Raw genomic sequence first — 225,178 nt, 5'->3', positions numbered from 1 at the left:
CATCTGCACGCTTTGGTGCAATTGTCGCCCGACAAAAACGACAGATCGCGCCGATGCCCGCTTTCATTCCCGACCTGCCCGTCATTCTCGCCTTCGCGCTGGCCGCGTTCGTGCTCGCCGTCACCCCCGGGCCGGACATGGCGCTATTCGTCTCGCGCACCATCCACTGGGGCCGCAGCCATGGCTTTGCCACCGTCCTGGGCGCCATCACCGGCATCGCCGTGCACACGACGCTCGTTGCCTTCGGCATTTCCGTGCTCATCGTCGCCGCGCCCGCCGCCTTCTGGGCTTTGAAAATCGTTGGCGCGCTCTACCTGGTGTGGCTCGCCATCCAGGCCATCCGCGATGGCGGCGGGTTGCTGGTCGCCCGCGCCGGAGGACGGCAGCCCAGCTGGGGACAATCCTACCTCACGGGGCTGGGCATCAACCTCACCAATCCCAAGGTGGCGTTGTTCTTCGTGACCTTCCTGCCGCAGTTCGTTTCGGCGGCCGATCCTGCCGCGCCCGGCAAACTGCTGTTCCTTGGCGCCGAGTTCGTGCTCGTCTCACTGCCCGTCGTGGTCGCGGTCGTGCTGTTTGCCGAATGGCTGACGCAGACGCTCAGGCACAACCGCTGGGTCGGCCGCGCGCTCAACTGGAGCTTTGCCGCCGTCTTCATGGCTTTTGCCGCCACCATCCTCCTCGCCGAAGGGCGCAAGTAAGTTGAACTACCGCCACGCCTTTCACGCCGGCAACTTTGCCGACGTGGTCAAGCACACCATTCTCAGCCGCATCCTCGCCTATCTGATGCGCAAGGACGCTCCGTTCCGCGTCATCGATACCCATGCCGGCGTCGGCCTCTACGATTTGCGGGGTGACGAGGCCGGGCGCACCGGCGAATGGCAGGAGGGCATCGCGCGGCTGATCGACGCCAAACTGGCCTCGCCGGTGGCCGAAGTGGTCGAGCCCTATCTGTCGGCGGTGCGGGCCCAGAACCAGGATGGACGCCTGCGCTACTATCCCGGCTCTCCCATGATCACCCGCCACATGATGCGCCCGCAGGACAGGCTGATGGCGCTTGAACTGCATCCCAGCGATGCCTGGGCACTGCGCAAGAATTTTACCGACGATTTTCAGGTGCGGGTGACGACACTCGATGGCTGGGCCGCCATGGGCACACACCTGCCGCCCAAGGAAAAGCGCGGCCTCGTGGTGGTCGATCCGCCCTTCGAGGAAAAGGGCGAATTCACCCGCATGGCGCAGAGCCTTGAAAAGGCTCATGCCCGCTGGCCGGGCGGCATCTATGCCTATTGGTATCCGATCAAGGAGCCGCGCGAAGTGGACGCCTATATCAAGGCGCTCAAGGCCTCCGGCATTCCAAAAATCCTGCGGATCGAGCTGAGTATCGACCGCCCCACCACCCCGCCGCGCCTCCATGGCACCGGCATGATCGTGGTCAACCCGCCCTATGTGCTGGAAGCAGAGATGCGGACGCTATTGCCGGCGCTGGCGGAGCTGCTCAGCGATCACGGGCGCGGCCGGTGGGCCGTTGAGTGGGTAGCCGGAGAGTAGCGTCTACCACACGCGGCCTGCCCACCATCCTAGTCCCGGGGCCGCCGCATGTCGCGCCGCTGCCGGGTCATCCGCGTTGGCGCGTGAAACGCGGGTGGCTTTTCCCGCACCCAGGCGAGGAAGGTGGCGATCTCGGGATCGGCCCGTAGGCTCTCGATGCCGGCGAGGCGGCGGGCCAATTCTGCCTCCGAGAAGCGGGCATGGATGGCGCTGTGGCAGATCTGGTGCAGGCGCACCGTGCCCTTGTGCGTGCCGCCCTTGAGGCGGGGCGTCAGGTGATGCCGGCTCGATTTCGCCTCGGGCGGGATCGGCCGCTCGCACAGGGGACAGATCGGCGGCTGGCGAGACGCTGCGGCCTTTGCGGCAGCCGCCATGGCAACCTCGACCCGGCGGGCCGAGGGCTTCATCAGACGCCGGCGAGGGCGTCGCGATCCTTGCGGGACAGCCGCTCGCTCTCGCTCTTGAGCTGACCGCAAGCGGCGAAGATGTCCCGACCGCGCGGAGTCCGCACCGGAGAGGCATAGCCGGCACGGTTGACGATGTCGGCAAAGCGCTCGATGCGGCTCGAGGGCGAGGTGCCGTAGTTGGAGCCGGGCCAGGGGTTGAACGGGATGAGGTTGATCTTGGCCGGAATGCCCGCGAGGAGCCGCACCAGTTCGCGCGCCTCGGCATCACTGTCGTTGATGCCGTCGAGCATCACATATTCGAAGGTGATGCGACGGGCATTGGAGAGGCCCGGATAGTTGCGGCAGGCCTCGAGCAGCTCCTTGAGCGGCCATTTCTTGTTGATCGGCACGAGGACGTCGCGCAGATCGTCGCGCACGGCATGGAGAGAAATGGCCAGCATGACGTCGATCTCGCGGCCGGTCGGCTCGATATAGGGGACGACGCCAGAGGTCGAAAGCGTGATGCGGCGCTTGGAGATACTCATGCCATCGCCGGCCGACGCGATCAGCAGCGCCTGCTTGACGTTGTCGTAGTTGTAGAGCGGCTCGCCCATGCCCATCATCACGATATTGGTAATGGCGCGGGTTTCCCCGCCGGGTACAAGACCGCCGTCGTCTGGACGCTGGCCACCGGGGAAGTCGCCAAGGCGCTCACGCGCCATCAGGATCTGACCGAGAATTTCTCCAGCGGTGAGGTTGCGAACGAGCTTCTGCGTGCCGGTATGGCAGAAGGAACAGGTCAGCGTGCAGCCCACCTGGGACGAGACACAAAGGGTCCCGCGATCACTCTCGGGGATGTAGACGGTTTCCACCTCGACCGGGGGAAAGTTGGGATTGGCCGGATCGCGGAACCGGAACAGCCATTTGCGCGTGCCATCGACCGACACCTGTTCGGAAACGATCTCCGGCCGGTCGAGGTTGAACGTGTCGGCCAGTTTCTGGCGCACGGGCTTGGCCACATTGGTCATCCGCTCGAAATCGGTGACGCCATTGACGTAAAGCCAGTTCCACAGCTGGCTGGCCCGCATGCGCCCTTCGCGCTCGCTGACCACCTCGTGGCACACCAGCGCTTCGGCCAGTCCCGCCTTCGAAAGGCCGATCAGCGGAGGACGGGCCGTAGCGGCGGGGCGCACGGCAGTCGAATGGTCAAGATTCAGCGCAATGCTCATCGCAGGGCTCGATAGGAAACGAAGATGCGGGAAAACCCGCAGTGTCTACCATATGGGGGCGCGATTGGCAAAGTCACGCCAGCGGAAGGCAGACCTGCAGTATCCGACAACCGACGGGCCTCAGGCCACCGTCACCAATCAATTGAGCGGGAAGCGGAAGATCTCAGCGATCAGCACTCGGCCCCGCTGGCCTGCTGGGCAGCGGTGGCCCCGGAAAGCGAGTACTTCTGAGTAACGGTAGTGCCGTCTGCCGCTGTCCCCGAGACCGTCAGGCTGGAGCCGGCACGAATGGCGGCGGCGAGGTTGGCGCCTTGCGAGGCATCGTCAAGCCAGGCCGCGTCGCCCTGCGTGAACAACGAGAAAGGCGTACCATCCACCTTCACCGTCGCCATCGACCCGGTCTGGAAGGTGTACCCTGCGACGACGTTGAATTCGTTGATGACGTCCTCGCCCGGGCGGTTTGTGACGTAAAGGTAGGCGTCCCCATAATCCGCCGGGGTAGGGTCCGTACTCGTCGGCTTGGTCATGGCAAAGCAGACCGTGCCACCGCCATCGTCCGCGGCATAGGCCGACCAGTCGCGGAAATCGCCAAGCACTCGCGCCGACTGCGCCTCAGCCGGCAGCGCGGCAATCAGCAGCAGGGGTAAAGCGAGGGCAATGCGGGTCAAACAGGTCATCAGGCGCAGTACTCTTCATGCGACACGGGGAGGCGGGCTCGAAAGCCGCGCCCTGTGAGTTAGGATCGATGTGTTGCCAAGGGCAAGGCTTACTTGCAGGCCGCGTCGATGGCGTTGACCGCAGCGGTGGCGCCAGAAAGCGAATAGGTATCGACCGTATTCGTGCCCCGCTGGCTGGTGCCGCGCACAACCAGCTGGTTGCCGGCCTTGAAGGCGGAAACGAAACCGGCCTCGTCCCCGGTGGAGGCGAGCCAGGCCGCCGAACCCTCGGTGACCATCGGGTAGGACTTGCCATCGATAGCGGCAGATGCCTTGGCGTCTGTGGTGTTGAAGGGATAGCCGATCAGCGTCTGCACCTCATTCTTGGTCCCCAGCGCCTTGCGGTGAATGATCATGAAGTGGATTGGATCCCGGTTCACGCCTGCCGGCTCGCTCTTTTGCGGCTGCCCCGAAATGTAGCAGATCAAGCCGCTGGCGTCGTTGGCCGACCAGGCTGTCCAGGAGTTGAAGGTGCCAAGCTCGGTAGCCTGTTGCGCCTGTGCGGTCGGCGCGAGGGCCATGAGCGCGCCCACCGCGAGCCCGATTGCAAGGCCACAGGTTTTCGTCGTCATTGCCATGAGTTTCCTTCTGTCTTGCTGCCGTTCGTCGTGAGCTGCCCGCCCAGCGTGACGCGAACATGGTTACCAAGCCGTCAAATCCGCCTATATCCGCGCGGATTTGCCTCAAATGATGGGCAAAGGCGGCGGCAATTTGACGCCAGCGCGTCTACAGGCGCAGCTTTTGCGCAGGACGGTTAAGACAAGACTAACACTTGCGTGAAGTTCAGGCAGCAAGGGGATAACTCTGTTCGATCACATATGGACCGCCCCCCACAGAGCCTCTGCTGGAAAAGAGGATGAATCGACTGGCAGTGAATTCGAGCGGATCGAAGCGTCCGGTTTCGGCAAGGAAGTGTGCTACATCGGCTGAGGAGACACCTTTGAGCCGTGCGAGGGTAACATGCGGCACGAATTTGCGTCCCTCTGGGGCCAGCCCCGCTCGCTGCAACACTCGCTCATGGGCGGCCTGCAGCCGTGTCAGTGCGTCTGACGGTTCCACCCCGGCATAAAGAGAGCGAGGTTTGTCGCCACCGAAAATGCCCAGATGGGTAAGGCGGATGGTGAAGCGTAACGCGTTGGAGAGCCGGTCCAACTCACCGGCCACGTCATCGGCCGTTTGCCCGTCGACATCCCCGATGAACCGGAGGGTGATGTGATAGTTTTCAACGTCGATCCAGCGAGCGCCGATCAGGCCGCCGCGCTTAAGCGAAAGGCGAAAACCGATATCGGCCGGAACTTCGAGGCCGGTAAACAGCCGGGGCATGGGGACCTCCCGGGATTGAGCCAGGGTGATTCTCGATCCGACCGTAACACACCCGCGTGAAGGTGCCAGAGCCGGTTGTCGCACCTGTCTGATTTGCCTTGTAAACACGCAACTCGCTCTCCATATTGTTCGACAAGTGGCAACGCCAATTGCCCCCGGCGGTGAAAAGACCGCGTGTTTCCAAGGGAAAGGAACCAGGAATGGCTCAATATGACCGTCAGACCCTCGGTGCGCGGGCCGGCTCGGCCGCGGCCATCGACGAGGGCCTTCGCAGCTATATGCTGCGCGTTTACAACTACATGGGTATCGGCCTTGTCGTGACCGGCCTCGTCGCCTGGTTCGCTGCCAATGCCGCCGTCACCACCAATGCCGATGCCGCCGCCGGCCAGCTGGCGGACGGAACCCTGGTGACCCAGTGGGGCGCGCTGCTGTTTGCAAGCCCACTGCAGTGGGTCGTGATGCTCGCCCCGCTCGCCTTCGTGCTGGTGCTCAGCTTCGGCATCAACAAGCTCTCGGTCCCCGCCGCGCAAGGCGTGTTCTGGGCGTTTGCCGCAGTGATGGGCCTGTCGCTCTCCTCCATCTTCCTCGTCTATACGGGCGCCTCGATCGCCAAGGTGTTCTTCATCACCGCCGCCACCTTCGGCGCGATGAGCCTTTACGGCTACACCACCAAGCGCGACCTGACCTCAATGGGCAACTTCCTGATGATGGGCCTGATCGGCATCATCATCGCCTCGGTCGTGAACATCTTCCTTGGCTCGTCCATGCTCGATTTCGCGATCTCGGTGCTGGGCGTGCTGATCTTTGTGGGCCTGACCGCATATGACACCCAGAAGATCAAGGAAAGCTACTCCGAGCACTACGGCGCCGACGTGCTGGCCAAGAACGCCATCATGGGTGCCCTGAGCCTCTACCTCGACTTCATCAACCTGTTCATGATGCTGCTCCGCCTTTTCGGCAATCGCGAGTAAACATCGTTCCGAATTGGTTGGACGACAAATCGGGCCGCAGCTTACAAGAGCTGCGGTCTTTTTGTTTGCGCAGCGCCATGTCCGATTTCCAGCTCCGTACCTTCCAGTGGTCCGACATTCCGGCCATCACCACCATCTATCGGCACTATGTCGAAAACACCGCCATCACCTTCGATACCGAGGCGCCGGGCGAAGAGGCGATCGCCGAAAAATATGCGGGCCTTCAGAAACTCGGCCACCCGGTGATCATCGCCGAGCGCGCGGGCCAGGTGCTCGGCTACGCCTATGCCAGCTTCTACCGCCCCCGCGCCGCTTATCGCTTCACCTGCGAGGATTCGATCTATCTCGATCCTGAGGAAACCGGACGGGGCCTCGGCAAGGCCATGCTGACCGAATTGCTGGCGCAGTCGAAGGCCTTTGGCTTCAGGCAGATGCTGGCGGTGATCACCGCCGACACGGCCAATTCCATCGCCATCCACGAAAAGTTCGGCTTCGAACGCGTCGGCTACTACAAGGCAGTCGGCCTCAAATTCGACCGCTGGCACGATATCGTGCATCTGCAAAAGGCGCTGTAGGCCCGTCGGCCGGCCGATAGAGCAAGACCTAGGCCAGCGTTTTACGCAGGACAAAGCAGTCGATGGAACGGCCACTCTGCGCCACGTCCCCGCCTGTCCAACCACGTGCGCGATAGAATGGCAGGGCGGTCCGAGTTGCCTTGAGCCTGGCTTGGGCAAAGCCGCGGCGCCCCAGGTCGGCTTCCATATGGTCCAGAAGCGCGGAACTGATCCCCTGGAACCGCCTGTCCGGCGCGACATAGTTGAGCGCGATTTCACCCTCTGCCGTGGTGGCACCTACGGCAACGACCGCGTTGTCGAGAACAGCGACCATCATGAAGAAACCCTCGCGCATCAGCATTTGCGCGATTCCCTCGGGCGATTTGTTAGCCGTCCATTCGGCAATCCGCTGCGGGTCGTTATCGTGGTCCTGGCCGCAGAGGTCCGTGATGGAGGCGATCAAAACGCGGCTCATGGCTGATGCATCTGCCGGCTCCGCCGCGCGGACGACCAGCGTCACCCCACCACCATCAGGTCGGGGTCGAGCACGCGCAGCACCTGGGCGAGGTCGTGGCCGCGCTTGAGGATGCGACCCTGCTGGTTGGTGACCATGTACTGGCCCTGGCGGTTACGCAGCCTGGGGTTCTTCTCGACGACGAACAGCGGACGTTCCGAGACGCGCGCGTAGATCGAAAACATGGCCCTGTCCTTGAGGAAGTCCATGGCATAGTCGCGCCACTCGCCGGAGGCGACCTTGCGCCCGTACACCCCGAGGATCTGCATCAGCTCGCGCCGCTCGAAGGCGACAACGGTGGGCGCCGGACGCGACGCCCCCGATGGCTCGCCGGCATGAACCAGCGCCAGGTTGGGCGGCGGAGGGGGAGCTTGGCCGGGCACGCGCACCTCTTTCGGGTTGTCATTACGCTGTCATGATCGCGGCAAATGCCGACGCTGGCAAGGGTGCAAGAAACCCCAATTCAGCCACGATTTGTCCTTTGTGGCGCCCAATTGGAGCGGCATCGTTCAACCATTGCCTCCAGTGGCTGGTGGCGGGCCGATCGAGCCCCCAACCCCAAGCGTCCCGCCGCCAGCCGCCTCTATTGTTGACCAAGTCAGTCTCGCCCGCTCCTTCCCCCAAGGAGCGGGTTTTTCTTTGGCCGGAAAGGATCAGCGATCGTAGGCAGCGGCGCCCAGAATGAGGCCCGGCAGCCCCTTGCGCTCCTGCTGCACCACCACGGCAAAGCCGCCATTGTGGTCGCCCAGCACCTCGGGCAGCGGCAGCTTGAACTCTGCCCCCGTGTGCGCCTCCCACATGCCCAAGACCTGGCGGTCGGTGACGACGCGGGTATAGACCATGGACTTGCCGGCATTGTCGCCGTTCTCGATGGCCACTTCGGCGCGGTCGAGATAGGTCACGAGCCAGACCGTGGCGTTGCCGAGACTGGAGTGCGCGGGCACGTCGACCTTGAGCATGTCGCCGTCGCGCTCTACGTCGACCGGCAGCGGCAGGCTGGCGCCATCGACAGCCTCCTGCACCTCGTCGCGGCGCGAGCCGACTACGCCCTTGGCGCCATTGACCACCATCTGTGGCGTATAGATGCGCGACGAGCCCCAGCTTTTCGCGTAGGCCCGCTGGCGATCGGCAAAGGACTGGTCCCCAAAGGTGTCTTCCCAGCCGATATAATCCCAGTAGTTGACGTGGTAGGCCAGCGCGACCACATCGCCGCGCTCGGCCAGGCTGGTCAACATGGCATCGGCCGGCGGGCATTGCGCGCAGCCCTGGCTGGTGAACAGTTCCACCACCGCCTTGGGACGCAGATGCACGCTCTCGGCCTGGGCGGCTGGGACGGAAATCGCAAGAACGGCGAGTCCTAAAAGGGCGGTGGGTAAAGGGTTCGTTGCCATGGCGATCGTTGTAAGCCCGGCCGGTAAAGGCTGCCTAGTCAAAAGCGGGTGAGACTCGCCAGTTCTGGGCGGCGGTGTCCAAAATGCAATGGCGGCCCGGAGGCCGCCATTGAAGGCACGAGGCAAGCGTTGCTTAGGCGGCGACGAGGCTGCGCAGCACGTAGTGCAGGATGCCGCCATTGCGGAAGTAGTCGAGCTCGTTGGCCGTATCGATGCGGCAGCGGGTTTCAACGTTGAGCACGTCACCATTGGCGCGGGTGATCTTGACGGTGACCATGGCGCGCGGCTCGATGGTTTCGACGCCGGAGATATCGACCGTCTCGCTGCCGTCGAGCCCGAGGGTCTGCCAGCTTTCGCCATCCTTGAACTGCAGCGGAATGACGCCCATGCCGACGAGGTTCGAGCGGTGGATGCGCTCGAAGCTCTGCGCGATGACGGCCTTGACGCCGAGCAGGTTGGTGCCCTTGGCCGCCCAGTCACGCGAGGAGCCGGTGCCGTATTCCTTGCCGGCGAAGATGACGAGCGGCGTACCCTTTTGCTGGTAGGCCATGGCCGCGTCGTAGATCGGCATCTGCGACCCATCCGGGCCCTTGGTGAAGCCGCCTTCGACCCCATCCAGCATCTGGTTCTTGATGCGGATATTGGCGAAGGTGCCGCGCATCATCACCTCATGATTGCCGCGACGCGCGCCATAGGAGTTGAAATCCCGGGGCGCCACCTGGCGTTCGATGAGGTATTTGCCGGCCGGGGTATTCGGCTTGAAGGAGCCCGCCGGCGAGATGTGGTCGGTGGTGATCGAATCGAGGAAGAGCGCCAGCACGCGGGCCGACACGACGTCGGTCACCGGCTGGGGTTCCATGGTCAGGTCTTCGAAATAGGGCGGGTTCTGCACATAGGTGGACGAACCGTTCCAGCCATAGGTCTCGCCGCCTTCAACCGCGATCGACTGCCAGTGCGCGTCGCCCTTGAAGACGTCGGAATAGCGCGACCTGAACATTTCCGCCGTCACATGCTTGCGCACAATCTCGGCGACCTCGTGGTTGGAAGGCCAGATGTCCTTGAGATAGACAGGCTGACCATTCTTGTCTGTGCCGAGCGGCTCGGTGGTGATGTCCACGTTGAGCGAGCCGGCCAGCGCATAGGCGACCACCAGCGGCGGGGAGGCCAGGTAGTTGGCGCGCACGTCGGGGTTTACGCGGCCCTCGAAGTTGCGGTTGCCCGACAGCACCGAGCAGGCGACGAGCTTGTTCTCGTTGATGCTGTCGGAAATGGCCTGCGGCAGCGGGCCGGAATTGCCGATACAGGTGGTGCAGCCATAGCCCACGAGGTTGAAGCCGATGGCATCGAGGTCTTCCTGCAGCCCCGCGGCCGTCAGGTAGTCGGTGACGACCTGCGACCCTGGCGCCAGCGACGTCTTGACCCACGGCTTGGCATCGAGCCCGAGGGCCCGCGCCTTGCGGGCAACAAGGCCCGCGGCCACGAGAACCGAGGGGTTGGAGGTATTGGTGCACGAGGTGATGGCGGCGATCACCACATGGCCATCGCGCAGCGTGAAATCCTCACCCTTGACCGGAAAATCGATGCCGGTGGCCTGGTCGCCGCGGCCGGCACTGAGGTCGGCCATGGACGCGGCGAAGGCCGAGGCTGCATCCCGGAGCGCCACGCGGTCCTGCGGACGCTTGGGACCGGAGAGCGACGGGACCACGGTCGAAAGGTCGAGTTCTAGGGTTGAGGTGAACACCGGATCGGGTGTCTCCGCGGTGCGGAACATGCCCTGCGCCTTGGAATAGGCTTTTACCAGCGCCACGCGATCCGGGTCGCGCCCGGTCGTGGTGAGGTATTTGAGCGTATCGGCGTCGACCGGGAAGTAGCCGCAGGTGGCGCCATATTCGGGCGCCATGTTGGCGATCGTCGCCTGGTCCTCGAGGCTGAGGTAATCGAGGCCCGGGCCATAGAATTCGACGAACTTGCCGACCACGCCCTTCTTGCGCAGCATTTCGGTGACGGTCAGCACGAGATCGGTGGCGGTGATGCCTTCGTTGATCTTGCCCGTGAGCTTGAAGCCCACGACCTCGGGGATCAGCATGGTGATCGGCTGGCCGAGCATGGCGGCCTCGGCCTCGATGCCACCGACGCCCCAGCCGAGCACGGCGAGGCCGTTGACCATGGTGGTGTGCGAGTCGGTGCCCACCAGCGTATCGGGATAGGCGACGGTTTCCCCGTTCTCGTCCTTGGTCCAGACGGTCTGGGCCAGGTATTCGAGGTTGACCTGGTGGCAGATGCCGGTGCCGGGGGGCACGACGCGGAAATTGTCGAAGGCCGACTGGCCCCAGCGCAGGAACTCGTAGCGCTCGCCATTGCGCTCGTATTCGAGCTCGACGTTCTGGTTGAAGGCCAGCGGCGTACCGAAATTGTCCACCATGACCGAGTGGTCGATGACGAGATCGACCGGCACCAGCGGATTGATCTTCTGCGGGTTGGCGCCGAGCTTGGCGGTGGCGTCGCGCATGGCGGCCAGATCCACCACGGCCGGCACGCCGGTAAAGTCCTGCATCAGCACACGGGCCGGGCGATACTGGATTTCGTATTCGGAGGTGCGGGTCTTGAGCCACTCGGCGATGGCGAGGATGTCGTCCTTCTTGACCGTGCGGTTGTCCTCGAAGCGCAGGAGGTTTTCCAGCACCACCTTCATCGAGCCGGGAAGCTGCGAAACGCCGGCAAGACCGTTCTTTTCCGCCTCGAGGATGGAATAGTAGGTGTAGGTCTTGCCGCCGACCGTCAGCGTCGACTTGGATTTGAAGCTGTCTATCTGCGTCATCTGCTCCGCCCTTCTTCTTGCTGCCTTTGCGCCCATTGCGCTCCGGTGGGGCGAAGCGAAATGCCGCGTTTTCTGGAATGACTCCAATTCAGGTGGGCTTATAGTCAATCGGGATTGCCCTTGCCAGCAAGACCTTGGGTTCAATACGAGATGGGGCCATGACGCCACGGCAAGTGCATTCACCGATCAGCCTGCGCGCCCGGGCCCTGGCCTGCGGGCGGGGCGACACCCTGCTCATCGAAGGTCTCGACCTCGACGTGGAGCCCGGCGCCGGCCTGCTGCTGCGCGGCCCCAACGGGGCAGGCAAGTCCACCCTGCTGCTGTCGCTGGCCGGGCTCCTGCCACCGCTGGGCGGCGAGGTTTCCCTTTTCGGCCATGATCCGGAGGACGGACCTGCCCTGCACTATTGCGGCCACCGCAATGCCGTCCGGCCGCGGCTCGGCGTCCGCCAGACGCTGGCGTTCTGGCGCGACATCAATGGCCCGACGGGTCTTTCCGTCGATGCGGCTCTGGAGCGGGTGGGCCTGCTGCCCATCGCCGGGCTCGACGCAGGCTACCTGTCGGCCGGGCAGCAGCGGCGCCTGGCGCTGGCACGGCTCCTTGTGTCCCGCCGGCCGCTCTGGCTGCTCGATGAACCCACCGCTGCGCTCGATACCGACGGCCACCGCCTGGTCGCGAGCCTCCTGGCGCAGCATCTCGAACAAGGGGGGCTGGCAGTGATCGCGACGCACGACGAGATCGAGCTTCCCGCGCTGCGAACTCTGGCCCTGGCGGCGCGGGCATGAGGGGGTTCCTGGCCGTTCTGTGGCGCGATCTGCGCCTCGCATTAGGCGGCAGCGGCGACGTCCTGACGATCGTGCTGTTCTTCGTCATCACCGGCGCCATAACGCCCTTTGCAGTGGGCCCGGACCAGGCCCTGTTGTCCCGCATCGCGCCGGGCATCGTCTGGATCGCCGCATTCCTCGCCATGCTGCTCGGTCTCGACCGCCTGTTCCGGCCTGACCAGGAGGATGGCACACTGGCTCTCTACCGGCTGGCCGACGTCCCGCTTGCCGCCGTGGTCGCCGCCAAGGTGATCGTGCATTGGCTGACGGCGGCGCTGCCGTTGATTGTCGCCTCGCCCCTCCTTGCCGTCCTCCTCGCCATGGATTTTCCCACCTTCGCCCGCACCGTGGTGTCGCTGTTGCTCGGCACCCCGGCCCTCGCTGCCTTCGGCGCCATCGGCGCGGCCGTGACGGTCACCACACGGCGGGGCGGGCTGCTGGCGCCGATCCTGATTGCCCCGCTCTGCGTGCCGGTGCTGATCTTCGGCGTCGGCGCCATCGCCATGGGGGGTGGACCCGACCAGGCCGGCGCCGCCCTGTTGTTCCTTGCGGCACTCAGTCTCACCGCGCTGGCGCTCTCTCCCTTTGCTGCGGCCCTTGCGATAGACTGGGGGGAAGAGTAGAGCCCGCGCATGAGCATCGAGACCGCACCCAAGATAAGCTGGTGGAATCGGCTGGCCCACCCCGGCCAGTTCGTGGCGCTGACGCGTCCGCTGGTCTGGCCGCTGGCGGCGCTGACGGCCGTGCTCTTTGCTGCGGGGCTGTGGTTCGCCTTCTTCAACTCGCCGGCCGACTACCAGATGGGCGACACGGTGCGCATCATGTACGTGCACGTCCCCACCGCCTGGCTCAGCCAGTTCGTCTACGCCACGATGGCGGTTTCGGCTCTCGGCACGCTGATCTGGCGCCATCCCATGGCCGACGTCTCGATGAAGTCCGCCGCGCCGCTCGGCGCTGCCTTCACCGCGATGGCGCTGTTCACCGGCTCGATGTGGGGGCGGCCCACCTGGGGCACGTTCTGGGAGTGGGATGGGCGCATGACCTCCACCCTCGTCCTGCTCTTCATCTACCTTGGCATCGTGGCCCTCTGGCGGGCCTTCGATGATCAACTGCGGGCCGCGCGCGTGGTGGCCATCTTCACGCTGGTCGGCGCGGTCAACATTCCCATCATCAAGTTCTCCGTCGACTGGTGGTCGACGCTGCACCAGCCGGCCAGCGTCTTCACCCCCGAGGGACCCAAGATGCCGGGTTCCATCCTGACGCCGCTCTTCATCATGTTCTTTGCCTTTACTTTCCTGTTCCTCGTCCTGCAGCTGGTGGCCATGCACACCGAAGTGCGCCGCCGCCGCATCGCAACACTGGAACGGCGTATGGCGCGAGGAAGCGCGGCATGATCGGCCTTGGAGAGCACGCCGAATTCATCATCGCGGCCTATGCCGGCATCGCCATGGGGCTGGCGCTGGTCATCGGGTGGACACTCGCCGCTGCCCGCAGTACCCGGCGCCGGCTCGCGGAGCTGGACACCAGGGACCGGAGCGACCGAGCCTAATGCGCTACGTCCTCTTTGCCCTGCCCCTCATTGCGCTGATCGCCCTGGTTGCTGTCTTTGCCTCGACCATCGACCGGGACCCGGGGCTGGTTCGCTCCGTGCTGATCGACAAGCCGGCCCCGCCGATCGAGCTCGCGGCCGTGGAAGGCCTCGCCGTCCCCGGCTTTTCCACCGCTGACCTCACCGGCCAGACCACCATCGTCAACGTCTTTGCCAGCTGGTGCATCCCCTGCCGCGACGAGCACCCCCTGCTCGAAGCGCTCAAGGCCGAGACGGGCGTTCGCCTCTTCGGCATCAACCAGGCCGATGCCCCGGAAAACGCCCGGGCGTTTCTGGAAGAACTCGGCAACCCTTACGATGCCGTGGGCGCCGACCGCGACCGTCGCGCCTCGATCGACTGGGGGGTCTATGGCGTTCCCGAAACCTTCATCGTGGATGCGGACGGCGTCATCACCTACAAGCACGTCGGGCCGCTGACGCCGCAATCGCTCGAGCAGGAGGTGATCCCTGCCCTCAAAAAGGCCGGAAGCTGACGGACTGGGTGTTCGTTCAGATTGCGTTCAGCCTCGCTGGGGCAGATGACCGCCATGCGGCAAGGTAACCAGTGATGCTCCTCCGGCTCCTCAAACGACTGATGCGCGACAACGCCGGAATTTCGGCTGTCGAATACGCCCTCATCGCCGCCATCATCACGGTCGCCACCACCATCGCCGTCTCGGCGGCCGGCTTCAGCATCGCCGACATCCTGGGCTGACCAGGTCTCAGAAGTCGCTGGTCAATCCCTTGATTTCCCAATCGCCATAGCGCACGGGCTCCAGCCCGCCGCGGCCGCCTCTTTCCCTGGGGGCCATGGCCGTGGCCGCGTCGATTTCGTCTCGCCGTGCCTGCGCTTCCGCCAGCGCGCGCTGCGCCGCCGGGTTTATCGCGCGCGGTGGCGGGGTCGGGTGCTCGGTCTCATTGCTCATCGCGCTCTCCTTCGTGCCGCGACTTTCGGTGCTGCCGCTTGCGCGGAACTGGTGCACACCCAACATAGTTAGCTGAAATCGACAACCCAAGGGTTTGCCATGTTTAATACGCTGCGCACCTTCGCCCTGTTGGCGGCCATGACGGCCCTGTTCATGGTCGTTGGGTATTTCATCGGCGGGACCAGCGGCATGTTCATCGCCCTGGCCTTCGCGGCCGTGACCAACATCTTCGCCTACTGGAACTCGGACAAGCTGGTGCTGCGCATGCAGAATGCGGTGCCGGTGGAGCGCTCGCGCGCGCCCGAACTCTATCAGATGGTTGACGTTCTCGCCCAGCGCGCCGGTATCCCGACGCCGCGGGTCTATGTGATCGAAACCGACCAGCCCAACGCCTTCGCCACCGGGCGCGACCCGCAAAATGCGGCCGTCGCGGTCTCGTCGGGCCTGTTGCGCAATCTCGAAACACGGGAAGTGGCGGGGGTCGTGGCGCACGAGCTGGCGCATATCAAGAACCGCGACACCCTCACCATGACCATCACCGCGACACTTGCCGGTGCCGTTTCGGCGCTGGCGCAGTTCGGCCTGTTCTTCGGCGGCGGCAACAACCGCGATAACCCGCTTGGCGGTGTCGGCGCCCTCCTGATGGTGTTCCTCGCGCCGGTCGCCGCCATGATGGTGCAGATGGCCGTCAGCCGCACGCGCGAATACGAGGCGGATCGCCATGGTGCCGAGATCGCGGGCGACCCGCTGGCGCTGGCCTCCGCGCTCAACAAGATCGCCACCCTCGCGGGCCGCCAGGTCAATGTCGCGGCCGAACGCAACCCGGCGATGGCGCACATGTACATCGTCAACCCGCTTTCGGGGGTGCGGATGGACAACCTGTTTTCGACCCACCCCGATACCGGAAACCGCATCGCGGCGTTGCAGGAGCTTGCCGCAACCATGCAGGTGAACGATAAGGGCGCCTGGCCCGAGTCACCGCGCGGACGCCCAAGCACCATGGGCGCGTCCACCAGCGGCTGGCGCGTGCCGACCGTGGACCGTCCGAGCGATAGCGGACGCGCTCGCGGTCCCTGGGGGTAAGGCGTTCGGGCCAGGACCGGTTGTGCGGCTCCGGCCCTGCGACCATTGGCAAGGCGAATGACGTGACCAGAAAACCCGATCCGGCGGGGCTCAAGCTCCGCCTCATCGCTGCCCAGCGGCTGCGCGATGTGCTGCGCGGCGAGCATTTTTTGCCGCTTACCGCCACAGAGCTGCCCGATGGCCGCGACCGCGCCCTCGCCAACCGGCTCATCACCACGGCGCTCCGGCGGCACGGCCAGATCAACGCCATCCTCGAGGAAACGCTGGCCAAGGGCCTGCCACCGCGCTCGGGAACGTTCGAGGCCATCGTGCGCCTGTCCTTGGCGCAGCTGGTCTTCCTGCCGGAGCTCGGTGCCCACAGCGCGCTGTTCCTGGCCGTGGAAGCCCTCAAGCGTGATGCCAAGGCGCGGCACCTGACGGGGCTGATGAACGCTGTGCTGCGCAAGGCTCAGGGGAATTCGGCCCGGTACGGTCTCATGGACGAGATGCTGCTGCTGCCCGAGCGGGCGCGTGTCGCCTGGTCGGCAAGCTATGGCAGCGATGTTGTTCGACAGTGCGCCGAGGCTCTGGTTGCAGGCGCGCCGCTCGATCTCACCTTGCGCGATGACGATCCAGAACTTGTTGCCGCCCTAGATGCTGAGCCGGCTCTCATGGACACGGTCCGCCTCAAAAACCGCGATCGGTCCGTTGAAGACCTGCTCGGCTACCAGCAAGGTCGATGGTGGGTTCAGGATGTCGCCGCCGCCATACCCGCACGGTTACTTCACCTAGCTCCAGGCAGCGCCGTTCTTGACCTTTGCGCCGCCCCGGGCGGCAAGACCGCTCAACTCTCGAAAAGCGGCTATGCTGTCACCGCGCTGGACAGCGATGCGGCGCGGCTCGAACGGCTGCGAGCCAACATGGATCGGCTTGGCTATACCCCTGACATCGTAGTCGGTGACGCGGCCAGCTTCGCACCTGCAACGGTGTTTGACGGCGTCCTTCTTGATGCGCCGTGCTCGGCCACCGGCACTTTCCGCCGCCACCCTGAGGTGCTCTGGCATAGGGCAGAAGCCGATATCGCGGGGCGCGTGCAGCTACAGCGATCGCTCCTGGCCAATGCCTATCGCTGTCTCGCTGTCGGCGGCACACTAATCTACTGCGTGTGCTCCCTTGAAGCAGTCGAAGGGGAGGACCAAGCCGACTGGGTCAAGCAGGCCCTGCCTGGGCTTGCGCTCTATCCCGTGACGCCCGGGGAGCTGCCGGGTCTCAAAGAAGCCATTACACCGCGCGGCCTTGTCCGAACACATCCCGGCATGGCGCCCAATGGACAAACTGGGGGCATGGACGGCTTCTTCGTGGCGCGCTTCCGGCGAACGCGCTAAGCAGTTTTTGCAATACCTCCGGGAGGGGGTGACGAAGAGGGCGATGCGGCCGGAGCGGCAGCATCAGCGAGGGTCGAGTGGCGTATCTTTGCATCGGCAAAAGGCCCAGCGTTTGGACTTCGCGCTCAGGGTGGCGGGAATGAGACTACGAACCCTCGGAGCCGGCAGAGTGGCGCGGTCACTAGCCGACCGTCTCGTGACCTCGTGGGTCCTGCGCTGGACTTGGCAGGGCCAGGCTGAAAGCAGCTATCCCAACGCTCTCCCAGAATTCAGACCTGCCGACCCGCAGGCCGTGCGCGAGATGATGGCTGGCCGCTACCTGCTTGCGTCCAAACTCGTCGACACCGGCGGACTTTCGCCCTTTGGGCTCGATGTGGACCACCCTGATTGGTGGCAAAGTCTCCAAAGCTTCGCATGGCTGAGACATTTTCGCGAAACAAGGGACTCTGGCGAGCGCCAGTTTGCTCGCACCCTGGTGCTCGACTGGATCGGCAGGGAAGGACGCTTTGCGCGGGAAACGTGGACCCTGACCCTCACGGCACAGCGCATTCTCAACTGGCTAAGGCACCTGCCCTTGCTGCTCGAGGGCGCAACGCCAGAGCAAAGTCGGACAATACGCGCCAGCCTTGCGACGCAGGCTCGAAGTCTTGCGGTGCGTGGCGGCCTGGCGGCAGACCCGGTGGAGCGACTATTCGCAGCCATTGGGTCCCTCGGCGTCGTGTTGGCGCAGAGGGATCAGACAGACACGGTCGACCGGGCTGTGGCGCGGCTGGACGGTATATTGTCGTCTCAGATGGACAACGATGGGTTGCATCTTTCGCGTAACCCGCGCCTCCAGCTCAACCTCCTGACGGAGCTGACGAGCTTGCGCCGCGCCGCGGGCCGTCAGACGAGTCCCGCCATGGCCGACCTGGCCAATCGGGTCGACCGAATGCACGAGGCACTGGACGCCCTGACGCTTACGACGGGAGAACCGACCTACGCGAACGGCTGCGGCCAGGTGGCGCACGATGTGCTCGTCGCGGTGCAGGCTCAAGCGCTGTTGGCCTCCCGCCGTTCAAGACTGTTGGGGGGATACGGCATCGTCCGCTCGGGCGATGCAGTCCTTATCGGGGATAGCGGAATACGGCCGCCGCAGGGTTTCGACGGCGATGCCCATGCCGGAGCCCTTGCCTTTGAGTTTGCCATCGGAAGCGACCTGATCGTCGGCAATTGCGGCCCAGCCCCAGCTGATCTGCCGGAAAGCCGCGACGTCTTTCGGCAGGGGGTGGCGCATTCCGCACCCACAATCGACGGAGAGGACATGTTCGTCGGCGGACGCGGCCTTTCGAAGCGTCCGAGCCCCCAGATGGAGCTCGACAGCGTCGAGCACGCTCTGACGATGGTCAGCAGCGGCTACGTCGGCCGCTTCGGTGCCGAGATCGAGCGCAGACTGACCCTGCTTTCGGAGGGAACGACCTTGGTCGGGCAGGACCGCATCGTCTCTCAGGGTGAGCCGAGGGGGCGCCTATCGATCCGTTTCCACCTGGCTCCCGGCATTGCGGTACGCAGCGGCACCGGGGACGGCATGGTCCGGCTTGTGTTGGGCAATGGGCAGGCGTGGAGTTTCCTCTGGGAAGGCGCAACCTTCCGGGAGGAGGAAAGCGTGCGTCAATCGGCTTCGATGGGATTTCATCGGACCCGCCAGATCGTGCTGGAAACTGCCGTGACCTCCGGGTGCGAAGTGGCCTGGATCTTCACGCGCGACCAGAACTGAGTCCGTCGGGATTGGCCTTTGCGCCGCATCGTGCTAGCGAGCGCCAATTCCTCCAACGTCAATCACGAGATGCAATTGATGGGCAAGACGGTACAGGTCCGGCGGGCGCTGCTTTCTGTTTTTGACAAGACGGGCATGGAAGACTTTGCCCGTGGGCTCTCCGAGAGGGGCGTCGAGCTTGTGTCCACCGGGGGCACACAGCGCCTGATAGCGAACGCGGGACTGCCGGTGCGGGAAATCTCGGACCTCACCGGCTTTCCCGAGATGATGGACGGGCGCGTCAAGACCCTGCACCCCAAGGTGCACGGAGGCCTCCTGTCCGTGCGTGACAATCCCGCCCATCAGGCCGCCATGGACGCGTACGACATCGGTCCCATCGATCTTGTGGCGGTGAACCTCTACCCGTTCGAGAAAACCGTGGCGTCGGGTGCGAGCTACGATGAGATCATCGAGAACATCGATATCGGTGGCCCCGCCATGGTGCGCTCCGCAGCCAAGAACCACGCTTTTGTCACGGTGGTCGTGGACCCGGCAGACTATCCGGCGGTCCTCGATGCGATCCGCCAAGGCGGCGTCCCCTATGCATTGCGTCAGCGTTTGGCAGCCAAGGCTTATGCCCGGACCGCGGCGTATGACAGCGCCATTTCGGCTTGGTTCGCTCGCGAGTTGCAGTTCGACGAGATCGGGTATCGCAGCTTTGCAGGAACCCTTCGGGAGGTCATGCGCTACGGCGAAAACCCGCACCAGTGGGCGGCCTTCTACACGACGGGCGAGGATCGTCCCGGCATCGCCACTACACAGCAGGTGCAGGGCAAGACGCTGTCCTACAACAACATCAACGACACCGACGCGGCCTTCGAGCTGGTCTCCGAGTTCGATCCTCATGTGACGGCAGCCGTTGCCATCATCAAGCATGCCAATCCCTGTGGTGTGGCCATCGCCCGTGATCTGGTCAACGCCTACCGCAATGCCCTGCGCACCGATCCTGTTTCCGCCTTCGGCGGCATTGTTGCGCTCAACCGGGAAATTGATGCGGAAACCGCCACCGAGATCGTCAAGGTCTTCACCGAGGTGATCGTCGCCCCATCGGCAACGAAGACGGCCCAGGACATCATCGCGGCCAAGAAGAACCTGCGCCTGCTTCTGACCGGCGGCGTCGCCGATCCCAAGGCCGAGGGCCTCACGGTCAAGTCAGTCGCCGGCGGATTGCTGGTGCAGGGGCGCGACAACCGCAACGTGGACGATTGCGACATCCGGGTTGTCACGCAGAAGCAGCCAACGGAGCAGGAGATGGCGGATATGCGGCTGGCTGCCAAGGTGGCCAAGCACGTCAAGTCGAACGCCATCGTCTACGTCAAGGACGGAGCGACCGTCGGGATCGGTGCAGGACAGATGAGCCGGGTGGATTCTGCTCTGACCGGCCATCGCAAGTCCATCGATGCGGCGCGCGCCTCGGGGGTGGAGGGAGCGTTGACGCAAGGCTCGGTGGCCGCCTCGGACGCCTTCTTCCCCTTTGCCGATGGCCTCGAGGCTCTGGTGGCGGCCGGTGCCACTGCAGTCATACAACCGGGCGGTTCGGTTCGCGACGACGAAGTGATCGCCGCTGCGGACGCCGCCGGTATTGCCATGGTTATGACCGGCATGCGCCACTTCCGCCACTGATCAGCGGGAGGGGCGTAGCCTCTCCCATATCTTGAGCGGCAGTTCGCAGAGCCCCGGAAGGGGATCGTCGGCCGCGAAAACGCCTCCAAGAGCCGGTGCCAATACGGACTGCCAGCCTGCCAGACCAGGTCTCTGGTGCCGGCCCACATTCTGCGCCAATGACAGGAGCGCGGGAACATGGCGGCGCCACGCTACCCTGTTCTTCCGCCCCACGCGCGGTGGCCCGAGCGGCTCGCCAGTAGCCGCAGCATAGGACTGCCCGATGAAGTCGAGGCCGCAGCTGTCAGCCAGCCCGATCCAGGCCCAGACACGCGTGTTGACGTCGATCAGCTTGAGCCGATCGTCCCTCCGGTCCAGCTTGAACTCAACTTCGACAAGGCCATCATATCCGACAGCCGCCAAAAGCTTGCGGGCCTCGTCGGCGGCGCGCGGCAGGTCGCGCTGGACGACAAACGGGCTGACCCCGAATTCGAGCGGGTACTGTCGCAGGCGCAGCGCCGTCATGTGCCCCTGTTCCTGGCCATTGCGCCAGTATGCGGCATAGGAATATTGCACGTCGCCATCGCCAGGGATGAGCTGCTGAACCACGAACCCGTTGGCACCAACCAGCCGTGCCGCTTCTGCCTGTTTGATCTTGAATAGGCTGGCGTTGTCGCATCGCCAGGCTTTCGCCCGAGTCAGTGCATTGGTTCCCTTGGTGAAACTGGGCTTGATGACCACTGGGTAATCAAGGTCCGCTGGGTTGCTCATGGGTTGATAGACCCGAGGCGTGTCGAGACCGGCCCTTGCGGCAAGGTTTGAAAGCCGGCTCTTGTCGTTGAGAGGCGCAAGACTTGTCCAGTCGAGCACGGGAAGAGCGAATTGGCTCGCCAACCGCTCGTGGTTCTCGGCAATCAATTGCACGCCGAAATCGTCCCCGGGCAGGAGCAGCCATCCGTGGTAATCCCGATGGCGGCTCTCCTCCACCAGCCGCTCCACCGGCGCCGGCTCAGCCGCGCCAACCCACTCCACCACCGTCCCGACGTAGCGCGAGAACCCTGCCACCGAGTGGGACGAGGCAAAAAGGGTCACTGGCACGCCGCGGCGTCCGAGGCTGCGCGCGACAGCAAGGCTTCCGTGAGCCCCTCCGAGGAGAACAACGCCAACCCGGCCGGAATGTGCTGTCATGCCGGACCTCCGCCGGTCGTCGCTGGGAGCTGGGTCCGTGGCGCGAAAAGGTCAGCGCGCCGCCCTTCGAGCGCCTGCGTCATCAGGGCAAGGCCCACCGCCCAGACACTCTCCGCCAGCAATGTCGCCACGGCCAAGCCCATGACACCCCAGATCGGCGCCAGCAACGCTGCCAGCACGACCAGGCTGGCGACAACTGCCAGGCAAAGCGCAGCGCTGCGCGTCTGGTGCCCGCCAAGGGCAAGGATTTGCGCGTTCATCCCCCCCATCACCCGCACTGCCTGGCCCAGAAGAAAGACGAGGAGCGGCCAATACGCGGCAGCGTAGTGTGGGCCGAAGACAGCCAATATCGTGGGGCCGAGTACGGCAAGACCCAGCAAGACGGCGCCAATCGTGAGAAGGCTTGTGACATTGGTGCGATGCAGGACGGTTTCGAGTGCGGCCGGGCTGCCGCTGGCCCGCGCACTGACGAGGTCACGCAAGACGAATTGCTGCGAGGCCATGGCGAAGAAGCCGGCCAAGGTAGCGACGCGGATAGCGACGCCCAGTACCGCCACCTCCTCTACCGGCAGAAAGAGGCCCCCGATCATGACCACAAGATCCGCCGTGGCGCCGCCGGCCAGGGTAACGGCGAGCATGGCGGCGGCACGTCCGCGAAAGAATGGTGCAAGAGCCTTGCCGTTTCCGCCATCCCCCATCCGGAGCGCGTCGTCGGGCCCGAGCAGCAAGGACTGTCCCGCCGCGACGGCGAGCGCAATCAGGGGAAGAGAGACGAGCAGCGACAGTACGCTTTGGGTGGCGCCAAGGCCCACGAGCGACAGAACGACAAGCAGAAGCAGTACCGGTCGGAAGACGAAATCGGGTGCGTAGGACAGCGCGAACCGCTTCTGTGCATTGGCCGCGCTGTTGTTGAGGCGGATTGCGGCAAGCGGTATCGCCGCAAGCGTGCCCCAGAACGCCGCCGCCACCACACTTCGGTCCGCCGGCAAAAGCCACAACAGCCCGGCAAGCCCGAGTGCCATCAGCGCCAGCAGCAGCATGTCGCGGCGCGCTGCCTCCAGAAAAGACCGGACGAGCCGTTGTCGGCCAAAGGCTTGGTAACGCGCCAGATAGGTAAGGCCGATGGCGTGGTAACCCCCGGTGAGAACCAGGCTGAGAAACGTGGTGACGCTCAGCGCCAGAAAGGCGATACCCGCTTGTTCCGGTGCGAAGGCACGCGCGATCAGCAATTGGCTGAGAAAGCCAAAACCGGCACCCGCGAGGCGCGCGCCCATGAGGCCGAAAACGGGCATAACAAGCCGCAAGAACAAGTCCAAGCGATGCTCCGGGACGAAGATGAACCGCGTAGAGCGGTACCCCCTCATACGTCGACAGCCCTTAGATTTCGCTTAATCTTCACCCGCACGTTCTAGCCGTACCAGTGAGTACGGTTGTGCTTGACCCTTACCCTGCCTTGGGCTTAGAACCACTCCACTCTTCATTCCTGCCCGGGGAACCGCCATGGCCGCGCGCACGCTCTACGACAAGATCTGGGACGACCATCTGGTCCAGAACAACGATGACGGTACGAGCTTGCTGTATATCGATCGGCATCTCGTGCATGAGGTGACAAGCCCGCAGGCGTTCGAAGGTCTCCGCCTGAGCGGTCGCAAGGTCCGCCACCCGGAGCGTACGCTGGCCGTGGTCGATCACAACGTTCCAACGACCGACCGCTCACTGCCTAATCCCGACCCGGAAAGCGCTGTGCAGATCGCCGCCCTGGCCGAGAACACGCGGGATTTCGGCATCGAGTACTATGACCCGTTCGACCAGCGGCAGGGGATTGTGCACATCGTAGGGCCCGAGCAGGGATTTACCTTGCCGGGCATGACCATTGTGTGCGGCGATAGCCATACTTCCACCCACGGCGCATTCGGTGCTCTTGCTCATGGCATCGGGACCTCCGAGGTGGAGCATGTGCTGGCTACTCAGACGCTGATCCAGCAGAAGGCCAAGAACATGCTGGTGCGTGTCGACGGCCAACTGCCGGCGGGCGTTACGGCCAAGGACATCATTCTTGCCATCATCGGAGAAATCGGCACCGCGGGCGGCACCGGCCACGTCGTCGAATTTGCCGGTGAAGCTATCCGCTCGCTGTCCATGGAAGGCCGCATGACGGTCTGCAACATGACAATCGAGGGTGGCGCCCGCGCCGGCTTGATCGCGCCTGACGAAAAAACTTTCGCCTATGTCAAGGACCGCCCCCGCGCGCCCACCGGGGCTGCTTGGGACATGGCGCTTGACTACTGGAAGGCGCTCTACTCGGATGACGGCGCCCACTTCGATAAGGTTGTGGTGCTTGATGCGGCCAATCTGCCGCCTATCGTCTCCTGGGGCTCGTCGCCCGAGGACGTGATTTCGGTTACCGGAACAGTGCCGAACCCGGATGAAATCGCCGATGAAACCAAGCGCGCTTCGAAGTGGCGGGCCCTTGACTACATGGGGCTCAAGCCAGGGACGCCGATCACCGACATCAAGCTGGATCGGGTGTTTATCGGCTCGTGCACCAATGGCCGGATCGAGGATCTGCGTGCCGCTGCGTCCGTCATCGGCGGCCGCAAGGTTGCCGACCATGTCAGCGCCATGGTGGTGCCCGGCTCGGGACTCGTGAAAGCTCAAGCGGAGGCCGAGGGTCTCGATGTCATCTTCACCAATGCGGGCTTTGAATGGCGGGAGCCGGGTTGCTCCATGTGCCTGGCCATGAACCCCGACAAGCTCGCGCCCGGAGAGCGGTGTGCGTCTACCTCGAACCGCAACTTCGAGGGCCGCCAAGGCTTCAAGGGTCGTACCCATCTGGTGTCGCCCACCATGGCGGCGGCCGCGGCGATCGCCGGCCACTTCGTCGACATTCGAGAGTGGCACTGAGCGGGGAAGACTGGGCCGGCGCCTACGCGCCGACCCTGGATGACATAGAGGCTTTGGCCAGCCGCGCGCTGGCCGATCTGCCCGAGCCATTCAAGTCGCTCGCGGGAGACGTCACGTGCTCTATCGCGGAGTTCGCCGACGATGACATCCTCGACCATTTCGGTATGGAAAGCCCCTTCGAGCTGATGGGGCTCTTTACCGGCATTGGCCTGACGGAAGACGGAGCGGTGGCACAGACCGGTCAATTACCCAACACGGTATTTCTCTATCGCCGTGCCATCCTCGACTATTGGGCCGAGCACGACGACAACACGCTGGGCGAGATTGTCACCCATGTGCTGGTGCATGAACTCGGCCACCACTTCGGCTTTTCCGACGAAGACATGGAAGCCATAGAGGCGGCTGCCGACGCCGGGCCTTCCTAGCCGCCCCTGTTCTCCGCCTTCGGACCTTCGGTTACGATGCTGGCGGGTTTTTTCGCTGCATCCGTGGTCTCACCCTCGCCATCGCGCGCGACGAACTCGAATTCTGCTTCATTGCCGCCGGAAGGGTCATCGGAGACACGCAGAGCCAGATTGTTTTGTTCCAGTGCGGCGAACCACTCATCCCAACTCACCAGGCGAAAGCCACCGATCCGGTCCGGACCTTCATTCCCCTCAGCATTGATGGCATGCTGGCCGAAGGTCAGTTGAAGCAATGTGCGCTCGTGCGTCCCATCGGGTACTTCCATCAGCATGGGGTTGCCGGCACGCGCGGTCGCCCATTCCCGTATGGCTTGATGGTCGGTAAGAATCTGCGACATCCAAACGCCTCCATTGTTGGCTATCGACAGGAAAGCACCCATTGCCCTCCTGGTTCCTTGACCTAGGACAAACGAAAGGACGTCCCATGCCGCCTACCCTGCGTATCTGCACCCTGGCTCTGGCGGGCATGATGGCCATGCCTCTTCAGGCCTTGGCCGCTGGATGTTTCGTGCCGAAAAGCGTCTCCATCAGCGATAGCGACCGGGATAGGCTTGAGCAGTCAGCGAGCACAACGGCTCGTGCCTTGGGCGAAGCGCTCCTCTCCACCAGTCCCGACGACAGGGCAATCCTAGCCCGTCTCTTTGCTTCCGGGGTGGAGACCACCGACGCTATTTCCGAAGGTACCTATCGTTGCCGCACTCTGAAGCTGGGCGGGCTCCTGCCACTGACAGTGTATGGCTTTTTCCAGTGCCGTATCTCGGACGGTGGCAGAACAATCGAAAAGCTTACCGGCTCACAGCGCTTCAGCGGGGCCCTCACCCCCGGCGGAGACGGACTGACCTATGTTGGCTCTTTGCACTATGGCGATGAACAACCCGGACGGTACGGCGCCGATGAAGAGCGAAATCAGGTGGGGTGCCTGCACAGGATATCTGGCGACGTGCCGCGATATCGTCTTGACCTGCCACAGCCCCGCTTCGAATCTACCATGGACGTCATCGAGATCGAGGCAAACCATTGATCTCTAGGCCATTTCCCTCTTCCAGCGAGACTGCTAAGGGATGCGCAGGAGACCGAACAGATGACAACGCCAAACACCCGTATTCTCTTGGGTATTATCGGAGCCGCACACGGGATCAAGGGCGAAGTGCGGATCACGTCGCACACCGCCGATCCTGAAGCGATCGCCAGTTATGGCCCTCTCGAGACGGACCGGCCGGGCTTGAGCATCGTCATCGAGTCTGCCCGCCTCAACAAGACGGTGTTAGTCGCCCGCCTCAAGGGTGTCGCGGATCGCACTGCAGCCGAAAAACTCAACGGAGTGTCCCTGTTCATTGACAGGAACCGCCTGCCGGCCCACGACGATGAGGACGACTTCTACCACGCCGATCTCATCGGCCTCGATGCCCGGCTCGAGACGGGCGTCAGTATCGGCGAAGTGGTTGCGCTTCCCAACTACGGGGCCGGTGATCTGCTGGAAATCCGGGACCCGCGTTCAGGCGACACGTTTCTTTACCCCTTCACCAAGGCGGTGGTACCTGAGGTTCGGGTCAGTGACGGCTACCTTACCATCGCACCACCGCTCGACGCCGAGCCGGGAGAGGAAGAGCCGGATTGATCTTTTCGGCAGACATCATCACGCTCTTTCCCGAGTTGTTTCCAGGCCCCTTGGGCGCCTCGGTGCTCGGGCGGGGCATGGCAGACGGGCTGTGGCGCCTTCAGGCGACGCAACTGCGGGAATTCGCTACCGACCGGCATCGAACGGTCGATGACACACCGTCCGGGGGCGGTGCGGGCATGGTGCTCAAGCCGGATATACTGGCGCGTGCCATCGATAAAGTCTCCCCTGAGGGCGACACGCGACCACGCATCCTCATGTCACCTCGAGGACGTCCCCTGACCCAGGCCCGGGCCCGCGAGCTTGCTCAGGGCCCGGGGGCAGTGATCGTCTGCGGACGCTTCGAAGGCGTGGACCAACGGGTGATAGAGGCGCGGCAACTCGAGGAAATCTCGATCGGAGACTATGTTTTGGCGGGCGGCGAAGTGGCGGCAATGGTCCTCTTGGAAGCCGTCGTCCGCCTCTTACCCGGCGTCTTGGGCGCCCTCGACAGCAGCGACGAGGAAAGCTTCGAGAACGGGCTGCTCGAATACCCGCAATACACGCGGCCGCAGGTCTTCGAAGGTCGCGAGATTCCGCCGGTTCTGGTGTCGGGGGATCATGGCAAGATCGCCCGGTGGCGGCATGATCAATCGCTGCAGCTGACGCAGCAGCGGCGGCCGGATTTGCTGAACGAGGCCAGACCACTGGACTCCAGGACGAAATTCCCTTAAGAGCCGCCCATTCGTGCGACAGGCGTTTCGGACCGTCGTACAAGAAGACCAAGAAGACTGCCTTCCGTTACCAACCAAGACCGGGCGATGGGCCACTGGCCGCAAAAATCGCTCCTGCGAAAAGATCAGAACGGATCGACCATGACCAACATCATCCAGCAGCTCGAAGCCGAGCAGGTTGCTGAACTCTCCGCCAAGCGCGAACTTCCCGATTTCACCCACGGCGACACCGTCAAGGTGTGGGTCAAGATCCGCGAAGGCGACAAGGAACGTCTCCAGGCCTATGAAGGCGTCGTGATCGCCCGCTCCGGCGGCGGTATCATGGAAAGCTTCACCGTTCGCAAGATTTCGTATGGTGAAGGCGTGGAACGCGTGTTCCCCATCTACTCGCCCAACATTGCCTCGGTCGAGGTGATCAAGCGCGGCAAGGTGCGTCGCGCCAAGCTGTACTATCTGCGCGATCGTCGCGGTAAGTCGGCCCGCATTTTCGAATCGACCAACGCTCGCACCCGCAAGATCGAAGCCGGCGAGCGCGAGGCCGCCCAGGCAGCCCGCGATGCCCGTGAAGCTGAGAAAATCGCTGCCGCCGAGGCCTTCGCCGCCGAACAGGCTGCAAAGGACGCTGAGGCGGCGGCTGCCGCCAAGGCGGCCGAGGAGACCGCTGCTTCTGAAGGCGAAGCCAAGAGCGAATAATCTCGCCAGTGCAGCAAACCAGACAAGCCCGGCTTGCGCCGGGCTTTTTTTATGCGCGGTTGCCCGCCATATGCGATTCACGTGAAACGTCTGCCCTGCACCTGCAGCAGTCTCCTGACATCCGCTGACAGTCCTCCAGACTTTCCGGCTTTACCCTTGCGGTTAGCTTGGCGATAAAGGCCGCGGCGTTCCGCCGCCTCGATCCACCAAGCTGAAGAACCCATGACCCTTTCCGTTGTCACCTGGAACATCAACTCTGTGCGCCTGCGTATCGGTCTGGTGCTCGATTTTATCGCGCAGTACCGGCCCGACGTGCTGATGCTGCAGGAGATCAAGTGCACCAACGACCAGTTTCCGCGCAATGCCTTCGTTGAGGCCGGGTATCCGCATCTGGCTGTGCATGGCCAAAAGGGGTATCACGGCGTCGCCATCGTTTCGAAGTACCCGTTGACCGATATCTCGAGCCGGGTGTTCTGCGAAATTCCGGAGTCGCGGCATGTTTCGGCGCTCGTGGATTTGGGCCACGGTCCATTTACTCTGCACAACTTCTACATCCCGGCCGGCGGGGATGAGCCGGACCCGGAGGTCAACCCGAAGTTTAAGCACAAGCTGGGATTTCTGAACGAACTCAAAGCATGGTTTGGAGAGCCGCTTTTCGAACGCGGGCAACTGATCGCCGGCGACTTCAACGTCGCGCCCCATGAAAACGACGTCTGGAGCCACAAGCAGCTGCTCAAAGTGGTTAGTCATACGCCGGTGGAAACAGAGGCTCTGGATGCTCTTCTGACCGGCGGGCATGGCTGGGTCGACCTGGTGCGGAGGCACGTGCCCTACGACCAGAAGCTTTACAGCTGGTGGAGCTACCGGGGTATCGACTGGGAAAAATCCGACCGAGGGCGGCGCCTTGACCACATCTGGTCGACGCGCGACGTCGCTGAACGTTGCATTGGCGCCGAGATCATCAAGCCGGCGCGCGGATGGTCAGACAAACCCTCGGACCACGTTCCGGTGATCGCACGGTTTGCCGGAGTTTAGGATTACATCTTTCGGCGGAGCGGCTGAAGCGCGCCCAAATACTCCCGGAGGTCGCTCTCGATACGGTCAATAGCCTGCTGCGCCAGGTCGTCATCCTGCCGCAAAAGCTTGAGGAAGGCAGCTCGGGGCACGAACAGCGTGTCGCAGTCACTGATCGCCGTAAACGTCACTGGCCGCGGCTTGGAGAGGATCAGAGCCATGAGGCCGATCACGCTGCCCGGCGCGCTGACCGTGTAGGGCTCGACAGCGTCCACTCCCTCATGTGTCGCGCGCAGGCTTCCCTCGACGAGGACGTGTGCGCCTTGTGGATCCTCGCCCGCCTTGTAAATCGTGGCGCCAGCAGAAAAGTGGCGCCGATCGCTTGCGAAGCCAAGCAACTCGCGCTGCGTGTCCCCACACATCTCGAAGAAGTCTGCCTTGGCCAGAATAGCGGCCGCGTCGTGCATTCTCATTTGCGACCAGACCCTAACGAGCGAAAGCCGCTCGCGGCAGGCGAACGGCAGGCGCGCAAAGTATAGGCGAAATGGTCAACTAATTGAACTCATTTGTCGCCGCCCTCACGGGACCAACCGGTAGCCCCCATCTTCTGTCACCAAGAGGCGGGCATGGGAGGGATCCCGCTCAATTTTCTGACGCAGTCGATAGATATGGGTTTCGAGCGTATGAGTCGTCACCCGGTTGTTGTAGCCCCACACCTCCTTGAGCAGCACATCCCGCGTGATCGTCTTCGGACCCTGCCGGTAGAGATACTTGAGAATTGACGTTTCCTTGTCAGTGAGGCGCACCTTGTTGCCGTCCGTCGTCTCCAGAGTTTTCGCGGCGGGCTGGAAGCTGTAGGGGCCGATGGTGAAGACCACGTCTTCACTCTGGTCGTGCTGACGAAGGGCCGCGTTGATTCGGGCCATCAACACGGGGAAGCGGAACGGCTTTGTCAGATAGTCGTTTGCCCCAGCCTCCAGCCCTTTGATCTCGTCTGCTTCAGTGTCGTGGCCCGTCAGCATGAGCACCGGGCTGCGATATCCTTCGTCCCGCATCAGGCGCACCGCTTCGCGGCCATCCATGTCCGGCAATCCAACATCGAGAATTGTCAGTTCGACGTTGTGATCGCGGACAGCCTTTAGCGCGTCGTTCGCCGTACCTGCCTCTAGAACTTCGAAGTCCGGTTGCGCGCGAAGTTGCTCCACCAGCGTCTGGCGCAGATCTGCGTCGTCGTCCACCACCAGGATGCGTCGCTTGTTCATTCGGTTCTCCGGGAGTTGGCGCCTCGACCAGCTAAGTCACGACCTTGCGACCATTTTCGGCCGCACCTTCACGTGAGTGTCAATGGTTTTCCAGCAACGCAGATGAGGTCGGGAAAGTTGCAGGCGCTCCAACGACATGACCTGCAGAAGCCGTTGCACACAAGCTAGACCTTGCTCGGACGCCGGCCGAAAAGCGCTGAACCTACCCGTACCTGCGTTGCACCCATTGCGATGGCCACCTCAAAGTCCCCGCTCATACCCATGGACAGGCGGTCGAGGCCGCAGTTATCTGCCAGCTCAGCGAGCTGTGCGAAGTAGGGGCCGGCGGGCTCGCCATCGGGTGGAATACACATCAACCCGACCACGTTGAGACAATGGGTGTTGCGGCACCTGTCCACGAATGATTGCGTCTGCTCTACCGCTATTCCGGCCTTCTGCGCCTCGCCGCCGATGTTGACTTGCACGAAACACGGCAGGTGACGCCCGGAACGCTGCATTTCACCGGCCAGCGTTGCGGCCAGCTTTTCACGATCCACCGTTTCGATGACGTCGAACACCTGTACGGCGTCGCGCACCTTGTTGGTTTGAAGCGGACCGATCAGGTGCAGTTGGATGTCAGGGTAGCGGTCGCGCAAAGCCGGCCACTTGTCCTTCGCCTCCTGCACCCGATTTTCCCCAAAATGCTTCTGGCCGGCCTCAAGGAAGGGCACGATCTCCTCAGAAGGAACGGTCTTTGAGACGGCAATCAGGTCCACCGCGTCTGGCGGTGATCCGAAGCGGCGGCGCGCTTTTTCCATGCGTGTGCGGATATAGTCCAGCGCCAAGCGCGCGCTCTCTGCCGTCGCGACCATGCATCCACCCCGTTTGTGTTGACCTGAGACAGGATTTCTGGTGATGGTCCGGGTAACCAATACCCACCGGAAACGCAAGGCGCGCCGCCTGCCCGACGCGTCTGCCCTCCCGCCTTGGAAGGACGACCACCCGTGAGCGGCGAACGCTACAATCCGCGCGAAAGCGAACCAAAATGGCAGAAAGTCTGGGATGAAGCCCGGACTTTCGTGACTGCCAATGACGACCCGCGTGAGCCGTATTATGTCCTCGAGATGTTCCCCTATCCTTCGGGGCGCATCCACATGGGCCACGTGCGCAACTATGCCATGGGTGATGTGGTCGCTCGCTATCAGCGCGCGCGCGGCAAAAACGTGCTTCACCCCATGGGATGGGATGCTTTTGGACTGCCCGCCGAGAACGCTGCCATTGAACGCAAGACCCACCCCGGTACCTGGACCTACCAGAACATCGAGTCGATGAAGGCCCAGCTCCAATCAATGGGACTATCCATCGATTGGACCCGCGAGATCGCGACCTGCGACCCAAGCTATTACCAGCACCAGCAGTCGATGTTCATCGACATGATGCAGGCGGGCCTGGTGACCCGAAAAAGCTCCAAGGTGAACTGGGACCCGGTCGACATGACCGTGCTCGCCAATGAGCAAGTGATCGAAGGCAAGGGCTGGCGCTCGGGCGCCCCGGTGGAACAGCGTGAGCTGACCCAGTGGTTCTTCAAGATCTCCGACTTTGCCGAGGAACTTCTCGAAGCCCTGGATACGCTCACGGAGTGGCCCGAGAAGGTGCGCACCATGCAGCGCAACTGGATCGGCAGGTCCGAGGGTCTGCGGCTGCTGTTCGAACTGGTCCCCAGTGCGAAGACCGATACCAGGAGCATAGAGGTGTTCACGACGCGGCCGGATACCATTTTCGGCGCATCCTTTGTTGGCTTGTCGCCGGATCATCCGCTGGCCACTGCCCTGGCAACCAACAATGTCGCCCTTGCCGAGTTCATTGCTGAGTGCCATCGGCACGGCACTGCCACAGAGACGTTGGAAAAGGCCGAAAAGCAGGGGTTCGATACCGGCCTTCGTGTGAAGCATCCCGTTATCGAGGCGGAGACGCTGCCGGTTTACGTCGCCAACTTCATCCTGATGGATTACGGCACAGGCGCGATCTTTGGCTGCCCCGCACATGACCAGCGCGATCTTGAGTTGGCGCGCAAATACGGGCTGCCGGTCAAGCCCGTGGTGTTGCCGCCCGGCGCCGACCCTGCCAGCTTCGCTATCGGCTCAGAGGCCTATGTTGACAGCGGAAACATTTTCAACTCGGGCTTCCTCGATGGCCTGTCGATCGGCGAGGCGAAGACGGCCATCGCGGACTTTTTCGGTGCGCGCACTGTCGACGGCAGGCCGCAGGGCCAGGTTGAGGTAAACTACCGGCTGCGGGACTGGGGCATTTCACGCCAGCGCTACTGGGGTTGCCCGATCCCGGTCATCCACTGCGAGGTCTGTGGCACCCTGCCCGTGCCGAAGAAGGATCTGCCGGTTCGCTTGCCGGAAGACGTGACCTTTGACCGGCCGGGAAATGCGCTTGAGCATCATCCGACCTGGAAGCACGTAGCGTGCCCGCAATGTGGCAGCCCGGCACGGCGCGAAACGGACACCATGGACACCTTCGTCGATAGCTCCTGGTACTATACGCGCTTTACCGCCCCGCATGCGAAAACGCCGACCATTCGCGAGGTTGCCGACCGCTGGCTGCCGGTAGATCAGTATATCGGGGGCATCGAGCACGCCATCTTGCACCTTCTCTACTCGCGTTTTTTTACACGAGCCATGAAGGTGACCGGCCACGTCGGGGTGGATGAGCCGTTCAAGGGCCTGTTTACCCAGGGAATGGTCACACATGAGACCTATCGGTCCGCGGCGGGCACCTGGGTCCCCCCCACCGAGGTGATTGTCGAGACGGAAGGAGAGAGCCGCTCCGCGCGCCACATAACTTCAGGGGAACCCGTCACTATCGGCTCTGTCGAAAAGATGAGCAAATCCAAGAAGAACGTGGTGGATCCCGACGAGATCGTGGCCAGTTACGGCGCCGATACCGCCCGGTGGTTCATGCTTTCGGATTCGCCGCCGGAACGGGACGTACAGTGGACGGAGGCGGGTGTGGAAGGCGCCAGCCGTTTCCAGCAACGCGTGTGGCGGCTGGTGTGTGATGTGGTCTCGATGGCCCGCACGACTCCGGGCGCTGACAGCGCGGACGCCGCCAATGCTCTGGCTCTTGGCAAGCTCAGCCACAGGGCAGTTGCAGGCGTCGCTCAAGACATTGAAGGCTTGCGATTTAACCGCGCTGTCGCCCAGATCTACGAACTGACCCACGGCTTGGCAAAAGTCCGTGACGGCGGGGGAGGCCCGCAGACCCTTGCCGCGCTACGCGACGGCGTATGCAAGCTGGTACAGCTGATCGCACCGATGATGCCGCACCTGGCCGAGAGCTGCTGGGCCGAACTTGGCCAGTCCGGACTTGTGGCCGATGCTCCTTGGCCTGAGGTCGATCCCAAGATGCTGGTGGACGACGAGGTGACCCTTCCGATCCAGATCAACGGCAAACGCCGGAGCGAAGTTACGGTCGCAAAGGGACTATCCTCCGGGGAAGTCGAAGCCTTGGTGCTGGCCCTCGATGACATCCAAAAAGCCCTGGATGGAAAGACCCCCAAGAAGATCGTCGTCGTCCAGGACCGCATCGTCAACGTGGTGATTTAGCGCTCATGGTGGCGCTCAAGGCCCATGAGGTGCCGCGCTTTGTTGGCCGACCCGACATGGTCGCGGGCATCTTCCTCGCCTATGGCCCCGATGCAGGTCTTGTGCGCGAAACCGTACAAAGGCTGATCCGCCACCTCTCCGGAGACGATCCTGAAGGGGCCAATATCACCGTCTTGGATGCGGCCGAACTCGCTACTGATCCCGGCCGGCTGGTATTGGAGGCCCGTTCGGCGTCCTTATTTGGCGGCAAGCGAATCGTGCGCGTGCGCGGCGCCGGCAAAAACCTTGTCATGCCCCTGACGGAACTGAGGGATGCTCCCGGCGATGCAGCCATCGTCCTTGAGGCGGACAATCTGCCGCCCCGCGATGCGCTCCGTGCCCTCGTGGAAGCCGCAAAGACCGGACGCGCCCTACCCTGCTACCCCGACAGTGATGAAACGCTCACGGCTCTCATGCGTGAGACGTTCAATCAGGCAGGCATCCGCGTGGAAGCAGATGTCGTGCCGGTTCTGCGCGAGATACTGGGAAACGACCGGGAGATAACGCGTCGCGAGCTGGAGAAGCTCGTGCTGTTTGCGGCGCAGACCAAGACCTTGACGCGTGAAGACGTGCTTACCCTCTGCGCCGACAATGGCATGCTCGCGATCGACGCCATCCTCGACGCGACCGGGGGTGGCCACGCAGAGAAGCTTGAACTGGCGCTCAACCGCGCCTTGGCCGCGTCAGTCAATCAACAGCAATTGCTGGCGATGTTGACGAACCACTTTGCACAATTACGGCGCTGGCGGGCCGAAGTCGATGAGGGCAGGCCGCCGCGGGCGGTACTGGAGGCACAGCGTCCCAAGCCGCATTTTTCGCGCCTAGGCGCGCTGGAACAACAATTGCGCCTGTGGAGCGACCCCGCGTTGGCGACAGCGGCGGAACGACTCCTCGTGGCAACTTCGGAGACGCGCCGAAGGCCTGCCCTGGCAGAAGCTGTCCTGCGCCGCACGGCACTGTCTTTGTGCATGCAGGCGGCGCAACACTAGTTGATCAGTTGGATCCGGTGAGCCGACGGCAAAGATCGTCGAGTTGCTCGAGGCTCTTGTAACGGATCTCGAGCTTCCCACCGCGTCCGGAGTAATTCACGGCCACGGAAAGTCCCAGCACGTCCGCAAGGCGCCGTTCAAGAGCAACGGTGTCGGGATCGCGTTCGCTGTCCTGCGACTTCCTTTTCGGACCTGCCGTCTCGCGCTGCTGGCTCAGAGCCTCCGCGTCACGCACCGAGAGACCATTTTCTACAATGCGCCGAGCCAAGGCGGCTGGATCTTCTACAGTAATGAGGGTCCGGGCATGTCCAGCCGTCAGCGTGCCGCTAGCGACCATTCCACGAACGTCTTCGGGCAGCCGGAGAAGGCGCAACGTGTTCGCCACGTGGGACCGCGACTTGCCGATAACCTGCGCAAGATCCTGCTGCGTATAGGAAAACTGCTCGATCAGCTGGCCGTAGCCCATGGCTTCTTCAAGGGGGTTGAGGTCCGCCCGTTGGACGTTTTCGATGATGGCGAGCTCGAGTGCTTCCTTGTCGCCCACCTCCCTGACGATCACCGGCACATCGTGCAAGCCCGCCATCTGGGCAGCACGCCAGCGCCGTTCCCCGGCAATCAGCTCGAAGATATTGGGATCGTCGGTTGGCCGCACCAAAAGCGGCGACATCACCCCTTTCTCGCGAATGGAGTTGGCAAGCTCTTCGAGTTGCTCGGGATCGAAGGTTCGCCGCGGATTGGCGCGGTTGGCGATAATGAAATCCAGCGGAAGCCGTTTGCCGCTCGCCGTCCCCTCGGTGACACGCGCCGTCTCCAACGAGCCCATATCGCCGATCAGTGCCGCGAGCCCTCGCCCCAACCGTGCAGGTTTGTCGGTCATGATAAGCTCCTAGGCAGCGTGGAGGCGGCGTTCACGGCGGATCACCTCTGTAGCAAGACGAAGATAGGCTTGGCTGCCAGCGCACTTCAGGTCGTACAGCAATGCTGGCTTCCCATAGGATGGAGCCTCACTTAGCCGCACGTTGCGCGGAATAACTGTGTCATAGACCAGTTCTCCCATTTCGGTACGCACGTCGTGAAGAACCTGCTCGCTGAGGTTGTTGCGCCGGTCGAACATGGTCATCACTACACCTTGGATCGACAAGCGGGGGTTCAGAGTGGAGCGGATCTGTTCTATCGTTTGCAGAAGTTGGCTAAGCCCCTCCAGCGCGAAAAACTCACACTGAAGCGGCACAAGGACCGCATCGGCCGCCACTAGGGAGTTCACCGTCAGGAGGTTGAGTGATGGAGGACAGTCGATCAGTACATAGGTAACGTCCTGATCATTGATCTTGAGTTCCGACAGCTGCTTGAAAGCGTTACGCAGCTTGAAAGCGCGATCCCCCTGATCCGCAATTGTCAGCTCTACGCCCAGGAGGTCCATGGTGGAGGGTACAATGGCGACATTCGGAACGGTCGTCATGATCGCCGCTTTGGCGACAGTAGCCTCTCCCACCAACACGTCATAGGCCGAGATTGCGCGATCCGTACGGGATATCCCAAGTCCGGTTGAGGCGTTGCCCTGTGGGTCAAGATCCACGATCAGCACGCGCTCGCCGATCGCGGCAAGAGCGGTGGCGAGATTTATCGCGGTCGTTGTCTTGCCAACCCCACCTTTTTGGTTCGCCAGGGTGAGAATACGGGGCGCCAAATTGGCCTCCACAGTTGCTGCCGTCACGCCGGTTTTCTACGCAGACTGTTCACCTTGAGCAGAACGCCGCGCGGATCAGTGTCACTTTGCGTTACTACCACGTCCGATTCCCAATGGGCACCCGCTTGACGCATCTCTTCAACATGTTCCCCACCCTTGTGAAGGATGGCCGCGGTTCCAGGGCCGAAATACGGGACTATCCAGGAAAAGAGCTGGTCGAGCTTGGTGAGCGCGCGGGATGTTATGACGTCGGGAACCCCCGTTTCACGTGAATCAGTTTCTTCGCCTCGCTTGCCGATAACCGTGACCTGAAGATCAAGCTCGCGACTCACCGTACGCAAGAAGGAAACCTTCCGCGCGTTCGGTTCGATCAGGACGAATCGCCGCGGGGAGCCTTTGCTAGCGATCGCCATAGGCAATGCGGGGAGCCCCCCACCACTGCCGAAATCGAGGAACAGGAGATCGGAAGCATCCGTGAGTTTCAGGACCTGTAGGCTGTCTGCCACATGCCGGTCCCAAAACTCATTCAGTGTTTCACGTGAAACAAGATTCTGCACTCGCTGCCACTTCGTCAGAAGCGTAGCAAACGATTCCAAGTCCCTCTCTACGTCCTCCAATGGCCGCGAAAAGAACTTCCCATATCGTTCGACATTTGCGCGCCGCATCAACTTGCACGTTTATGCTGTTCTTGCCGAATGACGGAGAGCAGCAGGGTGATGGCTGCGGGCGTCATGCCATCGACCCGCTGTGCCTGAGCAAGCGTCTGCGGCTGCGCAACCTGAAGCTTCTGCCGCAGTTCCATCGACAGACCAGGGATGCCCATATAGTCAAGACCGACTGGGAGAGCCCTTTGCTCGCCCCGCTTGACATCCTCCACATCTCTGCGCTGCCGCTCCAAGTAGACCGCATACTGCGCGTCAATGGTCAATTGTTCCGCCGTTTCCGGAGCGATGTCCAGCACCTCCGGCCAAAGCGCCGCGAGTTGGGCAAACGAAATATCGGGATACGCGAGCAATTCATAAGCTGACCTGCGCTTTCCATCCTCATTGACGGTGAGGCCCTGGCGTTTGGCATTCGACGGAGTGGTGGTGAGAGTTTGGAGTAGCTTGCGGCCTTGATCGAGGCGATCTTGCTTCTCTCGATAAACTGCAAGCCGTGGCTGCCCGACCAGCCCATGTTCCGCCGCAAGGCTGGTGAGGCGCTGATCGGCGTTGTCTGCTCGTAGATGCAGGCGAAACTCTGCCCGCGAGGTGAACATTCTATAGGGCTCAGAGACGCCTCGGGTGACAAGATCATCCACCATGACCCCAAGGTAGCTTTCGGTTCTGGACAACACCATCGCCTGCCGTCGTTCCGCTGAAAGAGCCGCGTTGGCACCCGCCAGCAGACCTTGCGCAGCAGCTTCTTCGTAACCAGTTGTCCCGTTGATCTGTCCAGCGAGGTAAAGTCCCGGCTGCCTCTTCACCTCCAGCGTTGGGCGTAGCTCCCGAGGATCGACGTAGTCATACTCAATAGCATATCCCGGTCTGACGATCCGGACGTTCTCCAAACCGGGCATAGAGCGCAGAAACTGCTCCTGAACCTCTGCTGGTAGCGACGTCGACAGTCCATTCGGGTATATGGTGGGATCGTCCAAACCTTCGGGCTCGAGGAAAATTTGGTGGCTGTCGCGATCGGCGAAGCGGACGATCTTATCCTCTATGGACGGGCAGTATCGGGGGCCTCGGGACTTTATGCGACCCGAATACATCGCGGACCGATGCAGGTTGTCCGAAATGATACGGTGCGTTTCCGCCGTAGTGTGCGTGATGTGGCAGGAAATTTGTGGGGTCGTGATTCTCGCGGTAAGCGCAGAAAACGGTTCGGCCGGGTCATCTCCGGGTTGCTCCTCAAGAACCCGAAAATTGATCGTTGTGCCATCAAGTCGCGCCGGCGTTCCTGTCTTCAGGCGCCCAAGGGCGAGGCCAAGGTTTTCAAGACGTTGAGACAGGCCAAGGACGGGTTTTTCTCCCAGACGCCCTGCAGGAACCGTCTCCTCCCCCCGGTGAATGAGGCCGCGGAGAAATGTACCAGTGGTCAGGACAACCGCTCTGCATGTGATGTGTCGCCCATCAAGCAGGCTGACGCCGCTAACGACACCCCCTGAGGTCGTTATGTCTTCGACCTCGCCCTCAATCACGGTCAGGCTTGGGGTTAGCTTTATCGCCGCCTGCATGGCTGCTCGATACAGTTTTCGGTCGGCCTGGGCGCGAGGACCGCGCACGGCAGGCCCCTTCCTCCTGTTTAGAACGCGGAACTGGATACCTGCCTCATCCGCCACCCGGCCCATCAGTCCGTCCATGGCGTCTATTTCGCGCACCAGATGACCTTTCCCCAAGCCACCGATGGCCGGGTTACAGCTCATTTCGCCGATCGTACCAAAGCTATGCGTCACTAAGGCCGTAGCCACGCCGAGGCGCGCTGAGGCTGCGGCGGCCTCTGTGCCTGCATGGCCTCCGCCAACGACGATGACAGCAAAATCACTCATAAGATGCTCTTCAAGGTTTCACGTGAATCCGTGCCTCACAAAGGACAGGATGTTTCACGTGAATCATTTTCCAATGCAGAAGCTCGAGAACAACCGGTCGAGCACGCGTTCAGGATCAAGACGCCCGATCAGTCGCTCGAGGCTTGCGGAAGCCAGCCGTAAATCTTCCGCCGCGAGCTCCCACTGCTCAATCCGCTTACCTGCCGATACAACGGCATCCAGAGCTTCTGTCAGGGCCTGACGATCCCTCTCGTGAGAGATGACGGACGGTTCGGCACCTGTCAACGTGCTCCCGCGTTGTTGCAGCAGGGCAATGAGCTCGCCGATGCCCTCTCCAGTAACGGAAGAAACGCTTGTGGCGCCGACCGGATGAGCAAGATCAGACTTTGTGTGAACAACGATTACATTCGAGGCAAAAGGCTCTGGCTCGGTGCTTTCGACATCCGGGGCGACCAGCCAGAGAACAATATCTGCATCAGCAATGGCTCTCCGTGCTCGCCGTACCCCCTCGGCCTCGGCGAGACTGTCCGCGTCCCTCAGCCCGGCAAGATCAAGTAGCAGGTAAAGCTGGCCCGCTATGTCCAGAGGAACTTCTCTGACGTCGCGTGTGGTGCCCGCTTCAGGCGAGACAATAGCCACGTCCGATTGAGAGAGCGCATTGATAAGACTGGATTTGCCCGCGTTCGGCGCACCAGCAATAGCCACACGGATCCCTTCACGCACGATGCGGCCGCTGGACAACGACAGCAGCGCGGTGGTGAGAGAGTTGACTAAGCCCGCCAACTGATCCTGAAACGCACCAGGAAGTGACTCTTCCACGTCGCCTTCGTCAGAAAAATCCAGACGGGCCTCCAGCTCCGCCCGCAAATCCAGAAGTTCGTCGCGCCAGTTGTCGATCATCGCCGTAAATCGGCCGTCGTAGCGGGCCAGCGCCTGCTGGCGCTGGCTCTCTGTCTCAGCCGACAAGAGATCGCCGAGGCCTTCCACCGAAACCAGATCAAGCTTGCCGTTTTCGAACGCGCGCCTCGTGAACTCCCCGGGTTGAGCCAGCCGCAAACCAAACTCTGATAATTGCCGAAGAATGGCTTTTACGCCTGCAGGAGACCCGTGGACGTGGAGCTCAACGCAATCCTCGCCCGTGAAACTGGCTGGGCGCGGAAAGAACGCCACCAGTCCTTGGTCCAGCCTTGTGCCAGCGCCGATAGAGCGTAGGGCCAGTGTTCGAGGCGGCGGGACCTCGCCGGCCATGAACGACAGCGCCTCCCGAGCCTGCGGGCCCGAGAGGCGGATAACGGCGACGCCGGAAGGAGGTGCTCCGCTCGACAGAGCCATGATGGTGTCGCGCGAGGTCATGGCAGCTGCCAGGCCCCTATGTGTTCATTGAATCGAAGAAATCCGAGTTGGTCTTGGTCTGACGGATCTTGTCCATGAGGAACTCCATCGCGTCGATCGTCCCCATCGGATTGAGGATGCGGCGGAGCACGTACATCTTCTTGAGGATGTCGCTCTCCACCAGCAGCTCTTCCTTTCGGGTGCCCGACTTGGTGATGTCGATGGCCGGGAACACGCGCTTGTCGGCCACCTTACGGTCCAGCACGATTTCCGAATTGCCGGTGCCCTTGAACTCTTCGAAGATCACCTCGTCCATGCGGCTGCCGGTATCGATGAGGGCCGTCGAGATGATGGTGAGCGATCCGCCGCCTTCGATGTTACGTGCCGCACCGAAGAAACGCTTGGGGCGCTGCAAGGCATTGGCATCGACACCACCCGTCAGCACCTTGCCGGAGCTTGGCACGACGGTATTGTAGGCGCGCCCGAGACGCGTAATGGAATCGAGCAGGATCACCACATCGCGCTTGTGCTCGACCAGGCGCTTGGCCTTTTCGATCACCATCTCGGCCACCTGGACGTGGCGGCTTGCCGGCTCATCAAAGGTCGAGGAAATGACCTCACCGCGCACAGAGCGCTGCATATCGGTCACCTCTTCCGGCCGTTCATCGATAAGGAGAACAATCAAATAGCATTCGGGATGATTGGTTGCGATAGACTGTGCAATATTCTGCAACAGAACCGTCTTACCGGTCCGCGGGGGCGCAACAATCAGCGCGCGCTGACCCTTGCCCAGCGGCGCTACCAAGTCAAGAATACGCGCCGAGCGGTCCTTGCTGGTGGGATCGGCTAGCTCCATGCGCAGCCGCTCCTCCGGGTAGAGGGGCGTGAGGTTGTCGAAGTTGACCTTATGGCGGACCGCCTCAGGATCCTCGAAATTGATCGTGGAGACCTTCAGCAGCGCGAAGTAGCGTTCGCCTTCCTTGGGAGAACGGATCTCTCCCTCGACAGTGTCACCCGTACGAAGCCCGAAGCGTCGAATCTGGGAAGGACTGACGTAGATGTCGTCGGGACCGGGAAGATAGTTGGCATCCGGAGAGCGAAGAAAGCCGAAACCGTCTGGCAAGACTTCAACAACGCCTTCGCCGACGATGTCGATATCCTGCGCCGCCAATTCCTTGAGGATCGCGAACATCAACTCCTGCTTGCGCATAGTGGAGGCGTTCTCGACACCGGATTCTTCGGCGAAGGCCAGCAATTCGGCGGGCGACTTAGCCTTAAGCTCGCTGAGCTTGATATTCTGCATGGATGCGTTTGACCCGTTTAGGGAAGGCGAAATGGAAAAGCTGGGGAAACAGGCACCGCGCTGCAACCGGGGAGGTCGCGCTATTCTGGGGTCGCCTACTCGGTCATTTAACCTGTTCGGCATCGCCTTTCAAGGCTCAAAACCTGCTGGGGGCGGCGATTTACGTGAAACCGTGGTGTTTGGGCGCTAGAAGGGCTTCACGATGACCATGATGACAATCACGATCATCAGCAGCGTCGGGACTTCGTTCAGCACACGGTAGTACTTTTGTGGCTTGTCATTGGCGTCGGCAGCGAACGCCTTGAGATGGTGTCCGTAGAGGCCGTGTATTCCGGACATCGCGATGACCATGACCGCCTTCACCCAGGGCCAGACTGAACCCCAATCGACGATGCCGAGCGCTACCATCCAAAGCCCGAAGATCCAGGTCGCGATCATGGCCGGGGTGATGATGCCGCGGAACAGCCGCCGCTCCATGATCTTGAAGGTCTCCGACTGCACCGACAGTCTTTCGGCCGTGGTGTGATAGACGAATAGCCGCGGCAGGTAGAGCATCCCCGCCATCCACGCGATCACCGAGATCACGTGCAGTGCCTTGATCCACTCGATCATCAAATGCCCCTAAGTCTTCTTTACCAACTCGACCAGCCGCTCCATGTGGCTGATCGGCGTATCGGGCACTATGCCGTGCCCCAGGTTGAAAATATGCGGGCGATCCGCAAAGGCAGCGATGATTTCGGCAACCCGGCCCTCCATCGCTGCGCCGCCCACGAGCAGGCGTAACGGATCAAGATTGCCTTGGACGGGGAGGCCTGCGTCTAACACCGATGCCGGATAATCAAGGGGAGTGGAGTAGTCGAGCCCCAGCGCATTGACGCCGGTTTCGTGCGCGTACCGGCGCAGGTTACCGGCCGCTCCCCGAGGAAATCCGATCACGGGCGCATCGGGAACGCGCCTGCGCAGCCCTTCGACGATGCGCCGGTTAGGCTCGATGACCTGGCGGGCAAAGGCTGCATCGTCGAGGTTGAGGGCCCAGCTTTCGAACAGCTGCACAACATCGGCCCCTGCAGCGAATTGGGCGGCAAGGTAATCGATGCTGGCCTCCACCAGAACGTCCAGCAGTCGATCGAAGGCTTCGGGATGCTCAAGCGCAAAGCGCCGAGCCACCCATTGGTCCGGAGAACCTCGACCTGCGAGCATGTACGTCGCCACGGTCCAGGGAGAGCCACAGAAGCCAATCAGCGTCTTTTCCTGAGGAAGGGCCGCCCGAACGCGCTTCAGCGTCTCCAGCACGGGCTGGAGGTGCTCTTGCGCCCGAGCGAGATCGAGACGGGCGATGTCCTTTGCTCCAAGCGGATCGAGGATCGGGCCCTCTCCGACTTCGAAGCGTACCGGCTGGCCCAGAGCGTCGGGGATGACTAGGATGTCGGAGAAGAGAATAGCCGCATCGAGGTCGAACCGCCGCAGTGGCTGGAGGGTCACCTCGGCAGCCAGTTCCGGGGTGTAGCAGAGGTCAAGGAAACCTCCCGCCTGCTTCCGGGTTTCGCGATATTCAGGCAGGTATCGCCCAGCCTGTCGCATCACCCAGATCGGGGGTCGGCCCTGGCGCTCGCCTTTAACGGTCGCCAATAGGGGCTTGTGGGCCACAAGGCTCATTGGATCGCCCCCTTCAAAACCCCAAAAGAGATTCTTTTCTTTAGCTTCTTTATTTTCATAACGGTGTTTTGCTGTAATTCGGCGCCGTCCACAATCGTCCCTCTGGCGACAGTTGCGCGCAGCATGGGCATTAACGCCCTGTTAACTCCTGTGGCGCGGATGCCTGGTCGTCGCCTCCCCGAAAGGGTTAACGGGTCGTTAAGGTGGCCGACTCCCGAGTCAACGATTCGATTTTTGGCTGTGCACGAGCCATGGAATATCCGGTGGCCGGCCGGCAGCATCTTTCCACAGGCCTTTCCAAGGGTGGCAAACGACGGTCGCCGAAACGAGCTGTTAATGTTTTCTTAGCCAAGTCGAACAAGTTCTGCCTCCGGTCAAACTTACGAGTCTTTCCCCCAGCGCTCTCTTGAGCTGTGGAGGACAGTGTGGATAAAAGAGCCCTATGCTGATCCTCGCCTCCGCCAGCCAGACGCGAAAAGACTCGCTCTCTCAAGCGTTTGTCCCTTTCAAAAGCGTTCCTGCTCACGTGGACGAGCGGAGCCTCGAAGCTGACGCTCTTGCGACCGGAGCCGACGCCCGCGACGTTGCTCTCGTGTTGGCGCGGGCCAAGGCCGAAGCCGTTTCGGCGGCGCATGCTGGTGCATTGGTGATCGGGTGCGACCAGACGCTGAGCCTTGGCACCGCGCTTTTGCACAAGCCGTCCGATCGTGCAGCTGCCGCGGCCCAGCTGACATTGCTCCGCGGCAAGACGCATCGCCTGCACGCCGCCGTAACGCTGGTACGGGACGGCCGGCTGATGTGGTCGGATGTGCAGACGGCCGAGCTCACCATGCGCAGCTTCTCGGATGCCGAACGCGACGCCGTCCTCGACATGGAGGGGGACGCGGTGCTGGCTTCGGCGGGTGCGTATCGGTTCGAGGGACCGTCGATCCGGCTGTTCGAGACGGTGCACGGGGACTATTTCACCATTCTCGGGCTTCCCCTCTTGCCATTGCTGGGGGCGCTGCGCGAACTGGCGCCTGACCTTCTCGAACAGCAGGCACGGCCGTGAGCACAAAAGCCTTTGTCATCGGGCACCCGATCGCCCATTCGCGCTCGCCCTTGATCCACGGGCTGTGGCTGCGCGAGCACGGCATCGATGGCAGCTACGAGCCGATCGATGTGGCGCCGGAGGATCTGGGCCGGTTCTTCGATCGCCTGCGCACCGGCGAATTTGCCGGCGGCAACGTGACCATTCCCCACAAGGAGGCGGTGTTCGACCTGTGCGACGACGTCGACCCGCTGGCCCGCACCATCGGGGCGGTGAACACGCTGGTGGTCGATCAGGGGCGCGTCTCGGGCAGAAACACGGACTACCTCGGGTTTCTCGGCAATCTCGACGCCGGCGCCCCCGGCTGGTCGGAGGGACTCGATGCGGCCCTGGTGATCGGAGCGGGCGGCGCCTCCCGGGCCATCCTCGTGGCTCTCGCGAGCCGCAATATCCCTGTGGTGCTCGTCAACCGCACCCGGGAAACGGCCGATCGCCTCGCGGCCGAAATCGAGGGACAGATCACCGTCGCGCCGATGGACTCCATCAACGAGGTGGCGCCCCATGTCGGCCTTTGCGTCAACACCACGTCGATCGGCATGCATGGCACGCGCTTTGAAACCTTCGATCTCGCGCGACTGCGGCCCGATGCCCTGGTCACCGACATCGTCTACGCGCCGCTGGTGACGCCGCTCCTCGCCGACGCGGCTGCGCGTGGTCTGCGGACGGTGGATGGCCTCGGCATGCTGCTGCATCAGGCCGTGCCCGGCTTTGCCGCCTGGTTCGGGGTGACGCCGAGCGTGACGCCGGACCTGCGGCGGCGCATCGAAGCGACGCTGGACCGGTAGCCGATGTGGAAGATCGGCGTCACCGGCTCGATCGCCACCGGCAAATCCACTCTCCTCGAGGCGTTCAAGAAGCACGGCATTCCGACCTTTTCGGCAGATGCCGCGGTGGCCGAACTCTATGCCAGGGAGGCCGTGGCACCGGTCGAGGCCCTGTTCCCCGGGGTGGCCAAGGCGGGCGCCATCGATCGCGGGGAACTGGCCCGTCGCCTCGCCGCGGCGCCGCAGGATTTTGCAAGTCTGGAAGCGGTGGTGCATCCTCTGGTGCGCAAGCGGATTGCGCGGTTCCTTTCTGAAAGCGAATCGGCGGGCGCTATCGCGGCAGCCGTTGAGGTGCCGCTGCTGTTCGAAAGTGGCTACGACTACGGCTTTGACGCCATAGCCGTGACGCATGTCGACGAGGCGATCCAGCGCGAGCGGATCATGGCACGGCCGGGCATGACCGTGGAAAAGCGCGATGCGCTGCTTGCCCGGCAGATGCCACAGGCCGAAAAGAAAGCACGGGCAACCTATCTCTTCGATACGGGGCGCCCGCGCCAGGAGATCGACGAGATGGTTGCGGCGCTCGTGGCGGCCATCCGTGCCAGACAGGAACGCACATGATCCGGGAAATCGTCCTCGACACCGAAACCACGGGCCTTTCGCCCGCCGGCGGGGACCGCCTGGTGGAGATCGGCTGCGTCGAGTTGATCAACCACATTCCGACCGGACGGACGCACCACGTCTATATCAATCCCGAGCGCACCATGCCGGAAGAGGCGTTTCGCGTGCACGGCCTCAGCGATGCGTTTCTGGCCGACAAGCCGCTGTTCAAGACGGTGGCGCAGGCGTTTCTCGACTTCATCGGCGACGGCACGCTGGTCATCCACAACGCCGCCTTCGACATGGGGTTTCTCAACGCCGAGCTCGAATGGGCGGGTTTTCCGCCGCTCCGCAACGAGGTCATCGATACGGTCATGGTGGCGCGCCAGAAGCACCCCGGCGCCCGCGTCAGCCTCGATTCGCTGTGCAAGCACTACGGCATCGACAATTCCCGCCGCACCCTGCATGGCGCCTTGCTCGACAGTGAAATCCTCGCCGAGGTCTACCTCGAACTGATCGGCGGCAAGCAGGTGAGCCTGGCGTTGGTGGAAGAGGTGGCGATCGTCCAGACCAGCTTCGGAGCCGGACGCGTCGAGGCCCGGCGGCGTCCGCAGCCGCTCCCTTCCCGCGTTACCGATGCCGAGGCAGTGGCCCATCATGCCTTTGTCGAGAAGATGGGCAAGGGTGCCATCTGGACGCAGTATGCGATCAGCGAGGCGGCCGAGTAGAAGCGGCAAAAAAACCCCGGCGCGAGACCGGGGTTTTGGCATTTCGGACCGTCACGCGGGTCAGTTGGGCTTGGCGCTACCATCGGCCGGAGCCGCGTTGCCCTGCTGGGCTGCAAGTTTGGCGAGGTTCTGGCGATAGATGGCGGCGAAATCGACCGGCTCCATCATCAGCGGCGGGAAGCCGCCCTGCTGCGTGATGCTGGCCAGCACCTGGCGCGCGAACGGGAAGATAAGCCTCGGGCATTCGATCATCAGCAGACCCGACAGCTGCGCCTCGGGGATGTTGCGCAGGCGGAAGATGCCGCCATAGACCAGTTCGACGTTGAACAGGACCGTCTCTTCGCGATTGGCCTTCGCATTGAGCGTCAACTCAACGGCGTAGACTTCGTCGCTCTGCTTCTTGACGCCGACCGAGATGGAGACGTTGAACGCCGGGTTGCTCGCGCCACCCATGAGGGAAGCGGGCGCGTTGGGGTTCTCGAAGGACAGGTCTCGGATATACTGGCCCACGAGGTTCATGCTGGGCGGGTTGCCAGGCTGCTGCGGGGCGCCTTCGCCCTGGGTTTCGTCGGCCATGTTCTTTTTCCTGCTTGTCCTGGACGCACAAATACTGTGGGTGGCTAGCATCTTTGTCCTGGAGGGACAAGCATCAGCCCTTTAGCGCCGGTCGCCGCGCCAGTTCTCGTCGTCGAGCTCGATGATTTCGGGCTGGCCCAGTCGCGGGTCTTCCGGATCGAAGCCGCGGCGGTATGTCGTCGTGGTGGTGTCGACGACGCGCACGCGTCTAGCGAGAGCGCCAAAGATCCAATGGCGGACCGGCGGCAGCAGCAGGGCCAGCGCGGCGATGTCGCTGAGGAACCCGGGCAGCACCAGAAGCAGCGCGGCAAAGCCGATCAGCATGGCGTCGAACATTTCGCGCCCCGGCAAGGCGCCGGCGTTCATGCTCGAGCGCATGCGGGCCACGACACCCAGACCTTGCTGGCGCAGCAGCAGGGCGCCGCCAACGGCCGCCAGAATAACCAGAGCCAGAGTGGGAAAAAGGCCGATGCTGCGGCCGACCAGGATGAAGACGGCGATCTCCAGGAGGGGCAGCAGAAGAAAACAGAGGGCAATCAGTCGGGCCACGGCGCCGGCTCCTTGGGCTCTGGGTTGGCGAGAGGCGCGGCAAATAATCCTTCGCCCCATCGTGAACTGGTTTTGAGTTCAAGTCTTCCCTATATATAGGTCGGCTTTGGCGTGGAACGAGCGCCAGGGGCGATTTATCGCCACATCCCGTGCAAGGTGACTGGTTTCATGGACGATTTTCTCGATCTGCCCACCCTTATCGCCATCGTCGTGGCGGTGTTCGTGCTGTTCCGGCTGCGCTCGGTCCTGGGCACACGGACGGGCAACGAGCGGCCGCCAGTCGATCGCAGCCGTTCGGTGCGCAACGAGAAACCCGCCGACGATACGGTGACCCCGCTGCGTCCGCGGCCGGCCGAGCAACCGGACCTCGATATGGAACGCCGGGCCCGCAAACTTGAGGCCGAAATCGAGCAGGCCGCCCCGGGCAACGAGGCACTGGCCAATGGTCTGCGTACCGTCGCTGCGGCCGACCCCACCTTCACCCCCAAATCCTTCCTCGATGGCGCCAAGCAGGCCTATGAGATGATCCTCACCGCCTATGCGGAGGGCGATCGCCAGACGCTCAAGAACCTTCTTGAGAAGGATGTCTTCGAGGGTTTCCAGAAGGCCATTTCCGATCGCGAAGCGGCTGGCCAGAAGGTCGACTTTACCTTTGTTGGCCTTCCCAAGGTCGCCATCGTGCATGCCGAGGATGACCGCAAGCAGGTGTCGGTGACGGTGGATTTCCACGCCGAGGTGGTTTCGGCCACGCGCGACAAGGATGGCAACCTGATCGAGGGCAATGCCGACAGCGTCCAGACCGTCGCCGACGAGTGGACCTTCGCCCGCAATCCCAAATCGCGCGACCCCAACTGGAAGGTCGTGGGGACGAGCCAGCTCGACTGATCGAGCGCAGGCGGGCCAAGGCGATGTCCAAACGCGACACTAGGCGCCTGCCGCACGACTTCCATCTCTGGACCAGCGTTGCCGCGACCGTGGAGCCCCTGCGCCGCAAGGGTCTGCTCAAGCTGGGGCACGGGACGCTTCCCGGGTTGGAGGAGAAACCACCCGCGCCGGAAAAGCCGTCGCTCAAGCCCCTTGCTCGCGGAACACCTTTTCTGCCCGCCTATCAAGCTCCCGCGCCGCGTGGAGCGACCCCCGACAAGGCCGTGGATCCGGCCATTCATCGCAAGGTCCGGCGGGGTCGGATCGAGATTGACGGCACCATCGACCTCCACGGCATGACCCAGGCGGAAGCCCGCGAGGCCTTGCGCCGCTTCATCGGCGCTCGCGCGTCAAAGGGTGAGCGCACCATTCTGGTGATAACCGGCAAGGGCGCCAGAACGGACAACGATTATATTGCGGCCATGAACGAGCGGGGAATACTGCGCACCATGCTGCCGATATGGCTTTCGGAGCCGGGCCTTGCGCATCTGGTGACCGGCTGGAGCGTTGCGGCCCGTGGACATGGCGGGGAGGGGGCGTGGTATGTGCGCCTGCGCCGGGCATGACCCCGCTGGGCGCGAAACTTCGTGCAATGCGGGAAGCCCGCGGCATCTCGCTCAAGGAGATGGCGGCCGCACTCAACGTCTCGAGCGCCTACCTTTCGGCGCTGGAACATGGCAAGCGCGGGCAGCCCACCAGTTTCCTGCTTCATCGCATCATCGCCTTTTTCAACGTCATCTGGGACGAGGCCGAAGAACTCCAGCGTCTGGCGGAAATCTCCGACCCGAAAGTCACCATCGATACCGGTGGGCTGACACCGGAAGCAACCGAACTGACCAACCGGTTGCGCGATGATATCGGACGGCTCGAGGCCGAGGATTTGCGGTACTTGCGTGACGAGCTGGTGCGGCGGGCGGGCCGGAAGCGGTAGGCGGGACCATCTTGATCCGTCATCACCCGGCTTGTCCGGGTGATCCAGCTTTCCATCCGCAGCGGCGGAGATGGATTGCCCGGACAAGCCGGGCAATGACGGTGGGCGGGGGGCTTCGGTGCATGATGGCCTCTAGTGCGTGCGGCCTTCGATGGGCGCCCTCTTAGAGCACGAACTTGCTCAGGTCTGTGTCCTTGGCCAGGGCGCCCACCTTGTCGCGCACGAAGGCGCCGTCGATGCTGATCGTCTGGCCGGCCTTGTCGGGCGCGTCGAACGAGATTTCTTCGACCAGCCGCTCCATGACCGTCTGCAACCGCCGTGCGCCGATGTTCTCCACGGTGGAATTGACCTGCACGGCCGCATCGGCGATCGCCTCAATGGCGTCCTGGGTCACGCTCAGCGTCACCCCTTCCGTGCCCATCAGCGCGATGTACTGCTTGATGAGGCTGGCTTCGGTGTCGCTGAGAATGCGGATGAAGTCCTCGCGGGTGAGCGCCTTGAGTTCCACCCGGATCGGCAGGCGACCCTGCAGTTCGGGCAAGAGGTCCGAGGGCTTGGACACGTGGAACGCGCCCGAGGCGATGAAGAGGATGTGGTCGGTCTTGACCGGGCCGTACTTGGTCGAGACCGTCGTGCCCTCGATGAGCGGCAGCAGGTCCCGCTGCACGCCCTCGCGGGACGGTCCGCCGACGACGCCGCCACCGCCCTCGCGGGCGGCGACCTTGTCGATCTCGTCGATGAAGACGATGCCGTGGTTTTCGACGAGCTCGATGGCTTCGGCCTTGAGCTGGTCCTGGTCGAGCAGCTTGTCGGCCTCTTCGGCGATCAGGGGCTCATAGGCATCCTTGACCTTGATCTTGCGCTTGACGCCGCGCCCGCCCATGGCCTGCTTGAACATGTCGGAAATATTGATCATGCCGATGCCGCCACCCTGCATGCCGGGGAAATCGAAGCCCTGCGGCATGGCCGGGGTCATCTCGATCTCGACTTCCCTGTCGTCGAGCTCGTTGTTCCGGAGCTTGGTGCGGAAGCTGTCGCGCGTCGAAGGCGTGGCGGAAGTCCCCACCAGCGCATCGAGCACGCGCTCCTCGGCATTGTGGTGGGCTTGCGCCTCGACATCGCGGCGGCGCTTGTCGCGCAGCACGGTGATCCCGGCTTCCACCAGGTCGCGCACGATCTGCTCCACGTCGCGGCCGACATAGCCCACTTCGGTGAACTTGGTGGCTTCCACCTTGACGAAGGGCGCCTGGGCGAGGCGCGCCAGACGACGGGAAATTTCCGTCTTGCCCACGCCGGTCGGCCCGATCATCAGGATATTCTTGGGGGTCACCTCCCGCCGGAGATCGGGTGTCAGCTGCTGGCGCCGCCAGCGGTTGCGCAGCGCGACAGCCACCGCGCGCTTGGCGTCAGCCTGGCCCACGATGTGGCGGTCGAGCTCGGAAACGATCTCGCGAGGGGAAAAATTGGTTTCGCTCATTTCTGGTCTCCAGGTGCCTTGTCGAGGAAGCGCACCATCAAGTGTTCGTCGATGTATCGACCGTTCACGAAGAGATAGCGGGGCTCGGTGCCATAGGTCTTGAAGCCCAGCCTTTGGTAAAGTCTGATCGCCGGCAGGTTCTCTGACCAGACGCCCAGATGGACCTGCAGCACCTCTGCCCTGGCGTGCTCCAGGAGGTGTTCCACCAGGGCCTGCGCCATCCCCGTGCCGCGATGTTCGGGGCGCACATAGACCTGGATCATCCAGCCCCGATGGCGCTCCTTGGCACCGTCATGGCGCATGAAGGCGTTGATGCCGCCCACCGATCCATCCGGCAGGACCGCCGCAAAGATGGTGAGGGCGTCCAGCGTCTGCACCAGCTCCGCATCGGACTTTCGCGCGAAGGCTTCGGCCGTCGAGACGAAAGCCTCCGGATGGTCGGACAGCGCCTTGTGCCGAATGGCGCGATAGGCGTCCCGGTCCTGCGATCCGAGCCGGCGGATGACGAAACTCACGCGTCGAGCTCGATGGCTTCGAGGGTGACATTGCTGTTGGTATAGACGCAGATTTCCTCCGCGATCCTCATGGCACGGCGCGCGATCTCCTCGGCATCCAGGTCAGTCGACTGGTGCAGGGCCAGGGCCGCCGAAAAAGCATAGTTGCCGCCCGAGCCGATGGCGATGACGCCATGATCGGGGGTGAGGACGTCGCCATTGCCGGTGAGGACCAGCGTATCGGTCTTGTCCGCGACGATCATCATCGCCTCGAGCTTCCTCAAATACCGGTCCGTACGCCAGTCCTTGGCGAGTTCGACGGCCGCCCGCATCAGCTGGTTCGGATATTGCTCGAGCTTGCCTTCGAGGCGCTCGAACAGGGTAAAGGCATCGGCGGTCGAACCGGCAAACCCGCCGATGACCTTGTCGCCGGCGAGACGCCGCACTTTCTTGGCCCCGTGTTTCATCACGGTCTGGCCCATGGACACCTGGCCGTCACCGGCGACCACGACCTTGTTGCCCTTACGGACAGACACGATCGTCGTCCCGTGCCAGCCGGGAAAGTTGTTATCACTCATGGGGAGGGTACTCCGAACTGTTGAGTGATATTTAGGGGCCTCGGCAGCGATTGCAACCGATGCTTGCCCATCCCTGCCCGGCCATGCCGAAGCGCCGCGCCGCCAGAGGCGGTTCGGTTGGTGCAGCGTGCATGTGGCGAGACGCGCCCCAGGTAATTTTTAGTGTGTGAGGCACGCCTCGCCACATGCGCCGGGGTTTCCGGTATCGCGGACTATGGGCCGCCGCACAAAGCAACGGACCTCCACGAACCCACGGAGCGACGAACCTCTCCGCTCCCGGCTGCCTTCTCACAAGCCGGTTCGCGCGACCCCGCTGTCCGTGAGTTGGTGCGCCAAGGATAGTGCGGCTGCAATGGGCGGGGAGAGATTTGAGAGATTGGCGGCCACGCGATGGCCGCCCGCACGCCCTAACCCAATCTTCACGCGCCTCTGGCTATCTGCTAGGGAGCGACCAGTTCGGAGACCGCCGCCCATGCGCACTGCCAAGATCGCCCGCAAGACCAACGAGACCGAGATTTCCGTCTCGATTAATCTCGATGGCACCGGCGCGCATGCGATGGAGACGGGCGTCGGGTTTTTCGACCACATGCTCGACCAGCTCTCGCGCCATTCGCTGATCGACATAGAGGTCTCTTGCAAGGGCGACCTCCACATCGACAGCCACCACACGGTGGAAGACGTGGGCATTGCGCTCGGCCAGGCGATCCGCGAGGCCCTGGGCGACAAGAAGGGCATCCGCCGTTATGCCAGCTGCGACCTGCCAATGGACGGCACGCTGACCCGTGCCGCGCTGGACGTGTCGGGCCGCGCCTTCCTCGTCTTCAAGGCCGAGTTCAGCCAGGGCAAGATCGGCGATATCGACACCGAACTCTTCCGCGAGTTCTTCCAGGCGCTGGCCATCAATGCCGGCATCACGCTGCATATCGAGAACTTCTACTTCGACAACAACCATCATCTGGCCGAGTCGATGTTCAAGGCGGTTGCCCGCGCACTGCGCGACGCCATCGAAATCGATGCGCGCGCCGGTGACCGGGTGCCCAGCACCAAGGGGACTCTGTAAGCCTGGGGCGGCGCCGCTTTCCCTTCTCCCGTGAGGGGAGAAGTTGGCCCGACAAGGCCGAATGACGGGTTCAGCCTCAAGCTTTGCCACGCAGCTTTCACCCCTCACCCTGACCCTTTCCCCTGAGGGGCGAGAGGACGCAGGAACCGTTGCCCTTCCCCCGTCCTGCATTTTGCACTAAGTGGACCTCGATCAGCCCTTGGAGTGTCCCCCTTTGACCCTCTACGCCATTCTCAAGCCCGCGCCCGGCAGTGCCTTGTTGCCCGAAGCTGTGGCGGACAAGTTCTCGTGGTTCGCGTTCTTTCTGCCGCCCATCCATGCGCTGGTGCACGGGCTCTGGGGCCAACTGGTGGTCGTGGTGATCGGGCTGATCGCCGTGTTTGCCGCGGGCTGGTTTGCCGGGGGCGAAGCCGCCTTCTGGCTTTACGTGCTCCTTGCCGTCTCTGCAGGTTTTGCCACGCCCGGCTCGCAACGGCGGACGCTGCGGCGCCGCGGCTATACACTCACCGGCTATCGCGTCGCCTCCGACCCGGATCTGGCGCGGCTGGATGCGATGGAGGCGCGGGCATGAGCACGGTGGCCATTATCGATTACGGCGCGGGCAATCTGCGGTCCGCGGCCAAGGCCTTTGAGCGCGTGGCCGGCGAGCTGGGCCGGGGCGATATGATTGCCGTGACCGACGATCCCGAGTTCGTCCGCAAGGCCGATCGCATCATGCTGCCCGGGGTCGGTGCCTTCGCCGACTGCATGGCGGGCCTCAGAGCCGAGCCGGGCATGATCGAAGTGCTGGACGAGAAGGTGATCCGGGGCGGCACGCCCTTCCTCGGCGTCTGCGTCGGCATGCAACTCCTGGCCAGCGAAGGCCGCGAAAAGGTCGTGACGCGGGGCTTGGGCTGGATTCCCGGCGCTGTTGAAAAGATCGCGCCGGCCGACCCGTCGCTCAAGATCCCGCATATGGGCTGGAACACGATCTCGATCGTGCAGCCGCATGCCCTGCTGGCCGGTATCCCCGACGGGCCGGACGGATGGCACGCCTATTTCGTCCATTCCTATCACCTGCAGACCGACGACCCGGCGACGCTGATGGCGACGACCGACTATGGCGGCACCGTCACCGCCTGCGTTGGCCGCGACAACATCTTCGGGACTCAGTTCCACCCGGAAAAGAGCCAGGCGCTGGGCCTCAAGCTGATCGAGAATTTTCTGGGGTGGACGCCGTAATGGTGTTGGTCGCCTCTCTTCCTCTCCCCATCGGGGAGAGGTGGCTCGGCGGAGCCGAGTCGGTGAGAGGGGCTCTCTCCACCCTCGCTGGAGCTGCCATTCGAGCGCAGCTCTCATGGCCTTCTCGCCTCAGATCGCTCCGCTGGAGCGATCTGCGCTACGGGTCGGCTCGAAGCCCCTCATCCGGCGCTACGCGCCACCTTCTCCCCGATGGGGAGAAGAATAGTCGGAGCCACCAATGATCCTCTTCCCCGCCATCGACCTCAAGGACGGGCAGTGCGTGCGCCTTAAACTCGGCGACATGGATCAGGCCACCGTGTTCAACGACGATCCGGCCGCACAGGCGAGGGCATTCGAGGAGCAGGGGTTCGAGTATCTCCACGTGGTCGATCTCAACGGAGCCTTTGCCGGCGAGAGCGTCAATGGCGCGGCGGTGGAGCAAATCCTCAAGGCGGTGCGCTTTCCCGTCCAGCTGGGCGGCGGCATCCGCACGCTGGCGCATATCGAAAGTTGGCTGGACAAGGGCCTGGCCCGTGTCATCCTCGGCACCGTCGCCGTGCGCGATCCGACGCTGGTCAAACAAGCCGCCGCGACATGGCCGGGCCAGGTTGCCGTCGGCATCGACGCGCGCGGCGGCATGGTGGCGGTAGAAGGCTGGGCCGAAACCTCGGAGCTGTCCGTGATCGAGCTGGCCAAGCGCTTCGAGGGCGCGGGCGTCGCCGCCATCATCTACACCGATATCGACCGCGATGGCGTGCTGGCGGGCATCAACTGGGATGCGACCCTGGAGTTGGCGCGGGCAACCAGTATTCCGGTGATCGCTTCTGGTGGCCTCGCCTCGATGGACGACATCGAGCGCATGACCCGGCCCGAGTATCAAGTGCTCGAGGGGGCCATATCCGGTCGCGCCCTTTATGATGGCCGCATTGATTCACGTGAAGCACTGGCGAGGCTGAGGGCGCGATGAACGCCGCGGCGGCACCGCGCTTTCCCTGGTGGGTCTATGGGCTGCTGCTGGTGGTCATCCTGCTCTTTGCGCTGGCTCCCGTCATTTCCGTTGTCATTGCCAGCTGGCTGGCCGAAAGCAATGGCTGCACGCTCAACGAAGGCAGCATCAATTCCTGCATGATCGGCGGCAGCGATTGGGGCGGCACGCTCTACACCTTGTTCGTGCTAGGCTGGTTCGCCCTTGCCACCCTACCCCTGGGCGGCGGCGCGCTGATCGTCTGGCTGGTCATCCTCATCATCCATCGCCTCGCCTGGCGGCGCATGCAGAAGGCATCACAATGAGTTTGAAAACCCGCATCATTCCCCGCCTCGACGTCGCCTGCCCGCGCCGGCCGCAGCGCAGCGAGGACGCGCAGTCGAAAGAAGGAAACCGCCGGTGAGCCTCAAGACCCGCATCATTCCCTGCCTCGACGTCGCCGGTGGCCGCGTGGTGAAAGGCGTCAACTTCGTCGACCTCGTCGATGCCGGCGACCCGGTGGAAGCCGCCATGGCCTATGACGCGGCCGGGGCGGACGAGCTGACCTTTCTCGACATCACCGCCAGCCACGAAGGGCGCGACACCATCTTCGACGTCGTGGCGCGGACGGCCGAGCATTGCTTCATGCCAGTGACGGTAGGTGGGGGCGTGCGCAGCATCGAGGACATCCGCAAGTTGCTACTGGCGGGCGCCGACAAGGTTGCGATCAACTCGGCCGCCGTCAACGACCCAGATTTTATTGCCCGCGCGGCGGACAAGTTCGGCAACCAGTGCATCGTGGTGTCGGTCGATGCCAAGCAGCGGCTTGATGCGAAGGTCGGCGGCGACAACCGCTCGGAGTGGGAAATCTTCACCCATGGCGGGCGCAAGCCGACCGGCCTCGACGCGGTGGAATTCGCCGCCCGCATGGTCGAGCGCGGGGCGGGAGAACTGCTCGTCACCTCCATGGACCGGGACGGCACCAAGTCGGGGTTCGACCTGAAACTGACGCGCACCATTGCCGACAGTGTCGAAGTGCCCGTGATCGCCTCGGGCGGGGTGGGGAGCCTGCAGGACCTGGTGGACGGGGTGACCGAAGGCCACGCCAGCGCCGTCCTTGCGGCCAGTATTTTCCACTTCGGCACGTTCACCATTGGCCAAGCCAAGGGCTATATGGCCGCGCACGGCATCGCCATGCGGCTCGATTCCGCCGCCGCCTGAGGAGCAGACATGACCCTGGAAGAGCTCGAAGACCGGATCGACCAACGGGCCAGTGCCTCGCCGGACGAAAGTTATACGGCCAAGCTGATCGCCCGGGGCATGTCCAAGGCGGCGCAGAAACTGGGCGAGGAGGCGACCGAAGCGGTGATCGCAGCGGTCACGGGCGATCGCGATGAACTGGTCAAGGAAAGTGCGGACGTGCTCTACCATCTTCTGGTGGTGCTGCGCGCCGCCAACCTGCCGCTGGCCGAAGTGATGGCTGAACTCGACGCCCGCACGGCACAATCGGGCCTGGCTGAAAAAGCCAGCCGCAAGGCCGAGTGACCATGACCGAGCGCGCCCCTGCTCCCGATCCCTATCTGCAGTTCACCAAGGCCGAATGGAGCAAGCTGCGCGACGGCCAGCCCATGACGCTGACGCAGGCCGACATCGATCGGCTCCGCTCCCTCTCCGACCCGATTTCGCTCGAGGAGGCCGAGGAGGTCTATCTGCCGCTCACCCGGCTGCTCTCCTACTATGTGGAAGCGGTGCAGGGCCTGCATCGGGTATCGACCCGCTTCCTCAATGCGCCCGATGACCGCGTGCCGTTCATTATCGGCGTGGCGGGCTCGGTGGCGGTAGGCAAGTCCACCACGGCCCGTATCATCCAGACGCTCCTGGCGCGCTGGCCGTCGAGCCCGCGCGTCGACCTCGTGACGACCGACGGGTTCCTCTATCCCAACAGCGTCCTGGCCGAACGCGGCCTGATGGAGCGGAAGGGTTTTCCCGAGAGCTATGACCGCGGCCGCTTCGTCAATTTCCTGGCCGACATCAAATCGGGCAAGCCCCAGGTTTCGGTGCCGGTTTATTCGCACCTCGTCTACGACGTCGTTCCGGGCGAGGAGGTCACCATCGACCGGCCCGACATCCTGATCGTGGAAGGGCTCAACATCCTCCAGCCGGGGGAATTGCCACGCACCGGGCGGCCCATCCTCTTTGCCTCCGACTTCATCGATTTTTCCATCTACATCGACGCCGACCCGGAAGACCTCGAAGACTGGTTCATGCAGCGCTTCTTCCGGCTGCGTGAAACCGCCTTTCGCGATCCGACCTCCTTCTTTCGCCGCTTTGCGGAGATGAGCGAAGAGGAAGCCGGCGCATTCGGGCACAAGGTGTGGGAGGAGATCAACCTCAACAACCTCCTCGAAAACGTGCTGCCCACGCGCGGCCGCGCCGACCTCATCCTCAAAAAGGGCAAGGATCACCGGGTGGAAGAGGTCAAGCTGCGGCGGGTGTGAGGGCAGGCCCGACCGGTGGTGGTGTCGGGGCGAAGATGGACCACCGGGACAGGCCCGGTGGTGACGGTTGCCGAAGCAGTGCCGTCGTCGCGAGGCAGCCCCTAGTAGGTTCCGGGCTGCGGCTGGCTGAGGATAATGAGGTTGCCGTCCGGATCGCGCAGCTTGGCGGTCTTGAAGAAGTCGCCGAAGGCCTTGGCCACCGGCTTGATGCCGTGCATTTCGAGCCGGTCCAGCTCCTCGGCGATATCGTCGACGATCAGCATGATGACGCTGGCCCCCGCGCGGTCCTCGTCGGTCATCACATGCACCCAGCCGCCACCGGGCAGTTTCCATTCGGCGACGTCGGCCATGGTGCGCGCATCGGCGGGGCGGCCGAACAGATATTCATACCAGACCAGGGAGTTGCTCAGGTCCTCGACGGCCAGGCCTGCCAGCACGTTGGTCAGCGTCATGGGCGGTCCGTTCTCCGGGCTCGTGTTGCACAAGGCATGCTGCGGGCAAACAGCGGCGCCTTCAGGGCCGATCCTAGCACAGTCCGCCGCCGCGCGGCAGCATGGTTGGCGCGGCGCCTGACCGCTGCTATAGCCGGTGCGAACCGAGGGAGAGTTTGCCTATGTCGCCTCTGCGCATCATCGTTGCCGGCGCCGGCGGGCGCATGGGCGCCGCCAATATCGCCGCCGCCGCTCGCCATGACGAGGTGGACCTGGTGGGAGCACTCGACCGGCCCGGATCTGCGGCCATCGGCAAGGACGCCGGAACGCTTGCGGGTCTCGATCCGATGGGCGTGCTGGTGGGCGACAGCATCGATGCCCTGCTCGAGGGCGCCGACGCCATCATCGATTTTACCGCGCCGGCGGCCAGCGTCGCGCTGGCGCGCGAGGCTGCGGCCAGGGGGCTCGTCCACGTCATCGGCACCACGGGATGCTCTGCCGCGGACGACGCGGCGATCGCCGAAGCGGGCCGCTCGGGCGCGCGGATCGTCAAATCGGGCAACTTCTCGCCGGGCATGGTGGCGCTGACGGTGCTGGTGGAAAAGGCGGCCGCGGCGCTCGCCGATTACGACGTCGAGATTTTGGAGATGCACCACAATCTCAAGGTCGACGCGCCCTCCGGCACGGCGCTGATGCTGGGCGAAGCGGCGGCACGGGGGCGCAACATTACCCTTGCCGACCATTCCGTGCGCGTCCGCGACGGCCATACTGGCCCGCGCGAGGCCGGCACGATCGGCTTTGCGACGCTGCGCGGCGGCAATGTCATCGGCGACCACATGGTGATCCTTGCCGGGCCCTCCGAACGCATCGAGCTCAACCACCGCGCGCAGGACCGCACCATCTACGCCAATGGCGCGCTCAAGGCGGCGCTGTGGGCCGCCGGGCAGAAGCCGGGGCTCTATTCCATGGCCGACGTGCTCGGCCTTTCCGACTGACTTTTTTACGGTTCTGCCCCCGCAGAACCGTTCGAACACGTAGACAAGGAACAAGACAATGAGCGGCACGCTGATCCTGGTGCGTCATGGCCAGAGCGAGTGGAACCTCAAGAATCTCTTTACCGGCTGGAGGAACCCGGACCTCACAGAGAAGGGCCAGGAGGAAGCCCGCGCGACCGGCAAGGCGCTCAAGGCCAAGGGCATCGTTCCGGACCTCTATTACACCTCGGCCTTGCGGCGGGCGCAGCACACGCTCGACTTGATGCTCGAGGAAATGGGGATCGTCGACGTCACCATCGTGCGCCACACGGCGCTCAACGAGCGCGACTATGGCGACCTGGCCGGCCTCAACAAGGACGACGCGCGCGAAAAGTGGGGCGAGGAACAGGTCCATATCTGGCGCCGGTCCTATGACGTTCCCCCGCCGGGCGGCGAAAGCCTCAAGGATACGGCGGCGCGAACCCTGCCCTATTACGAGCGCGAAATCCTGCCCCAGCTCAAGGCCGGCAAGACGGTTCTGGTGGCGGCCCATGGCAATTCGCTGCGCGCCCTGGTCATGGCTATCGAAGGCCTGACCCCCGATGAAATCCTGGCGCGCGAAATCGCCACTGGCGAGCCGACCGTCTACCATATCGGTCCGGACGGGAAGCTGGTGCAGCGCGTTACGCTTTAATCCTCAAGGCCCATTCGCGGTTCGATATAGAGTCTTAGGGTCAGCGTGCGGATCACGGCGTAGGCCGGCGTGGCGAGGGCCACGCCGAAAAAGCCGAACAGCGATCCCATGATGAGCATTGTGCAGAGCGACCAGGCGGGCGGCAGGTGGATCACGCGTTGCTGCATCAGCGGGGTCAGCACATAACCCTCCAGATTCTGGATCAGCAACATCCCCAGCGCACCCAGGAGGAAGGTGGTCATGTCCTGGGAGGCCAGGGTCAGGAGCACCGGGACGGCGGAGATGATTGGCCCGAGGAAGGGGATGAAGTTGAGGGCGCCTGCCAGCACGCCCAGCGTCAGTGCGTTGGGCGTTCCGAGGGCCCAAAGGAGGGTGCCCACCAGCGTGCCGATCACGCCCATCATGATGACCTGCGTCACGATCCACCCGCGCAGAGTGTGTCCGACGGCATCAAGGGCGGTGCGCAGCCGCGGCTGAAGGTGACGTGGCGCCAGGTCCAGCATGCCATCGCGATAGCCGGCCGGGTTGAGTGCGAAGAAGATGCCCAGAAACACGATGACCACGACATTGGCTATCGCTCCGACGGCACTGCCGAAGACTGTCTGCATGCCGGCGAGCAGACCGGCCGGATCGGGCATGGCGTCCGCCAGGAGCGACTGGTCGTTGTCGACCATCCCGATGCTGATGATCATCCGCCGCAGCTCGAGATAGATCTGCCGCGCCTGCTCGATCAGCATGCTGACAAGATCATCCACCGATTGCCAGAGTTGCATGCCGCCCAAGGACAATCCGGCAATCACGGTGCCGAATACGGCGAGCGTCACGAGGATGACGAGGGCGGCGTGAGGCAGCGGCAGAACGCGCGCCAATTGTCGGACGATGGCATCAAGCAAGCTCGCCACGAGGATGCCTGCGAAAATGGTCAGCAGCGAGCCCGTCAGCACCCAGGCCAAGGCCAGTGCTGCAGCCAGCAGGACGCCCGTCGTAATGGCGCGGGTTCGGTCGTGCACTTTGCCTCCGCAAACAGGTTCGCAGAGCCAATGTTCCCGCCCGCAAGGCGGTTCCGGCGGTTAGTGCGCCGCCGAGACGATGCCCGCTTCCCAGCCCAGGATGGCGCGCTTGCGCGGCACGCCCCAGTGATAGCCGGTCAGGGCTCCCGACGTGCCCACCACGCGGTGGCAGGGGACGACGAAGCTGATGGGGTTCTTGCCCACCGCGGCGCCCACGGCGCGTGAGGCGGTCGGCCGGCCGATATGGCTGGCCACCTGCGCGTAGGTTGCCGCGCGCCCGACCGGGATCTTGAGGAGGGTTTCCCATACCTTGACCTCGAAGTCCGTGCCGATCAGCACCACCCGCACCGGGCGATCGGCGGCCCAGTGCCCTGGATCGAAGATTTGCCCGACCAGCGGGGCGATGCGCTGGTCGTCGCGGCTGAAGCGCGCCCGGGGCCAGCGATTGGTTAGATCGGCAAGGGCCGCCTCGACGCTGATTTCGGCATCGGCAAAGCCCATGCCCGAAATGCCGTAGTCGGTCGCGGTGACCACAGCAGTGCCGAAGGGGGAGGGAGCGACGCCCCAGACCATGTCGATACCGGCGCCGCCGGCGCGGAAGACGCCGGGCGGCATGGCCTCATAAGTAACGAAGAGGTCATGCAGCCGCGAGGTCGAGGAGAGGCCGACCTCGTAGGTGGCTTCGAGCACGCTGGCCTGGTCACGCAGGAGGCTCTTGGCGTGATCGAGCGCCACGGCCTGCGCAAAACTTTTCGGCGACAGGCCGCACCAGCGCCGGAAGAGGTCGGTCAGCTGCCGTTCGCTGAGACCGAGCGAGCGGGCAAAGCGCCCAAGGTCGGTGGCGTCCGGCCCTGTTTCGCTGAGGTAGCGGATGGCCGCCTGGATGGTGTCATAGTCGCTGGCGGGGACAAGGTGGGACATATGGTTCATGGGGACCTCCAACGGCGCTGGAGTGTCCCTTCTAAAACGGCGACGGGGGTGGGCACGACCCGGATTTGACGCTCAGGCGACCTGGCGAGCGAGCCGCAGGGCCCGGCCAAAGGCCTTGGCAAAGCTCGACTTGTCGTCGCTGCTGAGGAATGGCCCCAGTTCGATTTCCTCGCTGCCCCGCTTGAGCAGGATGGCGGTGGTGCGCTCGTTGTCGTCGCGCTTGAGATGAAGCCGTACCTCGGTCGGCTTGAAGCGGCGCAGAACGCGGCTCTGGCGGGGGCCGGTGGTGGCGATTTCCAGTTGATCGGCCCACAGGGTGATCTGCTGCCGGATCTGGCCGCGGCGGCTCTGGCGGATGTTGAAGGCCATGAGACCGGTACCGGCAACGCCATAGGCGATCAGCCCCGGTACGATGAATTCGGGCACAGCCACGAGCAAGGGTGTCCCTACCAGGCCGGCGATCACGAGCCCGATCCAGCCGCCGACGGTCCGCAGCGACCGATCGGGCCGGAGCGTGGCGGCAAACAGGGGCGAGGTGGTTGTGGCTTGCATGGGCATGGCGATCTCTCCCACAAATATTGGCAGAGATTCGGGACCGAGAGAATGCCAACGCCGAAAAAAGTGAAAAGACTGGGCCGTCCCGCTGCCGAAGCCATTTTCGAGCGCTTCCACGAGATCGAGCCCGAGCCAAAGGGAGAACTGGCCTACGTCAACGCCTTCACGCTGCTCGTGGCGGTGGTGCTTTCGGCCCAGGCGACGGATGCGGGCGTCAACAAGGCGACGCGGCGGCTATTCGAAATCGCGCCCTCGCCGGCGGGGATGGTGGCCCTGGGGGTGGCGGGCATCGAAAAGGAGATCCGGACCATCGGGCTCTACCGCAACAAGGCAAAGAACGTCTTCGCGCTGTCCCAGCAGCTTCTCGAGCGGCATGGGGGCGAGGTTCCAGGGGAGCGTGAGGCGCTCGAGGCGCTGCCGGGCGTCGGGCGCAAGACGGCCAATGTGGTGCTTAATATCTGGTTCAAGCAGCCGACCATAGCGGTGGACACGCACCTGTTTCGCGTTGGCAACCGGACGGGACTTGCCCCCGGCAAGACGCCGCTCGAGGTGGAGACGGCGCTGCACAAGATCGTGCCGGACCGGTTCATGCTGCATGCGCACCACTGGCTGATCCTGCACGGGCGCTATATCTGCAAGGCCCGCACGCCCGAATGCTGGCGCTGTCCCATTGCTCAGTGGTGCCTTTACGAACCAAAGACGCCGCTGCCGGCAAAGCCCGGGAGCTAGCTGCCATAGCCGCGCGCCATGGCGGCGGCGAAGACGGGAATGAGGACGAAGACCGCGGCCTGAATGTGGATCAGGCGGCGGTTACTGGTCAATTCAGCGGGCGGCACCACATAATCGCGAGCCAACGCCACCGCCTTGTGCCAGCGACGAATGGCCAGTGTGGGCGGGACGGTGAGAAGCCCGACGACGATAAAAGCGGCCATCTTGCCCCAGAAGGCGTGGTTGCCGACATAATACTCCCAGCCCTTGTCGCCGAAAATCACCCGCAGCACCCCGATGATGATCACGAGGCCTGCAATACCGCCGTAGGCTGCATCGACCTTGGCCAATTGCCGGATGCGAGCACCGTCCAACCCTGGGCGCAGGAGAGCGAACTCCGCCGCGAATAGGCCCACCAGCGAGAACACGGCGAGATGGTGCGCGCTGGCGAGAAGAAACGAAATGTCCATTGTGGCGGGCTCATGGTGATGTTAACGCTGCACACATACCGCGCAGACTAAGTGAACAATGTCAACATCACCTAACGCTCCCTATCATCATGGCAATCTTCGGCAGGCTTTGCTGGAAGCGGCGCTGGTTATTCTCGAACAGCAGGGTGAAGCCGGGCTGGGGCTGAGGGATCTTGCCCGCGCGGTGGGCGTGTCGCCGGCGGCGCCCTATCGGCATTTCGACAGCCGGGCGGCGCTGCTCGAGGCCCTGGCCGTCACCGGCTTCCAGCGCTTTTCGGCGCGCATGGAAGAGGTGGCGGCAACCCACTCGGACGACGCCATGGCTGCGATGGGCAAGACCTACGTCGTTTTCGCGCTGCAGAACGCCAATCTCTTCCGGCTGATGTTTTCGCCCCAGCTCAAGAAGGAGGCGCGACCCGGCCTGCGGATGGCTGCCGATGCTGCCTTCGAGACGCTGCGCCACGTCGTGGGGGGCGATGTGCGGGAGGGGCGTATCAAGGCATTGGCGGCCTGGGCGAAGGTGCATGGGCTGGCGGTGCTGCTGCTCGACGGGCAGATCGCGATCCGTGCCGGCGAGGATACCGAGGCGCTGGTCGCGGAAATCATCGGCTCCCTCTGAACGTTGCCCTCGCCTGCCCCTTGGGCTAAACCGGCTCACGGCCTTCCCGAAATCTCCGCGGACCCGTACTTCATGACCCAGACCCGCTTCGACGTGCTCACCATCGGCAATGCGATCGTCGACATCATTGCCCCGGTGGAGCCGGGCTTTCTCGAGCGCGAGGGCATGAAGGAAGGCATCATGCACCTGATCGATACCGATCGGGCCGCCGACCTCTACGCCAAGATGCCGGAGGGACGACAGCAGATTTCGGGGGGGTCGGCCGGCAACACTGCGGCCGGAGTCGCTTCGCTCGGAGGCCGGGCGGCCTTTGTGGGCAAGGTTGCCGACGATGACCTGGGTAATGTCTTCGCCTCCGATATGGCCGCGACCGGCGTGCACTATGCCACGACGCGCCTTTCCGGCGGCGCCCTCACGGCGCGCTGCATGATCTTCGTGTCGCCCGATGGCGAGCGGACCATGAACACCTATCTCGGCGCCTGTCACGAACTGACCGAGCGGGACATCATCCCTGACGAAATCGGCGGAGCGGCCATTACCTATATGGAAGGCTTTCTCTGGGACCCGGTGGAGGCCAAGAAAGCCTTTGTGCTCGCGGCGCACTATGCGCACAAGAACGAGCGCGCCGCCGCCTTCACGCTCTCCGATCCGTTCTGCGTCGATCGCTTCCGCGGCGAGTTCCTCGATCTCATCCGCTCGAAAACCATCGATTACGTGTTTGCCAACGTCAACGAGCTGAAATCGCTGTACCAGACGGACGATCTGGGCGCGGCGGTGCGCGAGATCGCCAAGGACGCCGAAGTCGCAGCCATCACCATGGGCAGCGATGGCGCCATGGCCGTCTTCAACGGCGAAGTGATCTCTGTTCCGGCGTTCCCGGTGGAGCAGGTCGTCGACGCCACGGGGGCCGGCGATCTCTTTGCCTCGGGGTTCCTGCTGGGCCTCGCGCGGGGCCAGACCCTGGAAGCCTCCCTCAAGACCGGCTGCCTGGCCGCCTCCGAGGTCATCACCCATATCGGCGCCCGACCGCAGATCGACCTGGCGGATTTGACGCGGCAGCATGGGCTCGCCGGCTAGCCCGAAAGCCGCTCCAGACGCCGCAGGGCGCGCGGGGCGAAGGGGGCTAGGGCGTCAGTCGGCTGCCATCGCGCCGCGTGCACTTCATCCAGTTGTGGGGTCAACGGCGCAGCCGGGTCGGCAATGAAGAGATATTGCAGGTCATGATGCACATGCGGCGGCTCGCTGCGGCTGGGCTTGCCCGGCACGTCGTGGCTGTCGATCATGAAGGGTAGATCGCCCCCCTCGTGCCAGGGATGGAGTTTTAGGGTCGCGACACCTGTTTCCTCCATTGCCTCCCGGGCCGCCGAGGCGGAAAAACTCTCTGCCGGCTCGTAATGACCACCCGGCTGCAGCCAGCGTCCGATGGTGACATGGTCGATCAGCAGCGCCAGCCGCAGGTCGCGAGACAGCACGAAGGCGCTGGTGGTGACGTGACCGGGGAAGGTGCTGCGCTGGTCCAGCGCATGCCGCTGATCGATCTGCCAGCGCAGGAGCGAGAGATATTCCCCCTTGTCGGCCACTTCGGCGAGATAGCGACCGACCAGAGCGCTGAGGGTCTGAAGGAACGGCTCAGGCAAGCCGGGTCCCGCCATTGGCCATTTCGGCAAGGATCGAGCGCGCTGCCCCGGCAGGGTCGGCCGCCTCGATGATGGGTCGGGCAACCACCAGATGCGTCGCACCCGCGGCCAGCGCTTCGGCCGGCGTCATAACCCGCTTCTGGTCCCCCAGGACTGCGCCGGCGGGGCGAATGCCGGGGGTGACGATGGCCATGTCGGGCCCCACAATGGACCGCACCATCGCCGCTTCATGGGAAGAGGCCACGATGCCGCCGATGCCTGCGGCCTTGGCCTGCTCCGCCCGTAGGGCCACCAGCCCTGCCGCGTCGCGCGCATAGCCCGCTTCGCGCACGTCGTTGTCGTCCATTGAGGTCAGTACCGTCACCCCGAGGACGCAGAGGCCCGAGCCGGCAACCGCCTGCTGCGCCGCGCGCATGGTCTTGGGATAGGCGTGCACCGTCAGCATGGTCGCGCCGGTGTCGGCGATGGCAGCCGCGCCCTTGGCCACGGTGTTATCGATGTCGAGCAGCTTGAGGTCGAAGAACACCTTCTTGCCGGCCGCCATCAGCGCCTTGCCCAGGGCCAGGCCATCGGCGCCGTAAAAGCACTGGTAGCCGATCTTGTAGAAATCCACCGTGTCGCCCAGCAGCGCCACGATCTCTTCGGCGCGCGCGCGCGATGAAACGTCGAGGCCCACGATCAACTGGCCAGCCATGCTTTTTCCCCCGATGTCGTGATGTCCGCCCTGCCCTAGATCATTTGGCCGTGGCGAGCAACCCGGTCTGGTCGAACCAGTCGGCGGCGATATCTTCCATGGCTAGCCACTCCGTCTCAATCACGCCGCGCTCGAGATCGAAGACGAAGCCGTTGCCGCCGCCGGGGTGGGCATGGCGGCGCTGGTCTTCGCTGCGGGCGATGGGCCGGCCGGAAATATGGCACTTGAGCAGCGTTCCCACAGCCCCGTGACCGCAAAAGATAGCCGCCGTGCCCGCTGGAACGCTAAGCAACGCGGTCGCCACGGTCTCGACGATCCGCCGCTGTGCATCGATGGCACGTTCCCAGCCCTCGATGCTCTGGTCCGGTTCGGCGAAGAACCGGTCTGCCGTGGCTTCGAAGAGAATTGGCGGCAGAAAGCCGGTGGCGCTGCGATCGTTTTCGCCCATCAGGTGGTCCGCAAGCACGGGTGTGCCCGCAGCGGCCGCGATGGTTTCCGCCAGCTCCAGCGCCTTGGTCTCGCGGCTCGAAAAGACCAGGGCACCAGCGGGCACGGTGCCCCGTGCGACGAAAGCCGCCACGCGCCCCCGCCCTTCATCGGTGAGTCCCCAGAGAGGAACCGGGACCTCTGCGTCAATGCGCACTTGCGGGTGAGTGAGGTATAGTGCGCGCATGGTTGCCTAGCCTCGGCTGAAATGGGTCAGTTCATGCACCATCTGCTCGACCTTGCGGATGATGGCGGCTTCGGTTGGCGCTCCACTTGGATCGAGCGCCTCCTCTGCCGGCCCGATGCCCAGCAGTGTCGGCACGACGAGCGCCCCAACCTTGCTCAGGCTATCGCGCAAATGGCTCAACGACCAGATGGTGCCGTACTTGCCCGAGCTTACTCCGCCGATACCGAACACGGCATGGCGAAACGGGCTCGGCCGCTGCCGCGAAATCCAGGTGATGGTGTTGACCACCAGCGGCGGCACGCCGCCATTGTATTCTGGCGTGGCGAGAAAGACGATGTCATGGGTCCGCCAGAGCTCGGCGAGTTGCACCGCAGCCTCGGGCACCTGGTCCGGCTCGAGATCTTCATTGAAGATCGGCATCGGAAAATCGCTGAGGTCGAGATCGGTGACCTCCACCCCGGCCGCCCGCAGCTGGGCTCCCATGTGCAATTGCAGCTGGCGGTTGTAGGATCCCTGTCGGATCGAGCCGGAGAGGGTGAGCGCAGTCTTCATCGTGCCTCGCAGTGTTCAGCGTCGATGTCGAAAGTGCGCTGGCTCGTGCGTCGAGGCAAGAGCATTGCCCCTCGGCTGGCAATGACACACAAGGGAGATTTCCATGCCGACGATGATCTTCGTCAACGTTCCGGTCGCCGATCTCGCAGCCTCCATGGCCTACTACAAGGCCATCGGTTTCGAGCACAACCCGCAGTTCACCGACGATACGGCCGCCTGCATCGTCATTTCCGATACGATTTACGTGATGGTGCTGACGCACGAGAAATTCAGGCAGTTCTCGCCCCTGCCCATTCCCGACCCCAAGGCCCAGACGCAGGCCCTCTATGCCCTCTCGCGCGACAGCCGCGAGGCCGTCGACGCCATTGCCGACAGGGGTCTGGCGGCCGGTGGCAAGGAGGTGCGCCCGGCGCAGGACATGGGCTTCATGTACTCCCGGGCCGTGTCCGACATCGACGGGCACGTATGGGAATATGTCTGGATGGATATGAGCGGCATGCCCAGCGAGTAGCTCGCCCCAGTGAGTGGCGTGACCGCGCTCTTCTGGAAGGACGAGGGCCGCCCCATTCCATCGTCATACCGGGCTTGTCCCGGTGGTCCATGCCACCAGGAGGTGGATTGCCCGGTCCCCGGTGGGCAGTGGCCGCGCGCAGGCAGGGCCCTTAGGCGATGGCCTGGTGGCTCTGCCCGCCATTCGAGCGCAGCACTCATGGCCTTGAGGCGGGAAATCGCTCCACTGGAGCGACTTCTCGTCCGCCTCAAGCCTCGAACATCTTCTTGAGCTTGTCGAAGAAGCCGCCCGAATTCGGGCTGGTCTCTTCCGTTTCGAGGCGGGCGAATTCCTCGAGCAGCTCGCGCTGGCGCCTGGAGAGGGCCTGCGGCGTTTCGATGTCGAGCTGCACATAGAGGTCGCCGACGTCTTTCGAGCGCAGCACCGGCATGCCCTTGCCCTTGAGGCGCACGCGCTGGCCCGGCTGCGTACCGGCCGGCACCTTGACCTTGGCCCGCGCCTGGTCGAGCGTCGGGACTTCGAACTCGCCGCCCAGGGCCGCCGTCGTCATGGCGATGGGAACGCGCGCATAAAGATCGGCGCCGTCGCGCTGGAACAATTCGTGCGGACGCAGCGAAATGAAGATGTAGAGATCGCCCGGCGGCCCCCCGCGCAGGCCCGCTTCGCCTTCATTGGCCAAGCGGATACGGGTCCCGTCTTCGATGCCCTTGGGGATGTCCACCGAAAGCTTGCGGCTCTGCTGGCGCCGCCCTTGCCCACCGCAATCGGTGCAGGGCTGATCCATCATCACGCCGCGCCCCTGGCACACCGGGCACGTCCGTTCGATCGTGAAGAACCCCTGGGCCGCGCGCACTTTGCCGTGGCCGTTGCACTGCCGGCAGGTATGGGTGCCGGTGCCGGGCTTGGCGCCCGAGCCGTCGCAGGTTTCGCAGGTGGCGAGCGTGGGCACGTCGATCTCGACGGTGCGGCCCTCGAAACTCTCTTCGAGGCTGATCTCGAGATTATAGCGCAGGTCCGAGCCGCGCATGCGCGCCGCTCCGCCGCCGCCCCGGCGGCCCGCGCCACCCCCGCCGCCCATGAAGTCGCCAAAGATGTCCTCAAAGATATCGGACATCGAGGAGGCGAACTCCGGCCCGAACCCGGCCGGGCCCCGCCCGCCGCCATTCTCGAAGGCCGCGTGACCGAAGCGGTCATAGGCGGCGCGCTTCTGTGGGTCCTTGAGGGTGTCGTAGGCCTCGTTGATTTCCTTGAATTTGTGCTCGGCCTCGTTGTCTCCCGGGTTGCGGTCGGGGTGGAACTGCATCGCGAGCTTGCGGTAGGCGCTCTTGAGGGACGCATCATCGGCGCCCTTCTGGCAGCCGAGAACTTCGTAGAAGTCGCGTTTGGCCAAGGTAAACTCTCTTTATGGTCGCGCCGGAGGCTCGTCGCGAAAAAGGGGATTGGGCAAAAGGCCGGCTCTGCCGGCATCGTGTCCCGCATATGGGCAAGCGGCCGCGTCTTAGCAAGGGTGGTGCCGGGGATCAACCGGGGAGGGATTCACGTGAAACGGTGAGGTGGTGGTGCGTGGGCCGGTGCCCGCAGATGGACCACCCGGACGAGCCGGGTGGTGACGGTGGGGAGAGAAGCAGGGCTCGAAGGCGCCGGTGCGTTCGCGCCATCGCCCACACCCGTCATTGCCCGGCTTGTCCGGGCAATCCATCTTCCTTCACTCACAAACAAAAAAGCCCCGGTGTGTCCACCGGGGCTTCATCATTGAGGAACCAGCCTTAGGCCGATTTCTTGTCGTCGCCGTCCTTGACCTCTTCGAAGTCGGCATCGACGACGTCGTCGTCGCCATCATCGGCGGTGCCGTTGGCCTTGGCTTCGGCTTCCGCCTGCGAGGCCTTGTACATGGCTTCGCCCAGCTTCATCGAGGCTTCGGCCAGCGTTGCCGTCTTGGCCTTGATGGCTTCGGCGTCGTCACCCTCCAGCACCGACTTGAGGTCGGCGATGGCGGCTTCGATGGCGCCCTTGTCCTCGGCCGAAACCTTGTCGCCGTAATCGGCCAGCGACTTCTCGGTGGAGTGCACCAGCGACTCGCCCTGGTTCTTGGCTTCGACGGCCTCGCGCTTCTTCTTGTCGGCCTCGGCATTGGCCTCGGCGTCCTTGACCATCTTTTCGATGTCGGCGTCGGATAGACCACCGGAGGCCTGGATGCGGATCTGCTGCTCCTTGCCGGTGCCCTTATCCTTGGCCGAGACGTTGACGATGCCGTTGGCGTCGATGTCGAACGTCACTTCGATCTGCGGCACGCCGCGCGGTGCGGGCGGAATGCCGGCCAGGTCGAAATTCCCGAGGAGCTTGTTGTCCGCAGCCATTTCGCGTTCACCCTGGAACACGCGGATGGTCACGGCGCTCTGGTTGTCCTCGGCGGTCGAGAAGGTCTGGCTCTTCTTGGTCGGGATCGTGGTATTGCGATCGATCAGGCGGGTAAACACGCCACCGAGCGTTTCGATGCCGAGCGAGAGCGGGGTCACGTCGAGCAGCAGCACGTCCTTGACGTCGCCCTGCAGCACGCCGCCCTGAATGGCAGCGCCGAGTGCCACGACTTCGTCCGGGTTGACGCCCTTGTGCGGCTCCTTGCCAAACAGCTGCTTGACCGCTTCCTGCACCTTGGGCATGCGGCTCATGCCACCCACCAGCACGACTTCATCGATCTGCGAAGCGGACACGCCGGCATCCTTCATGGCCTGCTTGCACGGCTCGATGGTGCGGCTGATCAGGTCATCGACCAGGCTTTCGAGCTTGGAGCGCGAGAGCTTGAGGGTCAGGTGTTTGGGGCCCGAGGCATCGGCGGTGATGAAGGGCAGGTTGATTTCGGTCTGGGTCGAGCTCGACAGCTCGATCTTGGCCTTTTCCGCGGCTTCCTTCAGGCGCTGCAGGGCGAGCTTGTCGCCACGCAGGTCGATGCCCTGTTCCTTCTTGAACTCGTCGGCGAGGTAATCGACGAGGCGCATGTCGAAGTCTTCGCCACCGAGGAAGGTGTCGCCATTGGTCGACTTCACCTCGAACACGCCATCGCCGATCTCGAGGATCGACACGTCGAACGTGCCGCCGCCAAGGTCATAAACCGCGATGGTGCCGGAGTTCTTCTTGTCGAGGCCATAGGCCAGCGCGGCAGCGGTGGGCTCGTTAATGATGCGCAGGACTTCAAGGCCCGCGATCTTGCCCGCGTCCTTGGTCGCCTGACGCTGCGAATCGTTGAAGTAGGCCGGAACGGTGATGACGGCCTGCGTCACGGTCTCCCCGAGATAGCTCTCGGCGGTTTCCTTCATCTTCTGCAGCACCATGGCCGAAACCTGGCTGGGCGAGTACTTCTCGCCCGAAGCTTCCACCCACGCGTCGCCATTGTCCGCCTTGATGATCTTGAACGGCACAAGGTTCTTGTCCTTGGCCACGACCTGGTCGTCGAACCGGCGGCCGATCAGGCGCTTGACGGCGAACAGGGTATTTTCCGGGTTGGTGACCGCCTGGCGCTTGGCCGGCTGGCCCACAAGGCGCTCGCCATCCTTGGAGAAGGCGACCATGGAGGGCGTGGTGCGCGCGCCTTCCGCATTTTCGATGACCTTGGGATTGCTGCCGTCCATGACGGCGACGCAGCTATTGGTCGTGCCCAGGTCGATACCGATGACTTTAGCCATAACTCTAGCCTCTCTTTCAGCGAACCCGCTCTTGAAGCCCTCTCAATGAAAGCAGCCTCATGGCCTCTTTCGAGGCCGGGTCCCTCGTAGTTTGGATTTGGGGGCCCATCGCTGGGCTTCGAGCGGTATATAGGGGGGTGCCTCAAGGGCTTCAAGCGCACAAAGCGGCAGATTTGTCTGCCAGGGCGCCGGAGGCGCCGCCCGCAGGAGCAGGCGGCGCAACGCAAATCAGTCGGTAATGGTGTAACTGTCGAGCGTGCAGATATCGACGGCCGGTTCCACCAGCTCGCTGCCGTCTTCCATCACGAACTTGAAGTCGTAGACGCACTGGTCCGAGCCGTCGCCAATGGTGGCCGTGGCCTGATACCCGGCCTCGAGCGTTCCTTCGTCGCCGAGCAGGTCGTCGCCCCAGCTGTCCTCGTTGGCCGGCGTTGTGTAGAAGTAGTGCAGCGCGCGCGAAGAGTCGTTGATCACCGTGAATTCCACGGTTTCCGCCAGGGCGGGAAAACTTCCCGCCACAAGCGCCAGGGCGGCCAGGCCGCCCAGGAATGTGCGTTTCATGATTGAGTCCTCAGGCCGCCGGCAAGGCGCGGGCGGCTACAGCGAGTGATGCCATTGCCGGGGCGCGCAGGGAAGAGACTTTTCTGGCGCAGCGTTTATGCCGATACAACAGCCGGGAGCGGCCAAATGCCCACCAGTGGCGCCTTCCCTCGTGCGCCATCAACTTCTATGGGTGAGGCATGATCGCGCCCGGCACAGTGCTGCTCCATGACAACCGCTCGCCCGGCGCACAAAGCCTGCTGTTTGAGAAGCCGCACGACATTATTGTCGCTCATGATGCCGCATCTGCCCGGCAGGGTCTTGCCCGCCTGGCTACTGCCCAGAAGGACGGCCTTTGGGCTGCAGGCTACCTGGCCTATGAACTCGGCTATCTTTTCGAGGAACGCCTCGCCGGCCTGTTTCCCGAACGATCGGCAAGGCCGCTCTTGTGGCTTGGACTCTACGACGCGCCCCGCCACCTCGGAGTGCCAGAGGTGGAGCAGTGGCTGGGGGCCGAGGCCGGCGCGGTCAGAGATCTGGTGCCCACCCTTGACGAAGATGGCTATGCCGCTGCGTTCGAGAGGGTGCAGGACCTAATCGCGGCTGGCGATACCTATCAGGTCAATCTCACCTTCAAGGCGCGCTTCAGACTCGATGGGGAGCCGTCGGGTCTCTATCGCACATTGGCAGCCAGCCAACCGGCCGCGCATGGCGCCTTCATCCACGCCGGCGACCATTGGGTGCTCTCGCGCTCGCCTGAACTTTTCCTCGAACGGATTGGCGAGAGACTGTCGGCGCGACCGATGAAGGGGACAACCCGCCGGTCACCCTCTCCAGCGGACGACCGCCTGACAAGGGAGCGGCTACGCACCGATCCCAAGAACCGGGCCGAAAACCTGATGATCGTTGATCTTCTGCGCAACGACCTCGGCCGCGTCGCCCGGACCGGCTCGGTGGAGGTCACCGATCTTTTTACCGTCGAGACCTTTCCGACGCTGCACACGCTGACCTCCGGCATTGTTGCCCAAGCCGTGCCGGGGCTGGGATTTGCGCAGGCCATGCAGCATCTGTTTCCCTGCGGCTCCATCACCGGCGCACCGAAACTGCGCGCCATGCAGATCATCCACGACATCGAGCGGAAACCCCGCGGCGTCTATACCGGCTCCATCGGATTTCTCGCGCCCAATGGCGACTTCCGCTTCAATGTCGCCATTCGCACGGCGGTGATCGAAACTGGCGGTGCTGGCGAGATCGGCATCGGCGGGGGGATCGTTGCTGACAGCCGATGCGAAGACGAATATGCCGAGGCCCTTCTCAAGATGCAGTTCCTGTCCCGGCCGATGCCGCCCGTCACGCTGATCGAAACGCTCAAATGGGATCCAGAGAGCGGATATGTTTTGCTCGAGCGTCATCTCGACCGGTTGGTGGCCTCAGCCGACTATTTCGATCTGCCTGTCGACCGTGCGGGGGTTGCGAAGCTCCTGGCCGATGCTGCGAGCGATTGGACAGAACCCATGCGGGTGCGCCTCACGCTGGCGGCGGCCGGCCCCGCTGTGACGGCCGTTCCCCTGCCGCCCAATCCAGACATCTTCCGCTTTGTTCTGGCTGCAGAGCGGCTGGACTCGCAATCGCTTTGGCTCGCGCACAAGACCACCAATCGCGCTTTCTACGACGAGCCGCGGCAGCGAGCCCATGCCGCGCTCGGTGTCGACGAGGTGGTGTTTCGCAATGAGCGGGACGAGTTGACCGAAGGTTCGATCACTTCTGTTTTTCTTGAGCGCGAGGGTCGCCTGTTGACGCCGCCGCCGGCTTCAGGGCTGCTTCCCGGGACATTGCGCGCCCAGCTTCTCGATGAAGGCAAGGCAGAAGAGCGGGTGCTGACCCTTGCCGATCTTTCCCAGGCCGAGGCAATCTGGCTGGGCAATTCCGTGCGCGGCCTCATCCGCGCCGAATGGATAAGGACCGATCATGATTGAAATCGCGCCCGAAGACGTTCTCGTGGTGGTGGACGTGCAGTACGATTTTCTGCCCGGAGGAAGCCTTGCCGTGGCCGGAGGCGACGAGATCGTGCCGCTGATCAATGCGCTGGCGAAAAAGTTTGCCAATGTCGTCCTGACGCAGGACTGGCACCCGGCCGATCACATTTCCTTTGCCAGCCAGCACGCCGGCAAGGCGCCTTTCGAGATGGTCGAACTCGACTACGGCACGCAGGTGCTCTGGCCCGACCATTGCGTCTGGCAGAGCCACGGCGCGGAGATTTCGAACGATCTTGATGTTCCGCATGCGCAGCTGATCATCCGCAAGGGCTACAACCGGGCCATCGACAGCTACTCCGGCTTCCAGGAAGCCGATCGCCAGACGCTGACCGGCCTTGCCGGCTACCTCAACGAGCGCGATGTCGGTCGGCTCTTCGTCGTCGGCCTCGCCACCGATTTCTGCGTTGCCTGGACGGCGCTGGACGGGGCCGCCGGCGGCTTCGACGTGACGGTGATCGAGGATGCGACGCGCGCCATCGATTCCAATGGGTCGCTGGAAAAGGCCTGGGCGGATCTGGAAGATGCGGGGGTACAGCGGGTGATGAGCCGCGAGATTCTGGGCTAATCACGGACGAAGGCTTCGGTGCCTGCTCTCCCTCCTCCTAGCAGAGCTTGGGTGGGGGATCAAAAGCAGTGGCCGCTACGCACCCCACCCCGCCCCCCCGTCAAGGGGAGGGAGCCGCATCCAGGGCGTTGGAAGTCCGCCTGAAACAAAAAGGGCGCCCCGATGAGCGCCCTCTTTCAAACCCGAAAAACCAAAGATCAGGCGCTCTTGTCGACGCCTTCTTCGCCTTCCCCTGTCGGGGCCGGCGCAGCCGCGCCGCCCTTGGCGACGCCGACCATGGCGGGGCGTAGCACGCGCTCGCCGATGGCAAAGCCTTCCTGCACCACCTGCACCACGGTGCCTTCGGGCACGTTCGGGTTCGGCACCTCGAACATGGCCTGGTGCTTGTGGGGGTCGAACTTCTGCCCCGCCGCCTCGATCGGCTTGACGCCGTGCTTGGCGAGGAGGCGCTGCATCTCGCGCTCGGCCAGCTCGATGCCTTCGATCAGGCTCTTGAGCGACCCGTCGGCGCCTTCGCGCGTCTCGGCGGGGATCACCATCAGCGCGCGGCTCAGCGCGTCGGTGGCGCTCAGCATGTCGCGGGCAAAGCCGGCAATGGCGTAGGAGCGGGTATCGGCCACGTCGCGCTCGGTGCGCTTGCGCAGGTTTTCCATCTCCGCGACCGTGCGCAGGACGCGATCCTTGAGCTCGGCATTTTCGGTACGCAGGGCTTCCGCGGGGTCGACTTCGGGCGTCTCGGTTTCCGGGGTTTCGACTTCCGGCGTTTCGCCCTGGGCGGCGTTTTCGTCGCTCATGTGGTCTTCATCCGTGTGATGTTGAAAGAATTCTGCCCCGCATATCGGCCAATGCGGCGGTCAGTTCAAGTGCTCCCGCGCCGCTGCCGGGCCATCATGGCCGAAATCACATGCGCGGTATAATCCACCACCGGCACGATACGGGCGTAGTTGAGCCGGGTCGGGCCGATCACGCCAAGGACGCCGACGATCCGCTCGTTGGCATCCTTGTAGGGGGAGAGGATCACCGAGGAGCCGGAAAGCGAAAACAGTTTGTTTTCCGAGCCGATGAAGATGCGTACGCCCTGTGCCATCTCGGTGTCGCCCAGAAGCTCGAGCAGCCCGTCCTTGCTTTCCAGCGCGTCGAACAGTTGGCGCATGCGCACCAGTTCATCGCTCGCCATGCTCTCATTGATGAGGTTGGAGCGTCCGCGCACGATAACGGTCGGTTCGGCGGTCGGGCTCTGCCGAACCAGCGTGGCAATTCCGGCATCCACCAGCTTCTGCGTCAATTCATCGAGCTCGGCTCGCTGCTCGGCGCGCTGCGCATCGAGCACCTGCCGCGCCTCGGCCAGCGTGCGGCCCACCACATAATTGGCGAGGTAGTTGCTGGCCTGCTGCAACGCGCTCGCCGTGAAACCGGGCGGCAGGTCCATGATGCGGTTTTCCACCTGCCCGTCTTCGCCCACGAGGATGGCCATGGCGCGCGTGGCGTCGAGCCGCACGAACTCGATGTGCTTGAGCACCATGTCGGCCTTTGTGGCAATGACAAGTCCCGCGCCGTGGCTGAGGCCGGAAAGCAGCGAGCTGGCTTCGCTGAGCACATCCTCGATGCGCCCCTGCCCGGCCGTGCCCTCCATGTGCCGCGCAATCCGCTTGCGCTCGCTCTGGTCGACCGCACCGGTCTCGAGCATCGTATCGACGAAAAAGCGCAGGCCCTGCTGTGTCGGGGCGCGGCCCGCCGAGGTGTGGGGTGCAGCGATGAGGCCCAGATCCTCGAGGTCCGCCATGACGTTGCGCACGGAGGCGGGCGACAGTTCGAGCTGGATCAGGCGGCTGAGGTCGCGCGAGCCCACGGGCATTCCGGTATCGAGATAGCGCTCCACGAGGCGCCGGAAGATTTCCTGGCTGCGGTCGTTCAGGGCGGAGAGAAAGGTATCGGGCGTCGTGGCCATGGTGCTTGATTCAAATCGTCCGCTTTAACCCTCTGCCCCCATTTAAGGGTATTGTTGCCATGCGCCAAGCACCCGGCGCTTGTGGCGCGGCGCGATGAGGGTTAAGAGGCGGTTAAATCCGGCCTATCCGACGACCAGAGCAAAGGTGACTTGCCCATGCGGCCTTCCGGACGCACCCCCGAACAAATGCGGGCGGTGACCATCGAGCGCAATGTGGCCATGAAGGCAGAAGGCTCCTGCCTCGTCTCTTTCGGCAACACAAAGGTTCTCTGCACGGCCTCCGTCGAAACCAGCCTGCCCGGCTGGTTGCGCGGGAAGGGCCAGGGCTGGGTCACTGCCGAATACGGCATGCTGCCGCGCGCCACCGGGTCGCGCACCCGTCGCGAGGCCACGGCCGGCAAGCAGTCCGGCCGGACCCAGGAAATCCAGCGTCTCATCGGGCGCTCATTGCGTGCCGTGGTCGATCTCGAAGCCTTGGGCGAAGTGCAGGTGACGCTTGATTGCGATGTGCTGGAAGCCGATGGCGGCACCCGCACGGCGTCGATCACCGGCGCCTATGTGGCGCTGGCTGATGCCATCGAATGGATGGAAACGCGACAGCTCACCCGCGGCAAGCCGCTCAAGGACAGCGTCGCCGCCATCTCCTGCGGCATCTATCGCGGTACCGCGGTCTGCGATCTCGACTATCTCGAGGATGTCGAAGCTCATACCGACGCCAATTTCGTCATGACCGGTTCTGGTAAGTTCGTGGAAATCCAGGGAACGGCAGAAGGCGCACCCTTTGACAGGGCCGAACTCGAGGCCCTGATGGGCCTGGCCCAGAACGGCATTGCCGAATTGACGCAATTGCAACAGACGGCGCTTCTTTCATGATCGGTTGGCTCGCAAAGAAATCGCTCTCCCCGGCCGCGCTGCGCCAGCTGCCCGCCGAGGGCGGCAAGGGTGGCGAGGCGCCTCTCGCGCTCGGCCGCACGGAGGACAGCGGCGATCTCGACCAGGGTGGCTTCCAGCAAAAGAACTGCGCCATCTGGAACGACATCCAGCGGGCCCTGCAGGGCACCGGCAAATGAGCGACATTCCGCGCCTGCGCCCCGGCGACCGTCTGGTGATCGCGACGCACAACGCGGGCAAGCTGCGCGAATTCCGTGAGCTGTTCGCGCCGTTCGGCATCGAGCTGGTGTCGGCGGGCGAACTGGGCCTGCCGGAGCCGGAGGAAACCGGCACGACGTTCACGGAAAATGCCCGCCTGAAGGCGCATGCTGCCGCCAAGGGGAGCAGTCTGCTAGCACTTTCCGACGATTCGGGGCTCTGCGTGGATGCCTTGGGCGGCGACCCCGGCGTCTATACTGCCGATTGGGCGGGAGTGCCCCGCGACTTCAATCGCGCTATGAAACGAGTGGAGGACGCCCTTCAGGCGGCCGGCGCCAGCTCCCCGGGACAGCGCCGCGCCAGCTTCAACGCTACCCTGTGCCTTGCCCACCCCGATGGCCGCGACGTGCTTTACGTCGGGCGATGTGACGGCACCCTGGTCTGGCCTCCGCGCGGCGACCAGGGGCACGGCTATGATCCCATGTTCATGCCCGATGGCTACGACATCACTTTCGGCGAAATGGCGGCCGAAACCAAGCATTCCTGGGCTCCCGGCCAGTCCGGTCTCAGCCACCGGGCGCGCGCCTTTGCCCAATTCGTGGAGAACCAGATTGAGCGGGCCTGACGCCAACGACCTGTTCGGCGTCTATGTGCATTGGCCGTTCTGCGCGTCCAAATGTCCTTATTGCGATTTCAATTCTCATGTCCACCGGGGCGCTCTCGACGAGGACGCTTTCGTTGAGGGCTACCTAAAGGAGATCGCGCACGTGGCGCGCCTGTCGCCCGGGCGGCTTGTGCAATCCATCTTCTTCGGGGGCGGCACGCCGTCGCTGATGTCCACCAAGGCGGTGGGCACCATCCTCGATGCCATCGCCGGCGCCTGGCAGATCGATTCGCGGGCCGAAATCACGCTCGAAGCCAACCCGACAAGTGTCGAAGTTGATCGCTTCCGCGGGTTCCGAACTGCCGGGGTCAATCGCGTTTCGCTCGGCGTCCAGTCGCTGCGCCCCGGGCCGCTGGCCGAGCTGGGGCGTCGCCACACGGTGGAGGAAGCCGTAGCGGCCGTGCGCATCGCGCAATCGATCTTCGAGCGCAGCTCATTCGACCTGATCTACGCGCGGCCCAAGCAGACGTTGGAAGACTGGGAAGACGAGCTCAAGGAAGCGCTCTGGCTGGCGCGCGGGCACATCAGCCTCTACCAGCTGACCATCGAGCACGGCACGCGCTATTACGACCTCTTCAACGCCGGCAAGCTCAAGATGCCGGACGAAGATCTGGCCGCCGATTTCTATGAGCTGACGCAGGACCTGACCCGGGAGGCCGGCATGCCGGCCTACGAGATTTCCAATCACGCGGTGCCCGGCCAGGAATCGCGGCACAACATGCTCTACTGGCGCTACGGCGAATATGCGGGCATCGGCCCGGGGGCGCACGGACGGCTCATGGTCAACCATCAGCGTCATGCGACCGCGACCGAAAAACTGCCGTTCGAGTGGCTCAAGCTGGTCAACGAGTTCGGCCATGGCATGACGACGGACGACCTGCTCACCTGGGAAGAACAGGGCGACGAATTCCTGGTCATGGGCCTGCGGCTCAAGGAAGGCATTTCGCCTACGCGGTTCATGTCGATCTCGGGCCGCGGCATTGCGGAAAAGCAGATCGAGACGCTCAAGGGCTATGGGTTCGTCGAAACCCTTCCCAACGGCAATATCCGTGTGACAGAAAAGGGCTTTCCCGTCCTCGATGCCGTGGTGGCCGATCTCGCCGCCTGATCGCAGGGCTGCAAGGCGAGGGGCATGAGCGCAGAAAGCCGCGACTATTTCATTGTCGGACAACGGTTTGACGCCCCAGCGCTGGCGCCGGGGCTTTATGTCGTGGCGACACCCATCGGCAATCTGCGAGACATTACGCTGCGCGCCCTGGAGACGCTGGCGGCAGCGGACACGATCCTGTGCGAGGATACCCGCACCTCCGCTCGGCTTCTCGACCACTATGGCATAAAGGGGCGGCGGGAGGCGCTGCACGAGCACAACGAGCGAGACAAGGCGGATGCCATTGTCGCCCGCGTTGCCGACGGTGCCGCGATCGCGCTGATCTCGGACGCGGGGACGCCGCTTCTGTCCGACCCGGGGTTTCCGCTGATCCGCGCTTTGGCCGAGGCGGGCCAGCCGATCTTTCCCATTCCGGGCGCGTCGGCCCTGCTGGCGGGGCTGGTGGTCGCCGGGCTTCCTACCGACGCTTTTGCCTTCCACGGCTTCCTGCCGGCCAAGGCGGGCGGGCGAAAAAATGCGCTGGAGAAGTTCAAGGATTCACGTGAAACTTTGGTATTCTACGAGTCACCGCGGCGAATAGCCGGCACGCTGGCGACCATGGCGGAGGTCTGGGGACCGCGCCCTGCCGTTGTGGCGCTGGAGTTGACCAAGCGCTTCGAGCGCACCCGTCGCGGCAGCCTTTCAGAATTGGCAGAGCAGTTCTCAGGGGAAGAGACCAAGGGCGAAGCGGTCATCATCGTGGCCGGGGCGACCGAGACGGCAGTCGCTGCCGCAGACTGGCATGCTGCCCTTGCCGAGGCCATGGCCGATCAACCGCTGCGCGCGGCGGTCGATGAAGTCGCTGCCCGCTTCGGCCTAAAACGCAAGGACGTCTACGATGCCGCGCTCGCGCGAAAAGCCAAAGGCTGAGCGCCGCGTTCTGGCCGAGCAGCGCGGTCATCGGGGCGAGACGCTGGCGGCGTGGCTGTTGCGCGCCAAGCTTTACCGCGTCATCGCGCAACGCTTCAAAACCCCGGTGGGGGAAATCGACCTTGTCGCCGAACAGGGGCGAACGGTGGTGTTCATCGAGGTCAAATGGCGGCGCCGGGGCGCGCCCGAAGCCGAAGCCTTGAGCGCGGTGAACCGGAAGCGCATTGTGCGGGCCGCCCAGTACTGGCTGTCGCGCCATCCGGAGCAGGCCGACCGCGACCTGCGGTTCGATGTGATTTTCCTTGCACCCGGGCGCTGGCCGCGCCATCTCGTAAATGCCTTTACCGCCTTCTGAAGGAACGCCATGAGCCTCAAAGTTGCCGTCCAGATGGACCACGTCGCTACCATCAACCCGCGCGGCGACTCTACCTTCGCCATGATGCTCGAGGCGCAGGCCCGAGGGCACGCGCTGCTGCACTACACGCCGGACACCCTCTCGCTGCGGGGCCGTACGGTGAGCGCGCTGTGCCAGCCCATCACAGTGACGGATGCGGAAAAGGGAGCGCATTTCACCCTGGGTGAGGCCAGCCGGGTCGATCTCGCGACCCAGGACGTGGTGCTGATGCGCCAGGACCCGCCCTTCGACATGAACTACATCACCATTACCCATCTGCTCGAGCACCTGCCGGAGCGGACGCTCGTGGTGAACCCGCCTGCGACGGTGCGCAACGCGCCGGAAAAAATCCTCGTGACGGACTTTCCCGAGCTTATGCCGCCGACCCTGGTGACACGGGATCGCGACGAGATCTACGCCTTCCGCAAGGAACACGGCAACATCATCGTCAAGCCGCTCTACGGCAATGGCGGGGCCGGCGTTTTCTTCCTGCAGGAGGGCGACCACAATCTCGCGAGCCTGCTCGAACTGTTCGAAAACAACTTCCGCGAACCGTTCATGATCCAGAAATACCTCCCCGACGTGCGCAAGGGCGACAAGCGGATCATTATTGTCGATGGCGAGCCGGTGGCCGGGCTCAACCGCATTCCCGCAGTAGGTGAGGCGCGATCGAACATGCATGCGGGCGGTCGTCCGGAGTTGTCGGACCTGACGGCACGCGAATTGGAAATCTGCGCCACCATCGCCCCCGCGCTCAAGGCCCGCGACATGATCTTTGTCGGCATCGACGTCATCGGCGACTACCTTACCGAGATCAACGTCACCTCCCCCACCGGCATCCGCGAAATAAAGCGATTCGGCGGCCCCGACATCGCGGTGATGATCTGGGATGCCATCGAGCGGCGCAAGAGCTGACCATGGAGGAGACGGTGGTCAAACCGTCGGCCGGACATCCGCAGCAGCAGGGACCCCGATGAACACCTTCCTCGTCGCCTTCGCAACGCTGTTCGCCACCGTAGGCGTGGCCGATATCGCCTTCATCTTTGCGGCTCTCACCAAGGACAATACGTCCGTGCAGCGCCGCGCCATGGCGACCCGCGGGGTCCTTGTCGCGCTGGCGATCCTGCTGTTCTTCGCGGCGCTGGGCAACGCGATCCTCGATCTTTTCGGCATCACCATTCCTGCCCTGCGCACCGCGGGCGGCGTCTTGCTGCTGCTCATTGCCATCGACATGGTGTTTGCCCGCCATTCCGGCGGCACCGGGACGACGAGCGAAGAGGAAATCGAGGCGCGCCAATCGGCAGACATATCCATCTTCCCGCTGGCCATGCCGCTCCTGGCCGGGCCCGGAGCCATCAGCGCCGTGATCCTGCTCACCACGGGCGCCCGCTCCCACCTCGAATTTTGGCTTGTTGTTGCAGCCATCGTCGTGATCTTGGCGCTGGCCTGGCTCACGCTCTTGATCGCCATCCCCATTCAGCGGCTTTTGGGGCTCACGGGGCTCTCTGTCGTGTCGCGCGTGATCGGCATTCTGTTGGCGGCGCTGGCTGTGCAGTTCGTCTTCGACGGCATCAAGGCGAGCGGACTTCTTGGGGGCGCGGCCTAGGGCGAAGCGGGTTCCGGTTCGGCCGCTGGGTCAATGCCGACGCCGAAGGCATCAGCACGGCCGGCCGGCGCGCTGACCAGGGCATCGAGCGAAAACCCGGCCTCGCCTGCCGGTGCTGCACTACTTGCAGCGATGAGATCGCTGGCTCGGTCGGGCGTTCGACTGAGAGGCAGCACCGCGCCAGCGACCTCCAGCAGCCGGATCTGCCCCTGCCCCTGATATGGCGGCCGAAGCATGGCCGCGGCATCCGTACCCAGCAGCGGATCGGCCACGGCGAGCATCACCTGCCCGCCGCGGTAGAAGGTCCGCACGGACTGGCTCACGTAAAACGCCAGCTTGTCGGCGCCGGCGGCGGCGAAGTGAATACCATCGTCCTTGCGCATGCGCGCGTTCTGCCCGTTCACGTCGGGACCGTAGCTGGCATATTGGCCATCCTCGCCCACGAACCGATCGTAGATGTCGATGAATTCGGCCCCGGCCGAGAACGCTGCCAAACGGTGGAGGGCACTGATCTGGGCGATGGCGGCGCCATATTCCAATTTTGACATCGGCGGCAGGCCGACCCAGATCACCGGTTTGCGCGCCGCGCGAAGTTGACCAAGAAACTCGTTGAGGCGCGCCTGGTAGACGCTCTTCCACCCGTCGCTGAGCGGAGAAAAGGTCTCGCCGTTCGCGCTGATCTCCTGCCGGTCATTGACGCCGATGATGACGACGGCCACGTCAAAGCTGTCCTTGGCAATCTCCTCGGCGATGGCCTTGTTCCAGTCGAAATAGTCGTCGCGCACGAAGCCCGATGACCCCACCGCCTGCTCGATCACCACCAGGTTCGGGTCCTCGGCGTAGAAGCGGTCGAGGGCCTTGGCGAGGTCGACGGCGAGGGAGTCGCCGAAGACGGCGAGGCGTGTTGCCCCTTCGGCCTTTTCTATGGTGGGTTTGGGGGGTGGTAGGGCCGCTGTTGGCTTGGGTGCGCTGGGTTTCTGCCGTGGGGTGGTTCGTCGCGGCTGGGTTTGCTGCACAGGAGCGGTGCGCTGCTGCTTTTGCTCGTCACCGAAGAGCAGATCGAACAGCGTCCGTCGCTTCTGCTGCTGGGCCACCTCGTAGCGCTCGCCCGATTGGGCGAAGGCCGGTGCGGTCTCAAGCGTGCCGAACAACACGATCAGCAATAGCAGGATGACACGTTTCATCGATGCTCCAGCGGGCGGACAAGCCCCTATGTACCACTGACGCGGTGCCGAGGCTACGCAACTCCCGGCTCCGTTACCGCAACGCGGCTGCCAGTTTATCGCTGCTGGCGCGGGTGATGAAACCATCCGCCACCTCGCCGCGACTGGCCTGGAAGCGGGCATAGGCCGCCTGTGAAACCGGGCCAAGGCGTCCGTCAACGGCGCCCTGGTAGAAGCCAAGGCGCATCAGCGCCTCCTGGATGAACCGCCGCTGCACCAGGTCCGGAAAGCGCGTCTCGCGCGGCCACGGCGCACCGAAGGGGCCGCCACCCTTCAGCCGGTCCGTAAGATGGGCCACGGCCAGGGCGTAGCTGTCGGAGAAATTGTAGCCCTTGAGGACGAGATAGTTGCCGGTCATCAGGAACTTCGGGCCCGATGCCCCGGTGGGCGCATAAAGAAAGACGGGGGTGTCGGGGTTCGGGAAGGGCCGTTCATTGACGCGAACGACGCCTTGTCCGGCAAAAAACGCGATGGGCCGCAGCTGTTCGCGCGTGGCCAGAAGGTAGTCGAACCCCTGAGGGACCGTGACTTCAAAGCCCCAGTCGATGCCCGGCTGGTAGCCCAGTGCTCGAAGATACTTTGCGCTGGTTGCCAGCGCATCGGCCAGTGAGCCGTGGAGGTCCACGCGCCCATCACCGTCTCCATCGGTGCCGTGGGCGAGCACATTGCTCGGATTGACCTGCAGGTGGCCGATCGCCCCGGCCCAGGAGCCGACTGGAGATGTGTTGTCATTGGCGGCCGCCAGTATCAGGGCGGCGACGAGATCCGCCTTGTCCTCGAGGAAACGGGATCGATGCTGCCAGGCAACCGTCGCGAGGGACCGTACGATCGGGCGGATCAGTTTGCCGTTGCCGAGCACCGCCCCGTAATCGGTTTCGATGCCCCAGATGGCGCCGAGGAGATAGGGATCGACGCCGTAGCGCTGTGCAATGGCGGCGAACAGGGCCTGGTTGCGCGCCATCGCCGATCGCCCGCGCTCGACGCGCCCCGCCGTCACGCGGGCGTCGAGATACTCCCAGACCGGCGTCGTGAATTCCGGTTGCGTTTCGACCAGCTTCGGCACGTTAGGGTCTGGTGACAGGCCGTATGTGGCGGCGTCGTAGGTGTCCGCTGGCACGCCCGCTGCCAGAGCCTCGCTGCGGAAGCTGGCCAGGAATTGCTCGAAACTTCCCTGCGGCGCCGCCAGTGTCGGCGTCGCCAGCAGTGCCAGCAGCAGTCCGGCCCAGCCGCGCATGGTCAGCGGTTGCGCGTCATCAGATGACGCTCCCAGGTGTAGGCCGTTTCCACGATTTCCCGCAGATCGTCGTGCTGCGGGGTCCAGCCGAGCTTGGCGCGAATCCTTTCGCCCGTTGCGGTGATGGCGGCGGGATCGCCCGGGCGCCGGGGCGCTTCATCGGCCCGGATATCGACGCCCGTCACCAGCCGAACCGTGTCTACCACCTGCCGCACAGAATAGCCCTGCCCATAGGCGGCGTTGAGCGTGGTGCTGTCGCCCCCTGCCCGCAAATAGTCGAGCAGCAGCACATGCGCTGCAATGAGATCGGACACGTGAATGTAGTCGCGTACGCCTGTGCCATCCTCAGTTTCGTAGTCGGTGCCGAAGATGTCCATCTTCTCGCGCTGCCCAAGCGCCACCTGGCACGCGACCTTGATGAGGTGCGTGGCTTGCGGTGTCGACTGTCCGGAGCGCTTTCCGGGATCGGCACCGGCGACGTTGAAGTAGCGCAGCACCCCATAGGTCAGCGGATGGGCCGCAGCCACATCGGCCAGCATCCACTCCGTCATCAGCTTTGACCGCCCATAGGGAGACAGCGGCTGCAGCGGCGTCTCTTCCACCACCGGCGCCAGCCCGGTCATGCCGTAGACGGCTGCCGTGGACGAGAAGATGAAGTGTTTGACGCCACTCCGGATGGCGGCCTCGATGAGGTTGCGCGAGGCGGCGGTGTTGTTGGCGTAGTATTTGAGCGGGTCGACCACCGACTCCGGAACGACGATCGAACCGGCGAAATGGACGATTTCACTGACCCCGTATTGTTCCACGATGGCGCGAACCCGATCGATGTCTGCGGCGTTGCCGTGTTCGAACCTGGCCCGCCCGTCAATGGCCCAGTCGAACCCGGTAACCAGGTTATCGAGAACGACGACGTCCTCGCCGCGGTCGGTCAGAGCCAGCACCATGTGTGACCCGATATAGCCGGCGCCCCCGGTAACCAAGACTGCCATCGTCGTTCGCTCCTGCCGCTAAAACGCTATTTTCACACATGAATATGTGCCAAACCTTGCATTAGGTTTACGTCGTCCGCCCCTATGATTTCAACGGAGAGTAATGCAGTGGCCCAACGCGTTCGTACAGCCGTGTTTCCTGTTGCCGGCCTCGGCACTCGGTTTCTGCCCGCCACCAAGGCCATGCCCAAGGAAATGCTGACCGTCGTCGACCGGCCCCTGATCCAGTACGCGGTGGACGAAGCGCGCGAAGCCGGCATCGAGCATTTCGTGTTCGTCACCGGGCGCAACAAGGGTGTAATCGAGGATCATTTCGACCGACAGTTCGAGCTCGAGACGACGCTCGAAGCGCGCGGAAAGATCGAAGCGCTGGAAGAGTTGCAGCAGGACCTGCCGTCGGCCGGCCGCACCAGCTTTACCCGGCAGCAGGAGCCGCTGGGGCTCGGGCATGCCGTGTGGTGCGCCCGGGAAATCGTCGGCGACAAGCCGTTTGCCCTGCTCCTCCCGGACATGATCTTCCAGGCCAAACCCGGCGTGCTGCGCCAGATGATCGATGCCTACGAGAAGACCGGCGGCAACGTCATCGGCGTCGAGGAATGCGCCTGGGAAGATGTCTCATCCTATGGCGTCGTCGTGCGCGGCGATGGTCCGGACACCGGCTTTGCCATCAACGGCATGGTGGAAAAACCGGCGCGGGACGAGGCGCCCTCCAACCTCTTCATTTCCGGCCGCTACATCCTGCAGCCGGAAATCTTCACCCTTCTGGCCGAGCAGAAAAAGGGCGCAGGCGGCGAAATCCAACTGACGGACGCCATGCAGGCCCTGATGCAGCAGCAGCGCTTCACGGGGGTCAAATACGAGGGCAAGGTGTTCGACTGCGGGTCCAAGCTCGGTTTTTTGACCGCCAATGTCGTTTTCGCCCTCGATCGCGACGATATCCGCAGCGGCTTCCTCGAGGAACTGCGCAGGCTCGACCTGGAGGAGCGGCTCTGAAAGCGCAGGCTAGCGCTTGAGCGTGATGCCCAGGCTCACCGTGTGGCTGTCGAGCGTCCCGGTTGTGCTGTTGTCGCGGTGCCCATAGGCGTAGTCGGCCGAAACCGAAGTGTGCCGGCTCATGCTGTAGTCGGCACCGGCGCGGACGTCGTACCGCGTTTCGGTTTCAGGGCCATCGACTTGCCGCGACCGCGTCCAATCCGCGGAGGCGCGCATGCGCAGCCAGGAATTGACGGTGTAGTCGATATCGGCCGTTGCCGTGTGTTCGAAGCGCGCGATGCCGTCCGAATCCGCCCCCGGTGGCGCGATGGCCGTCGATAGGCCCGCGGTGACAGTGAGTGTGGGATCGGGACTGAAGGTGACGCTCGCGTCGTAGAGTTGGGTGGTGACGTCGTCGAACCCTGCGGCGTCGAAATCCCGCCTGCCCACGCCGGCCGAAGCGGTTGCGGTCAAGACATCGCCCCATCGCCCGGTGATGCCGCCGCGCAGCGTCTGCCCTGTCGCATTGAACCGCTCGCCAAGACGAGCCGACGGCTGGTCGAAGATGTCGCGCGTTGCGCCCGCTTCGCCGAAGACCTCGAAGATGGGGGTTGCCCGATAGCCGACACGCAAGGTGCTGCCCAAGCTCCAGAGATTCTGATCGGCGTTGCTGGTCTGCCCGGTATCGGCCCGCAGCGTGTCTCCATAGACCGTGCGCTCGGCAGACCCCTTGAGACCCACGGTGAACCGGCCGAACCTCCGGTCGAGGCCGGCGCTGAGAGCCCCCGTGACCTCCTCCGCCGGGCGGATGATCAGCGGGTCAAGGCCCGGCTCTCCGGGGAGGTCGCGGGCGTAGGCAATCCTGGCTTCGCCGTTGAGGCTGGTGTTCTCGTCGAGCGTGTACTGGCCGGAAAGGCTGAGATCGACGCCCGTTGGGAGGACCTGATTGTCACCACCACTCTTGGCGATGTCGGCACTGGCGTCGAACGCCAGGGACCCGCGACGGCCCAGCGCGGTGCCGCTGACCTGCGGCGTCAGCGTCGTGATGAAGCTGTCGCCGTCCGTGGAACTGGTAAGGCTCCCCCGCAAGCCCACTGACCAATCGATGTCGAGAGGCGGATGCCCAGGCTCGTGCGGAACGGCGAAGTCTTCCGGGACGGGCGCTGCCGGATAGATGCCCGGCCGCAGCCGCTCGTTGTCATAGGTTGACCCATCGCCGGCCGGGAGCGGATCTGCGAAGGTTGGGTGGGCCAACGCGGTGCTTGCAAGACACGCTGCCAGGACTGAAACACACCGCCGCGCGACCACGCTGCACTCCATACCGTGGGCCGGCGCGGACTGCCGGCACCCTGAGGGATACGCCGCAATCCTGCCAGCACATGGTTAATGAAGCCTTGCCTGGACGTGGAGCTTACTTGACCGGCTGGCACCGGCCCGTCGATTGCAGCGCGGCTATTGCTCGCGGGTCGCATCCGGTGAACAGGAACATCAGCCATTCTTCCTGGCCGCCGTAAAAGACGTTGCGGTCCACTTCGCCTTTTACGCCCGGCACCACACCGGTTTGCGTGTATTGCCAGAAGGTCCACGGGCGGTTGGTGTAGCGTTCGTGAGGCTGGGCGGCGGTCGAGCGCAACCAGAAGGCATTGGGAAAATACTCGCCTTCCAGCACGTCGCGGTGGAAATTCATGTCGGTGTAGATGATGGGCAGCTTGCCGGTGTGGCGCTCCATGGCGTCCAGCATGACCCGGATCTTTTCCAGCGCATCGGCCCGGCTGGGCTTGTTCTTGCAACTGGAATGGTTGTTCCACTCGAGATCGAGCACCGGCGGCAGCGCGCTGGGGTCGTAAGGGATGTTCTGGACGAACCACGCAGCCTGTTCGGCGGCTGTCGAACACCACGTCATGAAATGATAGACCCCGCGGGGCATTCCCGCATTCCGGGCGCGATCCCAGTTGGCCCGGAAGTTGGGGTCGACATAATCCTTCCCCTCGGTCGCCTTCATGAAGACGAAATGGGTGCCGGCCGCAGCGGCGCGGCCGAAGTCGACGTCCTCCTGGTAGCGCGCCACGTCGATCCCCTGGATCGGCATGCCGCGCGCCCGGTCGACACCGGAGTGCGGGCGATTGTCGCCGGGGATGGCGCCATAAAGACCGCCTCCGCTCGAGCAGGCGGCCAAGGCGATCAATGACAACGCCATGACGGCGTTACGGGCAACGGTGGTGATCGGACGGAAAATCCGGGCGACGGCCATGGGCGAGAACACTCGGTACGCAGAAACAAACAGAGCCTTCGATTCAACATGAGCGGGTTAATGGAGGCTTAGGGTAACCATTGTGGCGACAGGCATGGTTAACGGGCCATATTGTGTTCGCTTTACGTTCTTGTGAGTTCTCCAATGCTCTGCTAGCGTTGGGGAAATTGGGGGTCCGCATGGTCACTCGGGTTGCCACAGTGGCTTTTCAGGGCATCGAGGCGGTGCCGGTCGATGTCCAGGTGCAGATCGCGCCGGGCATGCCTGGGTTTATTCTGGTTGGGCTGCCGGACAAGGCGGTGCGCGAAAGCGGCGAGCGCGTTCGTGCCGCGCTCCTGGCTTCGGGGCTGGGGTTGCCGCCCAAGCGCATTACCATCAACCTTGCACCGGCCGACCTGCCCAAGGAAGGCAGCCACTACGACCTGCCCATCGCCCTAGGATTGATGGCAGCCCTGGGCGCCATTCCGCAGGATGCCCTCGATGGCTACCTTGCGCTCGGGGAGCTTGGGCTTGATGGGCGGCTGGCGCATGTGGGGGGCGTCCTCCCCGCGGCCATTGCCGCTCAGGCGCGCGGCCTCGGCGTTATCTGTCCCTCCCTGTCGGGGCCAGAGGCAGCCTGGGCAGGTGAGGATGTGGACATCATCGCCGGGGAAAGCCTCTTGGCGCTGGTCAATCATCTTACGGGCCATCAGGTGCAGGCTCGACCGCAGCCGCGCCGACAGGTGATGGACCCGGGAACGTTGCCCGATCTTGCCGATGTGCGCGGGCAGGCGGTAGCGCGCCGGGCGCTGGAAGTAGCCGCTGCCGGCGGTCACAACCTGCTGCTGGTCGGCCCCCCGGGCGCCGGCAAGTCCATGCTCGCGGCGCGCTTGCCGTCTATCCTGCCCCCCCTCGACCCGCGTGAACTGCTCGACGTCTCGATGATTCAATCCATCGCCGGGGAACTGGTCGGGGGCGCGCTCTCGGATCGGCGGCCGTTCCGTGCGCCTCACCATTCCGCTTCCATGGCAGCCCTGGTGGGCGGCGGTCTCAAGGTCCGACCGGGGGAAGCAAGCCTCGCCCATAACGGTGTGCTCTTCCTCGACGAACTGCCGGAATTCTCCCCTGGCGTGCTGGACAGTCTCCGCCAGCCGCTCGAAAGCGGAGAAACCGTCATCGCACGCGCCAATGCCCGCGTGACCTATCCCAGCCGCTTCCAGCTGATCGCCGCGATGAACCCGTGCAAATGCGGCATGGCCGGCACGCCCGGACATACCTGCAAACGCGGTCCGGCCTGCGCCAGCGACTATCAGGCGCGCGTATCCGGCCCCTTCCTCGATCGCATCGATATCCGGATCGATGTCCCCGCAGTGTCGGCCGTCGACATGATCGGGCCAGCAGGAGCGGCGGAGTCCTCGGCCGAGGTGGCAGCCCGTGTCGCCGCAGCCCGGGAGCGCCAGCGCCAGCGCTACGAAGCGGCCGGCCAGCCGAGCATCCGCACCAATGCGGCGGCCGGCGCGACGCTGATTGAAAAGCTGGTCGAGCCGGACCGCGAGAGTCAGTCGCTGCTGCTGCAGGCGGCGGAGCGGTTCAACCTCTCCGCCCGGGCTTACCATCGGGTGCTCAAGGTGGCACGGACCCTGGCCGATCTGGCCGGCAGTGACCGGGTCGGTCGCCCGCACGTGGCAGAGGCCCTGAGCTATCGGCTCAACTTCGGAGCGGCCTGAGCCATGCTGCACCGGATATCGGCGGTGTTTTGGCGGTGCGGAACAACCAGATCCTGCTCGTGCGTCACCTTCGGCCGGGAAGACACGACTTCTGGTCGGCTCCCGGCGGTGGGGTCGAAGGCGCTGAAGAGCTGGAAGCCGCCGCTGAACGGGAGGCGTTCGAAGAGACCGGGGTGCGCGTGGGAGTAAGAAACGTCGCCTATATCGCCGAATTGTTCGATGCCCAGGGACGAACGGTCAAATTCTGGTTTCTGGCAGACTACCTCTCGGGCGACGTCGACGTTTCCGCCAATCCGGCTTCAGGGGAAGCCATCAGCGAGGCAGGCTGGTTCAACCTTGGTGCCTTGCCGGAAGGTCATCTCTTCCCAGAGGTGCTCCGTGAGCGGTTTCGGGAGGACCTGCGGCACGGCTTCCCCCACCCGATAAGGCTACCGCTGCGCCGGGCGATATTCTGAGCATGGAGACGGGTGAGCTCGTGCAGTGGAATGATGAGCGTGGCTTTGGCTTTGTCGTGACGCCCGATCGGACGCGCTACTTCATCCACATCAGCGAGATCGGGCGGATCGCGACGCGGCCGCGCGTGGGCGACCAGCTGCGCTTTCGGCCTTCCATTGGCAGCGATGGACGGCCGGTAGCGAAAGCCGCCTCGGTTCTCGGCGCCAATCCGGTGCCGCCGCCGCGACGGAGGGCGCCGGCGCCGGCCGGACTTGTGGCCGATTGGCGGTACTTCGCGGCGCTGGCTGTTGCAGCGCTGGTTGTCTTCGACTGGTCCAGCGGTGTGCTGCCCGACGCTGTACTGCTGGCATACGGGATCATGGCGTGCCTCTCGATGCTCACCTACGCGGCGGACAAGAGTTATGCCGAGACAGGGCATTGGCGGGTGCGCGAGACGACTCTGCACGCTCTGGATATGTGCGGCGGCATTGCGGGGGGCCTATTGGCGCAGGCCGTGCTGCGTCACAAGACACGCAAGCCGAGCTTCCAGCTGACCACGCTGCTGATCATGGCGCTGCAGGTGGGCCTGCTCGGCGGTCTCGGGGCAAGGCTCTGGAGTTTGAGCGCGATTTTCTGATGAAGCCTGTGGATAAACGTTTCACGTGAATCCGCCATCAGCTTACGCGGCGATAACCCCCACGGACACCCTTGGGCGACAGCACAACCTGCCATAGGCTGATGCGTCTTGCCCGGAACAGCGCTGCCGACATGGACAGGTAGTAGCGCCACATGCGGTGGAAGCGTTCGTCGTAGGCATCGGCCAGCGTTGGCCACGCCGCCTCAAAGTTCCGCAGCCATGCCATCAGGGTCAGATCATAATAGGCACCGAAATTGTGCCAGTCTTCCATGATGAAGAGCCCTTCGATGGACTTCCCGATCTGTGCCACCGAAGGCAGCATTCCGTTGGCAAAGATGTATTTCTCGGTCCATGGGTCGCCGTGGGTGGTCGAGATGTGACCGCCGATGGAGTGCAGCAGGAACAGCCCGTCGGGCTTGAGGAGCTTGGCGGCCTTCTGGAAATACAGCCGATAGTTCTTGTAGCCCACATGCTCGAACATGCCCACGGAGACGATGCGGTCGAATTGCCCGTCGAGCGCCATGTAGTCGAGCAGCTTTGTTTCAACCGGCAGACCTTTCGTCCGCTCGTTGGCCAGCGCCGCCTGCTCTTTCGATACGGTCACGCCCAGCCCGGTGATGCCATAGCGTTCGGCCGCAAACTGCAGGAACCCTCCCCAGCCCGAGCCGATGTCGAGGACGCGCATGCCCGGCTCAAGGCCGATCTTGCGGCAGATCAGATCAAGCTTGGCCTCCTGTGCTTCGGCCAAGGTCGTCGCATTCGCCCAGTAGCCGCACGAATAGACCATGCGCGGGTCGAGCATGGCTTTGTAGAGGTCGTTGCCGATATCGTAGTGTTTCTCGCCAACCTCCCTCACACGCAATCGCTGCATGTTGAGCAGGCGTCCGCGGACCATGGAAAAGACAAGCGCCAGGTCCCGGGGCAAGTGATCCGCCACACCCGCATCGAGAACCTTGAACAGAACTTCGTCAACGGCCTCTGCGTCCCACAACCCGTCCATATAGGCTTCGCCCAGTCCCAGCGAGCCGTCCCGCAGAAGCCGGCTGAAGACGGCGTCGTCGTGAATGATGATGTCACCAGGAGAAAATGAAGTACCGATGCGCAGCCCGGCCCTCGACAATTGGTCGAGGACATACGATTTGAAAGTAGAGGTCATGGAAAAAGACGCTGACGTTTGCGATGCTAACGCCCTATGTTCTAGACCCGCCAGCATTCGCCGATCAAGCACGTTGGGTCGACAGGGCCGTCACCCATCCAGCGCCGCTGGCGAATGGTCCTGGGTCCAGCCGGCGCGCCATTCGCGCTCCAAAACGGCACGGCGCTTGCCGTATCGCTCCTCTGTCACTTCCAGACGTGCGATGCGGTCCGTTCGGAAGTTGCGGAAGTCCTCTCGCAACAGGCACCAGGCCGAAATCACCTGCTTGCCCTGGAAGAAGGCCAGGGCGACCGGCCAGATGGTGCGGCTGCTGGCACGCCCCTGCTCATCCTCATAGTCGATGGTGACCGCGCGCTCCTGGCGCATCGCGAGGCGGATGTCGCCCAGCACCGGCAGGGGCTTGCGCTCGCCCCAGATGGCCACCGGCCAAAGCGCGGTGTCGCTGATCCGGTCGCGCAGGTCTTCGGGCGAGGCGGTCGCGATCTTGGCCAGCGCGTTGCGGGCAGCGGCTCCCAGGCCGTCGTCGGGCTGCGTTTCCACCCAGCGCGCGCCGAGCACGAGCGCCTCCAACTCCTCGGCCGAGAACATCAGCGGCGGCAGGAAGAAGCCAGGCCGCAGCATGTAGCCGATGCCCGCCTCGCCATCGATCGGCGCCCCCAGACCGATCAGTGTCTGGATGTCGCGATAGAGTGTCCGCACCGAGACGCCCTGCTCCTGGGCAAGCGCTGCGGCCGTCACTGGCAGGCGATGGCGCCGCAAGGCGTCCATGATGGAAAAAAGCCGCTCGGTCTTGTCCATCTCGTCCTCTCCCGTCCCGAGAGTCCTCGTCTCTCCCCTCAGGCGATCTCGAACTCGCACCAATGGCTGTAGGGCCGCTCGGGCGAGTAGATGATGTTGGGGAAGTGCGGGTTGTGCACCGCATCGGCAAGAGCCTGATCTTCGAGGCAGAAGCCTGAATGCTTGCCATAGCGCTTGCCGCCGAGGCCGGGCACGGACACGTCGGTCCAGACGCCATTGTAGACCTGCAATCCCGGCCGGTCGCACCAGAGCTTGAGCGTCAGGTCCTTGTTGGGCGCTACCACGGTCGCGATCGGATCGGCATGCTTGCGGCCGGTGTCGAGCACCATGCCGATGTCGTAGTCGATCGGCGCGCCCGCGCCGTCGCGCATCGTACGCCCCTCGCGCAGATCATAGATCGTGCCATGCGAGGGCAGGATCGCACCTGTCGGGCACAGATCGGCGCCGAGTTCGGTATAGGCGCTGGAATTGACCTGGATTGTATGGTCGAGGACCGTGTCGGTGGTGCCCAGGTTGAAATATTGGTGCTGCACGAGGCTGATGGGGGTGGCACGGTCAGTCGTCGCGGCCAGTTCCAAACGCAGGCGATTTCCGGACAGCGTGTAGGTGGCGGAGAAATTCACGTTGCCCGGATAGCCCATCGCCCCATCGGGCGAGAAATGGGTAAACCGGACGGCGTTGTTGGCGCTGTCGGCTTGTCCGGCCCAAACCTGGCGGCCCAGGCCTTCTACGCCGCCATGCAGTTGCAGCGACCCGGCATTTGCCGGCAGGTTGTATGTTGTCCCCTCGAGGGTAAAGCTTGCGTCCTTGATGCGGTTGGCCACCCGGCCCGCAAGCGATCCGAAATGGGGGCTATGCTGCGGATAGGGCTCGAAGCTCTCGAAACCGAGCACCACGCCACGCTCGCCACCTGCGACCGGCACGCGCCAGTCGCGCACCACGACGCCATAGCCGATGATGTCGACCATAACACCGGTCTCGCTCCGGAGGCGGAACTGGTCGACCCGCTGCCCCTGATGCTCGCCAAACGTGGTGACTTCTATGCCCATTGCCTGTCCCCTCCAGATGTGTCGGCGCGAAGCTGTAGCCCCATCGGCCAAAGGCTGCAACGGCGCACTTGACCTTTGTCGCAGAGCCAAGAAGCATGCATGCAAACGGCTCAAGGAATTGGCGTGAACGACGAATCCATCAAGCGGCGGGCGACGGTGCACGACGTCGCGCGAGCTGCCGGGGTGTCCCTCGCAACCGTGGACCGGGTGCTGAATGGACGTCCTGGAGTGCGCGCGGCAACGGCAGAGAAGGTGGAAGAGGCCATTGCGCGCATCGGCTTCACGCGTGATCTCAACGCCTCGCTCATGGCGCGGGCACGTGATTTGCGCCTGGTCTTCTTCATACCGGACGGCACCAACGAATTCATGGAGAGCCTCGCCGCGTCCGTCCTGCGCCGGGCGCCGCTGGCGCTATCTGACAGGCTGTCGCTCGAGCTGCGGCGTTTTCGTCCCTTCGATACGCAAGGATTGGCTCGAGAGTTGTCCGAACTCGATCCCCGCGCCTGCGACAGCGCCATCGTGGTGGCCAGCGAAGAGCCCGAAGTTCTGGCCGCCGTCGACGCCGCCAACCGGCGCGGCATCATCGTCCTTACATTGGTGTCCGATCTTCCCGGATCGACGCGCCGGCAGTTCGTGGGAATCGACAATGTCGCGGCCGGACGCACAGCGGCCTCGCTCATGGGACGTTTCCTGCCTCAGGGAGGGCAAGTGGCTGTTATTGCCGGATCGCTGCACCTGCGCGATCACCTGGAGCGCTGGGAGGGATTTTCGGCCGCGCTGGGGGCCGAGTTTCCCGCCATCGAAATTGTCGGCCCGCTTGAGGGCCACGACGAGCGCAATCAAACGGCGGAGATTGTGTATCGCCTTCTCAAGGAACGGCCGGAGCTGGTGGGGCTCTATAACTTGGGCGCCGGCAATGGGGGCTTGGTGACTGCCCTGGAAACCAGCGGCAAGGCCGGCGGTCTGCGTGTGGTGGCGCATGAACTGACGGCGCCGACCCGTGCCGGACTGATTGCCGGGGCTATCGATGTCGTGCTCGATCAAAATCCGGACGGGGAAATTCGGGAGGTCATCCGCGCCGCCCGGGCGCTGGCGCTGGGGGCCGGGCGTGAGGCGGAAACCGACCCCATTGAAATTGGGATTTTCCTGCGCGACAATCTCAGGTAAACAACCGGCCAATCCAACAGCGGGGCGCCCGGCGGGGTGAGGGAGATATTTAAATGTACAGCCTGACACTCTGTGAGGTACGTGCCTCATGACCTATCTTGGCATCGATATCGGCACGTCCGGGGTGAAGGCGCTGCTGATCGACCGCGATGGCAAGGCGCTGGGCGAAACGTCCGCTGCCGCCGTCGAGCCCGTGCGTCCCCAGCCCGGCTGGTCCGAGCAAAACCCTGCGGATTGGTGGGACGCGACCCTCGCCGCCATCGACAAGCTCAAGGAGAGTCACCCTAAGGCGCTCGCGGCCGTCAAGGGTATCGGACTTTCGGGCCACATGCATGGGGCGACGTTGCTGGGCGACAACGACAAGGTGCTGCGCCCCTGCATTCTCTGGAATGACGGGCGCTCGGCCGCCGAGTGCGGCGAGATGGAGGCCGCCCTGCCCTCGCTGCGCAGACTGGCCGGCAACATCGCCATGCCCGGCTTCACTGCGCCCAAGATCGCCTGGGTCCGCAAGCACGAGCCGGAAATCTACAAGCAGATCAGGAAGGTCCTGCTGCCCAAGGCCTATGTGCGGCTGCTGCTGACCGGCGAGCATGTGGAGGACATGTCCGATGCCGCCGGCACGCTTTGGCTTGATGTGGCCAAGCGCGACTGGTCCGACGAATTGCTCGGCGTCACCGGGCTGACTCGCGAACACATGCCGCGTCTGGTTGAAGGCTCGGCAGTTTCGGCGCAGCTCAAGGACGAATACGTGGCCCGCTGGGGTATGAGCGGGCCGGTGGTCGTGGCTGGCGGCGCCGGCGACAATGCGGCGGCCGCCTGCGGCATCGGCGCGATCCGCCCCGGCGAGGGCTTCGTCTCGCTCGGCACGTCGGGCGTACTGTTCGTCTCGAATGAAAAGTTCAGCCCCAATACGGCCGGCGCCGTGCACGCCTTCTGTCATGCTATTCCCAGTACCTGGCACCAGATGGGCGTCATCCTGTCAGCCACCGACTCGCTGAACTGGCTCGCGCGCATCACCGGCAAGAAGCAGGCGGAGCTTTCTGGCGAGGCCGAAGCGGAGTTCAGGGGGCCGGGGGAAGCCATCTTCCTGCCCTACCTCTCGGGTGAGCGGACGCCGCACAACAATGCCGGCGCGCGCGGGTCGTTCACCGGCCTCAGCCAATCCACAGACACTGCACAGATGGCGCAGGCCGTGATGGAGGGCGTGACGTTCGCCATGCGCGATTGCCAGCGCGTGCTGGCCGATGCCGGCACCACGATCAATCGCCTTCTCGCGGTGGGGGGCGGCTCGCGCTCGGCACTGTGGCTGAGAATGCTGGCCACCAATCTCGACATGGAAATCGCCCTACCCGAGGACGGCGATTTCGGCGGCGCACTGGGCGCCGCGCGACTTGCTCTTTGCGCCGCAGAAGGCGCCGACCCGGCACAGGTCATGACCATGCCGCCCATCAAAACCACCATTGCACCCGACAAGACGCTGTCGGCCGCTTATTCCGATCAATATGCGCGATACCGCGCCCTTTATCCCGCCATCGAGGAGGCACGTTCGTGACCGATTTTTTCAAAGGCCTGAACCAGGTCAAGTATGAAGGCCCGACCAGCAAGAATCCGCTGGCCTACCGCCACTACAACAAGGACGAGGTGATCGCCGGCAAGCGGATGGAAGACCATATCCGCCCCGCTATTGCCTATTGGCACACCTTCGCCCAGGAGGGCGGCGACCCCTTTGGTGGCCGCACTTTTGATCGCCCCTGGTTCGACAAGGGCATGGACGGCGCCAAGCTCAAGGCCGACGTGGCCTTCGAATTCTTCAACCTCATCGACGTGCCCTTCTTTGCCTTCCACGACGTGGACGTGTCGCCCGAAGGCGCAACTCTGGAAGAGAGCAACAAGAACCTGCGCGTCATCGGCGACATCATCGCTCAAAAGATGCAGCAAACCGGCAAGAAGCTGCTCTGGGGCACGGCTAACCTCTTCTCCAACCGCCGCTACATGGCGGGCGCCGCCACCAATCCCGATCCAGAAGTGTTCGCCTACGCCGCCGGCCAGGTGAAGGCCGTGCTGGAGCTGACCAACGAGCTGGGCGGCGAGAATTATGTGCTCTGGGGCGGCCGCGAAGGCTACGAGACCCTGCTCAACACCAAGATCGGCCAGGAACAGGACCAGATGGCCCGTTTCCTGACGCTGGTCATCGAGCACGCCGAGAAAATTGGCTTCAAGGGCCAGATCCTGATCGAGCCCAAGCCGCAGGAGCCGTCCAAGCACCAGTACGACTACGATGTCGCGACCGTTTATGGCTTCTTGCAGAAGTATGGCCTTGAAAAGAAGGTGAAGTGCAACATCGAGGTGGGCCACGCCTTCCTCGCCGGCCACTCCTTCGAGCACGAATTGGCTGTGGCCTCGTCACTGGGCATGCTCGGCTCGGTCGACGCCAACCGCAACGACCTGCAGTCGGGTTGGGACACCGACCACTTCCCCAACAATGCCGGGGAAATGGCGCTGGCCTTCTACTACATCCTGAAGCAAGGGGGGCTGGGCAAGGGCGGTTTCAACTTCGACGCCAAGGTGCGCCGGCAGTCGCTCGATCCCGCAGATCTGCTGCATGGGCACATTCTCGGGCTCGATACCCTCGCCCGTGGTCTTAAGGGCGCCGTGGCCCTGATCGAGGATGGCGAGTTCGACAAGCTGCTCGATGACCGCTACGCCGGTTGGAATTCGGGTATCGGCAAGGACATCCTTGATGGCAAGCTTTCGCTCGCCGACATCGCTGCCCGCGTCCAATCTGACAACATCAACCCCCAGCCGCGTTCCGGTCGCCAGGAATATCTTGAGAACCTGGTCAATCGGTTCGTTTGATCACCGCTGTCTCAGTCGGGACACCTCCCCCGTGAGGGGGGAGGTTGGGCGGGGGTGGCGCGAGCCACGATATCGAGGCTCTTCTCCCCCCACCCTGATCCCTCCCCGCCAGGGGGAGGGAGTCGACTGCACCCTCCGCGTGAAGGCCCAAAATGTCCCTTATCACCAATCCCATCCTTCCGGGCTTCAACCCGGACCCGTCGATCCTCCGCGTCGGCGACGACTATTACATCGCCACCTCCACCTTCGAGTGGTTTCCGGGCGTGCAGATCCACCATTCCAAGGACCTGGCCAACTGGGAGCTGGTGACCCGCCCGCTCAATCGAAAGACGCAACTGGACATGCGGGGCGATCCGGACAGCTGCGGCGTTTGGGCGCCGTGCCTGACCCACGACGGGGAAAAGTTCTGGCTGGTCTACACCGACGTCAAGCGCAAGGACGGCTCGTTCAAGGACGCGCATAACTACATCGTCTGGGCCGACAGGATCGAAGGGCCCTGGAGCGACCCGATCTATACCAATTCCTCGGGATTTGACCCCTCACTGTTCCACGACGACGACGGCCGCAAGTGGTTCATCAACATGACCTGGGACCACCGTCGCCGTCCGCTGCTGTTTGCGGGCATCGCCCTCCAGGAGTTTGATCCCAACGCCGGCAAGCTCGTCGGCCCAATCAAGAACATCTACAAGGGGACGGACCTCAAGCTCGTCGAGGGGCCACATCTCTACAAGCGCAATGGCTGGTACTACCTGCTGACGGCCGAGGGCGGCACCGCCTATGACCACGCCTGCACCTTCGCCCGCTCCCGCACGATCGACGGGCCGTACGAGACCCACCCCGATCAATATGTCCTGACATCCAAGGATGCGCCGCTGGCGGCCATCCAGCGCGCCGGCCATGGCGATCTGGTGGAGACGCCCGATGGGAAGACCTATCTGGTGCATCTGGGCGGGCGCCCGACGACGCAGGAACGCCGTTGCGTGCTCGGCCGCGAAACCTCGATCCAGGAAGCCTATTGGGGCGAGGACGACTGGCTCTACGTCAAGAACGGACCGGTCCCCTCTCTCCATGTAGAGGTGCCAGGCAGGCGCGACGAAGAAAAGTATTGGGCGGAGCAACGCTACACCTTCGAAAACGGTCTGCCCATCGACTTCCAGTGGCTGCGCACCCCGGACGCGGACCGCATCTTTTCCACCGAAGGCGGAAAGCTCCGTCTTTTCGGCCGCGAGTCGATCGGGTCGTGGTTCGAGCAGGCGCTTGTGGCGCGGCGGCAGACCCATTTCTCTTACGACGCCGAGACGGTGATCGATTTCAAGCCAACCGACGAACGCACCTTCGCCGGCCTGACCGCCTATTACAGCCGCTACAACTTCTTCTATCTCACGGTGACGGCTCACTCAGACGGGCAGCGTGAACTGTTGCTGATGAGCTCGGAGGTCTCCTGGCCCGACGGCAATCTCAACTTCCCCGCCGAGCCGGTTCAGATCCCCAACGAGGGCAAGGTCAAGTTGGCCCTGAGGATCCGTGGTCGCAGGCTGCAGTTTTTCTACGCAATGGAAGGTAAGGAACTGCAGCCTATAGGCCCGGTATTGGATGCCTCCATTCTCTCGGATGAGTGCGGCGGCCACCAGGCCCATGGCAGCTTCACCGGCGCCTTCGTCGGCGTTGCCGCAAGCGACCTGAATGGCACGGCAGCCGCGGCCGAGTTCGATTATTTCCTCTATCGGCCCCAGCATGATCCCTCGGACCGCTACGAGGTCGACAACCTGCAATAAAAGAGCGTCAGTGGTGGCTCGGCGGTGCCGCCGCGACGTGAAAACCTTCCACAACTGGGGCGCGGGTGAGGACGATCTACCTTTCCCGCGCCTTGTCATTTTTTTACAGACGCCCGAGTGTGGCGACAGCAATTTCAAATGGGAAGCGTCACATGAAGCTTGAATCAATTGCCCTGCACCACGGCTACGAACCGGAGGCCACGACCAAGGCCGCCGCGGTGCCGATCTACCAGACGACGTCCTATACCTTCGACGACACCCAACATGGCGCCGACCTGTTCGACCTCAAGGTGGCGGGGAACATCTACACGCGCATCATGAATCCCACCACGGCGGTGCTCGAAGCGCGTGTCGCCGAAATGGAGGGTGGCATCGGAGCCTTGGGCCTGGCCTCGGGCATGGCGGCGATCACCTACGCAATCCAGACCATTGCCGGCGTAGGCGACAACATCGTTTCGATTAGCCAGCTCTATGGCGGCACCTACAATCTGTTCGTCCATTCGTTCCCCCGCCAGGGCATCGAGGCGCGGCTGGTGCACCATGACGATTACGAAGGCTTCGAGAAGGCCATCGATGACAAGACCAAGGCGGTGTTCCTCGAGTCGATTGGCAACCCCGCGGGCAATGTGGTGGACATCGAGCGCATCGCCGAAATTGCCCACCGCCATGGCGTGCCGGTGATCGTCGACAATACCGTCGCAACCCCTTACCTCACCCGCGCCTTCGACTATGGCGCCGATATCATCGTCCATGCTCTGACCAAATATATCGGCGGGCACGGCAATTCGATCGGCGGCATGATCGTCGACTCCGGCAAGTTCGACTGGAAGGGCCACGCCAAGCGGTTTCCGGTCCTCAATGAGCCCGACCCCTCCTACCACGGCGTGGTCTATACCGAGGCGCTCGGGCCAGCGGCCTTCATCGGCCGTGCCCGCGTTGTCCCCTTGCGCAATACCGGCGCGGCGCTGTCCCCGTTCAACGCCTTCCTGATCCTGCAGGGACTGGAAACTCTGGGTCTGCGCATGGAGCGCCACTGCAGCAACGCCCAGAAGGTGGCTGAATATCTCAAGGGCCATTCCAAGGTGGCGTGGGTCAACTATGCGGGCCTGCCCGACAGCCCCTACCATCAGGTGGCACAGAAGATTTCCAAGGGCTCGGGCTCGGGCATCCTGAGCTTTGGCATCAAGGGCGGCAAGGAAGCAGGCGGGCGCTTCATCGACGCGCTGCAGATGATCCTGCGATTGGTCAATATCGGCGACGCCAAATCGTTGGCGTGCCATCCGGCGACCACCACCCATCGTCAGCTTTCACCCGAAGAGCTGAAAAAGGCCGGTGTGTCCGAAGACCTTGTGCGCATATCGGTCGGCATCGAGCACATCGACGACATTATCGCCGACATCGCGCAGGCGCTCGAGAAGGCCTGATCACGTTTTGAGAACCGGGGGCGACAGTCCCCCGGTTCTCGGCTTAATCTTCCACTCATAGCGGTCGCAGCCTTGCGTCTCGCGCTCGGTCTTGCGCTTTGGCCAGTCGGCATGCGGCCCCTTTCGAGGAGGACAGTCGATTATGGCCCGCATGCACATCATGGCCGGCGCCAGCGACAAGCTGGACATGCCGGAAATTCGAACCATTTCCTTGGCCGATCTTGGCGTTGCGCTGCGGCGCGGTGCCGAGGATTTCTGGGCCAAACCCAGCCACTATCTGCTCCTGGCGCTGATCTACCCGGTGATCGGCGTCGTGCTGACCGTCTGGATGGAGGGTTTCCACACCTGGCCCCTGCTCTATCCGCTGATCGGCGGCTTCGCCCTGCTAGGGCCGGTCGCCGCCCTCCCGCTCTACGAAGTATCGCGTCGACGCGAGGCCGGAGAAGATCCAACCTGGTCCGAGGCCATGAGGGGGCTTCGCTCACCCGCCATCGGCAGCATCGGCGCCGTCGGGGCAATGCTCTTCGTCCTGTTCACCCTGTGGCTGACCAGCGCTCAGGCGCTCTATGAAGGCCTTTTCGGGTCGGCGACACCCAGGACTCTTCCGGGCCTTATCGACCAGGTGCTGACGCAACCGGGCGGCATGGCGCTGCTGATCGCCGGCACGTTGATCGGTGCCGCGTTTGCCCTGGTCGCGCTTTGCACCAGCGTCATTGCGTTTCCGCTGCTGCTCGACCGCGACGTGGGCGCCTATGTGGCGGTGGAGACCTCCTTGCGGGCCGTGCTGCGCAATCCGGTGCCGCTGCTCGCCTGGGGCGCGATCGTCGGTGCGGGCATCGCCCTCGGCGCCCTGACCCTTTTCGTGGGCCTGGCGATCATCCTGCCCATCCTGGGCCATGCGACGTGGCACCTTTACCGGCGCCTAGTCGCCGATGCCTCCACCATCCGCCATCTGGGGTGAGAGAGCCGTTAGCAAGTGGTGGGTTGGACTGGGGGCCGGTTGATTTGGCCCCCAAACCTCGTAAGGTCGCGGCTTGATCAACCCCACAAGCCGACGATTGCCTTCTCTGATGGATCAAACCCCGATCGAGTCCGCTTCCGGCGTCTCCGCGCAGGGTCTGACGCCGATGATGGCGCAGTACTTCGAGATCAAGACCGCTCACCCGGGATATTTGCTGTTCTACCGCATGGGGGATTTCTACGAGCTGTTTTTCGAGGACGCCGAAATTGCCAGCGCGGCGCTGGGTATCGTCCTCACCAAGCGCGGCAAGCATCTGGGCGAAGACATCGGCATGTGCGGCGTGCCCATCCACGCCGCCAACGATTATCTTAACAAGCTCATCAAGCTCGGCCACCGCGTCGCCATCTGCGAGCAGGTGGAGGATCCGGCGGAAGCCAGGAAACGTGGCAGCAAATCCGTGGTCAAGCGCGATGTCGTCCGCCTCGTGACGCCCGGCACGCTGACGGAGGACGATCATCTCGACGCTCGTTCGGCCAATTACCTCGCGGCACTCGCCATGGTGCGCCACGGCGACACGGACTTCGCGCTGGCGTGGGCCGACATCTCAACCGGCGAGACCTTTGTGGCCGACGTGCCGGCCGAGCAATTGGGCGATGAACTGGCCCGTATTGCCCCTGCCGAACTGCTGCTGACCGAGCGGGCACGCGAGGTGCTGGCGGACCGGCACCTCTTTGCGCCCTCATGGAACGCCATTGCGGCCACTATTCCACCTGAGGCGGCGGACAGCGAGAGCGCCCTGCCCCGGCTTAGGTCCGCCTTCACCGCCGACGCCTTCGACCCGACGGCCATTTCGCGCGCCGGCCGTTCCGCCCTTGGCATGTTGGTGGGATATGTCGAAGAGAGCCAGAAGGGGCGCCATCCGCCCCTGCGGCCGCCTCGCCTCGATGGCACGGAAACCGCCATGGCGATAGACGCGGCCACCCGGCAAAGCCTTGAAATTCTCCAGACCCAGCGCGGCCAGTCTAAGGGCTCGCTCCGCCACTGCATCGACCTGACCGTCACAGCGCCGGGCGGCCGGCTCCTTGCGGCGCGCGTGGCCGCACCACTGCGGGACGCGAAGGCAATCAACGCGCGCCTCGATGCAGTGACCCGATTGTCCGACGATACACTTCTGCGCGCCAGGGTGCGGCAGACGCTGAAGGCGTCTCCTGATCTGGCCCGCGCCCTTTCCCGCCTTGCGCTTGAACGGGGCGGGCCACGTGATCTGGCCGCCATCGGCAAGGCGATCACCGCCGCGCTCGAGCTTGCCGGCAGCCTTGAGGCGCAGTCCGATTTGCCGCCCGCACTCCAGGGACTGGTCGCAACGCTCTCAACCGCGCCCGGTGCACTCGCATCCGAGTTGGGTCTCGCGCTCGATGATGACCTGCCGCTGTTGGTTCGCGACGGAGGCTTCGTCCGGGCGAGCTATGATCGGCGGCTCGACGAAGAACGGGCCCTCGGCAGAGAGACTCGCGCGGTCGTCGCGGCGTTGCAGGCCCGGCTGATGGACGAGACGGACGTCCGCTCGCTCAAGATCAAGCACAACGGCGTGCTGGGGTACTTCGTCGAAGTCCCCGCTAGCCATGGCACCAAGCTGCTGGAGCCCCCCCACCGCGAAGTCTTTATCCATCGCCAGACACTGGCCAACGCCATGCGGTTCACCACGACGGAACTGGCAGAGCTGGAGGGCCGCATCGCCAAGGCGCAGGGAGCGGCGCTGGAGCTCGAACTGGCGATATTTTCCCGGTTGCGGGGCGATGTCCTCTCCTGCACCACCCAGTTGCAGGCCTTGGCTGACGCTCTGGCCGAACTCGATGTCACGGCGGCTCTTGCCGAGCTGGCCGCGACACGCGGCTATGTGCGCCCGCTCGTCGATGACAGCCTCGCCTTCGCCATAGAAGGCGGCCGACACCCGGTGGTCGAGACGATGGTGCGGGCCGAAGGTCAGAGCTTTGTGGCCAATGATGCCGACCTTTCCGGCAGCGACGATATGGGCGGGGGCAAGTTGTGGCTGGTGACCGGCCCCAATATGGGCGGTAAATCAACCTTCCTGCGTCAAAATGCGCTGATCGCCATTCTGGCGCAGATGGGGTCTTACGTTCCCGCCACCAGCGCCCATATTGGTGTCGTGGATCGTCTTTTCTCCCGCGTCGGCGCTTCCGACGACATTGCCCATGGCCGCTCGACCTTCATGGTCGAGATGGTGGAAACGGCCGCCATACTTAACCGCGCCACGCGCCGCAGCCTCGTTGTGCTCGATGAGATTGGTCGTGGTACGGCTACGTTCGATGGTCTTTCGATTGCCTGGGCGGCGGTCGAGGCGTTGCACGAGAGTACAGGCTGTCGAGCCCTGTTTGCCACCCATTTCCACGAGCTGACCAGTTTGGCCAAGACCTTGGCCCGCGTCGCCAACGTCACCATGAAGGTGCGCGAGTGGGAGGGTGAGGTGGTGTTCCTCCACGAAGTGGGGCCAGGTGCCGCCGACCGGTCCTACGGCATTCAGGTCGCCCGGTTGGCCGGACTGCCCGAGCCGGTGATCGCCCGCGCCAAACAGGTTCTTGATGTCCTCGAGCAGCGCTCCGCCGGCACGGCCTCTTCCAGCCAGAAGGCCAGCGTGCTAGACGATCTGCCGCTCTTTGCCCATCGGCCCGCCCCCGCACCCAAGGGTAAGGACCCTCTTTACGAAGCCCTTGATACAGTGCGTCCCGATGAGATGACGCCCCGCCAGGCGATCGAGACGCTTTACCAGTTAAAGAAAATCCGCGATGACTCTCGCCGAAACTGAGGTCCGGCCCAAAAAGCCGCAGTTCGCGCTCAAGACCGCCGACGTGCTGCTGGCTGAATTCGACACCGCCGTCGGATCGGAGCCAGCCAAATCGCCTGCCGCGCGCATGGCGGTGCTGGGAGTGGTGCGTCAGTGTCTTGCCGAGGCGCGCAAGAACGCCGAGGCGGAACTGCTGGCGACGAGCAAAGGCACGCGCTGCGCGCAGAACCTTAGCGCGGCGCAGGACGAACTGATCACCGCAGTCTACCGCTTCGCTGTCACCCGGGTTTACCCCGTCGATAACCCCTCGGGCGCCGAGACCTTGGCGCTGTCAGCGGTCGGGGGCTATGGCCGCGGCACGCTGGCGCCCGGCTCCGACATCGACCTGTTGTTCATCCTGCCCTACAAGCAAACTCCCTGGGGCGAGCAGGTCACCGAGTACATTCTTTATATGCTGTGGGATCTTGGCCAGAAGGTCGGTCACGCAGTGCGTTCGGTGGACGAGTGCATCCGCATGGCGCGTGCCGACATGACGGTACGCACCGCAACGCTCGAGGCGCGGTTCCTGACCGGCGACAGGCCGCTCTATGATCAGCTGACGCGGCGGTTCGAAACCGAGATCATGCCCAGAACGGGCCCTGAATTCATCGCCGCCAAGATGACGGAGCGGGACGAACGGCACCGCCAGATGGGCAATACGCGCTATGTCGTCGAGCCCAACATCAAGGACGGCAAGGGGGGGTTGAGGGACCTCAACACGCTGTTCTGGATCGGCAAGTACTTCTATCAGGTCAAGACCTCGCAGGAACTTGTCGGCAAGGGTGTCTTGAGCGCCAGCGAATACCGCCTTTTCAGCCGTGCAGAGGATTTTCTCTGGGCGGTGCGTTGCCACCTTCATTTCTTGACCGGTCGCGCCGACGAGAAGCTGACATTCGATGTGCAGCCCGAACTGGCTCATCGCATGGGGTACGCCGAACGCATGGGGATGCTTGGCGTCGAACGCTTCATGAAGCGCTATTTCCTCGTCGCCAAGGATGTGGGGGACCTCACGCGCATCATCTGCGCAAGCCTTGAATTCCACCACGCCAAGGATATGGACCTGGTGGGCCGGGTGCTCGCCCCGTTCCGCGCAGGCAAGAGCAAGATTCGGGGTGAAAGCGACTTCGTGATCGACACGGGCCGCCTCAATCTCGCGCGGCCGGACGTGTTCGAGAAGGACCCGGTCAATCTGATCCGCATGTTCATGGTGGCTGGGCGGGAGGAGCTCCTGTTCCATCCCGACGCTATCCAGAACATCCGCAAGTCGTTGCGTCTCATTGACAATGCGCTTCGCAATGACGCCAGGGCCAATGCCCATTTCCTGACCATCCTGACGAGCCCGCTCTCGGTGGAACGTATCCTCCGGCAGATGAACGAGAGCGGTGTGCTGGGCAAGTTCGTGCCCGAGTTCGGCAAGATCGTCGCCTTGATGCAGTTCAACATGTACCACCACTACACGGTGGATGAGCATCTGATCCGAGCCGTGGGGGTCATGGCCGAGATAGCCAATGGTGGCCTACGCAAGGAATTGCCGCTCACGCACGAGCTCCTGCCCCAGCTCAACGACACGCGCCTTCTCTATGTCGCGCTGTTCCTGCATGACATCGCCAAGGGGCGCCCTGAAGATCATTCCATTGCCGGCGCCCGCATCGCGCGCAAGCTATGCCCGCGTTTCGGACTGACGCCAGCCGAGACGGATACCGTTTCCTGGCTCATCGAGTACCATCTCCTGATGAGCGAGATCGCACAGGCCCGCGATATTCAGGACCCCGAAACGGCGAAGGCCTTTGCCGATGTCGTGCAATCGCCACAGCGCCTGGCCCTGCTGATGATCCTGACCGCCTGCGACATCCGGGCGGTGGGGCCGGGCACCTGGACGGGCTGGAAGGGGTCACTGCTCCGCGCGCTCTATTTTGCCACTGAGCCGATGCTGTCGGGAGGGCACTCGCAGGTCAGCCAGTCCGATCGCGTCGAGCAGGCGTGCGAGGCCCTGTCGGGCGCGCTCGATTGGCCGGCTGCCGACGTCGAGACGTATCTCGGCCGGCACTATGACCATTATTGGTTGCGGGCTGAGCCGGAACTGCAGGTCGAGCACGCCCGGATGATCCGCCACGCCGACCAGTCGGGCCAGCCCTTTGCCGGCTCCATCCGCGTTCGCGGCTTTGAGGGCATTACCGAGATCAGCTTCTATACGCCCGACCACCCCCGTTTGCTGTCACTGATCGCGGGCGCCTGCACGATGCAGGACGCCTCGATCATCGGCGCCCAGATCTTCTCGACGCGCGACGGCCGGGCCATCGACACCTTCCGCCTGCGACGGTCGTTCACCAGCGACGAAGATGAAAAGGTTCGCGCGACCCGCATCATCGACACCGTCAAGCAATTGCTGCAGGGCAAGCGCTCGGTGCTGATCGACCTGGGCAAGGCGTCGCGGCACAACAAGCGGCTCAGGCCCTTCACGCTGCCGGCGCAGGTCTCTGTGTCCAACGCCATCTCCGAGAAATTTACCGTCATCGAGGTCTCTGGTCTCGACCGCATCGGCCTTCTTTATGCCCTCACCCGCGAGATTTCCGACCTCAGCCTGACCATCGGCTCGGCCCATATCGGCACCTATGGCGAAAAGGCTGTCGACGTTTTCTACGTGACGGATCTCACGGGTCAGAAAATCCACGTCAAGGCTCGCCAGAAGCGCATCCATGACGCGCTGATGAGCGTGTTCGAGCGTCCCGATGAGCGGCGGGAGGAGAAAAAGGTGGTCAATGGATAGCGGCCGCCGCACCGGCCGCATTCACGCGGCTGCAGGGGCTCGCCGCCGGTGAGCCTGTTCCGGAATTTCGTCTCCGTGGGCGCCTGGACCCTGGTCAGCCGCCTGGCCGGGTTCGCCCGCGACGCGCTGATGGCAGCGGTCCTCGGGACCGGGCCGGCAGCCGATGCGTTCTTTGCCGCTTTTCGCTTTCCCAATCTTTTCCGGCGGCTGTTTGCAGAGGGAGCCTTCAATACGGCGTTTGTCCCCATGTTCTCGGGCGCGTTGGAACGCGATGGCGAGGACGGCGCCAAGCTGCTGGCCGCCCGCGTCATGAGCTGGCTCGTGGCGATGCTGGTCGTGGTCACGGTTGTCGTCGAGCTGTTCATGCCGCAGATCATGGTGGCTTTCGTTCCTGGCTTCACCGACGACCCGCAGAAGTTCGACCTGACCGTGCTGCTGACACGGATCATGTTTCCCTATCTTGCTTGCATGTCGCTTATGGCCGCCTATGGGGCCATTCTGAATACGCTGGGGCGCTTCTTTGCCGCCGCCTTTGCGCCGGTGCTGCTCAACATCGTCAATATTGCGGTGATGATTCCGCTGGCGACGTTCTGGGTGCAGGAGCCGGAATCTGCCACGGTATGGGTCGCCCTTGCCACCATGGCCGGTGGCATCGCGCAACTCTGCCTGGTCTGGGCCGCCATCGAGCGGACAGGGTTCCGTCCGGCGTTCCGGCTGCCGCGGCTCGATCCAGAGGTCCGGCGGTTCTGGATCCTGGCCATTCCGGCGATCCTGGCCGGCGGCATCACCCAGATCAATATCTTTGTTGGCACCATCATCGCATCAGGCGCCGACAATGCCATTTCCGTATTGTCCTACGCGGACCGGCTCTATCAGCTGCCTCTGGGAATCATCGGCATCGCCATCGGCACTGTGTTGCTGCCCGAACTCAGCCGCCACCTCAAAGGCAACCGCGACGCAGAGGCGCGCGCCAGCCAGGACCAGGCGCTGTTCGTGTCCATGCTGCTCGCCATGCCTGCCGCAACGGCGCTTATCGCCTTGGCCGAACCGATCGTGCGGGTGCTCTTCGAGCGCGGGGCGTTTGGGCCGCTCGCGACGCAGCAGACTTCGCAGGCTCTTATCGCCTTTTCCGCCGGCATCCCGGCTTATGTGCTGATCCGCGTGCTGCAGCCGGGCTTTTTTGCCCGCGAAGATACCGTCACGCCCACCATATTTGCCGGCGTCAGCGTGGCCACAAACATTGCGCTCTCGCTGCTGCTGTTCCCCGCTTACCTTCACGTCGGTATTGCCATCGCAACGGCGGTGTCTGCATGGGTGAACGTCGTTCTGCTGGGCGGCATGCTGGCGTGGCGCCGACACTTTTCGCTCACCACGGGCCAGTGGCGCGCGCAGGCGGCGATCATCGTCATCAGCGTCATCATGGGCGGCGCGTTGTATCTTCTGGCGCAGGCCGGGGCAGGGCATCTCGCCAGTGCGACGCCGTTGTGGCGCAAGGCAGCGGTCCTCTTCATCATCATGGCGTTCGGCGTCGTCACGTACTTCACGCTTGTGCATGTGACGGGAACACAAAGGCTGGGGCAGTTGTTGCGGCGGCTCCGGCGCCGGGGCTGATGCCCGCCACTCCCCGGTTTTCTTCCGCTGCTGGGGCGTATAGAACGGGACGGTTGTTTCTCTAGTGCGGCACAGTTGACCATGGCCTTCACCCCCCGCGTGTTTTCGGGCATCCAGCCTTCGGGCGATCTGCATCTGGGCAATTATCTCGGCGCGATCCGCCGTTTCGTGCCGCTGCAACAGTCGCACGAAACCATCTACTGCGTTGTCGACATGCACGCGATCACGGTGTGGCAGGAGCCGAACCAGCTGCGGCGCGCCACACGCGAAGTCGCGGCGGCCTTTATCGCAGCCGGTATCGACCCGCAGAAATCGATCATCTTCAACCAGTCGCAGGTGGTGCAGCACGCCGAACTGGCCTGGGTGTTCAACTGCATCGCGCGCATGGGCTGGATGGCCCGCATGACCCAGTTCAAGGACAAGGCGGGCAAGAACTCGGAAAACGTCTCCCTCGGTCTGTTTGCCTACCCTTCGCTGATGGCGGCCGATATTCTACTGTACAAGGCGACCCACGTGCCGGTGGGCGACGACCAGAAGCAGCACCTGGAGTTGACGCGCGACATCGCCACCAAGTTCAACAACGACTACCGCGCCGCCATTGGAGCCGAAGGTCTTGAGCCCGACTTCTTCCCCATCACCGAGCCGCTGATTGCCGGGCCAGCCACCCGCATTATGTCGCTGCGCGATGGCACCAAGAAGATGAGCAAGTCCGATCCGTCGGACCAGTCGCGGATTTCGCTGCTCGATGACGCCGACGCGATCGCCAAAAAGATCAAGCGGGCCACCACGGACGCAGCCGAACTGCCCAATGCAGTCGAGGGGTTGTCGGACCGACCGGAAGCCGACAACCTCGTTGGTATCTTTGCAGCGCTTTCGGACCAGTCCAAGGCCGACGTGTTGGCCGAATTCGGCGGGCAGGGTTGGGGCAAGTTCAAGCCGGCGCTGGCGGAACTGGCCGTCTCCGTGCTCGCGCCGATGGCCGACGAAATGCGCCGGCTGCTGGACGACCTGGAAACCATTGATGCCGTTCTGCGCGACGGGGCCGAGCGGGCGCGGGTCATTGCGGAAGACACCATGACCGAGGTGCGGCGCATCGTCGGGTTCATCCGCTGAGCGGGGAGGGCAAGATGACATCCGAGGCCGAATACAAGCGCAAGTTCTTGGTCGTCATCGACGAAACCGAGGAGTGCGAGCGGGCGCTGACCTTTGCCGCCTACCGTGTCAAGCGCACCGGTGGCACCGTGGTCCTGATGAGCGTGGTGCCCAAGCCGGAGTTTGTCGGGCTTGGTGTTGAAGACGTGTTGCGGGCCGAGGCGGTCGAGGAGGCGGAGCGTAACCTCGATGCTCGCTTGGCGCGCATTCGCGAAATCGGCAACATCCGGACAGAGTCGGTCATCCGCGAAGGGAATGCACCGGAGCAGATCGAAAACTTGATCGACAAGGACCACGGCATCGCGATCCTGGTGCTGGCCGCCTCCAAGTCGGGGGAGGGGCCCGGCCCCCTTGTCACTCATTTTGCCGCGCGGGCCAATGCCCTGCCAATCCCGCTCACGGTGGTGCCCGGGCGGATGAGTGAAGAAGAAGTCATCGCCATCTGCTGAGGTGAAGGGCTTGCAACCCGAGTGCAAAAGTCTATTTTAGAAGCGTTCTAACCGTAACTGCCAGGCATATCCATGTTCATCCAGACTGAAGCCACGCCCAATCCGGCCACGCTCAAATTCCTGCCTGGACGGGATGTCTTGAGCGGGGAGCCGCGCGATTTTCGGTCGCCCGCCGATGCGGCCATTTCTCCTCTCGCCACCGGCTTGTTCGGAATATCCGGCGTGACTGGCGTGTTCCTGGGGTCCGATTTTATTTCCGTTACCAAGGATGAGACCAACTGGGCTCATATCAAGCCCGCGATCCTTGGCGTCATCATGGATCATTTCCTGTCCGGCAAGCCGGTCATCGCAGACGCCGGGATGACCCCAGCGGCGTCCGAGGCCAGCGAGGAGTTCTTCGAGGAAGAGGACAAGGAAGTCGTCGAGGTGATCAAGGAACTGCTGGCCACCCGTATTCGCCCGGCGGTGGCCATGGATGGCGGCGACATCACCTTCAAAGGCTTCCGCGAAGGCACAGTGTTCCTTCACATGCAGGGTGCGTGCTCCGGCTGCCCCTCCTCGACGGCAACGCTCAAGAGCGGCATCGAGAATCTACTGCGTCACTTCGTGCCCGGCGTTGAAGCCGTACAGCAGATTTGATTCGACGCCATCGACAGCAAGCTCAAGGCCGGCGGAACGAGCCGGCCTTTTTCTATAGGCGTGGCGGCAGCCACCTGTTTTCAAGCCGACAAACGACCGTATAGGCCGGATCGAATACATTGCCGATCTCGTACCGTACGACCTGCCCCAAAAGGTGCCCCGCGGCAATGGCCGACAAGCCATAGCCGGTTGTCAGCCAATCCAGCATTTCCGTGGTGGCGTGCTGGAGCGCCTGATCGAGCGGACGTGCATTGCCCATTGTGAAGATGCCGCTGGCGTCTTCACCCCGCGGCCAGGTTTGGCGCTGGTCCTTGATGACGCTGAGCCGGACTTCGACCTCCATTGCCGTCTCGACACCTGTCCCGACGATCTCGCCATCTCCCTGAATGGCATGACAATCGCCCAGGAAAAACAGCGCACCCTCCACGGCGACAGGAAACAGGACGCGCGCGCCGGGCTGGCAGCCCCGGTAATCCATGTTGCCCCCGTTCTGAGCACTGGTGGCGGTTGAGATGGCCTGTCCGCCTGCCGGAGCGACGCCAAAGCAGCCGATCATCGGCTCAAAAGGCAGAGTGAGATGTTCAAGCCCACGGACCGCTTCGGCGAGTCGAACGGTGTGCGCTTCTCTGTCGATGATCCAATCGGTCTTGTTGCGGGGAGGCAGGTCCCGCGCGCGTTCTGGCTCGACCACGTGCGCGGCGAGGGCACCCCTTGTCCAGCCATGGGTGCGAATGGGCGTCATCCGCAAAATGTCTACGGCAAGACTGTCACCCGGCATTGCTCCGGCCACGTGGATGGGGCCGTTCATCGGGTTGCCGCCGTAAGCGCGCGCGACACCCTCGTGGTCGACGCCTGCGGCGTCCAGCGTGCGGGTGACCACCGTGTCACCGTCTGCGATGCGCAAGGCCGGCGGCAGGGCCGCCAGCACAGAGTGCCATTGCGTCGCCACGAAGTTGTGTTGGCTCACTATACGGCCGCCTGCTGCGTGTGGTCGCCGGACTGATCCGTTATTGCCAGGATTTCGAGAGGTTCACTCCCGCGCTTGCGGCGGATGCGCAGGCGTTTGACGCGCCGGCTGTCGGCAGCCATGACCTCGAACTCGAAGCCCTCGATTCCATTGATGCGCTCGCCGCGCTTGGGCACATGCCCGGCCAGGTCGAAGACGAGGCCGCCGATGGTTTCAACGTCGTCCGCGAACTCCTTGGGGTCGAATTCCGGCCCCAGGACACGCTTGACCTCGTCGAGTTCGGCCCGCGCATTGGCCACGTAGAGATCGTCCCCGATCTGGCGGATCATGGCCTGTTCGGTTTCGTCGTGCTCGTCCTCGATCTCGCCCACGACGGCCTCGAGGAGGTCTTCGATGGTTACGAGCCCGTCGGTACCACCATATTCGTCGACCACGATCGCCATATGGGTGCGGCTGGCCCGCATGGACTGCAGAAGGTCGGCCGCCGGCATGAACGTGGGCACGAACATCGCCGGGCGCAGGATACCCAGCTTACCGATCTTCTGGCGCAGTGCAGCAGACACGAATTTGACCGGAACGTCCTTCTCAGGGTCCGCTACAGGCTCAGTGATCCTGGACAGGGCGTCCTTGACATGGATGAAGCCCAGGATGTTGTCGAGCCCGTCATCGTAGACGGGGAGACGGGAGTGGCCCACCTGCTTGAAGCGGGCCAGCAGCGTGCCGAGGTTGATGTCGGCTTCTACCGCCTGGATGTCGGAGCGTTCCACCATGACGTCGTCGATGGATACGCTGGCGAGCTTGAGCACATTCTGGAGAATGGCCCGTTCGCTCTCGGTGAAGTCGGCGGTCTCGGCGCTACCTTTCTCGTCCAGCGCGACCTGCAGGTCGTCGCGCAGGGACACCGTGCGCAGGGCCATCAAGCCCTTGATGCGATTCCACAGGCTCGGCCCCCGCGACGCGGCGGGGGCGGGACTAGAGGGAGGTTCGGGATTATCGGGCACCCGGGGACCCCTTATGTCGCTATCGGTCATCGTATCGTGCCGCGCTGCGGCTCATCTGTCCTTTAAAAGGCGGAGAATGCCATTTGGGGCTCGGAGTTGCGCATTATCACGTCACTCCTCCACATAGGGATCTGCGATCCCTAGCCCTCCCAATATCTGGGTTTCCAGGCTCTCCATTTGAAGAGCTTCTGCCTCTTCGAGGTGATCATACCCCAAAACGTGGAGGAATCCATGCACCACGAGATGGGTGAAATGATCCTCGAGGCTCTTGCCCTGCTCTGCGGCCTCCCGCTCGAGCGTCTCGCGCGCCAGCGTTATGTCCCCTAGAAGGCCCCCAAGCGGAGCAAAGGGCTTGATCTGAGGAAAGCTCAGAACGTTGGTGGGCGCGTCCTTGCCGCGCCACTGGGCATTGAGTTCGCGCTGTTCGGCATCGTCAGTCAGGAGCACCGAGATTTCCGCCGCACCGGTGACGCGGGGCTGGGCACCGGCCAGGGCGGCCAGGATCGCGCGTTCGGCAAGAGCGTCGAAGTGTTCGGGCCAGCCGTCCGCATTGCGGATCACGGCGATCTCAAGAGGGGGCGTCGGCATTGGTATCGGCTCAGGTCCTCGGCATTGTACCCAATGTCCGCGCAAGACCCTCCCGATCGCCTTCCTTTTCCGCCAGCCGACGGGCGGTCTCCTGCTCGTAGGCGCGGACAATGCGGCCCACCAGCGCGTGCCGGACAACGTCCGCTTCCTTGAAGCGGGAGACGTGCACGCCCTCGACGCCGTCAAGCAGGTTGACAGCCTCCACCAAGCCCGACTTCTCGCCACGCGGCAGGTCCACCTGCGTCGGATCGCCAGTGACGATCATTTTGGAGTTTTCGCCCAGGCGGGTGAGGAACATCTTCATCTGCATGGACGTGGTATTCTGCGCCTCGTCGAGGATGACGACGGCATTGGAGAGGGTTCGGCCGCGCATGAAGGCGAGGGGAGCAACCTCGATGATGCCGGAGGCGATGCACCGCTCGACGTTTTCCGGCTTCAGCATGTCGTAGAGCGCATCGTAAAGTGGTCGCAGATAAGGATCGACCTTTTCCTTCAGGTCGCCGGGCAGAAAACCCAGGCGCTCGCCGGCCTCTACCGCCGGCCGGGAGAGAATGATCCGATTGATGTCGCCGCGCTCCAGCAACGAGGCGGCATGCGCGACGGCAAGATATGTCTTGCCAGTACCCGCCGGGCCGATGCCGAACACCAATTCGGCGCGATCCATGGCCCGCATATAGGCGTCCTGTGCCGGGGTGCGGGCGATAATGGTCGACTTGCGCGTGGCAATCTGCGCCATACGGACCCGGCCCTTCCTTTCCAGGGTAGGCAGCGTCAGTTGACTATCTTCGGTCTGCACCATGCGGATGACGGCATCGACATCGCCGATGTCGACGCTGCGGCCCTCTTCCAGCGTCGCATAGAGCGACTCCAGCACCCGTCGGGCTTGATCGACCGCGCTTGCCGCACCCTTGAGCAAAACGTGGTTGCCGCGCGGCGCGGCCGCCACGGCAAGGCGCTGTTCGATAAGGGCAAGGTTCTGGTCAAAATCGCCATATAGCTGGGCGGCCAGGCGATTATCTTCAAAGGCGAGTTCGAGTTGCGATGCGAGGGCGTTGTCTGCGGTGGGTGGCAAATGCCTGCTCAAACTTTCTCGGCTCCGGAAAGGGACGGCGCGACGCGCCATATCGACAGTAACGACGCTAGGACGATTTGGGTCGCGTGTCTGTAGATATTTTGTGACGGTTTGACCGGTGTTGTCGCCGTGCGACGATGGGAACAGAGGGGACGCCGAAGCATTGGGGTGACGTTATCGGCAGGAGGACCTCGATATGCGCACACTGTTCGCTTCGGCACTGGTGGCCCTCATGGCCGTTCCTTGTGCGGTTCTTGCGCAGGGGATTGACGACAACTGGCAGGCCTATGTGGACCGTGACTACGGATTTTCCGCCCAGGTGCCGGTGGGCGTGTTCACTCCCGTGAACAATCCCTCGCGTCCAGGACTGTCCCTGGAAGAAATCGGGGGCGAGGCTAAACTCAGCCTCTATGGCGGGCCGGCCCGCGGCATGACGCGTGACGCTCTCGAGGCCCGCCTGGAAAGCGGCGAGAACATCAGCACGATTACCTATCGGGCCGGTGGCGCCTCCTGGTTCGTGCTGTCAGGTTTCTATCAACCAGAGCTTACTGGCGAGCAGACCATCTTTTACACAAAGGTGCTGTTCTCCCCCGATCGCGAGAGTTTTTCGGCCTTCGAGATCAGCTTCCCCGAGCGCGACAAACCGCGGTTCGAGCAGATGGTGGAATATTTCGAGGATCATTTCACGCGACCCACCCGCTAGGCGGCCGCAGCGCTTCTCAATCGTCCCACCAGCGAATTGGTGCTGGTGCCGATAATCTCTACCTCGTGGATGCCACCAATTAGCTCGACTGCTCCCTCCAGATGGACGGCTTGGAGATAGGGAGACCGCCCGCCCACCTGCCCAGGCATGCGCCCGACCCGCTCGATCAGCACCGGTAAGGTGCGGCCAACGCAGGATGCGTGGAAGGCCGTTGTCTGCTGGTTCACCAACTCCTGCAGCCGCGCAAGGCGTTCCGTCTTGACGGGCTCCGGCACCTGGTCGTCCAGCGTCGCGCCGGGGGTTCCGGGGCGGGTGGAGTATTTGAAGGAATAGGCCGAGGCGTAACCCGTATCGCGGATGATGCGCAGCGTATCCTCGAAGTCCGCATCTGTTTCCCCCGGAAAGCCGACGATGAAATCACCGGACAGGGCCATGTCGGGGCGAGCCGACTTGATCCGCTCGATCAGCGCCAGATACTCGGCTGCTGTGTGCTTGCGGTTCATGGCCTTGAGAATACGGTCTGAACCCGACTGCACCGGGAGGTGCAGGTAGGGCATCAGGAGCGGCAGGTCGCGATGCGCCGCGATGAGCCCGTCGTCCATGTCCCGCGGATGGCTGGTGGTGTAGCGCAGGCGCTCGAGGCCCGCGATCTCGGCCAGAAGAAAAGCCAACTCGCCCAGCCCCACGTCACGCCCCGCTGCATCGACGCCGTGGTAGGCGTTGACGTTCTGGCCCAGAAGCGTGATTTCCTTCACCCCCGCATCGACCAGACGCCGCGCCTCATCGAGCACCTGCGCCACGGGGCGGCTCACTTCGGCGCCGCGCGTATAAGGCACCACGCAGAAGGAGCAGAACTTGTCGCACCCCTCCTGCACCGTCAGGAAGGCGGTTAGGCCCCGCGCCACCGTCACGTCTTTTCTGGCAGGGGGGAGGTGAGCGAACTTGTCTTCCTCGGGAAAATCGGTGTCGATGACAGCCCTGCGCAAGCTCGGGTGCATGTGGCGCTGATTTTGCGCGCGGGCCAGCATGTCGGGCAGGCGGTGATAAGCCTGCGGCCCGAACACCATGTCGACGACCGGCGCCCGCCGCGCGATCTCCTCACCTTCGGCCTGCGCCACGCACCCGGCGACGCCGATCATCAGGTCGCCCCCCGCTGCGCGCTTTTCCCCCTGCAGTTCCTTGAGGCGTCCCAGCTCGGAAAACACCTTCTCTGAGGCTTTCTCCCGAATGTGGCAGGTGTTGAGCAGCACGAGATCGGCCTCGGCCAGCTCCTGCGTCGGCTCGTATCCATGCGGCGCCAGCGCATCGGCCATGCGGTCGCTGTCATAGACGTTCATCTGGCACCCATAGGTGCGGATAAAGACCCGCTTCGGGGCCTCGGTCATGGTCTGCATCTCGGTCATGGCGGCTCTTTACCAGACTGCCAAGCGTGATGCTACGGCCTGCAACTCCCTCGAAGGCAGTGTGTTGTATCACATCCAAGGGCGAAAGGATGCTGCCATGACCAATCAGAAAAAAAACGCTGACAACGCCGCCGCTGCTGATCGCGACATGACTAAACCGGGTCCGAAGGATTCGCCCGTCCAGGTCCGCAATGCCGGTCCTGACGCCATGGCGGACAAGCCCAAGAACTGGGACAAGACGGACGAGGCGGTAGACGAGAGCTTTCCGGCCAGCGACTCCAGCGCAAAGTACTAGAACATAACGGTTTGCGTTGGACGCAATAGTTTGCGCCAAACATCGCAAATCCGGAGGTGAGTTATGGCGGACGGACGCGCCGCAAGGGCCGACGAGGGGCCCAAAAGCTCACCAGCCGGAGGGCGGCGGGCTCCGTCTGGACCGGTCGCTCTGTACCTGTTCGCCCTTGTTCTCGTCATCCTCATTCCAGCGCTCGCCGTTGCACTGGTGCTGCTCAACCGCTCCAATGATGCGCAGCAGGACGTGGTGCGGGCGCTCACGAACGCAACCGTGCAGGCAATAGGGCAGTCGGTGGATCGTGACATTTCGGGTATGGCCACGACCCTGCGCGTGCTCTCCACCACCCAATCCATGCAGGACGGCGACCTTTCCACCTTCTACGATCGGGCCATCAAGGCGCTCGCAGGTACGGGCGCTTACCTTCTGGCGCTGGATGACTCCTTTCAGCAACTGCTGAATACCCGCGTACCTTTTGGCGGAGCCCTGGGCAAATCTTCGGATCCGACGACGCCGGCACGGGCGCTGGAAAGGGGCGCCGCCACCACTTCAGGCTTGTTTTTTGGGCAAGTGGCCAAAGCCTATGTATTCACTGTCTGGCTGCCGATACAGGGGACTGACCCTGCAGTCCTCTTGGGGCTGACGCAAAACGCCAGCAATCTGATGCCCGCATTGCAATCGCGCCAGCTGCCAGATGGCTGGCATGCGGCCCTCGTCGATGGTGACAACCGGATTATCGCCGCTACCGGACCGGAGCTGGAAACTGGGGCCGATCTGCCGCTGCGGCGCGAAGGCCCTGGCCTCGGGTCAGATGCGTGGACGCAGGAACGTTTCGGCGGCGAGGATGTCGTTACTGCCGAATGGCGCTCGGGTCTGACGGGATGGCGCATTGTGGCCTGGGCGTCGGCCGCCCAGGTGCAGCGTCCCTTGCAGGATTCCCTGCTGCAGCTAGCGGCATGGGGAATGGTGATGGCTGTGGCGGCGTCGGCGGTGGCTTTTCTTATCGCACAGCGGATTGGCCAATCGGTGCTGGGCCTGCGGCGGGACGCGCAGAGGCTTGGTCGCGGAGAGGCCGTTCACGCCCGCTCTTACCCTGTTACTGAAATTGCCGACGTATCGTTTTCCCTTGCCGAGGCTTCTCAGCGGCGTCTGGCGGCGGAGCGCGACATCCGCTTTTTGATGCGCGAGCTGGCCCACCGCTCCAAGAACCAGATGGCCGTCATCGCGGCCATGGCCAAGCAGACAGCTCGCGGCACCAGCGATATCGGCGTCTATGTCCAATCGCTGGAGCGCCGCATCATGGGGCTGGCGCGGTCGACCGATCTGCTGCTGGCCCACGGGCGGGCCGGCGTATCGCTGCGGGAATTGGTAGACCTGCAACTGGCGCCGTTCCTGCCCCATCCGCCCAACCGGGTCGTCATTTCGGGACAAGACATTCGCATCAATCCGCAAGGTGCGCAAATCCTTGGGATGGCGCTGCACGAGTTGGCCACCAACGCCATGCGCTTCGGCGCCTTTACCGATCCTCGCGGCCTTCTGAATGTCGCATGGCAGGTGGAAGAGGGCTTTTTGCGGATGGAGTGGCGCGAACACCTATCGCGCCCGCTCGAGGAGGCCGGCCCCGAGGGGTTCGGAACCACGGTGCTGCGCGCCATGGTCGGTGGCGCTCTCGAGGCGACGGTCGAGCGCGATCCTCACGCCGATGGCTTTGGATGGCGCTTTGTCATTCCGCTTGCCGCCCTCGATCCCGCCTTTGCCGCCGAGCTCCCCGACGATCCGGCCCGCGTTCAATAAAGTCTGGCCAAGAGAGGGCTTTTGTCCTATAGGGAGGCCCAGTTTCGGCAGGGTATTGCCCCCCCGAAGCCAAAACCTTGGCCCCACCTGGACGACATCCCGGCTGGGGCGGCCACCCTCCTGTAACAGGAAAGGATTGCCCGATGTCGATCACTGCAGAACGCAAGTCGCAGCTCATTCAGGAATACGCCACCAAGGCCAACGACACCGGATCGCCGGAAGTCCAGGTTGCCATCTTGTCCGAGCGCATTGCGAACCTCACCGAGCACTTCAAGGACCACAACAAGGACAACCACTCCCGTCGTGGCCTGCTGAAGCTTGTTTCGACCCGCCGCCGGCTTCTCGACTACCTCAAGAAGGTGGACGAGAACCGCTACAAGACGTTGATCGAAAAGCTCGGTCTGCGTCGCTAGTCTCAAGGTTTTGCCGGCGCGGAGGCTCTGCTTCCGCGCCGGTCGCCCATTAGGGGTAACGAAGCGCCGGACCGTTCCGCGTTTCTCAAGGCCGGCAGTGCCGGAGCATGGCAGGATTATCAGCCCCTTCCGCAGCGGAGAGGCTCATTGTCTTGCCCATGTTCTGTCCTGCCAAAACAGAACCCGTGCCTGATTTTGAGCCGGCGCGCACATGGGGTGCGGCGCCGGTGCGGGCACACCGGTCGAGTTCGCGGGGCCTTGCCTCTCCCGCGTTCCCGCTCTTCCGGCAGAATGGAAAGACAACACATGTCGATCAAATTCGATCACCACAAGGTGGAACTGAACTGGGGCGGCCAGCCCCTCACCCTTGAGACCGGCAAGATCGCCCGTCAGGCTGATGGCGCCGTCCTCGCCACGCTGGGTGAAACCGTGGTTCTGGCCACCGTCGTCAGCGCCAAGGCTCCAAAGCCGGGCCAGGGCTTCTTCCCTCTGACCGTCAACTACCAGGAAAAGTACTTCGCCGCCGGCAAGATCCCAGGCGGGTATTTCAAGCGCGAAGGCCGTCCGACCGAAAACGAGACGCTGGTCTCGCGTCTCATCGACCGTCCGATCCGGCCGCTCTTTCCTGACGGCTACATGAACGAGACCCAGGTGGTCATCACCGTTCTGCAGCACGACATGGAAAACAATCCTGACGTGCTCTCCATGGTCGCCGCTTCCGCCGCGCTGACCATTTCGGGCGTCCCCTTCATGGGTCCGATCGGCGCCGCACGGGTCGGTTATGTGAACGGCGAATACGTGTTGAACCTGCCGGTCGACCGTCGCGCCGACAGCAAGCTCGACCTCGTCATGGCCGGTACGGCCGATGCCGTGCTGATGGTGGAATCGGAGGCCCAGGAGCTGTCCGAGGAGATCATGCTGGGCGCCGTGATGTTCGGTCACGCCGAAGGCAAGAAGGTCATCGACGCCATCATCAAGCTGGCCGAACTGGCCGCCAAGGAGCCGCGTGACTTCACGGCCCCCGACTACTCGGAGCTGGAAAAGGAAGTCCTTGGCATTGCCGAGGCCGATCTGCGCGCCGCCTACCAGATTACCGACAAGCAGCAGCGCTACGCTGCCGTGGACGCTGCCAACGCCAAGGTCAAGGAAGCCTTCGCTGCCAAGATCGAAGCTGGTGACGTTGCCGCCGAGGCCCTGAGTGAAGTGGTGCACAACCTCCAGGCCAAGATTGTGCGCTGGAACATCCTCGACACCGGCAGCCGCATCGACGGCCGCGACACCAAGACGGTGCGCCCGATCCTGGCGGAAGTTGGCGTGCTGCCGCGCACCCACGGCTCGGCTATCTTCACGCGTGGGGAAACCCAGGCGCTGGTGGTTGCCACGCTCGGTACGGCCGATGACGAACAGTTCATCGACTCGCTCGAAGGCACCTACAAGCAGAACTTCCTGCTGCACTACAACTTCCCTCCCTACTCGGTGGGTGAAGCGGGTCGCATGGGGTCTCCGGGCCGTCGCGAAATCGGCCACGGAAAGCTCGCCTGGCGCGCCATCAACCCGATCCGTCCCTCGATCGAGGAATTCCCCTACACGCTGCGCGTCGTCTCGGAGATCACCGAGTCCAACGGCTCGTCCTCCATGGCTACCGTCTGCGGCACCTCGCTGGCGCTGATGGATGCCGGCGTGCCGATGAAGCGTCCGGTTGCCGGTATCGCCATGGGCCTGATCCTCGAAGGCGAGAAATATGCCGTCCTGAGCGATATCCTCGGCGACGAGGATCACCTTGGCGACATGGACTTCAAGGTTGCCGGTACCTCCGAGGGTGTCACGTCCCTGCAGATGGACATCAAGATCGCCGGCATTACCGAAGAGATCATGAAGGTCGCGCTGGCACAGGCCAAGGACGGCCGCATCCACATTCTGGGTGAGATGGCCAAGGCGATCAACGAGAGCCGCGGTGAGGTGGGCGAGTTCGCTCCGCGCATCGAGACCCTCAAGATCCCGACCGACAAGATCCGTGAAGTGATCGGCACCGGCGGCAAGGTGATCCGCGAGATCGTCGAAAAGACAGGGGCCAAGATCAACATCGAAGACGATGGTACGGTCAAGGTGTCGTCGTCCGACGGCTCGCAGATCGAAGCAGCCATCAAGTGGATTCGCTCCATCACCGACGAACCGGAAGTCAATGCCATCTACCAGGGCACGGTCGTCAAGACCGCGGACTTCGGCGCCTTCGTCAACTTCTTCGGCGCCAAGGACGGCCTCGTGCACATCAGCCAGCTGGCCGATCAGCGCGTTGCCAAGACCACCGACGTGGTCAAGGAAGGCGACAAGGTCTGGGTCAAGCTCCTGGGCTTCGACGAGCGCGGTAAGGTCCGCCTCTCCATGAAGGTGGTCGATCAGGCCACCGGCAAGGAAATTGCCAAGGATGCCAAGGAAGACGCCGCCGAGTAAGGCAGGCACATTCATGCGTTGAAAAGGCCGGGCTCATGCCCGGTCTTTTCCGTATCGTTAACCAATTGTGCCTTTTAGGCAACTGTGGCGGCCCTCATCAAATTGAGGCGAGGAACTGCCCCGTTCGTGCCACGTTAAACCCCTCAAGCAATAACTGCTGCAAACGCGTCCGGCTCACGGACCGCCGCTCTCAACTCGTGTGTTCCAGAGGTTCCGTATTGATTTCCCGCCGCCTGTTTCTGCTCGGCCTGTCTTCCACTGCGCTTGCAGCCTGCTCCACCACCCGCCAGCCGGTCGTCCAGGAGCCGGTGATCGACCCCTACTACCAGCGCATGTATGGTCAGATGATCGACGGGGAGCATGTGGTTCCCGCCATGGATCTCCGGCGGGTCGACCCGCGGTGGTGGCGTCAGGAAGTGCCCGATCCAACCGGTGAAAAGCCCGGCACCATTGTGGTCGATACGCCAAACCACTACCTCTATCTCGTCATGGAAGGCGGGCGCGCTTTGCGCTACGGGGTTGGCGTCGGCAAGTCCGAGGCGCTGGTATTCCGTGGCAACGCCTATATCGGCCGCAAAGCGCAATGGCCGCGCTGGACGCCGACGCAAGCCATGATCAAACGCGAACCTGACCGATATGGCCCCTATGCCGACGGCATGGACGGAGGCCCGACCAACCCACTCGGGCCGCGGGCGCTTTATCTCTACAAGAACGGCGCTGACACCCTGTTCCGTATCCATGGCACGACCGAGCCCTATACGATCGGCACCAATGTGTCGTCGGGCTGTATCCGCCTGATGAACCAGGACATCATCGACCTCTATGCCCGCGTTCCCACGGGCACGCGCGTGGTGGTCTACAACTGACAGCATTTTCGCGTTCGCCGGTGGCACCATCACCGTAGTCACCGCCGCCGGCAGACCCAAGGCCCGCTCACTCCTCCGAGCGGGCCTTTTCTTTGCCCTCCTGAGGTCCGCCAGTTCCGAGCACCAGTTAACGAGGACGACACTTTTCTGCCGTTGGCAGTCACCGCCCTCAGCGGCGCGTGAGCCTCGCCCTTGGCCTCGTGCGGTATTTCCCGTGCTCTCGAAAGTAGCTGAAGAGCAGGGGCCTGCTGTGAAGAGGCCTCAGGCCTCCCCGACGGCCTCGCAAAACGAAAAGGGCGCGGCCAGGGCCGCGCCCTTTGACTGGCGGAGGTGGAAGCGTTACAGCGTGCGCTGCACGGTCTCCACGCGGAAGCACTCGATGACGTCGCCTGCGCGGATGTCTTCGTAGTTTTCGAAGGCCATGCCGCATTCCTGACCGGTCTGAACTTCCTTGACCTCGTCCTTGAAGCGCTTGAGCGTCTTGAGCTTGCCTTCGTGGATGACAACGTCGTCGCGCAGGAGACGCACGCCGGCGCCACGTTCCACGATACCCTCAGTGACCTGACAACCGGCGACCTTGCCCACCTTGGTGATCTGGAAGACTTCCAGAATCTTGGCGTAGCCGATGAAGGTTTCCCGGCGTTCCGGAGCGAGCAGACCGCTCATCGCGTTCTTCACGTCATCTACGAGATCGTAGATGATGTTGTAGTAGCGGATTTCGATACCGTCGCGGGTGGCGAGGTCGTTGGCCTGCTTGTTGGCGCGCACGTTGAAGCCGATGACGATCGCGTTCGAGGCCGAGGCCAGCGTCACGTCGCTTTCGGTGATGCCGCCCACGCCCGAGAACAGGATCTGTGCGGACACTTCGTCGGTCGAGAGCTTGTTGAGCGAAGCGACGATCGCTTCCACCGAACCCTGAACGTCGCCCTTGATGATCAGCGGGAACTTGGAAATGCCAGAGGCCTTGAGCTGGTTCATCATCTGCTCGAGACTGGTGGCGCCGCCACCGGCAGTCTTCTCGCGGATCGCACGCTGGCGATATTCAGTGACCTCACGGGCGCGCGCTTCGTTCTCGACTACCGAGAAGCGGTCGCCCGCACTCGGCACACCGGAAAAGCCCAGAACCTCCACGGGAACCGACGGGCCAGCTTCCTTGGTCTGGGCGCCCTTGTCGTCGATCAGGGCGCGGACACGGGCGAATTCGGTGCCGGCCACGACAATATCGCCGACCCGCAACGTCCCGCGCTGCACCAGAACCGTTGCCACGGCGCCACGGCCCTTATCGAGCTTGGCTTCGATGACGAGGCCCTCGGCGCGGCCATCATGCGGTGCCTTGAGCTCAAGCACTTCGGCTTGCAGCAGGATGGTTTCGAGCAGCTTGTCGAGGCCAGCCCGTGTCTTGGCGGACACTTCCACGTCGAGCACATCACCGCCCATCGATTCCACAAACACTTCGTGCTGCAGCAGTTCGGTGCGGACGCGCTGCGGATTGGCCTCCGGCTTGTCCATCTTGTTGATGGCCACGATGATCGGGACACCGGCCGCCTTGGCATGCTTGATGGATTCGATGGTCTGCGGCATGACGCCATCGTCGGCCGCCACGACGAGGACCGCGATATCGGTCGCCTGAGCACCGCGGGCGCGCATGGCGGTAAACGCCTCGTGTCCCGGCGTATCGAGGAAGGTGACCTTGTTGCCGTTCTTCTCGACCTGATAGGCGCCGATGTGCTGCGTGATGCCGCCGGCTTCACCCGAAACGACATTGGCTTCACGGATGGCGTCGAGCAGCGAGGTTTTGCCGTGGTCGACGTGGCCCATGATGGTGACCACCGGGGCACGATTGGCCAAGTCTTCTGCCTTGTCGTCCGAGGGAAGGTCGAAGAGGCCTTCTTCCACGTCGGCTTCCGAAACGCGCTTGACCGTGTGGCCCAGATCGGTGGCGATGAGTTCAGCCGTGTCGGCGTCGATCACGTCGTTGATCTTGACCATCTGGCCCTGGGCCATCAGCACCTTGATCACGTCGACCGAGCGCTCGGCCATGCGGTTGGCGAGCTCCTGCACCGTAATGGCTTCGGGAATGATCACCTCACGGCTAATCTTGGGCTGGTTCGCCTGAACGCCGCGGCCCATCTTCTTGTCACGGCGGCGGCGCATGGCAGCCAGCGAGGGTCCGCGATCACGATCGCTTTCCGTGGTCGCGCTGGCAACGGTCAGGCGGCCGCGCGAGGAGCCGTCGTCCACGCGACGCGTCGGGCGCTCCGGCTGGGCCCGGCTGGCGCGGCGGGCATTCTCGAGTTCAGCCTCGGTGGTCGGACGCTGCTGCGGTGCACCAGTGCGAGTCCGGCGGCCATCTGCCTCGCTGGGCGGGGCAGGAGGCACGTTGCCGATGGGCGCCATGCCTGTGCCGGGACGGCGGTCACCGGTCGGCCGGGCGCCGGTACCCGCCGGACGCGTGCCGGTCGAGCCCGCAGGGCGGGTATTGGCGGGACGGGTCGAGCTGGGGCGCTCGCCTTCGCCGGGACGACCGGTTGGACGCTCGGACCGCTGCGGCCGCGCCGACTGGCCAGGACGTCCGGCCACGGTGCGAACACTGGACGGACCAGGATTTCGCTGGCTGGCAGGAACGAAAGGTTCGCGGGCGGGAGCGGCAGGCGCTTCCGGCTCGGCAGGCGCTGCTGGCTCGGCACCGTCTTCGACCCGACGGGCTTCCTCGGCCTGGCGACGCTCTTCTTCCTGGCGCGCGGCTTCCTCGCGCACCTGGCGGCGACGGTTGTCGTCCTCGATCCGGCGCGCTTCCTCGGCGGCAAAGCGCTCCTTGTCTTCTGCTTGGCGGGCGCCAGCCTGGGCAAGCGCCTGGCGGCGTGCCTCGGCTTCCGCGGCGCTGAGGCCCATCGGTGCGCGTTGCTGCTGCATCGGCCGGCCCTGGCCGGGCCGGCCCTGTCCACCGGGGCGGCCACTGCTCGCACCCGGAGCGGCATTGGGCTTGGGTACCACGCGGGTCCGCTTTTCCACGACCACAGTCGATCGTGACGGGCCGCGCGACATGCCCGGGCGATTGCCCAGGCCGGCGCCACCCTTGAGGGTCAGCGTCTTCTTGGCGCCGGTATCGTCAGAACGCTTGTCGTCGTTATCAGCCATACTACCTATCGTCTTTCGTCGTGTTCCGCGGACAAAAGCACACCGTTTACCGCAGCGCGGTCGGTGGTTTCATCCTTGGCTGGGGCGATGTACTGGGCCAACCTTCTGGCCTTTTCCACCGCCGATTGGGCTGCCGCCCCTGTCGTTAGGGCTGCATGTATCACATTTTCAAGTCCAAGTGCCAAACCCATTTGCGCACTTGATAGCAATTCGAAGTGCGGCACCTCGGCGCCGGCAAAGCCCTGCTCGCGCCGGGCGTGGTTGAGGGCCCGGAGGGTCCCAGCCATCTTGTTGCGACCGTCCTCGGCCGCGTCGCTGGCGGTCAGCAGCGCCACCACCTCGTTGGCCTCGAGAGCCGACCTGACCTTGGTCGCGCCGGTGATGAACTGCCCGGCTTTACGCGCCATTCCCAGCGCCGACAGGAGGCGCTGTTCAAGCCGCAGTTTGGTGAGGTCGGCCAGATCGTCTGGTACCTCGACTGCGCTCTTGAGGCTGCGCGCAAAAGCCTTCTTGCGCACGGCCTCGGCGACGGCCTCGTGGCTGAGGGTAATCCACACGCCGCGGCCTTCAGCGCGTGCGTCCACGTCCGGCACGATGAGTCCGTCCGGGCTCACCGCAAAGCGCACCAGCGCCTCGACCGGGAGTTCCTTCCGGGTCAAGGCACAAGTCCTCGTCATGTCCGCGCGCCGGGCCAAGACCGGGGGCTCCCGAAGAAGGCGGTCCTTAGACCGCCTCCTCCTCGGCAAAGTCTTCGTCACCCTCGTTGGTCTCGAGGTCTTCGGCAGCGATCCAGCCGGCCTTGACGCGCGCCTGCATGATCATGTCTTCGGCCTCTTCCCGGCTAATGGGGAAGTCCTTGAAGGTGCCGTCGTAGCGCTTTGTTTCGCCATCCTTCCGTTCCGTCCAGCCGACGAGATCGTCTGCTGCGCAGCCGGCGAAGTCCTCGACCGTCTTGATGTCGTCCTTGCCCAGGGCCACCAGCAAGGCGGCGTTGAGGCCCGCAATCTCGTAAAGATCGTCCTCGACGCCTAGGCTCTTGCGCTCGTCATCGAACTTGCGCTCGATCTCGGCCAGGTATTCGGCGGCGCGGTTTTGGATTTCGCCAGCCGTCTCCTCGTCGAACCCTTCGATCGAGGCAATTTCGTTGCTGTCGATATAGGCCAGTTCCTCGACGGAGGAGAAGCCTTCGGAAGCCAATAGCTGGGCAACCATCTCGTCGACGTCAAGGGCTTGCATGAAAAGACTCGAGCGTTCGGTGAATTCCTTCTGCCGACGCTCGCTTTCTTCCTGCTCGGTCAGGATGTCGATATCCCAGCCGATGAGTTGGCTCGCCAGACGCACATTCTGGCCGCGGCGGCCGATGGCGAGCGAGAGCTGCTCATCGGGCACGACCACTTCGATACGCTCGGCCTGTTCGTCGAGCACGACCTTCGCCACGTCGGCCGGCTGCAGCGCCGACACAACGAGGTCGGCAATGCTGTCGGTCCAGGGAATGATGTCGATCTTTTCGCCCTGCAGCTCGGCCACAACCGCCTGCACGCGCGAACCGCGCATACCGACGCAGGCGCCCACAGGATCGATCGAGGAATCGTTGGAGGTCACGGCGATCTTGGCGCGACTGCCCGGATCGCGGGCGATCGAGCGGATGGTGATGACGCCGTCGTAGATTTCCGGCACTTCCTGCATGAAGAGCTTCGCCATGAACTGCGGATGCGTGCGCGAGAGGAAGATCTGCGGCCCGCGCTGCTCACGGCGAACGTCGTAGATATAGGCGCGGACGCGGTCACCGTAGCGGAACATCTCGCGCGGGATCAGTTCATCGCGACGAATGATCGCTTCACCACGCCCAAGATCGACAATAACGTTGCCATATTCGACGCGCTTGACCGTGCCGTTGACGATCTCGCCCACACGCCCCGTATATTCCTCGAACATGCGGTCGCGCTCGGCGTCGCGCACCTTCTGCACGATCACCTGCTTGGCCGACTGGGCGGCAATGCGTCCAAATTCCATCGGCGGCAGCGGCTCGGTCAGGAAATCGCCGATCTTGGCCTGCGGCGACTTGGTGCGCGCGTAGCTCAGTTCCACCTGCCGGGCCGGCTCCTCGACGTCCTCGACGATCTCGAGCAAGCGCCACATGCGGGTTTCGCCAGAGCGCGGATTGATCTCGACCTTGATCTCGGTTTCAGCGCCATAGCGGCCCTTGGCGGCCTTTTCCATGGCGTCCTGCATGGCTTCGATCACCACCATGCGGTCGATCGACTTTTCGCGAGCGACAGCGTCGGCGATCTGCAACAGCTCAAGGCGGTTCGCGCTAACGGCCATTTAGTTCTTCTCCTCGGGGAGGTTGTCGTCGTCATTGTCGGCGTCGGCGTATTCGACCGTCTCGGTCTCGTCGTCGTCGATGGGGTGCAGCTCCTGGTCGGCGCGTGCCATGTCCATGAGCTTGTCGGTCATCACCAGCTTGGCCTCGGCAATGTCGCCAAAGCGCAGCTTGTGATCTGCATTGGTACCGCCCGGTGCATCAGGCAGGGTGATGGTCACCCCCTCGTCGTCCACCGCTGAAATGGTGCCGCGAAACCGCTTGCGACCATTGATCATGTCGGAAAGCTCAACCTTGGCTTCGTGGCCCAAGTAGCGTTCATAGTCGCGCTTGCGCACCAGCGGCCGGTCTATGCCCGGCGAAGACACTTCCAGATGGTACTCGCGGTCGATCGGATCTTCCACATCCAGGACGGGCGAGAGGTCTTTGCTCAGAGTTTCGCAGTCGTTGATTGTGAAGCGGCCGTGCTCGTCCTCGGCCATGATCTGCAGCGTGCAGCCGTTCTCCGGCGTGATTTTCACCCGCACCAGGGAATAGCCCAGATCGTTGGCCACCGGCTCGACGATGGCCGAGATACGGGCCTCGAGACCGCTTTCCTTGAGATAGCGCTTTTCGCTGAGATCGAAAGCCATGTACATCCAGATAACAAAAAAGAGCGGGGCCGGTCAGGGCACCCACTCTCGAACAGAGAGCAATGATGTAGCTCCCATATAGCGCCGACAGCGGCCTTTGGCAAGTCGGCCGCCGAAAGACGGTGCGGAGTCTGGAAGCGCGCCATTCGCTTTTCAGCGGTCCGCGTCTACTTTTCCCACGTCACATTGGCGACATCGGCGCCGGCCTCGTCGAGAAGACTGCGCAAGTCCTTAACCATGTCATCTGGACCACACAGGTAGAAGTTTCCGCCGAAATCCGGAACGTGGCGTTTGAGGAAGTCGCCATCGATCCGCTCCTGCTCAAGCCTGGATTTTGGGTCAGCGGTTACGGTCCAGACGACTTCGAGACCCTTCATGGCCTCGAATTCTTCCCGCAGGATGATGTCCTTCTCCGTCTGGTTGGAGACAATCAGCCGGTTGCCGCCAATCTTGCCCGTGGCGTTGAGGTGCCGCAGGATCGCGATGAACGGCGTTACGCCGGCGCCACCGGCGATAAACGTTCCCGTGCCACGATACTGGATCGTTCCCCACACGTCCCTAAGAAGCAGTCGATCCCCCGCACCGAGCGACCAGAGCTGATTGGTGACGCCCGAATGGTCAAAATAGCTCTTGATGGTGAATTCCAGCGTGTCGTCCTCGGGAAGGCCGGTGAAGGTGAAGGGGCGCTTTTTATCCTGCCAGCCCTCTTTGTCTATGCTGACCTCGGTGGCTTGGCCGGGAGTAAATCGATACCCTTTGGGCCGCTCGAGCCGATAGTGACGGACATTGTGGGTCACGGGTACGGTGGTCGAGGATCTTGACGCTGACGGACATGTGGAAGACTCCTTTCCACCCATAATCCACGTTAGCCGGAGGGGGTTCAACAGGGCAGTTTCCTCGGTGCCACCTCGTGTTCTTCTGGATACCGGTTACCAGTTCCGGAACGCTCTTCTCGCCGCTGCCGCTATTGTTTCTCTGGGCGCTGCCAACCTAAAGAGGCAACTCCCGTCTCAGCGTCGCCAGATCGCCCGATCCTGCCCTGGCACCCGTGCTAACCAGGCGGTGCGCAAGAGCCATGAAGTAGCTGTTGACGGGTGTCGGGACGCCATGAAGGCGGCCCAGCCGAACGATTTCGCCGTTGAGGTAGTCGGTCTCGATGGAAGATGCGCCGCGAGCCAGTGATTGGGCAGACGACGACCCGACGCGATCGGCTCCGGGCACCTCTAACGATTGGGCTATCCGTTTGCGCCCGTCCCAGTCGAGATCGGCCACAACGATTCCGGCGCTCGCATAAACCGCCTCTGCCTCCTGACGCAGGGCAATCAGGTAGGGCTCGAGACCAGCCTCTTCCCCGAATGCTGCGTCCACGGCATTGTTGAGGTTCATCAGCAGCTTGGCATATTTGAACGGCATGATGTCGTTATGGACGAATGCTGCAAAACCTGCCGCGTCGAGCACGCTCTTGAACGCAAGGGCAGCCTTGTCGTCGCCGTGGCCATAGCGGCCGACATCGAGGAGGCCCGCCTTCGGCGAGAAGAAATCAACGACTTCACCCGGCTTGATGAATGTCGTGGGCATGACAACCATCACACCGAACACGTTCGAGAAAAGGCGCAGGGCGAATTCCTCGTTGGCGACACCGTTCTGGAGGCAGAAGATAGCCTGATCGGCAACGCCCGCCTCGCGCAGCCGGCACAGTGCCGCCAGCGTGTCCTGTGTCTTCATGGTGAGAAAGATGAGGTCGGTCGGAGCGAACGCGATCTCGGTTGGATCGCGGACGACAGGAAACCGCGCATGCTCGTCGCCGGCTGGCGTGCGCAAGTTGAGGCCCTTCTCGGCGATGGCATTGAACTGAGCGCCTCTCGCGATACCGATCACTTCCGTGTCGGCCCGCGCCAGCTTGACGGCCAGCGTGCCTCCGATAGCGCCGACGCCGTAGATGACGATCCTCACGGCCCCTCCAGCCTCTCGAAGGTGAAGTAGAAGCTTTTCATGCGACCCTCGCGCCGGGCCTTGTGCTCGTAGCGGGTCGGCTGCCAGCCTGGGTACGGCTGATGCCAGCTGCCTGGAGCCCCAGCTGCGAACCGAAAGCGGGGCGCGCGAACGATATGCGCGAGGGTCCAGTTGGCATAGTCTTCTATGTCTGTCGCAAAGAAGAAGTGGCCCCCAGGGCGGATGACGCGCGCCAGTTCATCCAGGGTCGTGCGGGACACGAAGCGCCGCTTGTGATGCCGCGTCTTGGGCCACGGGTCAGGGTAGAGCAGATAGACCGCATCGACCGAGGCCTCCGGAAGCGCCATCAAGAGCTTCAGCGCGTCGTCGGTGAACAGGCGCACGTTGCCGAGACCGCCGGCGGCGATGGCCTGCACCATCTTGCCGATGCCACCAGTGAAGACTTCGCAACCGATAAAACCGGTGTGGGGCTCTTCACTGGCCTTGCGCGCCAGGTGTTCGCCACCACCATAGCCGATCTCGATGGCGATACGGCGCGCTTCTGGAAAGAGCGTATGTGGGTCGAGGGTGGAGATTGGACCGATTTCCACCTTCGGCAGGAGATCCTCCACCAGCGCCTTTTGGCCACCATGCAAGGTTTTTCCGGAACGCCGGCCAAAAAAGGCGCGCGGTTCCCCTGTGCGAGTCTTGGGGAGCTGATGGTCGTCGGACATGGGGTCGCCGGAAATGAAGGGGCCTCCTCCCGCCTTCGCGGAAAAGAGGCCCTTGTGTCAACCAGTGGCGGCGCCGCGGCTCAGGCCACGGCAGCCTTGAGGGCTTTGACCAGATCGGTCTTTTCCCAGGAGAAAGAGCCATCCCGGCCCGCCTTGCGGCCGAAATGGCCATAGGCAGAGGTCTTGGCGTAGATCGGCTTGTTGAGATCGAGATGGGTGCGGATGCCACGCGGCGTCAGGTCCATCACTTCGGCCAAGGCCTTTTCCAGCTTTCCTTCCTCGACCTTGCCGGTGTCATGAAGGTCCACATAGATCGAGAGGGGCTTTGCCACCCCGATGGCGTAGCTGAGCTGGATGGTCGCCCGGTCGGCAAGTCCGGCGGCAACGACGTTCTTGGCGAGGTAGCGCGCGGCATAGGCGGCCGAGCGGTCAACCTTGGTGGGGTCCTTGCCCGAGAACGCGCCACCCCCATGAGGTGCGGCCCCGCCATAGGTGTCCACGATGATCTTGCGGCCGGTGAGGCCCGCGTCGCCATCTGGACCGCCGACAACGAACTTGCCGGTCGGATTGATGTGCCAGACGGTGTCTTCGGAGATCCAGCCCTCGGGCAGCGCCTGGCGGATGTAGGGCTCGACGATCTTGCGCACGTCGGACGAGGTCAGTTTGTCATCCATGTGCTGGGTCGAGAGCACGATTTGCGTGACGCCGACAGGCTTGCCGTTTTCGTAACGCACGGTCACCTGGCTCTTGGCATCGGGGCCCAGAACGGCCGCCGGGCCTTCACCCGATTTGCGGGCTGCGGTGAGAGTCTCGAGAATCTTGTGCGCATAATAGATCGGCGCTGGCAGCAGCTCGGGCGTCTCCCGCGCAGCGTAGCCGAACATGATGCCCTGGTCGCCCGCGCCCACGTCCTTGTTGCCGCTTTCATCCACACCTTGAGCAATGTCCGCCGACTGGCCGTGCAACAGCACGTCGATGCGGCAGGTCTTCCAGTGGAATCCGGACTGCTCATAGCCGATCGCGCGGATCGCCCGGCGGGCAACCGACTTGAACTTGGAGGGGTTGACCAGCGGCGCCCCTGCAGCGTCGTGCATGACATTGCCCTGCTTGTCGCGCTTGAGCAGAGACTCCGGGACGCGGACTTCGCCGGCGATGACGACGCGGTTGGTCGTGGCCAGGGTCTCGCAGGCAATGCGGACTTTGGCTGGGTCCATGCCGGCCTTCTTGGCCTCCTTGAACACCATGTCGACAATCTCGTCGGAGATCCGGTCGCAGACTTTGTCGGGGTGACCTTCGGAAACGGATTCCGAGGTGAACAGATAAGACGATCGGGCCACGTTAAACCTCATAGCAAGTGGCGAGGGCGCACGGGCAGGTGCGCGTATGGGGACACATTCCCCGATACTTTCGCCTCGGGTTCTCGCAGGTCCCGCAATCGAATGCAACAACGATATAAAGAAAGCTTTATATCGGTAAATGGCCGCTCCTGCACGGTGCACAGGGCCCACGCCTTCCCTTGGCCATAGGTCTGTGCCAAGGAAGCAGGACAGGCAAATTCTGGATATTGATCTGATGGCTATTCGAGTCCACCGCGGCGACCTTCCCAACCTCTCCAACTATAGTCGCGAGGTGGCAATCGATACCGAGACCATGGGCCTGCATCCCCATCGCGACCGGCTCTGTGTCGTCCAGCTCTCCCCTGGCGATGGCAGCGCCGATATTGTTCAGATCCCGCAGGACGCTACGGAGGCTCCGAACCTCGTCAAACTGCTCACGGACCCCGGCGTCACCAAGATCTTCCACTATGCCCGGTTCGACGTGGCCGTGTTGCAGAATCGCTTTGGTGTCGTCACCGGGCCCATCTATTGCACCAAGATCGCTTCCAAGCTGGTCCGCACCTACACCGACCGCCACGGCCTCAAGGACCTGGTGCGCGAACTGCTGAACGTGGACATGTCCAAGCAACAGCAGAGCTCGGACTGGGGCCAGGACAAGCTGAGCGACGCACAGCTCGATTACGCAGCCTCGGACGTGCTCTACCTGCACGATCTCAAGCGTCACCTCGATCGCATGCTGGCGCGCGAAGGGCGCACGGAGATCGCCAAAGCCTGCTTCGAATTCCTCAAGACCCGCTGTGCGCTCGATCTTATGGGCTGGGAAGAAACCGACATCTTCGCGCACAGCTAGGGCGCGACGGGGACCCGGATGAGGATGCCGGCGGCCGATCGAGCATCAGTGTATCGGCGGCTCCAGCGCCGCAACAGGACCGTTTCGGTTTTACGGCTGGCGGTCCCGGCGCTTGGGTTCGTGGTCCTTCTGGCGCTCTCCGCGCAGATCTACCTCTCCAGCTTGGGAAGTCGCTTCGGTATCGATCACCTCACCGTCACGCCCGTGAGCATCGATGTCGATGCGCCGGAATATACGGGCCTGCTCGAAGACGGGTCGAGCTATCGGGTGTCTGCTGCAGTGGCCCGCGCTGCAACCAGTCAGACGGAAATCATCGATCTTTCCGAGGCGAGTCTCTCTGTTACCAATGTGGACGGGGTCGAAATGACAGCCGACGCGCCCCGCGCCCGGCTCGATACCGTGAACCAGACCGTGCAAGTGCCAGGCACCGCGCAAATCGGCGACTCCACGGGAACCGAAGGAACGCTGACCGATTCCGTGTTCGACTGGTCGTCGCAGGTTCTAACGACCGAGGGCCCCGTAGCCATAGACTATGCCGATGGCGCCGCTGTGCGCGCCGAGGGTCTGGTCTACGACGCAAAAACGGCCATCTGGACTTTTAACCGGGCGACAGTCACCTTGCCAGACACACCGAAGGCCGAGGGGCCTGTCGGTGATCCCGCTACGCCCGGAGCTTCCGACTGATGTTGCGTGCCGCTTTCGCCGTTCTTTTTTTCGCTGTCTCGGTGGGGCCGGCGTTCGCCCAGCAGCCTGTGGAGATCACCGCCGACACCTTCACGGTGCAGGATACCGCACACGAGGCCGTGTTCACGGGCAATGTCCTCGTCAAGCATCCCACGGTGACCGTCTGGGCCGATAAGGTCGTCGCGACCTACGGCGAGGGCGGCACTTCGGACATCGAAACGTTCGAGGCGACCGGGGCGGTCCGCCTCAAGACGGATGAGCAGGACGCCACCGGCGAGCGTGCAGTATTCACCCCTGCCGACCAGCTCCTGCGCCTTACCGGCAATGTGAAGGTCACCAACTCAGGCGGCACGGTCAACGCCAGCGAGTTGGTGGTGAACCTCGAGACCAACGTCTCCACCTTCACGGGCGGCAAGGGCGGCCGGGTGACGGGGGTCTTCACGACGCAATGACAGACGAGACGCCTTTGCGGCACCGGATCGACCAGACCGGCTGGCTCGTCGCGCACGCTTTGGCCAAGAGTTTCGGCAAGAGAAGCGTCGTGCACGACGTTTCCCTGGCCGTGCGGCGTGGTGAAGCGGTCGGACTGCTGGGTCCGAACGGGGCAGGCAAGACGACCGTGTTCACCATGATCATGGGGTTGGTGCGGCCGGATGCGGGCCATATTCTTCTCGACGGCCACGCGATCACACACCTGCCACTGTTTCAACGCGGGCAGCTGGGAATAGGCTATCTGCCGCAGGAGCCCTCGATCTTTCGGGGCCTCAGCGTGGCCGGCAACATCCTGGCCGTGCTCGAAAACCATGTGCGGGACCGTGCGGAACGGAGGCGGCGGCTTGCTTCTCTGCTCGAGGAATTCTCTATCGGCCACCTCGCCAAATCCAATGCCCTCTCCCTTTCGGGAGGGGAACGCCGGCGCGTCGAAATTGCTCGCGCTTTGGCGGCAGATCCGATCTTCATGCTGCTTGACGAGCCCTTCGCCGGCGTCGACCCCATCGCCGTGGCCGAGGTCAAGGGTCTCGTGCGGCAGCTCACGCAGCGCGGTATCGGCGTGTTGATCACCGACCACGCCGTACGGGAGACGCTTGGCCTCGTCGACAGAGCCTACCTTATCCATGGCGGCAAAGTGATGATCCAGGGCAAGCCCGAGACGATCAGCGCCGACCCGGAGGCGCGACGGGTCTATTTGGGAGAGAGCTTCTCGATCTAGGCCGCCGATACTGCGAAATCAAAGTGGCACAAAACTTGCCGAGCCTGGCCTTTTGAGGCATGTTCCGCGCGGAAAGTGGTCGCCAACCGACCAGTAGACGCGTTTTGAAGGCCCTCAAGGCATGGCACTATCGGCACGGCTAGAATTCCGCCAGTCGCAAAGCCTGACGCTGACGCCGCAACTGATGCAGTCCATCCGGCTGCTCCAACTCGGTCACCTCGAACTCAACGCCTTCGTGGAAGCCGAACTCCTGCGCAATCCGCTGCTTGAACGCGAAGAGGGCGACGGGGAGGGGGCGGCATCCGACGAGGGTAATGAGCAGCGCGAGATGCGGGATGAGGCCAAGCCTCTGCAATCGGCGGAGACGCTGCAATATTCCGCCGCTGAACTGGCGTCCGACTTCGATACACCGGTGGACAACCTTTTCCCCGACCAATCCCGCCAGGAGCAGGACGTTGAAACGCCCACTTATTCCGGTGGTGATCGGAACGGCAGCTTCGACGCGGGTGAGGCCCCCGACCTTGACCAGTATGTCGCGGCCCGCCCGCGCCTGTCGGACCATCTGGAAGCGCAGGCACAGTTCCTGCTCCGCACGCCGGCGGACCGCCTGATCGCCCGGTATCTCATCGATGGTCTCAATCAGGCGGGTTATCTTGCGATATCGCTCGAAACAGTAGCAGAAACGCTGGGCGCAGAACTGGCCGATGTCGAGGCGGTGCTGGGGGTGCTGCAGACCTGCGAACCCACCGGCATTTTTGCCCGCGACGTCGCCGAGTGTCTCGCCCTTCAACTCCGCGAACGCGATCGGCTCGATCCGATCATGCAGCGGTTACTGGCCAATCTGGACCTCCTGGCGAGCCACGACATGCCCGCCCTTTTGCGGGCTGTGGGCTGCGACCGGGAAGACCTCGCAGATATGCTGGCCGAGCTGCGTCAACTCGATCCCAAGCCCGGCCTGGCGTTCGACACGGAGCCGGTGGAAGCCGTGGTTCCTGACGTGTTCGTCCGGTCCGGCCCGGATGGCGCTTGGCTCATCGATCTTAACAGCGACATCCTCCCCCGCGTTCTCGTCAACCGCCGCTATCACGCCAGGGTGTCGCGCCAGACCAGAGACGCAAGTGGCAAAGGCTTCCTCGCCGATTGCCTCGCCAGCGCCAACTGGTTGACCAAAAGTCTGGATCAAAGGGCCCAGACGATCATGCGGGTGGCGGCTGAAATAGTCAGGCAGCAGGACGGCTTCCTGGTGCACGGGGTGGCCCATTTGCGCCCGATGACGCTGCGCATGGTCGCCGAAGCGATCGAGATGCATGAATCGACCGTGTCGCGGGTCACGGCCAACAAGTACATGGCCACGCCGCGTGGGATCTTCGATCTCAAATACTTCTTCACCACCGCCATCGCCTCGGCCGATGGCAGCGCGGAGCATTCGGCCGAAGCGGTGCGGCACCGCATTCGCCAGTTGATCGACGCGGAGCCGGCGAGCGCGGTTCTCTCCGACGACACGATCGCCGAAATCCTGCGCAAAGAGCAGGGCATGGATGTTGCGCGCCGCACCGTCGCAAAATATCGCGAAGCTATGAACATCCCGTCCTCGGTTATTCGTCGCCGCCAGAAAAAGGAACTGGCGCGCGCCGGGTGAGGCGTCCCCCGGGGGGCAAATCAGCCGCCACTGCGCCAGTGATGGCCAAACCATGACGCGTGCCGCGATTATCGCCTGCATGGAACGCAGATCGGCATGGACAGGTTTGAGCTGCGAGCGCTAGCATTCCTCACGCTGCGCTCCCACATAAGGAAGGCAGCAGGCGTGATCCCGTGGAGCCTGGAAGCGGCTTTGGGGACTTCGCGTCGTGCCAGCGACCGAAAGGAAGAAAAGCCATGACTCTACGCGTTTCGGGAAAAAACATGGACGTCGGCGATGCCCTGAGGGGCAAGGCGGAGGACCATTTTGCCACCGTTGTCGGGAAGTATTTCGATGGCGGCTATGATGGTCACCTGACGTTGAGCCCGGACGGGATTGGCTATCGCGCCGACTGCGTCGTGCATCTTGATTCAGGTGCAACGCTGCAGGCGAGCGCTCAGGCCGGCGATGCCACTTCTGCCTTCGAAGCCATGGCCCTTAACATCGAGAAGCGCTTGCGGCGCTACAACCGCAAGCTCAAGCAGCACCGCAAGGGCAACGGCGCCAATGGTGTGGACGGCATCACCGCCCAGTACACCGTCTTTGGTGCCTCCGACGAACTTGACGAACTCGACGAGGACTATGCGCCGCCGGTGGTGGCCGAGACCACCAAGAGCCTCCGTGTGCTCAGTGTAGAAGAAGCGGTGATGGAGCTGGATTTCTCCGGTAGCCAAGTCGTGATGTTCCGTCATGCTGGACACGGCGGCCTGAATGTGGTCTATCGCCGCGCAGACGGCAATATTGGTTGGATCGATCCGGCCCGAAGCCCCAATTAACATGGTGGCGCCGTAGGCTGAACAAGAACATCTCAAGGCACATTGATGGAATTGGCCGACATCCTGGCGGCGCGTAGCGTGCTGTACTTCAAGGACGTCTCGAACAAGCCCCAGCTTTTCGAAAGACTCTCCCATGAAGCGTCAGAAACTACCGAAATAGCCCAGACAACCATTCTGGCAGCCATCAACGCTCGCGAAGAACTGGGCTCGACTGGCTTGGGTAACGGCATCGCCATCCCTCACGGCAAGATTCGTGGCTTGGCCGGTGTGACCGCCGTTTTTGCTCGCTTGGCCGAACCGATCGAGTTCGACGCGGTTGATGACCTGCCGGTGGATCTGGTGATGATGCTGCTGGCCCCCGTCGGGGCAGGTGCTGATCATCTTAAGGCGCTCTCGCGCGTCGCGAGGCTTTTGCGGACCGAATCGGTGGTGGAGGACCTGAGGACCTACACGGATCCGGCGAGGCTTCATGCGGTCCTTACCGCGCCGGTGGAAGGCACTTACGCCGCCTAACCCCCGCAGAAATACGAGAGCCCCGGTTTAACGCCGGGGCTTTCTGTTCGTGGATCAGTGGAGCGTCGCAAGGCCAAGGCTCTTGTCGCCTAGCCAGTCGGTAACCGCGTCTTGCGTGTCTGCCACCATCAGTGGCGTGCCATCAGCCGACATCACCAGCTGGTATTCCACGTTCGCGTCGAATTCGGCATCCGCGATCATGTGCGACAGGACCAGACCGGAGACGGGTTTGATATAGGCCACCGCGTCGCCGCCAAGCGCGGCAAATTCGGCGCGCGTCAGCAACTTGAGAGGATGTACGGCCTCGACTGCAGTTTCGGAATTACGCTTGTCCATCATGTTCAGGCCCTTTCTTCCTCACAATGAGCGAATGTCAATTCGACGGGCGATCTTGGCGGCCTTGGGCCGCTCAAGGGTAATAACGAGCATCCCATGCCCCAAAGTTGCATCTTTCACCTCCATGCCATCGGCGAGGAGGAAAGTACGCTGGAACTGGCGCGCTGCAATTCCCCGGTGCAGGTACTCGCGGCCCGGCTCGTCTTTCTGTCTGCCGCGCACCGTCAACTGGTTATCCTCCGCCGTCACGTCGAGCTCCGGGGCAGCAAAACCGGCTACCGCGATCGAGATCAGGAAGCGCTCGCTGCCATCGTCGGCAACATGACGTTCGATGTTGTAGGGAGGATAGCCATCGGCCGATCGGGCCAGCCGGTCGATCCGCTCCTCGAAACTGTCGAAGCCGAGGAGGAAAGGTGCAGAGAACACCGAGATACGCGACATACGGTTCGTCCTTGATTGATCAAGCAACGTCTCCGCCAGCGACCCGAGCGAGTGGCATCGCCAGCGTGATCCAGATATGGGTGAGCGCGCGTTTGCATTCAAGCCTTGGCCAAGGAGACAACAACCGTGGAAGCGGTAGCCATCATCACCCCCGCCTTTCGGGCTGAGCAGACCCTGGTGGAGACGGTCCGCAGCGTTCTCGCGCAGACTTACCCGCACTGGGAGCACTGGATCATTGCCGACGATGGCGGGGACTACGAGCGCTTCCTGGCCACACACGGTGTCGCCGATCCGCGGCAACGTTTCCTCGAGAGCGGCGGGATCGGCCGGGGCGCGTCCACCACCCGCAATGTCGCGCTCGACAGGATCGGCGTGCCTCTTGCGGCCATCCTCGATGCCGATGACCGCCTGAAGCCGCTCAAGCTCGAACGGGCCGTGGCCGCGCTCGAAACCCATGGTGTGGTGACCACTGCGCTCGACGTGATGACGATGCAGTTCGAGCATCTGCGCTACGTCGGCGAGGGAGAAGACCGGGTGCTGACGCCCGGTGAGCATAAATGGGTGAGCCTGTCCATGGACTCGATGGTGGTTTGGGATCGGCGCCGCGGCGACGGGCGTTACGATCCGACAATGAGCAACATGACCGACCTCGAGTTCCTGCTCCAGCTCTACCGCACCAATCCCACCTCATTCCATATCGGCGAGCCCTTGCACGATTACATCAAGCGCGATGGCTCCATGAGCAATGGCAAGGATGTCGCCGCCGGCATGATCGCCTCAAAACAGGAAATCCTCCGGCGGCTCGAGGCTGGCCAGTATGGTGTTGCCGAGAGCGACGTGCGTGGACTTTCGAGCTTCCTGAAAACGTCCCTCGAGGCCGAGACTGCCTATGGGGCGGCTCTGGCTGCACGGCCTGGCTTGTTGTTCGAGGATCATCTCGAACCGCGCCTGGCGGCCGCGCGGCGCTAGGCAACCCGCTCTTGCCATGGCCGATCTTTCCTCCTATAGAGCGCCATCTCCGGACCGCCCGGCCAAAAGGCATGCCGTGGCGGTCTTTGAACGCGATAGGCCCTTAACCTATCCAAGAACACCAAGGACCCGCAAAATGCCCAAGATGAAGACCAAGTCCGGCGCCAAGAAGCGGTTCAGCTTCACCGCCTCGGGCAAGGTGAAGGCCGGCGTCGCCGGCAAGCGCCACCGCCTGATCAGCCACAACGCCAAGTACATCCGCACCAACCGCGGCACCAAGATCCTGTCCAAGGGCGACGAGGGTCTGGTGAAGTGGTACATGCCGTACAACCGCTAAGCTGGAAGGACTTTTAGAACATGGCACGCGTTAAGAGGGGCGTAACCGCCCACGCTCGTCACAAGAAGGTCTTGAAGGCCGCCGAGGGCTACTATGGCCGTCGTAAATCCACGATCCGTATCGCCAAGCAGGCCGTCGAAAAGGCCGGTCAGTACGCTTACCGCGATCGTCGCGTCAAGAAGCGCAATTTCCGCGCCCTGTGGATCCAGCGTATCAACGCTGCGGTTCGCGACCACGGCCTGACCTACAACCGATTTATCGACGGCCTCAGCAAGGCTGAGGTTGCCGTCGACCGCAAGGTGCTGAGCGATCTCGCGATCACCCAGCCCGAAGCGTTCGCCGCCCTGGTCGCCAAGGCCAAGGCAGCGCTGGCGTATCTGGAAAGCGTGGACACCGTCACCCACGCCCGCGTCACCGCCTAGGCATACCCACCTCGCTGAGGTCAAAATCGCGCCTTGCGCCGCCCCGAAAGGGCTGGCGCAGGGCGTTTTGTTTTTCAGACTTCGGTCGGTGCGCTCTCCACTCCTGCGTCATTGCCCGGCTTGTCCGGGCAATCCACCCTGCGGACGCATGGACCACCCGGTCCCGGGTCAAGCCCGAGGTGGCCGGGTGGCGACGGCGTGGAGAGTTTGGGCTACCCCAGGCAAAAACCCGCTGACTTCGCCGGCCCAAAATGCTCTAACCGCCGCAAATAGACCAACGAGCACGCTCATGTCCCTCTCCGCCCAGATCCAGACCCTGCGAACCGAGCTTGCCGCCGCCATCGCCGCAGCGGACACCGAAGCCGCTCTCGACGCCGTGCGCGTGTCCGCCCTCGGCAAGAAGGGCAGCGTGTCCGCGCTCCTCGCGACGCTTGGCTCCATGGCGCCGGAGGATCGCAGATCCGCCGGCCCGGCCATCAATGGGCTCAAGACCGAGATCGCCGGCCTGATCGAGGCGCGCAACTCGGCGCTAAAGGCTGCGGCCCTCGACGCCCGCCTCAAGGCAGAGAGCGTCGATGTCACGCTGCCGCTGCAGCCCGCGCCGACGGCACGCGGCCGCATCCACCCCATCAGCCAGACTATCGATGAAATCACCGCCATCTTCTCGGACATGGGCTTTTCCATCGCCGAAGGCCCCGACATCGAGACCGACTACTACAATTTCACCGCGCTCAACTTCCCCGAGGGCCATCCGGCGCGCGAGATGCACGACACCTTCTTCATGAAGCCCGGCGCGGACGGCGTGAAAAAAGTGCTGCGCACCCACACCTCCCCGGTGCAGGTCCGCGTCATGCAAAAAACCAGCCAGAAGCCGGCGGCCTCCTACCTCACGCCCGCCATGGATCCGCCGATCCGCGTCGTCATGCCCGGCCGCACCTACCGCAACGATTCAGACCAGACCCACACCCCGATGTTCCATCAGGTGGAGGGGCTCGTCATCGACAAGTCGAGCCATATCGGCCAGTTGCGCTGGGTGCTCGAAGAATTCCTCAAGGCCTTCTTCGAGGTGCCGAACGTCACGCTGCGCTTCCGCCCCAGCTTCTTCCCCTTCACCGAGCCGTCCATGGAAGTGGACGTGCAGTGCGACCGCTCGGGCAATGAGGTCAAGATCGGCGAAGGCTCGGACTGGCTCGAAATCCTCGGCTGCGGCATGGTCCATCCCAACGTCATCCGGAATGCCGGGCTCGATCCGGACGTCTATCAGGGCTTTGCGTTCGGGGTCGGCATAGACCGCATCGCCATGCTCAAATACGGCATGCCGGACCTGCGCGCCTTCTTCGACGCCGATCAGCGCTGGCTCGACCATTACGGTTTCCGCCCGCTAGATCTCCCCACGCTTTTCGGCGGCCTTTCGAGCTAAGGAACCAGACACATGAAATTCACGCTCGACTGGCTCAAGGAACACCTCGAGACCACGGCAACCGTCGAAGAGATCGGCAAGGCGCTGACCATGATCGGCCTCGAGGTCGAAGGCATCGAGGCCCAGGGCAAGGCGCTGGAAAAATTCGTCGTCGCGCAGGTGGTGCAGGCCGCGCCCCATCCCAATTCCGACCACCTCAATATCTGCAAGGTGGATGCCGGAACAGGCGAACTCATCGACGTCGTCTGCGGTGCCCCCAATGTCGTCACGGGCATGAAAAGCGTCTTCGCCTTCCCCGGCACCTACATTCCGGGCAAGGATTTTGAACTGAAGGGCGGCGTCGTCATTCGCGGCGCTCCCTCCAACGGCATGCTGTGCTCGGCCGCCGAGCTTGAACTCTCCAACGACCACGACGGCATCATCTCCTTGCCGGCCGATGCGCCGGTGGGCGAGAAATATGTCGATTATGCCGGCATCAATGGCGTCGTGTTCGACATCTCCATCACCCCCAACCGCGGCGATGCGACCGGCGTCTATGGCGTGGCGCGCGATCTGGCGGCCTTTGGCCTTGGCACGCTGAAGAAGACCGACATGAGCCCGGTGCCCTCGCAGGGCGCCAGCCCTGTTCCGCCGCTGCCGCATCAGTTCGAGCCAGGCCAGCCCAAGGCGATCCGCAAATTCGCCGGCCGCTACATCGCCGGCGTCCGGAACGGCCCGTCGCCGGACTGGCTGCAGGCACGCCTCCGCGCCGTAGGTCTTCGCCCCATCAACACCATCGTCGACATCACCAACCTCGTTTCGCTTGGCTGGGGCCGGCCGCTCCATGCCTATGACGCGGACAAGGTCGAGGGACAGATGGTGTTGCGCAATGCGCACGGCGAAAATTTCGATGCGCTCGACAACAAGGTCTATACGCTCGATGACACCATGACGGTGATCGCCGACGACAAGGGGCCGCTCTGCCTCGGCGGCATCATGGGCGGCGTCCGGTCCGGAGTAACCGAGGCGACCACCAATGTCTTTATCGAATGCGCCTCCTGGGACCCCGATCTCATAGCCCAATCCGGCCGCAAGACCGGCATCGTCTCCGATGCCCGCTATCGGCTCGAGCGGTCGGTCGATCCGGCTCTGACCGAGCCGGGCATGGAGCTGGCGACGCGTCTCGTTCTGGACCTGTGCGGCGGCACGCCTAAGGAGCCGGCCATCTCGGGTGAGGACGTGTTCCCCGGCACCGTCGTCGATTTCCCGCTCTCCGAGGTCAAGCGCCTCACCGGCCTCGACGTGTCTCCCTCAGAGATCGAAGCCATCCTTTCGCGGCTCGGTTTTGTCGCGGATGGCCCGGGCGACGTTCGCTCGGTCAAGGTGCCCAGCTGGCGTCCCGACGTGACGCAGAAGGCCGATCTCGTCGAGGAAGTGATGCGCATGGTGGGCGTCGACAACGTGCCCGTCGAGCCGCTCCCCCGCCTCAACCATGTCGCCCCGCGCATCCTCACCACCATCCAGAACCGCCGCCGCATCGCGCGCCGGGCGCTGGCGACGCGCGGGCTGGATGAGGCGGTCACCTGGAGCTTCATCAGCCACGATGACGCCACCCGCTTCGGCGGCGGCACCGAGGACCGCCAGCTGGCCAATGCCATCGCGTCGGACATGACCGACATGCGCCCCTCGCTGCTGCCGGGCCTGCTTGCCGCCGCCGGCCGCAACGCCAATCGCGGCTTTGCCGACGTGGCGCTGTTCGAGGTGGGGCAGGTGTTCCTTTCCGACAAGCCCGAGGGCCAGCACACCTATGCCTCGGGCGTCCGCACCGGCACCGCGAAACCCAGCGGCTCCGGGCGACACTGGTCGGGCAAAGCCGAAGCTGTGGGCGTCTGGGACGCCAAGGCCGACCTTGCCGCCGTGCTCGACGCACTCGGCGTCGATATCGATAAGGTCCAGGTGCTGCCCGAGGCGGCGTCCTGGAGCCATCCGGGCCGCGGCGGCCGTATTGCCCTGGGTCCCAAGGTGACGCTCGGATGGTTCGGCGAACTGCATCCGGCGCTGGCTGCCGAACTCGACATCTCGGGTGCCGTCGCTGCATTCGAAATCGACCTCGATGCCTTGCCCGAGCCGCGCCGCAAGCCGACCCGGACCAAGCCGGGGTTGGAGCTGTCGCCGTTCCAGCCGGTCTTCCGCGATTTTGCGTTCGTCATGGACCGCGGCGTGTCTGCCGCCTCGATCCTCAAGGCGGCCAAGGGTGCCGACAAAGGGCTGATCAGGCAGGTCGACATTTTCGACGTCTTCGAAGGCGCCCATGTGGGCGAAGGCAAGAAGTCCGTCGCCATCGAGGTAACCTTGCAGCCCAGGGACAAGACCCTGACCGACGAAGAAATCGAAAGGGTTTCGGCAGCGGTGGTCGCGGCCGTGACCAAGACGACCGGCGGCGAGCTCAGGAAGTAAGGCTTCTCCCTTCTGGTCCATCATCATTGCCCGGCTTGTCCGGGCAATCCAGCGGCGCAAGCATGGACCACCGGGACAAGCCCGGTGGTGACGCTGTATTGATGGCGGTGTTCATCGCCGATCTTCGGAGACATCATGTCCCGCACCGACGCCATTCTGGCCCGCTTGTCCCGGCTCCATCCCAAGCTGATCGATCTCAGCCTCGATCGCATGCTGCCGCTGCTGGAAAAATTCGGCAATCCGCAGGACCACCTGCCGCCGGTGATCCACGTCGCCGGCACCAATGCCAAGGGGTCCACGATCGCGTATCTGCGCGCCTTCCTTGAGGCCGCGGGAAAGACGGTACACGTCTACAATTCCCCGCACCTTGTTCGTTTCAACGAGCGCATCCGCCTCGCCGGCACGCTGGTCGACACAAAGCGGCTCGATGCGGCGCTGGAGGAAACCGAGGCGATGAATGCCGGCGCCGGCATCACCTTTTTCGAGGTGACCACGGTCACGGCCTTCAAGCTCTTTGCCGAGACGCCGGCCGATTTCCTGCTGCTCGAAACCGGCATGGGCGGCACCTACGACACCACCAATGTGGTCAAGCACCCGCTCGGCACCATCATCACCCCCATCGACTACGATCATCAGGGGTTTCTCGGCAACACGCTGGGCGAAATAGCCTCCAACAAGGCCGGCATTCTCAAGCGCGGGGCCAGGGCCGTGATGGGGCTACAACAGGACGAAGCGCGGAAGGTTCTGGCACGCCAGGCGCACCGCCTTGGCATCACGCCCCTCTGGCAGGGCGAGGATTTCCATGGCGGCGAACAGGACGGGCGCCTCGTCTATCAAGACGAAACCGGTCTTCTCGACCTGCCGCCCCCGGCGCTCGCCGGGCCGCACCAGTTCGACAATGCCGCGCTGGCCATTGCCGCGGCTCGCCACTTCGAGCTGCCCGTTAATGAGCCGGCCCTGGCCGAAGGGCTGCGTCGCGTTAGCTGGCCCGCGCGCATGCAGCCCCTCCGGACGGGACGGCTGCGCGATGTCCTGCCGCCCGGCCACGAGCTCTGGCTCGATGGCGGCCACAACGCCCATGGCGCCGCTGCCCTCGCCCGCACCATCGCCGCCATGCCGCACAAGCCCCTGGTGATGATCATGGGCATGATGAAAACGCGGCAACCCGAGGATTTCCTCGCCCCGTTCCGCGATCTGCATCCAGCGCTGGTCTATCCCGTCACCATCCCGGGAGAGGCCAACGCCCACGATGGCGAGTACATCGCCGCGCACGCGCGGGCCATGGGGTTTTCGGCCCATGCCCGGCGGGACGTGACGGAAGCCCTCACCGATGCCGCAGCCCTCGCGGACGCGCGCGTCCTCATCTGTGGCTCGCTTTATCTCGCCGGCGACGTGCTGGCCAAAAACGGCACCCTGCCCGATTAAGTCTGTTCTTCTCCCCCTCGGGGAGAAGAGCCTGCCCCCGACCTGATCGGAGGGTGGGGCGGAGCGCCGGATGGGGGCGGCTGCAGCACCAGTGACTTAGTCTATCGTCACCACCGGCGTGTCCCGGTGCTCCACGCCTCCCGGGATGGATTGCCGGGACAAGCCCGGCAATGACGACAAAAACGCAGCCCGTCCTTCGCTCTAGTACCGCGCCTGATCGCTGCCGCAGAACGGGTCGAGCGGACTTTTTCCGGCGAACGGCGTTCGGCCGAGCAGGCAGGAAACCACGGCCGCCTGCATGTCCTCGTTCGATCCGTAGGCGTTGACATAGGTGGGGACGCGCGGCGCGTCGTGCAGGTAGTAGGGGAAGCCCAGCGACACCATGAGCGTCGGTACATCGTGCCAGTAGCGCTTCATCGCCCCGAACACGGAGCCCGTCAGGCTCTTCCAATTGAGGAATATGCGCTGCCGCGTCAGCAGCGTCTCTTCCGCCAGCAGATACAGCACGAGATCGAACTGATTGGGATCGATGCTCATCCCCGGCGCATATTCGGTGACGTCAAATCCCTCCCCGCGCAGAAGTTGGGGAATCGAAAGCGGTAGAGGAGCGGGCGCGAACGGCAGCACTACCCCGGTCGAAAAGACGAGCACGCGCTTGTGCCTGGCCAGTGAGAGCGGCAAGAGGCCCGGAAGGTCCTTGACCAGCGTAGGTACCCGAGCCGTCACCGCCCGCGCCGTCGCCAGGTTTTCCGCCGTGCGAACCCGCGTTCTGGCCCGCTCGAGGCTCGGGGCCTGTCGGTCAGGAATGTGCAGGCCCAGCCTGGCCTTGAGCGCGAGCACGCGCGTCACCGCTTCGTCGACGCGCTCCTGACTCAACCGCCCGTCGGCAACCGCCTTGACCAGATACATGAGATCCGCAGCGGGATCGTCCGAGAACAGGATGACGTCGCATCCCGCATTGACGCAGGCCGGAATCGTCTCTTCCCGCGGGCCCCAGTCACCAAACCCGGCCATCGGCGTGGCGTCGGAAACCACTAGGCCGTTGAAGCCGAGCCCCTCGCGCAGCAGCGTCCTCGTCAGGATGGGAGAAAGAGACGCCGGGCGGAAAGCCTCGGCCCCGGCCTCAGGATCGATCTCGCGGACGAAGGCGGGAAAGGCGATATGCGCCGACATGACGCTGAGCACTCCCGCGTCGATGGCTGCGCGATAGGTGCGACCGAAGGCGTGTTCCCAAGCCTCAAGGGAGAGCGGGTTGACCGTGGTCACCAGGTGCTGGTCGCGGTCGTCATAGCCTTCGCCCGGCCAATGCTTAACTGTTGCGGCCACACCGTTGCTCTGGAATGCAGCGATCTGCGCCAAGGCATGGCGTTCTGCGCGGGCCTGGTCATCGCCGAAAGAACGCGTGGCCACGATCGCGCTCTGCCAGGTGGCATTGAGGTCGATCACCGGCGTAAAGCTCCAGTTGAGCCCCACCGCCCGCGCCTCGCGCGCCATGATGGTCGAAATGGCCGTGGTTGCTTCCACTTCGTCGACCGCTGCCAGCCCAAGCGGGTTGGGCACCTCCGTGCCGAAGGGCAGGCTCATGCGGCTGCCTTCAAGGTCGGCGCTCACCAGCATGGGGACTGGCCCGACCTTGTCGATCTGCTCCATGAGGGCGAGCTCCCCCTCCAGGTCGGCCGTGAAGAGGCGCGTTACCCCTCCGGGCTTGAAGCTGCGAAGCGGTTCGACTGCCTCGGCTGCCGGCTCGCGCGAAATCAGCACGAGGAGCTGGGCGAGTTTGTCACGGGGGCTCAGGCTGTCGCGCGTGGCACTGACCCAGTCCAGCGCCGCTTGATCGAGGTGGAACGGAGCAGCGGTCAGATCGATGGCGGCCACGGGGCGCTCCTTGCTGTCAATATCAGTTATCGATGTCTACCAGCGTGCAGAGCCGGAAGGAACAGCCGCTTAGGCGGACGGGCTCAAACAAAAACACCGCCGGATTGCTCCGGCGGTGCTGAAACGGAAAGTGGCGCCGCTTAGGCGGCGTGGCCCTCGAGCCATTTGGAAAGGCCTGCCTTGGGGGTGCCAGCACCGATCTTCATGTCGACCGCTTCCCCGCCCTTGAACAGGATCATGGTGGGGATCGAGCGCACGCCATACTTGGTCATGGTCGAGGGGTTTTCGTCGACATTAAGCTTGACGATCTTCACCTTGCCGTCGAGCTCGCTTGAGAGTTCGTCCAGGACAGGGGCGATCGCCCGGCAGGGCCCGCACCATTCCGCCCAGAAGTCCACCAGGACAGGCTCTTTAGAGTTGAGGACTTCCTCGCCGAAATTGGCATCGGAAACTTGCTTCGTCATGGGTTAGTGCCTTTTGTTGAGCGCTTCGCTGAGACGACAGATCGCCCCGCGGCACGAAGCGCGACTAGAGTTCTACGAAAGCGGTGGCGTGTTTGCCCTCAAAGCTGGGAAGAGTCCAGCCTTCGGGCAAGCACTGTCACCGCAAGGTGAAGTCGCCTGTGGCCTCCGATAGAAGTTCAGGCGGCAAATTCATCAATGATCCCAGCTCCGTCCAAAGGATGGCGGCCTGGATAGTCCGGCCGGGGAAAAGCTGACCTGCGACCAATGCATATATCCCGAGCTGCCTCCGATATCGCTCCGGCACGTCAGCGACCTCTGAGGGTACTGTCGCGTCGGACTTGTAATCGACCACCAACACCTTGGAGTCGTCAACCACCAGCCGATCTATACGCCCAGAAAGCCGCACCGGTTCCTCGCGTCGCCTTGCCGCGATAAGAAACGGCACTTCGGCGCGGCTGTTGGGGCCGAACAGGGGGCCCAGTGCCGGCTGGCTCAGGATGGCAATTGCCTTGCCGGCGATACGCCCATGCTCCTCTGGATACTCCGGCATTAATGCCTCCAGCGCACGCGGCGCGACTTGAGCCCACGCCTGACGCGGTACTCGCCCCAAGTGCTGTAGCAGGGCATGCAGCGCCAATCCCGACTTTCGGGCGGCTTCTGCGTCGCGCGCCTGCTCCGCCAGGCTTTGCAGCACCACCTCGGGGCCGGCATGGTCATCGGTGCGGGAGGGAAAGACTATGGCGGCGCGCTTGGGTTCGGCGACTGCAGCAACCGTGAGCGGTTCGATGCGGTGCGGCGCTGTGATTCGGCCCCAGGGCTGGCCCGCATCGGGCAAGCGCTGCGGGTAGACCAGCGCCTGGACAACGCCATCGCCGTCTTCGACCGTTTCGCATTCGGCGCGCAGCGCTTGCTCGATGGCCTCAAACCACGTGCCGTCCAGAGACCCTTTCTGGGTCAGCGTGCCCGTCACATAAAGCTCATCTTCCGCCCGCGTCATGCCTACATAGAGGCGGCGCCAGTATTCCTGCGCCTGATTGTTATCGATCTCGGCTTTGATGGAAAGTGTCGCCGGAACGTGCTGATCGGCACGCGAAGCATGGATCAGCAGCGGTCCTGGTGGTCTGTCGGTCACGATGTAGACCGGTTTGCCCGTTTGTTGTCCGTTCGGCTTGGACGCTGCGTCGGCCAGAATGACGATGGGCGCTTCCAGCCCCTTGGCTCCGTGCACGGTCATCACCCGCACGCCAGCGCCTGCATCTGCCAATTCACGCTTTATGGTCAGGTTGCGCCGACGTCGGATGGCATGGGCAAAGCCCTGTAGCGAGGGCTGGCTGTCTTGCTCGTGCGCCAGTGCCAGCGCCAACAGTTCCGAGAGCACCTCGTCGACCTCTGGCCCAAGACGCGCGTGAAAGCGCTTGAGGCCCCCCTGAGCATAGAGCACGGCAGCAAGAAACTCATAGGGGCGCTCGAAATCGAGGCTGGCGCGCCAGTGGTTCAGCCGTTCCGCCGCTTCACGTGCAGCGGGGTGGGGAGAGGCACAGAGGGCCTGCCAAAGGCTTTGACCTGCCCTGTCGTGGGCGATCTCGAACAACGCCTCTTCGGTGACGTCGAACAGCGGCGAGCGCAACAAGGCCGCCAGCTGCAGGCTGTCGGCGGGATTGAGGAGAACATCGATCAGTGCGAGCAGATCGAGCACGGCAATGTGGCTGGTCACGCCGAGCCGGTCCGCCCCCGGCGTTGGTACGCCTTCTGCCCGCAGCGCCCGGATGATCTCATGGAACAGCACGCTGCGCGATTGCACGAGCACCAGAACGTCGTCGGCGGCAACCGGACGGCCCCGCTCGCCCAGAAGCCGGCCATTGCTCAGCCAACCCCTGATCTCCCGGGCGATCCGCAGGGCCACCTGACGCGCCGCACTCTGTTCGGCGTCCAGTGGCACTTCGGGCCACTGGGTATCGTCCCGGCCGAGTTTGACCTCCGCTATGGGTGGCCACAGCGTCACCGTGCCTCCCGATTGTGTTCGCGCCGGCGCATGTCCGACGCGGTCTTCTGAAAGAAGGGCCAGCCGAATGTCTTCGCGCGAGCACACCGCGTCGACCGCCGCCAGGATGCCAGGCAGCGTCCGGAAACTGGTGTGAAGCTTGACCGCTTCGAAATGCCGCTCGGCCTGTTTCGCACGCCGCGCGAACTCTCGCCCCGTCTGTGCAAACAGCACCGGCTCCGCGCCCTGAAACGAATAGATCGACTGCTTCTGATCGCCCACGGCAAACAGCGAACGAGGGCGTTGCACAGCGCCTTCGCCAGCGAAGAATTCTTCCGCCAAGGCCCTCACGACCCGCCATTGCCGGTCATTGGTATCCTGGCTTTCGTCCACCAGAATATGATCGATTCCGGCATCGAGCTTGTAACGGACCCAGGGACCCATCGAGCGCTCGGTGAGAAGGTCGCCCAGCCGCTCCACAAGGTCATCGAAGTCGAGCATTGAGTGATGCCGCTTTTCGCCCGTGTAGCGCTGGTGTATCGCGGCGATCATATCCAGGACCGCCCCGCTGCGCTCCATCATCTCCGCCGCCTGCAGCTCAAGCCTGAGCGCATCGAGCCTTTGCTGCTCGGCTTGGAGCACCGCGTGCAGGTGGGGAAAAGCCTCGATTTCCTTTTTGACCATCAGCCGCGTTCGCGGCTCACCTTTTCCGTTGAAAAAGGCGGCGCGCAGCCCCTCAAGGTGGGGCCGGTCCGGATCGAGGCGGGCGAGGAGATCGGCGCACTTGCTGTTGCCGGTCGGGTCGCCGCCGCAGTTGAGCACGATCTCGCGCAGGAGTTGCGGCGTGAGGAGGCTTTCGGCGAGCGTGGCCGCATTGATTGCTGCAGCAGGCCGGTCGGTGCCGCCGAGCAGTTGCGCCAGCCTTTCCTTGGCGCCCTGTACATCATCCAGCACGGCGCGCAGTCGAGCCCCTTCCGCCAGCGCGACATTAATGGCCTTGGTAATGGCATCGTCGCTCATAAGGCCGAACAGGCTTTCAACGGCCGCCGCATGTTCCCCGCCACGCAGCCCTTCCGCCAGCACTGCCTCGCGGGCGGCTAGGATCATGCCCTCGCGCTGATCGTCCTCGATCACGGAAAAGTCGAAGGGCACGCCCGCCTCGATAGGGAAGCGATGCAGCACCGCCTCGCAAAAGGCGTGGATCGTCTGGATGCGGAGGCCTCCTGGCGTTTCCAGCGCCTTGGCGAAAAGTGTGCGCGCCAAGCCGGCAAGCCCAGGCTGTGGCGGTTGGCCCGTCAGTGCTTCGAGCCTATCGTGCAGTTCCGCGTCGCCGGCCACTGCCCACGCGGCCAGTTGCGCCCCGACACGCTGACGCATCTCGGCTGCCGCCGCCTTTGTGTAGGTCAGGCAGAGGACCGTTTGCGGCTCTACCCCAGCCAGCAGCAGGCGCAGCACCCGCTGGGTAAGCACAAACGTCTTGCCTGAACCGGCATTGGCCTCCACCCACACCGAATGGTGGGGATGGCTGGCCTTGGCCTGGGTGAGGCTGGTGTCGAAAGGAACCTGGAGCGGTCCGCGCTCTGCGCTCATGATGGATCCTCGCCGTCGTCGACGCTCGTCCACTCGGCGACCCGCGCGAGATGGTCATATGCTCCGGCAAAACGTTGCGTGCGAAGGGGTAGCAGCCGCGCCGGCATAGGCGTGTCGCGCAAGAGGAACAGCTCCACATGGCCCTGCAGCCGCCGCCCGATTTCTTCGGCGGCGTCCATCAGGTCCATGGCGTCAGGCGTCGCGAACCGGCTTGGCCGGAAGGCATCAGGGCCGAGCGCAATCTTGACGTAGGTGAGGGCGCTGGACGGTGCGGCGGCAACGCCTGCCATGCCTCCCGCCTGGGCAATCAGCGCCTCCACCGGCATCTGCGGTGCCTCGAAGGCGCGCATGGCCGCGGGCGCGGGTGGCGATCCGGTCTTGAAGTCCATGATTTCGAGCGTGCCGTCGATGAGCTCATCCACGCGATCCGCCCGTCCTTCGATCCTGACCGGCTCGGCCATGGGCAGTAACCACGATCCGTTCACCTCCGCATGCCGATGGCGCACCCGCTGCGCCCGTTCCGTCTCGAAGGCCAGGAATTGCTCTGCGGCGCTCGAGAAGCGCCTGAGCCACAGTTCCTTACGCTCGCCGACCGCCTCCAGCGCCGCAAATTCGGCCCGCGCGATCTCCATCAGGCGATCAAGGGCATCCACGCCAGCCGGATCGTGCCCTTCAGCGACGAAGCGGGCGAAAATGGCATGTACCACCGTCCCCCGCTCCCGGGCGTCGGGCTCTTCGCCCAGTGCATCGAGCGGCCGCAGCCCCAACACATACTTGGCGTAGAGATCGTACGGCGAGCGCATCAGCGTCTCGACCTCGGTGACGGAAATGCGGCGCGGGCGCTGGGCTGCCGGCGGATTGGGCGCGGGCCGGCCTGCGCTTGCAACCCTATCGACGGCGTCGATCCGCTGCGCATCGGACAGCCACCGCTGTCCGTGTTGCCGCATTAGCTTCGCAGCTTCCTCGCCGATGAACGCATCGAGTCGCTGCAGCAAACGCGAGGGCAGGGCGGGGCTTCCGCCGAGCCGCTGTGCGTAAGCCAGAATCACCGTGGCGTTTCCCATGGCCTGGGCAAAATCGTGGGCCGCGAGCCCCTGCTGCCGTTCGGGCGGCTCCAGACCTGCTTTGATCCGCATGCCGCGGCTGAGCCACGGCCCCGGGTCGGCCGGCCCCGGCCATTTGTCCTCGTTGAGCGCCGCGAGGATCATCACGTCCGGGCTCATGAGACGGGCCTCGAGTTGTCCCCAGATGGCGATGTCTTGCCGCCGCTCCAGCCGATTGCGGACGGAAACCCCCTCCATCAGTGCGTTCAGCACAGCGTCCATGGCGACAGGGACGAAGCGATGTCCGCGATTGGCAAGGTCTGCCACGGCCTTCGCCCAGTCGCGCAACTCGTCTTTGCCTCGCAACGGCGCGCCGTCACTGATCGCTTCCATGGCGGCCCATAGCCCCTCCGCGAGCGCCGGCCCATCGAGATCCGCTGCTTTGACGAGGGTCAGAAGCGGTGCGAGGGCCGCCGAGAGCTCGTCGAGCAGTGCCCCGATCGCCGCCCCATCGTCTGCGGACAGGCGCCGGGCGACGCGTTCTGTGCTCCTGGAAAGATTCGCCTCCAGACTGCGCCGCAACCCTTCGAGACCCGGCGCGAGCCGCTGTCCGCGCAGCAGGCCGAGCTCGATGTCGTCCGCCAGCTTGGCTATCGTGCTTCGGTCGCGCCCGACCAGAGCGCCGCGGTTGCGGAGCAGCGCCATGACGTCCACGGCGGCGCACCCTCCGGCTGCGACCTGGAGGATTTGACGCGCGAGGCGGCCAGCTGGGGAGTGAAAGAGCGGCACGCCGGCAGCGTCGTCCACAAAAATGTCGAAGCGTGCGAGTTCGGCGGCAATTCGGCGCGCAAGATTGCGGTCGGGGGTAACGATGCCGACAGTTTTGCTCTCCTCCAGCGCCGCTCGCGCCAAAAGAGCAATCGCTCGCGCCTCCTCGTCTTCGGTGCGCGCAGCGATGATGCTGACGCCATCGAGCGCGGCATCGAGGCCTTCTGGTGCGAAGCGGTGGCGCGCCCAATCGGCCGTGTCGGCAGTCAAGGCAAGAGCGAGCCTGACAAGTTGAGTACGCGGATGTGTGGCGGGCCCCAGCGTCTCCACTTGCGCCGGCCCTGCGCCCAGATCGCGCAGGAGATGCGCCAGCCCATATTGCGGATGCCCCTGCGGATTGTTGCTGGGGTCCAGCAGTGCGGCATGAGCGTCCCCATCGAGCGTCGTATCCAGCCCCGGCAGCACGACAACGCCGCGCGGCAGGCGGGCAATGGCGGCCAGAAGGCGCGCCGTCGCGGGGATCGAACCCGTCGATCCTGCCGCGATCACGGGCCGGTCACCGAACAGCAGCGGCGCGGCCATGGCCTGCCGGTCGAGCCGCAGCCGCCGCAGTGCAGCCGCATCGGCCCGGCCTTCCCCTTGCTGATCTGGCCACGCACGAAGCGCAATATCGAGGAAGGTCAGCGTCTGCTGCCAATAATTGCCCAGTTCGGGTCCCATTTCGGCGCCCACGGCCCGAATGTCGCCGGCGCTACGTTCCTCGATCAGGAGATCGTCAATGAGGGTGCCAAGGGCCTCGGCCATGCCGAAAATCTCGGCGGCCGTTGGGGGGGTAGCAAACGCTTGTCGGCCTGCTTCGGTCCCGGCCCACCCCGCCACGAGGTGAGAGAGCGTCATGCGCCGCTCGAGCCGGCTGGTCGCTTTGGGCAGGGGTGGCGCCTCAAACGGGGGCAGGAACGGTTCCTCGTCCGCTTCGTCACCGCCAAAAGTTCGGATATCGGGCAGGAGGCCGACGAAGCCCGGATGGTTGGAAAAGGCGGTGGCCAGTGCCTGTCGTGCCCGCTGCGTGGGCAGGATTATGGTCACATCGCTCAGCCAGAACGGCCCGCTCTGCGCCCAACCGCCCAGAAGCCGCCCATCCATCACGCCCTCGACCAGCGCCGGCAGAAACGGGACGTGCGGCGGAATGGAGAAAAGGCTCATGCGGAAAGGGCCTGCTCGGCTTCGGTCAGAGCCTTGGGGTCACCCACATGATACCACGGCGCATCCAGCATGACGCCCCGCAGGGTCTCGCGCGCCTGCGCCGCCTCGAACAGCGTGAGCAGCGAAAAGGGTCCCTCCGGCGTGTTGGCAAAGGCGGACTTGCCCATCAGAACGACACCCGCATAGATCACCGGGGCGCCGTAGTCCGGCGTGATTTCACCACTGGGCGCCAGACAGAAATCATGGCTGCGCCCAAATCCGGTGGCGCGATGCGGCTGCACACAGAGAAGCGTTATACTGCCCGGCTCATGGCGCTCGATCATCCGCGCCAGCGGCCGGTCGATGCCGGCAGGCCAGAAGGCGTCCGTGTTCATCACAAAAAACGGATCCGAATGGACCATGGTCAGGGCGGCCTTCACGCCCCCGCCCGTATCGAGCAGCACGTCTTCACGGTTGACCTTGAGCAGTCCCGCAAAGTGCGCCAGCACCTGGTCGGCGTGGTGGTGCGCGTTTGCGGTGAACCGCGTGGCACCTTCCGCCCGGGCACTCGCCATGACACGTTCGATCAGTGGGATACCGCCTACGCGGATCAAAGGTTTGGGCGTCGAGTCCGTTAGTGGCCTGAGGCGCCGCCCCAGACCGGCGGCCAGCAGCATGATATCGGGGAATCGGCTGGGCATGTCCATGCCCGGGATAAGAGCGGCGCGAACCGCTCTTGTCCAGTTGTCAGAGCCTCAAAACTCCGGCCAATCGACTTCTGCCTTGAGCGCGGTATTGCCACGCTTCAGGTAGGTGGTGGCGGCGGTCTTGAGTTTATCCTGGATGCCGCGGATGCCGGATACCGGCGTCACGGCAGCTGCGGGCGCGGGCTTTGTGGCTGACGGGACCGCGACGGTGAAGATATCCACGATCCGATCGAGCTCGCTGGCCTGCGCCTCGGTCTGCTCGATCGCTGCATTCGTCTGTTCCACGAGCGCAGCATTGTGCTGCGTCATCTCGTCCATGGTGCGGACGGCGACGGTCACTTCCTCGATCGCCGAGGCCTGCGCCTTGCTGTCTTGCGCGATGGTCTGCAGCGCCACGGTGTTGCCGCGGATGGCTTCGAGCATGCTGGTGAGCTTGCCGGCCGCCTCTGCGACCAGCTTGGTGCCGCCAGAGACCTCCGCACCGCTCTGCTCGATCAGCGCCTTGACGTCTGCCGAAGCGCTGGCGGCACTCTGCGCCAGCCGCCGCACTTCCACTGCGACCACCGCGAAACCCTTGCCCGCGTCTCCGGCACGGGCGGCCTCCACAGAGGCGTTAAGCGCCAGAAGATTGGTCTGGAATGCGATGTCGTCGATCAGGCCGATGATGTTGGAAATCTTGGCCGACGACGCGGTGATGCGGTCCATGGCCGCGGTCGCCTGTGCCATCACCTGGCCACCATCCTCGGCTGCCCGTGAGACGTCATGTGCCTTTTGGCTGGCGTCTTCGGCTCGGCCCGCATTGTCCAAAACCGTTTGCGCCAGTTGCTCCATGGTGGCCGAGGTTTCCTCGATGGTCGCGGCCTGCTTAGTGGTCCGTTCGGAAAGATCATTGGCACCCGAGAGGATTTCGCCAGTGGCTCGCTTGAGGGCGCCGGACGTTGCGCGCAATTGCCCCACGATCTCCCCAAGCTTCTCGGCCACCGCATTGGTGTCCGCCTTGAGGCGCGCGAACGCTCCCTGATACTGCCCTTCAACGCGCCGCGTGAGATTGGCGTCGGCGAGGGCCGACAGGACAGAGCCGGTTTCATCGAGACCACGCTCCACCGTTTCCACGAGACGATTGACCGATCCCGCCAATGCGTTGAGCTCGGCATCGGAAAACTGCGCCTCGACGCGCTTGGTGAAGTCACCGGCCACGGCCGCGTCAACGACGTCGCCAAAGGCGCGCTGCAACGTGGTCATCATGCGCGCGCGCTCTTGCTGGCTGGCTAATGCCTGAGCCGCTTCCGCCTCGGTGAGCTGGTGCACGCGCCGGCCGTTCTCGCGGAACACCTCTACCGCCTTGGCCATGGCGCCCAATTCGTCGGTGCGGTCGCCGGCCGGAACCGTCACGTCCAGATTGCCGTCCGCCACCAACTTCATTGTATCGGTGAGCCGGCTGATGGGGCGAGTGATAGTGCGCGAGAACAGGAGACCTGCGGCGGCCACCACCACAAGGAGAGCGGCACCGATCAGCAGCATCATGTTGCGCATGTTGGTGACGGGCGCCAACACTTCGTCGGTCGCCATAACTGCCACCCCCGCCCAGGGTTTACCCGGCGTGGTAATCGGCGCTGCGGCCAACAGCATGTCAGTCGCGCGGTAGTTTGTGCTTTCGCCATTGCTTGCCGTGCCGGAGAGAGCCTCCTCGACAACGGGTGCACTGAAGCTTGTGGCCAGCGCATCATTGCCCTCGGTGAAGATCGAGTTCGAGCGCAGGAGGCCATCAGGGCCCACCACCACGACCTCGCCGCTCTCGCCCAGACCGGTTCGGCTGCCGATGACGTCGTCGAGGCGCTCCGGGGGCAATTGTATGGCCAGTACTCCGACCTTACGGCCCTGAGCGTTGAAGACAGGCTTGGCAAAGAAGCTGGCCGGCTTGTCGGCGGCTGCCTCATACGGCGCGAAATCGGTGAAGGCGATGCCATCGGGGTCCTCGATGGCCACCGCAGCGCGGAATGCCTCACCTAGCCCGCTATCAGCCATCGGCCCGCCCTCGGCGAAGCTGGTGCCGAAGTCGGCGCCCTTACTCACCGAATACATCAACACGCCCTTGGGATCGAAGAGATAGAGATCGCGATAGCCGCGCGCCCCGATCTGGCTGCGGAATCCCTTGTGGAACCGCGTATGCGTCACGTCATAATTGCCGGTGGTGCCCAAGGTCTCGAGCGCCGACAGATCATCCTTGTTGGGGTTATCGTCGACGTAAACCTTGCGGACTTCGGCGGTGGGATCGGTCTTGAACTGAAGCCAGGCGCCACCAAAATCGCGCAGTGCCTGAACAGTGGCTTCGGAGCGGGAGGTCGCCACGAGGTCGTCTTCCACCGCCTTGAGATAGGTCGAGACGGCATCGGCACGTTCGCTTGCCAGAGTAACCAGAGTGTTCTCGGCAGAGCTGCGCAACGCTTCCGAGCCGATCATGTAGCTGGCCGTGCCAACGCCAAGGCTTACCAGCAAGGCGGACCCAAGCAGGGCTAGTGGCAGTTTGCGGGCAATAGGCAAGGAAAAGCGACGCATCAGGGTCCCCCATCGCGCATCCGGTCACGCATAGGTACGCCCGTTGTGTTTAACTGCCGGTAAAACTCCCCCCGTGTGGTGGCATGCCGTGCGTTAGAAGCGGGAGCGAAAGGGCCGGCTGCAGGTTTGGTCGGTCGTCTTGAGGAACACGGATGGCCGGCACCAAGTCTCATTCCCAAAGCCCTAGTACGGAAAGTGCGCCCGCGCTCAATCCCGCTCTGGAGCGCAATATCGACGCGGTTCTGGAGAGGCGGCGGAGGGAGGCCCAGAAGGCGTCACTGCAGGACAAGGTCGCCATCGCTATCAGCGCCTTCGCCGGCAGCATGCCTTTCGTCTATTTGCATCTGCTGATTTTCGGCGGGTGGATCGCCATCAACACACGCCTCGTGCCGGCATTGCCGGCGTGGGATCCATCTCTGGTGGCGTTGGCCATGGTGGCTTCGGTGGAAGCCATTTTCCTCTCCACCTTCGTACTCATAAACCAGAATCGCATGGCCGGCGAGGACAACGCGCGGGCCGAGCTCGACCTTCAGATCGGTCTTCTCAACGAGCACGAAACCACGCGCCTTATTGCCTTGGTGGAAGCGATTGCCGAACGGCTCGATGTACATTCCGAGGCCGACGCTGAGCTCGAAGAACTCAAGCGCGACGTGGCTCCCGAAAAGGTGCTGGACCGCATCAAGGACGCCGAGGAGCGGGACTAGCCTTGCTCTCCCTACTCGGCGTGGGCGGCCAACGCAGGCAGATTGGCGTCATCGTCGTCGCCCTCGGCAGCCAGGGCAGCCTCCCGGAGACTGGCCTGGGCGGTTGCCGCCTTACTTCCTGCCGTGGTGATTGCGTCGTTGGCCGGTCCCTTGGTGAGGATGGAGGCCAGTGAGCCGATGGTCGAGCGAAGATTATGCCGGTGCACCACCATGTCGATCATGCCGTGCTCATAGAGATATTCCGACCGCTGGAAGCCCTTGGGCAGTTTTTCGCGGATGGTCTGCTCGATCACCCGCTGGCCAGCAAACCCGATCAGCGCGCCGGGTTCGGCGATGTGCACGTCCCCCAGCATGGCATAAGACGCCGTCACGCCACCGGTGGTGGGGTTGGTGATGACCACGAAAAACGGCAGGCCAGCCTCGCGCAGGCGCAGAACCGCGACAGTGGTACGCGGCATCTGCATCAGGCTCAGCACGCCTTCCTGCATGCGCGCGCCGCCCGAGGAGACGAAAAGAATAAAGGGGGTCTTCCGCTCCACGGCGGTCTCGAGGCCGGTGATGATGCCCTGGCCGGCCGCCATGCCCAGCGAACCACCCATGAAGTCGAAGTCCTGCACCGCGACGGTGACGTCGCGCTCATAGAGCTTCCCCGTCGCCACCAGCACGCTATCCTCGTGGCCGGTCTTGGCGCGATTTTCCTTGAGGCGGTCGGTGTAGCGCTTCTGATCGCGGAATTTCAGCGGATCCACCGGCACCGAGCCGACCGGGACCAGGTCGTATTTGCCCTCGTCGAGGAAATTGGCCAGCCGGTCCGCCGGCTTGATCTTCATATGGTAGCCCGAATTGGGCACCACCCACTGGTTCGCTTCGAGATCGCGATAGAACACCATCTCGCCCGACTCCGGGTCCTTGACCCAGAGATTTTCCGGCGTTTCCCGCTTGTTGGTGAGGAAGGAGCGGATTTTGGGGCGGACGAAATTGTCGATCCAGTTCATGGCGCGGCCTTTCGCGGTGAGCTTTCGGTCACCTAGTCGTCAATTGTGGCATTTCTTATCAGGGGGAACCGCCGAGGGCAAAGCCGGTTGCACCGGCTGCTGTGGACAGTTATTGCCGCGCCCGCCGCACGCCCTGCGCCAGGTCGGCGACGATGTCGCGCACCGCTGCCACGGTCCGCTCGGTTGCCCTGCCCTCATCGAGAGACTTGCCCACCGCATCGACCAGCACCGAGCCCACCACGATCCCGTCCGCATGCCGCCCGATATCGGCCGCGTCGTCGGCCGTCTTGATGCCGAAGCCCACGGCGACCGGAAGGTCGGTATGCGCCTTGATCCGGTCGACCGCCTCGCCCACGGCGCCGCGCGACTTGATCGCCGCCCCGGTCACGCCCGTCATGGAGACGTAGTAGACGAACCCCGAGGTGTTCGCGAGAACCGTGGGCAGGCGCCTGTCGTCCGTGGTCGGCGTCGTGAGGCGGATGAAGTTGATGCCGGCCTTGAGCGCGGGCAGGCACAATTCCTCGTCTTCCTCAGGCGGCAGGTCCACCACAATGAGGCCGTCCACCCCCGCTTGCGTGGCATCGGCCAGAAAGCGGTCCACGCCATAGATATAGATGGGGTTGTAATAGCCCATGAGCACGATCGGGGTCGTCTCGTCCTTGCGGCGAAATTCCTCCACCATCCCCAGCACGCCCGTCAGCGTCTGTCCGCTGGCCAGAGCCCGTTGTCCGCCTAGCTGGATGGCGACGCCATCGGCCATCGGGTCAGAAAACGGCATGCCCAGCTCGATGACGTCCGCACCCGCCTGCGGCAGGGCGTTGAGAATGGCTTGGCCGGTCGGCAGGTCGGGATCACCCGCCATGACGAAGGTGACGAGCGCGGGGCGATTTTCGGCCTTGAGCGCGGCGAAGCGCCGGTCGATACGGGTAGTCATGAGTTGAGCAGTCCCAGATATTTGCCGACGCTTTCGACGTCCTTGTCGCCGCGGCCCGAAAGACACAGCACCACCGACTGGTCCTTGTCCAGCGTTGGCGCCAGCTTCATCACCTGGGCCAGGCCGTGCGCCGATTCCAGCGCCGGGATGATGCCTTCGGTGCGGGTCAACAACTGGAACGCCTCGAGCGCTTCCTTGTCGGTGATCGGCACATAGGTCACGCGCTGCGTGTCGTGCAGCCACGAGTGCTCCGGGCCGACGCCGGGATAGTCGAGGCCGGCCGAGATGGAGTGACCCTCGAGAATCTGCCCGTCCGCGTCCTGCAGCAGATAGGTGCGATTGCCGTGCAGCACGCCCGGCCGCCCGCCCGTCATGGACGCGGCGTGGCCGTTTTCCACGTCGATGCCGTGTCCGCCCGCCTCGGCGCCATAAAGGGCGACATCAGCGTCGTCGAGGAAGGCGTGGAACGTGCCAATGGCGTTCGAGCCGCCCCCGACGCAGGCAACGACCGCGTCCGGCAGTCGGCCCTCTGCCTCTTGGAATTGAGCCTTGAGCTCCGTACCGATGACGCTCTGGAAGTCGCGCACCATCTCCGGATAGGGGTGAGGACCCGCCGCGGTGCCGATGAGGTAATAGGTGCTCTCCACATTGGTCACCCAGTCGCGCAGCGCCTCGTTCATGGCGTCCTTGAGCGTTCCGGCCCCCGCGGTCACCGGCCGCACTTCGGCGCCGAGCATCTTCATGCGCAGCACGTTCGGCGCCTGCCGCTCGACGTCTGTCGCGCCCATGAAGATGGTGCAGGGCAGGTCGAACTTGGCGCAGACGGTGGCCGTGGCGACGCCATGCTGTCCGGCGCCGGTCTCGGCGATGACGCGCGTCTTGCCCATGCGCTTGGCCAGGAGAATCTGCCCCAGGCAATTGTTGATCTTGTGCGAGCCGGTGTGATTGAGCTCCTCGCGCTTGAGCCATACCTTGGCTCCTCCCAGATGCTGCGTCAGCCGCTCGGCAAAGTAGAGCGGGCTGGGCCGGCCTGTGTAGTGCGTGGCAAGGTTCTGTAGCTCGGCCTGATAGGCGGGATCGGTCTTGGCGGCGCGATAGTGCCGTTCCAAATCGAGGATCAGGGGCATCAGCGTTTCGGCCACGAACCGGCCGCCATAGATGCCGAAACGGCCATGCTCGTCGGGGCCGTTGCGCAGGGAATTGATGCCGTCCATTATGGAGGTCCTAACTTTCTCGCCGTTCTCTGGGCCTTGCTGCAGCCGTCGAGAACGCTGGTAGAGTGCCCGGCACCCGCGGGGCCTGAGAGACACACCGTGAGGCCGGTCGAAAATCGCTATACGGCCGCCCGGGCGTTTCGGATGAAGGCCTCGATCAGCTTCGGGCTCTTGACGCCGGGTGCCGTCTCCACGCCCGAGGATACGTCTATGCCCATGGGCCTGACCGTCCGAACCGCCGCGGCCACCGTGTCTGGCGTCAGGCCACCGGAAAGCATGAACGGGATCGACCGGTCAAGCGCTTCGAGCAGGCTCCAGTCGAAACTCTCGCCCAGCCCGCCCGGACGTTCGGCGCCTTTGGGCGGTTTGGCGTCGAGCAGGATGCGGTCGGCGACCTCGGCGAAGCCGTTTACATGGGTCACGTCTTCGGCGCCGCCGATGGGCAGCGCCTTGATGATCTCGACGCCGGCTTCGGCGCGGATCGACTCCACGCGATGCGGTGTTTCCGGCCCATGCAACTGTATCCAGTCCGGCCCCAGCGCCGCTACTTCGGCCACGCAGCTATTGTCCGGATTGACGAGCACGACGCAGCTTTCGATCCGCCCGCGGGCCGCTGAAATCAGCCCGGCCAGATCCTCAATCGACACGTGTCGGGGTGAACGGGAAAAATGCATGAATCCCACCATGTCGGCGCCGGCCGCGATGGTGGCTTCAAGCAATTCGTCAGTCTTGATGCCGCAGATTTTGATGATCAGGGGATCGGCCATCGGGAAAGCTCAACCGGGGGTGAGGGAGGAAGGGTAGCGCCGACCATCAGCGCACATCCAGGAGATCGTCAACTTCGGTCAGGGGGACGCCGGGGCTGACAGCTTGCTGGCGCCGCAGCGTCTCAAGCTCCTCCTGGAGCATGCGCGCTTCCTTGCGCCAGTGGCGCTCACGCTTGCGGTGTGGCCCTTGGGCGAACCAGGTCGCGATGCCGCCCAGCAAGACGCCAATCAGCAGCACCACATAGAGAATGACGAACAGCGGAATGCCGTACCCATCTGCGGTCTCGGGCGCCGGGCCAACGAATGGGTTGAGGTTGACCGCCACCAGGTGGCGGTTGGCCAGCGCGAAGGCCACGAGCAGCGCACAGAGCGGGACTAGAACCAGCCAGCCGACGATTTTGTTGACCATGGGTCGATACTGCCGGAGCCTAGGCTCCGTCCCTGTCGTGCGGCGGCCTGTCGCTTACGAGGAGCGGTTGAGGCGCTCGCGGATTTCCTTGCCCGCCTTGAACTGCGGCACGTATTTTTCGCCCACTTCGACCTGCTCGCCAGTTCGGGGATTGCGCCCGACCCGGGCCGGACGGTTCTTAACGGAAAAGGCCCCGAAGCCGCGCAGTTCCACGCGGTCGCCGCGCGCCATGGCGTCGCCGACCTCGTCCAGGATGGCATTGACGATGTTCTCGATATCACGCTGGAAGAGATGCGGATTTTCCGCGGCAAGCTTTTCGACGAGTTCGGACTTGATCATCAAAAACTCCGGTTTCCGGACGCCTTGGCAGGCATCTCAGGGCGTCCGGTCAACCTGCCAAAGCGAGACCAAACCGTCAAGCAAAACAGGACCTTCCGCTGGTAGTCCGAGTGCGCTGCGGGCCGATCCGCCGATCAACTGGCCAAGCCAGCCCAGTTGGCTCTCCGGCTCCGGCCACACCGAAACCACCGGTGTGTCTTCTTCGATGCCTTTTTCGGCGGCAAGCCAGGCCATAGCCTCGAACTCGCCGCCAATGTCGTCGATGAGCCTGGCTTCGACGCCCTGTCTGCCGGTCATGATGCGACCATCGGCAAGCGCAAGGACGGCCGGACGCTGCAGGCCGCGCCGCTCCGCCACGATATCCACGAACCAGCCAAAGCTGTTTTCCACCAGCGAAGAGATCGATTGGCGCACCTCGCCATCAAGCGGTTCGTCATAGTCCGGTTCGGCCTTGAGCGGGCCGGAAGCAACCTTGTCGAGATCGATGCCAATGGTGTCGAGCAGCTTGCGGGCATTCAAGTGCTGGTAAAGCACACCAATGGAGCCGATGATCGAAAGGCGCCGCGCGAAGATGCGGTCGGTTGCGATCGCAGTCATGTAGGCGGCCGATGCGCCCAATTCACGGATCACCGAAATGGTCGGCTTTTTCTGTGCGAGGCGCCGCAGCCCTTCGTAGAGCTCTTCGCCGCCGGCAGTGGTTCCGCCGGGCGAATTGATCGCCACGATAACGGCCTGGACACTCTCGTCGTCGATCAGGCGCTCGATCAGCGCATTGCGCTGCGCATCTGTCGAGATGGTGCCGTCGATGGTGATCCGCGCCACATGAGGTCCCACGGCGCGATCGGCCAAGGCAAAGCGGCCAACCAGTGCCAGGATGGCAATGGCGGCCAAGAGCAGCGCGACCAGCCGCCAGCGCCCGCGGGAGCGGCGAAACGTCTCGCCGGCAATGAGGACATGCGGAGAGGTGGATGGGCTGTCGCCGCTGGTCTCGGTCACGGCTGGCTCCTTTGCGCAGTTTCACGGAGGTAGCCTTGCCTGCGCGCCGACGCAAGAGATCAGTCAGCCAGGCGACGCACCATGTAGCGCGCATCTGGGCCATAGCCCGCGAGGTCGGCGTCCAGTTGTGGCGCCGTTTCGGAGGCAAAGCCGTGGCGTTCCCAGAAGGGGCGCGAGCTGTTGACCGCTACCAGCGTCATGCTGTCCAGGCCCAGCACGCGCGCATGTTTGGCCAGCGCCTCGACGATCTTGCCGGCCGCTCCGATGCCTCGGGTCAGCGGCAGCAAGGCAAGGTCGTGGATGTAGTAGGTATCTGCGTCGTCGGTCAGGGCGCCGATCAGCCCATCGAGCGCCGGAACTTCGCCAAAGCGCCAAGGGTGACTGAGAACGTAGCCGGCAGGTCGTTCCGACACTTCCAGAACATAGCAACCATTGCGGTACAGCGCCTGCTTTTCCGCCAGCACCGCTTGGCTCTCGAACAGTTCCGGATGCACACGGTTAGCGATGGCGAAGACCTCGGCGATGTCATATCCGGTCATGGCGCGCCAGGCGACGTCCTTGAGCACTTCTTTTATCCTCTGCAAAAAGGGCCCGCATCGGCTGATGCGAGCCCTCTGATCATGGCGTGCGAGCAGACTTACTTGTCGTCGCGGCCCTTGAGGGCAGCGCCCAGGATGTCACCGAGCGACGCGCCCGAGTCGGACGAACCGTACTGCGCCACGGCTTCCTTTTCCTCGGCGATTTCGAGCGCCTTGATCGAAAGCTGGATGCGGCCGGTCTTGCGGTCGTACTGGGTCACGCGGGCATCGACCTTGTCGCCCTTGGCGAAGCGCTCGGGGCGCTGGTCGTTGCGGTCGCGGCTCAGGTCCGAGCGGCGGATGAACGCGGTGACGTCGCTGTCGGCGATGCGCACTTCGATGCCGCCATCGTTGACTTCGGTCACTTCCGTGGTCACCACGGCGTTCTTGCGCAGGCCCGTGCCGTCGGAAGAGCCGGTATCGGCCAGGTCATCGGCAGCGAGCTGCTTGATGCCGAGGCTGATGCGTTCCTTCTCGACATCGACGTCGAGCACCTTGGCCTTGACCATGTCGCCGCGATTGTAGTCGTCGAGCGCGATTTCGCCGGACTTCTGCCAATCGAGGTCGGACAGGTGAACCATGCCGTCCACATCGCCCTCGAGGCCAACGAACAGGCCAAATTCGGTCTTGTTCTTGACTTCGCCTTCGATGGTGGAGCCGATCGGGAACTTCTCGGCAAAGGCTTCCCACGGGTTTTGCAGGGTCTGCTTGAGGCCCAGCGAGATGCGGCGCTTTTCCGGATCGACTTCGAGCACGACCACTTCGACTTCCTGGGAGGTCGAGACGATCTTGCCCGGATGCACGTTCTTCTTGGTCCAGCTCATTTCCGAGACGTGGATCAGGCCTTCGATGCCCGGCTCGAGCTCGACGAACGCACCGTAGTCGGTGATGTTGGTCACGCGGCCGGTGAACTTGGCCTGGATCGGGTACTTGGCCTCGATGCCTTCCCACGGATCGGCCTGGAGCTGCTTCATGCCCAGGCTGATGCGGTGCGACTCATGGTTGATGCGGATGATCTGCACCTTGATGGTCTCACCGATGGTGAGGACTTCGGACGGATGGTTGACGCGGCGCCATGCGATGTCGGTGACGTGCAGGAGGCCATCGATGCCACCGAGGTCGACGAACGCACCGTAGTCGGTGATGTTCTTGACCACGCCGTCGACCACCTGGCCCTCTTCGAGCTGCTGGACGATTTCCGAACGCTGTTCGGCGCGCGATTCCTCGAGGATGGCGCGACGCGACACGACGATATTGCCGCGACGCTTGTCCATCTTGAGGATCTGGAACGGCTGCGGCACGTTCATGAGCGGCGCGATGTCGCGGATCGGACGGATGTCGACCTGCGACCGCGGCAGGAAGGCCACCGCGCCTTCGAGGTCGACGGTGAAGCCACCCTTGACCTGGTTGAAGATGGTGCCTTCGACGCGCTCGTTGGCGTTGTACTTCTCTTCGAGCTTGACCCAGCTCTCTTCGCGGCGGGCCTTCTCACGGGAGAGGACGGCCTCGCCCATGGCGTTTTCGACGCGGTCGACATACACTTCCACGTCGGAGCCGACGGTGATGGTGCCGTCGCGGCCAGCCTGGCCGAATTCCTTCAGCGGCACGCGGCCTTCGGTCTTGAGACCCACGTCGATGATCGCGAGGTCCTTTTCGATGGCGACGACCTTGCCCTTGACCACGGTGCCTTCGGCGGCATCGTTGTCGACAAAGCTGTCGAGCAGCATCGATTCAAAGTCTTCTTTCGTCACAGTCTGCTGTGCCAAATTCGTCTCTCCAGGGCGCCGGTGGTTCGGGGTTTGCAATCCTTGGCGCAGCGGGTCCGCTCTGGCGAATAGCCGGAGCCGGCGCACGGAGCACCGCAGCGGAACAAGGACGATTTCAACTAGTCGGTCCGCGCCGTTCGCATGGGCTGATGGTCTGAGAAACCGGAGCTCAGGGAGGAAATTAGGAGGACGTCCGTCCCCCTGCCTTGAGCGCCATGACCTTCTCGACGATCGCGATGGCTGCGCGGAGTGCGGCTTCTATACCCAAGTGCGTCGTCTCGAGCAAGTGCGCGTCGGCGGCTTTATAGAAGCCGCCATGCGGGTTGAGCATGTCGCGCGCGTCGCGCTCCTCGATCTGGTGGAACAGCGCGTAGCGATCCACCACCACGCCGCGCGCCTCGAGCTGCCGGGCTCGGCGCTCCATGCGCGCCTTGCTGTCGGCCTGGATGAAGAGCTTCACGTCCGCGTCCGGGCAGATTTTCGTGCCGATGTCGCGCCCGTCGAGCACCGCGCCGCCAGCTTGCGTGGCAAAGCTGCGCTGGAATTCGAACAGCGCCTGCCGCACCGGGCCGATCACCGCCACCTTGCTCGCAAGCACGCCCGAACGGGCCGAAGTCAGTTCCGCGATATCGGTCAAATGCCCGGCATCGAGGGCCTCCGCCGCTGCGATTGCCCGGGCCTCGAACTCGGGCAAGTCTTCATAGTCCCCCACGGCCCGGCCGACGGCGCGGTAGAGAAGCCCGGTGTCGAGGTGCGGCAGGCCATAATGCTGCGCCAGTCCTGTTGCCAGCGTCCCCTTGCCGGAGGCGGCGGGTCCATCGACGGCGATGATCATGGCATGTCCTTTCGGCAGGGTACCCGCAGGCGATAGCGTTCGGACCCGCGGTCGGCAAGGGGCCACCGCTGCCGGAGGGCGCCGCCGGGGAGGCCGGCGCCGCGCATTTTGCGTTTGACAGGGCAGGGCTTGTCCCATAACCGAACGGACCGAAACGGGCGCCGCGGCACAAGTGCGCCCACTATTTCCCAAGACGAGGCATGAGAGATGGCCAACGAGCGCGGTACCAAGCGGACCGACCCCGATACGGGCAAGAAGTTCTACGACCTCAACATGGACCCCATCGTCTCGCCCTATACCGGCAAGAGCTATCCGCGGTCCTTCTTCGAGCAACTGACCGGCAAGGCCAGCCCCGCCACCGCCCGCAAGGTCGATGATGAGGACGAGACCGAGGAAGAGGAAGAGGCGGAGGAGACCGCAAGCGGTCCCGAGATCGTCAGCCTCGAGGAAGCCGACGAAGAGGAAAGCGGCGGTGAGGACATTCCTGATGTCGAGGACGTCGAGGTCGACGAAGAACTCGGCGACGACGAGGAAGACGTGTTCCTCGAAGACGAAGATGACGAGGACAGCGACATCGGCTTCGACGTTGGCGATGACGAAGACCGCTGATTTGTAACAGTTTTTACCGCTGGGCTCCGAACTGGCCCGGCGGTTCGAAAAAGTGTCATTTAGGCACTTGCACCCGCGGGATTGTTCCACTAGGTTCCGCCTCGCTTCGGACGGGCCTGGACCCTGACGAACCCAAGAAATGACTGTCGCAGGGGCAACGGGGAACGTGCTGTTCTCCCAGTAACCCTGAACGGATGGGGCCATAGCTCAGCTGGGAGAGCGCTTGCATGGCATGCAAGAGGTCAGCGGTTCGATCCCGCTTGGCTCCACCAAACCTTCCCCCCCATAACCGTGAAGTACCCGCATCGTGGCGGCGCGGTTGTGCCAGCCGGATCACTCTCTATAGTGATCATCCCCACCATTCGTTCCCGGGGTGCCGGCTATACCTGCCTTGCCCATGACATCGGTTAACTGGATTGTGCTCCGGCGCTGGCTGGGCAGGCGACTGGATATTTTGTCCACCGGTGGGTGGCTATTCGGCCTCCTGTTCTTTTCGCTCTCACTAACCCCGTCCCTTATTCCCCGGCACTTCACGGTCCAGGGCATTTTGTGCGGCTGCGCCTTCGCCGCCGGCTACGCCATCGGGGTGTTCCTTGAGTGGTTGTGGAATTTCCTTGAGCTGCGCTGGCCCAACCGCCGGGTAGCGCGCTGGGCGGGGCGGCTCTGCGCGGCCGCGTGCCTGCTGCTGGCCATCAGCTTCCTCTGGTTCTCCACCGGCTGGCAGAACTCCATCCGCGCCGGCATGGGCATCGCCCCGGTCGCGGCGCGCCAGCCCTGGTTCGTCGCCGGCATCGCCATCGTGCCGGCGGCGATCCTCATCGGCATCGGCACGGTCATCGTGCATGGCGTGCGCACGGTCTCGGGGTGGCTTTCTCGCCGCCTGCCAAGGCGGGTCGCCCTTCTGGGGGCCATGGTGCTGGTGGGCCTCGCCACCGCCACCATCGGCGACGGCGTCATCGCCCGCGGCCTCCTGTTTGCCGCCGATCGCTTCTACGGCAGCATCGACCGGCTGGCCGGCATCTATGACAGCGCCCCGCAGGACCCGCTCCGCTCGGGCAGCGAGGCCTCGTTCATCCCCTGGGACAGCATCGGGCTCGATGCGCGCACCTATGTGCAGTCCGGCCCGACGGCGGAGGACATCGAAACCCTGACCCATGCACCGGCCCAGGCGCCGCTGCGCGTCTATGTCGGCCTGCGATCGGCTGACACGGCAGAGGCGCGCGCCGCCCTGGCTCTGGCTGAAATGGATCGCATCGGTGCCTTCGACCGCTCGGTGCTGGTTCTGGTGATGCCCGTGGGCACCGGTTGGGTCGAGCCTGCGGCCATCGACACACTGGAAATTCTCCACCATGGCGATATCGCCAGCGTCGCGGTACAATATTCCTACCTCACCAGCTGGCTTTCCCTCGTCTCGGAGCCCGATGTTGGCGTGGAAACGGCACGAGCACTGTTCAGCGCCGTCTACCAGCGCTGGACCGGCATGCCCAAGCAGACGCGCCCGCGACTTTACCTGCACGGCCTCAGCCTTGGCGCCTATTCGTCCGCCGCCTCGACCTCGCTCTACGACGTGCTGAGCGATCCGTTTGATGGCGCCCTCTGGGTCGGTCCGCCCTTTGCTAGCGCTGCATGGCGCACTGCCACCGCCAACCGCAACCCCGGCTCGCCGGTCTGGCACCCCGAGATCGGTGACGGTTCGGCGCTGCGCTTCGCCAATCGCGGCGAGGGTTTCCTCACCGGTGGGCGCTGGGGGCCCATGCGCATCGGCTTCCTGCAATATCCCTCGGACCCGATCGTTTTTTTCGACTACGCCATGCTCTACCGCGAGCCGGCGTGGCTGCTGGGGCCGCGGGCGCCATCGGTATCGCCCCTCCTTAACTGGTACCCGGTGATCACCTTCCTGCAGGTGGCGCTCGACATGGCGCTGGCCCAGACCGCCCCGATCGGCTTTGGCCACAACTATGCACCGCAGGACTATTTCGATGCTTGGCTCGCGATCACCCAGCCGCCCGGCTGGACCACGGCCGGCCTGTCCCGCCTGCGCGAAACCCTTTCGCGCAGCGGCGATCGCGATGCCATCGGCGGAGGCTGGTTCCGCCCGGCCATTTCGTCTCCCGGAGCCCCATGAAGGAACCGGGTTGGAGTCGGCCATCGCCTCTGGCACTGTGTTTTCATTTCCCCCATGAGGCGCCCGTGACACGAAAACCCGTTGCCATCGATGCCGCCCGCGGCCGCGCCCTCTGGATGGCGGCGCAGCGTCTCGACCGGGACGCGCCGTTCGGGGAGGGACCGGAAGCCGTGCGAGACGCCATTGCGCATCTGGGCTACGTGCAGATCGACACGATCAACGTCATCGAGCGCTGTCACCACCACATCCTCTATTCCCGCATTCCCGCCTACCGCCGGGCGGATCTGGCCCATCTCCAGTCGGTCGAAAAATCCATCTTCGAATACTGGACGCATGCGCTGAGCTACGTGCCGGTGGAGGATTTCCGGTTCTTTGTCCCGGCCATGCAGGCCTATCGCAAGAACGCCAGCGCCTGGTTCGGCAGCGTGACGCCTGCGGAAGTGCGCGCCATGACGCGTCGTCTGCGCGATCAGGGGCCGCTCTCCATTCGCGACATCGGCGACGACGAACTGGTGGAAAAACACCACCCTTGGGCCAGCCGCAAACCGTCCAAGCGCGTGCTTCAGCTCATGTTCTATCAGGGCCGCGTCGCCATCTCGGCACGCGCGGGGATGGTCAAGACTTACGACCTTCTCGACCACCATTTCGGCTGGGATCGGCCGCCGCGCCCGGCCACCGAGCGGCAGGTGGCGGCCTATCTCCTCGACCGGGCGCTGCGTAGCCAGGGCCTCGTCAGCCTCGATTCCATTTGCCACCTCAACGCTGCTGCAAAGAAGGGCGTCGCCGCCGTGATCGAAGCGCGCGTCCGGCGTCGCCAGCTCGTCCCGGTAACCCTCGAGGGCGCCGGAAAGCTCGAGCATTGGGCCGAACCGGCAGCGCTCGAGGCGGCGCTCCCGGGACTGGCCGGCCGCGTCCACATTCTCTCCCCCTTCGATCCGCTGATCATCCAGCGCAAGCGCCTCAAACTGTTCTTTGGTTACGACCACCTGTTCGAGGCCTATGTGCCGGCGCACAAGCGCCGCCTCGGCTATTTCGCCCTGCCGGTGCTGGTCGACGATCGCATCGTGGCCGCCATCGACCTCAAGGCCGACCGCGCGGCCGGCCGGCTCCAGGTGCAGAACTGGACGTGGCTGGTCGACGCAGCCCATGAGGACAAAGCCGCCATCGATACCAAACTCGCCCGCTTCGAGGGTTTCCAGTTTGCCACCGAGGACACCCCGGGGGAAGCGGCCCGAACGTCTGCGCCGTAACCCGCCTTTCCTCCTCCTTTCCCCCGCGCTACAAGGGCTGCCGCAGTTGAGGACGTTTGATGGCCACCTATACCGATATCGCGCGCCGGGTTTACAACCACACCTGGAAGCTCGACCCGATCGTGCGCAGTCTCCTCGACACCGATTTCTACAAGCTCCTGATGCTGCAGATGATCTGGGGGCTCTACCCGAAAGTCGAGGCCACCTTCTCGCTGATCAACCGGACCAAATCGGTCCGCCTTACGGAAGAGATCGACATCGAGGAATTGCGCGCTCAGCTCGACCACTGCCGGACGTTGAAACTCTCCAAGAAGGAGATGATCTGGCTTGCCGGCAACACCTTCTACGGCTCCAAGCAGATCTTCCAGCCCGGCTTCCTGCGCTGGCTGGAAAATTTCCGCCTCCCCGAATACCGGCTGGAAAAGCGCGACGGACAGTTCGTGCTGGAGTTCCCCGGCCTCTGGCTCGAAACCACGATGTGGGAAATCCCGGCCCTAGCCATCATCAACGAGTTGCGCTCGCGCGCCGCAATGAAGCGCTACGGGCCGTTCACGCTCGACGTGCTCTACGCCCGCGCCAAGGCCAAGATGTGGGAAAAGGTGGAGCGCCTGCAAAAGCTGCCCGACCTCAAGATCTCCGATTTCGGCACCCGCCGCCGCCACTCCTTCCTCTGGCAGCGCTGGTGCGTCGAGGCGCTCAAGGAGGGCATCGGCGCCAACATGACCGGTACCTCCAATGTCATGCTGGCCATGGACAACGACCTCGAGGCACTGGGCACCAATGCGCACGAACTGCCCATGGTGCTGGCGGCGCTGGCCCGCTCCGATGAGGAACTCCGCGAGGCGCCCTACCGGGTCCTCCAGGATTGGAAGAGCTACTACGGCGGCAACCTTCTCATCGTTCTGCCCGATGCCTTCGGCACCGAGGCTTTTCTGCGCGATGCACCCGATTGGGTCGCCGACTGGACCGGCTTTCGGCCCGACAGCGCCCCCGCCATCGAGGGCGGCGAGCGCATCATCGACTTCTGGACATCCCGCGGCCGGGACCCCAAGGACAAGCTCCTCATCTTCTCCGATGGTCTCGACGTGGACATGATCGAGGAGGCTTACCTCCATTTCGACGGCAGGGTACGAATGAGCTTCGGCTGGGGCACCAATCTCACCAATGATTTCGAAGGCTGCGCGCCGGACGACAATCCGGGCCTCTCGCCAATCTCCATCGTGGCAAAGGTCAGTTCCGCCAACGGCCGGCCCGCTGTCAAACTCTCCGACAATCCGGCCAAGGCCACCGGTGAGCCGGGTGAGATCGGGCGGTACCTCCGGGTGTTTGGCGAGAAGGGTCGGGTCGAGCACGCCGTCCGGGTTTGAGGACGCTTGGCATACGCCGCCGCAGACGCGCATGAAACGTTACCGGCCCATTAACCGTTCATAAACCAGACAGGACCACTGTCGGGCGTGTGGGGATGAGCTCCACGGAGCCGGTAATGAGCCTGGAACTGATCGACATCGGCTTGCAAGAGCGCCACGCCCATCCGAGGTTTCCCAACCGGGTGCAGGGCAAGGTGCGGGCCGTCCTCAGTGAAACTATCGACGGGCGCGAGCAGCTTCATGAGATTGTCGTGCCGGCCTGGACGGAGCTCAGCAGCGGCATGTCCGACGAGGACGTAGAGCTGGCCCTGATGGTCAAGGCAGCCGATATCGTCAAGCGCGTGCGTCGACGCCTGTCCGTTTGATGCTCACCCCTGCGCCAAGCTTTCCTTGAACAGCTTGCGGGTCCTGGCGGCTCGGGCACCATCCGGCACGGTGGCGAGCCCGGCGGTCGGTGTGTGCTCGATCAGCAAGTCCACCTGACGGCCCGACCGGTGCCGCCATTGGGCGGCTGTTGCGAAGTGGCGGGCCATGACGTCGAGATCGCGTGCCCGGCCCCGACGCTCGTCGCGGACGAACAAGATCACAGCTGCGGCGATGATGATCCAGACAGCCACGATTTCCCAAGCCATGCCAACCTCCGTTTACGGAAGTTTTATAGCTAATAAGGCGTTAGGACCGAAGCCGCTTTGACCATTAGGCTTAATGTCTAAAGCTCTACCTATCCTGCGTATGTGGTAGGGGTAGGCCGCGATTGAGTGCCACGAGCATGGCCCGCACCTGATTCTCCGCAGTCTTGGTTACGCGCTTGCGGTTGTCGTTGGCTGTAAGGGGCAGCGGCGTCCCGAAGGCTATTGTCACGTCCTTGACCGGGCCCCCCAATATGTCACGGATGTTCTGCCCCACAGATTTACTCTTGATCCAGGCGATCATCGAGCGCTCGTTGCGGCTCACCGGCAGGCCCTGCAGCCGGGTATAGGCTACCGTCACCGGCTGGATCGCCACTTCGCTCGCGCCTGCCGCCTCCATCGCGTGCTGCGCCGCGCCCACCAAGGCCGAACGGAAGGGGAGGACATGGGTGCCAATGTCGGATTGGCCTTCTGCGAACAGCAGCACGGCATTGCCGTCCGCCATGTGTTGCCCCATCTGCCGCGCCGTGCGCCCCGCATCCGAGCGGCGGGTCCGGTCGACATAGATCGTCTTCTGCAGGTCCGCCATCAGGCCCACGAAGAACCATCGGCTCACTTCCTGCTTGGCCACGAACGCCAACTCGGCCACCGAACCGATCGCGACGATGTCGGTCCACGAGATGTGGTTGGACACCAGCAGCGTCGGCCGGCCTGTGGAAGGGCTTCCGATCACTGTGACGCGCAGGCCAAGGAAGCGGCACCCCAGCCGGTGGAAGGCGCGCGGCAGGACGGTCCAGAAAGGCAGCTTCAGCGCCACGATGAGCGCCTGGAGCGGAATGGCAACGATCAGGAAGGGCACGATAATCAGGAAAAAGAAAAGCGCGCGCAGGATCATCGGGCCGTGTCGTCCTTGTCCGGGTCGCGCGGCGAGATTGGGACGGCATAGAGTTCGAGCCGGTGGTCGACCAACCGGTAGCCGAGGCGCTTGGCGATCAGTTCCTGGATGGCCTCGATCTCCTCGTTGCGGAATTCGATGACCTTGCCGCTGCGCACGTCGATGAGGTGGTCGTGATGCTCGTCGGGAATAGGCTCGAAGCGGGCGCGGCCATCCTTGAAGTCGTGCTTTGTCACCAGCCCCGCCTCCTCGAAGAGGTTGACGGTGCGATAGACCGTGGAGAGCGAAATGCGCGCGTCGACGCTCGACGCACGGCGGTAGAGCTCTTCCACATCAGGATGATCGACGCTGTCCTGCATCACGCGTGCGATGGTTCGCCGTTGATCGGTCATGCGCATGCCATGGGCGACGCAGGCCTCTTCAAGGGTCGGCTCGGAGGGGCTCTTGTTCATGCCGGCGCTCCTTGCTTTTGACGCTCCACCCGCCTCGGTTATCCAAGATCGCGCGCCATGACAAGCGCACTGGACGAAGTGCCGTCAGGCCTGGCGTAGTAGCCCTTGCGCACCGAAAGCGTGCTGAAGCCCAACCGCTTGTAGAGCGCGACAGCGGCCACATTGTGCTCGTCTACCTCAAGGAACATCCGCTTGGCAGGGCTGAGCATGAGGTCGCCGAAGACGGCCTTCATCAGGGCGTTCCCCACACCCTTGCCGCGCCAGCGGCTATCGACCGCAATGCTGAGAAGCTCCGCCTCGTCCGCGACAAGGCGGATGAGCGCAAAACCTGCAATGCGGCGCTGCGCATCGCAGGCTACATAGGTTGGGGTGGTCTTGTCCCCGAGGAACCGGACGAAATCTTCCACGGGCCAACCGCGGTAGAAGCTTGCAGCATGGATGCGCGCCAGTTCAGGCGCATCCCCCAATTCCGCCGGCTCGATGTGCAATCCGCGCGGCCCAAGCCACAGCTTATCCATGGCTAGAGTCTCCGCGGAACCCGGCTGGCGTCCTGCGGCTTGGCGTCGGCGCTGCGGACATAATGGGCATTTGCCAAGAACTTCTGGGGTTCGGCCTGAGCGGCGAACCGGACCAGTCGTGCCGGATCGACGAAGGGCGAACTGATCACCTCTTGGTCAGTCCTCACCTGCGCCCTTGCCCTCGCCAGTGGCACGAGACGCGCCGCATCGCTCGGCAGGCCCGGTGCAAGAAAGTGTTGCAGATAGGCCTCTTCGCGCCGTGCATCGAGCAAAACGGTCACGGGCCCGCCCGATCCCCCAAGCGACAGCGCCACAAGGCTAGGCACCCCGATGACCGGCAGCCTGCGCGCCAGGCCAAGCCCACGCGCTGCCGAAAGGCCGATCCGCAATCCCGTAAATGAGCCGGGGCCAGTGGTGGTGGCGATCCTCCTGAGGTCGCCGTGCCCAAGCCCGTTGCGCCCAAGAAGCACCGCGATGCGATCAAAGAGGATCTCAGCGTGCCCCTTGGCAATGTCTTCCACCAGCACATCCACGTCTCCGGAAGCCAGCAGCACCCCCAGGTTCAACCGCGGCGCGGCTGTGTCGATGGCAAGGGTGACGGGCAACTCGGTCATGGGCACTCCAGCGGATAAGGCTCGTAGCGCTCAACATCGTGCAAGTCCACCGCCTTGACGGCCGCCAACGTCGCAGCAACCTTGCGCCATGCCCATTGATTCGAGCCCGTTGCGCGCATGACCTGGCTGGCAGAAACCACGATGCTGAGCCATGGCTGGCGGCGCTTCCTGCTGCTGCTCGTGGCCGGTGCCATAGCCGGTCTGTCGGTGCCGCCGTTCTTCATTCTGCCGGCGCTGTTCGTGACCATGCCCATCTGGGTGTGGGCGCTGGACGGCGCCGAAATCCGGCGCGGCTGGCGGCGCCTTTTCGGTCCTGCCTTCACCATCGGCTTCGCCTTTGGCTGGGGGTATTTCCTGGTGGCCTTCCATTGGCTGGGGGCCGCTTTCTTCGTGGACGGCGGCTGGGTGCTGGCCGCCATGCCGCCGGCGATCATGGCGCTGGCAGCGTTGATCGCGCTGTTCTGGGGCCTCGCCAGTGCGTTGGCGCACCTGACCTGGAGCCACGGTCCTGCGCGCATCGTCGGTCTCGCCAGCTGGCTGGCGGTGGCAGAGTTCGCGCGTGGCCACCTCTTCTCCGGCTTCCCCTTCGACCTTCTGGGCTATTCGCTCACCGGTACGGACGAGATGATGCAACTCGCATCGGTCATCGGTGTCTATGGACTGACGTTTCTGGCGCCGCTCCTCGCCATGACGGTGGCGTTGATCTGGCCTGCCGACGAACGCAGCTGGAGCACCCGCCTCGCGCCTTTTTTCCTCGCTCTGGCGGTCATCGCGGGCCAACTTGGCTACGGCTGGAACAGGCTCAGTGGTACCACATCCACCGAACGGACAGACGTGGCGCTGCGTCTGGTGCAGCCACTCGTCTACGAGCATTCAAGCTTCGGCAATGTCGATCCGGTGGCACTGGTTGACCGCCTGCTGATGCTGTCGGACATGCGCATGGACCCTGCTGATCAGGGACTGGCCGACATCACTGAACTCGTCTGGCCTGAGTCCAGCCTGCCGTTCTTTCTCTCGACTTATCCCGAGGCGTTGGCGCGCATCGCCCGCCTCCTGCCTGACCAGGCCGTACTGCTGGCCGGCGCACCGCGACAGCCCTTCCAGCCCAATACCGATGCGACGCGCCAGGCGCCCTACAATTCGGTCCTGGCGATCGATTCGGATGGCGAGATCATCGCCAGCTACGATAAGGCTCACCTCGTGCCTTTCGGGGAATACCTGCCGTTTGGTGAAATCTTCGCCCGTTTCGGGATCAAGCAGTTCGTGCCCGGCGCGGATGGTTGGTCTGCGGGTGAGGCGAGCAGGCGCGTGTTGAGCCTGCCCAACCTGCCACCGCCGTTGCTGCTGATCTGCTACGAAGTGTTGTTTTCCGGCGATCTGGGCGCGGTCACAAGCGCGCAATACCTGCTCAACGTCACCAACGATGCCTGGTTCGATGGTTCCATCGGCCCCGCCCAGCACGCCCATCACGCCCGCCTCCGGGCAGTGGAAGAAGGCATGAGCCTGATCCGAGCGGCCAACACCGGCCTTACCTTCGCCACCGATCCGCTGGGCCGCATCACCGCCCAGCTCGTGCCCCGGCAGATGGCCGCTCTTGACGTCCGCCCGGCTCAGCGCCTGCCGACGACAGTGTTCGCCCAGCTACGCCACTGGCCGTTGCTGATCGCTATAGTGGCTGGGTTGCTCATCAGTCTCGTCTCGTCTCGTTCCGCACGGTCCCGCCGCCGCATCCGCTGAACCGGGCACAATGCCGGATTTGCGCAATGCGCTCATGCGTATTGGGCTTCCAGTCACAACTGGTCTCGATCCGGACTGTGATGGAACGGAAGACTGTGCGGGTGTCTTGCACCGGCAGCAAGATATTCCCACCGGAGCGCACCATGGCAACGCACGCTTTGGTTTTGATCGTTGAAGACGAGCCTTTGGTCAGCTTGGCGCTGTCTGATGAGTTGGAGCGGGCCGGCTTCATGGTCGTCGAAGCGGCCAATGCCGCCGAAGCACTGGGCGTGCTGGAGAGCCGCGACGACATAGACATCATCATCACCGATGTGGACATGCCCGGCACCATGGATGGGCTGGCGCTCGCTTTGGCAGTCGCTCACCGGTGGCCCCCGATCCGCATCATCGTGGTGTCGGGGCATCACGGCCTGGACCAAATGAACCTGCCTGAGGGCAGCGCCTTCCATCCCAAACCGTATCGCACGGACCAGTTGGTGGGGACGATGCGGCGCATGTTGGGTTAGGTCCAAAAACAAAAGCGCCGGCTGCAAGCTGCAGCCGGCGCTTCATGAAATTGGTGCCCAGAAAAGGACTCGAACCTTCACGCCTTGCGGCACACGGACCTGAACCGTGCGCGTCTACCAATTCCGCCATCTGGGCGACGGGCGTGTGTCTAGGGCCACGCCACCCCCTTGTCAATGCGCTTTGGCGCGGAAACTAGAAGTTTGCCCCGTCCCAATGATGAATGGCGTTGCGGTCCACCGGCGGGGCGTCCTCGAGGCAATTGACGTTGACCATGACGGTCTCGTTGCCCTGGCCGTCGACGCCCCGGGCAAACGATTCGATCCCGCACGTCTTGCAGAACAGATGCTCGATCTTTTCGGTGTTGAAGCGGTAGCGGGTGAGGTTGGCGTCGCCCGAAAGCAGCGTGAAATCGCTCGATGGCACCGCCTGCATCACCCAGCCCAGCCGGCGGCAGCGCGAGCAGTTGCAGTCCCCCAGCGCCGCCAGGTCGGTATGGGCGGTGAACGTCACTGCGCCGCAGTGGCACTGGCCATGGTAGTCGCGCGCCTGGCTCATCAAGATCCTCCATAGTGATCGAACAAAAGAAGAACAAAATCTGTCCGGAGTCAATCGTTTGCGGCAATCATTTTGCCGCCTTCCCCAAGCCTCGACAGGGGTGCGGCGCATGCGCTAGAAGCACCGCACGTCTAAGCCGCGCTGGAGTCCCGCCATGGATCGCTTTGCCCCCAAGCTCGTCACCGTCTTCGGCGGTTCGGGATTCGTCGGCACTCAGCTCGTGCAGCTCCTGGCGCGCCAGGGCTACCGGATCCGCGTGGCGGTGCGCCGGCCGGACCTCGCCGGCCATGTGCGCATGTTTGGCAGCGTCGGGCAGGTCCTGCCCATTCAGGCCAATTTGCGCGACCGGGCTTCCGTCGAGCGGGCCGTGCGCGACGCCGAGATCGTCATCAACCTCGTGGGCATCGGCGCCGAGGCCGGCAAGCAGACTTTCCGCGCCATTCACGTTGAAGGCTCGACCAATGCAGCCCGTGCTGCAAAGGCCGCAGGGGCCAAGACTTTCGTGCAGATGTCGGCGCTGGGTGTAGCCAAGGCCGCCGAAGCCAGCGCATGGGCCAAGAGCCGGCTCGACGCTGAGGCTGCTGTGCTCGAGACCTTCCCGACCGCCATCGTCGTCCGCCCCTCTCTGATCTTCGGCCAGGACGACGGCTTCTTCAATCTCATGGGGGCGTTGGCGCGCATCTTCCCGGTCATGCCACTGATCCATGGCGAAACCCGCTTTCAGCCGATCTACGTGGGCGACGTCGCTGAAGCACTGCTGCTTGCTGCCGAAGGTAAGGTCAAGACCGGCCGTGTCTATGAGCTGGGTGGGCCCGAGATTGAAACGCACAAGGCGCTGATGCAGCGCATCCTGCGCGAAGCCGGTCGCAAGCGCCCGCTCTTGCCCTGGCCGGCGGGCCTTGCGAAATTTACTGCGGCAGTCTTCTCCTTCCTGCCGTTTAAGCCCCTTATCACCGAGGACCAGGTTGAGCTTCTGGCGGTAGACAATGTCGTCTCGGACGAGGCGATCCGGGAAAAGCGGACCCTTGCGGCGTTTGGCATCAAGCCCGAATCCATGGACGATATCCTGCCCTCCTACATGTGGCGCTTCCGCAAGAACGGGCAGTTCGGCCGCAACAGCGACAAGTCCGGTTCCGGTGGGGCGGCCAGTTCGGGCAGCATAGTCGCCTGAGGCCTCGGCCTACTGTGACACGCCGCGCGTCACGCGGTTGACGGTGATTTTCCCGCTCCAGGCGGGCGGCACATGTTTTTTGACCGCAGCTTGACGCCATACTCATCTAAACATTTCGAGCGATATATCTTGAAAGCACGGCAGGTCGCGCCGATCTCCCCTTGATATGAACTCGTGCGATATATCGGGAGATATGATCATGGCACCCTATTGGCGCAACGGCGAACCCAACTGGCGGCGTCTCGAGCAGATGGCCCGCCGCGGCTGGGGGCGCGTCCAGTCCATGGCCGATGAAGACCTCGGCCAGTGGGGCGGCAATTTCCGCATCGGCCGCATGCTCGCGGCCGGCGATGTGCGGCTCGTGGCCCTGTTCTTCATCGAGCAGCAGCCGCGCCACGGCTACGACCTCATCAAGGCCATCGAGGAGCGCTCCGGCGGCTTCTATTCGCCCAGCCCCGGCGTCGTCTATCCGGCGCTGACCTTCCTCGAGGAGGCTGGCTACGTGACCTCCGCGGCTGAAGGCAACCGCAAGCTCTACACCATCACCGATGAGGGCCTGGCCCACCTCGCCGACAACCGCGACGCCGTGGCGTCGACGCTCGACTTCCTGGCCAAGGCCGGCGAGCAGATGAACCGGTTCCGCGAGTTCGCCCGCGCCGACTGGCCCTTCTCCGGCCCCGGCTCGGACGCCGAAGGCAACCGGCCCCCGCATCGCGGTCATCATGGTGCGGGCCACGACCAGGAGGACGACCGTCCGCTCCACGACGCGGTGCCCGAACTCGAACTGGCCCGCAAGGCGCTCAAGCAGGCCATCAAGAAGTCGCGTCGCGGCACCCAGGAGCAACAGCGGCGCGCTGCCGAAATTCTTCGCCGCGCGGCCGCCGAAGTCGATGCGCTCGGTGAAGACGACGTCGATCTCTGACAGTCGCGCGTTGGGGGCGCCGCTGGCGCCCCCGCCGCTCATCCCACGGGCTTGGTCTTCAGATAATCGAGTACCATCTGCACGGCATGCGCTTCGCGTTCGTGCACCATCGCGACGCTGGCAAGGTCACGCTTGAAGATCACCGATAGCGTGGCAGTGTTGGAAACGTAGAAGAAGCCTAGCGCCGCGACCGAGATGTAGAGCTGCACCGGATCCACATCGCGACGAAAGATGCCGGCCCTGTTGCCGCGCTCGATGATGGCCGCAATCTGACCCACCAGAGGTGAGTGGAGCGCCTCGATGTTGGGCAATGTCTTCAAGAACCGGGCATTCTCGATGTTCTCCGTGCCCAGCAGCCGCGGGAACCACGGGTTGGCAAGGAAGTGCCGGAAAGTGAAGCGCACTAGCCGATCCATCGCCTGCGCCGGATCGTATTGATCAAGGCTCAGCGCAAGCTCGCCCCGACGAATCTCCTGATAAGCGTCCAGGAGCACGGCCCGGTAGAGGTCCTCCTTGTTGCCGAAATAGTGGTACAGCAGCCGTTTGTTGGCGCCCGCCCGTTCGGCAATGGCATCCACCCGCGCCCCCTCAAAGCCCCGGTCGGCGAACTCCACCCGTGCTGCCGCCAGGATGGATGCCTTGGTCTTGGCCGAATTGCGCGTCCGCTTGGGCGCATCAGCTTTCGAAGTCGGTTTTGCCGCGAGTGCGGCTGAAGAGGGATCGGACACGCCTGGATACCGCCGGAGTGGACATGAGAATGGTAAGCACGATGACGTGCGCCGGACCTTGTTCCATGTTGAGGTTCAACATCCGTCACTGTCAAGGCACAAGTAACCAGCTGGTGAAGCGCGCATGCTCAGAGGGTCGCGGTAACCCCCCGCTTGCGCACAGGTGTATCAATGCTAGGGTCCCTGCCGAGCCGGGGCGAAACCGGTAAGGGCACTTGCCGAGGGAATATGGACTTCGATATCGGGCGTCTCGCCATCATGACCCTCGGGCTGGGTCTCGGCGCGATCGCCAAAGGCGCTACGGGCATGGGCCTGCCTCTGGTCGCCCTACCCGTGCTGACCACCTTTGTCGAATTGCAGCACGCCGTGGCGCTGATGACGGTGCCCATGCTCTACTCCAACATCTTTCAGGTCTGGAACTTTCGAGACCATTATCGAGACCAGCGGCTGAGCTTTTTGCCGGTTCTGCTGGTGGGTGGCGTGGCCGGTGTTCTGGTTGGGACCTGGGCCCTCACAAATGTGCCGGAGCGTGCCCTTCTTGTCTGCCTCGGGATACTTCTGATGGCATACGTTGGACTCCGGCTGGCTACGCCACATCGCACGATTGGTCCGGCGACGGCGCGGCTCTTCGCCCCTCTGGCCGGGTTCGGGGCTGGTGCCTTGCAGGGAGCCACAGGCGTATCGTCGCCAATCGGTGTCACCTTCATCCATGCCATGTCACTTGGACGAGGAGCGCTCGTCTTTGCCATTTCGGCCATGTTTCTCCTCTTTGCCATCACCCAATTCGCTTTCCTGACCATCGCGGGAGTCATGACGGTTCCCATCATGGTCGAAGGGTTTCTTGCACTCATCCCCTTGATGATCTTCATGCCCCTGGGTCAGCGCCTTGCCGCCCGCCTCAGTCGAGAAGCGTTTGATCGCATGATCCTGATCTTTCTCGGCGTTGTCGGGGTGAAGCTGCTGCTGGGCGTGTAACAGCACCATTGGTCACCGCTTGACGACTCCGCTAGCCGCCGATATGTAAGTAACCAATCAGTTACACTGGCCAGGCGTCCCGGGAGGATTTGTAAATGGCGGAACGACGGATCGGCATCATCATGCATGGCGTGACCGGGCGCATGGGCTACAATCAACATCTGGTGCGCTCGATCCTGGCGATCCGCGACCAGGGTGGCATTGCTCTCAAGAATGGTGATCGCCTCCAGGTCGACCCAATCATCGTCGGGCGCAACCGCGACAAGATCGAAACGCTGGCCAAAAAGCACAACATCGCCCGCTGGAGCCATGACCTCGACGAGGCGCTGGCCAATCCCGACGACACGATATTCTTCGATGCCGGCACCACACTGATGCGGGCAAGCCTGCTTGAGAAAGCGCTGGCGGCGGGCAAGAACGTCTATTGTGAAAAGCCCACTTCCGATGATCTCGACGTGGCGGTGAATCTCGCCAAGACAGCACGTGCATCCGGCCTCAAGCATGGCGTGGTTCAGGACAAGCTGTTCCTGCCCGGCCTGATGAAGATCAAGATGCTGCGCGACAGCGGTTTTTTTGGTGACATCCTCTCGGTCCGCGGTGAGTTCGGCTACTGGGTCTTCGAGGGCGACTGGCAGAAGTCCCAGCGCCCCTCCTGGAACTACCGGAAGAACGATGGCGGCGGCATCATTCTCGACATGCTCTGCCACTGGCGTTACGTGCTCGACAACCTGTTCGGCGAAGTGCAGGCAGTGTCATGCCTGGGCGCCACGCACATCCCCTATCGCGTCGATGAACAGGGCAACCGCTTCAAGGCCGATACGGACGATGCGGCCTATGCCACCTTCGAACTCGAGGGCGGCGTCATCGCCCAGATCAATTCGAGCTGGACGACGCGCGTGCGGCGGGACGACCTTGTTACCTTCCATGTCGATGGTACGCACGGCTCGGCCGTGGCAGGGCTCCACAAGTGCTTCACCCAGCACCGGGTCAACACACCCAAGCCGGTATGGAACCCCGACCAGCCGCAGACCATGAACTTCTTCGACGACTGGGAAGAGGTGCCGGACAACTGGCCCGCCGACAACGGCTTCAAGGTGCAGTGGGAGATGTTCCTTCGCCACGTCGCCGAAGACGCACCATGGAATTACGGTCTGGAAGCCGGCGCCAAGGGTGTGCAACTCGCCGAACTGGGTCTCAAAAGCTGGGCCGAACGCCGCTGGCTGGACGTTCCGAAACTCGAGTTTTGAGCCGATCTATCAAAAGGACCTCATCCTGAGCCGTCGAGGGACGAGGTCCGGCGCGCAACGCCCTTATGGTTCGACAGGCTCACCATGAGGGCTTCCGCCGCTTCCGGCGAGAGGAAAAGCCCATGCCCACCATCAACTTGCCCAATCCCGATCGCTCCATCAGCCCCTACGCGCTGACCGGCGATCCCATTCCCTTCGTCAAGTATCGCGCCACCGACTTCCCCCGCATCGCGTTCGCCGCGGCCCATGTGGTCGCCGACCCGCTTGCCGCCAACGATCCCTGGCTGACCCCGGCGATCGATTGGGACACGACACTCAAATTCCGCCACCGCCTCTGGGACCTTGGGCTCGGCGTCGCCGAAGCCATGGATACCGCCCAGCGCGGCATGGGCCTGGGGTGGCCGGAAGCGCAGGAATTGATCCGCCGCTCCCAGGCCGAAGCGCGGACTCGTGACGATAGTCTTATCGCCTATGGCGCCGGCACCGACCACCTCGCGCCCGGGCCGGACGTCACGATCGACGCCATCATCCGCGCCTATGACGAGCAAGTCGGCTTCGTCGAAGGCGAAGGCGGCCGTGTCATCCTGATGGCGAGCCGCGCTCTCGCTGCCTCGGCAAAATCACCCGATGACTATGCCCGCGTCTATGGCCATATCCTCAGCCAGGTAAAGCAGCCGGTCATCATGCACTGGCTGGGCGAAATGTTCGATCCGGCCCTGCAAGGCTATTGGGGCAGCATCGACCATGACGCGGCCATGGATGTCTGCCTTGATGTCATCGCCGCCCATGCCGAGAAGGTGGACGGCATCAAGATTTCCCTGCTTTCGGCAGAAAAGGAGATCAAGATGCGCCGCAGTCTGCCGGTCAACGTAAAGATGTATACCGGCGACGATTTCAATTACGCCGAGCTCATCGCGGGGGATGAGCAGGGATATTCCCACGCTCTGCTCGGCATATTCGATGCCATCGCCCCGGCTGCGTCAGCGGGCCTCGCCGCGCTTGGGCGCGGCAATACCACTACGTTCTTCGACATCCTCGAGCCCACCGTACCGCTCAGCCGCCACATCTTTGCAGCGCCAACGCGCTTCTACAAAACTGGCGTCGTGTTCCTCGCCTATCTCAATGGCCTCCAGGACCACTTCCAGATGATCGGTGGGCAGCAGTCGACCCGCTCGATTCAGCACCTCGCCGAACTCTTCCGCCTCGCCGACAAGGCCCGCGTCCTCGCCGATCCGGAACTGGCCACGTCCCGCATGAAGGCCGTCTTGCAGGTCTATGGAGTGCCGGCATGACCGAACGAATGATCTCGCTCAATCTTGCGACCACACGCCAGCAATGGGGTTTTGCCGAAGCGGTGGATGGGTGTCTGCGCGCCGGCATTACCGCCATTTCGCCGTGGCGGGACCAGATCGCTGCCATAGGTCTTGATGAAGCCGCGCGGATCGTGCGGGACAACAGGCTGCAGGTGACAGGTGTCTGCCGGGGCGGCATGTTTCCGGCCGAAACCAGTGAGGGGCGCCAGAAGCAGATCGACGACAATCTCCACGCCATAGACGAAGCCGCCGCGCTCAATGCCGATTGCCTTGTTTTGGTCGTCGGCGGATTGCCAGGATCTTCAAAAGACTTGCCGGCCGCCCGGCAGATGGTCAGCGACGGGATAGCGGCCATGCTGCCTCATGCGAAAGCTTCGGGGGTGAAAATTGCGATCGAACCGCTCCACCCGATGTACGCAGCCGACCGGGCCTGCGTGAACACCATCGATCAGGCGCTCGATATTTGCGAAGATCTGGGCGAGACCGTCGGTGTCGCCATCGACGTGTACCACGTCTGGTGGGACCCCAATCTGGCCAAGGCCATCGCGCGTGCCGGCCGGATGAAGCGGATTTTCGCCCACCATATCTGCGATTGGCTGGTGCCGACAAAGGACATGTTGCTCGATCGGGGCATGATGGGGGACGGTGTCATTGACCTCCCTGCCATTCGCGAGATGATCGAGAACGCTGGTTTTTTTGGGCCGCAGGAAGTCGAAATCTTCTCCCAGGATAATTGGTGGAAGCGTCCGGGCGACGAAGTTCTGGCCGTGATCAAGGAGCGGGTAGCGGCGGTCTGCTGACACAAAAAAGCCCCGGATAGACCGGGGCTTTCGTCGTCTGGACCTTGATTTACGAAACGCGCTCATACTGGATGCTGGAGCACAGGATCGCGGCCTTGCAGCCGGTGATCTTGATGGTGTCCGGGCCGGTCTGTTCAACGATCGCCTTGGCGTTTTCGCCGTTGAGCGCGATACTCCCTTCCCACTTGCCTGGAGCTGTCTGCTCGGCCTTAACGACCTGCTGGTCGACATATTTGAGGTTTTCGGGGGTCCGGGAATCACCCTGGATGTCGTTGAGCGTGCCGCAAAGCTGTGTGCCGTCCCCGCAGGTCTGGAAAGTGAACGTGGTGCCCCACTTGTCCTTCCAGACGCCATCGGGATCAGCCGACTGGGCAAAGGCTGGTGCCGCAAAAGCGGCCAGGGCGAGGGTTGTGGCTGCAAAGGCCTTGAACATGATTATTCTCCGCGAAAGGTTCCGCCCGGCATAGGGGCCGTGCGATCTTTGGGTTCGTTGGTATGACCTCAAAACGTGGCGCAATGCGGTCAGTTGCAGGCCCGGAACAAACGTGATCAGGCCAATCAGCGGCGAAACGTGGCGGCAACTTCGATGTGCGCCGACCACGCGAACTGATCCACAGCCACTAGGCCTTCCAGCATGAACCCTGCCTGAACAAGGCTCGCAGCATCTCGCGCGAAGGTGCCGGGGTCACAGGCGATCATCACGACGTGGCCCACTTTGGAGGCCGCGATCTCCTTGACCTGCGCGGCCGCGCCGGCGCGCGGCGGGTCGAGCACGACGCAGTCGTACCCCAGTTCGAACCGGGTCAACGGGTCTCGGAACAGGTCGCGCGCCTGCGCCGTCACAGCCTTCAATCCTTTCGTGTGGCGCACGGCGTCGTCCAGAGCCGCGATAGCGGGCTTGTCAGCGTCGGCGGCATAGACCTTGGCGCGCTCGGCCAAGCGCAGAGCGAAGGGCCCGACGCCACAGAAAAGGTCGGCCACACTTCTGGCCTTGCCCACACTCTCGAGTACGTAGCGCGCTAGCGCCTCTTCTGCTTCTGCTGTGGCTTGAAGAAAGCTGCCCATGGGCAGGTTCACTTCGGCCTTGCCCATACGCACCCGGGGCTGCTGGCGGAGCAGCAGCATCTCGCGGCCATAGGAGAGCCGCGCTAGGCCGAACCGGTTCGCGAGCGGGACAAGCCGATCCGGCCGCGCTCCTTTTTGGATGTTTCGCAATTCCACATCGATACCGGTATCGCTGGCCGTGAAGCTGGCGTCGCAGGCGCCGACTTCCGTGCCGATGGCGCGGGCGATCTCAGGCGCCTGGGCCAGTGCCGGCACCAGGATGGGACAGCGACCGATATCGAGCAGGTCATGGCTTCGGGCGCGCATATAGCCGGCCATATTGTTGCGGGCATGGAGGGTTGCGCGGCGCCGGCCTGAGTCACTGGCGTCAATGAACCGCTCCACTCTTGCGTCAATGCCGACCTGCTGCAGCGGCCTTTCAACGAGGTCGGTCTTGAACCGTCGGTAGATGTTCGGCCCCATGTGCTGCAACTGGCAGCCACCACACTGGCCGAAATAGGGGCAGAGCGGCGTCACGCGATCAGGTGATGGGTCCACCACGCACGTATCGCCAACACCTTCGCCCAGAGATACCTGCTCGCCCGGCAAGGCAAGGGGAACGAAGACGGCTTGCCCATCGACATGCGCAACGCCTTCGCCTTTGCGGCCAAGGCCTTCGATGGTGATTGTCTGCATCGTCGTTTTCCCCGCCGACCTGCGGCCGCGACTATACGCCCCGGCTCACCTTGGCAAGCTTGGGCAGCTCAGGGGCGGCTGGCCCATTCGAGAAGGCTCGGAAGGCTGACAAAGGGAATGCCGGCGTGTTCGCTAAGGCCGCTGGCGCAGGTCGATACCGTCGACACACCCAAGGTGCAACCCTCCGGAATGTCGTCTTTCACCCGGCGTGTAGCGTGGGCATTGAGCTCGGGCACAAACAGCCCTTTGTCGCCGGCATAACCGCAGCAGGTTACCGAAGATAGGACAGCCACGCGCTCGGCACAGGCGGCAGCAAGGGCCTCCGTCGTCGGCTGCTCTGCAAGGCGCTGTGCTGAACAGTTGTGATGCACGGCGACGACCGGCAAGCGGTTGGTTACCACAAGACGCGGGAGCACATGTGCGAGCAGGAACTCTGCCGAATCGGCGACCGTCGCATCACCCGGAAACGCCCGAAGGTGCTTGGCGCAGGTCGAAGCATCGGTCACGACCGGCAGCCGACCGGCGTCCGAAGTCTCCGACAATGTCTTGTTGAGCGAGCGCCCCACCTCGATGGCCTGTTCAGGGAAACCCTTTGACTGGAAGGGCTGGCCGCAGCATTGGCCAGTGAGGTGGTCGGGCACGATGACATCGAACCCTGCCCGTTCAAGAAGCGTGACCATTGCCTCCGGGGTTGGCAGCAGCGCCTGCTCCGTGGCCGGTGCCCCGAACATGCGGCTGGGGCAGGCAGAAAAATAGACGACTGAGGGCCGGCCCGCCTGTGTTATCGGCACGGGAAACCCAGTCCGGCGCGGGTCCTGCCGATTTTCCAGGGCCTTGGGCGCACCCGGGCCACGGTGCAGCGTACGGGCGATCCGCGGCACATGCTTGCCTGTCAGCCGGCGGGCATGTTCCGTGACCGCTTCAACTACTGGAGGAGGCACGAGGGTCCGCGCCGCATCGGCAACGGCAAGGCCGCCGCGCATCGCCGTTTCGATGCCATGTCGATGATCTGCGGCGAACTGTGCTATGGCATTTGCCATGCCGCTGCGCCGTCTGGCGCGCTCGCCCATGATCATGGTTCCCGTCTCGATCCCGACGGGGCACCGAAGCGAGCACAGATTGCAGGCCGCGCATGTGTCGAGGCCTGCATACTGGAAGTCTGCATTCAACCGCGCGAGAAGCACCGGGTCCTCCCCCGTCTGCTCGAGCCTGGCTCGCTCACGCGTCACGGCGATGCGCTGGCGCGGCGTAAGGGTCATGTGGTGGCTCGGACAGGCCGGCTCGCAAAACCCGCACTCTATGCAAAGGTCGACCAACTCGTCGGCCAGCGGCATCAGCTTTAGATTTTGGATATGAACGCTTTTGTCCTCATTGAGGAGAACGTCGGGGTTGAGCAGGCGCTCCGGATCGAAGATCGCCTTGATCCGATGCATGATCTCGTAGGCCTTGCGGCCCCACTCGGTCTCGACGAAGGGCGCAATGGCTCGGCCAGTGCCGTGTTCAGCCTTGAGGGAGCCCCCGTATCGGACCGAGACAAGGTCTGACAGGGCCCTGGAGAATGCGTCAAACTTGGCAGCGGAATCCGGGTGGGAGAAATCGTCGCCCATCTGAAAGTGGAGATTGCCCGCGAGGGCGTGGCCGAAGATCACGGCGTCGGCATAGCCGTGATCGTCCAGCATGGCGCGCAAGTCGACGACGAATTCAGCCAGCCTCTCGATCGGCGCCGCAACATCTTCGGTCAGCATGATGCTGCCTTTAGGACGTGCGGCGCCTGCTGAGGCGAAAAACCCCTTGCGGATGTCCCACAGCGCGTGGCTGCGGTGTTCGTCGGTGGAAAAGTCGACATGCGTAGCGCCGTGCCGGCGCAGCAACCCCTCGGCCTTGGTCACCTCCGCCTCGAGCGTTGCCGCATCGGGAGCGGTGACGTCGATCAGGACAGCGGGCGAGTTTTCCGTGAGCCAGGGCAGGAGCGGGGCCATTGGCGGGAGATGCTCCACAGTCGCCAGGGCGCGCCGCTCGATATATTCCGCGGCCGTGACGCCAGTCGTCACCTGCACCCCACCATTCGCCATCTCGATAATGGCGCGGCCGGCCGACTGCGGGTCGGGGAAGGGCACTAAAGCGGTGGACTTGAACGGGTGCTCCGGAACGGTGTTGTAGGTGACTTCGGAAACGAAGCCGAGCGTCCCTTCCGACCCGACCATCAGGTGGGTGAGAATGTCCAGCGGGTCGTGAAAATCGACCAGTGCGTTAAGCGAATATCCCACCGTATTCTTGATGCGATACTTGTGCCGGATGAGAGCCACAAGCTCGTCATCGGCCATGACGTCGTGATGCAGCCGGTGCAAGGCATCCAGCATCGGAGCGTGACTGCGGCGGAAACCCTCGCAACTGGCGGGATCGCCGGAGTCCAGCGTCGTCCCGTCGGTCAGCACGATCCTTAGGCGCGCCATGGTGTGGTACGTGTTCTGCGCGACCCCACAGCACATGCCTGACGAGTTGTTGTTGACCACGCCGCCGATCTTGCAGGTGGCCTGGCTGGCGGGATCCGGCCCGATCTTGCGGTTGAAGGGCTTTAGCGCCCTGTTGGCCTCCGCCACGATGACGGCAGGCCCCAGCGTCACTTGGTCGGCGCCGGAATGAACCGAGAGCTTGCGCCAGCCGTCGCCAAGCACCGCCAGCACCCCATCGGTGACGGCTTGCCCGGAAAGAGACGTTCCGGCGGCACGAAAAGTAAGCGGCAGCCTTTCGGCGCGCGCCGCCTGCATCACAGCGCGAACCTCGTCCTCGCTGTTGATGAACACGACGACCGCCGGGATCAGCCGATAGGAACTGGCGTCGCCGCTCCAGGCATAGGTCATCAACGGGTCAGTGTGAACGGCGCCCGATATGGCGCCTCGGAGGCGCTTGGCCACACGCTCGCCGGCAGCTTGCCGGTCACTGGTGGCCGCTCGGGGCTGGGTCGAGAAGGAGACGGCGTGCTGCATGGACTTTCACTAACATGTTAGTCGGGCGCAGCGGAAGCGTGTTCTCGTTCACAGCGGCGGTAGCACAGCGTGGGCCGCCGCCGCTATGCGCTCGATCAGTTCCTCGACCCGCGGTTCCCCTCGCCGCTCCTGCAGGACATAGATCCCGGTGACGGCTCGCCGTGGGTCATCGAGTTGTTCGATCTCCACGAGACCGCGGCGCTCGAATTCGTTACGCATGACGTGGGTATGGACCAGCACCGCATCCGTGGCCAGCGTGTAATCGATGCACGCGGCCAGCGAGTTGGAGCGGAACAGATAGGTTGCGCGGTCGAAGACCGTCTCCACGCGCGCACGCCGGCGGGAGGGGTCGAAGAAGCGCTCATGCCGACTCTCGGCCAGTGAGGAGATGACGATGGGAAATGCTTCTACCTCGCTCTGATGCCGCGGCTCGCCGCTGATCGGGTGGCCTTCGCGCACGAAGAAGGCATTGTAGACCCGCGTCAGGGGGACGAAGTCGACGCCTATGGCGGAACTCAAGGCATCGATCTGATGGGCCAGGAACATCGAGATGTCGCCCGACAGCAACTGGTCCATCAGTCGCAGCTGGTTGCCCAAACTGACCTGAACAGGAGCACGAGGAAATTCCGCCTGATAGGCGATTACCATGTCCTTGAGGAACATTGTCCACCAAGAATAGCCGGTGCCGATGGAGAGGCCCTTGTCTATGCCTCTTTGCTGGTCGCCGATCGCGGTTAGGGTGTTGTCATAGAGTCGTTGCATGAGGCGGGCGTTTTCGTAGAGCGTCTCTCCATAGCGGGTCAGCCGCACGCCGCGCGACGAGCGCTCGAACAGCGGCGCACCGATTGTCTGCTCCAGCTTGCGCATGTTGAAGGTCAGTGTCGGCTGCGTGATGAAGAGCGCCGTCGCGGCACCACTCAGCGTTCCTGCATCGGCGACCGCGAGAAACTGCGTCAGTAACTTGTCCATTCGGGCCTCCTATAGATGCCATCTATAGTAACGCAGGAGTTTCGTAGTTTTCCAGCGTCAGCTTTTGCGCCACTGTGGCAGCCGCAGCCGGGCGGTCCGCCGTGGAATCAATCTTCCATACAAGTGCATTGCCCCGTCTGCGGCTGACGTGGTATGGCGTAACCGGCTGGTTATTTGCGATGGTTCGGAGATGGCCCCTCTGGCAAACGTGTTTGAAACGACGATTGACAGGATCGCCGGACCGCATAACTTTGTAACCAGTTGGTGACTTAGTGGCAGGGAGGCCACTGCCAACACAGCTTTCCCGATGCACCATCGGGCAGTTCCTGGGAGGAAAATAATGACTATCAAGCTCGATCGCCGTCAGTTCCTGATGGGATCTTCCGCGCTTCTTGCTGCAGGCGCAGCTGGCGTTAGCCCGGCATGGGCACAGGCTTCAAGTCTGCGCCTCATCTTCTGGGGTGGCCAGGATCGCGCCGACCGCACCTACAAGGTGGCGGACATGTTCACCGCGGCCAAGGGCAACGATATCGAGGCCGAGTTCCTCGCCTGGAACGACTATTGGCCCAAGCTGGCTACGCAGACCGCCGGTGGCAACGCCCCCGACGTCATCCAGATGGACTATCGCTATATTGTCGAATACGCCAAGCGCAACGCGATTGCCCCCATCGATGATCTCGGCGCCAAGTTGGCCGAAGCCGGCTTTGATGCAGACCAGCTCGAAGGCGGCAAGGTCGACGGCAAGCTCTACGGCATTTCCCTGGGCGCCAACTCGGTGGCGACGCTGGTCAATACCGGTGCCTTCGAAGAAGCTGGTATCGAGCTGCCGACCAATGCCTGGACCTACGACGATTTGATGGAAATCGGCGAGGCCTTCAACTCCGCCAATATCCGGGGCGGGATGCGGGCCATCGCCGATGGGTCCTACTCCGAGCCCATGCTTGACAACTGGCTGCGCCAGCGTGGCAAAGCGCTCTACACGGCCGAGGGCAAACTCGGCTTTGACGAGCAGGATGCGGTGGAGTGGTACCAGCTCTGGAGCAAGCTGCGCGAGGCCAAGGTTTGCGTCACGCCGGACAACCAGGCGCTCGATACTGGCCCGCTGGAAACCACCATGCTGGTGACCGGCAAGGCTGCCCTCATGCCCTCGAACTCGAACCAGCTCGTCGCATTCCAGGGCCTTGTGCCGGACAAGCTCGACATGGTTGGCTACCCGCGTATTGCCGAAGGTGTTGGCGGTGGGCACTACCGCAAGCCGTCGATGTTCTTCTCGGTCGGCAACACCGCGGCCGACAAGGAAGCTGCGGCGTCTTTCGTCGACTTCTTCGTCTCCGACCCGGAAGCGGCCAAGGTGCTTGGCGTCGAGCGAGGCATCCCCTGTCTGCCGGCCACCCGCGACGTCGTTTCTCCCACCCTCGATGGCCCGAACCAGATCGCGCTTAACTTCGTCGCGAACCTGGGCGACCTGCTTGGCCCGCTGCCGCCCCCGCCGCCGGCCGCTGCCGGTGAAGTGGATTCCTCGCTGATCCGCACTCTCGGCCAGGAAGTCGGCTTTGGTGCCAAGACCGCCGAGCAAGCTGGCAAGGAACTGGTGGAAGGCGCGAGCGCGATCCTTTCGCGCGCTGCTTCCTAGCCCCTTTGAGGCCGCGCGTTCTCTCGGGCGCGCGGCCTCTTCTCATCCCGATAGTCCCAAACGCGTTGTGACCATGTCCCCTTCCTGTCGCCAGTTTCCCCTTTCCGGCCCTGCCCCGACTGCCTTTGTGGCGCCGTCTCAGAGCTTGGCGTTCGCGCAGCAGGCGGATTTGCGGCTGGTCGGCCCGGCGTCTTTTGAGCAAGTGGTTTCCACTCTGGAGCGCGCGGGGTAAGCATGGCCGTCGCACACGAGACAACAACAGGCATCGACGCCGCGCCGCGGCAGCAATCGGCCTTTTCCCGATTCTGGCAGCAGAACGGGGCCGGGTACATGTTCCTGCTGCCCTGGCTGATCGGCTTTTTCGGTCTGACGCTCGGGCCGATGGTCTCCTCGCTCTATCTGAGCTTCACCGATTTCGACCTGCTGACGTCGCCCGACTGGGTTGGCGCGTCCAACTATGTCCGCATGTTCACCGCCGATCCGAAGTTCTCCACTTCGATGCGGGTCACGATGTTCTTCGTGATTTTCTCTGTGCCGCTCAAGTTGGCGTTCGCGCTGGGCGTCGCCTTGTTGCTCAATCGCGGCATGAAGGGACTGCCGCTCTACCGCGCCCTGTTCTACTTGCCGAGCCTGCTTGGTGCGTCCGTGGCTATCGCCATCCTCTGGCGCCAAATCTTCGCTGGCGACGGCCTCGTCAACAAGGTGCTCGCGCTCTTTGGCATCGTCGGTCCAAGCTGGATTTCCAACCCGAACTATTCTCTCTGGACGCTGATCATTCTATCGATCTGGCAGTTCGGTTCGCCCATGATCATCTTCCTGGCGGGGCTTCGACAGATCCCGCAGGACATGTACGAGGCGGCCTCGCTGGACGGTGCCAGCAAGTGGCGCCAGTTCTGGAAAATCACGCTCCCGCTTCTGACGCCGGTCGTTTTCTTCAACGCCATCATCCAGACCATCGAGGCCTTTAAGAGCTTTACCCCCGCCTTCATCATCTCGGGCGGTACGGGTAACCCCATCAACTCCACCCTGTTCTATACCCTCTACCTCTATCAGGAGGCCTTCGGTTTCTTCCGCATGGGTTACGCATCCGCGCTGGCCTGGGTGCTCCTGGCGCTGGTGGCGTTCTTTACCGCCTTCTCTTTCCTCACCTCGAAGTATTGGGTGCACTACGATGACTGACGCGCCCGCGAAGATGACCGTCGTGACCGGTGAAACCCCGCTCTGGCGCAAGCGCCTGGTTTCGGTGTTGAGCCATGTAGCCCTGCTCGCCGCCTCCATCCTGATGCTCTATCCGCTGCTCTGGATGCTCTCGGCATCGTTCAGGCCTGAAACCGAGATCTTCACCTCGGCGAGCATCTGGCCGTCGGAGTGGAGCATCGACGCCTATTTCCGGGGCTGGAATGGACTGCGCACCAGCTTCTCGGTGTTCTTCAAGAACAGCTTCATCATCGCCTTCCTGGCGGTCGCGGGCAATGTGCTGGCCTGTTCTCTGGCCGCCTATGCCTTTGCCCGGCTGGAGTTCAAGGGCCGCAAGTTCTGGTTCGCACTGATGCTGATGACGCTGATGCTCCCCTATCAGGTGACGCTCATCCCGCAATATGTGCTGTTCCGCCAGTTGGGCTGGGTCGACACCATCCTGCCGCTGGTCGTGCCCAAGTTCCTCGCCTCGGACGCGTTCTTCATCTTCCTGATGGTACAGTTTTTTCGAGGCATTCCCAAGGAGCTCGACGAAGCGGCCATGATGGACGGGGCGGGCGCCTGGCGAATCTACTGGAAGATCATCCTCCCGCTCTCCACCCCCGTGCTGGCGACGGCCGCGATCTTCACCTTCATCTGGACTTGGGACGACTTCTTCGGCCCGCTGATCTATCTCAACCGCATGGCCGACTACACCGTCATGCTGGGGCTGCGGACCTTCACCGACTCCACCGGCACCTCGGATTACGGCGGCCTCTTCGCCATGAGCGTGCTCTCCCTCGTGCCGATCTTCCTGTTCTTCCTGTTCTTCCAGCGCCTGCTGATCGAAGGCATCGCCACGACAGGGATGAAGCGCTGATCCTTTTCGGCTGGCCCATGGGCCGGCCGCATCCAAACGACTAGGAATTCGCTGTTAAATGACCATCAAGTTTGCCGCGATCGGCATCAATCACGCCCATATCTACGGACAGGTCGAGTGCCTCAAGCGCGCGGGTGCCGAGTTCGTCGCCTTCTCCGCCGTGGAGGACGATTTGGCCAAGACGTTCGCCGAACGCTTTCCCGAGGCGCGGCGCGTCTCCGATCGGCGGCAGATCCTGGAGGATGAGGCGATCGGCGTGATTGTCACGGCTGCCATCCCCGGTGATCGTGCGGAAATCTGCCTTGCTGCCATGCGGCACGGTAAGGACGTGCTGACCGACAAGCCCGGCATGACCACCTTTGCGCAGCTCGAGGAAATCCAGCGCGTACAGAAGGACACGGGCCGCATCTTCTCGGTGCTGTATTCGGAACACTTCGAGGTGCCGGCAGCCGTAGAAGCGGGCAACCTCATCGCCAAGGGCGCTATCGGGCAGGTCGTCAACACGGTTGGGCTGGGACCGCACTCGCTGCGTCTCAACAATCGTCCCGACTGGTTCTTCACCCGCAACCGCTATGGCGGCATTCTGTGCGACATTGCCAGTCACCAGTTCGAGCAGTTCCTGTTCTTCTCCGACGCCATGGATGGCGAAGTGGTGTCTGCCAGCGTCGCCAATAGAGGCCACAAGGACCGGCCCGGACTGCAGGACGTTGGTGATGCCCACATGCGAACCGCCAGCACGTCAGGGTACATCCGCGTCGACTGGTTCACCCCTGAGGGCCTCCCGACCTGGGGCGATGGGCGTCTGACTATTCTTGGCACAGAAGGCTACATCGAGCTCCGCAAGTACGTCGACATCGCCGGCCGACCCGGCGAGAATCACCTCTTCCTTGTCGACCGGAAAGGCGTACAGCACATCGACTGTTCCGGCGTCGATCTGCCCTTCGGGCGGCAGTTCCTGGATGATGTGCGCAACCGCACCGAAACGGCGATGCCGCAGGAGCGGTGCTACAACGCCATGAAGATGGCGCTCACGGCGCAGGCAATGGCGGAGCAGGGTACGGAGTGGCAGCAGTGAGCAAGATTTTTAACGTCGCCATCGTCGGCTGCGGCATCGGCCGCTCGCACATCGTGGAGGGCTACCTCCCCAACGCTGACAAGTACAAGGTCGTCGCGCTGTGCGATCTCAATCAGGAAAGGCTGGACAAGATCGCCGACGAATTCGGCATCGAGCGCCGCATCGTCAATTTCGACGACCTCCTGACCATGGACGACATCGACGTCATCGATGTCTGCACGCCCCCCGGCGCTCACCTGCCGATGATCCTTGCTGCCCTCAGGGCGGGCAAGCACGTCATCTGCGAAAAGCCGCTGGTCGGTTCGCTCAAGGACATCGACACCGTCATGGCCGCCGAAAAGGAAGCCCCTGGCAAGCTGATGCCTGTCTTCCAGTACCGCTTCGGCGACGGTATCGAGCAGGTCAAGAAGATCATCGATGCTGGCATTGCAGGCAAGCCATTCACCGGCACCGTCGAAACCATGTGGCGCCGGGAGGCGGCCTATTACGCTGTGCCGTGGCGCGGCAAGTGGAAGACCGAGCTCGGCGGCGTCCTCATGGGCCACGCCATCCACCCGCACGACATCTTTACCTACCTCATGGGCGACATCGCCCGCATCTTCGGTCGGGTCGCGACCCGGGTAAACCCGATCGAGGTGGAGGACTGCATCTCTGCCTCCGTCGAGATGAAGAGCGGCGCTCTGGCGAGCTTCACAGCGACGCTCGGGTCAGCCGATGAGATCACTCGAATTCGCCTCTCCTTCGAGAATGTCACCTTCGAAAGCGACCACGCCCCCTACAATCCGGGCGAAAAGCTCTGGAAAATACTCCCGCGCAACGACGAGGCCAAAAGCAAGATCGATGCGCTTCTGGCGAACTGGCAGCACGTTCCGTCACGTTTCCAGACGCAGATGGCGCGGTTTCACGATGCCCTCACGGGCAAGGGCGACCTGCCGGTCACCAGCACCGATTCACGCCGCTCGCTTGAACTGGTGACGGCATTCTACCATTCCTCGTCCACCCATCAGGACGTCGCGCTGCCGCTCGGCCCGGACCACCCGCTCTACCAGAGCTGGGTGCCGGCCCAGTTCCGCTAATTCAGGAGACCCAAGTCCATGTCGACGAGCATTGAACTTCGGCAACTCAAAAAGGCCTATGGCGACGTCGAGGTCATTCATGGCGTCGACCTCTCCATTGCACCGGGCGACTTCACAGTGTTTGTCGGGCCCTCGGGCTGCGGCAAGTCGACCCTCCTGCGCATGATCGCGGGGCTCGAGCCGATTACCGGCGGAGACCTTCTGATCGATGGGCAACGCATGAACGAGGTTCCGGCGGCCCGGCGCGGCATCGCTATGGTGTTCCAGTCCTATGCGCTCTACCCGCATATGAGCGTCTACCAGAACCTCGCCTTCGGACTTGAAACCGCAAAGATGCCGAAGGCCGAGATCGCGACGCGCGTCCAGCGAGCCGCTGAAATCCTCAAGATCGAGCCGCTTCTCAAGCGCAAGCCCAAGCAGCTTTCGGGCGGCCAGCGGCAGCGCGTGGCAATCGGCCGGGCCATTGTGCGCGAGCCCAAAATCTTTCTTTTCGACGAACCGCTGTCCAACCTCGACGCTGAACTGCGCGTCGCCATGCGCGTCGAAATCGCTAAGCTGCACAACGATCTTGGGAACACCATGATCTACGTGACGCACGATCAGGTTGAGGCCATGACCATGGCGGACAAGATCGTCGTGCTGCGGGCTGGCGTGATCGAGCAGTCAGGTGCGCCGCTCGATCTTTATAACAATCCGCGAAATCTCTTTGTCGCCGGCTTCATCGGGTCGCCGAAGATGAATTTTCTGTCGGTGAGTGCCGATGGGGACGCCCTGCGAGCCGGTTCACATACTTTCTCCGTGGGCCGCAGCGTCTCCGGAGCGACGACACTTGGCGTTCGACCGGAACATATCACCGTGGTCGATGGAACCGGTATTCACCTCGCCGACGTGAAGGTCGACCTCGTTGAAAATCTGGGTGGACAAACGGTCGTCTACGCGACGACGACCGATGGCCAGCCGATGACGATCGTGCTCGAAGGCCAGCGCGAAGTCGCACCGGGGACCACCGTGCCGATTCATGTCGACCCCTCCAAGGTGCACCTCTTCAATGCCGAAGGCCTGGCCATACGGTAGCCAAGCCAAAGCGCAAACTTCTTTTGGAGCCTCGCTGTTTCGCAGCGAGGCTTTTTCTCTTTCGAAGGCGCCGTTAACCTGGGGGCATGCTCTGCGCAAATACGTGCATCGGGCATTGATTCTGATAAGTGCACTTATTATATGCGTGCCCATCCAATAGCGCTGGATGCCATGCAGGACACCTCTACATCCCAAGTGACGGTAGGCCACCTCGTCAACGACGTGGCGCGCCTCTTTAGGCGGCGCTTCGAAGAGCAGGCGCGTGCACATGGACTGACGCTGACCCAGTGGAAGGTCATCGCTCACCTTTATCGGCAGCCCCAGATCACGCAGGTGGCTCTGGCCGGCCACGTCGACTCCGATCCGATGACAATGAGCGGCGTACTTGATCGGCTAGAGAAACGCGGACTGATCGAGCGCGAGCCCAACCCCACCGATAGCCGCGCCAAACTTGCCCGTCTCAGCCCCGCCGGAACCCAGCTATACTCGACGGCCAAGGCAGTCGGCACGCAGATGCACGCTTCGGCGCTGGCGGGTCTTGACGAGCGCCGCCGCCAGGCTTTGGTCGCCTCGCTCGAAACCATTCGAAACAACCTCAACGACATGCCGGCCCAGCCGAACGTGAAAGACGTCTAAAATGAGCGCTCAAGCTTCCGAAACCCGGGCCTGCCAAGGCGAGGTAGTGACCATCTCGCGCGCCGACAATGCCAACCCTAAGCCTGAATCTGCGTCGCCGCAGTCCGCCGCAGAAGCGGCGCCGAGGAAGGGGCGCGGCCGCCGCACGCTGCTGATGGTTGCCGTGCCGCTTGTGTTGGCTGTCGTCGGGGGCTGGTTCTACCTGAACGGTGGCCGCTATGAGGAAACCGACAATGCCTATGTGCAGCAGGCCAAGGTGGCGCTATCGGCCGACGTGGCCGGTCGCATAATCGACGTGCGGATCTCGGAAAACCAGGCTGTAACGAAGGGTGACGTGCTGTTCACGATCGACCCTCAGGCCTACCAAATTGCGCTTGAGCAGGCCAAGGCAGCGCTGCTGTCTGCCCGGGTGAACGTCGAGCAGCTCAAGGTGACCTATGCGACGGCCGAGGCCACCAAGGAGGCTGCCGAAGCCACTCTCGAGCTTCAGCAGGCAACCTTCGATCGGCAAAAGAGCCTGGTGGACCAAGGCGTGTCGTCGACGTCGACCTTGGACCAGCCCAAGCTCGCACTGCAGCAGGCACAGAACGGGGTGACGACGGCTCGCCAGCAGGTGGCGAGCGCCACGGCCGCGCTGGCCGGTGATCCAGAGATACCAACGGATCAGCATCCTGCAGTCCTTGCAGCGATTGCGCAGGTGGAGCAGGCCAAGCGCAATCTTGGCAAAACCACTGTGGCTTCCCCGGCCGATGGCATCATCAGTCAGGTCTCGAGCCTCAACGTCGGCCAGTTCGTGGCGGCCGGCACCACGATCGCAAGTTTGGTAGAGACTGACGAAAGCTGGGTGGAAGCCAATTTCAAGGAAACGCAACTTGGCGCCATCCAGATCGGCATGCCGGTCGAGGTCACGGTCGACGCCTATGCCGATCAGCCGCTGGAGGGCCATGTCGCCAGCATCGGCGCAGCCACAGGATCGGAATTTTCGTTGATCCCGGCGCAGAACGCCACGGGGAACTGGGTGAAGGTTGTCCAGCGGGTGCCGGTCCGGGTCGAATTCGACGAGGCGGAAATGGCAGAAGTGCTGCGGTCGGGCATGAGTGCTTTGGTCAGCGTCGACACCGGTCATTCGACGCTCGACAGGCTGACTGGAAAATAAGTGAAGGACCGGGCCTTGCTGCCCGGTCATCCTCTTTCGGAGCCGAGCCATGGCCCAGGCGGTTTCTCAACCGACCATTGTCGTCAAGAACAAGACCCTTCTGACAATCGCGCTGATGCTCGGCACGATCATGCAGGTGCTCGACACCACGATCGCCAACGTGGCCTTGCCGCACATGGCTTCGGCTTTGGGGGCTGCGCAGAACGAAATTACCTGGGTCCTCACATCCTACATCGTGGCAGCGGCCATTGCCACGCCTCTGACTGGCTGGATGAGTGACCGGCTGGGTCAGCGGCGCCTTTTCATCTTCGCCGTCATTGGCTTCACGATTGCCTCGCTGCTGTGCGGCATCGCGACCAGCCTGCCCGAAATGGTGTTGTTTCGCATTCTGCAGGGGCTTTGCGGCGCCATGATCGCGCCGCTGGCCCAGACCGTTCTGCTCAACATCAACCCCAAGGAGCGCATTGGCCAGGCGATGGCCATTTATGGCATGGGCATCATGGTCGCACCCATAATCGGGCCGACCCTTGGCGGCTGGCTGACCGAAACCTTTGACTGGCGCTGGGTCTTCCTGGTGAACCTGCCGGTGGGCATTCTGTGTGCCACCATGCTGATGCTCTACATGCCCAATACGGAGATCAAGAAGCGCCGCTTCGACTTCTTCGGGTTCGGCATGCTGGCGCTCGGCGTCGGCGCGTTGCAGCTGATGCTGGACCGGGGCGCAGAGAACTCCTGGTTCCAATCGACGGAGACCTGGATCGAGCTGGGATTGGTGCTGTCCGGCATCTGGGTCTTCGTCATCCACTCGCTGACGGCAAGGCGGCCTTTCGTCGATCTGCGCATCTTCAAGGATGCCAATTTTACCCTTGGCTCGCTCTTCATGATGGTGATGGGCATCACCCTGTTTTCCGGTCTCGCCCTGTTGCCGCCCCTGCTGCAGAACCTCATGGGCTATTCCGTGATCTTCACAGGTCTCTTGATGGCGCCACGTGGCCTCGCCACCATGGTCGCCATGATGTTCGTGGGCCGCATGAGCGGCAAGATCGATGCGCGTCTCATGATGCTGTTTGGTACGGCGCTAATGTCCTATTCGCTCTGGGAGATGACCAAGTTCAATCTCCAGATGGACTACTGGCCCGTCATCATCACCGGAGCCATTCAGGGATTTGGCATGGGATTTCTGTTCGTGCCTCTATCGACAATGGCCTTCGCCACCATCGCTCCCCCCCTGCGCGCCGACGCGACGTCGATCTTCAGTCTGGTCCGCAATCTGGGGCAGGGTATCGGTATTTCCCTGGTATCAGCCGTGCTGTCGAGCATGATGCAGGTGAACCACGCCGAACTGGCCGCGCGCCTGACAGCGACCTCACAAGCCGTCGCGATGCAGATGCCGGGCCTTCTGACCGGCAATGCCCGGATCGTCTCGATCATCAACGGCCTTGTGGCCCAGCAGTCGGCAATCCTGAGCTATCTGGATGACTTCTGGCTGATGATGATCCTGTCCATCAGTTCAATTCCGCTCATTCTGCTGCTGCGTGGCTCGAGAAGAAGCGCCAAGCCGAAGAGCAAGGAAGAAGAAGCCCTCGAGCGGGCCCACGCGATGGCCGAATAAGACGAGCCCGGCTTCAGCCTGGCTTGTCCCTGATAAGCCAAAAACGAAAGGCCGGACTAATGTCCGGCCTTTGGATCGTTTCTTCGATTTCGAAGATTGGAGCGGGCGATGGGATTCGAACCCACGACCCTAACCTTGGCAAGGTTATGCTCTACCCCTGAGCTACACCCGCGCTCCGTTGACTTGGCACCCTTGGCAGTGCCCCGACGGGCGCCTATATGCCCAATCGTCCGACTGATTGCAACCCACAATTTTGTACTTCCATGAACTTGTGGGAAGCCCGACGGGGCTGGGGCTTGTCAGCATCCCCTCCCGGGCGCAGAAAGGCCGGAGCGCCCATTTTCCTTGTGAGCGGAAGAGCCGTTAGCCATGACAATCTCTCTCGATGGCGCGCCCAGCGCCTCCCAGGTCCCAGCCAATATTATCCGCGAATCGAGCGACGCCGCGTTCAAGGCCGACGTGATCGACGCCTCCCTTGAAGCACCGGTGCTGGTCGACTTCTGGGCGCCCTGGTGCGGTCCATGCCGTCAGCTGACGCCCACCTTGGAAAAGGTTGTGACGGAGAAGGCGGGCAAGATTCGCCTCGTGAAGGTCAATATCGACGAGCATCCGCGCATTGCCGGTCAACTCGGCGTTCAGTCGATTCCTGCAGTCTTCGCCTTCGCCGGCGGCCGGCCCGTGGACGGGTTCATGGGTGCCATGCCCGAAGGTGAGGTTCGCCGCTTCGCCGAGCGGGTCATTGCTGCTGCACCAGCCGGCGCCCCACCGGCGGATTCGCTCGAGGGGCAGATATCCGAAGCGCTCGAGGTGGCTAAGCAGGCGCGAGAGGCGGGCGACCTCTCCCAGGCGGCGCAGATTTTCGGCATGGTTCTCCAGCACGTCCCTGACCATGTGGAGGCCCTGTTGGGGCTGGCCGGCATCTACCTTGATGCAGGCGAACTCGAGCAGGCCCGCGCGACGCTGGACTTGATCCCTGAAGAGCAGCGCAAGGGCGACGCTTACACCGCAGTTGCGAGTACCATCCGGCTCAAGGACGAAGCATCTGGACTTTCGGAGGCCGCTGCCCTGGAAGCAACCGTCGCGGCCGATCCCGATAACCATCAGGCCCGCTTTGACCTGGCCGTGGTGCGCAATGCAGAAGGCAAGCGGCTTGAGGCGGCCGAGGCTCTTGTGGCGATCTTCAAGCGCGATCGCACCTGGAACGATGACGCCGCGCGCAAGAAGCTGCTGGAGTTCTTCGAAGCCTGGGGCCCGAAGGACCCCGCAACGGTAAAGGGCCGCCGCCTCCTGTCGGCCGCGCTGTTCTCCTGAGGTTCGGCATGCCAGCCCGTCCCGTCAGTCCTGCGCAATTGCCCAAGTCGGTGCCGGTGTTCCCCTTGTCCGGTGCGCTACTGCTGCCGTTCTCGCATCGGCCGCTCAATATCTTCGAGCCGCGTTATATCGAACTGGTAGATGCGGCTCTGCGGGGCGATCGCCTGATCGGGCTTATCCAGCCCGAGGACACGAGCGAGGAAAGCCCGGCGGGGCGGGCGCCGCTGCAAAAGGTGGGATGCCTGGGGCGCCTTACGCACTTCGAGGAAAACGGAGACGGCCGCTACTTCATCATTCTTGAAGGGCTGGCCCGTTTTCGTCTGGTCCATGAATTGACGGTGATGACCCCATATCGCCAATGCGTCATTTCTGCTGAAGATTTCGCCGATGACTTTGTTCGCGATGTCGGCGAGGGCGATGTCGATCGCACCCGCTTCGTCCGCATGATGCGAGACTATGCCGAGTTCGCAAACATCGAGCTCAACTGGGAAGAGATCGAGCGCACCGGCACCGCAGACCTCGTCAACTTCTGTTGCATGGTTTCTCCCTATGGGGCGGCGGAAAAGCAGGTGCTGCTGGAGGCGCCCACGCTCAGCGACCGGGCGGAAACTTTGATCGCCATGACCGAATACGAAATGGCGCGGGGCCGTGCAGGCGGCGGGGCGCCGCTCAACTGATGGCCGCACATGTACCCAGTTCTCCCCCGGCGCGGCATGTCGTGGATCGGCGCGTTTTGGAGATGCTGGTCTGCCCACTGACCAAGACGCGCCTGGTGCTATCAAAAGAGGGCGATGAACTGATCTCCTTGGCTGCCCGCCTGGCCTTCCCGATCGCCCAGGGGGTGCCGCTCCTCAGCCTCGAGGAAGCGCGGGACGTCGAGCCTGACGAGGTGCGCCTGATCTCCAGCCAGGGTGACTAGAGCGGCAAGCCGCTGAGAAGTCTCGGCGCGCCGTTGCTGCCCGTGCCGGCTGCCGCTCGGATGAGCGCCGATTTCACCGGCGCTGCCCTGTCCACCAACCCGAGCCCGAAGTCCCGGAGGGCCCTCAGGGGTGCCAGGTCGTTGGAAAACAGCCTGTTCATGCCGTCCGTCACGAAGGCCATGGATGCCGTGTCGAAACGACGCCACGATTGGTAGCGGCCAAGGACCTCGTCGCTCCCGGGATCGATTCCCAGCCGCAGCGCCTCGACGACCACTTCGGCCAGGGCGGCGACGTCCTTGAGGCCCAGGTTCAGCCCCTGCCCGGCGATGGGATGAACGACATGGGCCGCGTCCCCGACCAGCGCCAGCCGTGGGCCGATGAAGCTGCGGGCGACCTGCAACCGCAGCGGAAAGCCTTTGAGCGCGTCTTCGAGGGAGACCGACCCGAGGGTCGACCCCATCACCGCTTCGATCTCCTGCGCCAGGTCTTCTGCGGGAAGGGCCAGTGCACGACGCGCACCCGCCTCGCTTTCGGTCCAGACCAGGGACGATCGGTTTCCCGGGAGCGGCAGGCTGGCGAAGGGGCCGGCAGGGCGGAAGTGCTCATAAGCGACCCCGTCATGCGGCAACTCGTGCGCAATGGTCGCCACAAGCCCGGTCTGGCCGTAGTCATGCCGAATGACGTCGATGCCCGCCTGCGCCCGAAGGAAGGATTGTGCGCCGTCGGCCGCCACGACGAGGCGGCCCCGCAGCGTCCGGTTGCCATCCAGTTCCAGTGTCGCGACAGGACCGGAGCCCGACCAGGTCCGGATTTCGGCAGGGGCCAGAACCGACAGGAGCGTGCCCGTGGCGCCGAGCAGGGCCGCTGCGCTGGTGCGATTGGGCACCATGTGCGCAAATGGCTCGCCCGGCGCGATCTCCCCGTCAAACTGCAGGAACAGCGGCCGAGAGATGTCGCCTTGGCCCGAGTCGGTGATCCGCATGGCAAGGATGGCCTGCGCCTCGCTCGCCATGTCGTTCCAGACGCCGAGAGCCTCGAAGATGCGCCGCACGCCTGCAGCGATGGCAGAAGCCCGGTTGTCCTGTGGCACCGCAAGGGGGCGGCGGTCCACCAGCGCAAGCTTGATCCCCGGCGCCGATTGGGCGAGTGCAAGGCCGAGCGTGAGGCCGACAGGGCCCGCGCCCACGATGATGACGTCGTATATGCCCTGCACCGGGTCGTTCATGTTCCGCCTCTTTCGTTTTCATGGCCATTGTCCCTCCCGCACCTGCAGTTCGCAAGAGCGCCATTGCCGCGCTTATGCTCGTGGCTGTGATGTGATTATGTTTTGTGCAGGTACTTTGGGAGCTGCACAAAATATATGCGGTTTGCGTTCTGTAAAGGGATGTTAATGGCTCGCTCTCACATAAGTAACTGATATAAAAACACTTTCCGTTTCCTCTGTGGCTTGGCACGGCATTTGAGTCTGTTGTGGGCGTCCAGCATGCGCCAACCGGCGCCAAAGGGGGTCACATGAAACTGGTGGTTGCCATCATCAAGCCATCCCGGCTCGAAGAAGTGCGGCAGGCGCTCAATTCCCTCGACGTGCACGGCATGACCGTCACCGAGGTGAAGGGCTATGGCCGACAGAAGGGGCACTCGGAAATCTATCGCGGTACCGAATACGCCGTGCATTTCCTGCCCAAGCTCAAGGTTGAAATCGCCGTCCACGACGCGCTGGCCGATGCGGTCAGTTCAGCGATCCGCGATGCGGCCCAGACCGGCCGCATTGGCGATGGGAAGATCTTCATCCTCGACCTCCTGGCTGTGACCCGCATACGCACCGGCGAGACCGGCGCGGCCGCTCTTTAAGCGTCATCCCCATTCCGGAGACAACACAATGAAACTGTCCAAAGTTCTTGGGGGTGCGACCCTGGCCTCCCTGCTGCTGGCCCTGCCGGCCCTTGCCCAGGATGCTGCAGCCCCCGCCGCGGAAGCGGCGGCCGTGGTCGACAAGGGCGACGTCGCCTGGATGCTCGTTTCCACTATGGTCGTCATTGTCATGACCATTCCGGGCCTGGCCCTGTTCTACGGCGGCCTGGTTCGGGCAAAGAACATCCTCTCGGTCCTGACCCAGGTGTTCATGGGTTTTTCCATGATCGCCATTCTCTGGGTGGCCTACGGCTACTCGCTGGCCTTCGCCGGCCCCACCGAAGGTGGCCTCTCGGCCTTCATCGGCGATTTCTCCAAATTCTTCCTCTCCGGCGTGACGCTCGAGTCTCGTGCGGCGACCTTCTCGGCCGGCTTCGAACTGCCCGAGTTGGTCTTCGTGACCTTCCAACTGACCTTTGCCTGCATCACCTCGACCCTCATCGTCGGCGGTATCGCCGAGCGCATGAAGTTCGGGGCGCTGATGGCGTTCCTGGCCATCTGGTTCACCTTCTCCTACATCCCGATGGCGCACATGGTCTGGTCTGGCCCCGGCCTGCTGTTCGGCATGGGGGCCTATGACTTTGCCGGCGGGACCGTGGTCCACATCAACTCCGGTGTCGCCGCCCTTGTCGCCGCCCTCGTCCTCGGGCCCCGCATGGGCTACCTCAAGGAGCCGACGCCGCCCCACAACCTCGTGCTGACCTATGTCGGCGCAGGCCTGCTGTGGTTTGGCTGGTTTGGCTTCAACGCCGGCTCCAACCTCGAGGCCAATGCGCTGACCGCCGTTGCTCTCATGAACACCGTGCTGGCGCCTGCTGCAGGCGCGCTGGCCTGGGCCCTGGGCGAAAAGATCACCCGTGGACATGCCTCGGCCCTCGGTGCCATGTCCGGTGCCGTCGCCGGCCTCGTGGCGATCACCCCCGCTGCCGGCTTCTCCGGCGTCGGCGGTGCCATCATCCTCGGCGCCGTTGCCGGCGTGGTCTGCCTGTGGGCCGTGGTCAATCTCAAGCCGATGCTGAAATACGACGACTCGCTCGACGTCTTCGGCATCCATGGCGTCGGTGGCATCGTCGGCGCGCTCGGCACCGCCATCGTGGCCAACCCCTCCTTGGGCGGCTATCCGCTCGATGGCTACACCATGGGCGGCCAGTTCATGATCCAGCTCACCGGCGTCATCGTGGCCGTGGTCTGGTCGGGCGTGGTTGCGCTGGTGGCCATGCTGATCGTCAGGGCGATTTTCGGCGGGGCCAAGGTGTCCGAGGCAGCCGAAAGCGACGGCCTCGACCTCTCGACCCACGGCGAACGCGCTTACAACTGATCTCACTCCGGCAGGTGGCGCACTGTGCCCCCTGCCACACACGCTGTGCCTGGGGCCCGGCCATTCGAGCCTAGCTCTCATGGCCTTCTCGCCTCGAACTGCTCCACTGGAGCAGTTCGCGCCCCGGAGGGGCGACGGCTCGAAGCGTGCGGCTCATGCCCTTCTGGCCCGCCACAGAGGCTTCCCACTCGCAAATCGTGGGCCGCACACTTCGATCCGTTTCTTCTGGCCGCCAAGGCGGCCTGCCGCCAATGGTCACTCTCTCAGCTCCCCGTTCACGAGCCGCAGGGTTAGCCTGCGATTAACCATGGACCGCTAGCATGGCGGCACATCGGGCCTCCTTCTCCTCCCGGCCCGGCAAAGAGTAATGCGTGCCCATGCCATCCCATCCCGTCCCCACCGTCGATGACGTCCGCCCCGTGCCTGTGCGCAGCCGCGCCACGGGCAAGAGCCGCACCGCTGCGCCGGTGGCCCCGGCGCCCATCCTGTCGATTCGCATCCCGCTGCGCACCGCGGGCCTGCTGCTGCTTGGTCTGAGCGCCGTGTTCCTCCTGGCCATGGCCTCCTGGTCGGTGGATGATCCCTCGCTGTTCTTTGCCACCGACAAACCGCCTTCCAACTGGCTGGGCTTTCCCGGCGCGGTGATGGCCGACCTCGGCTTCCAGTTCCTGGGGCTGGGCGCCCTCGTCATGGTCGTGCCGCTGGCCCTCTGGGGCTGGGCGATGGCGCGCCGCCTGCAGCCCACGCATATGGGCCTGCGCCTGCCGTCCTGGATCGGCGCCACGGTGCTGGCCTCGGGCGTTCTTGCCTTCCTGCCCATGCCCGAAAGCTGGCCGCTGCCGACCGGTCTTGGCGGCCTTGCCGGCATGATGTTCTCCAACCTGGCCGGCATGATTGCCGGAGCCGACCCGCAGCCGGTGACCTCCATCCTCTTTGCCATCATCATCGCGGCTCCGGCCCTGGCGCTGTTCTGGATCGCCATGGGCCTCGGGACGGCCGTGCCCACCCGGCCGCTCAAATCGGCCAAGGGCAGGGCGGCTGCGGCCGACGAAGCCGATGATCCCGAACCCAACCCGCTGGTCGAGGTGGCTCTGGGCGCAATTGTCCACATGGGCTATTCGCTGCGCACCGCCTTCCGCCGGGCCCGCGCCACCCATGCCGCTCGCCACCAGGCCGACGACCGGGAGGAGTTCGACCACGATGCCGAGCCCTCGCTCGATGGCGCCGCGCCCGAAGTGTCGATCGACCGCGAGCCCGTCGTGGCTGCATCGCAGCGCCGCATCCACGCGCCCGTGGCGCAGCCGGTGGAGCCGGCCTTCGAGCCCAGCCCGCGGGTCAACGCGCCCACCGACTACGACGACACCGCCATCGACTATCCCGACGACGACGAGGACGCCGTGCCTTTCGTCCCCGACGTGCCGGCAGCGCCGCGCACGCAGCGCGGCGATTCGCGCTTCCAGCCCGTGGACCACACCGCCCCGCGCGTTCCGGTGTCCGCTCCCGCGCCGCGCCCGGCGCAGGGCCAGCGCCAGTTCCGCGAAGCCCAGGGGTCCTTCCTCAACGAACCGGGCGGTTTCGAGCTGCCGGCCCTCAGCCTGCTGGCCGAGCCGCAGCGCAAGGGTGTGTCGGCCGAGCATGCGCCCGAACATCTTGAGGCCATGGCCCGCAAGCTCGAGGAAGTGCTGCAGGATTTCGGCGTCAAGGGCGATATCATCAATGTCCGCCCCGGTCCCGTCGTCACCCTCTTCGAACTCGAGCCCGCGCCCGGCATCAAGTCGAGCCGCGTCATCTCGCTGGCCGATGACATCGCGCGGTCCATGAGCGCCATCTCGGCCCGCGTCGCGGTCGTGCCCGGCCGTAATGCCATCGGCATCGAACTGCCGAACAAGGACCGCGAAACCGTCTACTTCCGCGAGATGCTGGCGTCGTCCGATTTCGAGAAGATGAAGGGCAAGCTGCCGATCTGCCTGGGCAAGACCATTGGCGGCGAGCCGGTGATCGCGGACCTCGCGCGCATGCCGCATCTGCTCATCGCCGGCACCACCGGCTCGGGCAAGTCGGTCGGCATCAACACCTTCATCCTCTCGCTGCTCTACCAGATGACGCCCGAGCAGTGCCGCATGATCATGATCGATCCGAAGATGCTCGAACTCTCGATCTATGACGGCATCCCGCATCTGCTCACGCCCGTCGTGACCGATCCGCACAAGGCGGTGGTGGCGCTCAAATGGGCGGTGCGCGAGATGGAAGACCGCTACCGCAAGATGAGCAAGATCGGTGTCCGCAACATCGACGGGTTCAACCAGCGCGTGGCCGAGGCGGCCAAGGAAGGTCGCGTCATCACCCGCACGGTGCAGACCGGCTTTGATCGCGAGACCGGCGAGGCCATCTTCGAGAGCGAGGAGTTCGATCTCGAGCCCTTGCCCTATATCGTCATCATCGTCGACGAAATGGCGGACCTGATGATGGTGGCCGGCAAGGACATCGAAGGCGCCATCCAGCGCCTGGCGCAGATGGCCCGCGCCGCCGGCATTCACATGGTCACCGCTACGCAGCGCCCGTCGGTGGACGTCATCACCGGCACCATCAAGGCCAACTTCCCCACCCGCATCTCCTTCATGGTGACGTCGAAAATCGACTCGCGCACCATTCTGGGCGAGCAGGGCGCCGAGCAGCTGCTGGGCAATGGCGACATGCTCTACATGGCCTCGGGCGGCCGCACCAAGCGCCTGCACGGTGCGTTCGTGGCCGACCGGGAAGTGGAAAGCGTCGTTGCCCATCTCAAGAGCCAGGGCACGCCGGACTATCTCGACAACATCACCGAGGAAGACGAGGACGGCGGCTTCGGCGAAAGCGCTGGTGGCGGCGGCGACGACAGCTATGGCGGCTCGGGCGACGAACTCTACGACAAGGCCGTCCACATCGTCATGACCGACAAGAAGGCCTCCACCTCCTACGTGCAGCGGCGCCTGGCTATCGGCTACAACAAGGCCGCGACGCTGATCGAGCGCATGGAGCGCGAAGGGGTCATCAGCCCGGCCAACCACGCCGGCAAGCGTGAGATCCTGGTGGGCGACAACGCCGACGGCTATTGAGGCCGCTCACCACCATGCAAAGCCCGGCCGGTGTGCCGGGCTTTTTGCTTTCCAAAGAGCCTTCCGCTGCCCGACGGCATGCCGAAGCCCCGCCCGGGCAATGACCCTGCGGTTGCATGAGAGGTGACGGTGCCCGGAGGCGGCACCCGCCTCGGAGTTTGGTAAGTGTGTGAGACGAGAACCGCCTCCGGGCGCCGGGTTTTCTGACGCGAGGTTCTTCAAAGGATCGGCGTTGGCCCTGTTGATCCTCTAACCCCGGCCCAGGCTCCGGAACGATGCAGAGCCCTCCCGACAGTCGCCGGGCAGTTGATCGTTGCAACTCCATCACGCCCGGCTGATGGGGGCAGTATGGCAGGGGATTTTGGGGCGGGGAGAAGGGGGAGAGTTTGGTGTTTTGCTGGGGCGCTGGCAGGCGCGGCAGCACCCCCTCATCCGGCCCTTCGGGCCACCTTCTCCCCGAGAGGGAGAAGAATTGGGCTGGTGGATGGTGAAGCAGGCTGTTCTTATTCCTCTCCCTCTCGGGGAGAGGTGGCCGGAGCGGAGCAGAGGTCAGTGAGGGGGATTGAGTCCGGAAGGCCTTCCGGTCTCGCGCTATGGTGAGAACTGGGGCGTGGGAACTTTCCCCCTCTTGCCGCAATTGCTTCCTACGGTAAGCTTATGGGGCTGTTTACGAGGAAATTCTGTACATGCTTAGACGCCATGTTCTTCTGCTGGGGGCTGCGGCCGCCCTGGCGCCGGTGCTTCCGACCCTGGCGCTCGATCGCGCGCTGACGCCCGAGGAGCAGCAGCTGATCGCCGAGATCAACGCGCACAACTCGGCCATCCGCACCATGGCCGGCCGGTTCCTGCAGATCGACACCCAGGGTGGCCGCACCGAGGGAACGTTCTTCCTCGAGCGGCCCGACAAGGTGGCGTTCCGCTATGCGCCGCCCAGCCGCGAGGAAATCGTGTCGCAGGGCCGGGGCTTTTATGTGCTCAACCGGCGCGACGAAACCTATTATGCCTATCCGCAGGATACGATCCCGCTGCGGCAGTTCCTGGGCAGCGACATAGACCTGCTCAACGCCAACGTGGTCGATGTGACGACGTCTGACGGCTATATCTCGATCACCGTCATCGACAACACGGTCGCCGGCACCGTGCAGGTGTCGCTGATCTTTGACACCGAGACCAAGGATCTGTCGCAGTGGACGCTGGTCGAGCCGAGCGGGGCCGAGCTGACGTTCTCGCTCTACGATATCCAGAAGGGGGTGGATATTCCGCGCGCCTTCTTCTCCATCCCCGCCACCTACAAGGGCGTGGATCCGGCCAAGCGCTGAATTGAGGAAACGGAAAAAGCCCCGCTCGCCGGGGCTTTTTTTTGCCTAATGGCCCAAGGCCAGGAGAGCGACGATGCCCAGGCCGCCGACCGCGATGCGCCACCAGGCGAAGGGGGCAAAGCCGTAGCGGCTGACGAAATTGAGCAGGTAGCGCACGACGATGGCGCCCACGATGAAGGCGGCGGCAAAGCCGATGGCGACGCTGAGCATGATGCTGCCGTCGATCATGTCGCGGCTCTTGTAGAGATCGTAGCCGAAGGCACCCACCATGATGGGCAGGGCGATGAAGAAGGTGAATTCGGCGGCCGCCCGCTTGCTGGCGCCGAACAGCATGCCGCCCACCACAGTCGAGCCCGAGCGGGAGACGCCCGGCACCAGCGACAGCATCTGAAAGAGGCCAATGATCAGCGCCAGATGCCACGGGAAGCGGTAGATGTCGTCGTATTTCGGCTCGAGCTTGAGCCGGTCCACGATGAGGAGGATGACCCCGCCCACCAGCAGCGTGATGCAGATGAGCAGCGCGGATTCCCAGAGGTCGCCCTGGATGAAATCGCGCAGCAGCACGCCCGCGACAACCGCCGGAAGGCAGGCGAGGATGACGGAGAGGGCGAACTGCCAGGCATAGGCCTTGCCGGTCAGCGCGTCGAGAATGAGGACGCCCAGCCGCGCGAAGTACACGGTGATGACGGCGAGGATGGCACCGAGCTGGATCAGGACGAAGAAGGTCTTGGGCTGGCTGAGGCCGAAGAAATGGTCGGCCAGCAGCAGATGGCCGGTGGAACTGACGGGCAGAAATTCCGTCAACCCTTCCAGTATTCCGAGCAACAGAGGCACAAAAAGACCTTGATCGCCGTTCATGTGATCCCCTAACTCGTGTCTTGAAGGGTCCAAGCCGCAAACCTCTTATCCGTGTTCGCCCGGGCCGCCAAGGGAGGCTGCGGCTGCCCCCCGAAACCCAACAGGGAGTGTCTATGCCCAGCCTGGTTCACTATCCTCTCGACCCCGCGTCCCGCCTCATCCGGCTGATGTGCGCCGAATATGGCGTGCCGCTCGATCTGGAGGAAATCCGGCCCTGGCTGCGCGAAGAGGCGCTGCTCGAACTCAACCCGGCAGCGACCCTGCCCATTCTGTTCACCGACGCCGATGTGCCGATCGTGGGGATCATGGCGACGATCCACGCGGTGGAGGATTTCTACACGCCCGATGTGGCGGGGGGGCTGTTTCCGCTCGATCCGCTCGACCGCGCCGAGATGTGGCGGCTGGTGGAGTGGACGCTGGTCAAGCTCAACGACGAGGTAACGCGCTACCTCATCGAGGAAAAGATCGCCAAGCGCGACCAGCGCGGCGCGACGCCCGACCCGGCCGTGCTGCGGGCGGCCAAGGCCAACCTCAACGAGCACCTGCTCTATTTCAACTGGCTGCTGGCGAGCCGCAAATGGCTGGCGGGTCCCGACATGTCGCTGGCCGATTTTGCGCTGGCGGCGCACCTTTCGACGCTCGACTACATGGGCGATATCGACTGGGGCAAGGCGGTGGAGACGCGCGACTGGTATTCGCGCCTCAAGTCGCGGCCGGCCTTCCGCACGCTGCTCAACGACCGCGTCGTCGCCATGCCGCCTTCGCGGGGCTATGCGGACCTCGATTTTTAGGGGCAGTCGCGAGGGGACCCTCTGCGCCGTTTGCAGCCCTCGCTCTCAATGCCTAAACAGGGGTTCCCGCTTTCGCGGGAATGACCCGGATGACCATGGCAGGCACTGCAGATCAAACCGTCAGGCTTCTCGCCGAGCTCCAGGCCCGCGCCAAAGCGCTTGGCTTTGACGCCTTCGGCATCGCCCGGGCCGACGCGCGGCCGGACCTGCCCGCCAAGCTGCATCATGCGCTGGCCCAGGGCTGGCATGCCGATATGGAGTGGATGGCCGAGACCGAAGAGCGGCGTGGTAGTCCCACCGCGCTCTGGAGCGAGGCGAAGTCGGTCATCGTCCTCGGCGTCAACTATGCTCCGGCTGAAAATCCGCTGGACCTGCTGGAGCAGCGCACGGTGGGGGCCATTTCGGCGTACGCCCGCAATCGCGATTACCACGACCTCATCAAGGGGCGGCTCAAGGAACTGGCGGGCCTGCTGGCCCAGCGCTCGGGCGCCGATGTGAAGGTGTTCGTCGACACCGCTCCGCTGATGGAAAAGCCGCTGGCCGAGGCGGCAGGGCTGGGATGGCAGGGCAAGCATTCCGTGCTGGTCAGCCGGCCGTTCGGTTCCTGGCTGTTCCTGGGCGCGATCCTGACCTCGGCCGAGCTGCCGATCAACGCGCCGCACCCGGAAAACTGCGGCTCGTGCCGAAAATGCCTCGACATCTGCCCCACCGATGCCTTTCCCGCTCCGTTCCGGCTCGATGCGCGCAAGTGCCTGGCCTATTACAGCGTCGAACACAAAGGCCCGATTCCGCGGGAATTCCGGCGGCCCATGGGCAACCGCATCTATGGGTGCGACGATTGCCTGGCCGTCTGCCCGTGGAACAAGTTTGCTGCGCAAAGCCGCGAGGCGAGGCTCCGCAGCCGACCGGAGCTCGAAAGTCCCGCGCTGGCCGACCTGGTCGATCTCGACGATGCGGGGTTTCGCGCGCTGTTTTCCGGCTCGCCGATCAAGCGGATCGGGCAGGCCCGCTTCGTGCGCAACGTGCTGATCGGCATCGGCAACTCCGGCGACGAAGCGCTTGCGCTCAAGGCCGAGCAACGGCTCGATAATGCCTCGCCGCTGGTGCGGGGGGCAGCCATCTGGGCGCTGCGGCGGCTCGATCCGGAGCGGGCCGAGGCGCTGCGGCTGGACAGAATGGGCCGGGAGCGCGATAGCAGCGTCAACGCGGAATGGGACGGGACGGTGTGATGCGCGCCTTCTTCTTCGGGCTGGGGTTTTCCTCGCAGGCCAGTGCAGAGGCGATGCGCCAGAGCGGCGCGTTCAGCCAGATCGGCGGCACGGTGCGCAGGGCGGAAAAGGCCGCTGCGCTGGCCGAACGGCAGCTGCAGGCGGTCGTGTTCGATGGCACGGCGCCGGGGGTCGAGGTCGGGGCGGCGCTGCGCGCGGGGACGACGCATGTCATCCAGTCGATCGCGCCCGACGCGGAAGGCGATCCGGTGTTGCGACATCATCGGGGCGATCTCGATGCGGCGGCGGACCTTGAATGGCTGTGCTATTATTCGACCGTCGGGGTCTATGGCGATTTCGGCGGCGCGTGGATCGACGAGACGGCGCCATTGGTGCCGCGCAACATGCGCTCGGACTGGCGCGTGCTGGCCGAGGAGGAGTGGCGGGCCTATGCGAAGGCGCGTGGCGTGCCGCTCTGCATCCTGCGGTTGGCGGGCATCTACGGGCCCGGGCGCTCGACCTTCGACAAGCTGCGCGAGGGCACGGCGCGCCGCATCATCAAGCCGGGGCAGGTGTTCAATCGCATCCACGTTGCCGACATCGCGCGGGTGACGCTGCTGGCGGCGGAGCGGCGCCTCGCGGGCACGTTCAACCTGGCCGACGACGAGCCGGCGCCGCCGCAGGACGTCATTGCGCTGGGCGCCGGGATGCTGGGGCTGCCGGTGCCGCCGGACCTGCCCTTCGAAACGGCGGAGATGACGCCGATGCAGAAAAGCTTCTACCGGGACAACAAGCGGGTCTCCAACCGCGCCATCAAGCAGGCGCTGGGGATCGAACTGCTTTATCCCAGCTATCGGGACGGGCTCGCGGGCATCCTGGGAGCGGGGGGATGAGCCCGCAACCGGCCCGGGGCGCACCGGAGCGGCGCGTCCTTGAGGGGCGGTATGTGCGCCTCGAACCGTTGAACGTGCGGCACGCCGTGGACCTCATGGCGGCTTCGACCATGCCGGGCGGCGCGGATCGCTATCGGTGGCTGTTCCACGATGCGCCGCGAAGCGTTGCCGAAATGGAGGCGCGCATCGAGATCTTCAACGCCGGGCAGGACCGCTACGTGGCGGTGGTGGACCGGGCGAGCGGCAAGGCGCTGGGGCAGCAGGCCTGGATGCGCATCCGGCCCGAGCACGGTTCCATCGAGATCGGCGGCGTCTATTGGGGCCTGCCCATGGCGCGCACGCGGCTGGCGACCGAGGCGCTGTTCCTCTTTGCCCGCCACGCCTTCGACGACTTGGGCTACCGGCGCTTCGAGTGGAAGTGCAACAACCGCAATGACGGCTCCAAGGCCGCCGCGCTTCGCTTCGGCTTTACCTTCGAGGGCATTTTCCGGCTCGACATGATCGTCAAGGGCGAGAGCCGCGACACGGCGTGGTTCTCGATGCTCGAGAGCGAGTGGCCGGCGCTTCGGGCGGAGTATGAGCGCTGGCTCGCGCCGGAGAATTTCGATGCGGATGGGACGCAGCGGACGAAGCTGCGGGCGTGGGGATGAGACGGAGGTTCCCGCCTTCGCGGGAATGACGCGGTGGGAGATGGGGAGGTCCCAGTCGTTGACGGGTCGTCCTTTTGCTCTCAGTGTCATTCCCGCGAAAGCGGGAACCTCTGCTTGGTGCGGTTCAGGCCATCACAGCAGGCTCACCACCGCGGCCCTCAACCGCGCGAGGTCCTCCTCGCGGCTGAGGCGGTGGTCGCCGTCGGGGATGAGGGTGAGGGTGACCGGGTCGTGCAGGATGTGGGCGAGCAGTTTTTGCGCGTGCGCGGGGGGCACGTCGGGGTCCTTCCCGCCCTGGAGGATGATGACGGGGCAGCCGGTTTCGATGACGCGGCCGAAGAGGCGATGCCGGGCGCCGTCTTCGATGAGCGCGCGGCTATAGCGATAGGGGCCGTCGCCATAGGCGCTTTTACGTTCGACATAGCCTTGCCGCTCGAGCTTGGCCCAGGCGCGCGGCGTGAAGCGCTGCGGGATCAGGTCGGTGGCGGCATCGACCGCCGGCGCAAGGAGCACGATGCCTTTGAGGCGGCGCTCGCTATGCGCCAGAAGGCGTTGGGCGAGCAGCAGCGCCAGCCAGCCACCCATGGACGAGCCGCAGACGATCTGCGGACCAGCGGTGCTGGCAAAGACGGCCTCGGTCTCCTCCAGCCAGCGCGAGAACGTGCCGTCCTCGAAGCGGCCGCCGGACTGGCCGTGCCCGGAATAGTCAAAGCGGGTGACGGCAAGGCCGCGCTCGGCGCCCAGGGCATCGAGTGCACTGGCCTTGGCGCCGGTCATCACCGAACGAAAGCCGTTGAGCCAGAAGAGACCCGGCTCTGTTCCGGGCCGGTGCAACACCGCGATGTCGCGCGCCTCGGGGCCGTCGCCGACGTGCAGGGAATGGGCTTGCGGGGAACTCATGGGGCGAAAACGGCTTTAAATCACACGACAGGGGCGTTTCCCTGGCGCAACAGCGGCAATTTCGCTGCGGCTGCCAGTTGACTTTGCCCCCCGCTACCACGATTTTAAGCGCCATTCACCCCCAGGCACCACAGCACAAGGAACGCTTGCCATTCGCCGTCCGATGAGACCCGTTGCGCCCCAGAAAGATGGGCCGCTTGCCAATGAGGATATCACCAGTCCCGACGTTCAGTTGATCGATGCCAGCGGCGAAAACCGCGGCGTGATCCGGACGCGTGACGCCTTGGCCGAGGCGCAGGAAGCCGGGCTCGACCTGGTCCTGATCGCTGCCAACTCGCAGCCGCCCGTCGCCAAGATGCTCGATCTCGGGCGCTACAAATATGCGGCGCAGAAGAAGGCGTCCGAAGCGCGCAAGAAGCAGAAGGTGATCGAGGTCAAGGAAGTCCAGATGCGTCCGAACATCGATACGCACGACTACGAGACCAAGATGAAGGCGGTACATCGGTTCCTCGGCGACGGCGACCGCGTCAAGGTGACCATGCGCTTCCGTGGCCGCGAAATGGCGCACCAGGACATCGGCATGCAGCTTCTGCTCAAGGTGCGCGAGGAGACTGACAGCGTCGCCAAGGTCGAGTCGCAGCCCCGCGCCGAAGGGCGACAGATGGTGATGGTGCTGGCGCCGAAGTGAGGCGCTGACCGTTGCAAGTCGGAAGGAGCGGGCCATCGAGCCCGCTTTTTTTGTGCGCCTCGCTCCGCAGGCTTGGGCTCAGCGGTCAGCCGGCTCGGCGGGAACAGGTTCTGGCCAAGCCTTGTCTCAGTGTATCGCCCTGGCATCCACCTCGTCGGCGATAACGGCTCCGAGCCGTTGCGTCACGAGCTTCCAGCCCTCTCCCATATTGCGATAGGCCAGCCCATTTTGGGGGAGGACGAAGCCGGAATGGACCAGGCGCACGCGCGTTCCGTTGTCGACCGGAGCCAAGGTGATGGAGACGATCGTGTCCAGTCTGGAGCCGTAGCCGTCATTGTCTTCGTGGCCGCCCGACCAGGAGTAGGAGAGGCGCGCATTTTCCTCCACTTTGAGAACTTCGCAGACGATGGTCCCATCCCACCGTCCCGCTGGCTTGGTCTGGAAGGTGAAGCGCGTCCCCACCACCGGCGCGAAGCCCGAAGGCGGCATCATCCACCGCCCGATCAGGGCGCTGGTGGTGAGCACCTTCCACAGCAGGGAAGGGGCATGGGGGAAGACGTCCTCGACCACGATGGCCTGTGGGTCTGAAGGGAACGGGTCGGTCATGGATCGATCTCCTTGAGGAGTTTGCCAAGGTCGCCGAACCGCTCACGCCAGAAGCGGCCATAAAGGCTCATCCAGTCGGCCAGCGGCTCTAGGCCCTGCGGGTTGACGCGGTAGTATACCTTCCGACCCTCCGGGCGTTCGAGGACGAGCCCCGCCTGCTTGAGGGTCTTGAGATGCTGGGAGATGGCGCCCTGCGTGACAGTGCTGGTGCGCGTAAGCTCGACCACGCTTACTTCGGGACTGCCCGCAATGCGCTCGAACAGCGCCCGCCGTGTGGGGTCGGCAAGGGCGCGCATGAGCGCGGTGATCGGTTGGGTTTCCATCATGACAAACTCAATAGCAGACACTAATACATTAGGCAATGCTATTGGATAGCTGCGGCCGGGCTAGGCGCCCTCCTGTGCGGCGGGCAGCAAAAAACCCGCCGCGCGGGGCGCAGCGGGTCTGATTAAATCGGCGGAGACCAGGCTCCGGCCGGAAGAGCTTACTTCTGCAGCTCGAGGTTGATGGCGGACTCGCGACCGTCGCGGCCCTGCTCAACGTCGTAGCTCACCTTGTCGTTCTCGTAGAGACCGTCAATGCCCGAGCGCTGGACGGCGGAGATGTGGACGAAGTGATCCTTGCCGCCGTTGTCGGGGGTGATGAAGCCAAAACCCTTGGTGGTGTTGAAGAATTTAACGGTGCCGTTATAAGCTGCCATTTTATTTTGTCCTTAAAGCTCGAAGCCGAAGCAGAACGAGCGTTACCCTCCGCACCATGCAAGAGGGCCTACAAACGTTCGCAAGGTAGATCAGTGAGCCAAGGACCGGTCGAAACCGGGTAGGCAGCCGACTTAGGCTGAAAACGTATGCTGCCTATATGGCATAATAGGCATGATCTTGCAAGGGCCTAGTGGTCGTTTGTGGCTGCATGGGCCGCAATCAGTCCGCGCAGCTGCTTGGCGAGCGTACCGCCGGAAAGAGTGGCAATGTCGTAGCCCTCGGTCTTGAGGGCGGACTTGATTTCGGTCATGGAGCGGCACTTGCCGCTCCGGGCCAGTTCGAAGGCACGTTCGAGGGGGGTGACGTTCGGTTTCATGCCCGCACCCTATACCCACTCGCCACAGAAATCACCCCGTCCAATCTGCCTAGGCGCCGGCAAGGACCCTGTCCACGTCCGCGGCCAGGGGAATGGCCGGCTGGGCGCCCGGCTTGAGACAGGCGAGGCTTCCCGCAACCGCGGCACGCCGCAGGGCGACTTCGAGGCCCGCCCCCGCTTCCAGCGTCGCCGCCAGATAGCCGCAGAAGGTGTCGCCAGCCCCGACCGTATCGACGGGTGTCACCTTGTGCGCCGGAGCCGAGACCCGGCCCTCCGGTCCCACGGCCCGCACGCCATCGGACCCGAGGGTAACGACGATGGTGCGCCCGGTGCGCCTCGCCCACTCGTCCATGGCCGCGTCGAGCTCGCCGATGGGACGGCCGGACAGGAGCGAGAATTCGGTTTCGTTGGCCACCACGATATCGGCCAGAGGCGCCAGTTCCGCAGTGTCGGATAGGTAGGGCGCGGTGTTGAGCACGCTGCGCGCGCCTTTTTCGCGCGCCAGTTCCAGGGCGCGCCGAGTGGCCGCCTGCGGGATCTCCTGTTGCACGAGGAGGATGTCGCTCGGCCCGAGGGTGGCAAGGCTTTCTTCCGCGTATTCCGACTTCATGGTGCCATTGGCCCCGGGCAGGATGGCGATGACGTTTTCCCCTTCGGCGTCCACGAAGATCATGGCGATGCCGGTGGCCGTGCCGGCCTTGTGCATGGCCGAAAGATCGACGCCGCCCTTGTCGAGGAGATCGAGCGCGAGCCCGGCAAAGGCATCGTTGCCGACGGCCGACACGTGCCGCACGACGGCGCCGGCGCGCCGGGCGGCGAGGGCCTGGTTGGCCCCCTTGCCGCCGGGAGCCATGGAGAAGGTGCCGCCGGCCACCGTTTCACCGGGCTTGGGCAGCCGGGTGACAGTGCCGACCTGATCGAGATTGGTGGAGCCGAAGACGACGATCACTTGAGCATTTTCTCCACGGTATTCCAGTTGCGCATGGTGTCCAGATGCCCCTTGCCCGCCTTCTGGTAAAGCGGCTTGAGCACCTCCTCCATGCCTTCCGTATAGCGCCCGTTGGGCTTGCGATAGGCGGCGAGGTAAATCTCGCGCGGATCGACGCGCAGGATCTCGATGTCACCCGGGCGGTCGGGGAGCGCGAGACCCTCGGGAAGGTCCGGGCCGGAGAACAGCACGTGCCGCGTCAGGTCCGCCTTGCGATCGAGCTGGCCGAACGGGTGATTATCGATGATGGCCTCCATCTCCTCGCCCGAGCGCAGCACCACTTCGACGCTGAAGCCGAACCGGTCGGAAATGGCTGCGTCGAGGGTCTTCTTGATGCTGGGGGCTGTGCCGGAGCCGGAAAAGCAGACATTGCCGCTGGCGGCGATGGTTTTGACATCGGCCAAGCCTTGCGTTTCGAGGCATTCGCGCAGCTCGGCCATCTTCATCTGCCGGTTGCCAAGGTTGATCCCGCGCAGGAAGGCGAACCAGGTGCTCATGAGGCCTTCTCCCTGCGGGTCTGCGGGTAGATCGTCTCCCCGCGCTCCAGCATGGCGACGAAACTCTCGATCTTGCGCTGCCGGGCGGCTTGAGTCTTGAGAGCGATGACGCGGAAAGTCAGGGCGAAGCGGTTCTGCGCGCTGAGGGTGTCGTAGGTGGCCTGGGCCGCGGGGGAGGCCGCAATGGCCGTAAGCAAGTCGGCCGGCGGGTCCATCGTGGTGCGATAGGCTTGGTCCCAGCGGCCGTCGGCCTTCGCTGCGTCGACGTGCCGGAGGCCGTGCTCGGTCATGAGGCCGGCCTGGACCAGGCGGTCGACATTGTCGCGATTGACCTGGCTCCAGGCCGAGCGCGGCTTGCGCGGGCAATAGCGCTGCACGAACGAGACGTCGTCCCAGCTCTTCTTGATGGCATCGATCCAGCCCCAGCACAGCACCGCGTCGATGGCCTCCACAGGGCTGATCGTGGGGCGGCCGGAGGCCTTCTTGAAGATGCGGATCCAGACCTCGGGCTCGCTGGCGTGATGGACGGCCAGCCAGTCGTAGAAGGCGGCAAAATCCACGAATTCGCGGACCCTGTCGCTGGGAACGGTGACCGGCGCCATGATCTATTCGGTGTCCGTGTCGGGCGCGGGCGGCACGATGCGGGCCAGGGCTTCCTCGAGTTCAGGCGAGGGCGGAAGGATGAGGCCGAATTCGTCGATCAGGAGGCCCTTCAAGGCGCCCAGTCCCTCGATGCGGCGCTTGTCCGCTTCGCCATCCACCGGCTGGATGGTGAAAACCGCATCGTGCAGCTTGAGCCGCCGCCCCGTGGGCGAGAGGGCCACGCGGATTTCGCGCGCCATGCCACCTTCGCGGTCCGCCAGGATGCGCTGGTGGGCCGCTTCGATCTGGTCCATGCCGATCTCGTCGAGAGTGAAGGCATAGACGGCCCGCCAGTCCTCGCCGAGCTTGACCTCGAGCAGCCACTCCGGGTCGCCGCCGGACAGCCGGAATGTCTCGTGCGGGGTGGACTGTTCGACATCGGCGCGAAGCCGCAGCGGCGTGGTGAGCGTGAGGCCACCAAAGCCGACATCGGCCAGATAGTTCTGCTTGTTGATCTCGACGAGGACCAGCAGGTGGTCCGCTGTGGTGGCATTCGCCGGATCGCGGTTCCACAAGGAGCGGGCGAGGAGCGGCCGGGCGACATAGTCCAGTTCACCCAATTCCCGCAGGAACAGCAGGTTGTGCTCGAAGCAGTAGCCGCCGCGCTTGTCGGTGAGCAGCTTGCGCTCGAGGCTCTTCTGGTCGAGCCCGACCGGCAAGCCGGCCAGCACGTCGAGATTTTCAAAAGGAATGACGGCCGGGTGCAGGGCGTGCAGCATTTCCAGGGTCGTCAGGGTGGGAGCAATCGAGCCGGCAAAGCCGATTCGCTCGAAATAGGCGTTCAGGTTGATCTTTTCAGCCATCAACCACCTTTGCCGCTGTTGAACCGGGGGCACACTAGGGCAAGCCGACCCGTTTTGTCACGATGCCGGGAGCACGGTGGAGGGACGAGGCTCTGGGTCGGGACTGGCAGAGGCGGTGCGCTAGAGGCGCAAACCCGCAGGGCAAGGTGGCGCGCAGCCTGCCCAGCATCAGTCTGATGCCGGCGGTTCTGCTGGCGCTGGCCCTGATCGGGGCCGACCTCGCCGTCGGAATGTTCAGCTGAACCTAGCGCGGCGCCCTGCGCACGCG

General features: G+C 63.7%; 227 protein-coding genes, 3 tRNA genes and 2 pseudogenes (1 of these 232 running past the window's edge). 125 read left to right on the top strand and 107 right to left on the bottom strand.

Going from position 1 to position 225,178, the window contains the following annotated elements:
* The first annotated feature begins 53 nt into the window (after positions 1–53).
* Both IC608_RS13725 and IC608_RS13720 read left to right on the top strand, forming a co-directional pair.
* A complete protein-coding gene (locus IC608_RS13725; RefSeq protein ID WP_191776583.1) occupies positions 54–701 on the top strand; it encodes a LysE family translocator in 648 nt (215 codons plus the stop codon).
* 1 nt (position 702) lies between these two features.
* Entirely contained in the window at positions 703–1,551 is an 849-nt protein-coding gene (locus IC608_RS13720) for a 23S rRNA (adenine(2030)-N(6))-methyltransferase RlmJ (protein WP_191776581.1), read from the top strand.
* Positions 1,552–1,580: 29 nt separating this feature from the next.
* Here the strand turns inward: IC608_RS13720 and IC608_RS13715 are convergent, their stop codons facing one another.
* The 5 genes from IC608_RS13715 to thpR form a co-directional block, all read right to left on the bottom strand.
* Positions 1,581–1,925, bottom strand: a complete 345-nt coding sequence (locus IC608_RS13715; RefSeq protein WP_248306374.1) for a restriction endonuclease — start codon at positions 1,923–1,925, stop codon at positions 1,581–1,583.
* Positions 1,926–1,957: 32 nt separating this feature from the next.
* Positions 1,958–3,166, bottom strand: a complete 1,209-nt coding sequence (gene rlmN / locus IC608_RS13710) for a dual-specificity RNA methyltransferase RlmN (RefSeq protein ID WP_191776577.1) — start codon at positions 3,164–3,166, stop codon at positions 1,958–1,960.
* Positions 3,167–3,336: 170 nt separating this feature from the next.
* Positions 3,337–3,843: an invasion associated locus B family protein gene (locus tag IC608_RS13705; protein ID WP_191776574.1), complete on the bottom strand. Its 507-nt coding sequence runs from the start codon at positions 3,841–3,843 to the stop codon at positions 3,337–3,339.
* 89 nt (positions 3,844–3,932) lie between these two features.
* Positions 3,933–4,454, bottom strand: a complete 522-nt coding sequence (locus tag IC608_RS13700; protein WP_191776572.1) for an invasion associated locus B family protein — start codon at positions 4,452–4,454, stop codon at positions 3,933–3,935.
* Positions 4,455–4,665: 211 nt separating this feature from the next.
* Positions 4,666–5,205, bottom strand: a complete 540-nt coding sequence (gene thpR / locus IC608_RS13695) for an RNA 2',3'-cyclic phosphodiesterase (protein ID WP_191776569.1) — start codon at positions 5,203–5,205, stop codon at positions 4,666–4,668.
* A 200-nt stretch (positions 5,206–5,405) separates the two neighbouring features.
* Here thpR and IC608_RS13690 point away from each other — a divergent pair, with 200 nt between their 5' ends.
* Entirely contained in the window at positions 5,406–6,176 is a 771-nt protein-coding gene (locus IC608_RS13690) for a Bax inhibitor-1/YccA family protein (protein WP_191776567.1), read from the top strand.
* Positions 6,177–6,253: 77 nt separating this feature from the next.
* Entirely contained in the window at positions 6,254–6,751 is a 498-nt protein-coding gene (locus IC608_RS13685; protein ID WP_191776564.1) for a GNAT family N-acetyltransferase, read from the top strand.
* A gap of 28 nt (positions 6,752–6,779) precedes the next feature.
* Here the strand turns inward: IC608_RS13685 and IC608_RS13680 are convergent, their stop codons facing one another.
* From IC608_RS13680 to acnA, 4 genes are all read right to left on the bottom strand, one after another.
* On the bottom strand, positions 6,780–7,205 hold the full coding sequence (locus IC608_RS13680) for a GNAT family N-acetyltransferase (RefSeq protein WP_191776562.1): 426 nt from the start codon (positions 7,203–7,205) through the stop codon (positions 6,780–6,782).
* Positions 7,206–7,246: 41 nt separating this feature from the next.
* Positions 7,247–7,627: a DUF2794 domain-containing protein gene (locus IC608_RS13675; RefSeq protein ID WP_428055591.1), complete on the bottom strand. Its 381-nt coding sequence runs from the start codon at positions 7,625–7,627 to the stop codon at positions 7,247–7,249.
* A 270-nt stretch (positions 7,628–7,897) separates the two neighbouring features.
* Positions 7,898–8,554, bottom strand: coding sequence for a DUF1223 domain-containing protein (locus IC608_RS13670; protein WP_191776560.1), 657 nt, complete (start codon positions 8,552–8,554; stop codon positions 7,898–7,900).
* Between the two features lie 214 nt (positions 8,555–8,768).
* Positions 8,769–11,453 carry an aconitate hydratase AcnA gene (acnA, locus tag IC608_RS13665; RefSeq protein WP_191776558.1) on the bottom strand — a complete coding sequence of 895 codons (2,685 nt, stop codon included), beginning with the start codon at positions 11,451–11,453 and terminating at the stop codon, positions 8,769–8,771.
* A gap of 158 nt (positions 11,454–11,611) precedes the next feature.
* On the opposite strand from acnA, the gene ccmA reads away from it, so the two are divergent.
* From ccmA to IC608_RS13635, 6 genes are all read left to right on the top strand, one after another.
* Positions 11,612–12,238 carry a heme ABC exporter ATP-binding protein CcmA gene (gene ccmA, locus IC608_RS13660; RefSeq protein WP_191776556.1) on the top strand — a complete coding sequence of 209 codons (627 nt, stop codon included), beginning with the start codon at positions 11,612–11,614 and terminating at the stop codon, positions 12,236–12,238.
* Positions 12,235–12,900 carry a heme exporter protein CcmB gene (gene ccmB / locus IC608_RS13655; RefSeq protein WP_191776554.1) on the top strand — a complete coding sequence of 222 codons (666 nt, stop codon included), beginning with the start codon at positions 12,235–12,237 and terminating at the stop codon, positions 12,898–12,900. Before ccmA ends, ccmB begins: the two co-directional genes overlap by 4 nt.
* Before the next feature lie 9 nt (positions 12,901–12,909).
* Positions 12,910–13,671, top strand: coding sequence for a heme ABC transporter permease (locus tag IC608_RS13650; RefSeq protein ID WP_191776552.1), 762 nt, complete (start codon positions 12,910–12,912; stop codon positions 13,669–13,671).
* Positions 13,668–13,826 (top strand): heme exporter protein CcmD, encoded by a 159-nt coding sequence (gene ccmD / locus IC608_RS13645; protein ID WP_191776550.1) that lies wholly within the window; start codon positions 13,668–13,670, stop codon positions 13,824–13,826. The genes IC608_RS13650 and ccmD overlap by 4 nt, the downstream gene beginning before the upstream one ends.
* Positions 13,826–14,359 carry a DsbE family thiol:disulfide interchange protein gene (locus tag IC608_RS13640; RefSeq protein ID WP_191776548.1) on the top strand — a complete coding sequence of 178 codons (534 nt, stop codon included), beginning with the start codon at positions 13,826–13,828 and terminating at the stop codon, positions 14,357–14,359. Before ccmD ends, IC608_RS13640 begins: the two co-directional genes overlap by 1 nt.
* A 74-nt stretch (positions 14,360–14,433) precedes the next feature.
* The gene (locus tag IC608_RS13635) at positions 14,434–14,580 is read left to right on the top strand and encodes a Flp family type IVb pilin (protein ID WP_191776546.1); all 147 of its coding nucleotides are present in this window, start codon (positions 14,434–14,436) and stop codon (positions 14,578–14,580) included.
* Between the two features lie 7 nt (positions 14,581–14,587).
* On the opposite strand, the gene IC608_RS13630 is transcribed toward IC608_RS13635, so the two are convergent.
* Positions 14,588–14,791, bottom strand: coding sequence for a DUF1674 domain-containing protein (locus IC608_RS13630; protein WP_191776544.1), 204 nt, complete (start codon positions 14,789–14,791; stop codon positions 14,588–14,590).
* Positions 14,792–14,890: 99 nt separating this feature from the next.
* Between IC608_RS13630 and htpX the strand changes: the two genes are divergently transcribed.
* From htpX to purH, 4 genes are all read left to right on the top strand, one after another.
* Positions 14,891–15,874 (top strand): zinc metalloprotease HtpX, encoded by a 984-nt coding sequence (gene htpX, locus IC608_RS13625; RefSeq protein ID WP_191776542.1) that lies wholly within the window; start codon positions 14,891–14,893, stop codon positions 15,872–15,874.
* A 62-nt stretch (positions 15,875–15,936) separates the two neighbouring features.
* Entirely contained in the window at positions 15,937–17,238 is a 1,302-nt protein-coding gene (locus IC608_RS13620; RefSeq protein ID WP_191776540.1) for a transcription antitermination factor NusB, read from the top strand.
* Between the two features lie 169 nt (positions 17,239–17,407).
* Positions 17,408–18,994 (top strand): heparinase II/III domain-containing protein, encoded by a 1,587-nt coding sequence (locus IC608_RS18495; protein ID WP_191776538.1) that lies wholly within the window; start codon positions 17,408–17,410, stop codon positions 18,992–18,994.
* Positions 18,995–19,063: 69 nt separating this feature from the next.
* On the top strand, positions 19,064–20,656 hold the full coding sequence (gene purH / locus IC608_RS13610) for a bifunctional phosphoribosylaminoimidazolecarboxamide formyltransferase/IMP cyclohydrolase (RefSeq protein ID WP_191776941.1): 1,593 nt from the start codon (positions 19,064–19,066) through the stop codon (positions 20,654–20,656).
* Here purH and IC608_RS13605 read toward each other — a convergent pair whose 3' ends face one another.
* Complete coding sequence (locus IC608_RS13605) at positions 20,657–21,823, bottom strand: carboxylate--amine ligase (protein WP_191776536.1); 1,167 nt, start codon at positions 21,821–21,823, stop codon at positions 20,657–20,659.
* On the bottom strand, positions 21,820–23,139 hold the full coding sequence (locus IC608_RS13600) for a lipopolysaccharide biosynthesis protein (RefSeq protein ID WP_191776534.1): 1,320 nt from the start codon (positions 23,137–23,139) through the stop codon (positions 21,820–21,822). The genes IC608_RS13605 and IC608_RS13600 overlap by 4 nt, the downstream gene beginning before the upstream one ends.
* Before the next feature lie 184 nt (positions 23,140–23,323).
* On the opposite strand from IC608_RS13600, the gene leuC reads away from it, so the two are divergent.
* A complete protein-coding gene (leuC, locus tag IC608_RS13595; protein ID WP_191776531.1) occupies positions 23,324–24,727 on the top strand; it encodes a 3-isopropylmalate dehydratase large subunit in 1,404 nt (467 codons plus the stop codon).
* Positions 24,718–25,152: a metallopeptidase family protein gene (locus IC608_RS13590; RefSeq protein WP_191776529.1), complete on the top strand. Its 435-nt coding sequence runs from the start codon at positions 24,718–24,720 to the stop codon at positions 25,150–25,152. Before leuC ends, IC608_RS13590 begins: the two co-directional genes overlap by 10 nt.
* Here IC608_RS13590 and IC608_RS13585 read toward each other — a convergent pair.
* A complete protein-coding gene (locus IC608_RS13585) occupies positions 25,149–25,529 on the bottom strand; it encodes a hypothetical protein (RefSeq protein ID WP_191776527.1) in 381 nt (126 codons plus the stop codon). The two genes, IC608_RS13590 and IC608_RS13585, sit on opposite strands and share 4 nt — an antisense overlap.
* A gap of 86 nt (positions 25,530–25,615) precedes the next feature.
* On the opposite strand from IC608_RS13585, the gene IC608_RS13580 reads away from it, so the two are divergent.
* The 5 genes from IC608_RS13580 (at position 25,616) to IC608_RS13560 (ending at position 29,250) form a co-directional block, all read left to right on the top strand.
* Positions 25,616–26,212: a DUF4893 domain-containing protein gene (locus tag IC608_RS13580; protein ID WP_191776525.1), complete on the top strand. Its 597-nt coding sequence runs from the start codon at positions 25,616–25,618 to the stop codon at positions 26,210–26,212.
* 60 nt (positions 26,213–26,272) lie between these two features.
* Positions 26,273–26,809, top strand: coding sequence for a ribosome maturation factor RimM (rimM, locus tag IC608_RS13575; RefSeq protein ID WP_191776523.1), 537 nt, complete (start codon positions 26,273–26,275; stop codon positions 26,807–26,809).
* Positions 26,806–27,522: a tRNA (guanosine(37)-N1)-methyltransferase TrmD gene (gene trmD / locus IC608_RS13570; RefSeq protein ID WP_191776520.1), complete on the top strand. Its 717-nt coding sequence runs from the start codon at positions 26,806–26,808 to the stop codon at positions 27,520–27,522. The genes rimM and trmD overlap by 4 nt, the downstream gene beginning before the upstream one ends.
* Before the next feature lie 141 nt (positions 27,523–27,663).
* On the top strand, positions 27,664–28,215 hold the full coding sequence (gene rplS, locus IC608_RS13565) for a 50S ribosomal protein L19 (protein WP_191776518.1): 552 nt from the start codon (positions 27,664–27,666) through the stop codon (positions 28,213–28,215).
* Between the two features lie 222 nt (positions 28,216–28,437).
* Positions 28,438–29,250, top strand: a complete 813-nt coding sequence (locus IC608_RS13560; protein WP_191776516.1) for an exodeoxyribonuclease III — start codon at positions 28,438–28,440, stop codon at positions 29,248–29,250.
* A 2-nt stretch (positions 29,251–29,252) separates the two neighbouring features.
* Here the strand turns inward: IC608_RS13560 and IC608_RS13555 are convergent, their stop codons facing one another.
* From IC608_RS13555 to IC608_RS13545, 3 genes are all read right to left on the bottom strand, one after another.
* Positions 29,253–29,696, bottom strand: a complete 444-nt coding sequence (locus tag IC608_RS13555) for a cyclic nucleotide-binding domain-containing protein (RefSeq protein ID WP_191776514.1) — start codon at positions 29,694–29,696, stop codon at positions 29,253–29,255.
* A 111-nt stretch (positions 29,697–29,807) separates the two neighbouring features.
* Complete coding sequence (locus IC608_RS13550) at positions 29,808–30,491, bottom strand: response regulator transcription factor (protein WP_191776512.1); 684 nt, start codon at positions 30,489–30,491, stop codon at positions 29,808–29,810.
* 164 nt (positions 30,492–30,655) lie between these two features.
* Entirely contained in the window at positions 30,656–31,342 is a 687-nt protein-coding gene (locus IC608_RS13545) for a YggS family pyridoxal phosphate-dependent enzyme (protein WP_191776510.1), read from the bottom strand.
* A 132-nt stretch (positions 31,343–31,474) separates the two neighbouring features.
* Here IC608_RS13545 and leuS point away from each other — a divergent pair, with 132 nt between their 5' ends.
* Entirely contained in the window at positions 31,475–34,084 is a 2,610-nt protein-coding gene (gene leuS, locus IC608_RS13540) for a leucine--tRNA ligase (protein WP_191776508.1), read from the top strand.
* 8 nt (positions 34,085–34,092) lie between these two features.
* Positions 34,093–35,112 carry a DNA polymerase III subunit delta gene (holA, locus tag IC608_RS13535; protein ID WP_210316353.1) on the top strand — a complete coding sequence of 340 codons (1,020 nt, stop codon included), beginning with the start codon at positions 34,093–34,095 and terminating at the stop codon, positions 35,110–35,112.
* 4 nt (positions 35,113–35,116) lie between these two features.
* Here the strand turns inward: holA and IC608_RS13530 are convergent, their stop codons facing one another.
* The 8 genes from IC608_RS13530 to hemE form a co-directional block, all read right to left on the bottom strand.
* Positions 35,117–35,989: a ParB/RepB/Spo0J family partition protein gene (locus IC608_RS13530; protein ID WP_191776490.1), complete on the bottom strand. Its 873-nt coding sequence runs from the start codon at positions 35,987–35,989 to the stop codon at positions 35,117–35,119.
* 9 nt (positions 35,990–35,998) lie between these two features.
* Positions 35,999–36,826, bottom strand: coding sequence for a ParA family protein (locus IC608_RS13525; protein WP_345890901.1), 828 nt, complete (start codon positions 36,824–36,826; stop codon positions 35,999–36,001).
* On the bottom strand, positions 36,823–37,395 hold the full coding sequence (gene rsmG / locus IC608_RS13520) for a 16S rRNA (guanine(527)-N(7))-methyltransferase RsmG (protein WP_191776487.1): 573 nt from the start codon (positions 37,393–37,395) through the stop codon (positions 36,823–36,825). The genes IC608_RS13525 and rsmG overlap by 4 nt, the downstream gene beginning before the upstream one ends.
* A gap of 68 nt (positions 37,396–37,463) precedes the next feature.
* Positions 37,464–39,326: a tRNA uridine-5-carboxymethylaminomethyl(34) synthesis enzyme MnmG gene (gene mnmG, locus IC608_RS13515; RefSeq protein WP_191776484.1), complete on the bottom strand. Its 1,863-nt coding sequence runs from the start codon at positions 39,324–39,326 to the stop codon at positions 37,464–37,466.
* Between the two features lie 63 nt (positions 39,327–39,389).
* Positions 39,390–40,679, bottom strand: a complete 1,290-nt coding sequence (mnmE, locus tag IC608_RS13510; RefSeq protein ID WP_191776481.1) for a tRNA uridine-5-carboxymethylaminomethyl(34) synthesis GTPase MnmE — start codon at positions 40,677–40,679, stop codon at positions 39,390–39,392.
* A gap of 16 nt (positions 40,680–40,695) precedes the next feature.
* Entirely contained in the window at positions 40,696–41,961 is a 1,266-nt protein-coding gene (rho, locus tag IC608_RS13505; RefSeq protein ID WP_191776478.1) for a transcription termination factor Rho, read from the bottom strand.
* 186 nt (positions 41,962–42,147) lie between these two features.
* The gene (gene hemJ / locus IC608_RS13500; RefSeq protein WP_191776475.1) at positions 42,148–42,573 is read right to left on the bottom strand and encodes a protoporphyrinogen oxidase HemJ; all 426 of its coding nucleotides are present in this window, start codon (positions 42,571–42,573) and stop codon (positions 42,148–42,150) included.
* Between the two features lie 9 nt (positions 42,574–42,582).
* The gene (gene hemE / locus IC608_RS13495; protein WP_191776472.1) at positions 42,583–43,617 is read right to left on the bottom strand and encodes a uroporphyrinogen decarboxylase; all 1,035 of its coding nucleotides are present in this window, start codon (positions 43,615–43,617) and stop codon (positions 42,583–42,585) included.
* Positions 43,618–44,059: 442 nt separating this feature from the next.
* Between hemE and IC608_RS13490 the strand changes: the two genes are divergently transcribed.
* The 4 genes from IC608_RS13490 to dnaQ are packed head-to-tail and all read left to right on the top strand — an operon-like array spanning position 44,060 to position 46,799.
* Entirely contained in the window at positions 44,060–44,668 is a 609-nt protein-coding gene (locus IC608_RS13490) for a Maf family protein (RefSeq protein WP_191776469.1), read from the top strand.
* Complete coding sequence (locus IC608_RS13485; RefSeq protein ID WP_191776466.1) at positions 44,665–45,492, top strand: shikimate dehydrogenase; 828 nt, start codon at positions 44,665–44,667, stop codon at positions 45,490–45,492. The genes IC608_RS13490 and IC608_RS13485 overlap by 4 nt, the downstream gene beginning before the upstream one ends.
* A 3-nt stretch (positions 45,493–45,495) precedes the next feature.
* Positions 45,496–46,092 (top strand): dephospho-CoA kinase, encoded by a 597-nt coding sequence (coaE, locus tag IC608_RS13480; protein WP_191776463.1) that lies wholly within the window; start codon positions 45,496–45,498, stop codon positions 46,090–46,092.
* Positions 46,092–46,799, top strand: a complete 708-nt coding sequence (dnaQ, locus tag IC608_RS13475) for a DNA polymerase III subunit epsilon (RefSeq protein WP_191776937.1) — start codon at positions 46,092–46,094, stop codon at positions 46,797–46,799. Before coaE ends, dnaQ begins: the two co-directional genes overlap by 1 nt.
* 60 nt (positions 46,800–46,859) lie before the next feature.
* Here dnaQ and secB read toward each other — a convergent pair whose 3' ends face one another.
* Together secB and IC608_RS13465 are read right to left on the bottom strand one after the other, a co-directional pair.
* Entirely contained in the window at positions 46,860–47,375 is a 516-nt protein-coding gene (secB, locus tag IC608_RS13470) for a protein-export chaperone SecB (protein WP_191776460.1), read from the bottom strand.
* Positions 47,376–47,456: 81 nt separating this feature from the next.
* The gene (locus IC608_RS13465; protein WP_191776458.1) at positions 47,457–47,924 is read right to left on the bottom strand and encodes an FxsA family protein; all 468 of its coding nucleotides are present in this window, start codon (positions 47,922–47,924) and stop codon (positions 47,457–47,459) included.
* Between the two features lie 168 nt (positions 47,925–48,092).
* Here IC608_RS13465 and IC608_RS13460 point away from each other — a divergent pair, with 168 nt between their 5' ends.
* Genes IC608_RS13460 through IC608_RS13450 form a run of 3 tightly spaced genes read left to right on the top strand, consistent with a single transcriptional unit; the run spans position 48,093 to position 49,779 of the window.
* On the top strand, positions 48,093–48,809 hold the full coding sequence (locus tag IC608_RS13460) for a Tim44/TimA family putative adaptor protein (protein ID WP_191776455.1): 717 nt from the start codon (positions 48,093–48,095) through the stop codon (positions 48,807–48,809).
* Positions 48,810–48,832: 23 nt separating this feature from the next.
* A complete protein-coding gene (locus IC608_RS13455; RefSeq protein ID WP_191776452.1) occupies positions 48,833–49,414 on the top strand; it encodes a Smr/MutS family protein in 582 nt (193 codons plus the stop codon).
* A complete protein-coding gene (locus IC608_RS13450) occupies positions 49,411–49,779 on the top strand; it encodes a helix-turn-helix domain-containing protein (protein ID WP_191776449.1) in 369 nt (122 codons plus the stop codon). The genes IC608_RS13455 and IC608_RS13450 overlap by 4 nt, the downstream gene beginning before the upstream one ends.
* Before the next feature lie 163 nt (positions 49,780–49,942).
* Here the strand turns inward: IC608_RS13450 and hslU are convergent, their stop codons facing one another.
* The 3 genes from hslU to hslV are packed head-to-tail and all read right to left on the bottom strand — an operon-like array spanning position 49,943 to position 52,328.
* Positions 49,943–51,256, bottom strand: coding sequence for an ATP-dependent protease ATPase subunit HslU (hslU, locus tag IC608_RS13445; protein WP_191776444.1), 1,314 nt, complete (start codon positions 51,254–51,256; stop codon positions 49,943–49,945).
* Positions 51,253–51,771: a GNAT family N-acetyltransferase gene (locus tag IC608_RS13440; protein ID WP_191776442.1), complete on the bottom strand. Its 519-nt coding sequence runs from the start codon at positions 51,769–51,771 to the stop codon at positions 51,253–51,255. Before IC608_RS13440 ends, hslU begins: the two co-directional genes overlap by 4 nt.
* Positions 51,768–52,328 (bottom strand): ATP-dependent protease subunit HslV, encoded by a 561-nt coding sequence (gene hslV, locus IC608_RS13435; protein ID WP_191776439.1) that lies wholly within the window; start codon positions 52,326–52,328, stop codon positions 51,768–51,770. The genes IC608_RS13440 and hslV overlap by 4 nt, the downstream gene beginning before the upstream one ends.
* Positions 52,329–52,800: 472 nt before the next feature.
* Between hslV and hisB the strand changes: the two genes are divergently transcribed.
* The 8 genes from hisB to coaA all read left to right on the top strand — a co-directional run bounded on the left by hisB (position 52,801) and on the right by coaA (position 58,071).
* Positions 52,801–53,388 carry an imidazoleglycerol-phosphate dehydratase HisB gene (gene hisB, locus IC608_RS13430; RefSeq protein WP_191776437.1) on the top strand — a complete coding sequence of 196 codons (588 nt, stop codon included), beginning with the start codon at positions 52,801–52,803 and terminating at the stop codon, positions 53,386–53,388.
* A gap of 214 nt (positions 53,389–53,602) precedes the next feature.
* Positions 53,603–53,959 carry a DUF2628 domain-containing protein gene (locus IC608_RS13425; protein WP_191776434.1) on the top strand — a complete coding sequence of 119 codons (357 nt, stop codon included), beginning with the start codon at positions 53,603–53,605 and terminating at the stop codon, positions 53,957–53,959.
* Entirely contained in the window at positions 53,956–54,609 is a 654-nt protein-coding gene (hisH, locus tag IC608_RS13420) for an imidazole glycerol phosphate synthase subunit HisH (RefSeq protein ID WP_191776431.1), read from the top strand. Before IC608_RS13425 ends, hisH begins: the two co-directional genes overlap by 4 nt.
* A gap of 238 nt (positions 54,610–54,847) precedes the next feature.
* Entirely contained in the window at positions 54,848–55,576 is a 729-nt protein-coding gene (hisA, locus tag IC608_RS13415; RefSeq protein ID WP_191776428.1) for a 1-(5-phosphoribosyl)-5-[(5-phosphoribosylamino)methylideneamino]imidazole-4-carboxamide isomerase, read from the top strand.
* Complete coding sequence (locus tag IC608_RS13410) at positions 55,573–55,899, top strand: hypothetical protein (protein WP_191776425.1); 327 nt, start codon at positions 55,573–55,575, stop codon at positions 55,897–55,899. Before hisA ends, IC608_RS13410 begins: the two co-directional genes overlap by 4 nt.
* 94 nt (positions 55,900–55,993) lie before the next feature.
* Positions 55,994–56,794, top strand: a complete 801-nt coding sequence (gene hisF / locus IC608_RS13405) for an imidazole glycerol phosphate synthase subunit HisF (RefSeq protein WP_191776423.1) — start codon at positions 55,994–55,996, stop codon at positions 56,792–56,794.
* A gap of 9 nt (positions 56,795–56,803) precedes the next feature.
* Complete coding sequence (locus IC608_RS13400; RefSeq protein WP_191776420.1) at positions 56,804–57,118, top strand: phosphoribosyl-ATP diphosphatase; 315 nt, start codon at positions 56,804–56,806, stop codon at positions 57,116–57,118.
* 2 nt (positions 57,119–57,120) lie between these two features.
* Positions 57,121–58,071: a type I pantothenate kinase gene (gene coaA / locus IC608_RS13395; protein ID WP_191776417.1), complete on the top strand. Its 951-nt coding sequence runs from the start codon at positions 57,121–57,123 to the stop codon at positions 58,069–58,071.
* 101 nt (positions 58,072–58,172) lie between these two features.
* Here the strand turns inward: coaA and IC608_RS13390 are convergent, their stop codons facing one another.
* Positions 58,173–58,523 (bottom strand): VOC family protein, encoded by a 351-nt coding sequence (locus IC608_RS13390; RefSeq protein ID WP_191776414.1) that lies wholly within the window; start codon positions 58,521–58,523, stop codon positions 58,173–58,175.
* A 161-nt stretch (positions 58,524–58,684) separates the two neighbouring features.
* Between IC608_RS13390 and dapB the strand changes: the two genes are divergently transcribed.
* Both dapB and IC608_RS13380 read left to right on the top strand, forming a co-directional pair.
* The gene (dapB, locus tag IC608_RS13385; protein ID WP_191776410.1) at positions 58,685–59,497 is read left to right on the top strand and encodes a 4-hydroxy-tetrahydrodipicolinate reductase; all 813 of its coding nucleotides are present in this window, start codon (positions 58,685–58,687) and stop codon (positions 59,495–59,497) included.
* 58 nt (positions 59,498–59,555) lie between these two features.
* Positions 59,556–60,170 carry a 2,3-bisphosphoglycerate-dependent phosphoglycerate mutase gene (locus IC608_RS13380; RefSeq protein WP_191776407.1) on the top strand — a complete coding sequence of 205 codons (615 nt, stop codon included), beginning with the start codon at positions 59,556–59,558 and terminating at the stop codon, positions 60,168–60,170.
* On the opposite strand, the gene IC608_RS13375 is transcribed toward IC608_RS13380, so the two are convergent.
* The 3 genes from IC608_RS13375 to IC608_RS13365 all read right to left on the bottom strand — a co-directional run bounded on the left by IC608_RS13375 (position 60,167) and on the right by IC608_RS13365 (position 62,668).
* Positions 60,167–61,180 (bottom strand): AI-2E family transporter, encoded by a 1,014-nt coding sequence (locus IC608_RS13375; RefSeq protein WP_191776404.1) that lies wholly within the window; start codon positions 61,178–61,180, stop codon positions 60,167–60,169. The two genes, IC608_RS13380 and IC608_RS13375, sit on opposite strands and share 4 nt — an antisense overlap.
* Before the next feature lie 60 nt (positions 61,181–61,240).
* Positions 61,241–62,110: a methylated-DNA--[protein]-cysteine S-methyltransferase gene (locus tag IC608_RS13370; protein ID WP_191776402.1), complete on the bottom strand. Its 870-nt coding sequence runs from the start codon at positions 62,108–62,110 to the stop codon at positions 61,241–61,243.
* A gap of 72 nt (positions 62,111–62,182) precedes the next feature.
* Positions 62,183–62,668 (bottom strand): DUF2244 domain-containing protein, encoded by a 486-nt coding sequence (locus IC608_RS13365; protein WP_191776398.1) that lies wholly within the window; start codon positions 62,666–62,668, stop codon positions 62,183–62,185.
* 45 nt (positions 62,669–62,713) lie between these two features.
* Here IC608_RS13365 and nth point away from each other — a divergent pair, with 45 nt between their 5' ends.
* Positions 62,714–63,394: an endonuclease III gene (nth, locus tag IC608_RS13360; protein WP_191776395.1), complete on the top strand. Its 681-nt coding sequence runs from the start codon at positions 62,714–62,716 to the stop codon at positions 63,392–63,394.
* Here nth and IC608_RS13355 read toward each other — a convergent pair.
* Complete coding sequence (locus IC608_RS13355; RefSeq protein ID WP_191776391.1) at positions 63,391–63,843, bottom strand: DUF2214 family protein; 453 nt, start codon at positions 63,841–63,843, stop codon at positions 63,391–63,393. The two genes, nth and IC608_RS13355, sit on opposite strands and share 4 nt — an antisense overlap.
* Before the next feature lie 58 nt (positions 63,844–63,901).
* Between IC608_RS13355 and IC608_RS13350 the strand changes: the two genes are divergently transcribed.
* Positions 63,902–64,462, top strand: a complete 561-nt coding sequence (locus IC608_RS13350) for a TetR/AcrR family transcriptional regulator (RefSeq protein ID WP_191776388.1) — start codon at positions 63,902–63,904, stop codon at positions 64,460–64,462.
* Between the two features lie 72 nt (positions 64,463–64,534).
* The gene (locus IC608_RS13345; protein WP_191776385.1) at positions 64,535–65,539 is read left to right on the top strand and encodes an adenosine kinase; all 1,005 of its coding nucleotides are present in this window, start codon (positions 64,535–64,537) and stop codon (positions 65,537–65,539) included.
* On the opposite strand, the gene IC608_RS13340 is transcribed toward IC608_RS13345, so the two are convergent.
* The 4 genes from IC608_RS13340 to IC608_RS13325 are packed head-to-tail and all read right to left on the bottom strand — an operon-like array spanning position 65,536 to position 68,018.
* Complete coding sequence (locus IC608_RS13340) at positions 65,536–66,099, bottom strand: NUDIX hydrolase (RefSeq protein WP_191776382.1); 564 nt, start codon at positions 66,097–66,099, stop codon at positions 65,536–65,538. The two genes, IC608_RS13345 and IC608_RS13340, sit on opposite strands and share 4 nt — an antisense overlap.
* Complete coding sequence (gene pyrF, locus IC608_RS13335) at positions 66,092–66,793, bottom strand: orotidine-5'-phosphate decarboxylase (RefSeq protein WP_191776379.1); 702 nt, start codon at positions 66,791–66,793, stop codon at positions 66,092–66,094. The genes IC608_RS13340 and pyrF overlap by 8 nt, the downstream gene beginning before the upstream one ends.
* Positions 66,794–66,833: 40 nt before the next feature.
* Positions 66,834–67,466 (bottom strand): histidine phosphatase family protein, encoded by a 633-nt coding sequence (locus IC608_RS13330; RefSeq protein WP_191776376.1) that lies wholly within the window; start codon positions 67,464–67,466, stop codon positions 66,834–66,836.
* A 6-nt stretch (positions 67,467–67,472) separates the two neighbouring features.
* Complete coding sequence (locus IC608_RS13325) at positions 67,473–68,018, bottom strand: NADPH-dependent FMN reductase (protein ID WP_191776373.1); 546 nt, start codon at positions 68,016–68,018, stop codon at positions 67,473–67,475.
* A 103-nt stretch (positions 68,019–68,121) separates the two neighbouring features.
* On the opposite strand from IC608_RS13325, the gene IC608_RS13320 reads away from it, so the two are divergent.
* Complete coding sequence (locus IC608_RS13320; RefSeq protein WP_191776370.1) at positions 68,122–68,529, top strand: VOC family protein; 408 nt, start codon at positions 68,122–68,124, stop codon at positions 68,527–68,529.
* Positions 68,530–68,776: 247 nt separating this feature from the next.
* On the opposite strand, the gene dnaJ is transcribed toward IC608_RS13320, so the two are convergent.
* The 3 genes from dnaJ to IC608_RS13305 all read right to left on the bottom strand — a co-directional run bounded on the left by dnaJ (position 68,777) and on the right by IC608_RS13305 (position 72,770).
* Positions 68,777–69,919, bottom strand: a complete 1,143-nt coding sequence (gene dnaJ, locus IC608_RS13315; protein WP_191776367.1) for a molecular chaperone DnaJ — start codon at positions 69,917–69,919, stop codon at positions 68,777–68,779.
* A 376-nt stretch (positions 69,920–70,295) separates the two neighbouring features.
* Positions 70,296–72,209, bottom strand: a complete 1,914-nt coding sequence (dnaK, locus tag IC608_RS13310) for a molecular chaperone DnaK (RefSeq protein ID WP_191776365.1) — start codon at positions 72,207–72,209, stop codon at positions 70,296–70,298.
* Positions 72,210–72,437: 228 nt separating this feature from the next.
* Positions 72,438–72,770, bottom strand: a complete 333-nt coding sequence (locus IC608_RS13305) for a hypothetical protein (RefSeq protein ID WP_191776351.1) — start codon at positions 72,768–72,770, stop codon at positions 72,438–72,440.
* Between the two features lie 179 nt (positions 72,771–72,949).
* Here IC608_RS13305 and pabB point away from each other — a divergent pair, with 179 nt between their 5' ends.
* Positions 72,950–74,725, top strand: coding sequence for an aminodeoxychorismate synthase component I (gene pabB, locus IC608_RS13300; protein ID WP_248306373.1), 1,776 nt, complete (start codon positions 72,950–72,952; stop codon positions 74,723–74,725).
* Entirely contained in the window at positions 74,718–75,350 is a 633-nt protein-coding gene (pncA, locus tag IC608_RS13295) for a bifunctional nicotinamidase/pyrazinamidase (protein ID WP_191776348.1), read from the top strand. Before pabB ends, pncA begins: the two co-directional genes overlap by 8 nt.
* A gap of 197 nt (positions 75,351–75,547) precedes the next feature.
* On the opposite strand, the gene grpE is transcribed toward pncA, so the two are convergent.
* Positions 75,548–76,189, bottom strand: coding sequence for a nucleotide exchange factor GrpE (gene grpE / locus IC608_RS13290; protein WP_345890907.1), 642 nt, complete (start codon positions 76,187–76,189; stop codon positions 75,548–75,550).
* Between the two features lie 20 nt (positions 76,190–76,209).
* Positions 76,210–77,298, bottom strand: a complete 1,089-nt coding sequence (hrcA, locus tag IC608_RS13285; protein ID WP_191776342.1) for a heat-inducible transcriptional repressor HrcA — start codon at positions 77,296–77,298, stop codon at positions 76,210–76,212.
* A 156-nt stretch (positions 77,299–77,454) separates the two neighbouring features.
* Between hrcA and rph the strand changes: the two genes are divergently transcribed.
* From rph to IC608_RS13245, 8 genes are read left to right on the top strand one after another with little or no spacing between them, the layout of a single operon-like run.
* A complete protein-coding gene (gene rph, locus IC608_RS13280) occupies positions 77,455–78,171 on the top strand; it encodes a ribonuclease PH (protein WP_191776339.1) in 717 nt (238 codons plus the stop codon).
* Positions 78,168–78,368 carry a hypothetical protein gene (locus IC608_RS13275; protein WP_191776337.1) on the top strand — a complete coding sequence of 67 codons (201 nt, stop codon included), beginning with the start codon at positions 78,168–78,170 and terminating at the stop codon, positions 78,366–78,368. The genes rph and IC608_RS13275 overlap by 4 nt, the downstream gene beginning before the upstream one ends.
* Positions 78,365–79,012: a non-canonical purine NTP pyrophosphatase gene (locus IC608_RS13270; RefSeq protein WP_191776334.1), complete on the top strand. Its 648-nt coding sequence runs from the start codon at positions 78,365–78,367 to the stop codon at positions 79,010–79,012. The genes IC608_RS13275 and IC608_RS13270 overlap by 4 nt, the downstream gene beginning before the upstream one ends.
* On the top strand, positions 78,999–80,159 hold the full coding sequence (gene hemW, locus IC608_RS13265) for a radical SAM family heme chaperone HemW (protein ID WP_191776331.1): 1,161 nt from the start codon (positions 78,999–79,001) through the stop codon (positions 80,157–80,159). Before IC608_RS13270 ends, hemW begins: the two co-directional genes overlap by 14 nt.
* A gap of 24 nt (positions 80,160–80,183) precedes the next feature.
* Positions 80,184–81,068 (top strand): 16S rRNA (cytidine(1402)-2'-O)-methyltransferase, encoded by an 885-nt coding sequence (gene rsmI / locus IC608_RS13260; protein WP_191776329.1) that lies wholly within the window; start codon positions 80,184–80,186, stop codon positions 81,066–81,068.
* Positions 81,037–81,423, top strand: coding sequence for a YraN family protein (locus tag IC608_RS13255; RefSeq protein WP_191776326.1), 387 nt, complete (start codon positions 81,037–81,039; stop codon positions 81,421–81,423). Before rsmI ends, IC608_RS13255 begins: the two co-directional genes overlap by 32 nt.
* A gap of 9 nt (positions 81,424–81,432) precedes the next feature.
* On the top strand, positions 81,433–82,377 hold the full coding sequence (gene gshB, locus IC608_RS13250; protein WP_191776323.1) for a glutathione synthase: 945 nt from the start codon (positions 81,433–81,435) through the stop codon (positions 82,375–82,377).
* 58 nt (positions 82,378–82,435) lie between these two features.
* Positions 82,436–83,068 carry a MarC family protein gene (locus IC608_RS13245; RefSeq protein ID WP_191776320.1) on the top strand — a complete coding sequence of 211 codons (633 nt, stop codon included), beginning with the start codon at positions 82,436–82,438 and terminating at the stop codon, positions 83,066–83,068.
* Here the strand turns inward: IC608_RS13245 and IC608_RS13240 are convergent.
* From IC608_RS13240 to galE, 3 genes are all read right to left on the bottom strand, one after another.
* Positions 83,065–84,252 carry an SGNH/GDSL hydrolase family protein gene (locus IC608_RS13240; RefSeq protein WP_191776303.1) on the bottom strand — a complete coding sequence of 396 codons (1,188 nt, stop codon included), beginning with the start codon at positions 84,250–84,252 and terminating at the stop codon, positions 83,065–83,067. The two genes, IC608_RS13245 and IC608_RS13240, sit on opposite strands and share 4 nt — an antisense overlap.
* A 73-nt stretch (positions 84,253–84,325) precedes the next feature.
* Positions 84,326–85,525 (bottom strand): lytic murein transglycosylase, encoded by a 1,200-nt coding sequence (locus IC608_RS13235; RefSeq protein WP_191776300.1) that lies wholly within the window; start codon positions 85,523–85,525, stop codon positions 84,326–84,328.
* 2 nt (positions 85,526–85,527) lie between these two features.
* Entirely contained in the window at positions 85,528–86,514 is a 987-nt protein-coding gene (galE, locus tag IC608_RS13230) for a UDP-glucose 4-epimerase GalE (RefSeq protein WP_191776297.1), read from the bottom strand.
* 84 nt (positions 86,515–86,598) lie between these two features.
* Here galE and galU point away from each other — a divergent pair, with 84 nt between their 5' ends.
* The gene (galU, locus tag IC608_RS13225) at positions 86,599–87,507 is read left to right on the top strand and encodes a UTP--glucose-1-phosphate uridylyltransferase GalU (RefSeq protein ID WP_191776294.1); all 909 of its coding nucleotides are present in this window, start codon (positions 86,599–86,601) and stop codon (positions 87,505–87,507) included.
* A 9-nt stretch (positions 87,508–87,516) separates the two neighbouring features.
* Here the strand turns inward: galU and IC608_RS13220 are convergent, their stop codons facing one another.
* Positions 87,517–88,740 carry an outer membrane beta-barrel protein gene (locus IC608_RS13220; RefSeq protein ID WP_191776291.1) on the bottom strand — a complete coding sequence of 408 codons (1,224 nt, stop codon included), beginning with the start codon at positions 88,738–88,740 and terminating at the stop codon, positions 87,517–87,519.
* A 157-nt stretch (positions 88,741–88,897) separates the two neighbouring features.
* Positions 88,898–89,737, bottom strand: coding sequence for a glycoside hydrolase family 25 protein (locus tag IC608_RS13215; RefSeq protein ID WP_191776288.1), 840 nt, complete (start codon positions 89,735–89,737; stop codon positions 88,898–88,900).
* Positions 89,738–89,916: 179 nt separating this feature from the next.
* Between IC608_RS13215 and IC608_RS13210 the strand changes: the two genes are divergently transcribed.
* From IC608_RS13210 to IC608_RS13200, 3 genes are read left to right on the top strand one after another with little or no spacing between them, the layout of a single operon-like run.
* On the top strand, positions 89,917–91,443 hold the full coding sequence (locus IC608_RS13210; RefSeq protein WP_191776285.1) for a YifB family Mg chelatase-like AAA ATPase: 1,527 nt from the start codon (positions 89,917–89,919) through the stop codon (positions 91,441–91,443).
* 35 nt (positions 91,444–91,478) lie between these two features.
* Positions 91,479–91,898 (top strand): NUDIX domain-containing protein, encoded by a 420-nt coding sequence (locus tag IC608_RS13205; protein ID WP_191776282.1) that lies wholly within the window; start codon positions 91,479–91,481, stop codon positions 91,896–91,898.
* A 2-nt stretch (positions 91,899–91,900) separates the two neighbouring features.
* Positions 91,901–92,515 (top strand): DUF1294 domain-containing protein, encoded by a 615-nt coding sequence (locus tag IC608_RS13200; protein ID WP_191776279.1) that lies wholly within the window; start codon positions 91,901–91,903, stop codon positions 92,513–92,515.
* 37 nt (positions 92,516–92,552) lie between these two features.
* Here IC608_RS13200 and cfa read toward each other — a convergent pair whose 3' ends face one another.
* The 3 genes from cfa to IC608_RS13185 all read right to left on the bottom strand — a co-directional run bounded on the left by cfa (position 92,553) and on the right by IC608_RS13185 (position 95,518).
* Positions 92,553–93,671, bottom strand: a complete 1,119-nt coding sequence (cfa, locus tag IC608_RS13195; protein WP_191776277.1) for a cyclopropane fatty acyl phospholipid synthase — start codon at positions 93,669–93,671, stop codon at positions 92,553–92,555.
* A 90-nt stretch (positions 93,672–93,761) separates the two neighbouring features.
* Positions 93,762–94,469 (bottom strand): helix-turn-helix transcriptional regulator, encoded by a 708-nt coding sequence (locus IC608_RS13190; protein WP_191776274.1) that lies wholly within the window; start codon positions 94,467–94,469, stop codon positions 93,762–93,764.
* 38 nt (positions 94,470–94,507) lie between these two features.
* Positions 94,508–95,518 (bottom strand): aldose epimerase family protein, encoded by a 1,011-nt coding sequence (locus IC608_RS13185; protein WP_191776271.1) that lies wholly within the window; start codon positions 95,516–95,518, stop codon positions 94,508–94,510.
* 123 nt (positions 95,519–95,641) lie between these two features.
* On the opposite strand from IC608_RS13185, the gene IC608_RS13180 reads away from it, so the two are divergent.
* The 12 genes from IC608_RS13180 (at position 95,642) to IC608_RS13125 (ending at position 113,161) form a co-directional block, all read left to right on the top strand.
* A complete protein-coding gene (locus tag IC608_RS13180) occupies positions 95,642–96,685 on the top strand; it encodes a LacI family DNA-binding transcriptional regulator (protein WP_345890900.1) in 1,044 nt (347 codons plus the stop codon).
* 88 nt (positions 96,686–96,773) lie between these two features.
* Entirely contained in the window at positions 96,774–98,237 is a 1,464-nt protein-coding gene (gene xylB, locus IC608_RS13175; RefSeq protein WP_191776265.1) for a xylulokinase, read from the top strand.
* Positions 98,234–99,541, top strand: coding sequence for a xylose isomerase (gene xylA, locus IC608_RS13170; protein WP_191776262.1), 1,308 nt, complete (start codon positions 98,234–98,236; stop codon positions 99,539–99,541). The genes xylB and xylA overlap by 4 nt, the downstream gene beginning before the upstream one ends.
* A gap of 152 nt (positions 99,542–99,693) precedes the next feature.
* Complete coding sequence (locus IC608_RS13165; protein ID WP_191776260.1) at positions 99,694–101,316, top strand: glycoside hydrolase family 43 protein; 1,623 nt, start codon at positions 99,694–99,696, stop codon at positions 101,314–101,316.
* Between the two features lie 152 nt (positions 101,317–101,468).
* Positions 101,469–102,740 carry an O-acetylhomoserine aminocarboxypropyltransferase/cysteine synthase family protein gene (locus tag IC608_RS13160; RefSeq protein ID WP_191776258.1) on the top strand — a complete coding sequence of 424 codons (1,272 nt, stop codon included), beginning with the start codon at positions 101,469–101,471 and terminating at the stop codon, positions 102,738–102,740.
* Positions 102,741–102,882: 142 nt separating this feature from the next.
* Positions 102,883–103,701 carry a DUF2189 domain-containing protein gene (locus tag IC608_RS13155; RefSeq protein ID WP_191776256.1) on the top strand — a complete coding sequence of 273 codons (819 nt, stop codon included), beginning with the start codon at positions 102,883–102,885 and terminating at the stop codon, positions 103,699–103,701.
* Positions 103,702–103,810: 109 nt separating this feature from the next.
* Positions 103,811–106,525: a DNA mismatch repair protein MutS gene (gene mutS / locus IC608_RS13150; protein ID WP_248306371.1), complete on the top strand. Its 2,715-nt coding sequence runs from the start codon at positions 103,811–103,813 to the stop codon at positions 106,523–106,525.
* Entirely contained in the window at positions 106,506–109,310 is a 2,805-nt protein-coding gene (locus tag IC608_RS13145) for a [protein-PII] uridylyltransferase (protein WP_191776254.1), read from the top strand. Before mutS ends, IC608_RS13145 begins: the two co-directional genes overlap by 20 nt.
* A 48-nt stretch (positions 109,311–109,358) precedes the next feature.
* Positions 109,359–110,921, top strand: a complete 1,563-nt coding sequence (gene murJ / locus IC608_RS13140; RefSeq protein WP_191776252.1) for a murein biosynthesis integral membrane protein MurJ — start codon at positions 109,359–109,361, stop codon at positions 110,919–110,921.
* Between the two features lie 81 nt (positions 110,922–111,002).
* The gene (trpS, locus tag IC608_RS13135; protein WP_191776250.1) at positions 111,003–112,034 is read left to right on the top strand and encodes a tryptophan--tRNA ligase; all 1,032 of its coding nucleotides are present in this window, start codon (positions 111,003–111,005) and stop codon (positions 112,032–112,034) included.
* A gap of 14 nt (positions 112,035–112,048) precedes the next feature.
* Positions 112,049–112,522 (top strand): universal stress protein, encoded by a 474-nt coding sequence (locus IC608_RS13130; RefSeq protein WP_191776247.1) that lies wholly within the window; start codon positions 112,049–112,051, stop codon positions 112,520–112,522.
* A 72-nt stretch (positions 112,523–112,594) separates the two neighbouring features.
* A complete protein-coding gene (locus IC608_RS13125) occupies positions 112,595–113,161 on the top strand; it encodes a NifU family protein (RefSeq protein ID WP_191776244.1) in 567 nt (188 codons plus the stop codon).
* Positions 113,162–113,213: 52 nt separating this feature from the next.
* Here the strand turns inward: IC608_RS13125 and IC608_RS13120 are convergent, their stop codons facing one another.
* The 4 genes from IC608_RS13120 to IC608_RS13105 all read right to left on the bottom strand — a co-directional run bounded on the left by IC608_RS13120 (position 113,214) and on the right by IC608_RS13105 (position 116,840).
* On the bottom strand, positions 113,214–114,128 hold the full coding sequence (locus IC608_RS13120; protein WP_191776241.1) for an acetamidase/formamidase family protein: 915 nt from the start codon (positions 114,126–114,128) through the stop codon (positions 113,214–113,216).
* On the bottom strand, positions 114,128–115,045 hold the full coding sequence (locus IC608_RS13115; protein WP_191776238.1) for a hemolysin family protein: 918 nt from the start codon (positions 115,043–115,045) through the stop codon (positions 114,128–114,130). The genes IC608_RS13120 and IC608_RS13115 overlap by 1 nt, the downstream gene beginning before the upstream one ends.
* A 195-nt stretch (positions 115,046–115,240) precedes the next feature.
* A complete protein-coding gene (ybeY, locus tag IC608_RS13110; protein ID WP_191776235.1) occupies positions 115,241–115,717 on the bottom strand; it encodes an rRNA maturation RNase YbeY in 477 nt (158 codons plus the stop codon).
* A gap of 10 nt (positions 115,718–115,727) precedes the next feature.
* A complete protein-coding gene (locus tag IC608_RS13105) occupies positions 115,728–116,840 on the bottom strand; it encodes a PhoH family protein (RefSeq protein WP_191776221.1) in 1,113 nt (370 codons plus the stop codon).
* Positions 116,841–116,985: 145 nt separating this feature from the next.
* Between IC608_RS13105 and IC608_RS13100 the strand changes: the two genes are divergently transcribed.
* Positions 116,986–117,492: a hypothetical protein gene (locus tag IC608_RS13100; protein ID WP_191776218.1), complete on the top strand. Its 507-nt coding sequence runs from the start codon at positions 116,986–116,988 to the stop codon at positions 117,490–117,492.
* Here the strand turns inward: IC608_RS13100 and miaB are convergent.
* Positions 117,489–118,895: a tRNA (N6-isopentenyl adenosine(37)-C2)-methylthiotransferase MiaB gene (gene miaB, locus IC608_RS13095; protein ID WP_191776215.1), complete on the bottom strand. Its 1,407-nt coding sequence runs from the start codon at positions 118,893–118,895 to the stop codon at positions 117,489–117,491. The genes IC608_RS13100 and miaB overlap by 4 nt on opposite strands.
* A gap of 97 nt (positions 118,896–118,992) precedes the next feature.
* Here miaB and IC608_RS13090 point away from each other — a divergent pair, with 97 nt between their 5' ends.
* From IC608_RS13090 to IC608_RS13070, 5 genes are all read left to right on the top strand, one after another.
* Positions 118,993–119,190 carry a hypothetical protein gene (locus tag IC608_RS13090; RefSeq protein ID WP_191776211.1) on the top strand — a complete coding sequence of 66 codons (198 nt, stop codon included), beginning with the start codon at positions 118,993–118,995 and terminating at the stop codon, positions 119,188–119,190.
* Positions 119,191–119,253: 63 nt separating this feature from the next.
* The gene (locus IC608_RS13085; protein ID WP_191776208.1) at positions 119,254–120,981 is read left to right on the top strand and encodes a sensor histidine kinase; all 1,728 of its coding nucleotides are present in this window, start codon (positions 119,254–119,256) and stop codon (positions 120,979–120,981) included.
* A 143-nt stretch (positions 120,982–121,124) separates the two neighbouring features.
* On the top strand, positions 121,125–121,394 hold the full coding sequence (rpsO, locus tag IC608_RS13080; protein WP_191776205.1) for a 30S ribosomal protein S15: 270 nt from the start codon (positions 121,125–121,127) through the stop codon (positions 121,392–121,394).
* A gap of 306 nt (positions 121,395–121,700) precedes the next feature.
* Positions 121,701–123,845: a polyribonucleotide nucleotidyltransferase gene (gene pnp / locus IC608_RS13075; RefSeq protein WP_191776188.1), complete on the top strand. Its 2,145-nt coding sequence runs from the start codon at positions 121,701–121,703 to the stop codon at positions 123,843–123,845.
* A 218-nt stretch (positions 123,846–124,063) separates the two neighbouring features.
* On the top strand, positions 124,064–124,711 hold the full coding sequence (locus IC608_RS13070) for a L,D-transpeptidase (protein WP_248306369.1): 648 nt from the start codon (positions 124,064–124,066) through the stop codon (positions 124,709–124,711).
* Between the two features lie 339 nt (positions 124,712–125,050).
* Here IC608_RS13070 and infB read toward each other — a convergent pair.
* The 8 genes and pseudogenes from infB to metK form a co-directional block, all read right to left on the bottom strand.
* A pseudogene (infB, locus tag IC608_RS13065) lies at positions 125,051–127,432 on the bottom strand (translation initiation factor IF-2); the annotation flags it as partial.
* A gap of 422 nt (positions 127,433–127,854) precedes the next feature.
* On the bottom strand, positions 127,855–128,526 hold the full coding sequence (locus tag IC608_RS13060) for an RNA-binding protein (protein ID WP_282567984.1): 672 nt from the start codon (positions 128,524–128,526) through the stop codon (positions 127,855–127,857).
* 46 nt (positions 128,527–128,572) lie between these two features.
* On the bottom strand, positions 128,573–130,174 hold the full coding sequence (nusA, locus tag IC608_RS13055) for a transcription termination factor NusA (protein ID WP_191776177.1): 1,602 nt from the start codon (positions 130,172–130,174) through the stop codon (positions 128,573–128,575).
* Positions 130,175–130,804, bottom strand: coding sequence for a ribosome maturation factor RimP (gene rimP / locus IC608_RS13050; protein ID WP_191776174.1), 630 nt, complete (start codon positions 130,802–130,804; stop codon positions 130,175–130,177).
* 167 nt (positions 130,805–130,971) lie between these two features.
* The gene (locus IC608_RS13045) at positions 130,972–131,601 is read right to left on the bottom strand and encodes a ferredoxin reductase domain-containing protein (RefSeq protein WP_210316351.1); all 630 of its coding nucleotides are present in this window, start codon (positions 131,599–131,601) and stop codon (positions 130,972–130,974) included.
* A 193-nt stretch (positions 131,602–131,794) separates the two neighbouring features.
* Positions 131,795–132,757, bottom strand: a complete 963-nt coding sequence (locus tag IC608_RS13040) for a 2-dehydropantoate 2-reductase N-terminal domain-containing protein (RefSeq protein ID WP_191776169.1) — start codon at positions 132,755–132,757, stop codon at positions 131,795–131,797.
* Positions 132,754–133,392: a tRNA (guanosine(46)-N7)-methyltransferase TrmB gene (gene trmB, locus IC608_RS13035; protein ID WP_345890899.1), complete on the bottom strand. Its 639-nt coding sequence runs from the start codon at positions 133,390–133,392 to the stop codon at positions 132,754–132,756. The genes IC608_RS13040 and trmB overlap by 4 nt, the downstream gene beginning before the upstream one ends.
* Positions 133,393–133,550: 158 nt before the next feature.
* A complete protein-coding gene (metK, locus tag IC608_RS13030) occupies positions 133,551–134,819 on the bottom strand; it encodes a methionine adenosyltransferase (RefSeq protein WP_210316350.1) in 1,269 nt (422 codons plus the stop codon).
* A gap of 223 nt (positions 134,820–135,042) precedes the next feature.
* Between metK and IC608_RS13025 the strand changes: the two genes are divergently transcribed.
* From IC608_RS13025 to IC608_RS12995, 7 genes and pseudogenes are all read left to right on the top strand, one after another.
* On the top strand, positions 135,043–135,657 hold the full coding sequence (locus tag IC608_RS13025) for a ribonuclease D (protein WP_191776162.1): 615 nt from the start codon (positions 135,043–135,045) through the stop codon (positions 135,655–135,657).
* An 18-nt stretch (positions 135,658–135,675) separates the two neighbouring features.
* Entirely contained in the window at positions 135,676–136,341 is a 666-nt protein-coding gene (locus tag IC608_RS13020) for a hypothetical protein (RefSeq protein ID WP_191776158.1), read from the top strand.
* Positions 136,341–136,724 (top strand): annotated as a pseudogene (locus IC608_RS13015) (LptA/OstA family protein); the annotation flags it as partial. The gene IC608_RS13020 and the pseudogene IC608_RS13015, both read left to right, overlap by 1 nt.
* Positions 136,628–137,551 carry an LPS export ABC transporter ATP-binding protein gene (gene lptB, locus IC608_RS13010; protein ID WP_428055748.1) on the top strand — a complete coding sequence of 308 codons (924 nt, stop codon included), beginning with the start codon at positions 136,628–136,630 and terminating at the stop codon, positions 137,549–137,551. The pseudogene IC608_RS13015 and the gene lptB, both read left to right, overlap by 97 nt.
* A 121-nt stretch (positions 137,552–137,672) precedes the next feature.
* Complete coding sequence (rpoN, locus tag IC608_RS13005) at positions 137,673–139,190, top strand: RNA polymerase factor sigma-54 (RefSeq protein ID WP_191776128.1); 1,518 nt, start codon at positions 137,673–137,675, stop codon at positions 139,188–139,190.
* Positions 139,191–139,426: 236 nt separating this feature from the next.
* Complete coding sequence (gene hpf / locus IC608_RS13000; RefSeq protein WP_191776125.1) at positions 139,427–140,005, top strand: ribosome hibernation-promoting factor, HPF/YfiA family; 579 nt, start codon at positions 139,427–139,429, stop codon at positions 140,003–140,005.
* 45 nt (positions 140,006–140,050) lie between these two features.
* On the top strand, positions 140,051–140,518 hold the full coding sequence (locus IC608_RS12995; protein ID WP_191776122.1) for a PTS sugar transporter subunit IIA: 468 nt from the start codon (positions 140,051–140,053) through the stop codon (positions 140,516–140,518).
* A gap of 54 nt (positions 140,519–140,572) precedes the next feature.
* On the opposite strand, the gene IC608_RS12990 is transcribed toward IC608_RS12995, so the two are convergent.
* Positions 140,573–140,857 (bottom strand): DUF1150 family protein, encoded by a 285-nt coding sequence (locus IC608_RS12990; RefSeq protein WP_191776119.1) that lies wholly within the window; start codon positions 140,855–140,857, stop codon positions 140,573–140,575.
* A gap of 18 nt (positions 140,858–140,875) precedes the next feature.
* Positions 140,876–141,295, bottom strand: a complete 420-nt coding sequence (locus IC608_RS12985; RefSeq protein ID WP_191776117.1) for an Hsp20 family protein — start codon at positions 141,293–141,295, stop codon at positions 140,876–140,878.
* Between the two features lie 126 nt (positions 141,296–141,421).
* Between IC608_RS12985 and IC608_RS12980 the strand changes: the two genes are divergently transcribed.
* The 6 genes from IC608_RS12980 (at position 141,422) to IC608_RS12955 (ending at position 148,304) form a co-directional block, all read left to right on the top strand.
* Positions 141,422–142,264 carry a glycosyltransferase gene (locus IC608_RS12980; protein ID WP_191776114.1) on the top strand — a complete coding sequence of 281 codons (843 nt, stop codon included), beginning with the start codon at positions 141,422–141,424 and terminating at the stop codon, positions 142,262–142,264.
* A 136-nt stretch (positions 142,265–142,400) separates the two neighbouring features.
* Positions 142,401–142,601: a 50S ribosomal protein L35 gene (gene rpmI, locus IC608_RS12975; protein WP_035084480.1), complete on the top strand. Its 201-nt coding sequence runs from the start codon at positions 142,401–142,403 to the stop codon at positions 142,599–142,601.
* Positions 142,602–142,621: 20 nt separating this feature from the next.
* Positions 142,622–143,023 (top strand): 50S ribosomal protein L20, encoded by a 402-nt coding sequence (gene rplT / locus IC608_RS12970; RefSeq protein ID WP_191776111.1) that lies wholly within the window; start codon positions 142,622–142,624, stop codon positions 143,021–143,023.
* Between the two features lie 289 nt (positions 143,024–143,312).
* A complete protein-coding gene (gene pheS / locus IC608_RS12965; RefSeq protein ID WP_191776109.1) occupies positions 143,313–144,443 on the top strand; it encodes a phenylalanine--tRNA ligase subunit alpha in 1,131 nt (376 codons plus the stop codon).
* Between the two features lie 12 nt (positions 144,444–144,455).
* Positions 144,456–146,879 (top strand): phenylalanine--tRNA ligase subunit beta, encoded by a 2,424-nt coding sequence (gene pheT / locus IC608_RS12960; RefSeq protein ID WP_191776106.1) that lies wholly within the window; start codon positions 144,456–144,458, stop codon positions 146,877–146,879.
* A gap of 135 nt (positions 146,880–147,014) precedes the next feature.
* Complete coding sequence (locus tag IC608_RS12955) at positions 147,015–148,304, top strand: bifunctional folylpolyglutamate synthase/dihydrofolate synthase (protein WP_191776103.1); 1,290 nt, start codon at positions 147,015–147,017, stop codon at positions 148,302–148,304.
* A 201-nt stretch (positions 148,305–148,505) separates the two neighbouring features.
* Here IC608_RS12955 and IC608_RS12950 read toward each other — a convergent pair whose 3' ends face one another.
* The 6 genes from IC608_RS12950 to IC608_RS18165 all read right to left on the bottom strand — a co-directional run bounded on the left by IC608_RS12950 (position 148,506) and on the right by IC608_RS18165 (position 160,470).
* Positions 148,506–150,179 (bottom strand): glycoside hydrolase family 3 N-terminal domain-containing protein, encoded by a 1,674-nt coding sequence (locus IC608_RS12950; protein ID WP_191776100.1) that lies wholly within the window; start codon positions 150,177–150,179, stop codon positions 148,506–148,508.
* Positions 150,180–150,319: 140 nt separating this feature from the next.
* On the bottom strand, positions 150,320–150,643 hold the full coding sequence (gene trxA / locus IC608_RS12945) for a thioredoxin (protein ID WP_191776097.1): 324 nt from the start codon (positions 150,641–150,643) through the stop codon (positions 150,320–150,322).
* 136 nt (positions 150,644–150,779) lie between these two features.
* On the bottom strand, positions 150,780–154,214 hold the full coding sequence (addA, locus tag IC608_RS12940; RefSeq protein WP_191776094.1) for a double-strand break repair helicase AddA: 3,435 nt from the start codon (positions 154,212–154,214) through the stop codon (positions 150,780–150,782).
* Positions 154,211–157,228: a double-strand break repair protein AddB gene (gene addB / locus IC608_RS12935; RefSeq protein WP_191776091.1), complete on the bottom strand. Its 3,018-nt coding sequence runs from the start codon at positions 157,226–157,228 to the stop codon at positions 154,211–154,213. Before addB ends, addA begins: the two co-directional genes overlap by 4 nt.
* Positions 157,225–157,908 carry a nucleotidyltransferase family protein gene (locus IC608_RS12930; protein WP_191776088.1) on the bottom strand — a complete coding sequence of 228 codons (684 nt, stop codon included), beginning with the start codon at positions 157,906–157,908 and terminating at the stop codon, positions 157,225–157,227. The genes addB and IC608_RS12930 overlap by 4 nt, the downstream gene beginning before the upstream one ends.
* 54 nt (positions 157,909–157,962) lie before the next feature.
* Positions 157,963–160,470 (bottom strand): methyl-accepting chemotaxis protein, encoded by a 2,508-nt coding sequence (locus IC608_RS18165; RefSeq protein WP_248306367.1) that lies wholly within the window; start codon positions 160,468–160,470, stop codon positions 157,963–157,965.
* Between the two features lie 152 nt (positions 160,471–160,622).
* Between IC608_RS18165 and IC608_RS12920 the strand changes: the two genes are divergently transcribed.
* The gene (locus IC608_RS12920) at positions 160,623–161,174 is read left to right on the top strand and encodes a DUF1003 domain-containing protein (protein ID WP_191776085.1); all 552 of its coding nucleotides are present in this window, start codon (positions 160,623–160,625) and stop codon (positions 161,172–161,174) included.
* A gap of 11 nt (positions 161,175–161,185) precedes the next feature.
* Here the strand turns inward: IC608_RS12920 and accD are convergent, their stop codons facing one another.
* From accD to IC608_RS12870, 10 genes are all read right to left on the bottom strand, one after another.
* Positions 161,186–162,169: an acetyl-CoA carboxylase, carboxyltransferase subunit beta gene (gene accD, locus IC608_RS12915; protein WP_191776082.1), complete on the bottom strand. Its 984-nt coding sequence runs from the start codon at positions 162,167–162,169 to the stop codon at positions 161,186–161,188.
* A 109-nt stretch (positions 162,170–162,278) separates the two neighbouring features.
* Positions 162,279–163,103 carry a tryptophan synthase subunit alpha gene (gene trpA, locus IC608_RS12910; protein WP_191776079.1) on the bottom strand — a complete coding sequence of 275 codons (825 nt, stop codon included), beginning with the start codon at positions 163,101–163,103 and terminating at the stop codon, positions 162,279–162,281.
* On the bottom strand, positions 163,100–164,317 hold the full coding sequence (gene trpB / locus IC608_RS12905; protein WP_191776076.1) for a tryptophan synthase subunit beta: 1,218 nt from the start codon (positions 164,315–164,317) through the stop codon (positions 163,100–163,102). The genes trpA and trpB overlap by 4 nt, the downstream gene beginning before the upstream one ends.
* 119 nt (positions 164,318–164,436) lie before the next feature.
* Positions 164,437–165,084, bottom strand: coding sequence for a phosphoribosylanthranilate isomerase (locus tag IC608_RS12900; RefSeq protein WP_191776072.1), 648 nt, complete (start codon positions 165,082–165,084; stop codon positions 164,437–164,439).
* A gap of 46 nt (positions 165,085–165,130) precedes the next feature.
* Complete coding sequence (locus IC608_RS12895; protein WP_191776069.1) at positions 165,131–165,493, bottom strand: lipopolysaccharide assembly protein LapA domain-containing protein; 363 nt, start codon at positions 165,491–165,493, stop codon at positions 165,131–165,133.
* A 54-nt stretch (positions 165,494–165,547) separates the two neighbouring features.
* The gene (locus IC608_RS12890) at positions 165,548–165,832 is read right to left on the bottom strand and encodes an integration host factor subunit beta (protein WP_191776066.1); all 285 of its coding nucleotides are present in this window, start codon (positions 165,830–165,832) and stop codon (positions 165,548–165,550) included.
* Positions 165,833–165,868: 36 nt separating this feature from the next.
* A complete protein-coding gene (sppA, locus tag IC608_RS12885; protein WP_191776063.1) occupies positions 165,869–166,828 on the bottom strand; it encodes a signal peptide peptidase SppA in 960 nt (319 codons plus the stop codon).
* A gap of 59 nt (positions 166,829–166,887) precedes the next feature.
* Entirely contained in the window at positions 166,888–167,394 is a 507-nt protein-coding gene (locus IC608_RS12880) for a GNAT family N-acetyltransferase (RefSeq protein WP_345890898.1), read from the bottom strand.
* 71 nt (positions 167,395–167,465) lie between these two features.
* Positions 167,466–169,172, bottom strand: coding sequence for a 30S ribosomal protein S1 (gene rpsA, locus IC608_RS12875; RefSeq protein WP_191776060.1), 1,707 nt, complete (start codon positions 169,170–169,172; stop codon positions 167,466–167,468).
* Between the two features lie 181 nt (positions 169,173–169,353).
* A complete protein-coding gene (locus IC608_RS12870; protein WP_191776058.1) occupies positions 169,354–170,007 on the bottom strand; it encodes a (d)CMP kinase in 654 nt (217 codons plus the stop codon).
* Between the two features lie 207 nt (positions 170,008–170,214).
* On the opposite strand from IC608_RS12870, the gene IC608_RS12865 reads away from it, so the two are divergent.
* The 6 genes from IC608_RS12865 (at position 170,215) to IC608_RS12840 (ending at position 175,723) form a co-directional block, all read left to right on the top strand.
* On the top strand, positions 170,215–170,616 hold the full coding sequence (locus tag IC608_RS12865; RefSeq protein WP_191776055.1) for a TIGR02300 family protein: 402 nt from the start codon (positions 170,215–170,217) through the stop codon (positions 170,614–170,616).
* Between the two features lie 196 nt (positions 170,617–170,812).
* A tRNA-Ala gene (locus tag IC608_RS12860) sits at positions 170,813–170,888 on the top strand.
* Between the two features lie 182 nt (positions 170,889–171,070).
* Complete coding sequence (locus tag IC608_RS12855) at positions 171,071–172,741, top strand: alpha/beta hydrolase (protein ID WP_248306366.1); 1,671 nt, start codon at positions 171,071–171,073, stop codon at positions 172,739–172,741.
* A gap of 116 nt (positions 172,742–172,857) precedes the next feature.
* Complete coding sequence (locus IC608_RS12850; RefSeq protein WP_248306398.1) at positions 172,858–173,991, top strand: winged helix-turn-helix domain-containing protein; 1,134 nt, start codon at positions 172,858–172,860, stop codon at positions 173,989–173,991.
* A gap of 59 nt (positions 173,992–174,050) precedes the next feature.
* Entirely contained in the window at positions 174,051–175,358 is a 1,308-nt protein-coding gene (gene pncB / locus IC608_RS12845) for a nicotinate phosphoribosyltransferase (protein ID WP_191776045.1), read from the top strand.
* A gap of 116 nt (positions 175,359–175,474) precedes the next feature.
* Positions 175,475–175,723 (top strand): hypothetical protein, encoded by a 249-nt coding sequence (locus IC608_RS12840; protein ID WP_191776042.1) that lies wholly within the window; start codon positions 175,475–175,477, stop codon positions 175,721–175,723.
* A 3-nt stretch (positions 175,724–175,726) separates the two neighbouring features.
* Here the strand turns inward: IC608_RS12840 and IC608_RS12835 are convergent, their stop codons facing one another.
* The 5 genes from IC608_RS12835 to tsaB form a co-directional block, all read right to left on the bottom strand.
* Complete coding sequence (locus tag IC608_RS12835; RefSeq protein WP_191776038.1) at positions 175,727–175,990, bottom strand: hypothetical protein; 264 nt, start codon at positions 175,988–175,990, stop codon at positions 175,727–175,729.
* Between the two features lie 85 nt (positions 175,991–176,075).
* The gene (locus IC608_RS12830) at positions 176,076–176,882 is read right to left on the bottom strand and encodes a lysophospholipid acyltransferase family protein (protein ID WP_191776035.1); all 807 of its coding nucleotides are present in this window, start codon (positions 176,880–176,882) and stop codon (positions 176,076–176,078) included.
* Positions 176,879–177,334, bottom strand: a complete 456-nt coding sequence (locus IC608_RS12825; RefSeq protein WP_191776032.1) for a Fur family transcriptional regulator — start codon at positions 177,332–177,334, stop codon at positions 176,879–176,881. The genes IC608_RS12830 and IC608_RS12825 overlap by 4 nt, the downstream gene beginning before the upstream one ends.
* A 38-nt stretch (positions 177,335–177,372) precedes the next feature.
* Positions 177,373–177,852: a ribosomal protein S18-alanine N-acetyltransferase gene (gene rimI, locus IC608_RS12820; protein WP_191776029.1), complete on the bottom strand. Its 480-nt coding sequence runs from the start codon at positions 177,850–177,852 to the stop codon at positions 177,373–177,375.
* 2 nt (positions 177,853–177,854) lie between these two features.
* Positions 177,855–178,466: a tRNA (adenosine(37)-N6)-threonylcarbamoyltransferase complex dimerization subunit type 1 TsaB gene (gene tsaB, locus IC608_RS12815; RefSeq protein WP_191776026.1), complete on the bottom strand. Its 612-nt coding sequence runs from the start codon at positions 178,464–178,466 to the stop codon at positions 177,855–177,857.
* Positions 178,467–178,583: 117 nt separating this feature from the next.
* On the opposite strand from tsaB, the gene lnt reads away from it, so the two are divergent.
* Both lnt and IC608_RS12805 read left to right on the top strand, forming a co-directional pair.
* Complete coding sequence (gene lnt, locus IC608_RS12810) at positions 178,584–180,203, top strand: apolipoprotein N-acyltransferase (protein ID WP_191776023.1); 1,620 nt, start codon at positions 178,584–178,586, stop codon at positions 180,201–180,203.
* Between the two features lie 143 nt (positions 180,204–180,346).
* Positions 180,347–180,709 (top strand): response regulator, encoded by a 363-nt coding sequence (locus tag IC608_RS12805; protein ID WP_191776021.1) that lies wholly within the window; start codon positions 180,347–180,349, stop codon positions 180,707–180,709.
* Positions 180,710–180,760: 51 nt separating this feature from the next.
* Here IC608_RS12805 and IC608_RS12800 read toward each other — a convergent pair.
* Positions 180,761–180,845 (bottom strand) — tRNA-Leu (locus IC608_RS12800).
* 57 nt (positions 180,846–180,902) lie between these two features.
* On the bottom strand, positions 180,903–181,265 hold the full coding sequence (locus IC608_RS12795; protein ID WP_191776018.1) for a GFA family protein: 363 nt from the start codon (positions 181,263–181,265) through the stop codon (positions 180,903–180,905).
* Positions 181,266–181,419: 154 nt separating this feature from the next.
* On the opposite strand from IC608_RS12795, the gene IC608_RS12790 reads away from it, so the two are divergent.
* Both IC608_RS12790 and IC608_RS12785 read left to right on the top strand, forming a co-directional pair.
* Complete coding sequence (locus IC608_RS12790; RefSeq protein ID WP_191776015.1) at positions 181,420–182,436, top strand: complex I NDUFA9 subunit family protein; 1,017 nt, start codon at positions 181,420–181,422, stop codon at positions 182,434–182,436.
* Between the two features lie 199 nt (positions 182,437–182,635).
* Positions 182,636–183,358: a PadR family transcriptional regulator gene (locus IC608_RS12785; protein WP_191776012.1), complete on the top strand. Its 723-nt coding sequence runs from the start codon at positions 182,636–182,638 to the stop codon at positions 183,356–183,358.
* Between the two features lie 38 nt (positions 183,359–183,396).
* Here IC608_RS12785 and IC608_RS12780 read toward each other — a convergent pair whose 3' ends face one another.
* Positions 183,397–184,086, bottom strand: coding sequence for a TetR family transcriptional regulator (locus IC608_RS12780; RefSeq protein WP_191776007.1), 690 nt, complete (start codon positions 184,084–184,086; stop codon positions 183,397–183,399).
* A gap of 228 nt (positions 184,087–184,314) precedes the next feature.
* Here IC608_RS12780 and IC608_RS12775 point away from each other — a divergent pair, with 228 nt between their 5' ends.
* The 4 genes from IC608_RS12775 (at position 184,315) to IC608_RS12760 (ending at position 188,421) form a co-directional block, all read left to right on the top strand.
* A complete protein-coding gene (locus IC608_RS12775) occupies positions 184,315–185,061 on the top strand; it encodes a sulfite exporter TauE/SafE family protein (RefSeq protein WP_191776005.1) in 747 nt (248 codons plus the stop codon).
* Between the two features lie 95 nt (positions 185,062–185,156).
* Positions 185,157–186,308 carry a Gfo/Idh/MocA family protein gene (locus tag IC608_RS12770; protein WP_191776002.1) on the top strand — a complete coding sequence of 384 codons (1,152 nt, stop codon included), beginning with the start codon at positions 185,157–185,159 and terminating at the stop codon, positions 186,306–186,308.
* 122 nt (positions 186,309–186,430) lie between these two features.
* Entirely contained in the window at positions 186,431–187,600 is a 1,170-nt protein-coding gene (locus IC608_RS12765) for a dihydrodipicolinate synthase family protein (RefSeq protein ID WP_191775999.1), read from the top strand.
* A complete protein-coding gene (locus tag IC608_RS12760; protein WP_191775996.1) occupies positions 187,597–188,421 on the top strand; it encodes a sugar phosphate isomerase/epimerase family protein in 825 nt (274 codons plus the stop codon). The genes IC608_RS12765 and IC608_RS12760 overlap by 4 nt, the downstream gene beginning before the upstream one ends.
* A gap of 49 nt (positions 188,422–188,470) precedes the next feature.
* Here IC608_RS12760 and IC608_RS12755 read toward each other — a convergent pair whose 3' ends face one another.
* The 4 genes from IC608_RS12755 to IC608_RS12740 form a co-directional block, all read right to left on the bottom strand.
* Complete coding sequence (locus IC608_RS12755) at positions 188,471–188,854, bottom strand: hypothetical protein (RefSeq protein WP_191775993.1); 384 nt, start codon at positions 188,852–188,854, stop codon at positions 188,471–188,473.
* A gap of 125 nt (positions 188,855–188,979) precedes the next feature.
* The gene (locus tag IC608_RS12750) at positions 188,980–190,161 is read right to left on the bottom strand and encodes a class I SAM-dependent RNA methyltransferase (protein ID WP_191775990.1); all 1,182 of its coding nucleotides are present in this window, start codon (positions 190,159–190,161) and stop codon (positions 188,980–188,982) included.
* Positions 190,162–190,229: 68 nt separating this feature from the next.
* Entirely contained in the window at positions 190,230–193,148 is a 2,919-nt protein-coding gene (locus IC608_RS12745; protein ID WP_191775988.1) for an FAD-binding and (Fe-S)-binding domain-containing protein, read from the bottom strand.
* Between the two features lie 48 nt (positions 193,149–193,196).
* Positions 193,197–194,117, bottom strand: a complete 921-nt coding sequence (locus IC608_RS12740) for a LysR family transcriptional regulator (protein WP_191775985.1) — start codon at positions 194,115–194,117, stop codon at positions 193,197–193,199.
* Positions 194,118–194,457: 340 nt separating this feature from the next.
* Here IC608_RS12740 and IC608_RS12735 point away from each other — a divergent pair, with 340 nt between their 5' ends.
* From IC608_RS12735 to IC608_RS12695, 9 genes are all read left to right on the top strand, one after another.
* Positions 194,458–195,750, top strand: a complete 1,293-nt coding sequence (locus tag IC608_RS12735) for an ABC transporter substrate-binding protein (RefSeq protein ID WP_191775982.1) — start codon at positions 194,458–194,460, stop codon at positions 195,748–195,750.
* A 234-nt stretch (positions 195,751–195,984) separates the two neighbouring features.
* Positions 195,985–196,929, top strand: a complete 945-nt coding sequence (locus IC608_RS12730) for a carbohydrate ABC transporter permease (protein WP_191775979.1) — start codon at positions 195,985–195,987, stop codon at positions 196,927–196,929.
* Positions 196,922–197,806 (top strand): carbohydrate ABC transporter permease, encoded by an 885-nt coding sequence (locus tag IC608_RS12725; protein WP_191775976.1) that lies wholly within the window; start codon positions 196,922–196,924, stop codon positions 197,804–197,806. Before IC608_RS12730 ends, IC608_RS12725 begins: the two co-directional genes overlap by 8 nt.
* Before the next feature lie 58 nt (positions 197,807–197,864).
* Positions 197,865–198,881: a Gfo/Idh/MocA family protein gene (locus IC608_RS12720; RefSeq protein WP_191775973.1), complete on the top strand. Its 1,017-nt coding sequence runs from the start codon at positions 197,865–197,867 to the stop codon at positions 198,879–198,881.
* A complete protein-coding gene (locus IC608_RS12715) occupies positions 198,878–199,957 on the top strand; it encodes a Gfo/Idh/MocA family oxidoreductase (RefSeq protein WP_191775970.1) in 1,080 nt (359 codons plus the stop codon). The genes IC608_RS12720 and IC608_RS12715 overlap by 4 nt, the downstream gene beginning before the upstream one ends.
* 18 nt (positions 199,958–199,975) lie before the next feature.
* Entirely contained in the window at positions 199,976–201,031 is a 1,056-nt protein-coding gene (locus tag IC608_RS12710; protein WP_191775965.1) for an ABC transporter ATP-binding protein, read from the top strand.
* A 141-nt stretch (positions 201,032–201,172) separates the two neighbouring features.
* Positions 201,173–201,667, top strand: a complete 495-nt coding sequence (locus IC608_RS12705) for a MarR family winged helix-turn-helix transcriptional regulator (RefSeq protein ID WP_191775962.1) — start codon at positions 201,173–201,175, stop codon at positions 201,665–201,667.
* 1 nt (position 201,668) lies between these two features.
* On the top strand, positions 201,669–202,823 hold the full coding sequence (locus tag IC608_RS12700; RefSeq protein WP_191775960.1) for an HlyD family secretion protein: 1,155 nt from the start codon (positions 201,669–201,671) through the stop codon (positions 202,821–202,823).
* Between the two features lie 49 nt (positions 202,824–202,872).
* Complete coding sequence (locus IC608_RS12695; RefSeq protein ID WP_191775957.1) at positions 202,873–204,435, top strand: DHA2 family efflux MFS transporter permease subunit; 1,563 nt, start codon at positions 202,873–202,875, stop codon at positions 204,433–204,435.
* 97 nt (positions 204,436–204,532) lie between these two features.
* Here the strand turns inward: IC608_RS12695 and IC608_RS12690 are convergent.
* Positions 204,533–204,607, bottom strand: a tRNA-Gly gene (locus IC608_RS12690).
* A gap of 197 nt (positions 204,608–204,804) precedes the next feature.
* Here IC608_RS12690 and IC608_RS12685 point away from each other — a divergent pair.
* From IC608_RS12685 to IC608_RS12675, 3 genes are read left to right on the top strand one after another with little or no spacing between them, the layout of a single operon-like run.
* Positions 204,805–205,746 carry a thioredoxin family protein gene (locus IC608_RS12685; protein ID WP_191775954.1) on the top strand — a complete coding sequence of 314 codons (942 nt, stop codon included), beginning with the start codon at positions 204,805–204,807 and terminating at the stop codon, positions 205,744–205,746.
* 8 nt (positions 205,747–205,754) lie between these two features.
* Positions 205,755–206,423, top strand: a complete 669-nt coding sequence (locus tag IC608_RS12680; RefSeq protein ID WP_191775951.1) for an LON peptidase substrate-binding domain-containing protein — start codon at positions 205,755–205,757, stop codon at positions 206,421–206,423.
* Positions 206,423–206,665 carry a Trm112 family protein gene (locus IC608_RS12675; protein WP_191775948.1) on the top strand — a complete coding sequence of 81 codons (243 nt, stop codon included), beginning with the start codon at positions 206,423–206,425 and terminating at the stop codon, positions 206,663–206,665. Before IC608_RS12680 ends, IC608_RS12675 begins: the two co-directional genes overlap by 1 nt.
* On the opposite strand, the gene IC608_RS12670 is transcribed toward IC608_RS12675, so the two are convergent.
* A complete protein-coding gene (locus tag IC608_RS12670; protein ID WP_191775945.1) occupies positions 206,662–207,891 on the bottom strand; it encodes an FAD-dependent monooxygenase in 1,230 nt (409 codons plus the stop codon). The two genes, IC608_RS12675 and IC608_RS12670, sit on opposite strands and share 4 nt — an antisense overlap.
* Before the next feature lie 287 nt (positions 207,892–208,178).
* On the opposite strand from IC608_RS12670, the gene IC608_RS12665 reads away from it, so the two are divergent.
* The 4 genes from IC608_RS12665 (at position 208,179) to IC608_RS12650 (ending at position 214,309) form a co-directional block, all read left to right on the top strand.
* Positions 208,179–208,517 carry a P-II family nitrogen regulator gene (locus IC608_RS12665; RefSeq protein ID WP_191775942.1) on the top strand — a complete coding sequence of 113 codons (339 nt, stop codon included), beginning with the start codon at positions 208,179–208,181 and terminating at the stop codon, positions 208,515–208,517.
* Positions 208,518–208,545: 28 nt separating this feature from the next.
* Positions 208,546–209,895: an ammonium transporter gene (locus IC608_RS12660; protein ID WP_191775939.1), complete on the top strand. Its 1,350-nt coding sequence runs from the start codon at positions 208,546–208,548 to the stop codon at positions 209,893–209,895.
* 377 nt (positions 209,896–210,272) lie between these two features.
* Entirely contained in the window at positions 210,273–212,990 is a 2,718-nt protein-coding gene (locus IC608_RS12655; protein WP_191776929.1) for a DNA translocase FtsK, read from the top strand.
* A 686-nt stretch (positions 212,991–213,676) separates the two neighbouring features.
* Complete coding sequence (locus tag IC608_RS12650) at positions 213,677–214,309, top strand: LolA family protein (RefSeq protein ID WP_191775936.1); 633 nt, start codon at positions 213,677–213,679, stop codon at positions 214,307–214,309.
* Between the two features lie 45 nt (positions 214,310–214,354).
* On the opposite strand, the gene IC608_RS12645 is transcribed toward IC608_RS12650, so the two are convergent.
* A complete protein-coding gene (locus tag IC608_RS12645; protein WP_191775933.1) occupies positions 214,355–215,167 on the bottom strand; it encodes an undecaprenyl-diphosphate phosphatase in 813 nt (270 codons plus the stop codon).
* 113 nt (positions 215,168–215,280) lie between these two features.
* Here IC608_RS12645 and IC608_RS12640 point away from each other — a divergent pair, with 113 nt between their 5' ends.
* The 4 genes from IC608_RS12640 to IC608_RS12625 all read left to right on the top strand — a co-directional run bounded on the left by IC608_RS12640 (position 215,281) and on the right by IC608_RS12625 (position 218,709).
* Positions 215,281–215,958 carry a glutathione S-transferase family protein gene (locus tag IC608_RS12640; RefSeq protein ID WP_191775930.1) on the top strand — a complete coding sequence of 226 codons (678 nt, stop codon included), beginning with the start codon at positions 215,281–215,283 and terminating at the stop codon, positions 215,956–215,958.
* 89 nt (positions 215,959–216,047) lie between these two features.
* Complete coding sequence (gene queG, locus IC608_RS12635; RefSeq protein ID WP_428055412.1) at positions 216,048–217,187, top strand: tRNA epoxyqueuosine(34) reductase QueG; 1,140 nt, start codon at positions 216,048–216,050, stop codon at positions 217,185–217,187.
* Complete coding sequence (locus IC608_RS12630; RefSeq protein WP_191775925.1) at positions 217,187–218,059, top strand: SDR family oxidoreductase; 873 nt, start codon at positions 217,187–217,189, stop codon at positions 218,057–218,059. Before queG ends, IC608_RS12630 begins: the two co-directional genes overlap by 1 nt.
* Positions 218,056–218,709, top strand: coding sequence for a GNAT family N-acetyltransferase (locus IC608_RS12625; RefSeq protein ID WP_191775922.1), 654 nt, complete (start codon positions 218,056–218,058; stop codon positions 218,707–218,709). Before IC608_RS12630 ends, IC608_RS12625 begins: the two co-directional genes overlap by 4 nt.
* A 132-nt stretch (positions 218,710–218,841) precedes the next feature.
* Here the strand turns inward: IC608_RS12625 and IC608_RS12620 are convergent, their stop codons facing one another.
* Entirely contained in the window at positions 218,842–219,609 is a 768-nt protein-coding gene (locus IC608_RS12620; RefSeq protein WP_191775919.1) for an alpha/beta hydrolase, read from the bottom strand.
* 151 nt (positions 219,610–219,760) lie between these two features.
* Between IC608_RS12620 and infC the strand changes: the two genes are divergently transcribed.
* Positions 219,761–220,297 carry a translation initiation factor IF-3 gene (infC, locus tag IC608_RS12615; RefSeq protein WP_191776927.1) on the top strand — a complete coding sequence of 179 codons (537 nt, stop codon included), beginning with the start codon at positions 219,761–219,763 and terminating at the stop codon, positions 220,295–220,297.
* A 126-nt stretch (positions 220,298–220,423) separates the two neighbouring features.
* Here the strand turns inward: infC and IC608_RS12610 are convergent, their stop codons facing one another.
* The 9 genes from IC608_RS12610 to irrA all read right to left on the bottom strand — a co-directional run.
* Positions 220,424–220,903, bottom strand: coding sequence for an SRPBCC family protein (locus tag IC608_RS12610; protein ID WP_191775917.1), 480 nt, complete (start codon positions 220,901–220,903; stop codon positions 220,424–220,426).
* Positions 220,900–221,229 carry an ArsR/SmtB family transcription factor gene (locus IC608_RS12605; protein ID WP_191775914.1) on the bottom strand — a complete coding sequence of 110 codons (330 nt, stop codon included), beginning with the start codon at positions 221,227–221,229 and terminating at the stop codon, positions 220,900–220,902. The genes IC608_RS12610 and IC608_RS12605 overlap by 4 nt, the downstream gene beginning before the upstream one ends.
* Positions 221,230–221,387: 158 nt before the next feature.
* Positions 221,388–221,603: a cold-shock protein gene (locus IC608_RS12600; RefSeq protein ID WP_191775911.1), complete on the bottom strand. Its 216-nt coding sequence runs from the start codon at positions 221,601–221,603 to the stop codon at positions 221,388–221,390.
* Positions 221,604–221,791: 188 nt separating this feature from the next.
* Positions 221,792–221,980 carry a hypothetical protein gene (locus IC608_RS12595; RefSeq protein WP_191775908.1) on the bottom strand — a complete coding sequence of 63 codons (189 nt, stop codon included), beginning with the start codon at positions 221,978–221,980 and terminating at the stop codon, positions 221,792–221,794.
* A 49-nt stretch (positions 221,981–222,029) separates the two neighbouring features.
* A complete protein-coding gene (locus IC608_RS12590; protein ID WP_191775905.1) occupies positions 222,030–222,929 on the bottom strand; it encodes a PfkB family carbohydrate kinase in 900 nt (299 codons plus the stop codon).
* Complete coding sequence (locus tag IC608_RS12585) at positions 222,926–223,465, bottom strand: DUF1697 domain-containing protein (protein ID WP_191775902.1); 540 nt, start codon at positions 223,463–223,465, stop codon at positions 222,926–222,928. The genes IC608_RS12590 and IC608_RS12585 overlap by 4 nt, the downstream gene beginning before the upstream one ends.
* Positions 223,462–224,067 carry a YdeI/OmpD-associated family protein gene (locus IC608_RS12580; protein WP_191775898.1) on the bottom strand — a complete coding sequence of 202 codons (606 nt, stop codon included), beginning with the start codon at positions 224,065–224,067 and terminating at the stop codon, positions 223,462–223,464. The genes IC608_RS12585 and IC608_RS12580 overlap by 4 nt, the downstream gene beginning before the upstream one ends.
* A gap of 3 nt (positions 224,068–224,070) precedes the next feature.
* The gene (locus IC608_RS12575; protein WP_191775895.1) at positions 224,071–224,910 is read right to left on the bottom strand and encodes an arylamine N-acetyltransferase family protein; all 840 of its coding nucleotides are present in this window, start codon (positions 224,908–224,910) and stop codon (positions 224,071–224,073) included.
* Between the two features lie 244 nt (positions 224,911–225,154).
* Positions 225,155–225,178, bottom strand: partial view of an iron response transcriptional regulator IrrA gene (gene irrA, locus IC608_RS12570; RefSeq protein ID WP_191775892.1) — the 3' portion only. Its footprint extends 423 nt past the window's final position; only the last 24 of its 447 coding nucleotides appear in the window; its start codon lies off the right edge, out of view; the stop codon is at positions 225,155–225,157.

Source organism: Devosia oryzisoli, from assembly GCF_014837245.1.
Lineage (GTDB): Bacteria > Pseudomonadota > Alphaproteobacteria > Rhizobiales > Devosiaceae > Devosia > Devosia oryzisoli.
The sequence above is the reverse complement of the archived record's forward strand: the minus strand, read 5'-3'. Positions and strand labels throughout refer to the sequence as shown.

Excerpts from the sequence above, each read along its gene's own strand:
- IC608_RS13725 (WP_191776583.1), top strand. The coding sequence starts at position 54 with ATGCCCGCTTTCATTCCCGACCTGCCCGTCATTCTCGCCTTCGCGCTG.
- IC608_RS13715 (WP_248306374.1), bottom strand. The coding sequence starts at position 1,925 with ATGGCGGCTGCCGCAAAGGCCGCAGCGTCTCGCCAGCCGCCGATCTGT.
- rlmN (WP_191776577.1), bottom strand. The coding sequence starts at position 3,166 with ATGAGCATTGCGCTGAATCTTGACCATTCGACTGCCGTGCGCCCCGCC.
- IC608_RS13705 (WP_191776574.1), bottom strand. The coding sequence starts at position 3,843 with ATGACCTGTTTGACCCGCATTGCCCTCGCTTTACCCCTGCTGCTGATT.
- IC608_RS13700 (WP_191776572.1), bottom strand. The coding sequence starts at position 4,454 with ATGACGACGAAAACCTGTGGCCTTGCAATCGGGCTCGCGGTGGGCGCG.
- thpR (WP_191776569.1), bottom strand. The coding sequence starts at position 5,205 with ATGCCCCGGCTGTTTACCGGCCTCGAAGTTCCGGCCGATATCGGTTTT.
- IC608_RS13690 (WP_191776567.1), top strand. The coding sequence starts at position 5,406 with ATGGCTCAATATGACCGTCAGACCCTCGGTGCGCGGGCCGGCTCGGCC.
- IC608_RS13685 (WP_191776564.1), top strand. The coding sequence starts at position 6,254 with ATGTCCGATTTCCAGCTCCGTACCTTCCAGTGGTCCGACATTCCGGCC.
- IC608_RS13680 (WP_191776562.1), bottom strand. The coding sequence starts at position 7,205 with ATGAGCCGCGTTTTGATCGCCTCCATCACGGACCTCTGCGGCCAGGAC.
- acnA (WP_191776558.1), bottom strand. The coding sequence starts at position 11,453 with ATGACGCAGATAGACAGCTTCAAATCCAAGTCGACGCTGACGGTCGGC.
- ccmA (WP_191776556.1), top strand. The coding sequence starts at position 11,612 with ATGACGCCACGGCAAGTGCATTCACCGATCAGCCTGCGCGCCCGGGCC.
- ccmB (WP_191776554.1), top strand. The coding sequence starts at position 12,235 with ATGAGGGGGTTCCTGGCCGTTCTGTGGCGCGATCTGCGCCTCGCATTA.
- IC608_RS13650 (WP_191776552.1), top strand. The coding sequence starts at position 12,910 with ATGAGCATCGAGACCGCACCCAAGATAAGCTGGTGGAATCGGCTGGCC.
- ccmD (WP_191776550.1), top strand. The coding sequence starts at position 13,668 with ATGATCGGCCTTGGAGAGCACGCCGAATTCATCATCGCGGCCTATGCC.
- IC608_RS13640 (WP_191776548.1), top strand. The coding sequence starts at position 13,826 with ATGCGCTACGTCCTCTTTGCCCTGCCCCTCATTGCGCTGATCGCCCTG.
- IC608_RS13635 (WP_191776546.1), top strand. The coding sequence starts at position 14,434 with ATGCTCCTCCGGCTCCTCAAACGACTGATGCGCGACAACGCCGGAATT.
- IC608_RS13630 (WP_191776544.1), bottom strand. The coding sequence starts at position 14,791 with ATGAGCAATGAGACCGAGCACCCGACCCCGCCACCGCGCGCGATAAAC.
- htpX (WP_191776542.1), top strand. The coding sequence starts at position 14,891 with ATGTTTAATACGCTGCGCACCTTCGCCCTGTTGGCGGCCATGACGGCC.
- purH (WP_191776941.1), top strand. The coding sequence starts at position 19,064 with ATGCAATTGATGGGCAAGACGGTACAGGTCCGGCGGGCGCTGCTTTCT.
- IC608_RS13605 (WP_191776536.1), bottom strand. The coding sequence starts at position 21,823 with ATGACAGCACATTCCGGCCGGGTTGGCGTTGTTCTCCTCGGAGGGGCT.
- leuC (WP_191776531.1), top strand. The coding sequence starts at position 23,324 with ATGGCCGCGCGCACGCTCTACGACAAGATCTGGGACGACCATCTGGTC.
- IC608_RS13585 (WP_191776527.1), bottom strand. The coding sequence starts at position 25,529 with ATGTCGCAGATTCTTACCGACCATCAAGCCATACGGGAATGGGCGACC.
- IC608_RS13580 (WP_191776525.1), top strand. The coding sequence starts at position 25,616 with ATGCCGCCTACCCTGCGTATCTGCACCCTGGCTCTGGCGGGCATGATG.
- rimM (WP_191776523.1), top strand. The coding sequence starts at position 26,273 with ATGACAACGCCAAACACCCGTATTCTCTTGGGTATTATCGGAGCCGCA.
- rplS (WP_191776518.1), top strand. The coding sequence starts at position 27,664 with ATGACCAACATCATCCAGCAGCTCGAAGCCGAGCAGGTTGCTGAACTC.
- IC608_RS13560 (WP_191776516.1), top strand. The coding sequence starts at position 28,438 with ATGACCCTTTCCGTTGTCACCTGGAACATCAACTCTGTGCGCCTGCGT.
- IC608_RS13555 (WP_191776514.1), bottom strand. The coding sequence starts at position 29,696 with ATGCACGACGCGGCCGCTATTCTGGCCAAGGCAGACTTCTTCGAGATG.
- IC608_RS13550 (WP_191776512.1), bottom strand. The coding sequence starts at position 30,491 with ATGAACAAGCGACGCATCCTGGTGGTGGACGACGACGCAGATCTGCGC.
- IC608_RS13545 (WP_191776510.1), bottom strand. The coding sequence starts at position 31,342 with ATGGTCGCGACGGCAGAGAGCGCGCGCTTGGCGCTGGACTATATCCGC.
- IC608_RS13530 (WP_191776490.1), bottom strand. The coding sequence starts at position 35,989 with ATGACCGACAAACCTGCACGGTTGGGGCGAGGGCTCGCGGCACTGATC.
- mnmG (WP_191776484.1), bottom strand. The coding sequence starts at position 39,326 with ATGAGTGATTTTGCTGTCATCGTCGTTGGCGGAGGCCATGCAGGCACA.
- mnmE (WP_191776481.1), bottom strand. The coding sequence starts at position 40,679 with ATGACCTCGCGCGACACCATCATGGCTCTGTCGAGCGGAGCACCTCCT.
- rho (WP_191776478.1), bottom strand. The coding sequence starts at position 41,961 with ATGCAGAATATCAAGCTCAGCGAGCTTAAGGCTAAGTCGCCCGCCGAA.
- hemJ (WP_191776475.1), bottom strand. The coding sequence starts at position 42,573 with ATGATCGAGTGGATCAAGGCACTGCACGTGATCTCGGTGATCGCGTGG.
- hemE (WP_191776472.1), bottom strand. The coding sequence starts at position 43,617 with ATGAGCCTTGTGGCCCACAAGCCCCTATTGGCGACCGTTAAAGGCGAG.
- IC608_RS13490 (WP_191776469.1), top strand. The coding sequence starts at position 44,060 with ATGCTGATCCTCGCCTCCGCCAGCCAGACGCGAAAAGACTCGCTCTCT.
- coaE (WP_191776463.1), top strand. The coding sequence starts at position 45,496 with ATGTGGAAGATCGGCGTCACCGGCTCGATCGCCACCGGCAAATCCACT.
- secB (WP_191776460.1), bottom strand. The coding sequence starts at position 47,375 with ATGGCCGACGAAACCCAGGGCGAAGGCGCCCCGCAGCAGCCTGGCAAC.
- IC608_RS13460 (WP_191776455.1), top strand. The coding sequence starts at position 48,093 with ATGGACGATTTTCTCGATCTGCCCACCCTTATCGCCATCGTCGTGGCG.
- IC608_RS13455 (WP_191776452.1), top strand. The coding sequence starts at position 48,833 with ATGTCCAAACGCGACACTAGGCGCCTGCCGCACGACTTCCATCTCTGG.
- IC608_RS13450 (WP_191776449.1), top strand. The coding sequence starts at position 49,411 with ATGACCCCGCTGGGCGCGAAACTTCGTGCAATGCGGGAAGCCCGCGGC.
- hslU (WP_191776444.1), bottom strand. The coding sequence starts at position 51,256 with ATGAGCGAAACCAATTTTTCCCCTCGCGAGATCGTTTCCGAGCTCGAC.
- hslV (WP_191776439.1), bottom strand. The coding sequence starts at position 52,328 with ATGAGTGATAACAACTTTCCCGGCTGGCACGGGACGACGATCGTGTCT.
- hisB (WP_191776437.1), top strand. The coding sequence starts at position 52,801 with ATGCGCACTGCCAAGATCGCCCGCAAGACCAACGAGACCGAGATTTCC.
- hisH (WP_191776431.1), top strand. The coding sequence starts at position 53,956 with ATGAGCACGGTGGCCATTATCGATTACGGCGCGGGCAATCTGCGGTCC.
- hisA (WP_191776428.1), top strand. The coding sequence starts at position 54,848 with ATGATCCTCTTCCCCGCCATCGACCTCAAGGACGGGCAGTGCGTGCGC.
- IC608_RS13410 (WP_191776425.1), top strand. The coding sequence starts at position 55,573 with ATGAACGCCGCGGCGGCACCGCGCTTTCCCTGGTGGGTCTATGGGCTG.
- IC608_RS13400 (WP_191776420.1), top strand. The coding sequence starts at position 56,804 with ATGACCCTGGAAGAGCTCGAAGACCGGATCGACCAACGGGCCAGTGCC.
- coaA (WP_191776417.1), top strand. The coding sequence starts at position 57,121 with ATGACCGAGCGCGCCCCTGCTCCCGATCCCTATCTGCAGTTCACCAAG.
- IC608_RS13390 (WP_191776414.1), bottom strand. The coding sequence starts at position 58,523 with ATGACGCTGACCAACGTGCTGGCAGGCCTGGCCGTCGAGGACCTGAGC.
- dapB (WP_191776410.1), top strand. The coding sequence starts at position 58,685 with ATGTCGCCTCTGCGCATCATCGTTGCCGGCGCCGGCGGGCGCATGGGC.
- IC608_RS13380 (WP_191776407.1), top strand. The coding sequence starts at position 59,556 with ATGAGCGGCACGCTGATCCTGGTGCGTCATGGCCAGAGCGAGTGGAAC.
- IC608_RS13370 (WP_191776402.1), bottom strand. The coding sequence starts at position 62,110 with ATGAACCATATGTCCCACCTTGTCCCCGCCAGCGACTATGACACCATC.
- IC608_RS13365 (WP_191776398.1), bottom strand. The coding sequence starts at position 62,668 with ATGCCCATGCAAGCCACAACCACCTCGCCCCTGTTTGCCGCCACGCTC.
- nth (WP_191776395.1), top strand. The coding sequence starts at position 62,714 with ATGCCAACGCCGAAAAAAGTGAAAAGACTGGGCCGTCCCGCTGCCGAA.
- IC608_RS13355 (WP_191776391.1), bottom strand. The coding sequence starts at position 63,843 with ATGGACATTTCGTTTCTTCTCGCCAGCGCGCACCATCTCGCCGTGTTC.
- IC608_RS13350 (WP_191776388.1), top strand. The coding sequence starts at position 63,902 with ATGTCAACATCACCTAACGCTCCCTATCATCATGGCAATCTTCGGCAG.
- IC608_RS13345 (WP_191776385.1), top strand. The coding sequence starts at position 64,535 with ATGACCCAGACCCGCTTCGACGTGCTCACCATCGGCAATGCGATCGTC.
- pyrF (WP_191776379.1), bottom strand. The coding sequence starts at position 66,793 with ATGGCTGGCCAGTTGATCGTGGGCCTCGACGTTTCATCGCGCGCGCGC.
- IC608_RS13330 (WP_191776376.1), bottom strand. The coding sequence starts at position 67,466 with ATGCGCGCACTATACCTCACTCACCCGCAAGTGCGCATTGACGCAGAG.
- IC608_RS13325 (WP_191776373.1), bottom strand. The coding sequence starts at position 68,018 with ATGAAGACTGCGCTCACCCTCTCCGGCTCGATCCGACAGGGATCCTAC.
- IC608_RS13320 (WP_191776370.1), top strand. The coding sequence starts at position 68,122 with ATGCCGACGATGATCTTCGTCAACGTTCCGGTCGCCGATCTCGCAGCC.
- dnaK (WP_191776365.1), bottom strand. The coding sequence starts at position 72,209 with ATGGCTAAAGTCATCGGTATCGACCTGGGCACGACCAATAGCTGCGTC.
- IC608_RS13305 (WP_191776351.1), bottom strand. The coding sequence starts at position 72,770 with ATGAAACGCACATTCCTGGGCGGCCTGGCCGCCCTGGCGCTTGTGGCG.
- pabB (WP_248306373.1), top strand. The coding sequence starts at position 72,950 with ATGATCGCGCCCGGCACAGTGCTGCTCCATGACAACCGCTCGCCCGGC.
- pncA (WP_191776348.1), top strand. The coding sequence starts at position 74,718 with ATGATTGAAATCGCGCCCGAAGACGTTCTCGTGGTGGTGGACGTGCAG.
- hrcA (WP_191776342.1), bottom strand. The coding sequence starts at position 77,298 with ATGGCCACGACGCCCGATACCTTTCTCTCCGCCCTGAACGACCGCAGC.
- rph (WP_191776339.1), top strand. The coding sequence starts at position 77,455 with ATGCGGCCTTCCGGACGCACCCCCGAACAAATGCGGGCGGTGACCATC.
- IC608_RS13275 (WP_191776337.1), top strand. The coding sequence starts at position 78,168 with ATGATCGGTTGGCTCGCAAAGAAATCGCTCTCCCCGGCCGCGCTGCGC.
- IC608_RS13270 (WP_191776334.1), top strand. The coding sequence starts at position 78,365 with ATGAGCGACATTCCGCGCCTGCGCCCCGGCGACCGTCTGGTGATCGCG.
- rsmI (WP_191776329.1), top strand. The coding sequence starts at position 80,184 with ATGAGCGCAGAAAGCCGCGACTATTTCATTGTCGGACAACGGTTTGAC.
- IC608_RS13255 (WP_191776326.1), top strand. The coding sequence starts at position 81,037 with ATGCCGCGCTCGCGCGAAAAGCCAAAGGCTGAGCGCCGCGTTCTGGCC.
- gshB (WP_191776323.1), top strand. The coding sequence starts at position 81,433 with ATGAGCCTCAAAGTTGCCGTCCAGATGGACCACGTCGCTACCATCAAC.
- IC608_RS13245 (WP_191776320.1), top strand. The coding sequence starts at position 82,436 with ATGAACACCTTCCTCGTCGCCTTCGCAACGCTGTTCGCCACCGTAGGC.
- IC608_RS13240 (WP_191776303.1), bottom strand. The coding sequence starts at position 84,252 with ATGAAACGTGTCATCCTGCTATTGCTGATCGTGTTGTTCGGCACGCTT.
- IC608_RS13235 (WP_191776300.1), bottom strand. The coding sequence starts at position 85,525 with ATGCGCGGCTGGGCCGGACTGCTGCTGGCACTGCTGGCGACGCCGACA.
- galE (WP_191776297.1), bottom strand. The coding sequence starts at position 86,514 with ATGGCAGTCTTGGTTACCGGGGGCGCCGGCTATATCGGGTCACACATG.
- galU (WP_191776294.1), top strand. The coding sequence starts at position 86,599 with ATGATTTCAACGGAGAGTAATGCAGTGGCCCAACGCGTTCGTACAGCC.
- IC608_RS13215 (WP_191776288.1), bottom strand. The coding sequence starts at position 89,737 with ATGGCCGTCGCCCGGATTTTCCGTCCGATCACCACCGTTGCCCGTAAC.
- IC608_RS13210 (WP_191776285.1), top strand. The coding sequence starts at position 89,917 with ATGGTCACTCGGGTTGCCACAGTGGCTTTTCAGGGCATCGAGGCGGTG.
- IC608_RS13200 (WP_191776279.1), top strand. The coding sequence starts at position 91,901 with ATGGAGACGGGTGAGCTCGTGCAGTGGAATGATGAGCGTGGCTTTGGC.
- cfa (WP_191776277.1), bottom strand. The coding sequence starts at position 93,671 with ATGACCTCTACTTTCAAATCGTATGTCCTCGACCAATTGTCGAGGGCC.
- IC608_RS13190 (WP_191776274.1), bottom strand. The coding sequence starts at position 94,469 with ATGGACAAGACCGAGCGGCTTTTTTCCATCATGGACGCCTTGCGGCGC.
- IC608_RS13185 (WP_191776271.1), bottom strand. The coding sequence starts at position 95,518 with ATGGGCATAGAAGTCACCACGTTTGGCGAGCATCAGGGGCAGCGGGTC.
- xylB (WP_191776265.1), top strand. The coding sequence starts at position 96,774 with ATGACCTATCTTGGCATCGATATCGGCACGTCCGGGGTGAAGGCGCTG.
- IC608_RS13165 (WP_191776260.1), top strand. The coding sequence starts at position 99,694 with ATGTCCCTTATCACCAATCCCATCCTTCCGGGCTTCAACCCGGACCCG.
- IC608_RS13160 (WP_191776258.1), top strand. The coding sequence starts at position 101,469 with ATGAAGCTTGAATCAATTGCCCTGCACCACGGCTACGAACCGGAGGCC.
- IC608_RS13155 (WP_191776256.1), top strand. The coding sequence starts at position 102,883 with ATGGCCCGCATGCACATCATGGCCGGCGCCAGCGACAAGCTGGACATG.
- mutS (WP_248306371.1), top strand. The coding sequence starts at position 103,811 with ATGGATCAAACCCCGATCGAGTCCGCTTCCGGCGTCTCCGCGCAGGGT.
- IC608_RS13145 (WP_191776254.1), top strand. The coding sequence starts at position 106,506 with ATGACTCTCGCCGAAACTGAGGTCCGGCCCAAAAAGCCGCAGTTCGCG.
- trpS (WP_191776250.1), top strand. The coding sequence starts at position 111,003 with ATGGCCTTCACCCCCCGCGTGTTTTCGGGCATCCAGCCTTCGGGCGAT.
- IC608_RS13130 (WP_191776247.1), top strand. The coding sequence starts at position 112,049 with ATGACATCCGAGGCCGAATACAAGCGCAAGTTCTTGGTCGTCATCGAC.
- IC608_RS13125 (WP_191776244.1), top strand. The coding sequence starts at position 112,595 with ATGTTCATCCAGACTGAAGCCACGCCCAATCCGGCCACGCTCAAATTC.
- IC608_RS13115 (WP_191776238.1), bottom strand. The coding sequence starts at position 115,045 with ATGGCCCTGCGCACGGTGTCCCTGCGCGACGACCTGCAGGTCGCGCTG.
- ybeY (WP_191776235.1), bottom strand. The coding sequence starts at position 115,717 with ATGCCGACGCCCCCTCTTGAGATCGCCGTGATCCGCAATGCGGACGGC.
- IC608_RS13105 (WP_191776221.1), bottom strand. The coding sequence starts at position 116,840 with ATGGCGCGTCGCGCCGTCCCTTTCCGGAGCCGAGAAAGTTTGAGCAGG.
- IC608_RS13100 (WP_191776218.1), top strand. The coding sequence starts at position 116,986 with ATGCGCACACTGTTCGCTTCGGCACTGGTGGCCCTCATGGCCGTTCCT.
- miaB (WP_191776215.1), bottom strand. The coding sequence starts at position 118,895 with ATGACCGAGATGCAGACCATGACCGAGGCCCCGAAGCGGGTCTTTATC.
- IC608_RS13090 (WP_191776211.1), top strand. The coding sequence starts at position 118,993 with ATGACCAATCAGAAAAAAAACGCTGACAACGCCGCCGCTGCTGATCGC.
- IC608_RS13085 (WP_191776208.1), top strand. The coding sequence starts at position 119,254 with ATGGCGGACGGACGCGCCGCAAGGGCCGACGAGGGGCCCAAAAGCTCA.
- rpsO (WP_191776205.1), top strand. The coding sequence starts at position 121,125 with ATGTCGATCACTGCAGAACGCAAGTCGCAGCTCATTCAGGAATACGCC.
- pnp (WP_191776188.1), top strand. The coding sequence starts at position 121,701 with ATGTCGATCAAATTCGATCACCACAAGGTGGAACTGAACTGGGGCGGC.
- IC608_RS13060 (WP_282567984.1), bottom strand. The coding sequence starts at position 128,526 with ATGACGAGGACTTGTGCCTTGACCCGGAAGGAACTCCCGGTCGAGGCG.
- nusA (WP_191776177.1), bottom strand. The coding sequence starts at position 130,174 with ATGGCCGTTAGCGCGAACCGCCTTGAGCTGTTGCAGATCGCCGACGCT.
- rimP (WP_191776174.1), bottom strand. The coding sequence starts at position 130,804 with ATGGCTTTCGATCTCAGCGAAAAGCGCTATCTCAAGGAAAGCGGTCTC.
- metK (WP_210316350.1), bottom strand. The coding sequence starts at position 134,819 with ATGAGGTTTAACGTGGCCCGATCGTCTTATCTGTTCACCTCGGAATCC.
- IC608_RS13025 (WP_191776162.1), top strand. The coding sequence starts at position 135,043 with ATGGCTATTCGAGTCCACCGCGGCGACCTTCCCAACCTCTCCAACTAT.
- IC608_RS13020 (WP_191776158.1), top strand. The coding sequence starts at position 135,676 with ATGAGGATGCCGGCGGCCGATCGAGCATCAGTGTATCGGCGGCTCCAG.
- rpoN (WP_191776128.1), top strand. The coding sequence starts at position 137,673 with ATGGCACTATCGGCACGGCTAGAATTCCGCCAGTCGCAAAGCCTGACG.
- hpf (WP_191776125.1), top strand. The coding sequence starts at position 139,427 with ATGACTCTACGCGTTTCGGGAAAAAACATGGACGTCGGCGATGCCCTG.
- IC608_RS12995 (WP_191776122.1), top strand. The coding sequence starts at position 140,051 with ATGGAATTGGCCGACATCCTGGCGGCGCGTAGCGTGCTGTACTTCAAG.
- IC608_RS12990 (WP_191776119.1), bottom strand. The coding sequence starts at position 140,857 with ATGATGGACAAGCGTAATTCCGAAACTGCAGTCGAGGCCGTACATCCT.
- IC608_RS12985 (WP_191776117.1), bottom strand. The coding sequence starts at position 141,295 with ATGTCGCGTATCTCGGTGTTCTCTGCACCTTTCCTCCTCGGCTTCGAC.
- rpmI (WP_035084480.1), top strand. The coding sequence starts at position 142,401 with ATGCCCAAGATGAAGACCAAGTCCGGCGCCAAGAAGCGGTTCAGCTTC.
- rplT (WP_191776111.1), top strand. The coding sequence starts at position 142,622 with ATGGCACGCGTTAAGAGGGGCGTAACCGCCCACGCTCGTCACAAGAAG.
- pheS (WP_191776109.1), top strand. The coding sequence starts at position 143,313 with ATGTCCCTCTCCGCCCAGATCCAGACCCTGCGAACCGAGCTTGCCGCC.
- pheT (WP_191776106.1), top strand. The coding sequence starts at position 144,456 with ATGAAATTCACGCTCGACTGGCTCAAGGAACACCTCGAGACCACGGCA.
- IC608_RS12955 (WP_191776103.1), top strand. The coding sequence starts at position 147,015 with ATGTCCCGCACCGACGCCATTCTGGCCCGCTTGTCCCGGCTCCATCCC.
- trxA (WP_191776097.1), bottom strand. The coding sequence starts at position 150,643 with ATGACGAAGCAAGTTTCCGATGCCAATTTCGGCGAGGAAGTCCTCAAC.
- addA (WP_191776094.1), bottom strand. The coding sequence starts at position 154,214 with ATGAGCGCAGAGCGCGGACCGCTCCAGGTTCCTTTCGACACCAGCCTC.
- addB (WP_191776091.1), bottom strand. The coding sequence starts at position 157,228 with ATGAGCCTTTTCTCCATTCCGCCGCACGTCCCGTTTCTGCCGGCGCTG.
- IC608_RS12930 (WP_191776088.1), bottom strand. The coding sequence starts at position 157,908 with ATGCCCAGCCGATTCCCCGATATCATGCTGCTGGCCGCCGGTCTGGGG.
- IC608_RS18165 (WP_248306367.1), bottom strand. The coding sequence starts at position 160,470 with ATGCGTCGCTTTTCCTTGCCTATTGCCCGCAAACTGCCACTAGCCCTG.
- IC608_RS12920 (WP_191776085.1), top strand. The coding sequence starts at position 160,623 with ATGGCCGGCACCAAGTCTCATTCCCAAAGCCCTAGTACGGAAAGTGCG.
- accD (WP_191776082.1), bottom strand. The coding sequence starts at position 162,169 with ATGAACTGGATCGACAATTTCGTCCGCCCCAAAATCCGCTCCTTCCTC.
- trpA (WP_191776079.1), bottom strand. The coding sequence starts at position 163,103 with ATGACTACCCGTATCGACCGGCGCTTCGCCGCGCTCAAGGCCGAAAAT.
- trpB (WP_191776076.1), bottom strand. The coding sequence starts at position 164,317 with ATGGACGGCATCAATTCCCTGCGCAACGGCCCCGACGAGCATGGCCGT.
- IC608_RS12900 (WP_191776072.1), bottom strand. The coding sequence starts at position 165,084 with ATGGCCGATCCCCTGATCATCAAAATCTGCGGCATCAAGACTGACGAA.
- IC608_RS12895 (WP_191776069.1), bottom strand. The coding sequence starts at position 165,493 with ATGGTCAACAAAATCGTCGGCTGGCTGGTTCTAGTCCCGCTCTGTGCG.
- IC608_RS12890 (WP_191776066.1), bottom strand. The coding sequence starts at position 165,832 with ATGATCAAGTCCGAACTCGTCGAAAAGCTTGCCGCGGAAAATCCGCAT.
- IC608_RS12870 (WP_191776058.1), bottom strand. The coding sequence starts at position 170,007 with ATGATCATCGCCGTCGATGGACCCGCCGCCTCCGGCAAGGGGACGCTG.
- IC608_RS12865 (WP_191776055.1), top strand. The coding sequence starts at position 170,215 with ATGGCCAACGAGCGCGGTACCAAGCGGACCGACCCCGATACGGGCAAG.
- IC608_RS12850 (WP_248306398.1), top strand. The coding sequence starts at position 172,858 with ATGGCGGCGCAGCGTCTCGACCGGGACGCGCCGTTCGGGGAGGGACCG.
- pncB (WP_191776045.1), top strand. The coding sequence starts at position 174,051 with ATGGCCACCTATACCGATATCGCGCGCCGGGTTTACAACCACACCTGG.
- IC608_RS12840 (WP_191776042.1), top strand. The coding sequence starts at position 175,475 with ATGAGCCTGGAACTGATCGACATCGGCTTGCAAGAGCGCCACGCCCAT.
- IC608_RS12835 (WP_191776038.1), bottom strand. The coding sequence starts at position 175,990 with ATGGCTTGGGAAATCGTGGCTGTCTGGATCATCATCGCCGCAGCTGTG.
- IC608_RS12830 (WP_191776035.1), bottom strand. The coding sequence starts at position 176,882 with ATGATCCTGCGCGCGCTTTTCTTTTTCCTGATTATCGTGCCCTTCCTG.
- IC608_RS12825 (WP_191776032.1), bottom strand. The coding sequence starts at position 177,334 with ATGAACAAGAGCCCCTCCGAGCCGACCCTTGAAGAGGCCTGCGTCGCC.
- rimI (WP_191776029.1), bottom strand. The coding sequence starts at position 177,852 with ATGGATAAGCTGTGGCTTGGGCCGCGCGGATTGCACATCGAGCCGGCG.
- tsaB (WP_191776026.1), bottom strand. The coding sequence starts at position 178,466 with ATGACCGAGTTGCCCGTCACCCTTGCCATCGACACAGCCGCGCCGCGG.
- lnt (WP_191776023.1), top strand. The coding sequence starts at position 178,584 with ATGACCTGGCTGGCAGAAACCACGATGCTGAGCCATGGCTGGCGGCGC.
- IC608_RS12805 (WP_191776021.1), top strand. The coding sequence starts at position 180,347 with ATGGCAACGCACGCTTTGGTTTTGATCGTTGAAGACGAGCCTTTGGTC.
- IC608_RS12795 (WP_191776018.1), bottom strand. The coding sequence starts at position 181,265 with ATGAGCCAGGCGCGCGACTACCATGGCCAGTGCCACTGCGGCGCAGTG.
- IC608_RS12790 (WP_191776015.1), top strand. The coding sequence starts at position 181,420 with ATGGATCGCTTTGCCCCCAAGCTCGTCACCGTCTTCGGCGGTTCGGGA.
- IC608_RS12785 (WP_191776012.1), top strand. The coding sequence starts at position 182,636 with ATGGCACCCTATTGGCGCAACGGCGAACCCAACTGGCGGCGTCTCGAG.
- IC608_RS12775 (WP_191776005.1), top strand. The coding sequence starts at position 184,315 with ATGGACTTCGATATCGGGCGTCTCGCCATCATGACCCTCGGGCTGGGT.
- IC608_RS12770 (WP_191776002.1), top strand. The coding sequence starts at position 185,157 with ATGGCGGAACGACGGATCGGCATCATCATGCATGGCGTGACCGGGCGC.
- IC608_RS12765 (WP_191775999.1), top strand. The coding sequence starts at position 186,431 with ATGCCCACCATCAACTTGCCCAATCCCGATCGCTCCATCAGCCCCTAC.
- IC608_RS12760 (WP_191775996.1), top strand. The coding sequence starts at position 187,597 with ATGACCGAACGAATGATCTCGCTCAATCTTGCGACCACACGCCAGCAA.
- IC608_RS12755 (WP_191775993.1), bottom strand. The coding sequence starts at position 188,854 with ATGTTCAAGGCCTTTGCAGCCACAACCCTCGCCCTGGCCGCTTTTGCG.
- IC608_RS12750 (WP_191775990.1), bottom strand. The coding sequence starts at position 190,161 with ATGCAGACAATCACCATCGAAGGCCTTGGCCGCAAAGGCGAAGGCGTT.
- IC608_RS12745 (WP_191775988.1), bottom strand. The coding sequence starts at position 193,148 with ATGCAGCACGCCGTCTCCTTCTCGACCCAGCCCCGAGCGGCCACCAGT.
- IC608_RS12740 (WP_191775985.1), bottom strand. The coding sequence starts at position 194,117 with ATGGACAAGTTACTGACGCAGTTTCTCGCGGTCGCCGATGCAGGAACG.
- IC608_RS12735 (WP_191775982.1), top strand. The coding sequence starts at position 194,458 with ATGACTATCAAGCTCGATCGCCGTCAGTTCCTGATGGGATCTTCCGCG.
- IC608_RS12730 (WP_191775979.1), top strand. The coding sequence starts at position 195,985 with ATGGCCGTCGCACACGAGACAACAACAGGCATCGACGCCGCGCCGCGG.
- IC608_RS12725 (WP_191775976.1), top strand. The coding sequence starts at position 196,922 with ATGACTGACGCGCCCGCGAAGATGACCGTCGTGACCGGTGAAACCCCG.
- IC608_RS12720 (WP_191775973.1), top strand. The coding sequence starts at position 197,865 with ATGACCATCAAGTTTGCCGCGATCGGCATCAATCACGCCCATATCTAC.
- IC608_RS12710 (WP_191775965.1), top strand. The coding sequence starts at position 199,976 with ATGTCGACGAGCATTGAACTTCGGCAACTCAAAAAGGCCTATGGCGAC.
- IC608_RS12705 (WP_191775962.1), top strand. The coding sequence starts at position 201,173 with ATGCGTGCCCATCCAATAGCGCTGGATGCCATGCAGGACACCTCTACA.
- IC608_RS12700 (WP_191775960.1), top strand. The coding sequence starts at position 201,669 with ATGAGCGCTCAAGCTTCCGAAACCCGGGCCTGCCAAGGCGAGGTAGTG.
- IC608_RS12695 (WP_191775957.1), top strand. The coding sequence starts at position 202,873 with ATGGCCCAGGCGGTTTCTCAACCGACCATTGTCGTCAAGAACAAGACC.
- IC608_RS12685 (WP_191775954.1), top strand. The coding sequence starts at position 204,805 with ATGACAATCTCTCTCGATGGCGCGCCCAGCGCCTCCCAGGTCCCAGCC.
- IC608_RS12680 (WP_191775951.1), top strand. The coding sequence starts at position 205,755 with ATGCCAGCCCGTCCCGTCAGTCCTGCGCAATTGCCCAAGTCGGTGCCG.
- IC608_RS12675 (WP_191775948.1), top strand. The coding sequence starts at position 206,423 with ATGGCCGCACATGTACCCAGTTCTCCCCCGGCGCGGCATGTCGTGGAT.
- IC608_RS12670 (WP_191775945.1), bottom strand. The coding sequence starts at position 207,891 with ATGAACGACCCGGTGCAGGGCATATACGACGTCATCATCGTGGGCGCG.
- IC608_RS12665 (WP_191775942.1), top strand. The coding sequence starts at position 208,179 with ATGAAACTGGTGGTTGCCATCATCAAGCCATCCCGGCTCGAAGAAGTG.
- IC608_RS12660 (WP_191775939.1), top strand. The coding sequence starts at position 208,546 with ATGAAACTGTCCAAAGTTCTTGGGGGTGCGACCCTGGCCTCCCTGCTG.
- IC608_RS12655 (WP_191776929.1), top strand. The coding sequence starts at position 210,273 with ATGCCATCCCATCCCGTCCCCACCGTCGATGACGTCCGCCCCGTGCCT.
- IC608_RS12650 (WP_191775936.1), top strand. The coding sequence starts at position 213,677 with ATGCTTAGACGCCATGTTCTTCTGCTGGGGGCTGCGGCCGCCCTGGCG.
- IC608_RS12645 (WP_191775933.1), bottom strand. The coding sequence starts at position 215,167 with ATGAACGGCGATCAAGGTCTTTTTGTGCCTCTGTTGCTCGGAATACTG.
- IC608_RS12640 (WP_191775930.1), top strand. The coding sequence starts at position 215,281 with ATGCCCAGCCTGGTTCACTATCCTCTCGACCCCGCGTCCCGCCTCATC.
- queG (WP_428055412.1), top strand. The coding sequence starts at position 216,048 with ATGACCATGGCAGGCACTGCAGATCAAACCGTCAGGCTTCTCGCCGAG.
- IC608_RS12630 (WP_191775925.1), top strand. The coding sequence starts at position 217,187 with ATGCGCGCCTTCTTCTTCGGGCTGGGGTTTTCCTCGCAGGCCAGTGCA.
- IC608_RS12625 (WP_191775922.1), top strand. The coding sequence starts at position 218,056 with ATGAGCCCGCAACCGGCCCGGGGCGCACCGGAGCGGCGCGTCCTTGAG.
- IC608_RS12620 (WP_191775919.1), bottom strand. The coding sequence starts at position 219,609 with ATGAGTTCCCCGCAAGCCCATTCCCTGCACGTCGGCGACGGCCCCGAG.
- IC608_RS12610 (WP_191775917.1), bottom strand. The coding sequence starts at position 220,903 with ATGACCGACCCGTTCCCTTCAGACCCACAGGCCATCGTGGTCGAGGAC.
- IC608_RS12605 (WP_191775914.1), bottom strand. The coding sequence starts at position 221,229 with ATGATGGAAACCCAACCGATCACCGCGCTCATGCGCGCCCTTGCCGAC.
- IC608_RS12600 (WP_191775911.1), bottom strand. The coding sequence starts at position 221,603 with ATGGCAGCTTATAACGGCACCGTTAAATTCTTCAACACCACCAAGGGT.
- IC608_RS12595 (WP_191775908.1), bottom strand. The coding sequence starts at position 221,980 with ATGAAACCGAACGTCACCCCCCTCGAACGTGCCTTCGAACTGGCCCGG.
- IC608_RS12585 (WP_191775902.1), bottom strand. The coding sequence starts at position 223,465 with ATGAGCACCTGGTTCGCCTTCCTGCGCGGGATCAACCTTGGCAACCGG.
- IC608_RS12580 (WP_191775898.1), bottom strand. The coding sequence starts at position 224,067 with ATGGCGCCGGTCACCGTTCCCAGCGACAGGGTCCGCGAATTCGTGGAT.
- IC608_RS12575 (WP_191775895.1), bottom strand. The coding sequence starts at position 224,910 with ATGGCTGAAAAGATCAACCTGAACGCCTATTTCGAGCGAATCGGCTTT.